Origin of the sequence: Nocardiopsis kunsanensis DSM 44524 (assembly GCF_000340965.1) — a bacterium.
In the GTDB taxonomy this organism is placed as follows: Bacteria; Actinomycetota; Actinomycetes; order Streptosporangiales; family Streptosporangiaceae; genus Nocardiopsis; species Nocardiopsis kunsanensis.
Genome location: NZ_ANAY01000011.1, coordinates 113961 through 286053, shown reverse-complemented (window position 1 = coordinate 286053; position 172093 = coordinate 113961). Strand labels below are relative to the sequence as shown.

Genomic DNA, 172093 nt, shown 5'->3' with positions numbered 1-172093 from the left:
AACCGGAAGAAAAGGATGGACCGGCACGCCCGCGGAACCCCGCGTTCGTCTCGCTCGGTCTTCTTCTACTGTACCCCCGTGCCCGAGTGCTCGTGACGGGTTCGGGAGAACCCGCCCGTGGCGTGGGCTACACCGGAGCGGACGCCCGGCTCCCGGTCCCCGGGGGCCGCCAACGCCGGCCCTCCGACGAGTGACGAAGCGTCCGGACCCGGTGCAACGGGGACCTCCCCTTCGGTATTCCCGTCGGCCCCTGCTCTCTTCCACCGGCGACGTGCCGGCCGTACCCGTACAGGGCCGGGCCGCCCCGGGTCAGAGCTTCTGGATCGGGGCGTACTTGACCATGAGGTCCTTCTCCCCGATGTCGGCCCCGAAGTCGATACGGGCCTTGGTCTTGTCCCCGCCGCCTTCGACGAGCTCCACCCGGCCCATCCCGAAGGAGTCGTGGTTGACGAGGTCACCCACGCTCAGGCTCGGGGCCGGGGACGCCGAGCCCCGCGAACGGCCTCCGCCGCGCGGTCCGCCACCGAAGCCGGAGGAACCGAAACCGCCGCCGATGCCGCGGCTGGGCGGCGGGGCGAGTGCGGCTCCCTCCCGCTTCCACTCCACGTACTGCGAAGGGATCTCGTCGATGAAACGCGAGGCCGGGTTGTAGGAGGGGGTCCCCCAAGCGCTGCGCACCGCGGCGCGACTGACGTAGAGCAGCCGCTGGGCGCGGGTGAGCCCCACATAGGCCAGACGGCGTTCCTCCTCCAGCTGCTGCTTGTCCCCGAGGGTGCGGTTGTGCGGGAAGACACCGTCCTCGAGCCCCGTCAGGAACACGACGGGGAACTCCAGCCCCTTGGCGGCGTGCAGGGTCATCAGCGTGACCACACCGCCCTCGTCGTCCTCCTCCGGGATCTGGTCGGTGTCGGCGACCAGGGCGATGCGTTCGAGGAAGTCCACGAGGGTGGGCTCCCCCGGGTCGGTGACGGTTTCCTCCCCGTCGTCCTCGGGTGGCTCCTCCTCCACGAGCGCGGCGAAGGTGTTCTCGAACTCGCGGGCGACGTCGACGAACTCCTCGAGGTTCTCCACCCGTGTCTCGTCCTGGATGTCCTTGGACCCGGTGAGTTCGGACAGGTAGCCGGTCCTGTGCAGTACGGCCTCGACGACCTCGGCGGGGGTACTGTCGGGCACGATCGCGGCGAGTTCGTCGAGCAGGGCCACGAAGTCGCGGACGGCGTTGGCCGAACGCTTGGCGATACCGGGCGCCTCGTCGACGCGGCGCAGGGCCTGCGCGAAAGTGGTGCGTTCCCGGGCGGCGAAGAGTTCGACCGCTTCCTCGGCGCGTGCGCCGATGCCGCGCTTGGGCACGTTGAGGATGCGCCTCAGGCTCACGGTGTCCTCGGCGTTGGCCAGGACCCGCAGGTAGGCCAGGACGTCGCGGATCTCCTTGCGCTCGTAGAAGCGCACGCCGCCGACGATCTTGTAAGGCAGCCCGGTGCGGATGAAGACGTCCTCGAAGACCCGGGACTGGGCGTTGGTGCGGTAGAAGATCGCGACCTGGGACGGGGTGACCACGCCCTCGTCGGTGAGCCGGTCGATCTCACCGGCGACGTAGGCGGCCTCCTCGTGCTCGTTGTCGGCCACGTATCCGACGAGCGGGGTGCCCTCGCCCTGTTGTGACCACAGATTCTTCGGGGGCCGGCCCTCGTTGCGTTCGATGACGGAGTTGGCGGCCGACAGGATCGTCTGGGTGGACCGGTAGTTCTGCTCCAGCAGGATCGTGCGCGCGCTGGGGAAGTCGCGCTCGAACTCCAGGATGTTACGGATCGTTGCGCCGCGGAAGGCGTAGATCGACTGGTCGGCGTCGCCCACGACACACAGTTCCGAGGGCGTGACGGTGCTGCTGTCGGGGTCCTCGGTGGTGCCGACGAGTTCGCGCACGAGCGTGTACTGGGCGTGGTTGGTGTCCTGGTACTCGTCGACGAGCACGTGACGGAACCGGCGCCGGTAGTACTCGGCGACGTCGGGAAACATCTGCAGCAGGTTGACGGTGACCATGATGAGGTCGTCGAAGTCGGCGGCGCCGGCCTGGTGCAGGCGGGTCTGGTAGAGGCGGTAGGCCTCGGCGAGTTTCTTCTCCTGGTCGTTCTGGGCCTGACCGGCGAAGGTGTCGTAGTCGATGAGCTCGTTCTTGAGGTTGGACACCTGCGCCGAGAAGGAACGGGGCGGGTAGCGCTTGGGGTCCAGGTCGAGCTCCTTGCAGACGAGCTGCATGAGCCGCTGGGAGTCGGCGGAGTCGTAAATGGTGAAACTGCTCGGGTACCCCAGGCGGTGGCCCTCTCGGCGCAGGATGCGCACACACGCGGCGTGGAAGGTCATCGTCCACATCGTGTTGGCTGCGCGGGCACCGAGGAGGGCCTGGATGCGTTCCTTCATCTCGGCCGCCGCCTTGTTGGTGAACGTGATCGCGAGGATCTCCCCGGGCCGTACCCCGCGTTCGGCCATGAGGTGGGCGATGCGGTGGGTGAGGACACGGGTCTTGCCCGAACCGGCACCGGCCACGATCAGAAGTGGACCACCACTGTGCGTGACGGCGTCGCGCTGGGGACCGTTCAGACCTTCGAGAAGCTGCTCTTGGGACGACACGTCCCCCAGGTTACGGGCGCACGGGGACGTTCGGTCCCGGGGCGCCGTCCGCCGGTTGCGCGCGCGGAGGACGGGACCTCGGTGACAACCGCTCCGGCGCCCGCTCTAGGCTGGTTCGTTCCGGGTCCCTGTGCGGGACCACAGACGTGTTCTACAGGGGGTTCCTTCACCATGCGTGTGTTCGTCGACTGTGATCCTGGGATCGACGACGCGGTCGCGCTGGCCTACTTGGCGGCCCGGCCGGAGGTGGAGATCGCGGGGATCGGCGCGGTCTTCGGCAACAACGCCGTCGAGGTCACCGCCGACAACGCGCTGCGGCTGCTGGAACTGTACGGGCGCCCCGACGTGCCGGTGGCCGTGGGCGCCTCGCGTCCGCTCGTGCAGGAGCCGCGTCTGGCCCCGCACGTGCACGGCGCGAACGGCCTCGGCGACGTGGAGCTGCCCGAGCCGGCACGCAAGCCCGTGGCGGAGTCGGCGCCCGAACTCCTGGTCCGGTTGGCGCGGGAGAACCCCGGGGGCCTGGACGTGCTCGCGGTCGGGCCGCTCACCAACCTTGCGGTCGCACTGGGGCTGGAGCCGAAGCTGCCGTCGCTGGTGCGCAAGCTCGTGGTCATGGGCGGCGCGGTCAGCGTCCCGGGCAACGTCGGCCCGCACGCGGAGGCCAACATCGTCAACGACCCGGAGTCGGCCGAGACCGTCCTGGGCGCCGGGTTCGACCTGGACCTCATCGCGCTGGACGTGACGATGGAGACGGTCGCCTCCCCCGAGTGGCTGGCGGAACTGGCGGGAACCCCCGGGGAGAAGGCCCGGCTCACCTCGGCCTTCCTCGACTTCTACGCGGGTTTCTACAGCAAGCTCTTCGGCGTGCGCCAGTGCGCGATGCACGATCCGCTGGCCGCGGCCGTTCTGGTCGATCCGCACCTGGTCACGGGGGCCTTCGAGGCGCCGCTGCGGGTGGAGACCACCGGCACTCTGACACGCGGTATGACCGTGGCCGACCGGCGTCCGCAGCCAAGCCGGGACGATCGCCGGCCGGCTCGGATCGTCACGTCGGTGGCCGAGGCCGAGTTCCTGCGCCGGATGCTCGACGCCCTGCGGTGAAGCGCGGCGGGAGCGTGCGCCCCGTCCAGGCCCCGCCCCTTATCCGGAGGCCGGTTCAGACCAGGCGGCGCGCGGTCGCCCACCGGCTGAGTTCGTGCCGGTTGGAGAGTTGGAGCTTGCGCAGTACCGAAGAGACGTGGGTCTCCACGGTCTTGACGGAGATGAACAGCTCCTTGCCGACCTCCTTGTAGGCGTACCCCCGGGCGATGTGGCGCAGGACCTCGCGCTCGCGCTGGGTGAGGCGGTCCAGTTCGGGGTCGACCGGCGGGGCGTCGGTCGCCGAGAACGCGTCGAGGACGAACCCGGCGAGACGGGGCGAGAAGACCGCGTCGCCGTCGGCGACCCGCACGATCGCGTCGGTGAGTTCGCGGCCGGAGATGGTCTTGGTGACGTAGCCCCGGGCTCCTCCGCGCACGATCCCGATGACGTCCTCGGCCGCGTCGGAGACCGACAGGGCCAGGAAACGGATCTGCGGGTACCTGCTCAGGACCCGTCGTAGCACCTCGACCCCGCCGCCCCCGGGCAGATGGACGTCCAGGAGCACCAGGTCGGGCTGTTCCTCCCCGATGACGTGCACCGCTGCGTCGACGTCGCCGGCCTCTCCGACGACCTCGACCCCGTCACCGAGTTCGCCGCGTACCCCGCTGCGGAAGAGGCGGTGGTCGTCCACGATCACGACACGGGGTACCGCGTCGCCTTCACTGAAGCTGGTCTTGTCATCGTCCACACTGCGGACCCTACCCACAGGGGCGCGGTACACGGTCCCAGCTGTCCGGTTCCGGTCGCCACGGGGTTCAGAACTGCGGGATGCGGGGCATACGGAGCTGGACCTCGGTGCCTTCCCCCGGAGCGGTGCGCACACGGGCGGTGCCGCCGTGGCGTTCCATACGGCCGAGGATGGAGCCGCGCACACCCATACGGTCCTGGGGCATTTCCTCCAGATCGAAGCCGACTCCGCGGTCGCGTACGAAAACCAGGACTTCCTCCTCCTCGACCTCGCCGAAGACGGAGATGGTCCCGGTGTCGGCGTACTTGGAGGCGTTGACCATGGCCTCGCGGGCGGCCCGGAGCACGGCGCTCAGCCCGTCGTCGATGTCGCAGTCGCCCACACACACCACCTCGATGGGCACGCCGTGCTCCTCCTCGACCTCGGCGGCGACCCGTTCCAGACCGGGTCGCACCGTGGTCTCGGCGTCGGCGGGGCGTTGGTAGAGCCAGCTGCGCAGGGCCCGTTCCTGGACCCTGGCCAGGCGCTGGACCTCACGGGGGTCCTCGGCGCGGCGCTGGATCATGGTGAGGGTGTGCAGCACGGAGTCGTGGATGTGGGCGGCGATTTCGGCGCGTTCGGCGTTACGGATGCGTTCACGGCGTTCCTCGTCGCGTTCGCGCACCAGGCCGATGATCCAGGGTGCGGCGACCAGACCGATCCCGGCGATGATGGTGAAGGCGAAGGTCAGGCCGGCACGGGCGTTCTGGAGCTGCTCCTGGAAGACGAGGAAGCCGATGACGCCCACGACGATGAGGAGCACACCTGTTACGGCCCGCATGAGGGCCTTGCGCCCCACCGGGACGACGTCGGTGCTCATCCACTCGTCGCGTTGGGCGGGGTTGGCCTGCTGCCAGAGGATGACGGCGCCCAGGGCCCCGAAGACCATGAACCACAGGAGCGGGTCGAAGACGCCTCCGAACAACAGGAACAGGAGCCCGAGGCCGAGGGCCAGGGCGGTGTAGGCGATGAGCTGGGAGACCTCGCGGCCCTTGCGCTGGTGGTCGGATCCTGTTTCCTCACCCTCCGCCGCCTCCTCCTCGGGCACGAAGAAGTACAGGGCCAGGTAGACCGGTACACCGACACCGCCGATGGACAGGGCCATGAACGCCAGCCGGACCACGACAGGGTCCACCATGAGGTGGCGGGCCATCCCGGAGGCCACCCCCACCAGGAGTCTGCCGTGCACCGCGCGGGTGTACCGCGGGGTGTCCGTGGGCGCTTGTGCCACCGCCCGATCACCGCTTCCGTCGTTGTCCTTGGTCCGGCGCGTCCCGCACGGACCGGGGCCTGCCACCCAAGAATGCACGGTTCGGGCACCGTCGGTCATCGGGGCACGGCCCTGGTCGGGTCGTGGGGCAGGTCAGGGACACGGTCAGGGTCGTCCCCGATGTGCGCGGGAGCGGTGCTGCGCGACGATGAGACGGTGCCACCGAGGGAAGACGGTGCTGCTGGGAAAGGATGCGACATGGTTGACACCCCGGGGCCGGGGGTGCCCGAGAGCGGGGATCCGCCGGGTGCGTCCACCAGACGCATGACGGAGCTGCGCAAGGGCGAGGACCATGGGTTCACGGGGGTGTGCTCGGGGTTGGGCGCGTACACGGGGGTGGACCCCGTCGTGTGGCGGGCCGCCTTCGTACTGACGGCGTTCGCCGGAGCCGCGGGGCTCCTTCTCTACATCGCGGCATGGATGCTCATGCGCGGTGCCGGGGGCGGGCCCTCGACCCTGGAGCAGATGCTGAACCGGGCGTTCCCGCCGGCTGCGGTCCTCAAGCTGCTGGCGCTGGGGTTGGCGTTGGCGACGGCGATGAGTCTGGTCGGCGGGTTCGGCTGGGGCACGATGGTCCTGGCGACCCCGCTCATCATCGGCCTGCTCTCGGCTCGCAACCGGGGCGTGGACCTGCGGGCGACCTTCCTGGGGCTTCGCGGGGAGATGAGCCGGGCCGAGCCCGCGCCGTCGGTGCCCGTACCCGGGCCTTCACCTTCCTACTACAACCCGGCCCAGCCGTGGACGTCGGCCTCGGCCGGACCGGTCGACCTCGCGGTGGTCTCGGAACGTTCCGGACACGGCTCGCCCCTCGAGGAGAAGGAAGAGCCGGCGGGGGGCCGGGAGAAGGGCACCGAGCCGGAGCAGGGACCGAAGGGGTTCCCGATGGTGTCGGCCGTGTGGTGGTCGTTGCTCGCGGCCGTGTTCCTCGCGCCGATGCTGTTCTTCGGTCGGGACTCGGTGTTCTGGAGCAAGGAGACCGCGCAGTTGCTCATCGGTCCCGATACGGGGGTCTTCTTCGCGGCGGGCGCGCTCGCCCTCGTGGGGGTCCTCGCGATCGTGGGCGCCTGGTGGGGCAACACGTCCGGGCTGTGGTGCCTGGGGGTGCTGCTGACCCTGCTGGCTGCGACGGTGTCGGTGACCGACCTGGCCCGGGTCGGGTCCGCCAGGTGGGAGCCCCGCACCGTCGCCGAGCTGGAGGAGGGCGACCACCGGGTGACGTTGGGCAGCGGGGTCATGGACCTGCGGATGCTGCACGAACTGGAACCGGGTGATGCGGTGGACGTGGAGATCTCCGTCAACGGGCACACCGAGGTGCTCCTGCCCGAGCACGCACGGGTGGCGCTCACCGCACGCGTCGGTCTCGGGAGCGTCCAGGAGGGCGGGGAGCTGGGGCCCTCCGGTGCCGGCGTGGAGTTCGACCGTGTCTACGAGCCCGTCGAGGAGGCGGACGACAGCGGCGCCGAACCGCCGGTGATCAATCTGAGGACCGACTCATACGTCGGGCACGTGGAGGTGCGGCATGGCTGATCGGGGAACTGACTGGGGATCGGTGGTCGCCGGGCTGCTCTTCGTGGGCCTGGCGGTGGCGTTCGTCCTGCGTGGGACCGGTGACTGGTCCTTCAGCGTGTGGTGGGTGCTGCCGGTGCTCGTGGTGGGTCTTCTCCTGGCTGCGGTGGCCCGTCGGTTGTCGCGGCGCACCGCTTCGGCCGAGACCGGCGTGGCCACGGAGCCGGAGAGCAGGGCGGAGCCGGAGGACTGACTCCGGGCCCGGCCTTCAGGAGGGGCGGTGCTCGGCGATGGCCGCGAACTGCTCCACGGTGAGGGACTCGCCGCGTGCACGGGGATCGACCCCGGCGGCTCGCAGGGCCTCCTCGGCTGCGGGCGCGGACCCCGCCCACCCGGCGAGGGCGGCGCGCAGGGTCTTGCGGCGCTGGGCGAAGGCGGCGTCGATGGCGGCGAAGACCTCCTCCCGGGTGGCGGAGGTCGCGGGTTCGGGGCGGCGGAGCAGTTCGACGAGCCCGGAATCGACGTTGGGCGCGGGCCAGAAGACGTTGCGTCCCACGGCACCGGCCCGGCGGGCGGAGGCGTACCAGGCGACCTTGGCCGAGGGCACTCCGTAGATACGTCCGCCGGGCTGTGCGGTGATGCGGTCGGCGACCTCGGACTGGACCATCACCAGGACCCGCCGGACACCGGGCAGCAGTTCGAGCAGGTGGAGCAGGACCGGCACGGAGACGTTGTAGGGCAGGTTGGCCACCAGGGCGGTGGGTTCGGGCCCGGGGAGTTCCTCGACCCGCATGGCGTCGGCGGGAACGACGGTGAGCCGGTCGGTGAGGTCGGGGGCGTGCTCGGCGACGGTGCCGGGGAGGGCCTCGGCCAGGCCGGGGTCGACCTCGATGGCGGTCACGTGGCGTACGTGCGGGAGGAGAGCGAGGGTGAGCGATCCGAGCCCTGGTCCGACCTCGACGACCACGTCCTCCTCGGTGACGCCGGCCACGCGCACGATGCGTCGGACGGTGCCGTGGTCGATGACGAAGTTCTGGCCCAGGGTCTTGGTGGGCCGGACACCGAACCGCTCGGCGAGGGCGCGCACGTCGGCGGGTGTGAGCAAGCGGGAGCGGTCGGCGGGATCGGGTTCGGGTGTCTGTGTCACCCCATTATCCTGCCATCCCCGCGGGACCGCCCCCGGTCGGTGGCTCCGGCGGTGGCGCCCGTGACCGCCGGAGCGGACGGGCCCGTTACGCACGGGCCGCGTGGTCACTGGTGCAGGTGGACCCCGCACACCGGCCACTGGCTCTGCCAGTTGCCGTCGACCGCGTTGTAGAGCTGCTGGGCCCGCTGGGTCTGTTCGTCCGGGCTGGCCTCGGAGGGCAGGCCGGTGCCGCCCACGGACTGCCAGGTCTGCTCGCTGAACTGGTAGAGGCCGTAGTAACCGCCCGCGGAGTTGACGGCGGTCGGGTCGCCGCCGGACTCGCACTCGGCCAGTCCGGCCCAGTTGAGGTCGCCCGCGGCTCCGCCGCCCTCGGGGGCGGAGCCCTCCTCCTGCTGGGTCCCGACCTTGACCAGGCCATCGACGGGTTCGGTGATGACCTCCTCGCGGAGCTGGTGCTCGTGTTCCTCGCCGTTGCGGAGGATCGTCGCGGTCGTGACCTCCTTGACCCCGTCCTCGGCCTCGGTGACGACCTCGCGCTCGCCCTCCGGCAGGTCGGGGTCCTCCTCCTCGACCTCCTCCGCCTCGATGGGGACCTCCTCGACCTCGGGTTCACCCAGGACGGGGGTGATGTCGACGACCATCCCGTCGGTGGCCTCCTCCTCGGGCTCCGGAGAGACGATGTCGTGCTCGCCCGGTTCCGTCCCGGCTGCGTCGAGGACGTCCTGCACGGTCTCGCCGGTCGTACGGACCTCGGTGCGCACGGTGTCGTACATGACGACCATGCGGGGCGCCCGTTCGGCGGTGACGTCCAGGCCTTCCTCGGGGATCTCGGCCCCGAGGTCCTCGGACAGCTCGACACCCTCGGGGTCCAGTCCGAGTTGGGGCAGCCCCTCCTCGAGGGTGGCCGCGTGGACTCCGCCGGAGACCTCGTGTCCGTCGATCTCCACGGTCAGGTCCCGCTGGGAACGCACGAGGACGTGGTCACCGGTACCGATCTCGGTGTCGGGTGAGGGCGCGACGGCGTCGTTCTCCCCGAGGGTGATGTCGGCGGAGTCGAGAACGTCCTGCACGGTGCCGCCGAAAGTGTGCACGGTCTGCTGTTCACCGTCGTTGTCGAGAGTGACGCTGTTGTCCATGGCGTAGGCGGTGCCCCCGCCGACGACGACCAGGGCCAGGGCTGCACCGGCGGCGACGAACACTGCTGGTTTGATGCGCGGTCCGCGGCGCGTACTGCCGCGGCGACGACCAGAGTTACGGGTTCCGGACATGACGGGAGCTGCCCTTCCGAGGGACTGGAGCGACGAGAAGTGTCTGGCGCGGGTCAACGCCTCACTGCGACTGCACATTAACACCCCCACCGAAACGCATCCAGAAATCATCCGAAATCTGCAAGCAAGGGCGCGGTACACACGGGTCGGGGTGACGGGAGCCACGCGGGCACGCCACAATGAAACCGAGTCTCGTTCTACTCAAGGAGAGCACCAATGGGCACCGGCCCCCTGCACGGAATCCGCGTCGTCGAGTTCACCGGGATCGGCCCCGCACCCATGGCCGGGATGCTCCTGGCCGACCTGGGTGCCAGCGTCATCCGCCTCGACCGCCCCGCGGCAGCCGACGCCATGAACGCCGGTGCACCCGGCCCGCACATGAGCGAGGGCCGGACCGTCATGGCGGCAGACCTGAAATCCGAGCAGGGCATGGCTCTGGCACGCGACCTCGTCTCCCGCGCCGACGTCCTCCTCGAAGGGTTCCGGCCCGGGGTCCTGGAACGCCGCGGCCTGGGTCCCGAGGACGCCCTCGAGCTCAACCCGGGCCTGGTCTACGCGCGCGTGACCGGGTGGGGCCAGGACGGCCCGCTCGCACACACGGCCGGCCACGACATGAACTACGTCTCCCTCAACGGGGCGCTGCACTCGATCGGCCGCCGTGGCCAGGCGCCCGTCCCCCCGGTCAACCTGCTCGGTGACTTCGCGGGCGGAACCATGTTCGTGGTCACCGGTGTACTCAGCGCCCTCGTCGAACGCCAGACCTCGGGCCGCGGCCAGGTGGTGGACGCCGCCATGGTCGACGGCAGCTCCCTCCTGCTGTCGATGATGCTCGAGGACCGCCACCGGGGGAACTGGTCAGACGAACGCGGTACCAACTACCTCGACACCGGCGCCCCCTGGTACGACGTCTACGAGTGCGCCGACGGACGCCACGTCTCGGTGGGCTGCATCGAACCGCAGTTCTACGCCGCTTTCCTCGACGGCACGGGGCTGGCCGGCGAGGACCTGCCCGACCAGTGGGACCGCGAGGCCTGGCCGACCCTGCAGGCCCGTTTCGCCGAGGTCCTGCGCACCCGCACCCGCGATGCGTGGGCCGAGGTCTTCGAGGGCACCGACGCCTGCGTGATGCCGGTCCTCTCCCCCGAGGAGGCCCCCGACCACCCGCACGTGGCCGCCCGCGGCAGTCTCACGCGCGAGGAGGACGGACGGGTCGTCGCCGGGACCGCGCCGCGCTTCGACCGCACCCCCGGCCGGGTCACCCGCGGCCGGGCACAGCCCGAGACCTGGCGCACCCTGGAGGAATGGGGCATCGACCCGGCCTGAACGGTCGCTTCCGGTCGTCGGCGCAGAGAGGGCCTGAGACGAGTCACATCGCCCGCGGGGAGGCGGAACGACACGGCCACGACCATGCGTCACTCACGTCACGAATCGGCCACATCACTGTGGTACAGTCCGGGGCTGGAAGGGCCTCTCGGCTACATGAAGCGGTACCCGGTACCATGAATGAGCGGCCGTCGGCCCACTGACCCCGGGCCCCGCACGGCACGGCCCCCGCCGGCCGTCGGGAACCTCCATCCGGCCGTGGGAGGGAATGCCGGCCCCCACGGGAAGGTTCCGGGTTCTCAAGGGGTGTTGAGCCACCCGGTCCCGAGACGCCGAGGGCCGGTTCACCCGCCGGGACCGCCCATGGAACTCTCAGCTGGAGCGGGACGTCCGACGGACAGCCGTGCTTTCCCACACAGACCAGGAGACGACAGCGTTCCGTCCCCGACCCCCGGCCCGGGGGCATCACGCGAGGAACCAGATGAACCGACAGTTTGGCCTTCCCGGTAACACTCCGAAAGCAGTTGCCGACACGCACGCCTGGGGCGGTGTTCCACCGTCCACTCCGACCCATCGGGTGCGTCCTGAATTCGCCGGAGTAGCAATGCCCGACCTGAACATCTCCTCCACCCTGCATTCCGCCGGGCGTGTCCTGGCGCTGAACGGGGAGATCGACATGGCCACCGAGGACCGTTTCCAGGAGGCGGTCGTCGAAGCCCTGATCACCCAGCCCCACGGCCGGGTCGTCCTCGACTGCAGCGAGCTCCGCTTCATCGACTCCAGCGGCCTGCGGGTGCTCATCCGGGCACACAAGACCGCCAAGGAGCAGCAGGCGCTCATGGCCATCGCCGCACCCATCCACCGGGTGATGCAGACGCTGCGCGTGACCTCCCTGGACACCCGCATCCCCGTCTTCGGGACCGTCACCGAGGCGCTCACCGCCCCGAACTCCCAGTAGGAACACGGCCGCCGCACCGTCGGCGAGGACGACCGGTACCGTCCACCGGTCGCTCCAGCGCTGCTAACGAAGCAGCAACAACCACACACCCAGCCCGGTCACACCGAGATTGACCAGGGCGAAGATCACCACCCACAGCGTGCCCGGCAGGCCCGTGAGCCTGGCCAGTTGGTCGGCGTCGGAGTGGGGCGAAGGGTTGCGCACGCGCTGCGACTGCAGTTCGAGGACCGGGCGCACACCGGCGAAGAGCAGGAACCAGATGAACAGGTAGGCGAACGCCGCCTGCACCTCCGGTTCGGTGTACCAGCTCACGCCGAAGACGACAACCCCCGTCGCGACGACCGAGATCACACCGTAGACATTGCGGATCATCACGAGCATCAGCGCGAGCAGCAGGATGCTCAGCCACAGCAGTGCCGTGATCCGGTCGGCCATGAGCATGAGGATCCCCAACAGCCCGACCACCGACGGCGCCACATAACCCGCGAACACCGTCAGCATCATGCCCGGCCCGGTGGGCCTGCCCCGGGAGACCGTCACCCCGGAGGTGTCCGAGTGCAAGCGGATCCCCGTGAGCTGTCGACCGCTCAGCAGGGCCACGAGTGCGTGCCCGCCCTCGTGGGCGATGGTGACGACGTTGCGCCCCACACGCCAGGTCGGGCCGAGCACGACCGCCAGCAGCGCCACCACCGCGGCACCGACGACGATCCACCGCTCCGGCTCGGGCTGGACCGTGAGGACCTCCTGCCACACGTCTCCGAAGGTTGTTCCCATCGCTGCTCCCTGGGTCGACTGCGGACGGGCCCGACCGCAGCGCACACGACCTCGTGGGGGAATTGCGGGGGACGGGCCCTCGCCGAACTCTAGGACATCTCAGAGATCTCCGCGTGACCGGAGCTTTTCCGGTCGGAAGCGACTTCTCACCCCTGGTTCTCGGACTCAGCGAGCTCCCGCAGCCGCAACAGCGTGTGCTCGATCGCCTGGGCGTTCTTCCTCGGGAAACCGACCAGGATGTACCAGAAGGAGGGGCCGCGTGAGTAGTCGAAGGTCTCCTTCACCCGGGTCCCGCCGTCCGGCAGGTCACTGAGCTCGTACCCCCAGCGCTGCGGGCCCGCGGTCTTCCAGACCAGGCGCCGGCCCTCCTCGAACTCCACGACCTTGTTGCTCATCCGGTACGGGACCCCGAACATACGCATGTCCACGCCGAAACCGCTGTCCGGGCCCAGGCGTTCCGGGCCGAAGGTCTGGCCGCCCACCGAGCCGGACCCGTCGATCTCGGAGTGGCGGGCAGGGGCGGCGATGATGTCGAAGACCACCGAAGCAGGGGCCTCGATGTCGATGCTGCGGGAAACCTTGTGGTTGGCCATGGCCCCATACTGCCAGCGGTTCCCGAGCGCGTTCGCCCCGGACCTCGGGCCCCGGCCCGTCCGGGCGGACTCGTTCCCGGCCGCGGCGGGCGGTCACAGTCCGATGAGCCCGGAACTCGGGTCGGGAGCCATCAGGATCAGGAAGGTCCCCACCCGGATCAGCACGTTGAGCCAGAGGTTGCGGTAGCAGGACCACAGGTACCCGTAGAACAGCCCGGCCGCACCGTAGGTGGCCATCGCCAGGCCTGTGTCCTTGATCAGGCCCTCGCCGGGCAGTTGGGAGACCGCGTCGAAGTTCTGGATCAGTGCGTAGGTGAGCGCGAAGATCACCGTTGAGGCGACGATGCCGCCCCAGCGCCCCATGTAGACCTCCAGCCGGGTCTGGAGCATGGAACGGAAGAAGGCCTCCTCACACAGCGATATGACGGTGAAGGCGGCCAGGAAACCCACCAGGCCGAAGCCCAGCTGCGGGTAATCGCTGTAGGGCAGGAACACGGCCCCCATGAGCGCCAGTGTGACCACCACCGGCAGCAGCCCGCCCCACCTCCACGGTGCATTCGGCCTCAGGACGATGTTCGGCATCTGTGTGCCGCGTCCGTCGGTGGTCACGCCCGACCGGTCCAGGACCAGGATCGGGAGGGTGAACAGGAACAGCAGCCGACTCACGAGCGAGACCGACATCGCCAGGTCGGCGCCGACCTCGGTCTCGAAGATGCCGAAGAGCCGGCTCAGTACCACCATGGACAGCAAGAACGCCGCCAGGAGGAACAGACACCACGCCACTTCGAAGCGGAGCGGATGGCCGACGAACGCACGGATGATCTGCTCGTCCAGCCAGCGCCGTTCCCCCAGTGTCCGCACCATGGCCCACATGAGCAGCCCGCCGGCCAGCATGGCGCCCCAAGAGCCGAGGTAGTACGGGAGGCTGTCGCCGAACACGTGCGTACGCACTTCGGTCGGCAGTCCCACCGTCAACACGACGAGCACGACGGCTAGGGCGGTCCACGCCAGGAACCCCCACCTTCGAATCGTGGTCACAAGTGTCCCCCCTGTCTCAGAACACCCATTCTGCCTATGCCGCAACTAAACGCTGCTTAATCCCCACGGCATGTTGCATCGCGAAGAACTGACAACAGCCATGCACAAAAACGCACAGAACGCACATGACAGAAAAAGGGAAACCTCTGCTGCGCACCGGAATTCACCACGCGGCGGCAGGAGTAAAAACAAGGGAAGCGGACAAAGGATCGGCCACACGCGGGCCACCCCCGTCGAAGGGACGGCAGCCCCTCCGGAAACGACAAGAGCGGGACCGAGAGTCACTCGGCCCCGCCCCGAAGCGGTGCGCGTCGGGCGCGTGCCCGACCGGGGGGATCTCCTACGCGTCGTCCTCGACGACCAGCGGATAGACACCGTTCTCGTCGTGGACCTCACGGCCGGTCACCGGCGGATTGAACACGCACAGGACGCGGAAGTCGGTCTTGGGACGGACGGTGTGGTGCTCGTGGCCGTCGAGCAGGTAGAGCGTGCCCGGGGTGATGATGTGCTTCTCCCCGGTCTCTTCGTTGGTCAGCTCTGCTTCGCCCTCGATGCAGTGCACGAGCTCGATGTGGTTGGCGTACCAGAACTTCGACTCGGTGCCCGCGTACAGGATGGTCTCGTGGAAGGAGAAGCCGACCTTGTCCTTGGCGAGGACGATCCGACGGCTGCGCCAGTTCTCCGTCTTGATGTCGGCGTCGGTGTCGTTGACCTCGTCCATGCTGCGAACGATCACTGGTGACTCCTCAATCGCGCTGCTGCGCCTCATAAGTAGTGGACGGCACGGTACGGGGCCGGTCGGGGATCCCGTCTCCGGGATCTTCCGACCGGCCCCGTACCGTCAGTAGAAGTGGCAGCCACCCGGGAAAATTCCCGTGGCTCCGCACCGGCCGGGTCACGGCCCTCGGTGTGTACCGGGTCCCGCCCCGGGCCGCCCGCCCCGGAGGGGCGGAGTAGCACCGGGACAGGCTCTAGGAAGCCTGGCTCTGCTTGACCGCGGCCCGGGCGGAGTCGGCGATGATGTCGAGGCCCGTGATGAGCTCTTCCTCCGTCGCGGTCAGCGGCGGGAGCAGCTTGATGACCTCGTCCTCGGGGCCGGAGGTCTCCAGCAGCAGACCACGCTCGAAGGCCTCGGCGGAGACGCTGTCGGCGAGACCCTCCTGCTCGAAGGCCAGACCGCGGGCCATCCCGCGGCCGCGGACGTGGGCGCCGGTCTCGGGGTGCTCGGCGGCGATCTCCTGGAGACGGCCCGCGATGAGCTCACCCTTGGCCTTGGTGGCCTCGGCGAAGGAGTCGTCGCTCCAGAAACGGCGCAGGGTCTCGGCACCGGTCACCATCGCGGGGTTGAAACCGCGGAAGGTGCCGTTGTGCTCGCCGGGGCCCCACACGTCGTGCTCGCGTTTGAACAGCGTGAGCGCCATCGGCAGGCCGTAACCGCTGATGGACTTGGAGAGCGTGACGATGTCGGGAACGATGCCGGCCTCTTCGAAGGAGAAGAAGTTGCCGGTACGGCCGCAACCCATCTGGATGTCGTCGGCGATCAGCAGGATGCCGTACTCCTTGCACAGGTCGGCGAGACCGCGCAGCCATTCGGCGCTGGCGGTGTTGATGCCGCCCTCGCCCTGGATGGTCTCGACGATGACGGCGGCGGGGGCGTCCAGGCCCGAGCCGCTGTCCTCCAGGAGGGTACGCAGCCAGAGGAAGTCCGGGGTCTGCCCGTCGAGGTAGTTGTCGAAGGGCATCGTGGCGACGTGGTCGAGCGGGACACCCGCGCCGCCGCGCTTCATGGAGTTACCGGTCACGGCCAGGGCGCCCAGGGTCATGCCGTGGAAACCGTTGGTGAAGTTGATGATCGTCTGACGGCCGGTGATCTTGCGGGCGAGCTTCAGTGCGGCCTCGACGGCGTTGTTGCCCGCCGGGCCGGGGAACTGGACCTTGTAGTCGAGGCCCCTCGGTTTGAGGATGATCTCCTCGAAGGTTTTCAAGAACTCGCGTTTGGACGCGCTGTAGGCGTCCAGGCTGTGCACGATCTTGTCGTCGGTCAGGTAATCGATGAGCTTGCTCTTCAGCTCCGGGTCGTTGTGCCCGTAGTTGAGGGAGCCGGCCCCGGCGAAGAAGTCCAGGTAAGGCTTGCCGTTCTCGTCGTAGACGTGGCTTCCGAGGGCCTTGTCGAAAACGACAGGCCAGCTACGGCAGTATCCGCGGACTTCGGACTCGAGGCGCTGGAAGGTCTCCATCGTGTGTTCCTTGGTTCCTTTCCCCAAGTTCGTGGGCTCATGGCTTGGACGACGGGGCGGTACAGGATCGGTCGATCCGGTGCGGATGGTCGTCACGCTTCTTGACTCGGCCGGGCCCCGAGGGGGCCGATACGGACCAGGTCCTCCGGCTCGTGCGGAGTTCCGTCCTTCGGGAAGTGCTCCTCCCCGAACAGCGGGCTCCATACGGCTTCGGCACCCCTGTCCCTGGCGAAGGAACCGAACAGCGCCCGGGAGGCCGAGTTGTCCGGCGTCACGGTCGCTTCGAGGTAGCGCAGGCCCTGCTCGGCGATCGCGTCGCCGATGAAGTCGAGCATCCGGCGGGCCAACCGCTGTCCGCGGTACGCGGAGTCCACGGCGACCTGCCAGAGGAAATACGTGTCGGGGCTGTCGGGGCGCACGAAGCCGGTGACGTATGCGGCGACCCGACCGTCGTCGTCCCGGGCGACGACGCTGGAACGGGAGAAGTCCCGGCACCAGAGCGTGTAGGAGTACGGGGAGTTGACGTCCATTCCCGTCTCACCCGCCAGCCGCCACATGTGCGGCCCGTCCTCCGGGGACGGGTGTGACAAGCGCACACCTCCCAGGCCCGCGGCCCCTGCGGCCTCAGATCCTGTGGCCCCGTTGTCGGTCCGGTCGCGTGCTTGGAGGTCAGTTCGTTGATGTGGCACGTCGATTGAATTTAGCGAACGATCACCAAATAGGTTTCAGACCGCACGTTCGGAGATGTTTGAGCACTTCAGAATCGGGTATGGCTAGCCTATTTAGCAGCTTTTCGGGTTTACCCTCGGCGTTCGGGGCCCGCCGACCCGGAGGGCCGACGGTGCCCTCCTTCCCTTACTCACCAGGGACTCCCGGCTTCCACGCCGGGCGCTGCCGACCCCGCTCGCGGAACAGAGCGTCACAGCCCGAGAACAGGCGCCACGGTCAAACATAGGGCCTCAGGGCGACAGTTCAGGCGTGCGTTAAGTCACATCAATACGGTGGGAACCTGGGGACATAACGCCCCGAGGACTTGAAGCGTACATCACACACAGGTAACAGCGCAGGGGCTTCGCGTGCGGAATCCCCCGCCACCACGGCTTCTGCGCCCCTCGGCCCCTGCCCGGCGGCGCGACGGGCCCGCCCCCTCCCCCGAGGTCCGCGCTGCTCGGCCCCGCCACGGGCCCTTGCTCTTCCGGCGTCTTTCGACCAGACTTCATGTAGTACGACCTCATGTAGTACTACACTTGGTCGCACCGCTGTGGGGGCCCTCGGACCTCCTCGGCGCCCACAACTCTTCTCTGCGCCCGCCGTGGATCCCCGGTACGGGCCAGGATCAGCACGACGGATCGGAGGCGTCCCATGAACCGCCTGTACCACGACAGCGAGGACTGGGTCGCACAGGGCAATTGCCGCTCCTACGACCCCGAGATCTTCTTTCCCGTCAGCACCACCGGAATCGGCCAGGCCGACACCGAACAAGCCGTCGCCGTCTGCCGCAGTTGTACTGTTCGCCAAGAGTGCCTGCGGTGGGCCCTGCGAGCCGGAGAGGCGCACGGCGTCTGGGGTGGTACCACCCCCGAGGAGCGCCGCTACATGCGGCTCGAACTGGCTCCGGCGAGCTGACACGACGGCACGGGCCGCCGGTTGCGACACAGCCCGGCGGCCCCACTCACCCACCTGCACGCCCTCCATCCTTCCTCCGACGGCCCTTGCGGCCGAAGAGGGCATTGCCTAGGTTCGATCACGTGCGACCCGCCCACGGCACACTCCATCTGCTGCGCACGGCCTTCCTGGCCGGCGCGTCCACAGGGATCGCCTACGGCGGGCACAACCTCTGGGCGCCCGAACCCGCCTCCACCGGCGGTTTCCTCGCAGCGACCGCGTTCCTCTTCCCCGTCCTGCTGTTCTTCACCCGCAGTCTGCGCGGTATGGGCGACATCTTCGCGGTCCTGGCCGCCTCCCAGACCGGGATCCATCTGATCCTGCAGAGCTCGGGAGGCCCCGACCACGGGCTCCTCCTCCACGGCGCCCAACACAGCGGTCACGGCCTGCTCGCACACGTGCTGGGCTTCGCGCCGGGGATGCTGATCGCCCACCTGTGGGCCGCTCTGCTGGCCGCCGCGCTGCTCGCACACGGGGAAGCCGCCCTGTGGGCCCTGGCCTCCCTCCTCACGCGGTGGCTGCCACGCGGTCCGCGCCCTCGGGTTCCGGTCGTGCCACGGCCTGTCGCCCTTCCCCTCTCCCCGGGTCTTCCTCCCTCCCCGGTCGACCTCTCCACACACGGCCCACGCGGTCCTCCCGGCCAGGTCCTCCCCTGCGCCGAACCGGACCCCGCCCACGCGGTCCGGCCGTGAACCGAACCTGAGAGAAGGAAGATGACCATCCAGACCCCCGCGGCCCGTACGGCCGCGCTGGCCCTCGCCCCGTTCACCGCAGCCGCCCTCGTCCTGGCCCCGTCCCCGGCAGGGGCGCACGACGTACTCACCGGTTCCACCCCCGAGGACGGCCAGACCCTGGACACCGCGCCCGAGGAAGTCGTGCTGTCCTTCAACAACGCGCCGTTGGAGTCCGGGGACGGCAACGCCATCTCCGTGACCGGTCCGGACGAGGAGACCACCTACGAGACCGGCGATCTGGTCTTCGAGGGCAACGACGTCAGTACCGAGCTCGAGCCCTTGGACCAGGCGGGCGACTACACCATCGGGTTCCGCGTCGTCTCCTCCGACGGCCACCCGATCCAGGAGAGCCTGACCTTCACCGTTCCGGAGGAGGCCGTCGCCGAGGGCGCGTCCGAGGAAGAGGAAGGGGCCGGGGCCGACGAGGCGGCCGCCGAGGACACCCAGGACGAGGGTGCCCAGGAGGACACCGGCGAGGCCGCCGAGGAGACCGCCACCGAGGAGGCCGCCGACGAGGGCGGGATCTCGGGCACGGCCGTCGGCATCATCATCGCCGCCGCCGTCGTGGTCCTCGCCGGGGTGATCCTGGTCGCCGTGCGCGTGCGCAGGAGCACGCATTGACGTCCTCCCCGCCGTGAACGACGGGCACCACCCGCCCTGACGGTCGGGTGGTGCCCGCGCCTCGCGGCGCGCGCGGTTCCTGTGTAGCGGCGCACCGCCCCTGAGAGCGCAGGAAGGCCCGGTCCCCTCGGCGGGGCCGGGCCTTCGCCTGTGGAGCCGCGTGTCAGACGCGGCGGGCGAGCATGATGCTGATGTTGTCCTTGCCGCCGCCCTCCATGGCTGCCTGCCACAGGGCGTGCACGGCGGCCTCGTCGCTGCCGGCCTCGGCCATCATGCGCTCCATCTCGTCGGTGGAGACCAGATCGGACAGGCCGTCGCTGCACATCAGCCAGGTGCTGGGGTCGGAGGCCTCGTCCCTGCCCACATGAGGGACCATCGTGCCTCCGGAGCTGCCGCCCAGGGACTGCGTGATGAAGTTCGTGGTGGCCGGGCGTCCGTCCCCCGAAGGGGGGAGTACCGGGGAGTCGTCCTCGCTGAGCTGGCGCAGCCGCCCGCCCTCGACCCGGTAGGTGCGGGAATCACCGACGTTGAACCAGAAGTTGCCGTCGCCGTTGAGGAGCACACCCGCGACCGTGGTCCCCATACCGGAGAACTCGGTGTGCTGTTTGGCGTGGTCCTTGATCTCCTCGTCGATGTTGCCGAGGATCTGGGCGATGTGCTCGGGACCCTCCAGACGTGTCCCCACCTCGGCCATGCGGTGCACGGCGTGCTCGGAGGCGATCTCTCCGGCCGCCTGGCCGCCGATGCCGTCGGCCACCGCGAGGATGACGGGCTCACCGACGGGGAGGACGCACCGTACGGGCGAGCTCATGTTCGCGCCGGCGACGGTGAGAGCGCCCATGACGACGGCGTCCTCGTTGGCAGGGCGGACCGCGCCCCGGTGCGTGAGGGCGGTGACAATGACTTCCCCACCAGCGACACCCATACGCCCTTCCTCCGTTTCGTCGGCCGTGGCCGGTCGCCCGGCAACACGCGGCGCCGGACCATTGGTCGAGTCCCGTTTCAACGTCTGGATTCTGCAACCGTACCGAGCTACCGCCGGAGTCGGTCAAAATCCGCGTACATCATGGCGGAAAACACCCCGGATACGCAGTTCCCACCCGGCATTCCGCTCCCGGCAATGGGGCACCGGACACCGACCGGACGTCGCAGGTCCGTTCCGACAGTAACGGTGCACAGGCCCTTCCGGCAGAGGGCATCGGCCCTTGTGCCGGATTCGCCCTGGTTACAGGCTCGAATCGGATTTGGGACAGTCCTGAAGCAGGGTTCGGGCCAGGGAGGAGTCCGGTTCTACGTTGTCGCTCCCCCGAACCTCTGGCAGAATCGAAGCGTTGGGTGTCTAAGACGCAGACACACACGACCGGCCCGGATCGCACCTGCCACGCGTGCGCCCGTAGGCCCCCTCTCTCTCCGACGGTCGTTTGGTGTGAACCGAGTATGCGTCTGCCCTTCCCCTCCCCTTCTTTCTCCTCCACGGAACCGCGCGTGCGCTCAGAGCACACGCGCCACGGAGCCGTGCACACACTCCTGCCCCGCACGTGCGCATGCACGGGCGCGCGGCACCGTGTTCACCCGCCCCCTGATCACCGACCGGATCAGCCACCGACGCCCCGGTACGAACATCCCGACGCCCGGCTGTTCCCGTTCCGCTCCGGGGCCCATCGGGTGGCCACCGATGAAGGACACCGACCCCAACCCGTGTCCAAGGAGTCATTTCAGTGAAGATCGCCCTGATCGCCGAACACGCCGATCCCTTGCCCGCCCACCGCGGTGAGCCCGCGTGCCCGGCGAGCCTGCACGCGTGCTCCCTGTCGCGCCAGCTCGCCAAGCGCGGCCACCGGATCACCGTCTACTCCCGACGCAGCGACCCCGACCAGCCCACCGGGCGCACCCGCATGTCGCGCGGCGTGTCGGTCACCTACCTGGACGCCGGGCCGCCCCGTGTTCTGAAGGCCGACGAGCAGGCCCAGCACACCGGAGAGTTCGGCACCGCTCTGGCCGAGGCCCTGGACGAGGACACCCCGGACGTCCTGCACGCCGTGGAGTGGACCAGCGGGCTGGCCGCCCTCCACGCCCAGGCCCACAGTGGCCGGGACCAGAGCGGCGTCCCCCTCGTGCAGACCTTCCATTCCCTCAACGCGAGCGAGCAGCGCGCCGGCCTGCCCGAGCAGCCCGAGCGGGCCCGTATGGAGGCGGTTCTGGCCTCGCGCGCGGACCACGTGCTCGTGGGCTCCACCGACCAGCAGGTCGAGCTGTCCCGCCTCGGGCTCCCGCGTCACCACATGAGCGTGGTCCCCTTCGGGGTCGACCCCGACCACTTCAGCATCGAGGGCAGCTCCGCGTCCGAACCCTGGAACAGCCGCCGCGAGGAGCGGACCCGGCTGGTGTCGATCACCGCGCTGAGCGAGGGCGGCGGTGCCGAGAACCTCGTCCAGGCCATGGTCCACATGCCCGAGTGCGAACTGGTGCTGGTATCGACCGCTGAGGACCGCGACGTCGCCCTGGACTCCGACGCCCGGCGTCTGGAGATCATGGCCAAGGAGGCAGGGGTCGACGGCCGGGTGCACCTGACCGGACCGATGGAGCGCAAGGAACTCCCCCGACTGCTGCGCTCGGCCGACCTCTACGTCTCAGCGGCCTCCTACGACCCCTACGGAGGCGGGGTCCTGGAGGCGATGGCGTGCGGTCTGCCGGTCGTTGCCACCGCGACCGGTGCGGTGCCCGAGGCGGTACTGCACCGGACGAGTGGGGTCCTCATGCGGTTCGGCCGCCCGGAGGAGGTCGTGCGTGCTGTGCGCACCGTCCTCAACACCCCCACCATGAGCACGGCTTACGGGATCGCCGGGGGCGACCGTGCCCGTTCCCGTTTCCCGTGGGCACGGATCGCGATCGAGACGGAGCTGGCCTACGAACAGGCCCGCCCCGTCAGGTCCGAGGGACGCGGGGACGAGGACGAGCACGACGACCTGGCCCTTTCCGGTTCCTCCCGCTGACATGGACGGCCCCTTCCCCGACCGGTACCGCCTTCCCGGGCCGCTGCCCGGGAGGAGCGTCCCGTTCCGGGTACGTCCCGGACAAGGGCGTCCGAACCCGGGTGCCCGGACGTCGGAGACGAAGCCACGACCATGACCTTCATGCACCAGGGCCTGTTGTTCGCCCACGAACACCGGTTCCGAGCGGTCGCCGGCGGCTGGTTGCAGACCGCCGTCGCCTCGGGTCGGCCTGCCGTCCTCGCGGTCGCCCCGCACCGCTCGGCCCGCCTGCTCGCCGCACTGCCTCCCCGGGTGGCGCACGAGGTCCGTGTCCTGGACCGGGACACCCTCTACGACGCCCCGGGCCGCATGCTCGCCGCGCTGCACCGCCTCGTGCTCGCACACGCGCCCGCACGCGTCACCGTCGTGGCCGAACCCCCGTCCGGGAACGGCCCCGACCCGGCCCCGCGGGAATGGCGCCGTCTGGAGGCGGTCCTGTCCACTGCGTTGGACGGCTCCGCCCTGGACCTGTTGTGCGTGCACGACATCTGCACCCTGAGCGCGGCCGCACGGACGACCGTGCACACCACTCACCCGGTCCTGATCGGTGCGGGCGGCCCGCACGCCAACCACGCCTACCTGGGACCGGGCGCGCACAGTGCACGTTCCCGCTCCCCCTCGCCCCTCCCGCTCACCGGGCCGGTGCACCGTGTGGAGATCGGGCAGTCACTGCCGCGCCTGCGGCGTGAACTCACCGCGCTGGGGGCCTCGCTGGAACTGGACCCGGTTCAGGCCGACGGATTGGTCGTGGCCGTCAACGAACTGGCCGCCAACGTGCTGGAGCACGGGGCCGGCAAGGGCAGCATCTCGTTGTGGCGTTCCTACGACCGGTGGGTGTGCGAGGTCTTCGACGAGGCCGGGCTGCTCACCGACCCCTTGGCCGGTTACCGGCCCGCAGACGACCTGCGCTCCCGCGGGTACGGGTTGTGGATCACACGCCAGACCTGCGACTTCCTGGAGATCTGCGGGGACAGCTGCGGTTCCCTGGTCCGGCTGCACTTCCTCGACCGTTCCACAGAGCCGGAACCGTCGGCCCGGGACACCCGGATCAGCCGCTGAGCGCCCGCACGGCTCCGTCCACGGTCGCCTCGACGGGGATGATCTGGTCGATGCCCGAGATCACGAAGAGCCGGTTGACCTGCTGCTGGGGTTCGGCCGTGCGCAGGCCCACCCCGAGGTCGCGCGCCTGGCGGTAGGCGGCCACGAGCACACCGATGCAACGGGAGTCACAGAAACTCACCTTCGCGAGATCGACGACGACCCCACTCGCGGTCCGCTCGCCCAACAGCCCGTCGATGACATCGGCGAGCTCCGGTGAGGCCACCGCGTCCATCTCTCCGACCGGAACGACCACAGCGATGTCACCCTCGTGCCGAATGGATATGTCTGACATCACGTTCAGTTCTCCTTGTCGCGAGACGGCCCCCACCCCATCATTGCCTCCTCCGGTCACGCTGCGGACTCAACGGCCCGAACGTCGGTGAACGTCCGAGTTCTCGGCGACCAGGTCGCGGGCCACGTCGACGACCTTCTTGCGGTTGCGCTGCGCGACCTCGCGCAGGGACACGAAGGCCTGGTCGGGGCTGCACCCGCGGGCGTGCATGATGATGCCCTTGGCCTGGTCGATGACGGTCCGGGCCGACATCGCACGACGCATGTGCGCGCTCTCGCGTGCGGCGTCGGTCTGCCGGTCCACGGCGTGGAGAGCTGCCGCGGCGTGTTCGGCCAGCAGGGCCGCCAAGGGGGACAGGGCCTGTCCGTCGAACGCCTCGGCCCGGCCCGAGTGCATGCCGAGCGTCAGCACGCGCTCGCCCCCGGGCAACGGACTGGGCTGGGTCAGGGAGGAACGGTCCCCGCACTGGATCGCCGTGCTCGTGTACCGGGGCCAGCGATGACGCTCGCGCAGGAGATCACGCACCTGCACGGGACGGAGCCGGCGCACAGCCTCGACCGCCGGCCCCTGGCCGCCCGTGTACTGCTGCTCCAGCGCGATGGGCAGGTCCGCGTGTGAGGCCCCGTAGTCGGCGACCACGTGCCGGACCGAACCGTCCGGTCCCGTGACCTCACGCCAGACCACCACGAGCGCCGCCGAACAGCCCGGAACGTTCGCGGCCGTGCTGCGGCTGATCTGGTCCAGAGCGCGTTCGACCGTCGTGCTCTCGGAATGCCCCAGTTCCCTGAACTCCCGGGCCAGGCGCTCGAACCACATCCGGCCCTCCTGAAAACGGTCGTCGGTCGTGGGACGGGCCGCGGTATCACCGGGTTCCGGCCACGCACCAACCGTAACCTCGGGCGTCCACCTGCCCACACATCCATTAACGTCGGGGGCTGTACCAACGTGTCGGTGTCCGCCTCAGCGGGTACTGGTGCTCCACCCCCGACGAGGACCGGGAGACCTGAGCGTGTCGGAGAACCTGGCCGGTCTGCAACGCGAGATCACGGCCCTGGGTGAGCGGGTCCGGGCCCTGCGCTCCACGCACACCATGTACCCCGGCGACGCACGGAGCACAGCGGAAGCCTCACTGGCCGAACTCGAGTACGCCGAACGCCTGCTCAAGGACGCCGGGGCCGAGCTCGCCGGTGCACTGTCGGGTCGGCCCGAGCAACGCCGCGAGGGCGGCAGCGACGAGCGCGCCCTGCTGCGGGCGGTCTTCTCCGAACTGACCGTGCCCGTGATCCTGCTCGACCACGAGGGCTACATCCGGCGTATCAACAACGCCGGGGCCGACCAGCTCGGCGGCGCCCCCGGATACCTCGCGGGCAAACCCTTCGCGCACTTCGTGGACCTGCGCAACCGTGCCGCGCTGCGTTCCTGGCTGGCGTCGGTGCTGCGCGGGGACGGCCCCGCCTCGCTGGACTCCCGGACCGCCCAGCGCGGATGGGTCGACGACGTGCACCTGACCCTGACCCGGTTGGAGCTGCCCACCGAACCGCACCCGCTGGTGCTGGTGGCGCTCTCCCCTCCGATGCACGGGAGCGAGGACGAGGGCCCCGCTCCCCTGGAGCCCGAGGTCGAGGACCAGGTCGTGGTGTTGGCCGCGCGCCGCCTGGACGTACTCACCCGTATGACGCGCCTGCTGCTGCGCCGTTCCGGTCTGGCCCTGGACGAGGTCGCCGACCTGCTCGCCGACTCCTACGCCGACTGGGTCGTCCTCGACGTGCTCGACCGGCCCGAGCCCGCCCGTGCCCGCCGTGCCGCGGTGGCCGGGCCCGCCGACGCACCGGACGGCCTGCGCGCGAGTGTGGAACGGGCGGTGCCCGAGGAGACCGACGTGCCCGGCCGGGTCCTGGCCGAGGGTGAGTCGCTGCTGCACCCCCTCATCGAGGACGAGGGGGTCCTGGGCCACGACGGCGCCGATGCTCCCCTGCTGGGCCTGATCGGCGCCGGCTCGCTGCTGTCGGTCCCCCTGCGCGGGAGCCGGGGCGTGCGCGGCACGCTCACTCTGATCCGGCGCAGCAACCGGAGCAGTTTCCGCCTGGCCGATCTCGGGCTCATCGAGGAGATCGGCGAGCACATCGGCCTGGCGATGCCCCCGCGCCCGTAGAGCCCGTCCCGGACTCAGCTCGAGCCCAGCGCGTAGAGCTCGTCCCGAACTCCGCCCGGCCCCGGGGGTTGCTTTCGGGCGCCGGCACATGCTGGACGCCTGTGGAGAGGGCGAAGAACGTGCCTTACAGGCGCCCGAACACGTGCTGAAGCGTCAGCGGAAGCACAAAGCAAACACTGCCCCAAAACACCTCTACTCGGGCCCGTGCAGGGTCTCCACGAGGGTGCTCAAGCGGTCGATGGAGCGGTCGAGGCGGTGGAGTTCCTCCACCAGGGCCCGGTCCTTGTCCCCGTAGGTGTCCTGCACACGGTCGCGGACCGCTTCCAGGTCGGCCTGGACCTGCCCGGTGCGTTGCGCGAGCTGTTCGGCCAGGGCCTTTCCCGGTTCCCCGGTCTCCTGCCCCAGGTCGCGCTGGAGCGTGCGGGCCTGCTCGCGCATCTGTGCCTGGAGCTGGTGCAGTTCCACGAAGACCTCGACCTTGGAACGCAGCACCCACGGGTCGAAGGGTTTGATGAGAAAGTCGACCGCCCGGGACGCATAGCCCCGGAAGACCTGGTGCCGGTCGATCTCCTGAGCGGTCAGGAAGATGATCGGCACGTCCTTGGTCTTCTCGCGCTGCTTGATGTGCGAGGCGGTCTCGAAGCCGTCCATGCCGGGCATGATGACGTCCAGCAGGATGACCGCGAAGTCGGTGCCCAGAAGGTGCTTGAGCGCTTCCTCACCGGAATTGGCCCTGACCAGGTTCTGGTCCAGGGAGGTGAGGGCCGCCTCCAGCGCGATCAGGTTTTCGTCGCGGTCGTCGACGAGGAGGATGTTGGCCTTCTGGGTCACTGCTCGTTACTCCAGGTCTTCGTTCGGGGCTCTGCCGCTGCGGTCGGTCTCACCCGTCCCCGTGGCTCTCTGTGTCGTTCCTGGCGTCCTCGGTCGTGTCGCCGTTCTGCCCGGAAGCGGAAGCCTCCGTTCCCCCCTCAGCTCCGGGGAGCGCCGCATCCTCGGCCGCCGCACCCGCACGTGCCTCGGCGGGATCGGCCGTGAGCCAGCGTCGCATGACGTCCAGAAGGTGGTCGAGGTCGACCGGCTTGGTCACGTAGTCGGTGGCGCCCGCGGCCAGACTACGCTCTCGGTCGCCCTGCAGGGCCTTCGCCGTCAGGGAGATGATGGGAAGATCGGCGAACTGGGGCATGTCCCGGATGGCCCTGGTGGTGGCGTTGCCGTCCAGTTCGGGCATCATCACGTCCATCAGGACCAGGGAGATGTCCTCGTTGGTCTCCAGGCGCTCGATGCCCTCGTGGCCGTTGTCGGCGTAGAGGACCTCCAGGCCCTGCGCTTCCAGAGCACTGGTGAGCGCGAAGACGTTGCGCACGTCGTCGTCGACGATGAGGACCCGCCGGCCGTTGAGGACCGCCCTGCGTTCGGGGTCGGTACGGGCCTCCGCCGAGGAGGACGCGTCCTTCGCCTCGGCCTCGGCGGTCTCGCTCTGTTCGGCCGTCTTGAGCACCGGGACGGTCGGGAGGGGATCGTCCTCACCCATGTCGGTCAGCGCCCGGATGGCGTCGTCGAACTCCTCGTCGGGCATGGCACCGGCGGATTCCTCGGGGCTCGGCACGCTGCCGGCCTCGGAGGTGTCCTCCGATACGTCCTCGGGCATGGTGTTCGGGACCGGTTCGATCGCCACCGGCGGGGTGATGAGTGAACGCTCCTCGGGTTCCCCGGTCTCCTCAGGTACGTGGACGGGCAGCAGGAGCGTGAAGGTCGACCCCTGGTTGGCCACGCTCTGCACACGGATCTCCCCGCCGAGCAGCCGGGCGAAGTTCTGGCTGATGGACAGCCCCAGCCCGGTACCGCCGAACCTGCGCGAGGTACCGCCGTCACCCTGGTGGAAGGCCTCGAAGACCGCCTGGAGCTTGTCCTCGGGGATCCCGACCCCGGTGTCGGCGACGGTGAAGGCGATGACCTCCTCGTTCTCCACGAACATGTCGAGGTCGGCGTCCTCCAGCGCCCACGCGGGTTCGATGAGCAGCCGGACCTCGCCCTGCGGGGTGAACTTCACGGCATTGGAGAGCAGGTTGCGCAGGATCTGCTGCAACCGCTGCTCGTCGGTCCACAGGGAGTCGGGGATGTCGGGTGAGACGTCCACGGTGAAGGCCAGGCCCTGGTCGCCGGTGACGGGCCGGAAGGTGGCCTCCACGTAGTCGATGAGCTGGCTGATGGAGACCTCGGCGGGCTGCACCTCGACGCGGCCCGCCTCGACCTTGGACAGGTCCAGGATCTCGTCGATGAGCAGCAGGAGGTCGCTGCCGGCCTTGTGGATGGTCTGGGCGAACTCCACCTGCTTGTCGGACAGGTTCTCCTCGCCGTTGTCCGCGAGCAACCGGGCCAGGATCAGCAGGCTGTTGAGCGGCGTGCGCAGCTCGTGCGACATGTTCGCCAGGAACTCCGACTTGTACTTGGAGGAGACCTGGAGTTGGTGGGCACGCTCCTCCAGGGCGTTCCTGGAGCGCTGGATCTGCTGGTTCTGCAGCTCGATGGCGCGGTTCTGGTTGGCGAGCTGGGTGGCCTTCTGCCGCAGCTCGGCGTTCTTGCCGCGCAGCTCCTCCTGCTGGCGCTGGAGTTCGTTGGAACGCTCGCGCAGCTGGTTGGCCATCTGCTGCGACTGCTCCAGCAGCATCTCCGTGCGGCTGTTGGCCAGGATCGTGTTGATGGTGGTGGCCACCAGAGCCCCCAGCTGGCGCAGGAAGCTCTTGTGGATCTCCTTGAACTCGTCGTAGGAGGCGAACTCCAGCACACCCAGGGTGCGTTCCTCGGAGATGATCGGAAGGATGAACAGGTACTGCGGCTGCGCGCCTCCCAGGCCGGAGTGCACGTCGACGTACCCCTCGGGCAGGTTGTGGATCTGCAGCTCGGTGCGCTGCTCGACGGCCTGGCCGGCCAGCCCCACGCCCCGTTTGAGGGTGCGGCGCCCCTCGGACGGTTCGAAGCCGTAACCGGCGAAGAACCGGAACGTCTTCTGGTTGTCCATGTCCGCGGGCAGGTAGAAGGCACCGTGTTGGGCGTTCATCAGGGGAGTGACCTCCTCCATGATGAGGCGCGAGAGCTCGTTGAGGTCGCGGTGGCCCTGCAGGTGCCCGGAGATGCGGTTCAGGTTGGACTTGAGCCAGTCGGCGTCGCGCTGGGTCTCGGTGGTCTCGCGCAGGTTGGACACCATCAGGTTGATGTTGTCCTTGAGCTGCTCCATCTCACCGCGGGCGCCGACCATGATGTTCTGGGTCAGGTCGCCCTTGGCCACGGCGTTGGCCACGGCCGCGATCGCCCGGACCTGTGTGGTCAGGTTGCCGGCCAGGCCGTTGACGCTGTCGGTGAGCTGCTTCCAGGTCCCGGAGACACCCTCGACCCTGGCCTGACCGCCCAGCTGGCCCTGATTGCCGACCTCGTAGGCCACCCGGGTGACCTCCGTGGCGAAGGCCGAGAGCTGGTCCACCATGGTGTTGACGGTGGTCTTGAGCTCCAGGATCTCGCCCTGCGCGCTGACGTCGATCTTCTTGGTCAGGTCGCCGCCCGCGACCGCTGTGGTGACCTCGGAGATGTTGCGCACCTGCGTGGTGAGGTTGTGCGACATCGAGTTGACGTTGTCGGTCAGGTCCTTCCAGATCCCGAGCACCCCGCGCACATCGGCACGGCCGCCCAGCTGTCCCTCGGTTCCCACCTCGCGGGCCACGCGCGTGACCTCGTCGGCGAACGCGGAGAGCTGGTCCACCATGACGTTGATGGTGTCCTTGAGCTCCAGGATCTCGCCCTTGGCGTTGACGGTGACCTTCTTGGTCAGGTCGCCGGCCGCCACCGCGCGCGTGACCATGGAGATCTGCCGCACCTGGTAGGTGAGGTTGTTGGCCATCGAGTTGACGTTCTCGGTGAGGTCCTTCCAGGCCCCGGAGACGTCGCGCACGTGTGCCTGGCCGCCCAGCTGTCCCTCGGTCCCGACCTCGCGGGCGACCCTGGTGACCTCGCTGGCGAAGGAGTCCAGCTGGTCGACCATCTTGTTGATGGTGTCCTTCAGGTCGAGCATCTCGCCCTGGGCGTCCACGGTGATCTTCTTGCTCAGGTCACCCTCGGCGACCGCGGTCGTCACCTGCGAGATGTTGCGGACCTGGTAAGTGAGGCTGTTGGCCATCGAGTTGACGTTGTCGGTCAGGTCCTTCCAGATCCCCGACACGCCCTTGACGTTGGCGCGGCCGCCGAGCTTGCCCTCGGAACCGACCTCGCGGGCCACGCGCGTGACCTCGTCGGCGAAGGAGTCCAGCTGGTCGACCATGGTGTTCACGGTGTTCTTGAGTGCGAGCATCTCGCCCTGCACGTCGACCTGCACCTTCTGGGTGAGCTCACCCCGGGCCACTGCCGTGGTGACCTGGGAGATGTCGCGCACCTGATTGGTGAGGTTGTCCGCCATCGAGTTGACGTTCTCGGTGAGGTCCTTCCAGATGCCTTGGACCCCGCGCACGTTCGCCCGGCCGCCGAGCTTGCCCTCGGTACCCACCTCGCGGGCCACGCGCGTGACCTCGTCACCGAAGGTGGAGAGCTGGTCGACCATCGTGTTGACGGTGTCCTTCAGCTCGAGCATCTCACCCTGCACGTCGATGGTGATCTTCTTGCTCAGATCACCGCGCGCGACCGCCGTCGTCACCTGCGAGATGTTGCGGACCTGGTCGGTCAGGCGGCTCGACATCTGGTTGACCGACTCGGTGACCTCGCGCCAGGCACCGGAGACGCCGTCGACGCGGGCCGTACCGCCCAGCTTGCCCTCGGTACCCACCTCGCGGGCCACGCGCGTGACCTCGTCGGTGAAGCCGCTCATCTGGTCGGCCATCTGGTTCACGGTGTTGGCCAGGCGCAGCAGGTCACCCTTGAGCTCACCGCGGCGCCCGTCGGTGGAGGCACGGCGGCGCAGGTCACCGGCGGCGACCGAGACGAGGACGTCGGCGACGTCGCTGACCGGTTCGGAGACCTCGTCCATCATGTCGTTGACGGCACGGGCGCTCTCGGCCCACGCACCCCGCGCGGGGTTGACCGTGACACGCTCGCCGAGACGGCCCTCCTCGCGCACGACCTCACCCACGCGCTGCAACTCACTGTTGAGTTGCTCACTGTGGTCGACCACCTCGTTGAAGACAGAGGCGATCTCCCGGATCGTGCCGTTGCCGCGTTTGCGCAGGCGCACACTGAAATCACCGTCGCGCATCCGGTACAGAGCCTGCAGAATCTCGTCGAGTTGTTCGTCGGCCAGTCCCTTGACCGCCTCGGGCATCAGACCCCTCCTCAACCTGCTGTCACCCGTCCCCCTCCCGGCCCCGGGCAGAGCACCCGCACCCGCCCCGGGACAGGGGGAAGACCCCAGTTCCGCGGGGAGGCGGAAGGCACGGACGTGCCCTCGCGCAGCCTCGGTGACACCTCGTCACGCTACCGTCACGAAGTACCACCCGAAAGAAACGGATGTGTCGACTTACACTAACCGGCCGCGCCGAGCGTCACAGGCCAGTTGCGCAGACTCCTCCGTACGCAGGGCCAGGGGGAGGACCACCACGCGGGGGTCACGTCCGCGTATCGTGTCAGTGACACCCCACCCCGGCCCGGCGACGAAGGACACTGACGGCTTGCCACCACACGACGCGTTGAAGGTCGCTCGACGAGAGTTCCCAGCTGCTTCGGAAACCGCTGCGGCCGCCCGTGAGTTCGTTCACGACACCCTCTTGAGCTGGGGTGTCCCCGACCCGTTCGACGACGTGATCCTGCTGGTCAGCGAGCTCGTCACCAACGCGGTCATCCATGCGCGCTCGAGCCTGGAAGTGACCGTACGCCGCGGCGAGGGCTCCACCGAGATCATGGTGACCGATTCCGCACCCGAACGCCCCGTGCCCCAGGCCGGACCACTGTCCGTGGACACCTCCCCCTCCGACGGGGACGAGCGGGTAGGAGGTCTGGGCCTGGCCCTGGCCTCGGCGATCGCCTCCAGCTGGGGTGTCAGTTACGGCCGCAGCGACAAGGCCGTCTGGTTCCGTCTGGAGGACCAGCCCAGCGAGCAGCCGTCCCTGCAGTCTCCGCAGGTACGCAAGGGCAGTTCGCGTCCCGCACGCCCCAGCGCCTGGTCAGCGCTGGACTCCGCGCTCGGGTCGCGGCTGAGCCTGCCCCAGCTGTTGGAGCGCACCGTCGAGCACTCCACCAGTGCTCTGGGTGGGGACGCCGCCTACATAGCGCTGGCCACCTCCGACGAGACGACGTGGGAAGTGCGTGCGGCCGTGGGCCTCACCTCGGGCGGTGCCCCGTGGCGGCCGATCCGGATCCGTACCGAGGAGGCCTTCCCCTCGGCCGCTCCCGAACCGGGCCCCACCATCAACGACGACCTCATGATCGCCCGCGCGAACCGGGGCGCCCTTGCCAGGGCGGGTATGCGTTCGCTGGTGACCGCGCCGCTCATCGTGGACGGCCGTGTCACCGGGCTGCTCGGGGTCGCCTCCACACGCACCCGCCACTTCGGCAACGCCGCCGCCAAACGCTTGCAGGAGGGCGCCGACCTCATCGCGCTGCCGGTGGAACGCTCCCGCCTGGCCGAGGTGGAGCTGGCCCGCCGTGCCTCCCTGAGCTTCCTCGCCGAGGCCAGTGACCTGCTCGCCGGCACACTCGACGAACGGATGACCGGTGCGTTGGCCGCCCAGCTCATCACTTCCCGGCTCGGCCGCTGGTGTGCGATCCACACCACCAACGACCTGGGGATCTCGCAGCTGACGCACGTGGTGCACGGCGACGAGAACCTCAACGACGTGCTCCGGTCCCTGCTGGCCACCCTGCCTCCGCGTGAACAGCGTGTGCCGCAGGCGCTCTGGACCTCCGCCGAGCTGTCCGCCGAGGGCCTGGACGATCAGGCCGTGCACGAGCTCGCCCGCGGTCCCGCGATCAGCATCCCCCTGGTGGCGCACGGACGTCCCCTGGGACGGATGACCATCGGCAAGGAGGACACCGACGAGTTCACCCGGGAGGACGTCGACGTCGCCGACGACCTCAGCCGCCGGGTGGCCTCCGCGATGGAGAACGCACGCCTGCACGAACGCCAGGCCGCGATGAGCGAGGCGCTGCAGCGGAGCCTGCTCCCGGCAAAGGAGAAGGAACCGGTGATCCCCGGCGTCGACCACGCCGTGTACTACCGGCCCGCCGACGAGAAGAACGTGGTCGGCGGCGACTTCTACGACGTGTTCAAGGCCGAGGAGGGCCGGTGGTGCTTCGCCATCGGCGACGTGTGCGGGACCGGACCGGAGGCGGCAGCCATCACCGGTCTGGCCCGCCACACTCTCCGCGCCCTGGCCAAGGAGGGCCTGGCCCCGGCCGACATCATGAGCCGGCTGAACCTGGCGATCCTGGAGGAGAGCATCTCCACCAGGTTCCTGACGATGCTCTACGGCGAGATGACGCCCAACTACGACGACGAGGGCGGCATGCGGGTCCGTATGGTCTCGGCCGGCCACCCGCTGCCGTTGCGGTTGGATCAGAAGGGCGAGGCCTCCACGTTCGGCAGTTCACAACCGCTGCTGGGCGCCTTCGACGACGTCGGGTTCGCCACCGAGACCTACATGGTGCGGCCGGGCGAGCTGGTGCTCGCGGTCACCGACGGGGTCACCGAGCGGCGCAACAACAACGACATGCTCGGTGAGGAAGGGCTGCTGGAGATCTTCGGCCACGCACAAGGGCTGAGTGCCCAGGCGGTCATCAGCCGTATCGACCGGGAACTGGAGGAGTACGCGCCCGGCGGGAGCACGGACGACACCGCGATGCTGGTGCTGCGGTTCCTCTAGGCCGTGGACCGCTCCCGCGGCCCCGGCGGTCCTCAGTGCTCCCGGGGTGCCGCAGGGCGCCGGCTGTGCTCCTGGGAACCCAGTCGGCGGGGTTCGCCTGTGGCCGGTACCGCCGGGCTCAGGAGGTGCGTCCCCGCCGCCTCTCCACACGGCGCATCACGGGTTCGGCGCCCATCGAGGCCACCAGGACGGCCGCGCCCACCAGACCCGCTGCCGTCATCTGCTCGCCCAGCAGCGCCGCCGACAGCAGGGCCGCGGTCAGCGGTTCGGCGATGGTGCCCACGGCCACACCGGTGTCGGAGGCCGTCCGCAGTCCCGTGAAATAGGACAGGTAGGCGAGTACCGTCGGGACGAGTCCGAGGAAGAGCAGGAGCCCGAGCGCCTGCGGGCCGAGCGGAGCGGACACACCGAACACCAGCGCCGCCGGCAGGAGCAACACGCCGCCCAGGAGCATGCCCAGGCCCGCGTTGGTGAGGGCGTCCAGTCCTTCGACCGGACGACGGTTGACCAGGCCCATCACGGAGAAGGCCAGGCCCGCGCCGAGCGCACACGTCAGGCCGGCCGCCACCTGGGCGGGCGGGACGTCGGTGCTCGGGAACCCGGCGAGCAGGGACAGGCCCACCACCGCGAGCACCACCGGGACCGTGAGTACGACCGTGGGCCTGCGGCGGGCCGTCAGACAGACCCCGGCCGTGACGAAGACCGGAACGCTCCCGATCTTGACCAGCGTCGCGAGCCCCACCGGGATCAGGGCCAGGGATGCGAAGTAGAGCAGCTGAAAGCCCGCGTGCAGCACCCCGTTGAGGAGCAGGCGCCCCACGAGCGGGCGCGACCAGGCCGTGCGGTGGAGCCGTCCCGCGAACAGGAGGACGAGGCCGATGACCACACCGGCGATGAGCAGGCGGTGGACGGCCGCGGACATGCTCGACAGCCCGTGGTCGGTCTGCAGGACCGCCGCCGCGGGCCCGCCGGTCCCCCACAGGACACCCGCGAACACGAGCAGTACGAACCCGCGCTGGGCCGCACCGCCCTCGGCGGTGGTCGGGCCCGGGGGTCGGGCCGAAGGCGGAGGGGACGAGGCCACGTCGGGTCCTTCTTCCTGGGGCAAGGCTTCGGGCGGAGGAGGGGCTGCGGCGGACAGAGCTTCATCCGATCACAGGGCCTCTCCCGCGTGGAACACGGGGACAGCTTCCGGGAACAGCACGGCCGGAGGAGGGGGCCAGGGCCGGGGGCCGGGGCGGGGTCCGCGGCCGGGAGACGGGACGCGGTCGGGAGACGGGACGCGGTCGGACCGCGAGCGACCGGTCAGAGCCAGCCCATGTCCTGTGCGGTGCGGATCGCCGCCATCCGGTTGTCGGCCTGCGTCTTACCGATGGCGTTGGACAGGTAGTTGCGGACGGTGCCCTCCGACAGGTGCAGGCGGCCGGCGATCCGGGCGACCGACGTACCGTCGGAAGCCGCGCGCAACACCTCGGTCTCGCGGTCGGTCAGCGGGCTCTCCCCACCCTCCATCGCAGCCGCGGCGAGCTCGGTGTCGATGTAACGCCCGCCCTCGTGGACCTTGCGGATCGCCCCCGCCAACTGCTCCACCGGGGCGTCCTTGGCCAGGAACCCGCGAGCCCCGGCGGCCAGGGCCCGGCGCAGGTATCCCGGCCGCCCGAAACTGGTGAGGACCACGACCCCGCAGTCGGGAACCGACGTGCGCAACTGTCGGGCCACCTCCAGTCCCGTCGCGCCCGGCATCTCGATGTCGAGCACGGCGATCCGTGCCCCGTGTTCATGGACCGCTTCCACGACCTGGTCACCGCGGCCGACCTGGGCGACCACCTCCAGGTCCTCCTCCAGGCCCAGCAGGGCGGCGATGGCTCCGCGCACGAGGTGTTCGTCATCGGCGAGCACGATATTGATCAAGGCCGGGCCTTTCCCCATGTGTGAACAGCCACAACACGGTATCGTTTCCGGACATTACGTCGGGTTGTTCTCAGAGATGCCGGATCGTCACGGTGGGTACCGGGTGGGCCCGGTCGGCGGCGGGGCCGCGGAGATCGGAGCAGACTCGAAACCCCGCTGTATCGGCCTCTCACCCGGTTCTAACCCACCCGGAGCATGATGGTTCCCGACATCGACCAACACCAGTAGACACCGTCCGGCCAGTCGGAGGATGAGTTTGAGTCCCAACGAACCCCACGAGGGCAACGAGCCCGGCGAGGCGGCCGGGGACGAGGGCCCTGAGCAGCGTCCGTCCGAGCCCTCCGTTCAAGGGGGAAGCGAACAGGAGCCCCGGGACGGGTCCGGACGGGTCGACGAGCACAACCCTCAACAGCCTCAGGGGCCCGAACAGGACGAACGGGCTGGGCAGAGCGCGGACGAACCGCGCTCCGACGACGGCGGCGCCACCGGAGTCCGCGGGGGCGGCTCCGACGAGGCGTCGCGCTCCTTCGAGGACGAGCTCTTCGAGGGCGAGTCCGAGGGGGAGCTCAGCGGGTCCGCCCCGGGCACGCCGCCCGGCGGTTCCGCTGCGCCCGGTGGAGCAGGGGCTTCCGGCGCGCCCGTCCCGCCCGGGATCCCCACCACCCCCGGTGATTCCGCACCGTGGCAGCAGCCACCCAGGTGGGCTGCCGGTTCCGGCGGCGAGGAGCATCCCGGGTTCGCCTCGCACGCGGGGCAGCAGAGCGGGCCCCCTGCGGGGGCGGGAGGCCCGTTCAGCGGTGCGTCCGGATGGCAATCGCCGTCCGGACACGGAGGCGCCGGTGCGTCCGGATGGCAATCGCCGTCCGGGCCCGGGGACACCAGTTCGTTCAGCCGGCCCGAGGACGCCTACGCCGCCTACCGCGGTGGTTTCGCGGGCGGTTACGCGGGCCACACCCCGCCGCCCGGGGGGCAGGGCGTGCCCGGTGAGACGGCCTCCTTCGGGATGAGCGGCCAGGGGCAACCGCCCGGAGGTATGCCGCCCTACGGGCCGGGCCATCCGCAGGGGCACCCGTACCAGGGGCCGCACAAGCGCACCGGCCGTGTGATCACCGTCGCGGCGATCACCGCCCTGATCACCAGCCTCGTCGTCGGATCGGTCGTCGCTGTGGGGAGCGCGTTCCTGTTCTCCGGCGGGTTGGGGTCCCCGGTGAGCTCGCTGAACCAGGAAGGCGAATCCACGGCCACCGAGGGGGAGGTCGGTGACGTTGCCGAGCAGGTCCTGCCGAGCGTGGTCTCCATCCAGGCCTCCGGCGGCGGAGGCAGTGGCGTCGTCATCTCCTCCGACGGACAGATCCTCACCAACTCCCACGTGGTGCAGGCCGCCGAGAACGACCAGCTCGAGGTGCTGTTCAACGACGGTTCCGCTGCCCGTGCCGAGGTGCTCGGTTCGGACCCGGTCTCCGACATCGCCGTGATCCAGGCCGAGGGGCAGAGCGGTCTCACCCCCGCGCAGCTCGGCGACTCCGACCAGGTCGGCGTCGGCGGCGAGGTCATCGCGATCGGTTCGCCCCTCGGGCTCTCCGGCACGGTGACCACCGGCATCGTGAGTGCGCTCGACCGGCCCGTCAACACCGGGGCGTCCGAGAGCCAGAACACCCAGACTTCGACGGTGATCAACGCGATCCAGACCGACGCGGCGATCAACCCCGGCAACTCCGGGGGACCGCTGGTGAACATGGCCGGAGAGGTCGTCGGTATCAACACCGCGATCGCCGGGGTCTCACAGGAGAGCGGCTCGGTCGGGCTCGGTTTCGCGATCCCGATCAACCAGGTGCAGCCCATCGCCGAGCAGCTCATCGAGGACGGCAGCGCCAGCTATCCCGCGATCGAGGCGACCATCACCGGAAACCTCGCGGGTGGTGCGCAGATCGTCGAGGTCAGCGACGGTGGCGCCGCCGATGAGGCCGGCCTGGAGCCCGGCGACGTGGTGGTCGCCGTGGAGGACCGGGAAGTCAGCTCACCCGACCAACTCATCGCGGAGATCCGCTCGAGCCAGGCCGGCGACGAGATCTCCCTCGGGGTCCTGCGCGGGGGCAACGGTGATGAAGAAGAGGTCCGGGTGACACTCGGCGAGCAGAGCTCTTCGAGTGCTGAGGAGGGCGAAGGAGGGGACTGAGGGTCACCGGTTCTCATTCGTCCGGTCGAGGGGCTCGGGGTTCGCCACACCCGGGCCCCTCACTCGTGCTCTCCCCTCACCCACAGGGACCAGGCCCGCTCAGCCACACAAAGGGCCCAGCCCCAGAGCACGTGCACGGCGCAGGGTCTCCCCTCCCCGCAGGAGACAGGTTTGCTCGGCCACAGTCTTCGCGCGGTGCGTCGCCCCTTTGGCCGAAGGCCCCCATGCGCGTTCCGCGCGGTGGTCTCCCGAGCCGTCCTTACGCGGTCTCTGGACGCCCGGAGCCCCTCGACCCCCAACGCACGGGGGACGCGTGAGCCCGCGCCTTGCCCTTGAGCTCGGCCGGGGCAAGGCCCCTCCCCGCAGGAGGGGGAGAAGGCGCGTACAGAGCCGCGCGTCAGGGGGTGTGGACCCCGGCCACAGACAAGGCCCGGCCCCAGGAGCGGGGCACGGGGCCGCAGACGTAAAACCACGAACACACCCTGAAAAAAGAAGAAGAGTCTGAAGGGAGGGAGACCTTGCACCGTGCAGGTGCGCTGGGGCTCGGCTCTTCGTGTGGTTGAGCGCGGACACCCCCTGGGGCGGGGGCCTGTTTCTGTCTCTTCCCTTTCCTTGGGGGGAGGGGCCTTCCCCCGGTTGAGCCCAAAGACACGGTGCGGGCTCACGCGCTTCTGTGCCCACATGGCTGGTGGGCTCCGGGGTTTCTGTGGCACCGGGGGCGCGCACCCCGCGATGACTGTGGCTGAGCGGACCTGTCTCCCGTGGGGGAGGGGAGAGCCTGCACCGTGCACCTGCGCTGGGGCCGAGCCCTTCATATGGTGGAGCGTCTGGGTTTCTTGTGGCGGGGGGAGGTCTTGCACCGTGCATCTGCGCTGGGGCTCGGCCCCTTGTGTGGTGGAGCGTCTGGGTTTCTTGTGGCGGGGCAGACCTTGCACCGTGCACCTGCGCTGAGGCCCAGTCCTTCACATGGCTGAGCGCTCTCCTCAGTCGTCCGGATCAGGGCTCGGGCGGGGTGGACAGCGGCAGCCAGAAACCGATGACCGAACCGCCGCCCTCCCGGTTCCGTGCGAACACGCCGCCCCCGTGCGCGCGGGCGATCTCGCTCACCATGGACAGTCCCAGGCCGGAACCGGGCAACCCGCGGGCCTCCGTGGCCCGGTAGAAACGCTCGAAGACACGGTCGAGCTCCCCGGGGTCCACGCCGGGCCCCCGGTCGTGCACCTCGACGACACCGTCGCGCACCCAGATCTCGATGGGTTGTGCCCCGTCGGGGTCGAACTTCGCGGAGTTCTCCACGGGGTTGGTCAGGGCGCGCTCCAGCGATCCGGGCCTGCCCCACACGACGCTGTCGTCGGCATCGACCACGATGTCCCGACCGGTACGCCGACGGGTCCGTTTGGCCACACGGTCGGCCACGTGCCGGAGTTGGACGGAGACCATGTCCTCGTCCTCGTGGTCACCGGTCGCCAGTCCGACGAGCTCGTTGACGAGACCGGTCAGCTCTCGGGTCTCCCCCTGGAGGTCGTCGATGAGCCGGTCGCGTGCGGGCGGGGTCAGGCGGTCCGCGTGGCCGAGCACCTGCACGTTGGTGTGCAGGCTGGTCAGAGGCGTGCGGAGTTCGTGTGCGGCGTCCTGGACGAGGCTGCGCTGCTCCTCCTTCGACCGGGTCAGGCGCGCGAGCATCGCGTTGAACGCGTCCCCGAGCCGACTGACCTCGTCGTGTCCTCCAACACCGTTGCGGGTCTCCCCGCCGTTGCCGTCGGGGGCGACCGGGTCCAGGCGCCCGGTGGAGCTCACGTACTCCGCGGCGTCGGTCAGCCGCACGAGGCGGTCCGTCATCCGGTGGCCGACCAGCCAGCCCACCGCGGCCGCGCACAGCGCCACGAACAACCCCACCCACAGGATCTGGGTGGCCAGGCGGTCGATGATGCTCTCGGTGGGCGAGATCCGCTGCACGAGTTGGACGGCGCCGGTGCCGTCGCCGAGGGAGACCGTGGCCACACGCAGGCGCTTCTCGTCCGCCTCCGCCTCACGGATGTCGACCTCGCCGGGGGACTGAGCACCCGCGACTTCCATGTCCCGTTGCTCGGGCGGGAACTTGAGGATCTCCGTCGTGTTCTTGTCGGCCACGGCGACGGTGCGACTGCCGTCGGGACCCAGGTACTGCACCTGTGAGTGGCCGCCGGGGACGATGAGCGCACCGGAAGGCCCCAGCCCTCCGTCGCGCTCGTAACGGTCCACGACCGCGTCGGCGACCTCGCCGACGGTCCTCTCGAACTCGTTCTGCACGTCGGTACGGATCAGAGTCGCGGCCGTGGTGTAGGCCAGCGATCCCACCAGAGCGATGGTGACAGCGGCGACCAGCGCGAACAGGACCGCGAACCGGGTTCCCAGGCGCCAACTGCTCGGGTGCAGCAGCACACCGGTCCGGTGGTGGTCGGTCCGTCGGGTGTCCGGATCGGTCACGGGACTCACCCCTCGGGTCGGATCGTGTACCCGACACCGCGTACGGTCTGGATGAGCGGTGGCCCGTCGTCCTCCAGCTTGCGGCGCAGGTAACTGATGTAGACGGCGAGGTTCTTCGACTCGGGGCCGAAGTCGTAACCCCAGATCCGGTCGTAGATGGTGGTGTGGTCCAGGACGATACCGGCGTTGCGCACCAGCAGTTCCAGGAGGTCGAACTCGGTCTTGGACAGCTCGACCTCGCGGTCGTCGCGCCAGACGCGGCGGGCCCGCGGGTCGATACGGAGTCCGCGCACGGCCAACGGCCCGTCCTCGCCCGCTTCGGTCGCGGGGGTGGCCCTCCGCAGCAGGGCCCGCAACCGGGCGAGCAGTTCCGCGAGTTCGAAGGGTTTGGCGAGGTAGTCGTCGGCGCCCGCGTCGAGTCCCGCCACACGGTCCGGGGTCTCCACCCGAGCGGTGAGCATGAGGATCGGGGTGCGGTCGTTCTCGGCCCGCAGCACCCTGGCCACGCCGAGCCCGTCCACACCGGGCATCATGACGTCGAGGATCAGCAGGTCGACGGGTTCGGCGTGCACCTCGGCGAGTGCGCGCACACCGTCCTCGGCCGTCCGTACGCGATAGCCCTCCAGTTGGAGCGCGCGCTCCAGGGAGTCCCTGATGGCACGGTCGTCGTCGGCTACGAGCACGGTGGACGTGGGTTCCATGGCGCCATGCTGCCGTATCCGGGTGAGAGGCCGGTAAGAGCGCGCCGAGGGCCCGGTGGAGGCCGGAAGCGGTGCTGCGCAGGGACGGAGTCAGTTCTCGGGAGGTGTGAACCCCTTGGTGCGCACCATTCCGGCGGCGCGTCCCTTGCCGGCCACGACCAGCGCCATCTTCCGGGATGCCTCGTCCAGCATCTCGTCACCGAGCATCACCGCCCCGCGCCGGTCCACGGTCGTCGCGTGCTCGTAGGCGTCCAGGATCAGCTCGGCGTGGTCGTAGTCCTCCTGGCCGGGCGCGTACACCTCGTTGGCGGCCTCGACCTGCAAGGGGTGCAGCACCCATTTGCCGTCGAAGCCCAGGGCTGCGGTGCGTCCGGCCGACCGGCGGAACGCGTCCACGTCCTTGATCTGCAGGTACGGGCCGTCGACCGCTTGCACACCGTGTGCACGGGCGGCCATGAGGATGCGCATGAGGATGTAGTGGTAGGCGTCGCCGACGTCGTAACCGGGCGGCTGTTCCCCCACGACCAGGGACCTCATGTTGAGGGAGGCCATGAAGTCGGCGGGCCCGTACACCAGGGTCTCCACGCGCGGGGAGGCACCGGCGATCGCGTCGACGTCGACGAGTCCGCGAGCGTCCTCGATCTGTGCCTCGATGCCGATGCGCCCCACCGGCAGGCCGCGGGCGCGCTCGATCTGGGTGAGGAGGGTGTCGAGCCAGTGCACGTCCCGGGCGGCGGTGACCTTGGGCAGCACGAGGGTGTCGAGCTGGTCCCCGGCTCCCTCCACAACGGTGATGACGTCGCGGTAGCACCACTCGGAGGCGATGTCGTTGACACGTACGGAACGGATCTTCCCGCCCCAGCCGCCCTCGTTGAGCGCCTCGACGACGGTCTCGCGGGCGTCGGCCTTGGCCAGGGGCGCGACGGCGTCCTCCAGGTCGAGGAAGAACGCGTCCACGTCGAGCCCCCGCGCCTTCTCGACGAACCGGGGGTTGGACCCGGGGACTGCGAGGACCGACCTGCGCGACCTGAGTTCAGCCATGTTCCGCCACCACTCCGTTACAGCGAGTTCCGTCTTCGTCCCTTCCCAGGACGCGCTTCCCATCGTCGCAGCGTCCGATGCGTAGAGTGAGTTCCGGTCCCGTATGGGCAAAATGTGAGGATTCGAGGGAGGAATCGGGATGGGTGCGAGAGCACACCCGACGAGCGCGCACTGGGGTCATTACCAGGTGGTCGTGGACGAGGGACGGGTGGTGGATGTGCGCCCGAACCCGGACGACCCGGCGCCCGCCCCCATCATGAACAACGTTCCCGCAGCGCAGCACCACAAGACACGGGTCGCGCGCCCGACCGTGCGCCGGCGCTGGCTGGACCACGGCCCCGGGCCCGATCCGCGCCGGGGCGACCCAGAGGACGAGTACGTCGAGGTCGAGTGGGAGAAGGCCCTGGACCTGCTCGCGCAGGAGCTCGACCGGGTGCGTACCGAGCACGGGAACCAGGCGATCTACGGCGGTTCCTACGGCTGGGGCAGTGCGGGCCGGGTGCACCACGCGCAGACCCTGGTACACCGCTTTCTCAACTCCATCGGCGGGTACACCCGCTCGCGCACGACCTACAGCCATGGCGCGATCGAGACCCTCTTCCCCCGGATCCTGGGCGCTCCGTCGGTCCCCCGCCTGTTGCACCGGGCGCCGACGTGGAAGCAGATCCAGGAGCACACCGAGCTTCTGGTCACCTTCGGGGGCCTACGGCTGTCGAACACGTGGAACGCCTCGGGCGGCCGCGCCGCCCAGACCGCGGGTCCGGCGATGCGGGAGGCCTCCGACGCGGGTGTGCAGTACGTGTCGTTGTCCCCTCTGCGCGACGACATCCCCGAGCACGTCAAGGCCGAGTGGGTACCGGTACGCCCGGGCACGGACGCCGCGGTCATGCTCGCCCTGATGTACGTGCTGTTCACCGAGGGCCTGGCCGACACCGGCTTCCTGGACCGTTACACCGAGGGCGCCGACGTGGTGCGGTCCTACGTGCTGGGCGACCGTGACGAGCGCGGGTACGGGCCCGGCCTGGCCCGTACCCCTGAGTGGGCCGAGCGTGTGAGCGGGGTACCCGCGGACGAACTGCGCTCGCTGGCGCGGCAGATGGCCGAGAAACGCACCCTGGTGAACGTCGGCTGGTCGGTCCAGCGGGCCCGGTACGGGGAGCAGCCACTGTGGGCCGGGGTCGCGCTGGCGTCATGCCTGGGGCAGATCGGGCTTCCTGGAGCCGGGTTCGCTTGCGGGTACGGCTCCGTCGGTACCTACGGGGGCGGGTCGACACCGCTCGGGCTCCCCCGGATGCCGCAGGGGGAGAACCCGGTGTCGGAGTTCATCCCGGTGACCGGCATCTCGGACGCACTGCTGAACCCGGGCGGGCTCTACGAGTACGACGGCCAGGAGCGCCGGTACCCGGATCTGCGTCTGGTGTACTGGGCGGGTGGCAACCCCTTCCACCACCACCAGGACCTCAAGCGGCTCACACGTGCTTTCGGACGTGCGGACACGATCGTGGTCAACGAGACCCACTGGACCGCTTCGGCCCGCCACGCCGACATCGTCCTTCCGGCGACCTCGTCCTTGGAACGCGACGACATCGCCACGAGCCAGGGGGACCTGAGTGTGCGGGTGATGGCCAGGGCCGTGGAACCGCACGGGCAGGCCCGCGACGAGTACGACACCTTCGCCGCTCTGGCCGAGCGCCTGGGGGCCGGGGAACGGTTCACCGAGGGCCGTACGAGCGGCGAGTGGATGCGCCACATCTACGAGCAGTGGCGGGCGACGATGGCCCGCAACGGCTTCGAGGTGGTCCCCTTCGACACGTTCCGGGCCGAGGGTGGAGTGGAGATGCCCGGCCGTGTGGACGACGAGGCTCTGTTGGCCGAGTTCCGCGCGGATCCGGAAGGAAACGCGCTGCAGACGCCGAGTGGGCGTATCGAGCTGTTCTCCTCGACCATCGACTCCTTCGGGTTGGAGGACTGCCCGGGCCACCCCGTGTGGTTGGCCGGGCCGGCCGTGGCCGACCGGGAGGGCGAGTACCCGCTGGTCCTGGTGGCCAACCAACCGAGCGGGCGGTTGCACGGACAGCAGGACATGGGCGCACACAGCATGTCGCAGAAGGTCCGGGGCCGTGCACCGCTGCGCCTGGGCCCCGCCGACGCTGCGGCGTACGGTGTCGCGGACGGCGACGTCGTGCGGCTCAGCAGCGCGCAGGGTTCGTGCCTGGCCGGGGTCGTGGTGAGCGATGCGGTCAGTGAGGGGGTCGTGCAGCTGTCGACCGGCGCCTGGTACGACCCGTCCTCGACGGAGGCCGATTGTGTGCACGGGAACCCGAACGCGCTCACGGCGGACGTGGGGACCTCGGCGTTGAGCCAGGGCTGTACGGGGCAGTTGCTGCGGGTGCGTCTGGAGCGCTTCGCCGGTCCCGAGGACCGGTTGCCTCCGGTGCGGGCGTTCGATCCGCCCGTGGGTGTGACTCCCGTGGGGTGAATTTCCCCGCGACGCCCGCACGCCTTTGGCGTGCGGGCGTTCTCCTGCGCGCAATGCGCGCCGGGCAGGTCACCGAAAACCGAGAGGGAGCCGAATTCACCACTGCGGGTCACAGCAGCGTTAATTTCGGCCACCTCTTTAGCGCCCTTCTAAGGGCCTAAACGGTGCACCTTGTCGACAATAAGAGAATTTGCTCTTTGTTTTCCGGGGGCCGTGAAAGCCGCAGCGCGAGGCCGGGCTCCCACGGAACACGGGGGAAGAGGCGGGGGATCAGAGCTGGTAGCGGTGGATCCCCCACGCGAGGTCACCGGCATCGCCGCGAGCCACCCACTCGCGCAGACCGGCCTTCATCTTCTTCAGGTACTCGGCGCTGATGTTGCCGGAGAGCTCGCTGTCACGGCGCTCGGTCTCCTCCAGAACGCGCCGGTAGTGGAGGGGCAGCTGGGCGCTCAGGTCATCGAAGCCCAGGTCCTTGAAGCCCGCGGCAGCGGTGGACTTCCGGTAGAAGCCGAGGGTGCCCATGGACGTCAGGTGGAGCCGCTCCAGGATGGGGCCGAGCGTCTCCACGGGGGTGTCGTCGTGGGCCATGAGGTCGGTGAAGATGAAGCGGCCTCCGGGCACCAGCACCCGTGCGACCTCGGAGACCACGCGGTCCCGGGCTGCACTGTGGGAGAAGGCGTCCTGGGACCAGACGACGTCGAAGCTGTCGTCCTTGTACGGGATGTCCTCGAAGGCGCCGTCGACCACGTCGATGAGGTGGTCGAGCCCTGCCTTGCGGTTGGCCTCGCGGTTGCGCTCGTTCTCGACCTCGCTGAGGTTGAGGCAGGTCACCTTGCAGCCGTACTTCTCGGCGAGGTGACGGGCCGAGCCACCGTAGCCGGCACCCACGTCCAGGATCCTGGTGGAGCTGTCCGGGCCGATGTAGTTGGCCATACGCTCGACGGTCCGCGCGCTGGCCTCGGGAATGTCGTCGGTGTCGGTCAGCCCCTCCACTCCACGGTAGAGCCCGACGTGGATGTCGGTCCCTCCCCAGATCGTGAAGTAGAAGGTGTCAGCATCGGTGCTGTTGTAGTAGTCCCGTGCGGTCTGGACGGCGGTCGAATACTCGGGGTCTTGAACCGGACGGTTAATGGTCCCTCTCCTTATGATCGCTGTTAGGTCCTGATCCATTGAAGGGGACATTTCGACACGGGTCTAGTGCCAAGCGGCGACAACTTCTGTTAAATGTTCACAAATTTTCCCAACCAGCAGTGCAGAACCATGTCGCCCGGAGCGGCGTCGGAGCCATCCGGGACCACATGCGCCGGGAGCGGTACCAGTGCTGGTGAAAGCGCTTGCACAGGAAGATTCGCGTGCGCGGACGAGCGCCCCGGGAAGCGCTACCTGAGGAGCGCAAAATCCACACACAAGTACGCCCCTTCGCGACATATGAGATTTCGATCACATCCATCATTTCTACACACGGTCGTAGACGCCACCACTCCGGTCACATGCACCCCAAACGACTCGAAACCACCCATCCGCTACCAAGCCCCCACGAAGCGCCACGGAGCTCTCAGCGTTCGATCTGGCGCGGTCATGGCGATGACTGACGCGGGAACGGGCCTTCAGCGGTACAAGAGACCCTCGATCCGGCGCGGCAGCACCAGGCCGACAAGGCTCGGGACGGCGTACCCCACCTGTCCGGGGGCCAACATCCCCAACACCGCACCCGAGTTCGCGGTGGGGGTACGCAGGAACGAACCGGCCCTGGGGTGCGCGTGCGGGACCCCGTTCCCAACGGTGAGCAGGCTCAGCACGGCGACCAGAGCGGTTGCCACCCACACCTGGTCCGCGGCGCCCAGACCGGCCAGCCACTGCTGCAGATGCGTGAGCGCGCCGAGGGCGTAGGCCCCGCCGCTCCGGGGCGGAGCGTCAACGAGAGGGAACACGAGTGCGAGGGCCGTCCCACCGGTGATCCCCCCTGTGGCGGCCAGGCCGATCCGGCGGGCGAGGTCGCGTGCCCCGCGGGTCAGTTCGTCCTCGGACGGGTAGTGGCGCCACTCGCGCCCGCGCGAACGGGCCTCCCCCATCGCGTTGGCGCGCCGCCACCGCAGGAACCGCAACGTGTCGCAGTACACGGCAGGGCCGCGGCGCAGAGCGATCAGAGCGACGGTGAGCTCGTGCACGATGATCGACACGGTCGTGGCGAGCACCGTGGGCAGCTCCACCCACCACAGGGCCATGCGCCGGAACGTGGGAGCGATGTCGGCCGGTACCCGCACACGCCACGCCACCGAACGACCGCGCGTCCAGCGGCGCAACGGCGCCATGGGCGGCTGCCCGGGCAGCGGCGGGGTGGACTCCGCGGCGGTCGCGATGAGCCGGTAATCCGTGGCCACAGCGCACACGAGCAGCAGGAACAGGAACCCGACCGTGAGGGAGCCCCCGCCCAGAAGGGTGTGCACGACCTCGGTCGCCGGGTGCAGCGCGGCGCCGGACACCTGTGCGTTGAACGCCAGGTGGTCGAGGTGGGCGACGGCGGCCGCGAGCACCGGCAGTGTCCACAGCCATCCCCGGCGTCCGACGATCGCGAGCCCGAGCGCACCGCCGAGGAGTCCGCTGGTGACGGCGTGGCCGGCGAACACGGTGAGGTCCTCCCCCGCCCCGGCCACGAGCCCGCTGCCGGGCAGCAGGATCCCGCCCGTGGCCATGGGCCCGTCGGCGCCGGGAGGGATCCGGACGAAGAGGCGTTCGGCCAGCTGGAACCCGGCCCCGGTGGCGGCGGCGAGCAACAGGTGGTCCACGGCGGCCAGCCGGCGGGTCCTCCGGTGCGCGAACACGGGAACGAGCAGGAGCGGGGCGAGTTTGCCCAGTTCCTCCACGGTGACGGCGATGTAGGTGTGGGCGTACACACCGGAGGGGTCAAGACCGAGCACCCCGGCGAGCGTCCCCTCGACCAGGGCCAGGGGCCACACGAGAACGAACCCGACGGCGGTGAAGCGCAACAGGGTCGCGAACGCGACGGTGCGCGAGCGCGCGGCCCAGGAGATCTGGAACAGCAGCAGGTAGGTGGTCAACAGCACCGGCAGGGCCACACCCAGCTCAGGCAGGAACCACGGCACCGCCAGGAGCGCGGCGATCATGAGCCAGCTCCACGCACCGCGCAGGGCACGTGCGGCGCGTACGGCCCCGGGTGCGTTCTCCCTGAAACCGCTGACACCGCGGGCGATGCGTTCGGCCGGGTCGGGCCCGGGCCCCCGGGAACGGGCGTGCTTGGCGTTCGCAGGCAGGCACCGGTAGGTCTGCGCGGCGCGCTGGAGCTCGGGGCCGCCCTCGGCACGGGCCCGGTTGCCGAACCTGCGCCGGGCCTGGGGGATGTCGGCGCCGACCAGTTCGCGCACGAAGTCGGCCGGGCCGGCGGCGACGGTCAGTTCGGTGGAGGTGACCAGGACGGCGGCGGAGAAGTCCTCCACACACACGAGGAAATCGGTCGGCTCACGTCCCCATCCCCGGACGAGGTCGATGAGGACATCGGTGTCCAGGGGGATCTGGGTGACCGGTTCGTAGGAGTGCTGCGGCCGGGTGCGACAGACCAGGAGTCGGTCCACGCCCGTTGCGCGCCCGGCGTCGATGATCGCCTGCACGAGGTTGCGGTCGCGGGGCACGAGGAAGGGTGTCGTGACCTTCCCGTCGGAACGGATCCATGCGGGGTCGAGCTCGCTCGGTCCGGCGCAGACCCGCAACACGAGGTCTCGGGTCAGCATCGCCTGGTCTTCCATGAAGGTCCTCGTACCGGGGGGCGTATACGACACGGCCGACCCTCCTGGGCGTTTCGGCCCGGCTCGGCCCGCCCGAGCATAGCGGCGGGTCTCGGGACGGGGCCACGCCCGTCCCGTTGCGTGTGCGCCCCGCCCCGCACCCGCCGGGAGCTCCGCCCCGCGGCGTCAGGGCGCCGCGGGCTCGGGCCGGGAGGGCCGGGGCCGCCCCGGAGAACGGAGAACACCGCGTGCGGTCCTCCCACACCTGCGATCTCTCCTAGGCTGACCGGGGCACACGAGCAGTGAGGAGCAGGATGGACAGGATCACGGTCGCGCCGGGGATCACGTTCCCCGACACCTCCGACGGCCGAACCTACGTGGCGGGCGCGGTGATCACCGATCCCCGGGGACGGGTGTTCACACAACGGCGATCGCCCCACCGCAAGGTCTTCCCGCACTGCTGGGACATCGTCGGCGGGCACGTCGAGCCCGGCGAGTCCATGCTCCAGGGCCTGGCCAGAGAGGTCACCGAGGAGACCGGGTGGCGTGTGAGCGAGGTCCTCGCCGAACTGTTCACCATCGACTGGGATCCGGGCGACGGGCTCACACGCCACGAGGTCGACTACCTGGTGCGGGTCGAGGGGGACCTGCAGGCCCCACAGCTGGAGCAGGACAAACACACCGAGTACATGTGGGTGGACGACTCACTCGTGTACCGGCTGCGCGACGAGCGCGACCCCGGCGACTACTTCATCACCGACATCGTCCGGCGCGGCCTCGACGCGCTCCGCGGGCTCTGACCCGGACCGCTCCGCAGGCCGGAGGGGCGCCCCGGGGCGTGCCCGGGTCAGCCCTCGTGGTGGTCCCCGGGGCGACCGGCACGGCGGGCCTCGGCGATGGCGAGCGGGAGCCCGTCCAGCAGGTCCGATGCGCTGATCGGCGCCCCTCCGTGCGCCAACCGTGCGGCACGCCCGTGCAGGTAGGCACCGCACAGGGCCGCTTCCACCACCGGGACACCGCTCGCCAGCAGCGCGCCGACCGCCCCGGAGAGCACGTCCCCGGTTCCGGCGCTGGCCAGCAGCGGGGTTCCGGTGGGGTTGACGACGGCCGGCGCGTCCGGGTGCGCGATCACCGTGGTCGAGCCCTTGAGGAGCACCGCGCACCCGAAGGAGCGGGCGGCGCGGCGGGCGTGCTCCAGGCGGCGGGCCTCCACGTCCCCGCGGTCCACGTCACCCAGCAAACGGGCGAGTTCCCCGGCGTGCGGGGTCAACAGGGTCGGTGCGGAGCGGTCCCGTACCCGGTCGGCGAGGCCGCGGCCGTCCTTCCCGGACATCAGGGTGAGCCCGTCGGCGTCCACGAGTACCGGGAGGTCGCTGTCGAGTACGGCCTCCAGCTCGTCGGCCTCGCCGGAGTCGGTGCCGCGCCCGGAGCCGACGACGACGGCGGCCGCTCGCCCGGGACCGAGGTCGGTGCTCCGGCGCGGGTCCAACGGAACGGCGACGGTCTCGGGCCAGCGTGCGAGCACCTGGTCCGTCACACGCTCGGGACCGCCGTACTTGACCATGCCCACACCGGTGCGCAGCGCGCCGCCCACTGCGAGCACGGCGGCGCCCCGGAAACGGTCCGATCCGGCGCGGATCGCGAGTACGCCCCGGCGGTACTTGTCGGCCTCGGCCCCGGATCCCGGGAGGAGCCCGGCGATGTCCACAGCCTGTGGACGCAGGACGTCCGACCCCGGCAGCTCGGGGCCGAGCCCGATGTCGACCAGCCGCACCCGTCCGGCCCGTTCGGAGCCGGGGTCGATGAAGAGACCCGGTTTGTGGGTACCGAAGGTGACGGTGAGGTCGGCGCGCACCGCGTGCCCGGCCACTTCACCGGTGTCGGCGTCGATCCCGCTGGGCAGGTCGACCGCCACCACGGGCGCGGGTGCGTTGGCCGCCTGGGCGGCGAGTTCCGCGTGGGGTTCGCGCAGCCCGCCGCGTCCACCGATACCGAGCAGCCCGTCGACGATCAGGTCCGCGCCGAACAGGTCCGCGCCGTCGGCCCCGGAACCGGTGAAGGCCCGCACACGTCCGCCCACCGCACGCAGCGCCGCCGCGCCCGCATCGTGCACCCGCGACCCGGCGGTCAGGGCACGGACCATGGCGCCGCGCCGGGCGAGGCCGGCCCCGGCGTACAGGGCGTCGCCGCCGTTGTCGCCGCTGCCGACCATGAGCACGATGCGTGCCCCGTACACCGACGGCAACAGTCGGGCGCACTCCACCGCAAGACCGGTCGCGGCCCGGCGCATGAGCGTCCCTTCCGGCAGACGCGCCATGAGGGCGCCCTCGGCTTCGCGGACGACGTCGACAGTGTGCGCGTTGAGCACGGCTCCACCTCCGGGATCGGTCGGTCATCCATCGTCCCGCAGCAACCACCGGCCTCCGGCACCGCCACACACGCAGGCCGGTCATTGCCACCGCACCCTTCGGCGGCCATGCTGGCGGTGCCCACGCCCGCTCGCGAGGAGGACAGCGATGCCCGGACACCACTGTTTCGTCAGGTCCAGCGAACTCCAGCTCCGCCCTGGTGAGTGGCACGACGTCGGCTTCGACCGGCGTGACGACGGCTTGGTCTCGATCTCCGCCCTGGCCGGGACGGGTCCCGAGGCCCTCGGCGGCGTGCTCTACGACCTCTCCGTGGGTGTGGTCCTGCGTGGAACCACCCCCGGGACCGAAGTGCAGTTGCGTGCGGCGGAGTTCGAGCCTGCCGGGGAGCAGGGCGGCCGGATCCGGCGCGAGCGCCCGGCCCTGGGGACGGTGCACTCCGCCGGGCACGGCCGCTTCACCTACCACTGGAAGGGCGCCCTCGCGGTCGGCCACTGGGTCGGGGTGCAGGTGGCGCAGTTCGGGGCCTCCGACGCACAGCTGGTCTCCGCAGAGGCCGACGTCTTCACCTGGCGCCACTGACCCCTTCGGTGTCAGGCCGCCCTCCACCTGAACCGGCTGTCGGTGTCCGGCCGCGCGCACTCTCGATGTGCCGGAACTGCCAGGGGCCCGCACCCCCGTACCGGACGGTGGCCGCAAAGTACTACGCTGTGTCGTTGGCAGGAGCGGACCGCTGACACGGGCGGACGTGTGGTTCTCTGGAACGGAGGCGGCGTGGTCGACTGGCTCACCATGACGATCCAGATGGTGTCGCTGGGCGTGGCCGTCTGGTGTCTGGTCTCCTTCTTCCAGGACCGGCCCATGCTGGTCCCCCACCTCATCGGCATGGGCGTGCTGTGGCTGCTCGTCCTCGGCCAGGTCGGAGCCGCCGTCGCCACCATGGTCGGCGGTGACCGCCCCGACGAACTCCCCATGCTGATCTCCTACCTGGCCACCATCGCCCTCCTGCCGCCCGCCTGCGCGGTGTGGGGTTTCATGGAACGCAGCAAGTGGGGACCGGCCGTCATCGCCTTCGCGTGTTTCGTCCTCCCCGTGCTGCTGGTCCGCATCGAGCAGCTCTGGAGCCCCGTTGTCTGAGACCGCCGCGACCACGACCGGTACCACGCTGCGCTCCGGCCCGGGACGCCTGCTCGTGGCCGTGTACGCGGTCTTCGCCCTGGCCGCCACCGCACGCGGTACCTACCAACTTCTCACCCGGTTCGACGAGGCACCGCTGGCCTACGGGTTGTCGGTGCTCGCCGGGGCCCTGTACTTCGTGGCCGCCGTCGGGCTGGCCCGGGCAGGGCGCACCTCCCGCATGGTCGCGCTGGTGTGCGTGTCCGTGGAGACGGCAGGTGTACTCGCCGTCGGTGCACTGACGGTGTTCTGGAGCGCGGGTTTCCCCGACGACACGGTCTGGTCGAACTTCGGCAGCGGATACCTGTTCATCCCGTTGGCCCTGCCGGTCCTGGGCCTGTGGTGGATCCTCAAGGTCCACAGCGAGGATCGGCGAGAGACACCACCCGCCTCCTAAGCTGGGTTCATGAGCCAACCCCAGAACCTGCCCGTGGCCGTGTCGGCCGACTGGCTGCGCGACCACCGCGACCGTGTGGTCGTCGTCGACACACGCTGGTACTTGGACGGCCGTTCCGGACGGGATGCCCACCTCGGCGGTCACCTGCCGGGCGCGGTCTTCGCCGACGTCGACACCGACCTCGCTGCGCCCGCGAATTCCGAGGGAGGCCGCCATCCGCTCCCCTCCCCCGAGGACTTCGCCACCGCCCTGGGCCGCCTCGGTGTCGGCGACCGGTCCGCTGTGGTCGCCTACGACGACGCCGGCGGCTCGGTGGCTGCGCGACTGGTGTGGATGCTGCGCGTGCTCGGAACCCCGGCAGCCTTCCTCGACGGCGGTGTCCAGGCCTGGGAAGGCCCTCTGGAGACCGGTGAGGTCACCCCCGTACCCGCCGGGCGCACACCCGTGCCCTGGCCGTCCGACCGCGTCGCCGGCACCGGGACCGTGAGTTCGCGCATCGGGGACCCCGGGCACCTGCTCCTCGACGCCCGTACGTACGGCCGCTACACCGGCGAGCAGCCCGCCCCTGTCGACGCCCGCCCCGGCCATGTCCCGGGTGCCCGCAGCGCCACCTGGCAGGACAACCTCGACAGCGAAGGGTTCCTCGCGGCCCCCGAGATCCTGTGGGAACGCTTCTCCGCCCTGGGCGCTGACACGGCCGAAACGGTCACCGCCTATTGTGGTTCTGGAGTGACCGCTTGCCATGACCTGCTCGCCCTCGAGCACGCGGGTGTGGTCGGCGCACGTTTGTACCCGGGGTCCTGGAGCCGCTGGGGAAGTGACGAGAGCCTGCCAGTGGAGACCGGAGATCCACACCTGAGGTGACGGGGCCATCTCCAACGGGCACCGTCCGTGGGAAGTTCCCCGTCGGGCGATTTCTTCTGTCCCGATCAGGTCACGAACGGAACCGAAAGCCGTTCTCCGGCATCCGACCCAGTACAGGACAGTGCCGCGGCCACGCGGCCGACCCAGCGACCCCCTGCCCCCTGGTCGCCCCCACGCTCAACGCGTAAGACCACGAAACGAGGAACCTTGACCATCGAATTCGTGCTGCTAGTCATCCTGCTCGTCGTTGCCATCGTCGTGGGGATCATGCTCTACAAACAGCGCGCGAAGACACAACAGAGCCAAGAGCCCGTCAAAACGTCCGGCCCGGCCGACCCCTTCGCCACAACCACCGAGACCGAGGGCGACCCCCGCGGTGTCAAGGCCGGCGACATGATCGACTGGGGCCACGAACGCACCTGGATCCGCGGCTCGCTGCGTCTGTCCGAGGGTGGAGCGGTGTGGGCCGAACACTTCCTGGAGGTCGAGGGCGGCCGCCGCTGGCTGGCGGTCGAGGAGGACCCCGACCTGCAGCTGTCCCTGTGGGCCGCCCGTCCCGACCTCGACCTCGTGCCCCAGGGCAGGAGCATGGAGGTCGAGGGCACCGTCTACAAGCTCCAGGAGAAGGGCACCGGTTCCTACCGTTCCGAGGGCACCACGGGCCTCAGGCCCGAGGGCGGCCTCGACTACGTCGACTACGAAGCGGACGACGGCAGCCTGCTGTCCTTCGAGCGTTTCGACCACGGCAGCTGGGAGGCCAGCACCGGGAAGCCGATCATGCCCGGCACCTTCACCATCTATCCCGGGAGCTGAGCAGACCGTGCACACGAACATCAGCGCGCCCTTCGTCGACACCAAGGCCGACGACCTGGTGTGGACCCTGGACCACCCGGTGGTCGAACCGCTGGCCACCCGCACCTGCCGGGTGCGCGGGGCCACGGTCGAACTCCGGGTTCTGGGCGCTTCCCATCAGGCCGTCGTACGGTCGGCGAACGGTGAGCTGGTGGAGACGGTGGCCTGTCTGCCCGGTGTGGAAGGGGGTCTGCCCGAGCAGGGTGATCCCACCGAGACCCCAGCGGGCCACTACCGGTTCTCGTCGTCCGTGCACAACCTCTCCCACTCCGACCTGACCCGCCGGGTGGATGTCCTGCACCGCGAGGTGGCCGACACATCCGGCGGGCTCCTGGTCACTTTCCCGGGGGACCCGATCGCGGTGACCGCACTGCACCTGTCCTCCGAGCAGGGTGGGCCGGTGCGATGGACCACCTGGCACGTATATCCGCAGAGTGGCGAGTTGGTGACCACCGCCGCCACACTGATCCCCTGAGATTTCGAGGATGCCCATCATGGTCGACCCCATGCGCGGGGCCCCAGCGCCCCGATCGAACAAGATCAAGACCTCCCTGTTGTGCGGAGGGGCACTGGCCCTGACCCTGCTGCTCTCCGCGTGCGGAGGAAGCTCGGACGACGACTGCGATCGCCGGGACAACAACTCGAACGCAGCGGCCTCCCCGTCCCCCACGGCCTCCCCCGTTCCGACGATCTCTCCGTCCCCGACGGCCTCCCCGGCAGCGGACGACTGCAACGGCAGCGGTAGCGGTAGCAGCAGCGGTGGCGGCGGCGGTTTCTTCTTCTTCGGTGGCGGCGGTAGCTCCAACGACAGCGGCGGCAGCGGAAGCAGCACCCGCGGGGGCGGAACCGGGACCGGCAAGTAGGCTGCTGTGTCGGGGCACATGCTCCCGACACGGCCGACCTCTTCCTTGGACCGATTCGATGAACGAGATCCTCACCAGCTCCCTGTACGCGCTCGGCTACGGTGCGGTCGGAACAGCCATCATGCTGCTCGGCTACCTGATCACCGATCTGCTCACCCCCGGCAAACTGCATAAACTGATCTGGGAGGAACGCAACCCCAACGCGGTTCTGCTGGTGTCGGCCAATACCCTGGGCGCCGCCGTGGTGGTCGTGTCCGCGATCCTGTCCAGCTACTCCGAGCTCGGTCTGGGCGCCGGTCTGCTCTCCACCTCCGTGTTCGGGCTCATCGGCCTCGCCGTGATGGCTGCCTCGTTCCTGCTCATCGACCTGGTCACCCCGACCAGCGTGAGGGCCGTCATCGCCAGTTCCGAGTTCCACCCCGCGACCTGGGTGAGCGCCACCGCCCACCTGTCCATCGCTCTGGTGGTGGCCGCCGCCATCTCCTGAGGCCTCCCGAGGCTCCCCTTTCCGAAAGAAGCATCCCGACGTGACCGAGACCGAGCCACCGACAGGCCCACGGACCAGACTTCCGATCCACCCACGCGCGGCCCGGTTCTTCGTGATGACGGCGGTGTTCATCTGCGCCGCCTGCGGTCTGGTGTACGAGCTCGCCCTCGTCGCGATCGGCAGTTACCTCCTCGGCGACACCATCACCCAGGCCTCCGTGGTCCTGTCGGTGATGGTGTTCGCGATGGGTGTGGGCTCGCTGCTGTCCAAACGGTTCCAGCACCGTCCCGCGTTGTCGTTCGCCGTCATCGAAGGCCTGCTCTCCCTCATCGGCGGTCTGTCGGTGCTGCTGCTGTACGCGGCCTTCGCGTGGTTCTCCGCCTACCAGCCGGCGCTGATACTGCTGTCGTTCGTCATCGGTGTGCTCATCGGCATGGAGATCCCCCTGCTGATGACGCTGATCCAGCGCATCCGCAGGCAGGAGGCGTCCGAGGCGGTCGCGGACCTGTTCACCGCCGACTACGTGGGCGGGCTCATCGGCGGCCTGGCGTTCCCGTTCCTGCTGCTGCCCGTCCTGGGTCTGCCCAAGGGTGCGCTCGCGGTGGGTCTGCTCAACGCGATCGTGGGTGTGACCGTGGTGCTGTGGCTGTTCCGCCACGACCTGAGCCGACGCTCCTACGTGGGCCTCGGGGCGGGGCTGAGCGTGATCGTCGCGGCGCTGGGGTTGGCCTACCTGTACTCCGAGCAGTTCGAGGTCGACGCCCGCCAGGCCATGTACCGGGACCCGATCGTGCACGCCGAACGTTCGGAGTACCAGGAGGTCGTCCTGACCAGGTCGATCGACGGAAAGGACCTGCGCCTGTTCCTCAACGGGAGCCTGCAGTTCTCCACCCTGGACGAGTACCGGTACCACGAGTCGCTCATCCACCCGGGGATGGACGGCCCGCGGGAGAACGTACTCGTGCTGGGCGGCGGCGACGGGCTGGCCTTGCGCGAGATCCTGGAGTACGACGACGTCGAGAGCGTCACCGTCGTCGACCTGGACCCGGCGGTGGTGGACCTGGCCGTCGAAGAACCCGTCATCCGCGAACTCAACGAGAACTCCTTCGAGGACCCGCGTGTGGAGGTCGTCAACGCCGACGCGTTCCAGTGGCTGCGCGAGCAACCCGAGCAGTTCGACGCGGTCGTCGCCGACCTGCCCGACGGTGAGGACGTGGGGACCTCGAAGCTGTACACGGTCGAGTTCTACTCGTTGGTGCGCGAGCGCATGGCCGAGGACGGACGGTTGGTCGTACAGGCCGGTTCACCGTACTTCGCGCCCGAGGCGTACTGGAGCGTGGGCCACTCGCTGGAGGACGCCGAGCTCGCTCCGGTGCCCTACCACGTGGACGTTCCCACCTTCGGCGACTGGGGCTTCTACCTCGCCTCGCCCGAGGGAGAACCGGAGCTGGAGGTGCCCGAGGACGCACCCGCTCTGGAGTTCCTGGACGAAGAGCTGCTCGCCGCCGCCCAGGTCTTCCCGAAGGACCGCAGGGAAGAGGAGCATGCGGCGGAGGCCTCCACGATGATGCACCCGCGCATCATCGGCTATCACCAGGGCGCCTGGCGCGGGTACTGAGCCCGCTGTCACCGGGCTCGCGCGGCCGGAGCGTGCCGGCGGCCCCGGCCCGAGGGGCTTCGGCCCCGACGCAGGCTCAGCCCTGGGCGCGCTCGAGTGCCGCGAGCGCGGTGACGGCGCCCAGTTCCCAACAGGCCTCGCGCGCTTCGGCACCGGGGCGTTCCGTCACGGTCACCGGCGGGCGGTGGCGTTCCCAACCCATGCCCTTGGAGATGGACTCCACTGCCCGGACGGCGCCGGAGGTGTCGTTGTCGCCGTGCACGTACAGGGCGTAGGGAAGGCCCTGGGTGTCGTTCCGGGCGGTGTAGTAACTGCGGTCGAAGAAGTCCTTGAGCGCACCGGACATGTATCCGATGTTGGCGGGGGTACCGAGGAGGAGGGCGTCGGCGGCGAGCAGCTCCGCCGGGCCGGCGGCCAGGGCGGCGCGGACGTGTACCTCCACACCCTCGATGTCGTCGGTGTGCGCGCCTTCCAGGACCGCGTCGAGCATCTCCTGCGTGGCGGGCGAGACGGTGTGGTGAACAATGAGCAGCCGTGCCATGGCCCCACCCTAGGCCGCACACGCCCGGAGGCGTTCCTCCCCTCCCCGTCGGTTCCGTACGGGGCCCGAACCCCGTACGACCTGCGCGGGGGCGTACGGGGCGTGGAACCTGGGTATGCGCCTGTGGCGGGGCACCGGCCCCGCCAGCGGTGTCCCCGTCGACAGGGAGCCGGGGCGTATGAACCAGGAGCCCTCGCAGGAACCGTCCTCCGACAGACCCGCATCGCTCGAAGGCGGCGGGCCCACTCCCAGGGGCGGGCCCCGGGCCGCACCATGGCTGTGGGTCAGCCTCGGCTGTGGCGGGCTGCTCGTGATCGGACTGGGGCTGGCCGCCCTGGTCGCGTTCGTGTTCGCTGCGCCCGAAGCCGCCGACGACGAACGCAGTCGGTTGCAGGACGGCGGGGTGGTCCGGAACCTTCCCGAGTGACATCCCTCGGCCCGCCGACCCGGAGGCCCCGGCCTCCTCGGAGCTGCCCCGGCGCGGGGGTGCCGCACGTGCGGCACCCCCGCGTCCGTCTCCCTGCCTCAGGACACCTCGGTGTTCTCGCGCCGACGTTCCTCCAAGGAGATCAGCGCGGCGTTGATGTCGCGGGTGACGCGGGTGAACTCCTGCACTGACAGCCACAGCTTGTAGATGATCAGCACCTCGAAGGCGAACATGAGCGCCGCCGAGGCCGCAATGGCCACGAGCATGCCTGTCAGGGAAAACACGCCCACCAGCGGCGCGACGATGAAGACCCCCATCTGGTACTCGATGCCGCTGAACAGGTGCGGACGGATGCGGTTGGCACGCAGGGAGTCGCGCAGCTGCCGGTACCAGGGAAAACGGCGGTCGAACCCCTTCTGCAGCGTGGTGCTCTGCAGCTCCTTGGCCTTGCTGGTGGCGGTCGGCTGGGCGACCTGGTCGGGTTCGGCGTAGTGGGTGGCTGCGCTGGGCGCGTTGACCCGCTCCGAGCCGCCGATGGAGACACTGGCGTCGTCGTCGCCCAGGTGCTCGGCACCGTTCTCGTCACTGCTGAAGGAACCGGCCGCACGGCGCACCCCGCTGGTGTCGCCCTCGGTGTTCTCCTCCACTTCTCGGATGGCCTGGGCGATGTGGCGGCGCATGGCCGAGCGCACCTTGGCCATCTGCGGTGAATTCAGGTAGCGGAACATGTCGGTGAAGACGATGCCCAGCAGGAACCACAGGAAGACCGGGTCGCCGCTCTGCAGGAACTGGCCGCCCATCAGCGCGATGGCGCAGATCAGGACCCTGATGCGGTCGAAGACGTAGTCGAGCCAGCTCCCGAAGACGGAGCCGTTGCCCTTGAGGCGGGCGACCTTGCCGTCCATGCAGTCGAGCACGAAGCTCAGATGGAACAGCGCGGCACCGGTGATCAGCCAGTACCAGTCGCCCAGGAAGAAACAGACGGCCGAGATCAGGCCCAGGAACAGGGCCGAGAGCGTGATCTGGTTCGGGGTGATCGAGGTCCGGTTCGCGACGAAGGTCACCAGGCGCGAGGCGAGGGGGTCGACGAGCCAGACCGTCCACCAGGAGTCCCGGGGCTTGTAAGTCCGCTCGCGGACATCGGCGAGCGTGAACGTGCTCATACGTGGACCTCCATGAGGCAGGTCGAGGGTAGGACACGGTCTCGGGAGGATGTCGGGCCGACCGTCGCGGGGGTTGTTCGCGAACGGCCGGCACCGCGGGACCCACAAAGATGACGGCCGAAAAACCCGCCCCGGTGACATGTGGGACAAAAAGTGCCAGAAACGTGACATCGAGATGACGCAACGAAGCCATCGGCCTTACCCCCGGGGACCGGAACATGCCGTGGCCGGCCCTCGGGCGAGCACCGCGGGCCGGTACCGGTTCCCGGCAAGCACCGCCGACGGGATCCGCTCGGGTCCACTCACTCGAGGCAGCAACAGAAAACCGCACAGGGACCGGGCTGGGGACCCACCTCACCGCCCCTGGTGACCCAGGACTCACCTGGGCACTGTGGGGGCTACGTGACCACAGAGATTGAATCTCGAGTTGGCAACAAGGGTGCCCTTGCCTCCGGAGTGGTCATGCCCCGCCCCAATACTGAAGTTGCGGGCCCCTCAGGGACGCCGACCACTTCTCTCGGCCTGTGCGCACAGCGCCGCCCGCTTGGCGCATCCACGTTCTCTTCTGTTCCGAGCCTGGAGTCGTTCCGTGCCCGCTCCTGCCCAGCGACCCGTCTCCGACGTGCTCTCCTCCCCGGTGACCCCGTCGGCCAAGAGTCGCCACCGTCCCGACATCGAGGGGTTGCGCGCCGTCTCCGCCCTGTTGATCGCCGTTTACCACATCTGGTTCGGCACGGTCTCCGGGGGTGTCGACGTCTTCCTGCTGCTCACCGGCTTCCTCGCCACGGGATCACTGGTGCGCACCCTGGAACGCGGCGACCGGATCGGGTTCGGTGCTTACTGGAGCAAGGTCGCCAGACGCCTCTCCCCCGCGAGTGCGGTCGTGCTCGGCGCGATCCTCCTCGGGTCCTACCTGTTCATGCCGCGTTCGCGTTGGACCGAGATCATCACCGAGGTACAGGCCTCACTCCTGTACTACGGCAACTGGAACCTGGCCTTCGGCGCCGTCGACTACATGGCCGGGAACTCCACGGCCGGCCCGGCGCAACACTTCTGGTCGCTGGCGATCCAGGGGCAGTTCTATCTGGTGTGGCCGCTGTTCATCACCGCGGCGGGCCTGGTCGCGGTGTGGCTGGGGCTGCGGATCCGCACCGTCGCCATCGGAGCGGTCGCCCTGGTCGCCGCGGGGTCCTTCGTGTACTCCGTCCGGATCACCGCCGACGAGCCCGTGTGGGCCTACTTCGACAGCGGTGCCCGGTTGTGGGAGCCGGCGCTGGGCGGTCTGCTCGCCCTGCTGGTCCCCTACCTGAACCTGCCCGCGCGGCTGCGCGGGGCCGCCGGATGGCTGGGTCTGGCCGCACTCGCGACCTGCGGCCTGGTCATCGGCGACACCCTGGACTACCCCGGTTACGCGTCCCTGTGGCCGACCGCCGCGGCAGCGCTCATCATCCTCGCCGGTTCCGGTGGGAACGGGAACGGGCGTTTTTCCGCCAACCGCATGCTGAGCATGCAACCCCTGCCCTGGCTGGGCGGGCGCGCCTTCCCCCTGTTCCTGTGGCACTGGCCTGTCCTGGTCTTCTACCTGGAGGTCACCGACCGGGTCCGTCCCTCGTTCACCGGCGGCCTGATGGTCCTGGCGGTCTCCTTCGTGGCTGCGGTCGCCACCACCTGGGCCGTCGACGGCGGCATCACCCGCGTGACCACCCGGTACAAGGCCCCGATCTGGTCACTGGCCGCGGGAGTGCTCTTCGTCGTGCCCGTACTGGTGGCGACCTCACTGTGGAGCCAGGAGATCGACCGCAACCGCGACCTTCGCCTGGAACTCAGCTCCAACCCGATGCACTACCCGGGCGCCGCCGTCCACCTCGACCAGGAGCTGGCGACCGAACTGCCGGTCCTTCCCGTCCACCCCGACACCTCCACGGTCGCCGAGGACACCATCGAGCGAACCAGCGACTGCAACGCCGTGGCCGAGGACGAGGAGATGGTGCTGTGCGAATTCGGTGACCCCGACGCCGACTTCACCATCGCGCTCGTGGGCAGTTCCCACGTCCGCCACTGGTTCGACGCGATGCGGACCATCACCGAACGCCAGGGCTGGAACATGGTCATGATGACGCGCAACGCGTGCCAGTTCAGCCCCGAGGAGCAGTACCGCGCCGGTGAGGAGTACCCCAACTGCACCACGTGGAACCAACAGGTCATGGCCGAGCTGGACAGCCGCGACATCGACGCGGTCTTCGGCCTGGGTTCCCTGACCGACTCCGACGAGGACGGCGAGGAGCACGTGCCCGACGGTTTCGTACAGCGCTGGTACCAGCTCGACGGGATGGGCATCGACATGATCGCCGTCCGCGACACCCCGCGCTTCGGCTACGACGTGCCCGAGTGCGTCGACCAGGAGGGCGCCGCCGAGTGCGTGGCCGACCAGTACGACTCCATGGCCGGGACCGCGCCCTTCCACGAGCTGGCCGAGGTTCCCGACAACACGAGCTTCATCGACCTCACCGGATACCTGTGCCAGGACGGGACCTGCCAGGGCGTCATCGGCAACCAGCTCGTCTACTACGACGAGCACCACCTCAGTTACGCCTTCTCCGAATCGATGGCCGCTGCGCTGGAGCCGCACCTGTTGGAGGCCTCCGGCCAGGAGAACCGGGCCGAGAACGGAACGCTGGGTTCCTCGGCAGCTGAGGAGATCTCCCGGCACAGCTGAGCCGTGAGCAGGAGTGGGTCTTCTCGTCGCCTCAGTGCCCTCTCGGCGCTGCCCGGGTCCGCTGCGAGCGGACCTTCGACCCGAGGCCGTGCGAGCCGGGAGAAGTCGGTCAGGACACGCTGCTGGGGACCAACGGGGCACCGGACCGACCCGATGTGCCGCCGGGCCCTCGCGACAACAGCGCGAGGGGCGGCCGACCACTGTCGACCGCCCCTCGTTCCACGCTCCGGTTGTGCTACCAGTCTTGTCCGAGAGCGCTCCGGCCTTCAGGCCGGAGGTGAATCGGCTCTCATCTGCGCGGTGGGTTCTCGGCCGTGTACCTGCTGTCTTGTCGGCGGATGAGAACCGAACCCGTCGGCAGGTCGCCGACGGGCGGGCCGAGACCCTGAACGCCTGCGGAGGCCGGGTAAGACCACCACCCTTCCGGGTGAGGCACCGGCCGGTGAAACAGGAACCGGCGGACTCCGCGAGACGCACCGCGCCTACAGCCACAAGACTGCAGGGATCCCCGAGGGCTCACCCCGGGGAGGACGTCAATCGCCCTTCCAGTTGGGGGTCCGCTTCTCGGCGAAGGCCGCGGCACCCTCCATCGCGTCGTGGCTGACGAAGACGGGGCCCGCCAGCTCGTTCTGCTTGTCCCACATCTCGGCGGTGGACCAGTCGTCGGATGCCGCCATGATCTGCTTCGACACCCGCACCGCGAGGGGGCCGTTGGCGCTGATCCTCGTGGCCAGCTCCTTGGCGCCCTCGAGCGCGCCGCCGTTGCCGGTGACCCGGTTGACCAGCCCCAGGTCGGCCAGGCGCTGGGCACCCACGAAGTCACCGGTGAGGGCGAACTCCGAGGCCAGGTTGCGCGGGATGCGGTGCTGCAGGCGCAGCAGACCGCCCGCACCGGCCACCAGACCGCGTTTGACCTCGGGGATGCCGAACTCGGCACCGTCGGCGGCAACGACCAGATCACAGGCCAGCACCGCCTCGAACCCGCCGGCCAGAGCATGGCCCTCGACCGCGGCGATGAGGGGCTTCTTCGGCGGGGCCTCGGCGAAACCACCGAACCCGCGCCCTTCCACGACCGGGACCTCGCCTTTCATGAAGGCCTTGAGGTCCATGCCCGCGCAGAAGGTCCCGCCGGCGCCGGTGATGATGCCGACGGTCAGGTCGTTGCGTGAGTCCAGGTCGTCGAGGGCCTCGGCGATCCGGGCGGCCACGGACGCGTTGACCGCGTTCCTGGCCTCGGGACGGTTGATGGTGATGACGGCGACGCCGTCCTCTGTGCTGTAGAGAACCTCGTCGGACACGGGTTCCTCCTACTTCGGGGGCATCCGGAGGCCGCCGTCGATACGGACGACCTCACCGTTGACGTAACTGACCTCGACCAGGGTACGGGCGAGCTTGCCGAACTCCTCGGGGGTACCCAGGCGCTTGGGGAAGGGAACCGGAGAGGCCAGCTTCTGCTTGAACTCCTCCGAGCCCGGGCCGTCACCGTAGATGGGCGTCTCGAGGATGCCCGGGGCGATGGTGTTGACGGTGACACCGACGGCCGCCAGGTCGCGCGCGGCCGGCAGGGTCATGCCGATGACGCCGCCCTTGGAGGAGGAGTAGGCGATCTGGCCGACCTGGCCCTCGATGCCGGCGAGGGAGGCGGTGTTGAGGACGGAACCGCGCTCGCCGTCCTCGTTGATCGGCTCGGTCTTGGCGATCTCGGCCGCCGAGAGGCGCAGCACGTTGAAGGTACCGATCAGGTTGATCTGGATGACCTTCTGGTAGGAGTCCAGGTCGTGAGGGGTGCCGTGGCGGTCGACGGTCCGGGTGGCCCAGCCGATGCCGGCACAGGAGACCGCCACACGGAAGGGCTTGCCGGTGTCGACGGCGGCCTGGACCGCGGCCTTGACCTGGTCCTCCTGAGAGACGTCGGTGCTGACGAAGACACCGCCGATCTCCTTGGCGACGGCCTCGCCGCGTTCCGCGTTGAGGTCGGCCACGACGACGGTTGCACCGGCGGAGGCGAGTTCCTTGGCGGTGGCCTCACCCAGGCCACTCGCGCCGCCCGATACGAGGGCGGAGATTCCGTTGAGATCCATGGCAGGCACTCTACAGAGAGTGTGACCCACGCACTAGAACCGGGTTCGGTTAATTGTGGGTAACCCCTACGTCCCAGGCTCTCCCGTGCATCCCGGCCCCGGGGTCAGCCCCGGCCCAACCTGGGCTGACCCCGGCCCTGACACCACCGGGGCAGCCCTTCACGCGCCAGATCGGCGGCGCCGACGATCCCCGCCTCGTTGCCCAACGCCGCGGGCACGATCCGTGCCGCGGGCCGGTGCCCGCGCCCGGTGAGCCCGCGCTCGAAAGCCGTGCGCGCCGGCCCCAACAACAGGTCGCCCGTCTCCGAGACCCCGCCGCCCACGATGAAGACCTCCGGGTCGAAGGCGGCCGCGAGATCGGCCAACCCCAGGCCGAGCCACTGCCCCGCATCCTCCGTCAACTCCATACAGGCACGGTCGCCCTTGGCCGCCAGCTCACCGACGAGCACACCCGTGACCAGTGAAGGGTCACCACCGACCGCTTCCGACAGCGCGCGAGCCACCGGGGAACCCGCGGCCACGAGCGAACGGGCCTCCCGCGCCAGGGCATGACCGCTCACGTACTGCTCCCAGCAACCGCGGTTGCCGCACTCGCACAGGTGCCCGCCGGGAACCACCCGCATGTGCCCGAACTCCCCGGCCAGCCCGTACCGGCCCCGGTGCAACCGCCCTCCGAGCACGATCGCCCCACCGATGCCGGTCCCCAGGTTCACCACCACGACGTCGTCGGAGTCCCGCCCCGAACCCACACGTGCTTCGGCCCACGCGGCGGCGTTGGCGTCGTTCTCCACCACCACCGGCAGGCCGAGCCGTGCCGAGAGCGCGTCCCGCAGGGGTTCACCCCGCCACGAAAGGTGCGGCGCGAACAGGACCGTGGCACGGTACTCGTCCACGAAACCGGCCGCGCCCACCCCGACCGCACGCACCGGATGGGCGGCACGGAGCTCGTCGACGACCCCGACGACGGTCTCCTCCACCACACCGGGGCTCTTGCTGCGGTGGGGGGTCTCGGTGCGTACATGCGCCAGGACCCGTCCCTGCGGTGTGACCACACCCGCCGAGACCTTGCTGCCGCCGATGTCGACACCGATCGTCAGCGCCTGACCGAACCACGTGTCCGTGACCATGCCCGTTCCCTTCCCCGGTCCCCGGTCTCCGCCCCATGGGTCTCATGAGAAACGGCCGCACCGCCCCTTCCCGGAGCCGTACGGCCGCGTTCCGTCGTTCGCCGGTGTGTCCGTCAGGACAGCTCTTTGCGCACCACCCCGGCGAGTTCCTCCGCCACTGCGCGGGCCTGCTCCTCCTCGGGTGCCTCCACCATCACACGGACCTTCGGCTCGGTGCCGCTCGGGCGCAACAGCACCCGCCCGGTCTCACCCAGCCCGGCCTCGGCCTTGCGCACGGCCGCCCACAGCGGTGCGGACTCGTCCACCTTGGTGCGGTCCACGTCCGGGACGTTGATGAGCACCTGCGGCAGGCGCGTCATGACCTTGGCCAGTTCGGCCAGTCCCTGGCCACGGCGCGCGATCGCCGACAGCAGGTGCAGCCCGGTCAGGACCCCGTCACCGGTGGTGCCGTGGTCGAGCAGGATCACATGGCCGGACTGTTCACCACCGAGCGCGAACCCGCCACGCTTCATCTCCTCGAGCACGTAACGGTCGCCCACGGCCGTCTCGACCACGGACACGCCCTCGCGCTTCATCGCCAGTTTCAGGCCCAGGTTGGACATGACCGTGACCACGAGGGTGTCCTCGGCCAGCCGTCCGGCCTCCTTCAGTTCGGTGGCCAGGATCGCCAGGATCTGGTCCCCGTCGACGACCTCTCCGTCGGAGTCCACGGCCAGGCAGCGGTCGGCATCACCGTCGTTGGCGATACCGGCGTCGGCGCCGTGCAGGCGCACCGCCTCCTGAAGAGCGTCCAGATGCGTGGAGCCGTGGCCCTCGTTGATGTTGTGACCGTCGGGAGCGTCACCGATCGCGATCACCTCGGCCCCCGCCCGGCGCAGAGCCTCGGGGGCGACGGTGCACGAGGCACCGTGCGCGCAGTCCACGACGACCTTCAGCCCGTCCAGACGGTGGCGCAGGGATCCGACCACGTGTTGGATGTAACGCTCGGCAGTGTCGATGGCCTCGGTGACGCGTCCCACGTCCTCGCCGGTGACCGGGGTGGAGGGCACACCGAGCATGCCCTCGATCTCGTCCTCGAGGGCATCGGCGAGCTTGTGGCCGCCCGCGGCGAAGAACTTGATCCCGTTGTCACGAGCGGGGTTGTGGCTGGCCGAGAGCATGACACCGAAGTCCGCCCCGAGTTCACCGGTGAGGTGGGCCACCGCCGGGGTCGGCAGCACGCCCGCCCGGACCACGTCCACCCCGGTGCCGGCCAACCCGGCGACGACGGCGGCCTCGAGGAACTCACCGGAGGCACGCGGATCGCGGCCCACGACCGCCATGGGCCGCCGGTCTTCACGCCGCTCCGTGAGCACGCGCGCAGCCGCGACGGACAGGTCCAGTACGAGGCCGGCAGTCAGGTCCTGACCCGCGACACCGCGTACACCATCGGTTCCGAACAGCCGAGCCACAGCGTCAGCCCCTTTCCAGATCGGCGCCTCCTCGACGGCGCCGGAGAGTTCGGGGTGGCAGGAAACACGCCACCGGAAAAACAAAGACCCGTACGCCGTCCCCGTGAGCGGGGAGGACGTACGGGCCACAGCTCAGCCGGGCAAGAGCCGGCGAAAGAGCATCAGCGCTTGGAGAACTGGGGAGCCTTGCGCGCCTTCTTCAGACCGGCCTTCTTCCGCTCGACCTCGCGGTCGTCACGGGTGAGGAAACCGGCCTTCTTGAGGGTCGGGCGGTTGTTCTCCGGGTCCAGGGAGGACAGCGCACGGGCGACGCCGTGGCGCATGGCCCCTGCCTGACCACTCGGGCCTCCGCCGTTCAGGCGGGCGAAGACGTCGTAAGCGCCGTCGAACCCGAGGGAGACCAACGGGTCCTTGATGGCCTGCTGGTGGACCTTGTCCGGGAAGTAGTCCTCGAGCGACTTGCCGTTGACCTTGACTTCACCGGTGCCGGGCGCGATACGGACACGGGCCACGGCCTTCTTGCGGCGGCCGGTGCCGGCGCTGGGGCCGGACGCGGTGGGAACATAGGCAGCGACCGTCTCGTCGGACTCGCTGGTGTACTCGGAGGGGAATTCCTCCGGGTTCTCGGTGTACTCCTGCTCGACGTCTTCGATGCCGGTGGGCTCGACCACGGTTCTCCTCGTACTTCCTGTAAAGTCTCGCGAACGCCTAGGCGGACTGCTCGATCTTGCCGATCTCGAACGGAACCGGCTGCTGGGCCTGGTGCGGGTGCTCCGGGCCGGAGTACACCTTGAGCTTCTTGCCCATCTGGCGCCCGAGAGAGCCCTTGGGGAGCATGCCCTTGACGGCCTTCTCGATGGCGCGCTCGGGGTTCTTCTCCATCAGATCCGAGTAGGAGACCGAACGCATACCGCCCGGGTAACCGGAGTGCCGGTACGCGCGCTTCTGCTCCAGCTTCTTACCGGTCAGCGCGACCTTGTCGGCGTTCACGACGATCACGAAGTCGCCGGTGTCGATGTGGGGCGCGTAGTAGGGCTTGTGCTTGCCCCGAAGCAGCGTGGCAACCTGGCTCGCCATACGCCCGAGCACGAGATCGGTAGCGTCGACAACGTGCCACTGACGCTGGACATCGCTAGTTTTGGGGCTGTATGTGCGCACGATCGTTTGCCTTCGCTCTTCAGTCGGCTGCCCCATCCCAGTAGGGATGGTGGACTCGTTTACGGAACACCCCCGCGGGCGCGGGGCCGGGAACTCCCCGCGGTTGCGGGGCCGTCACTGGGCCGGATGTCCCATGCCTTTTCAGGACGACTCCGGTGATGAGTGCGCAGACGGTGGTGCGTGGATCGGCTCCCTGTGACTCGGTGTCTGGGGCCCACGGCAACTCAACGCACAACGACGGAACATCCTACTCGGCTACCCGGATACAGGTCAAAACGAATCCAGGTGTCCCGCGCAGGACCACGTCCGCACTCCATAGTACGGACCCGGGGCCACGTGCGTGACCTCTCCGCCTTTTATTATGCCTGCCGTCAGAAGTGCTTCGTCCTGTTCTCGGCCGGGTGTTGGTTACCCTTGGCACCGAAAGGCCGCTCTTTGCCCCGAACGACGGGCGCTTACACCCCTTCGGAGACACCCGTCACGATCCCGTATCCCCTGCGGCCCGAACGCACGGGCGCCTTCCGTTCCACCCTCGGAGCCTTCGGAGACTCTCATCAGTACGCATCCGCACTCGCCGCAGAACGGTCCGGACGGACAGCAGCACGGTGACGGCCGGGACCTGCTGGGCTCGGAGGCCGAGGAACATGGTTTCACGTCCGCCGGGCCCGACGCGTGGGGTTTCGGCCGCTCGGGCACCACCGGAGAGGGAGAGAGCGGTCACAGTGGTAGCGGGGCGCCCCCACCGGAAGATCTCGGCACCCCCGGCGACGTGTTCCCGGGCGGAGGTTACGCGCCGGTCCCGCCCGGCGGACCGCAGCCCCCGTGGGCCGGCACCGAAGGCGCCGGTGCGCAGCCTCCGGCGCCCGGGGTCCCGACGCCTCCGTGGGCCGACACCGGAGGAACCACCGCACAGACACCGGCCGAACAGCGGGACCGTCCCGTCGGCCCCGAGGCCGAGGGCGGGTACGCACCCGTCCCGCCCGGCGGACCGCAGCCGCCCCGGGGAGAGGCCCCCGCCGCCCCCACCGAACCCGGTGGCTGGAGCGGAACCGGCGGGTTCGCCGTCCCCACGGAGCACAGCACCTCCGAAGGCCCCGCGGGCCCGACCGGTGGCTCCTACGGGTCCGTGCCTCCCAGGGGGCACAATGGCCCCGGACATCCCCACACCCCGAGCGGATCCCACCAAGCCATGAATCGCAACGTCCCCCCGGACCCCGAGGGCCACGACGGTCCCAGCGGCCCGCACACGCCACATCGCCCCCAAGCACCGGAAGGCTTCGGCGCACCGGGCGCACCCCACGTCCCCGAAGGCCCTCAGCAGCCCCCCATGCCTCCGGGAGGCCCCCAGAACCATGGTGGCGCGCAGGGGCCCGGACCCCAGCCACCCAGCGGTCCGCACCAGACCGTGCAGCCCGGCGCGCCTCAGGGGCCGGGCGGCCCCCAAGGCCCCGGGGCACCCGTCGGTCCCCCGCCGCCCATGCCCCACGGAAGCCCTCAAGGTCCCAGAGGCCCCCAAGGCCCCGGAGGTCCCGGAAGCCCCCAGGGCCCCATGGGACCGAGCGGCGGACAGCCGCCCGTGCCTCCCGGTCCCCCACAGGGTCCAGGCGGCCCGAGCGGCCCGCAGGGACCACCCCCGGGCGCCCCCAACGGGCCCAGCGGCCCGCACGCCCCCATGGGCCCCGGCTCCCCGAGCGGCCCGCCCCCGCCGATGGGTGCACGGGGCCCGCACGGCCCCGGCCCACAGCCCGGCCCTCAAGGCCCCGGACATCCCCCGGCACCCCCCGGCGCGCCCACGGGCCCCGGGGCTCCCCAGGGCCCGCCTCCCGGCGGCCCCGGCGGCCCCGGCGGCCCCGGCGGCCCCGGCGGCCCCGGCGGCCCCGGCGGCCCACAGCCGCCCATGCCCCACGGAGGCCCCCAGGGGCCCGGCCCCGGTGACACACCCTCCGAGGAGCCGGTGTTCCCGACCGAAGCCATGGGCGCCACCCAGAACTTCGCCGCCGTCCCGTCGTCCGGGCGCGGCGACGACCGTCCGCTCTTCCGTGACGAGGCCCCCGAGGACCACGGTGCCGACACCGCACAGTTCGACGTCCAGAGCATGGACGAGTACGACTACCACGAGAGGGGGAACGGCAACCGCGACTCCGGCACCGACAAGCGCAAGGCCCTGCTGATCGGCGGTTTCGTGGTACTGCTCGTCGTAGCGGCGGGCGGTGCCTACTTCATCGCCTCCAGCGGTTCGTTCTCCGGCGGCGCCCAGGCCGTGACCGTCGCGCACGAGGACGACGACCCCGAGGCCCTGGACGCCGAAGCCCTCTTTCCCGAATCCGTGTCGCTGAGCAGCGACGGCTACAACGGTGACTTCGACCGGGTCGCGGTCGACGACACGGAGGCCTGCACCGAGGGCGCGCACGGCGAGTACGGCGAGGTGCTCTCGGGCAACGACTGCCGCCAGCTGGTGCGTGCCTCCTACCTCAACGAGGACGACGGACGCGCGGTGACCGTCGGTGTGGCCGCCATGCCCTCGGAGGAGGAGGCCGGGACCGTCCTGGGCGAACAGGACCTGGTCGCCGCCCAGTGGTTCGCGGGCTTGTCCGGCGAGGAAGGCACGGCCGCCGAAGGCCTGGACCACGCCGGCGGGTTCGGCAACAGCGCTACGTGGGGGCGGTACGTGCTCTTCTCCCTCGGCACCGACGGAGCGTCAGGGGAAGAGGGCGCGGAGGACGCCACCGAGCTGCGTAGCGTCAGCGACGGGTTCCTGGACGAACTCCACACCTCGATCTCCGACGAGCGTTCCTAGGGAACGGTCCGGCAGAAACGACAGGGGCGGCGGCCGCACCGGCCGCCGCCCCACGTGTCTTCCCCGGGCGGCCCGTCCGGGGCGATCCCGGACACCCGCACACGCACTGCCGCGTCAGGGCAGCTCCCGCACCCTCCGGCTCGCGGACGCGCGCGAAGCGAGCTCCTCCTCCGGGGGGTAGTACACCTCCTCCAGGCTCAGCCCCTGCGGCCCCACCACGTGCACCGACGAATCGCGCACACCCGACCGCAGTACCTCCCCCGGCCATTCGACCGCACGGCGGCCGTCGCCGACCGCCAGCATCGCTCCCACGAGCGCACGCACCATGTTGTGGCAGAACGCGTCCGCCTGGACCGTTCCGTGCAGCAGGTGCTCGTCCACCCGCTCCCACGACAGGTGCAGCAGCTCGCGGATGGTGGTCGCACCCTCCCGCTTCTTGCAGTACGCGGCGAAGTCGTGCTCACCACGCAACCGCTCGGCAGCGGCGTTCATCCGGTCCGTGTCCAACGGGTGCCGGTGCCACAGCACGTCCCTCCGCCGCAACGGGTCCACACCGTAGGGCGCATCGCTGACCCGGTACAGGTAACGCCGGAACAGGGGCGAGAAACGGGCGTCGAACCCGGGCGGGGCCACACGCGCGTCGTTGACCCGTACGTCCTTGGGCAGCACACCGGCCAGACGCCGCAGGACATGCTCGCCCTCGCGCTCCCACGTCTCCAGCGGCACGTCGGCCTGGGCCACCTGCCCCCGCGCGTGCACACCCGCGTCGGTGCGCCCCGCACAGGTCGTCGACACCGACGGCAGGCGCAGCACCTTGGCCAGCGCCTCCTCCAGCTCACCCTGGACGGTACGCCGGGTCGGCTGGGTGGCCCATCCGGAGAAGTCGGTGCCGTCGTAGGCGATGTCGAAGCGCACCCGCACCAGTTCGGGGCCTCCGACCGTCATCTCGTTCACGTCCATCGTTGCTGTCCCGTCCCGGATACGACGAGTGCCCGACCCCACGGGGATCGGGCACTCGGCAGGAAGCGCGCGAAGACGCCGCGCATCGTGACTTACTTGTCGTCGGACTTGTCGCCCTCGGCCTGAGCGGTCTCCCGGGCCTGAGCGTTCTGCTCCGACGTGGTGTCCTCGGCAGGCTGGTCCCCTGCTTCCGAGGCCCCGGTGGTCTCCTCGGCGGAGACCTTCTCGGCCTCGGGGATCTCCTCGGCCTCGGGGGCCTCCTCGGAGGAGACCTCCTCCGCGGGAGCGGCCGGGGCAGCCGGGGCTGCCGGGGCGGCCATGGCCTCGACCAGCTCGATCACGGCCATCGGGGCGTTGTCGCCCTTACGCGGACCGATCTTGGTGATGCGGGTGTAACCACCGGGACGGTTCTCGAAGCGCGGGCCGATCTCGGTGAACAGCTCGTGCACGACGGCCTTGTCGGTGATCTTGGTCAGCACCTGGCGACGGGCGTGCAGGTCACCGCGCTTGCCGAGGGTGATCAGCTTCTCGACGTAGGGACGCAGACGCTTGGCCTTGGTCTCGGTGGTACGGATACGGCCGTGGGTGAGCAGCGAGGTGGCGAGGTTCGCCAGCATGTGCCGCTCGTGGGCCGGCCCGGAACCCAGACGGGCGCCCTTCGTAGGCGTGGGCATGGTGTCGTTCTCCTAGTGGTGCGGTCCACGGCAGCACTCGGCCGGGGACCATTGGGCGACGAAGGTCTAGTACTGCTCCGTCTCGACGAAGGACTCGCCCTCGTCGTCCTCGGAGCCGAAGGAGTCGGCCGCGGAGCCGGGGTCGAATCCGGGAGGGGAGTCCTTCAGCGACAGGCCCATGTCGACGAGCTTCTGCTTCACCTCGTCGATGGACTTGGCACCGAAGTTGCGGATGTCCAACAGGTCCTGCTCGGAGCGGGCAACCAGCTCACCGACGCTGTGGATCCCCTCACGCTTGAGGCAGTTGTAGGACCGGACCGTGAGGTTGAGGTCCTCGATCGGCAGCGCCAGATCCGCCGCGAGCGCGGCGTCCGTCGGCGACGGGCCCATGTCGATGCCCTCGGCGTCGACGTTGAGCTCGCGCGCCAGACCGAAGAGCTCGACCAGGGTCTTGCCCGCGCTGGCCACGGCGTCACGGGGACGGATGGCCGGCTTGGACTCGATGTCGACGATCAGGCGGTCGAAGTCGGTGCGCTGCTCGACACGGGTGGCCTCGACCTTGTAGGTCACACGCAGCACCGGGGAGTAGATCGAGTCGATCGGGATACGGCCGATCTCCTGACCCTGCTGCTTGTTCTGCGTCGCCGAGACGTAACCGCGGCCGCGCTCGACCGTCAGCTCCATCTCGAGCTTGCCCTTGCCGTTGAGCGTGGCCAGGTGCAGGTCGGGGTTGTGAACCTCGACACCGGCCGGCGGAGCGATGTCCGCGGCGGTCACTACACCGGGGCCCTGCTTGCGCAGGTACATCAGCACCGGCTCGTCGTGCTCGGAGCTGACGACCAGGCCCTTGAGGTTGAGGATCATCTCGGTGACGTCCTCCTTGACCCCGGGCACGGTGGTGAACTCGTGCTCGACGCCCTCGATGCGGATGCTGGTGACAGCCGCACCGGGGATGGAGGACAGCAACGTGCGCCGGAGCGAGTTGCCGATGGTGTAGCCGAAGCCCGGCTCGAGCGGCTCGATGACGAATTTCGAGCGCAGGTCCGAGACGACTTCCTCGGTGAGCGTGGGACGCTGTGCGATCAACATGGTCCGTGTCTTCCCTTCCACATGGCCGCCCGCTATTTGACGACCACCTGACGGGCACCACCGGACGGGTGCCCGTTGACCGGATTCCTACCCAGCACGCGTTCCCGGGACGGGAACACGGCCAACAAGCGCGGCACGGCGCCCGCGGGGCAGGCACGCGGGCGCCGAGGGCGGGATCAGACCCGGCGGCGCTTGGGCGGACGGCAGCCGTTGTGCGGAACCGGGGTGACGTCCTGAATGGAGCCGACCTCCAGACCGGTCGCCTGCAGCGAACGGATGGCGGTCTCCCGGCCCGACCCCGGGCCCTTCACGAACACGTCCACCTTGCGGACGCCGTGCTCCTGGGCACGGCGTGCGGAGGACTCGGCGGCCATCTGAGCGGCGTAGGGGGTCGACTTACGCGAACCCTTGAAGCCGACCTGACCGGAGCTGGCCCACGAGATCACGGCACCGTTCGGGTCGGTGATGGTCACGACCGTGTTGTTGAACGTGCTCTTGATGTGAGCGTGTCCGTGGACAATGTTCTTCTTTTCCTTGCGGCGCACCTTGCGCGCGGCACCCTGACGGCCCTTAGGCGGCATTGGCGAAACTCCCAGAGATCATCGGTCCGTTAACGGTTCTCGGACACGGTGGATGGTCCGAGCGGACTACTTCTTGCCGGACTTCTTCTTACCGGCCACGGTCTTCTTCTTGCCCTTACGGGTGCGCGCGTTGGTCTGCGTGCGCTGGCCGCGGACGGGCACACCACGACGGTGACGGATGCCCTGGTAGCTACCGATCTCCATCTTGCGACGGATGTCGGCCTGCACCTCGCGGCGCAGGTCACCCTCGACCTGGTAGGTGTTCTCGATCCACTCGCGGAGCTTGACGAGGTCTTCCTCGGAGAGCTCGTGGATACGGGTGCTGCCGTCGACACCAGTGCTGCTGACGGTCTCGGCCGCGCGCGTGCGACCGATCCCGAAGACGTACGTGAGAGCGATCTCCACCCGCTTGTCGCGGGGGAGGTCCACGCCGGCAATACGTGCCATGTGGGCGATACTCCATCTCTGCTTGTGCGGAGGTCTGTACCCGTCCCACCCTCTCGTCGCCCAATCGACGAGGCCCCGGCCTCCGACCAGGGGTGGTTCCCGGACCGTCAATGATGCGATCGAACGGGAATCGGGACGGGTTTTCGTTGTTCCACAACTTCCCGGGAGGGCCCGGGACGCGTGCTTGCGATGCGTGAACCCGCAGCAAGCCCGCCGGGGCATCAGCCCTGGCGCTGCTTGTGGCGCGGGTCCGAGCAGATGACCATGACCCGCCTGTTACGGCTGATCACGCGGCACCTCGCGCACATCTTCTTCACGCTCGGCTTGACCTTCATGGTGACTCCGAACTCATGCCGCTCCGGGCCGTGCGGCCCCGAGCCGGCTACTTGTAGCGGTAAACGATGCGCCCGCGCGTGAGATCGTACGGGCTCAGCTCCACGACGACGCGGTCGTCGGGAAGAATACGGATGTAGTTCATCCGCATCTTGCCACTGATATGGGCAAGGACCTGGTGCCCGTTGTCGAGCTCTACCTTGAACACAGCGTTGGGTAGGGACTCGACAACGGAACCCTCGATCTCGATGGCGCCGTCTTTCTTTGCCATGTCCTCCACGCCTCGCTCATAGATTGGTTGATCAGGACAACCCGACGCGTCCCCAACGGTCCTGGCATGACACGAGGGCCCCGGCGACGACTGGTCACACCCGTCACCGACGCCAGAATCCACTGGAAGCTCGGGCCAACTGCAAGAGCGTGCGCCGTATGGACGCGCAACGAGGAAGGCAGACTGACCCAACAGCCCGCGTATGGGCAATGTAAGTCTATCCCCTCGGGGCAAGTACTCCCGCCAAGGGGCGGTACAGCCTACCCCGGAAGGGGACCGGTCAGTTACTTGCGGAACCGCCGTCCTCGCTTCCGCGCTGTCCCCACACCACTCCGAGCGTCACCAGCCCCATGAGGATTCCCCACGGGAACAGGACCCACAGGAACCAGGGATAGTAGTGGTCGGTGGTGAGGGCGACGATCAACCAGATGACGAAGCAGAGGAGGTTGACCCCGCCCCACAGGAACCAGGGGATCAGGAGAGCGGGATCACTCCATTTCAACGGAGGGATCGAGGCCTCCTCCGGTACCCGGTCCGCGCTCCGCAGCTCGGCCAGGTCGCGTTCGGGAAGGTCCTCGGTGACCCGGGCAAGCTCGGCCTCGGTACGCGACTTGTAGGCACCGGAGAGGCGTTCGGTGAACTCCTCGTGGTCCAACCGCCCCTGAGCGAAGTGCTCCTGGAGCAGCTGGGCGACCCGATCACGTTCGGAATCGGAGATCCTCATGGACGGAGCCTGGTCGGACACTGCGCGCACCTCGCAAGGAAGAGGGCGGTGACATCCCGGGCCCTCGACCCCGTTTCCTCGGGCCGGCGCCGGGCCGTCACCAGTTCGGCTGGACGAATCCCATGTCCGTGATCTTATCGCGGTTGTCCTCGCGAGCCGTCAGAACCATCGGCCCCTCGGCGGTGATGGCCACCGAGTGCTCGAAGTGGGCCGCCCTGCCGCCGTCGCGGGTGACCACGGTCCAGTCGTCGTCGAGGGTGATCACCTCGTGCCCGCGCATGGTCGTCATCGGCTCGATCGCCAGGCACATGCCCTCGACCAGCTTGACGCCCCTGCCCTTACGGCCGTAGTTGAGCACGTGCGGGTCCATGTGCATCTCGGTCCCGATGCCGTGTCCCCCGTACTCACGCACGTTGCCGTAACCACCGTTGTCGGCGATGTAGGTGCCGATGGCGTGACTGATGTCGCTCAGACGACCGCCCACACGCATCTGGGCGATACCCTGCCACATCGACTCCTCGCACACGGCCATCATGCGCAGGTCCTCGTCGCGCGGGGTTCCGGCGACCACCGTGACGGCGGAGTCGCCGTGCCAACCGTCCAGGATCGCCCCGCAGTCGACAGAGACGATGTCACCGTCGGAGAGCACGGTCCCGGCGCTCGGGATCCCGTGGACGACCTGCTCGTTGACCGAGGCACAGATCGAACCGGGGAAACCGTGGTAACCCTTGAAGGACGGCACGGCACCGGCGTCCCGGATGATCTTCTCAGCGACCGCGTCCAGCTCGAGGGTCGAAACACCGGGCCGGACGGCGTCCCGCACGGCGTCGAGAGCACGGGCCACGACACGGCCCGCACCCCTCATCAGTTCGATCTGTTCCGGGGTCTTGATCTGCACCGGTTCGCTTCTGCGGATCATCAGGAGGACGCCTTCTCCCGGATCGCCGCCATGGCGCGCTCGGAAACCTCGGTGACCGGGCCCGTCGCCGCGATGGTGGCCAACAACCCTTCGGCCTCGTAGAACTCCACCAGCGGCGCGGTCTGGTCCCGGTAGACCTTCAGGCGGTGCCGGATGGTCTCCTCCCGGTCGTCCTCGCGCTGGTACAGCTCGGTGCCGTCGTCGTCGCACCGGCCCGCAACCTTCGGGGCGTCGTACTCGACGTGGTAGACACGGCCGCACTCCCGGCAGGAGCGCCGCCCCGAGAGACGCTTGACGACCTCCTCCTCGTCGACCCTCAGCTCCAGGACCACGTCCAGCCCCGAGCCCAGGTCGGCGAGCATGGTCTTCAGCGTCTCCGCCTGGGGGACGTTGCGCGGGAAACCGTCGAGCAGGAAGCCCCCGGCCGCGTCGTCCTGTGCCAGACGGTCCTTGACCATCGCGTTGGTGACCTCGTCGGGGACCAGGTCCCCTCGGTCCATGTACTCCTTGGCTTTCTTGCCAAGCTCCGTGCCACCGCTGACGTTGGCCCGGAAGATGTCACCGGTGGACACCTTCGGGATCGACAGCTCGGTCGCGAGGATCTGGGCCTGGGTGCCTTTACCGGCCCCAGGCGGACCCACCAATACAGCGCGCATTTATCGCAGAAAACCTTCGTAGTTCCTCTGCTGGAGGTGACTCTCGATCTGCTTCACCGTGTCCAGCCCGACACCGACCATGATCAGAATGCTCGTCCCGCCGAAGGGGAAGTTCATGTCGGCGCCGGTGGCTCCGAGCGCGACCATCGGGAGAAGAGCGATCACACCCAGGTACAGGGATCCGGGCGTCGTCAGACGCGTGAGCACGTAGTCCAGGTACTCCGCGGTCGGACGCCCGGGCCTGATACCCGGGATGAAACCACCGTACTTCTTCATGTTGTCGGCGACTTCACTGGGGTTGAACGTGATCGCGACGTAGAAGAACGCGAAGCCCACGATCATGACGAAGAAGGTCACCATGTAGACGGGGTGCGTCCCCGTGAGGAAGTAGGTCTGGAAGAACTCCGCCACCGGGTGGGTGGAGTCCTGGCCCATGAGCCCCACGATCAGCTGGGGCAGGTACAGCAGGGAGGAGGCGAAGATCACAGGGATGATGCCCGCCTGGTTGACCTTCAGCGGGATGTAGGTCGAGCTGCCCCCGTACATGCGGCGTCCGACCATGCGCTTGGCGTACTGCACCGGGATGCGGCGCTGGGCCTGCTCCATGAAGACCACCGCCGTGATGAGCGCCAGGCCGGCGATGCAGATGACGGCGAAGATCCAGACGGAGCGCTCCTCGTACATGCTCATGATCGAGGAGGGGAACATCGCGATGACCTGGGTGAAGATCAGCAGCGACATACCGTTGCCGACACCGCGCTCGGTGATGAGCTCACCGAACCACATGATGATCGCGGTACCCGCGGTCATCGTGAAGACGATCGTCACCAGGGTGAGGATGTCCTGATTCGGCATGTAGACCGACGCCGGGATCTGGTTCTGGAAGAGCGCACCCGTACGGGCCATCGCAACGATGCTGGTGGCCTGCAGCACGGCCAGCATCAGGGTCAGGTAACGCGTGTACTGCGTGATCTTGGCCTGCCCGGACTGCCCCTCCTTCTTGAGGCGTTCCAGGTGCGGGATCACCACAGTGAGCAGGTTGATGATGATGCTCGCGGTGATGTAAGGCATGACCCCGAGTGCGAACACCGCCAGTTGCAGCAGAGCGCCACCGCTGAACAGGTTGATCAGTGTGTACACACCGGTCTGGTCGGAGGCTGTGACCGCCTCCATCTGCTCCCGGATCGCCGCGGAGTCGATCCCCGGGGCGGGGATCACCGAGCCGAGCCGGAACAGCGTCAGGATGAACAGTGTGAACAGCAACTTGTTGCGCAGGTCGGGCGTGCGGAATGCACGAACGAACGCACCTAGCACGTCTCCTCCTGCGCGGTTTCGGCGGCGGAACGGATTCCAGACATCGCGGCCGATCCTGATCGTCGTAGAGCCTCAGCACGGGCTGGTCGCCCTGTGCTCGGAAGTTTTCACATTAGGTCAATCGGGAAGCTTAAACAGATGGCACTGTAACAGCCATCACGCGCCCATATCAGTTCGTGAGCCATAACGATCGCCACTCACGTCCCACGGACCGAACAACGCGGGGCGCCCGCCGGCCGGTCGTGATGACCCGCCGTGCGGACGCCCCTTGCGCTGCATACCCGGGAAGATCCCTAGACCTCGGTGGTGGAACCACCGGCGGCGGCGATCTTCTCCTTTGCCGAGCCGGAGAACGCCGTGGCGCTCACCTGGACGGCGACGTTGATCTCACCCGTGCCCAGGACCTTGACCGGCTCGTTCTTACGAACGGCGCCCTTGGCCACCAGGTCGTCGATACCGACCTGGCCGCCCTGGGGGAACAGCTCCCCGATCCTGTCCAGGTTCACGACCTGATAGATCGTCTTGAACCGGGCGTTGCTGAAGCCCTTGAGCTTGGGCACCCGGCGGATGAGGGGCATCTGGCCACCCTCGAAACCGACGGGAACGGTGCTACGAGCCTTCGTGCCCTTGGTACCGCGACCGGCGGTCTTGCCCTTGGACGCCTCACCGCGACCCTTGCGGATCTTGGACTTGTTGGCGCCGGGGGCCGGCTGCAGGTGGTGCAACTTGAGCGGCTCGTCGGGGCTGTAGTCGCTCACTTCGCGACCTCCTCGACACTGACGAGGTGCGAAACGATCGTGATCTGCCCACGCACCTCGGGACGGTCCTCACGGACGGTGGACTTACCGATCCGGCCCAGACCGAGAGTCTGGAGAGCAGCGGCCTGCTTCTCCTTACCCCCGATCAGGGACCGGGTCTGTGTGATCTTCAGGTCGGCCATCTCAGGCACCTGCCTTCGCCTCGGCGCGGGCACGCAGCATGGCGGCCGGAGCGACGTCCTCGAGCGGCAGACCCCGGCGGGCCGCGATCTCCTCGGGCTGGTTGAGCCCCTTGAGCGCGGCGACGGTGGCGTGCACGATGTTCAGCGGGTTCGCGGACCCGAGCGACTTGCTCAGGACGTCGTGGATCCCGGCGCACTCCAGGACTGCACGGACCGGTCCACCGGCGATGACACCGGTACCGGGGGCGGCCGGGCGCAGCATGACGATGCCGGCGGCCTCCTCGCCCGTGATCTTGTGCGTGATGGTGCCCTGGATACGCGGGACGCGGAAGAAGTTCTTCTTCGCTTCCTCGACACCCTTGGCGATGGCGGAGGGGACTTCCTTGGCCTTGCCGTAACCCACACCGACCATGCCGTCGCCGTCACCGACGACGACCAGGGCGGTGAAGGAGAAGCGACGGCCGCCCTTGACGACCTTCGCGACCCTGTTGATGGTCACGACCTTCTCCATGTAGGAGACACCCTTGTCTGCGCCGCCGCGGCGATCGTCACGGCGATCACGCCGCTCGCCACCGGCGCCGCGCCGCGGTGCTGCAGCCATCAGTGGTTCCTCTTCTCGTGGTTGCTCTTGTGCGTAACGAAGGTCATCGGATCAGAACTCCAGTCCGCCTTCTCGCGCCGCCTCGGCGAGCGCGGCGATGCGACCGGCGTACCGGTTGCCTCCGCGGTCGAAGACGACCTGGGTGACCCCGGCCTCCTTGGCGCGCTGCGCGACGAGCTCACCCACCTTGACGGACTTCTCGGTCTTGGTTCCCTCGGTCGCACGGAGGTCGGCCTCGACGCTGGAAGCAGCGGCCAGGGTGTGGCCCTGGGTGTCGTCGATGACCTGCACCACGATGTGCTTCGAGGAGCGGAACACGTTCAAGCGCGGGCGCTCGGGGGTGCCGACGATCTTCTTCCGGCCCCGGTGGTGCCGACGCAGGCGCGCGGTCGTGTGCTTGGCCGTTCGCTTACGGCTCACGGTGATGCCCATTGCCTACTTACCAGCCTTTCCGGCCTTGCGGCGGATGTGCTCACCCTGGTAGCGAACGCCCTTGGCCTTGTAGGGGTCAGGCTTGCGCAGACCGCGGATGTTCGCGGCGATCTGACCCACGAGCTGCTTGTCGATGCCTTCGACGTGGAAGATCGTCGGCTTCTCCACGCGGAAGGTGATGCCCTCGGGCGGCTCCACCACGACAGGGTGGCTGTAGCCGAGCGAGAACTCCAGGTTCTGGCCGCGGGCCTGGACGCGGTAACCCACACCGTGGATCTCCAGCGTCTTGGAGTAACCCTCGGAGACACCCTTGACCAGGTTGGCCAGGATGGACCGGGTCAGCCCGTGCAGCGAACGGTTCTCCGGGTCGTCGTCGGGACGCACCACCGTGATCACACCGTCCTCGTCCTTGGAGGCGGTGATCGGGTCGGCGATGGTGTGCTTGAGTTCGCCCTTCGGCCCCTTGACAGTGACGTCTTGCCCGTTGATCGTGACTTCGACGCCCTTAGGGGCCGAGATCGGCAGTCGACCGATACGCGACATGCTTCAATCTCTCCCTATTACCAGACGTAGGCGAGGACTTCGCCGCCAACGCCGTTCTTCTTGGCCTGCTTGTCGGTCATCAGGCCACCGGACGTCGAAATGATCGCGACGCCAAGACCACCGAGCACTCGCGGCAGGTTCTCCTGCTTGGCGTAGACCCGCAGGCCCGGCTTGGAGACGCGGCGGATGCCGGCGATCGAACGCTCACGGGTGGGGCCGTACTTCAGGTCCAGCACGAGGTTCTTGCCCACCTGGGCGTCCTCGGTGCGCCAGCCCTCGATGAAGCCCTCCTGCTGGAGGATCGCGGCGATGTGCGCCTTGATCTTGGAATACGGCATCGCGACGGTGTCGTGGAAAGCCGAATTCGCGTTACGCAGACGCGTCAGCATGTCTGCGATCGGGTCGGTCATTGTCATGGCCGACTGGCCCTTCCTCACCGCGGTTTCCGTGTGCGGGTCTTCCCAGGACCCATTCCCGTACCGGCCGGAGCCGGTGCCGGGGCCACCTTCGGACCTTCGGCGTGGTCGTGGGCACCGCTGTCCCCATGGGACTACCGTGCCCTGTCTCATTTTTTCTGTGTAACGACCGGGCCGTCCTGAGGACGGCCGGTCACTCGGGAACCGCCATTGCGAGGCCGGTCACCCGGCGGGGGCCGACCCGTGCGCTCTCCCAGGGGGACATGAGCGCCAGGTCGGCCCCGCCGAGAACTACCAGCTCGACTTGGCGATACCGGGCAGCTCGCCGCGGTGAGCCATGTCCCGGAAGCAGATACGGCAGAGGCCGAACTTCCGGAGGACTGCACGCGAACGGCCGCACCGCGAGCACCGAGTATACGCGCGGACGCCGAACTTCGGCTTCCGCTGCTGCTTGGCGATCAGCGCCTTCTTAGCCATGTCCTACCCCTCAGGCTTCCTTGAACGGGAAACCGAGCCGCTTCAGCAGGCTACGGCCCTGCTCGTCGTTGACCGCGGTGGTGACGACAGTGATGTCCATCCCACGCTGCCGGTCGATCTTGTCCGGGTTCACCTCGTGGAACATGACCTGCTCGGTCAGGCCGAAGGTGTAGTTCCCGTTCCCGTCGAACTGCTTCGGGGACAGACCACGGAAGTCACGGATCCGGGGAAGGGCGAGGGAGAGCAGGCGGTCGGCGAACTCCCACATGCGGTCGCCGCGCAGCGTGACGCTGGCGCCGATCGGCATCCCCTCACGCAGCTTGAACTGCGCGATGGACTTCTTGGCTCGGTTGATCTTGGGCTTTTGGCCGGTGATGGCCGACAGGTCGGCGACCGCACCCTGGATCAGCTTCGCGTCTCGAGCGGCCTCGCCCACACCCATGTTCACGGTGATCTTCGTGAGACCGGGAACCTGCATGATGTTGGCGATGTCGTGCTCGTCCTTGAGGGCGGGCACGATCTCGTTGCGGTACTTCTCCTTGAGGCGCGGCATCGGCGGGGCCGTGATGTCGTTCGTAACCGTCATCAGATGTCCTTACCGGTGCGGCGGGAGACGCGGACCTTGCGGACCTCGTCGCCCTGCTCGTCGAAGCGGTAGCCGACCCGGGTGGCCTTGCCGTCCTCCGAGAGCGCAACATTGCTCACGTGGATCGGGGCCTCCTTGGTGACGACCTCGCTCTGCTGGCCGCCGGCCGGGTTGGCCTTCCGGTGCTTCTTGACCAGGTTGACGCCCTCGACAACGACACGGTCCTCACGGGGCATGGCCTTGACGACCTTGCCGGTGGCACCCTTGTCCTTGCCTGCGAGGACGATCACCTCGTCGCCAGATTTGATCTTCATCGCTCAGAGCACCTCCGGCGCCAGCGAAATGATGCGCATGTACTTCTTCTCACGCAGCTCGCGGCCGACCGGGCCGAAGATACGGGTGCCTCGCGGGTCCCCGCCATCCTTGATGAGCACGGCAGCGTTCTCATCGAAACGGATGTAGGAACCATCGGGCCGACGGCGCTCCTTGGCGGTGCGCACGATGACGGCCTTGACGATGTCACCCTTCTTGATCCCCGCGGCCGGCAGGGCGTCCTTCACCGTACCGACGACGGTGTCGCCGATCCCGGCGTAGCGGCGACCGGACCCGCCGAGGACACGGACGGTGAGGATCTCCTTGGCGCCCGTGTTGTCGGCGATCTTGAGTCGCGACTCCTGCTGAATCACGTCTACTCCTGATGTGATGCGTGCGGTCCACTGCCGCACGGCTAGGTGGTCTCACCCCTCGCGTCGGCGGCCGACACCGGATGCCGGCCGCCGACAGGCCAGGGCTACTTAGCCTTCTCCAGGATCTCCGCGACGCGCCAACGCTTCGTCGCAGAGAGCGGCCGGGTCTCCATCAGGAGGACACGGTCGCCGACGCCACAGGAGTTCGCCTCGTCGTGCGCCTTGTACTTGGTCGTCCGACGGATGATCTTGCCGTACAGCGCGTGCTTGTCCCGGTCCTCGACCGCGACGACGACGGTCTTTTCCATCTTGTCGCTGACGACGTAACCCTCACGGGTCTTGCGGTAGTTACGCGTTGCAGTCTGCGTCTGGTTCTCAGTCATTCGGCTGCTTCCTTCGTCTCCTCAGCCGACTCACCAGACAGCGGCATGATGCCGAGCTCGTGCTCACGCAGGACCGTGTAGATCCGCGCGATCTCGCGCTTGACGGTGCGCAGGCGGCTGTGGTTGTCGAGCTGGCCGGTGGCGGCCTGGAAGCGGAGGTTGAAGAGCTCTTCCTTGGCTTCCTTGAGCTTGCCGACCAGGTCCTCGATGGACTGCTCGCGCAGCTCGGTGGCAGTCACGGTCTTCGCCATTACTCCCACACCTCCCGCTTAACAATCTTGCACTTCATCGGGAGCTTGTGCATCGCACGCCGGAGGGCCTCCTTGGCCACCGGCTCGGGCACACCACCCGACAGCTCGAACATCACGCGGCCCGGCTTGACCGGAGCGACCCACCACTCCGGAGAACCCTTACCGGAGCCCATGCGGACCTCGGCCGGCTTCTTCGTCATGGGGCGGTCGGGGAAGATGTTGATCCACACCTTGCCGCCACGCTTGATGTGCCGGGTCATGGCGATACGAGCCGCCTCGATCTGGCGGTTGGTGACGTAGGCCGCCTCCAGAGCCTGGATGCCGTACTCACCGAAGGAGACGGTGGTACCGCCCCTGGCCTCACCACGCAGGTCGGGCTTGTGCTGCTTGCGGTACTTGACCTTACGAGGAATAAGCACGGCTCAGCTCCCCTCGGTCTTCGCGGACTCGGCCGGAGCCTTCGACTCGTTGCCCTGCTGGCCGCCACCGCCGCCACGACGGCGGCGCTGGGGACGCTCACGGCGCTGACCGCCGCCGGCGGTGCGCTCCGCGGCCTGCTTGGCCTCGCGCTCGGCGCGGGTCACAGGGGCGTCGCCCTTGTAGATCCACACCTTGACACCGATGCGACCGAAGGTCGTACGGGCCTCGAAGAGGCCGTAGTCGATGTCGGCACGCAGCGTGTGCAGCGGCACCCGGCCCTCGCGGTAGAACTCCGAACGGGACATCTCGGCCCCGCCCAGACGGCCACCGCACTGGATACGGACGCCCTTGGCCCCGCTCTTGATGGCGCTCTGCATAGCCTTGCGCATCGCGCGGCGGAAGGCCACGCGGCTGCTCAGCTGCTCGGCGACACCCTGAGCGACGAGCTGAGCGTCGGTCTCGGGGTTCTTCACCTCGAAGACGTTCAGCTGGACCTGCTTGCCGGTCAGCTTCTCCAGGTCCGTGCGGATGCGGTCGGCCTCGACGCCGCGGCGGCCGATGACGATGCCCGGCCGGGCCGTGTAGACGTCGACGCGGACACGGTCACGGGTGCGCTCGATCTCGACCTTGGAGATGCCCGCGCGCTCCATGCCGCGGGTCAGCATCCGTCGGATCGCGACGTCTTCCTTGACGTAGTCCTTGTAGGCCTTGTCCGCATACCAGCGGCTCTTGAAGTCGGTCGTCACACCGAGGCGGAACCCGTGCGGGTTGATCTTCTGTCCCACTATCGGGTCCTTTCCTTCGTCTTGGACGAGGCGACCGAGTCGGCGACGACCACGGTGATGTGGCTCGTGCGCTTGGTGACTCGGAAAGCCCGGCCGAACCCTCGCGGTCGGATGCGCTTCAGGGTCGGACCCTCGTCCACCCACGCGCCCTCGACCTTGAGGTTCTCCCGGTCCAGCTTGTCGTTGTGCTCAGCGTTGGCGATGGCACTGGCCAGCACCTTGCCAACAGGGTCGCTCGCCGACTGGGGAGCGAACCGGAGCACCGCCTGTGCCTCGTCAGCGGGCAACCCGCGAATAAGGTCCACCACCCGGCGGGCCTTCCGGGGCGTAACACGGACGAACCGTGCCTGAGCCCTCGTTCCCATCGCTTTTCCCTCGCTCACGGAAATTCATCTCCACTCACCGTGGAGAAAGTGGTTCTTATCTGCTGCAGCAACCGCTAACGGCGGCTACGGCGGTCTTCCTTGACGTGGCTCCGGAAAGTACGCGTGGGAGCGAACTCACCGAGCTTGTGGCCGACCATCGCCTCCGACACGAACACCGGAACGTGCTTGCGGCCGTCGTGAACAGCGATCGTGTGACCGAGCATCTCCGGCACGATCATCGAACGCCGGGACCACGTCTTGATGACGTTCTTGCTGCCCTTTTCGTTCTGAGCCTCAACCTTCTTGATGAGGTGCTCGTCCACGAAAGGACCCTTCTTCAGGCTACGTGGCATCAGACGTGCTCCTTACCGCTTCTTCTTGCCGCTACGCCGACGCCGCACGATGAGCTTCTGGCTGTTCTTGTTCGTGTTACGGGTCCGGCCTTCCTTGACACCCCAGGGGCTGACCGGGTGGCGACCACCGGAGGACTTGCCCTCACCACCACCGTGGGGGTGGTCGATGGGGTTCATCACGACACCGCGGACGACCGGGCGCTTGCCCTTCCAGCGGCTACGGCCGGCCTTGCCCCAGCTGATGTTGGACTGCTCGGAGTTGCCGACCTGTCCAACCGTCGCGCGGCAGCCGATCTCCACCATGCGCATCTCGCCGGAAGGCATACGCAGCGTGGCGTAGTTACCTTCCTTGGCCAGGAGCTGGATCTGCGACCCGGCGGAACGACCCAGCTTGCCGCCGCCGCCCGGCTTCAGCTCGACCGCGTGCACGAACGTACCCGTGGGGACGTTGCGCAGCGGGAGGCAGTTGCCGGGCTTGATGTCGGACTGCGGGCCGTTCTCGACCTTGTCGCCCTGCTTGAGGCCGGCGGGCGCCAGGATGTAGCGCTTCTCGCCGTCCACGTAGTGCAGCAGCGCGATACGAGCGGTGCGGTTCGGGTCGTACTCGATGTGGGCGACCTTGGCCGGCACACCGTCCTTGTCGTGCCGACGGAAGTCGATCACACGGTAGGCACGCTTGTGGCCGCCGCCCTGGTGGCGGGCGGTGATACGGCCGTGACCGTTGCGGCCGCCCTTCGAGTGCAGCGGACGGACCAGGGACTTCTCCGGCTCCGAACGCGTGATCTCGACGAAGTCGCTCACGCTGGAGCCGCGACGCCCCGGCGTCGTCGGCTTGTGCTTACGAATGCCCATCTTCTTCGCGCATTCCTTTACGTCTTGCTTACTGTGGAGCGGTCTGACCCGGCTGGGTCTCAGACACCGAAGATGTCGATACGGTCGCCGTCGGCCAGGCCGACGATCGCCCGCTTGGTGTCGGGACGCTTGCCGTAACCGAAGCGCGTGCGCTTGCGCTTGCCCTTGCGGTTGACCGTGTTCACGCTCGTGACCTTCACATCGAAGATCTTCTCGACCGCGATCTTGATCTGGGTCTTGTTGGCGTCCGGGCGAACGATGAACGTGTACTTGTTCTCGTCCATGAGCCCGTAGCTCTTCTCGGAGATCACCGGTTCGACGATGATGTCCCTGTGGTCGGCGATCCTCACTTGGCGTCCTCCTCGGACTGAACGGCCGCGGAGGCACCGGCCGCGTGGGCCAGGAACTCGGTGTAGCCCGCCTCGGTGAAGACCACGTCGTCCGAGTACAGGACGTCGTAGGTGTTCACCTGGTCCGCGTCGAGGATGTGCACCTCTTCGAGGTTGCGCAGGGCACGCCGGTTGTGCTCGTCCTCACGGGCCAGGACGACGAGGACCTTGTCGGCCTCGCTGACCTGGCGCAGCGCCTTCAGGGCCGTCTGCGTGAGCTTGTTCTCGGCGTCGGCAGCGACGAACTCGCTGACGACGTGGATACGGCCGTGGCTCGCCCGGTCCGAGAGGGCACCGCGCAGGGCGGCAACCTTCATCTTCTTCGGGGTGCGCTGGCTGTAGTCGCGGGGCTGGGGGCCGTGGACCGTGCCACCGCCGACGTACTGCGGAGCGCGGATCGAACCCTGGCGGGCGCGACCGGTGCCCTTCTGCCGGTAGGGCTTCTTACCACCGCCGCGGACGTCGCCGCGGGTCTTGGTGGCGTGGGTGCCCTGGCGGCCGGCGGCCAGCTGAGCGTTCACGACCTGGTGGATCAGCGGGATGCTGACCTGCTGGGCGAAGACACTGTCCGGCAGCTCGACGCTGCCCTTGGCCTTGCCCTCGGGGTTCTTGACCTCGATCTGGGCCATGGCTTACTTGTCCCCCTTCACACCGGTGCGGACCAGCACCAGACCGCCGTTGGGACCGGGAACAGCACCCTTGACCAGGATGAGCCCCTTCTCCGCCTCGACGGAGTGGACGGTCAGGTTCTGGACCGTCTTGCGGACGTTGCCCATACGACCGGCCATCCGCGTGCCCTTGAACACGCGGCCGGGCGTGGCGGCGCCGCCGATGGCGCCCGGGGTGCGGTGCGTGCGGTGGGTACCGTGCGAGGCACCCATACCGCCGAACCCGTGGCGCTTCATGACACCGGCGAAGCCCTTGCCCTTGGTCTTACCGGTCACGTCGACCGACTGGCCGTCCTCGAAGACGGAGGCGTCGATCTCCTCCCCGAGCTGGTACTCGGAGGCGTCCGGGGTACGGACTTCGACGTAGTGGCGGCGCGGGGTCAGGTCGTGCCGACGCAGGTAGTCACCCAGAGGCTTGTTGACCTTGCGCGGGTTGATCTGCCCGTAGCCGAGCTGGATGGCGGAGTAGCCATCGGTGTCGGGGGTCCGGATGCGGCTCACGACGCACGGACCGGCCTTCAGGACGGTGACGGGCACGATCTTGCCCTCGTCGTCGAAGACCTGGGTCATGCCGAGCTTTTCGCCCAGAACTCCCTTGATCTGCTTGGTGGCCATGTCTGTGCGTCCTTAAAGCTTGATCTCGATGTCAACGCCCGCCGGCAGGTCGAGACGCATCAGCGAGTCCACCGTCTTCGGCGTGGGGTCGATGATGTCGATCAACCGCTTGTGGGTGCGCATCTCGAAGTGCTCGCGCGAGTCCTTGTACTTGTGCGGCGATCGGATGACGCAGTAAACGTTCTTCTCCGTCGGCAGCGGCACCGGGCCCGCGACCTGTGCGCCAGTTCGCGTCACGGTCTCGACGATCTTCTTCGCCGAGCTGTCAATGACCTCGTGGTCATAGGCCTTTAGCCGAATGCGGATCTTTTGTCCCGCCATGTGGCCTGCTCGTCCTTCGCTTCAGTGTCCGTAACGGTGTGCATTCCGGTCACAGAAGCCCAGGCCGGACGGAAGATGCCGCCATTGTGGCCGTGAGCCTCTATTCCCTTGAGAAACCGCAACAGGGCTTCCCCCTGCGGCACGCCACCGTCACAGAGCCCGATGACGTCTTCTCGGTGTGGTGGGCGGGCCGTGCTCGCACGACCCGCCCACCTCCCGGGGCGGTGTTCCCACGAGGGGAACGTGTCCCGGTTCGTACTACTTGATGATCTTGGTGACGCGACCGGCACCCACGGTCCGACCACCCTCACGGATGGCGAACTTGAGGCCCTCTTCCATCGCGACCGGCTGGATCAGCACGACGGACATGGCGGTGTTGTCACCCGGCATGACCATCTCGGTGCCCTCCGGCAGCGTCACGACGCCGGTGACGTCGGTGGTGCGGAAGTAGAACTGGGGACGGTAGTTGTTGAAGAACGGCGTGTGGCGGCCACCCTCGTCCTTGGACAGGATGACGACCTGGCCCTCGAACTCCGTGTGCGGGGTGGTCGTGCCCGGCTTGATGACGACCTGGCCGCGCTCGACGTCCTCACGCTTGGTGCCGCGCAGCAGCAGCCCGACGTTGTCGCCGGCCTGACCCTGGTCGAGCAGCTTGCGGAACATCTCCACACCGGTGACCGTGGTGCTCTGCTTGTCTTCCTTGATACCGACGATGTCGACGGTCTCGTTGACGTTGATGATACCGCGCTCGATGCGGCCGGTGACGACGGTCCCGCGGCCGGTGATCGAGAAGACGTCCTCGATCGGCATCAGGAACGGCTTGTCGGTGTCCCGCTCGGGGTCGGGGATGTGGCTGTCCACGGTGCCCATGAGCTCGAGGACGGCGTTCTTCCACTCCTCGTCGCCCTCGAGGGCCTTGAGAGCGGAGACCTTCGTCACCGGGGTGTCGTCGCCGGGGAACTCGTACTCGGTGAGGAGCTCACGGACCTCGAGCTCGACCAGGTCGAAGATCTCGTCGTCGTCGACCATGTCGGCCTTGTTCAGGGCCACCACGATGGCCGGGACGCCGACCTGGCGGGCGAGCAGCACGTGCTCCTTGGTCTGCGGCATGGGGCCGTCGGTGGCCGCCACGACCAGGATGGCACCGTCCATCTGCGCCGCACCGGTGATCATGTTCTTCACGTAGTCGGCGTGACCGGGGCAGTCGACGTGAGCGTAGTGGCGCTCGGTCGTCTCGTACTCGACGTGGGCAACGGAGATCGTGATGCCGCGCTCGCGCTCCTCAGGAGCGTTGTCGATGTCCTCGAACGGGGTGAGCGGGTTCAGGTCCGGGTACGCGTCGTGCAGGACCTTGGTGATCGCAGCCGTCAGCGTGGTCTTGCCGTGGTCAATGTGACCGATGGTGCCGATGTTGACGTGCGGCTTATTCCGCTCGAACTTTTCCTTCGCCACTGGAAGTCTCCTAGACGTACAGAGCTATCTGGATCCGGCCCCCGACCGCTTGTGTGCAGGGGCCGGAACGGGTTACGTGTCCGCGAACTACTCGCCGCGGACCTTCGCCACAATTTCTTGGGCGACGGAAGACGGAACCTCCGCGTAGGAGTCGAACACCATCGAGTAGTTGGCTCGACCCTGGGTACGGCTGCGCAGGTCACCCACGTAGCCGAACATTTCGGAGAGGGGCACGAGGGCCTTGATCAGACGGGTACCGGAACGCTCCTCCATGGACTGAACCTGTCCACGGCGAGAGTTCAGGTCGCCGATCACGTCACCCATGTACTCCTCGGGAGTGGTGACCTCGACGGCCATGACGGGCTCCAGAAGAGCCGGCTTGGCCAGCTGGACGGCCTCCTTGAAGGCCATCGAACCGGCGGTCTTGAAGGCCATCTCGGACGAGTCCACGTCGTGGTACTGACCGTCCTGGAGCGTGACCTTGAGGCCGACCAGCGGGTAGTGCGCGAGCACACCCAGCTCGGCGGCTTCCTGGGCACCGGCGTCGACGGACGGGATGTACTCACGCGGCACGCGGCCACCCGTGATGTTGTCGACGAACTCGTAGCCGTCGGCGGTTCCGTCCTCGCTCTTCAGGGGCTCCAGGTCGATCTTGATCTTGGCGAACTGGCCCGAACCACCCGTCTGCTTCTTGTGGGTGTAGACGTGGCCCTCGACCTTCTTGCGAATGGTCTCGCGGTAGGCCACCTGGGGCTTACCGATGTTCGCCTCGACCTTGAACTCGTCGCGCATGCGGTTGACCAGCACCTCGAGGTGCAGCTCACCCATGCCGGAGATCACGGTCTGACCGGTCTCCTCGTCCGTGGCCACCTGGAAGGTGGGGTCCTCGTCGGCCAAGCGCTGGATCGCGATGCCCAGCTTCTCCTGGTCGCTCTTGGTCTTCGGCTCGATGGCCACCTGGATGACCGGAGCCGGGAAGGTCATGGACTCGAGGACGATGGGGGCACTCGGATCACAGAGGGACTCACCCGTCGTGGTGTCCTTCAGCCCCATGACCGCGACGATGTCACCGGCGCCGGCCTCGGCGATCTCCTCACGCTTGTTGGAGTGCATGCGGTAGATCTTGCCGATGCGCTCCTTGCGGCCCTTGACGCCGTTGAGTACCTGGCTGCCGGTCTTGAGAACACCGGAGTAGATACGCACGTAGGTCAGCTTGCCGAGGTGCGGGTCGCTCATGATCTTGAAGATCAGGGCCGACATCGGCTCCTCGGTGCTGGGCTGGCGGGAGAGCCTGGTCTCCTCGCTCTCGTCCTTGGGGTCGTGGCCCTCGATGGCCTCGACGTCCATGGGCGAGGGCAGGTACGCCGTGATCGCGTCGAGCAGGGGCTGGACGCCCTTGTTCTTGAACGAGGTGCCGCACAGCACCGGCACGGCGGTGCCGGCGATGGTGGCGCGACGGATCGCCGGGACGATCTGCTCAACGGTGGGCTCCTGGCCCTCCAGGTAGAGCTCCATGATCTCGTCGTCGGCGTCGGCCAGCGCCTCGATGAACTGCTCACGAGCCTCACGAGCAGCCTCGACGTGGCTCTCGGGGATCTCGGTCGTCTCGTACATCTCGCCGAGCTTGGCCTCGGCGCTCCAGACGTAGGCCTTCATCCGGACCAGGTCGATGACGCCCTGGAAGTCGCTCTCGGCACCGATGTTGAGCTGGACCGGCATGGCGTTCGCACCCAGGCGCTCGCGGAACTGGTCCACGCAGCGCTGGAACTCGGCGCCGATCTTGTCCATCTTGTTGACGAAGCAGACACGCGGGACGCCGTAGCGGTCGGCCTGACGCCAGACCTGCTCGGACTGGGGTTCGACACCTTCCTTGGCATCGAACACCGCGACGGCACCATCGAGAACACGCAGCGAACGCTCGACCTCGACCGTGAAGTCGACGTGGCCGGGCGTGTCGATGATGTTGATGGTGTAGTCGTCCCAGTGGGTGGTGGTGGCAGCCGAGGTAATGGTGATACCCCGCGACTGCTCCTCCTTCATCCAGTCCATCGTGGCGGCACCGTCGTGGACCTCGCCCACCTTGTGGGTCACACCGGTGTAGTAGAGGATCCGCTCGGTCGTGGTGGTTTTACCCGCGTCGATGTGGGCCATGATGCCGATGTTGCGCACCGTGGCCAGGTCAAGCACGTTCTTAGCCATAAGGCTCGTCGTCCCTCGGTCGGTCTCGTCCGCGTTACCAGCGGTAGTGAGCGAAAGCCCGGTTCGATTCGGCCATCTTGTGCGTGTCCTCACGCTTCTTGACGGCCGCGCCGAGACCGTTGCTGGCGTCGACCAGCTCGTTCATCAGACGCTCGGTCATGGACTTCTCACGACGCCTGCCCGAGAACGTGACCAGCCAGCGCAGGGCCAGCGTGGTGGACCGGGAGGCACGGACCTCGACCGGCACCTGGTAGGTCGCGCCACCGACACGGCGGCTGCGGACCTCGAGCGCGGGCTTGACGTTGTCCAGGGCACGCTTCAGAACGACGAGCGGGTCCTGGCCGGTCTTCTCACGGGCACCCTCGAGGGCGTCGTAGACGATGCCCTGAGCGAGGGAACGCTTGCCGTCGACCAGCACCTTGTTGATCAGTGCGGTGACGAGCGGCGAACCGTAGACCGGGTCGGTGATGAGCTGGCGCTTCGGCGCCGGGCCCTTGCGCGGCATGCTTACTTCTCCTTCTTGGCGCCGTAGCGGCTACGCGCCTGCTTGCGGTTGCGGACACCCTGGGTGTCGAGCGAGCCGCGGACGATTCGGTAGCGGACACCCGGCAGGTCCTTCACACGGCCACCGCGGACCAGCACGATGCTGTGCTCCTGGAGGTTGTGACCGATGCCGGGGATGTAGGCCGTCACCTCGATGCCGCTGCTCAGCTTCACACGGGCGACCTTGCGCAGCGCGGAGTTCGGCTTCTTGGGCGTAGTGGTGTAAACACGCGTGCACACACCACGACGCTGCGGACTCCCCCTCAGCGCCGGGCTGTTGTTCTTTGCGAGCTTGTCCTGTCGGCCCTTGCGGACCAGCTGCTGGATGGTGGGCACCGCGTCTCCGTCTTCCTCGTGACCTACGCCGGTTCTCGTAGCCGATATCGCTATTGACCTGCTGGTTTTCCCGAACCTCCCCGGCCCACGATGTCGGGCGTGTCGCTTTCGACCCGGCGCACGATGACGATGGGTGGGCACACCCGGCCATAAGGCCTTGAAGGGAGGGGGTTCACATGCTGAGCGCGCCCAGAACGATGATCCGCCCACTGGGGCGGGCCGGGCGCCGCACGCACACGTGTGACCCGTCGACTCACGGGCACAATCACACAGGATACCGTTTGCCGGAATTACGGTCAAAACAGCGTGCGACCTGGCGAGAGCCAGCTTTACCGGTCCTCACGTAGCCGTGGGTCTGCCCCCAGTCTACGTGCTTCCGGGCTTGCTTCGTCCCAGTATTTTCCTCTGGGTCGTTCGTCGGGCGACCGAAAACGAGAACGGCCGCTCCCCTCCCGTCCATTATCGGGGAAGAGCGGCCGTGCTCGCTACAGAATCAGGGTGATCGCGAGAGAGGTCACGGTCACCACGATGCCGGCGACGGCGAGGACCGTTCCGGCCATGATCCGCCCGTGCCCGTCGAGCTCGCCCCGGGAGTCCCGGATCTCCCTCTTGGCCTTGGGTCCGGTGACCAGGAGGGCCAGGAGCGCCGTGATCACACCGACGAAGGGGACCAGCGACGCCACACCCAACCAGAGGGTCAGGTTCGCGCCCGGTTCGGTGTCGGCGAGGAAATCCACGCTGTCGTACCCGGGGTAACCGTCACCCGGTTCACCACCGGGGGGACGGTCGTCGAACCCGGGAAAGTCCTCCCTGATGTCGCGGCGCCGGCGCTGGAGACGGCGGGGCTTCTCCGGCATCCCGTAGTCGGCCGGGGTGAACCCGTCCTCGTACTCGCTCTCGTAGTCCTCGTACTCGTCCTCGTACTCGTCCTCGTAGCCGTCCTCGTAGCCGTCGTCGTAACCGTCCTCCCCCGGGCCACCGCCGGAGCGGCGACCGTAGGAGGGCACCGACCCCAGGTCGGAGGGCACCCCGGCAGGAGGCCGGGCAGTGTCCTCATCGGGACCGTCCGGGGACAACGGGGAGAACATCTGCGTCGAGGCACCCTGCTCCTCGCCGACCGGGGGCGCACCGAACATCTGGGTGGCCCCGCCGTCGGCCGGGGACCCGGGGCCGGGTCCCGCCTCTGCACCGGCCCGTGACTGCAGATCGGCCAGGGCCGCGAGGGGGTCGTCGGAGGCAGGAAGGGAACTGTCGGTGCTGCCCGAGCCGCCCCAGTCACCGTGGCGCACCTTCCCGTCCGCTTCCTCGCGGCGGCGTTGCTCGGCCTGGCGGACCGCATCGGGCAGACGGTGGTCGTCACGGGAGAAGGCCCAGGTGTTACCACTGCCGGTACCGAGCTCGTCCGGCTGTTGCGGTTCGGCCGGCCTGGGTCCGGAGAGCTCGTCGTCGTAACCGTCGTCGGACCACGACCGGTCGTCCCCGGTACCCCACCCGTCCTCGGAGGAGCTCCGATCGTCGGCGGCCCCCCAGGAACCCGGCCCCGCAGAACCGGAGAGCTCGTCGCCGTAGCCGTCGTAGCCGTAGGCCGGTCGGCCGCCGTGGGCGAGAGGGTCGGAGCTGCTCCACCCCCCGGTCCCGGCGATGCCCCAGGAGGGGGACTCCTCCGAGGGGGTCCAGGACTCACCCCGGGGGGTGCTCGGCTCGAGGGGATCCGTGCCCGGAACGTTCCAGGAACCGGACCCACCGGACGGGCCTCCGTTGTCCGAGACCTCCCTCTCGGAGCTCGGCCCCCAGGAGGGCACGTGGTCGGCCGGGGGCCAGTGCTCACCGTCGACGGGGGCAGGGGCGCCCGGGCCGAGCGGATCGGCCCCGGCGTCCCAGGAAGAGGACTCAGCCGACGGCGACCAGGGCTCACTGTCGCGGGAGGCCGCCCCCGGAGCCAGGGGATCACTCCCCGGCGCATCCCACGAGGAGGGCCCGCTCGACGGGGTCCAGGGATCCCCGAGGTCGGATGACGGTCCCCCATCGGCGAGCGGATCCGTGTCAGGGCCGCCCCAGGAGGAAGCCTCAGCCGACGGCGACCAGGGCTCACTTCCGTAGGAGGACACATCGCCCACCTGCGGGCCGGCGTCCGCTCCACCCCACGCGGGGACCTCGTCCGACACCGTCCAGAGCACACGGTCCGAGGAAGGCGGACTCGACCCCCGGGCCCCCGCCTCGGCGTCGTGCCACGAGGAGGGCTCGTACGAGGGCGACCACGGCCCCTCGGCGGGACGGTCGTCCTCACCGGGGCTCCATGCCTCCGGGGAAGGCCGGCGACCGGCCTCCGGCGCGGGCTCCTCCGGGGCCCAGGGGTCGGTGGCCGCGAGTGAGGCGTCATGGTCCACCGACCCGGTCGAGGGCCACTCCCCGGCCTCCGTCTCACCAGGAGGTGCCGGGACGTCGGCGCTCGCAGCCACGTTCGGGTACCCGCCCGGACGTTCGCCGTGTTCCTCCCACGGCATCGTCTCCACCGGCGGGCGGTGCGGCACCTCCCGCGCGCCCGGGTACACGAACGGGTTCTGCGACTCGTACGAGGGGGAGGGCTCCGGCTCCTCGGGGACCGAAGGTGTCTGTGGCCCGTCGGAGGTGAACCCGGCCAACGCCTCGGGGTAAGGATCGACCATCTCCGGGCGAGCCGAGCCCGGACCGGCGTACCCTCCGCTGTCCGGGAAGACCGTGCCCCGGTCCTCTTCCTCCCGCTGTTCCTCCAACGGGTCCTGATACTCGGACTGCTTGCGGTGACGGTTCTGACTGGGCCGGAACCACGAATCCGCACTGTTCCGGTCGGAGTCCCGTCCACCTCCGTGTTCGGTCACTGATGTGCCTGCCTTCCGACGCGCCGAAGCGCCCTCTCCCGTCCACACCGGAACGTGTGGACCAACAACGACAAACGGCGGCGGTCCCCACCCCCGTAGGGGCGGGTGGCCGCCGCCGTCAGTACAGCAAACCGTGATTAACGGCTGTACGGTCCGAAGTCGTACTCCTCCAGCGGCACGGCCTCTCCCGAGCCCTGCCCGAAGGTGTACTCACTCGGCTCCTCGTACCCCGAGACGGAGTACATCGAGGCCTTGGCCTCCTCGGTGGGCTCCACCCGGACGTTGCGGTACTGCGGAATACCGGTACCGGCCGGGATGAGCTTACCGATGATGACGTTCTCCTTGAGGCCGAGGAGCGGATCGCTCTTGCCGTGGATCGCGTTCTCGGTGAGGACCCTGGTGGTCTCCTGGAACGAGGCCGCCGACAGCCAGGACTCCGTGGCCAGCGAGGCCTTGGTGATACCCAGCAGCACCGGACGGCCGGAGGCGGGCTGGCCCCCCTCGGACACGACCCTGCGGTTGATCCGCTCGAACTTGGGCCGGTCGACCATCTCACCGGGCAGCAGCTCGGTGTCGCCCGACTCCAGGATGTTCACACGCTTGAGCATCTGCCGGACGATGATCTCGATGTGCTTGTCGTGGATGGACACACCCTGCGACTTGTAGACCTCCTGGACCTCGGACACGAGGTGCTGCTGCACCGCGCGCGGGCCCTGGATACGCAGCACCTCGTGCGGGTTGATCGCACCCTGGATGAGCTGCTGGCCGACCTTGACGTGGTCGCCGTCGCTCACGAGGAGCTGAGCACGCATCGGGACCGGGTAGGCGATCTCGTCCGTGCCGTCGTCGGGGATGACGACGACCTTGCGGCTCTTCTCCGTGTCGTCGATCCGGATCCGGCCCTCCATCTCGGAGATCGGGGCCACACCCTTGGGGATCCGGGCCTCGAAGAGCTCCTGGACACGGGGCAGACCGTGCGTGATGTCCTGACCGGCCGAACCACCCATGTGGAAGGTCCGCATCGTCAGCTGGGTACCGGGCTCACCGATGGACTGGGCCGCGATGATACCGATCGCCTCACCGACGTCCACGGGCTTACCGGTCGCCATGGAGCGGCCGTAGCAGGTGGTGCAGACACCGATCTTGGCCTCGCAGGTCAGCGACGAGCGGATACGGACGCGGGTGATCCCGGCCTTGACCAACTTGTCGATGTTCTGCTCGGAGGTGTCCGACATCGCCGGCAACACGAGGTTGCCGTCGGCGTCGTAAGTGTCCTCGGCGATGGTACGGCCGAAACCGGTGTTCTCCACGTTGTGCTTGCGCACGATGGCACCGGTGGGGCTCTGCTCACCGACCTCGTGCCAGAGCGAACGGTCCGTACCGCAGTCGACCTCGCGGACGATGACGTCCTGGGCCACGTCCACCAGACGACGGGTCAGGTAACCCGAGTCGGCGGTACGCAGCGCGGTGTCGGCCAGACCCTTGCGCTGACCGTGGGTGGAGATGAAGTACTCCAGCACCGACAGGCCCTCGCGGTAGGAGGACTTGATCGGACGCGGGATCGTCTCACCCTTGGTGTTGGAGACCAGACCACGGATGGCGGCGATCTGGCGCACCTGCATCGGGTTACCGCGGGCCCCGGACTGGACCATCATCCACACCGGGTTGTCGACGGGGAAGCTCTCCTCCATGTTCTTGGCGATTTCCCCGGTGGCCTGGGTCCAGACCTCGGTGAGCTCCTGGCGCCGCTCGTCGTCGGTGATGAGACCGCGGTCGAACTCACGCTGGATCTTGTCGGCCTTGCGCTCGTGGTTGTCGAGGATCTCGCCCTTGCGCGGTGGCACGACGACGTCCTCGATACCGATGGTCAGGCCGGACCGGGTGGCCCAGCGGTAACCCGCGTCCTTCAGGGCGTCCAGGGTCGTGGCGACCTGGACCTTGGCGTAGTTCTCGGCGAGGTCGTTGACCAGCGTCGAGATCTGCTTCTTGCCGACCTGGAAGTTGACGTACGGGTAGTCCACCGGCGTGCTCTCGTTGAAGAGGTACCGGCCGAGCGTGGTCTCCAGGGTGTAGGGCTCCCCGGGCTCCCAGTCCTCCGGCGGCGTCCAGTCCTTCGGTGCCGGGGCACCGTCGGCGATCCGCAGGTGGATACGGGCCCGGATGTCCAGCTCGCCCAGGTCGTAGGCCATGAGGGCCTCGGCCGGCGACAGGAACGACCGGCCCTCGCCCGCGACACCGTCCATCTGCGTCGTCAGGTAGTACAGGCCGATGACCATGTCCTGGGTGGGCATCGTCACGGGCTTGCCGTCGGACGGCTTGAGGATGTTGTTGGTGGCCAGCATGAGCAGCCGCGCCTCGGCCTGGGCCTCGGCGGACAGCGGCAGGTGCACGGCCATCTGGTCACCGTCGAAGTCCGCGTTGAACGCAGTACACACGAGCGGGTGGATCTGAATGGCCTTGCCCTCGACCAGCTGCGGCTCGAAGGCCTGGATGCCCAGACGGTGCAGCGTGGGCGCACGGTTGAGCAGCACCGGGTGCTCGGTGATGACCTCTTCGAGGACGTCCCACACGACCGGACGGGACCGCTCGACCATCCGCTTGGCGCTCTTGATGTTCTGCGCGTGGTTCAGGTCGACCAGGCGCTTCATCACGAACGGCTTGAACAGCTCCAGCGCCATCTGCTTGGGCAGACCGCACTGGTGCAGCTTCAGCTGGGGACCGACCACGATGACCGAACGGCCCGAGTAGTCGACGCGCTTGCCCAGCAGGTTCTGCCGGAAACGGCCCTGCTTGCCCTTGAGCATGTCGGACAGCGACTTGAGCGGGCGGTTGCCGGGTCCGGTGACCGGGCGACCGCGGCGGCCGTTGTCGAACAGCGCGTCGACGGCCTCCTGCAGCATCCGCTTCTCGTTGTTGACGATGATCTCGGGCGCGCCCAGGTCCAGAAGCCGCTTGAGGCGGTTGTTCCGGTTGATGACGCGGCGGTACAGGTCGTTGAGGTCGGAGGTCGCGAAACGGCCACCGTCGAGCTGCACCATCGGACGCAGGTCCGGCGGGATGACCGGGATGCAGTCCAGCACCATGCCCATGGGGCTGTTGGTGGTGTTGAGGAACGCCGAGACGACCTTGAGCCGCTTGAGGGCGCGGGCCTTCTTCTGGCCCTTGCCGGTGCGGATGGTCTCGCGGAGCTTCTCCGCCTCCTCGTTCAGCTCGAAGTTGGAGAGCCGGTCCTGGATGGCCTGAGCGCCCATGCCGCCGCGGAAGTACTTGCCGAAACGGTCCCGCATCTCGCGGTAGAGCGCCTCGTCGCCCTCGAGGTCCTGGACCTTGAGGTTCTTGAACCGGTTCCAGACCTCGTCGAGGCGGTCGATCTCCCGCTGGGCGCGGTCGCGCAGCTGGCGCATCTCACGCTCGGCACCCTCGCGGACCTTGCGGCGCGCGTCGCCCTTGGCGCCCTGCTCCTCGAGCTCGGCGAGGTCGGTCTCGAGCTTGCGGTGGCGCTCCTCGAGAGTGGAGTCGCGGCGCTGCTCCAGGTGCTGCTTCTCGACCGCGACACGGGCCTCCAGGGACTGCAGGTCGCGCTCACGGCCCTCGTTGTCCACCCACGTGACCATGTAGGCGGCGAAGTAGATGATCTTCTCGAGGTCCTTCGGCGCCAAGTCCAGCAGGTAACCCAGACGCGAGGGCACACCCTTGAAGTACCAGATGTGCGTGACGGGCGCGGCCAGCTCGATGTGGCCCATCCGCTCACGACGCACCTTGGCACGGGTCACCTCGACGCCGCAGCGCTCACAGATGATGCCCTTGAAACGGACGCGCTTGTATTTGCCGCAGTAGCACTCCCAGTCCCGGGTCGGACCGAAGATCTTCTCGCAGAAGAGGCCGTCCTTCTCGGGCTTGAGGGTGCGGTAGTTGATGGTTTCGGGCTTCTTGACCTCGCCGTGCGACCACTGGCGGATGTCATCGGCCGTCGCGAGACCGATTCGCAGCTCGTCGAAGAAGTTGACGTCGAGCACTTAATTCGTCCTCTGCTCTCGAAGGATGCGGAAGTTAGACCTCTTCGACGCTGCTCGGCTCACGCCGACCCAGGTCGATACCCAGCTCTTCCGCCGCACGGAAGACGTCCTCGTCACTGTCCCGCATCTCGATGGACATACCGTCACTGGACAGCACCTCCACGTTCAGACAGAGCGACTGCATCTCCTTGATGAGCACCTTGAAGGACTCAGGGATGCCCGGCTCGGGGATGTTCTCGCCCTTGACGATGGCCTCGTAGACCTTGACACGACCCACCACGTCGTCGGACTTGATGGTGAGGAGCTCCTGGAGCGCGTAAGCGGCGCCGTAAGCCTCCAGGGCCCAGACCTCCATCTCACCGAAGCGCTGGCCACCGAACTGCGCCTTACCGCCCAGCGGCTGCTGGGTGATCATCGAGTACGGCCCGGTGGAGCGGGCGTGGATCTTGTCGTCCACCAGGTGGTGGAGCTTGAGCATGTACTTGTAACCGACCGAGACCGGCTCGGCGAAGGGCTCACCGGTGCGACCGTCGAACAGCACGGCCTTTCCGTCCTCGTTGATGAGGCGGTCGCCGTCCTGGTCCGGGTTGACCGACCGGATGAGGCCGCTGAGCTCGTCACCGCGGAGGCCGTCGAAGACCGGGGTCGCCACACGGGAGTCGGCCTCGACCTCGGAGACCCCCATCGCGTCCAGGGACTTCTTCCAATCGGTGTCGAGCCCCTCGACGGTCCATCCGTTCTTGGCCAACCACCCCAAGTGGACCTCGAGCACCTGGCCGACGTTCATACGGCCGGGTACACCCAACGGGTTGAGGATGATGTCGATCGGGGTGCCGTCCTCCAGGAAGGGCATGTCCTCCTGGGGGAGGATCTTGGCGATGACACCCTTGTTGCCGTGGCGGCCGGCGATCTTGTCGCCGTCGGTGATCTTGCGCTTCTGGGCCACGTAGACGCGGACCATCTCGTTCACGCCGGGCGCGAGCTCGTCGCCGTCCTCACGGCTGAACACACGCACACCGATGACCTTGCCGGTCTCACCGTGCGGGACCTTCAGGGAGGTGTCGCGGACCTCACGGGCCTTCTCACCGAAGATGGCGCGCAGCAGACGCTCCTCGGGGGTCAGCTCGGTCTCGCCCTTGGGCGTGACCTTGCCGACCAGGATGTCGCCGTCGACGACCTCGGCGCCGATACGGATGATGCCCCGGTCGTCGAGGTCGGCCAGGACCTCCTCGCTGACGTTGGGGATCTCCCGCGTGATCTCCTCCGGGCCCAGCTTGGTGTCCCGGGCGTCGACCTCGTGCTCCTCGATGTGGATCGAGGACATGACGTCGTCCTGCACCAGCCGCTGGGAGAGGATGATGGCGTCCTCGTAGTTGTGCCCCTCCCAGGACATGTACGCCACGAGGAGGTTCTTGCCCAGCGACATCTCGCCCTGGTCCGTGGACGGACCGTCGGCCAGGACGTCGCGCTCCTCGACCCGTACGCCCTCGTGGACGATCGGGCGCTGGTTGAAGCACGTGCCCTGGTTGGAGCGCTCGAACTTACCCATGCGGTAGGTCCTGCGCGTGCCGTCGTCAGCCAGGACGGTGACGTAGTCGGCCGTGACGTCCTCGACGACACCGGCCTTCTCCGCCAGCACGACCTCGCCGGCGTCGGTGGCGGCACGGTACTCCATGCCGGTGCCGACGAACGGGGACTCGGCGCGCAGCAGCGGCACGGCCTGGCGCTGCATGTTGGAACCCATCAGCGCACGGTTGGCGTCGTCGTGCTCCAGGAACGGGATCATGGCGGTGGCGACCGAGACCATCTGGCGCGGCGACACGTCCATGTAGTCGACCTCGTCGGTGCTGACCTGCTCGAAGTCACCACCGCGCCGCCGCACGAGGATGCCCTCCTCGGCGAAGGTGCCGTCGGCGTTCATCGGCGTGTTCGCCTGCGCGATGACGTAACGGTCCTCTTCGTCCGCGGTGAGGTAGTCCACCTCGTCGGTGATGTGACCGTCGACGATCCGGCGGTACGGGGTCTCGACGAAACCGAAGGAATTGATGCGGCCGTAGGCGGCCAGCGAACCGATGAGGCCGATGTTGGGACCTTCAGGGGTCTCGATCGGGCACATACGGCCGTAGTGCGACGGGTGGACGTCGCGGACCTCGAAGCCCGCGCGCTCACGGGACAGACCCCCCGGACCCAGCGCCGACAGACGGCGCTTGTGCGTCAGCCCGGCCAGAGGGTTGGTCTGGTCCATGAACTGGGACAGCTGCGAGGTGCCGAAGAACTCCTTGATGGAGGCCACGACCGGACGGATGTTGATCAGGGTCTGCGGCGTGATCGCCTCGACGTCCTGGGTGGTCATCCGCTCACGGACCACACGCTCCATACGGGCCAGACCCAGGCGGACCTGGTTCTGGATGAGCTCACCGACGGTGCGCAGACGGCGGTTGCCGAAGTGGTCGATGTCGTCGGTCTCGATGACCCGTTCACCGAGCGGGGTCTCCTTCTCGGTCTCACCGGCGTGCAGGCGGACGAGGTAGTCGACCGTGTTGACGATGTCGTCCTCGGTCAGCGTGCCCTGCGTGTAGTCGGTGTCGAGGCCGAGCTTCTTGTTGATCTTGTACCGGCCGACCTTGGCGAGGTCGTAACGCTTCGGGTTGAAGTAGAGGTTCTCCAGAAGCGTCTGGGCCGACTCCTTCGTCGGCGGCTCGCCGGGACGCAGCTTGCGGTAGATGTCCAGCAGGGCGTCGTCAGTGCCGGCGGTCGGGTCCTTCTCCAGGGTGTTGCGGATGGACTCGTACTGACCGAACCGTTCCAGGATCTGGTCGGTGGTCCAGCCCAGCGCCTTGAGCAGGACGGTGACGCCCTGCTTGCGCTTGCGGTCGATGCGCACACCTACGAAGTCGCGCTTGTCGACCTCGAACTCCAGCCATGCACCGCGGGACGGGATGACCTTGCAGCCGTAGAGGTCCTTGTCCGAGGTCTTGTCGACAGAGGTGTCGAAGTAAACGCCCGGGGAGCGAACCAGCTGGGACACGACGACGCGCTCGGTGCCGTTGATGATGAAAGTGCCCTTGCTGGTCATGAGCGGGAAGTCGCCCATGAACACCGTCTGGCTCTTGATCTCACCGGTGTCGTTGTTGATGAACTCCGCCGTGACGAACATCGGGGCGGAGTAGGTCATGTCCTTGTCCTTGCACTCCTCTTCGGAGTACTTGGGCGGCTCGAACCGATGGTCGCGGAACGACAGCGACATCGTGCCCGAGAAGTCCTCGATCGGACTGATCTCCTCGAAGATCTCTTCGAGACCGGACTGCTCCGTAACGTCCTTGCGTCCGACGTTCCGGGCCGCCTCCAGTCGGGCCTGCCACTTCTCGTTTCCCAGGAGCCAGTCGAAGGACTCCGTCTGGAGGGCGAGAAGGTTCGGGACCTCGAGTGGTTCCGGAATACGGGCGAAGGAGACGCGGTGCGGACCAAGTACGTTAGCGGAGGCGTTGCGCGAGGCTGCCAACAGGGGTCCTTCCGAAGGCTTGTGGCGGTTGAAGCGCGCACGCCAGACGATCCGTCACGAGAAGGACCGTCACAACGAGGTCGAGACGGTCGCATCGAGTGGGAACGGCCTACCGGGTTCCGGTTGTACTACGGATGGCGGCAAACGTTCACCAACACAGGGATCACCAAAGGGCAGCGCAAAAGAGCAGTGTAGCCGGAAACTACACCGCTGTCCACCCACGGTCCATAACACCACTCACGACACCGGCAGGATCACCCGCCGAGGGCGATCCGTCAACCCCGAACACCCCGCCCGAGACCGGTCCCTCGTCGCGTTCCTTGCGGCTGGACGAGCGCGCCTGCCCCTGGCCCCAGGAGGGGGATGGTGAGCCAACAGACAACCCGAAGGGTTCCCCCGCGGGCAACGGGTAAACACTCCGCCCGGACCCCGTCAAGAATCCCGGGACGGGAGATTATCGCGTTCAAAGGACAGTTCGCACATGCACTCCCCCGGCACCCACCCGAGCGGCCCGACCAAGCCTGACACATCCCGGCCACCGGACTTCCACGGACACGGCGGCGTTCACGACACACGGGACGCCCCCGCCCGAGGCACTGAGCGGCCCGTGGAGACACGAACGCGGCCGCCCCTCCCTGAAGGGAAGGACGGCCGCGTGAAGCAGACCTGCGGGCATCTGCGGCCCGCGGGAGACTACTTGAGGGTGACGGTGGCGCCGGCGCCCTCGAGGGCCTCCTTGGCCTTGTCCGCGTTCTCCTTGTTGACGCCCTCGAGCAGAGCCTTCGGAGCGTTGTCGACCAGGTCCTTGGCCTCCTTGAGGCCCAGGCTCGTGATGCCGCGGACCTCCTTGATGACCTGGATCTTCTTGTCGCCGGCCGACTCGAGGACGACGTCGAACTCGTTCTTCTCCTCCTCGGCGGCAGCCTCGCCACCGCCACCGGCGGGGGCGGCCACGACGGCGGCGGCCGGGGCGGCGGCCTCGACGTCGAACTTCTCCTCGAAGAGCTTCACGAACTCGGAGAGCTCGAGGAGGGTCATCTCCTCGAACGCAGCAAGCAGGTCCTCGTTGCTGAGCTTCGCCATGGTGCGATCTCTCTTTCTCTACAGGACACGCGCGCCGATCAGACGCCGCGTGCGAGCCTTCGGCGGGCGGCGGCCCGCCGTGGTTCAGGGGTTCTAGGCGGCTTCCTCGGAGCTCTTCTTCTCCTCGAGGGCCTTCGCGAGACGCGCGGCCTTGAGGGGGAGAGCCTGGAAGACGGCGGCGGCCTGGCCCTGCTTGGACTTGAGGGCACCGGCCATCTTCGAGAGAAGCACCTCGCGGGACTCCAGTTCGGCCAGCTTGGTGATCTGGTCGGCGTTCATCGTCTTGCCGTCGATGATGCCGCCCTTGATCACCAGGGCGGAGTTCTGCTTCGAGAAGTCACGCAGGCCCTTGGCCGCCTCGACCACGTCACCGTGGACGAAGGCGATCGCGGAGGGACCCTCGAGGAGGTCGGAGACCTCTTCGTCGATCTCTGCGTCCTTGACCGCGATCTTGGTCAGGGTGTTCTTCACGATGCGGAATCGCGCAGTCTGGCCGAGGCCACGGCGGAGCTCGTTGAGCGCCGCCACGGAGAGCCCCCGGTATTCGGTCAGCACGGCACCGTTGGACTCACGGAACTCGTCCGCGAGCTCGGCGACCGCGGCTGCCTTGTCCGGCCTCGCCATGGGACTCCTTCCAACATTGTCGTCACCCCGCCCGACGGCGGGGATGCTCCCCGCCCCGAAGGGCGGACGTTTCCGCTCCCGGTCGGCGGACCTTGCGGTCGTCCGACCCTGAGGGGCGTTCGGGCCACGGGCCCCGGATCCCGGTGGACCACCGGTACCGGCCGACGACAACACCGGCTGTCTCCCACGGACTCGTCGCGATCGGCGTCAGCACGAGAAAAGCCCCGAGCGCCAGGCGCACGGGGCACGACCACGTCCTCAGGGGCACATATCGGTACCCGGGACGGGAAAGCTCTGAGTGACACCTGCGCGGGCGCCCATCGTGGACGGGTCCTTAGGTCACCCTTGCGGGCGACGACCAGCGGTCTTCGGCAGTTTCCCACCTTACCCCACGCTCCGGGGTACATCGAACGGCGATCGGCAGCGGCCGGGCCGGCCGCTGCACACCCCACGCCGTCGGCGGGGCCCGCCCACGAGAGCGGGCCCCGACCTCCTCCGAACGGAAGAGGTCGGGGCCCGCGGTGTCTACGGCCTCAGGGCCGCAAATCCCGGGAAGCTCAGACTTCGAGCGGGATGGAGGGGCCCATGGTCGTGGTCATGGCGCCCTTCTTGATGTAGCGGCCCTTGGCGGCGGACGGCTTGATCCGGGTCACCTCGTCCAGGGCGGCCTGGTAGTTCTCCACCAGCTTGGCGTCCTCGAAGGAGCCCTTGCCGATGATGAAGTGCAGGTTCCCGTGGCGGTCGACGCGGAACTCGATCTTGCCGCCCTTGATGTCGCTGACGGCCTTGGTCACGTCGGTGGTGACGGTGCCGGTCTTCGGGTTCGGCATCAGGCCACGGGGACCGAGCACGCGGCCCAGGCGGCCGACCTTGCCCATGAGGTCCGGGGTGGCCACAACGGCGTCGAAGTCCAGGAAACCGTTCTGGATCTCCTGCACGAGGTCGTCGTCACCGACGTAGTCGGCGCCAGCGGCGCGAGCCTGCTCGGCACGCTCACCGGTCGCGAAGACCAGGACCCGAGCGGTCTTACCGGTGCCGTGCGGCAGGTTCACGGTGCCACGGACCATCTGGTCGGCCTTGCGCGGGTCGACACCCAGACGCAGGGCGACCTCGACGGTCGGGTCGAACTTGACCTTGGCGGTGTCCTTGGCCAGCTTCACTGCCTCGGCGGGGCTGTAGAGCTGGTCACGGTCCACCAGCTCACTGGCTTTGCGGTGGTTCTTGCTGCGCTTCACGCTTGTCTCCTCTGCGGACGTGTGGTCACTGGGCCAGCGCCTGGCCCTGCCACGGTCGGTCACGGACGCCGCGCGTCCGCTCACCCCGGCGCAGTACACCGGAGCCACCCGAGGGGGTGTTACTTGATCACGATGCCCATGGAACGGGCAGTGCCCTCGACGATCTTGCTGGCGACGTCGATGTCGTCGGTGTTGAGGTCGGGCAGCTTGGTCTGCGCGATCTCACGCACCTGGTCGGCGCTGATCGTGGCGGCGGTGGTACGCCCGGGGTCGGTCGCGGCCTTGTCGACGCCCGCGGCCTTGAGGATCATCTTCGGCGCCGGCGGCGTCTTCGTGACGAAGCTGAAGGAGCGGTCCTCGTAGATGGAGATCTCTACGGGGATGACGTTCCCGCGCTGAGCTTCCGTCGCAGCGTTGTACTGCTTGCAGAAGTCCATGATGTTGACGCCGTGCGGACCGAGAGCGGTACCGACGGGCGGAGCCGGAGTGGCCTGACCGGCGGGGAGCTGCACCTTGACGAGTGCTGCCAGTTTCTTCTTCGGAGGCATATCGGGTCCTTTGCCTGATGTGCGGTGTGTATCGGTCCCGTCCCCTCGACGGCACCGGGGGCGGCGACGGAGGCCGCGGGGTGCCGCGCGCCGAACGGGTCGTGATCCCGGACACGGGGTCGCGGGGCGCGGTCCGCCGGGACCGGACGGACCGGGGCCGTGCACCGCGGTGCGGGCACGAGCCGGTGGGCCCATCCGAGGATGGACCCACCCAGTCTATGCCGCCCGGTGAGTGGCCCGGGCCGGGCTCCGGCGAGGGCCGGAAGGGATCAGATCTTGGAGACCTGGTTGAACGACAGCTCGACCGGGGTCTCACGGCCGAAGATCGACACCAGGACCTTGAGCTTCTGGGTGTCGGCGTTGATCTCGCTGACCGTGGCGGGCAGGGTCGCGAACGGCCCTTCCATGACGGTGACGGACTCGCCGACCTCGTAGGCCACGTCGGTACGGGCCTCGCCGCCACCGCCGGCAGCGGCCGCGGTACCACCGGCCTGCTGCTCCTGCTCCGGCTCCTCCTCGGGCTCGGGGGCCAGGAGTTTGGCGACCTCGGTCATGCTGAGCGGCGCGGGCTTGTTGGACAGGCCGACGAAGCCGGTCACGCCCGGGGTGTTGCGGATGGCCGACCAGGACTCGTCGGTCAGGTCCATGCGGACGAGGACGTAACCGGGCAGGACCTTCTCGGTGACCTGCTGACGCTTACCGCTCTTGACCTCGGTGACCTCGTGCTCGGGCACCTCGACCTGGAAGATGAACTCCTCCATGTTGAGGGACTGGGTGCGGCTCTCGACATTGGTCTTGACCCGCTTCTCGTAGCCCGCGTAGGTGTGCACGACATACCAGTCGCCCGGGAGAAGGACGAGCTCGTTCTTGAACTCCTCGACGGGGTCGAGGCGCGGGAGTTCGGGCTCCTCGTCGGCCTCGGTCTCGCTGTCCTCGGCGGCACCGCTCAGTTCCGGGCTGTCGGCCTCGGTCGACTCGACCGCGTCCTCCGTCTGCTCGCCCGCCTGGCCGGTCGCTTCCGCCGACGACTGATCCGGCTCCTCTTCGGGGAGGTCGTCAGAGGTCAGTGGGGACTCGGACACGGCTGCTCTTTCTCTCGTCGGATCACTCTGCGGGGGCGACGCACGCCGAGCGCGCCTCGAACCCAGTCCTGACAGCTTAAGGTCTCCGCGAGCAGGAAGGGACCAGTACGCTCACGTGAGACGGGGGGAGGATCGCCGGAGAGAGGGGGTCCGGTCAGGCGGAAGGGGTGCCGAAGGTTCCGTAGAGCCACGTGACGGCCTCGCCGAAGGCGAAGTCCAGCACGGAGACGTATGCCAGCACGATCACCACGAAGACCAGGACGACGATGGTGTAGGTGACCAGTTCCCGGCGCGTGGGCCAGCGGACCTTGCGGAGCTCGCCGGCGACCTGCTTGGTGAAGGTCACCGGACCGGTGCGACGCGGCCGCTCATTGTTGGGCTTGGCGTCGGCGTCAGTCTGAGTCACCTGAGGGTCCTTAGGGTCGCTGGCCGCTGAAATCCCGGTGAGCTCCCGGTGGCCGGGGGCGCCGGAGGCGCCACCCGACCGCGCGAGCATTTGCAGGGCAGGAGGGACTCGAACCCCCAACCGCCGGTTTTGGAGACCGGTGCTCTGCCGATTGAGCCACTGCCCTTGGGAAGGAAACCGATCCTCACCATAGCCGCTCCGGACCACGGCCGCACACCGTTACATGTGCCACACCGTCAGGACCGTCCGACAGGAAAGAGTGTATGCCCTCGGCCCCCGTGTGGCCAAACCGCCTGCGCTCACCGTTCGGCAGCGGAGCATTCCGGCCCCGGTCACCGGCCCTTCCCTCCCGCTCGGGCCCTCCCGGCACATGACAAACTGGAGGGCATGACTGAACGACCGCGCATCTCCGCACGTATCAGCGCCATCTCCGAATCGGCGACCCTGGCCGTGGACGCCAAGGCCAAGGCCATGAAGGCCGAGGGCCGCCCCGTGATCGGCTTCGGTGCCGGGGAGCCGGACTTCCCGACCCCCGACTACATCGTCGAGGCCGCTGTCGAGGCTGCCCGTCAGCCGAAGAACCACCGCTACTCCCCGGCCGGCGGCCAGCCCGAGCTCAAGAAGGCCATCGCCGAGAAGACCCGCCGCGACTCCGGGTACGAGGTCGAGCCCTCGCAGGTCCTGGTCACCAACGGCGGGAAGCAGGCCATCTACGAGGCCTTCGCCGCGATCCTGGACCCGGGCGACGAGGTCATCGTCGTGGCCCCGTACTGGACCACCTACCCCGAGTCGATCAAGCTCGCGGGCGGCACCCCCGTCTTCGTCACCACCGACGAGAGCACCGGGTACCTGGCCTCCGTCGACCAGCTCGAGGAGGCCCGCACCGACCGGACCAAGGTCCTGGTCTTCGTCTCCCCCAACAACCCCACCGGCGCGGTCTACCCGCGCGACCAGGTGCGCGCCATCGGCGAGTGGGCCGACCGGCACGGCCTGTGGGTGCTCACCGACGAGATCTACGAGCACCTGGTCTACGGGGACACCGAGTTCAGTTCGCTGCCCGTCGAGGTCCCGCAGATCGCGGACCGCACCCTCGTCGTGAACGGTGTCGCGAAGACCTACGCGATGACCGGCTGGCGTGTGGGCTGGATCATCGGCCCCGAGGACGTCATCAAGGCCGCGAGCAACCTGCAGTCGCACGCCACGTCCAACGTCGCCAACGTCTCCCAGGCCGCCGCGATCGCCGCCGTGGGCGGGGACCTGGCCGCCGTCGAGAAGATGCGTGGGTCCTTCGACCGCCGTCGGCGCACGATCGTGCGCATGCTCAACGAGATCGACGGTGTGGTCTGCCCCGAGCCGCAGGGTGCATTCTACGCCTACCCGTCGGTCAAGGGTGTTCTGGGCAGGACGGTCCGGGGCCGTACCCCGCAGACCTCCACCGAGCTGGCCGAACTCATCCTGGAGGAGGCCGAGGTCGCGGTCGTCCCGGGTGAGGCCTTCGGCACCCCCGGCTACCTGCGCCTGTCCTACGCCTTGAGTGACGAGGACCTCACCGAAGGCGTGGGCCGGATCCAGAAGCTGCTGGCCGAGGCACGGTAACCCCGGTCACAGGCACGGCCCCAGCGGCACCGAGGAACGCGTCCCGGACTCTCCCGGGGCGCGTTCCTCGTTTTCGGTCCCTTCCGGCCCTTCACATACGGCAGGCTTGGTGCATGGAGACACCGACCACCGCCCGCCGATTGGAGCGGTTGCCCAAAGCACATCTGCACCTGCACTTCACCGGCTCGATGCGCCACGAGACGCTGGTCGAGCTCGCCGACAAGAACGGCGTGCACCTACCGCACTCGCTGGCCAAGGAGTGGCCGCCGAAACTGCGCGCCACCGACGAGCGGGGTTGGTTCCGGTTCCAGCGCCTGTACGACATCGCCCGTTCGGTGCTGCGTACCCCCGATGACCTGTACCGCCTGCTTCGCGAGGCCGCCGAGGACGAGCGTGCCGCGGGATCGGGGTGGTTGGAGATCCAGGTCGACCCGGGCGGCTACTCGTCCTTGTTCGACGGCCTGACCTCCACCCTGGAGCTGATGCTGGACGCGGCCGCGGCCGCCCAGCGCGACACGGGCGTGCACATCGGCCTCATGGTGGCCGCCAACCGCACCAAGCACCCTCTGGACGCCAAGGCCCTGGCCCGACTGGCCCGCCAGTACGCGGGCCGGGGTGTGGTCTCCTTCGGCCTCAACAACGACGAACGCCGGGGGCGGGCCCGCGAGTTCGAGGGCGCCTTCCGTATCGCCAAGCGCGCCGGCCTCCTCTCCGCTCCGCACGGCGGGGAGCTCGGTGGCCCGCGCAGTGTGCGCGAGTGCCTGGACGAGCTCGGGGCCGACCGTGTGGGACACGGGGTACGTGCTGTGGAGGACCCCTACCTGCTGGAGCGCATCGCCACCCGGGGCATCACCCTCGAGGTGTGCCCGACCTCCAACGTGGGCCTCGGCGTGATCGACGAGATCGACCGCCTGCCGTTGCGTCGCCTCTACGAGGCGGGCGCACCGATCGCCCTGGGCACGGACGACCCCCTGCTGTTCGGACCGCGTCTGGTCGAGCAGTACGAGATCGCCCGCTCGGTCTTCGGTTTCGGCGACGCGGAGCTGGCCGAGCTCGCGCGGATGTCGATCCGTGGGGCGGGGGCGCCGGAGGACCTGAAGAAGGAACTCTTGGCGGGGGTGGACACCTGGCTCGCCTCCGATCCGGGGTGAGTCCCCCGCTCGGGGCCGGGCAGCCACCTCCGGTCCCTCAGGGATCAGCCCAGAAGGGCAAGGGCCCCTCGGGTGAGCATGGCCGCGCCGGCGATGAAGAAGAGGGCGGAGGCACCGATACGGATCGCCTTCTCGGGGAGTTTCTTGCCGAGGAGGGCGCCGAGGGCGATGGCGACGGCGTCGGCCGCGACCATGCCGGCGGTGGAGCCGATCCACACCGGGAACCAGTGGTGCTGGGTCCCGACGGTGATCGTGGCCAACATGGTCTTGTCACCGAGCTCGGCGACGAAGAAGACCAGGGCGACGGTCATGAAACCGGAGCGGATACGGCGTGAGGCGGCGCGTTCCTCGTCCTTGTCGGTCATCTCGTCGCCGCGCAGGGTCCAGGCCCCGAAGAACAGGAACGCCAGGCCCGCTGCGAGGGTGAGCCAGTCCGTGGGGACGGCTGCTCCGAGGACCTCGGCGATGAAGACACTCCCCAGGTGCACCACCGCGGTCGCGGCGGTGATGCCGAGCACGACGGTGAGTACCCGGTAACGCGTCGCGAGGGACATCGCCACCAATTGTGTCTTGTCGCCCATTTCTGCGAAGAAAATAGCGAGCGCACTCACGGCGAGCCCGGCCGAGAATCCTGTCATTCTTCACCTCGATCGACCTGGAACGGGGCGAGCAAAGGCGCGGAGGCGCCTCTCCGACCCGGACTTCTCCTCTGCCCTGGGCCGAAGGTCTCGCCCGCCCCGGCTCCAACGGCCAAGGGCTCGTGCGACCGGGCACGGTGGGCCGGTATGTCGATCGCACGCATCGGGGACTACTCCCCTTCGGTGAGTACGACGTTACGACAAAAGCAAGAAAAAAGGCAATTCATGGCCCTGTCGAATTCACCCGACAAGACCCTCGAATAAAAAAGTTCGCCGCACCCAACTCGATAATTGGGTACGGCGGTAAAAGAATGTGGCCGGAACAGCCCTACAGGGCCACGCCCACCATGACGGGTTCATTGACCAGGCGGACCCCGAAGACCGTCTCGACCCCGGCCCGCACCTCACGGGCCAGGGCGAGCAGGTCCTCCGTGGAGGCCCCGCCGGGGTTGGTCAGCGCCAGTGTGTGTTTACCGGAGATACGGGCCGGACCTTCGCCGTACCCCTTGGCGAACCCGGCCTTGTCGATCAGCCACGCGGCGGAGAGCTTGACCCCGCCGCGACCGTCGGGGTGGCCGGGCACCGGCACGTCGGGGCCCAGGCGCTCGGCGGTGCGCTCGCGCACCGCGGCGAAGGTCTCCTCGGACACGATCGGGTTGGTGAAGAACGACCCGGCGCTGCGGGTGTCGGGGTCGCTCTCCTCCACCACCATGCCCTTGCCCCGGCGCAGGCCCAGGACGGTCCTCCGAGCGTGCTCCAGCGGCACCCGCTCGCCCGCGTCGACGCCCAACGTTCGGGCGACCTCGGCGTAGGCGACGGGACGGCTGAGGTCGGAGCGGTGCAGCTCGAAGAGGACTTCGCACACCACATAGCGGGACCGGCCCTTGAAGACGCTGTCGCGGTAGGTGAAACCGCACTCGCCGTTGGTCATGGTGCGCAGCTCGCCGGTCTCCCGGTCGTGGACCAGCACCTCGCGCACGGTCTGGCTGACCTCCTGGCCGTAGGCGCCCACGTTCTGGATCGGGGTGGAGCCGACCCGGCCGGGGATCCCGCTGAGGAACTCCAGTCCGCTGAGGCCCTCGCCGACCACACGCTCGACCAACGGGTCCCACTCCACGCCTGCCTGAGCACGCAGGAACACCACGGCCTCACCGGTGTCCGGGTCGGTGCCGGCCTCCTCGAAGGAGACATCCCGGGTGTCGGTGTGCACCACGGTGCCGGGGAAACCGGAGTCGGCCACGACGAGGTTGCTGCCCCCGCCCAGGAGCAGGACGGGCTCACCGGCCTCGTCGGCCCCGCGCACGGCGGCCACGAGCTCATCGGTCGTGGTGGCCCGCACGAAGGTCTTGGCGGGCCCTCCCAGGCCGAGTGTGGTGTAGTCGGCCAGTACGGGCCGGTCGTCGGAGAACGTGGACACCTCAACCACCTCTGTCGGATCCGTCAGGACGCGAGCCGCACCAGGGCCTTGGACTGCACCAGCACCTTCGCACCGCCGGAGCGGGCACTGAGCAGCACGCCGACGGTCCCGTCGTCGTTCTTGGACTTGACCTTGCCTCCCACGGTGATCTCGGTGCCCTCGTCGTCGTCGGGAACCGTCACCGGGGCGGAGAAACGCACGGAGTAGTCGAGGACACAGCCCGGGTCCCCGGTCCAGTCGGTCAGCACCCGCGCGGCCTCGGCCATGGTGAACATGCCGTGCGCGATCACGTCGGGCAGCCCGACGGACTTGGCGAAGCGCTCGTTCCAGTGGATGGGGTTGAAGTCGCCCGAGGCGCCCGCGTAGCGGACGAGGTCCAGACGCCGGACCGTGAAGGTCTGTTCGGGAATCTCGGTGCCGACCTCGACGTCGGCGTGGCGCAACCTGCTCACGCTGGTGTTCCTCACGTATCGCTGGGGACTGGGGTGCGGCCTGCTCATGCTCCGCGAACGACCAGCATCATCGTGGCGGTGACCACGTGCTCGCCACCCGCGTCCGCGGCCTCGGTCTCCAGGGTCAGCAGATCGTTGCCGCCCAGGGTCTTGATCCCGGTGATACGAGTGACGCTGGAGAGTACGTCCCCGGCCAGGAGCGGGCGCGAGTACTGGAAACGCTGGTCGCCGTGGACCACACGGGAGAAATCCACACCCAGGTCGGGGTCGGCCACGGCCTGCGCCGAACCGGCCATGCCGAGGATCACCGGAAAGGTCGGCGGCGCCACCACGTCGGCATACCCCAGGGTGCGTGCCGACTCGCGGTCGACGTAGGCGGGGTTGGGATCGTTGATCGCCTCGGCGAACTCGCGGATCTTGCCCCGGGTGACCTCGTAGACCTCAGGGGCAGGGTACTCCCGGCCGAGGTGGTCAGGGTTGATCGCCACGGTCTCCCTCTTCTGGGTTGGGGCCGATGAGTGCCCGACACACGAAAAACCCGGTGAGCCGACAGCTCACCGGGTTGGAAGTCCAAGCGGAGTCCGTTGTCCCGGACGCCGTCTCCCGTCCGCGCTCCACGCGCGGCACACGCACGACCTAGCGGGTCTCGCGGTGCTCGTTGTGTGTACGGCAGTACGAGCAGAACTTCTTGATCGAGAGCCGGTCGGGGGTGTTCCGACGGTTCTTGCGCGTGATGTAGTTACGGTTCTTGCACTCCTGGCAGGCCAGGGTGATCTTCGGCCTCACGTCTGTGGCAGCCACTTCGGAGTGCCTTTCTCGCTGGAAACATTACTGACACGCAGCAGAACACTGCTGTACACCCGCGAAGACCCCTGGCGCATTACCGTTCCCAGGGGTCGGCGGGTTGGTAGCGGGGGCCGGACTTGAACCGACGACACAGCGATTATGAGCCGCTTGCTCTACCGACTGAGCTACCCCGCCCCGATCTGACGGGGACCGGACCCTGCTTTCGGGTCTTCCCCGGACCGGCCGACGGCTCGCGCCGACCACCCACCTGAGTGGATCGGACCGCTTCAAGTGGTGGAGCCCCTTTACGGAATCGAACCGTAGACCTTCTCCTTACCATGGAGACGCTCTGCCGACTGAGCTAAAGGGGCGCGCTGTGCGGGGCTTCCTCTCGTCCGCCCCGAGGGCGTTGCCCCCGTGCGCTGATTAGAACTATACAGGCCTCAGGGGGTGCTCTGCCAAATCGGAGGCCGCCACCCCTCCCCCGACCATGCCCCGGGGCCACCCCAGAACGGGCGTCATAGCTGGTCAGCGGCGGTTTTCGCCGCTTTCCCGACCTCTGTGCGGGCACGAGAAAAACCTGGAATGTGACCTGGAGCTCCCCGGGTCGCAGCCCTCAGCGCCCTTCGTCGAGCCACACGTTGGACATCGCGTCGCGGTTGATCGTGCGGATCGAGGCGGGCAGCCCCAACCGCCGCATCGCGTCCGGCAACCGGGTGTCGTGGGTGAAGACGATCAGCTGGCGGTACCGGCCCGCCTCCGCCAGGACCGAGGCCAGTCCCTCGACCGTCTCGGTGTCCATCGCCTGCACGGGGTCGTCCAGGACGAGGAACCCGAACGGGTTGCCTTCTACCAGGGCGCGGGGCAGGCAGATCGACAGCGCCAGAGCCTGGAACTCACCCTGGCTCAACAGGCCGGGTGCGCTCGTCTGGTCATCGGCACCGTCCACTGCCACGTCCACCTCGACCCTGCGTCGGACCCCACGGCCGGTGAGACGCATGCCCTGCAGGTCGATGTGGCGTTCCTGGCGCAGGCGGTACCAGACCTGCTCGGCCTGGGCCGCGACCGGCCCGAGGCGCTCGGACCGCAGTTCACGCCCGCGCTCGGCCAACCAGTCGAGGGCCTCCTCGGCCGGGGCCAGGGTCTCGCTCGCCCTGATCGCCTCCTGGGCCTCGTCGAGCCACTCGGAGAGGCGCCCCGCGAGGTCGGCCCACCCCCCTGTGGGGTCCTCCAGGCGTTCACCCGCGTCTCGGCGCGCACTGATGGCGGCGGTGCGCAGTTGCTTGCCGACCGTCTCGATGTGTTCGGCCAGCTCGCCGAGGTCGGTGATCGTGTTGCCCGATTCCCACAGCGCCCACACCTGGCCCAGTTCACTGTCGTGCGGCAACCAGGTCGGCATCGGGGAGAGCAGGAACCGGGCCTGGTCGCGGGCCGCCTCGGCACGTCCGTACGCGGCCTCGGCGGTGGCGGCCTGGGGGCGCAGGGCCCGCACCTGGGCCTTGGCCCGGCGCACCCAGTCCGGCCCGAGGGCCCCGGAGGCCGAGCAGGTGGGACAGGTCGTCTCGGAAGGGTGGCGCTGGTGGTGTTCCAGGGCCTGCTCGAGCAGGCTGACGACGCCGTGTGCGTGGTCGCCCTTGGTCCCGGCCGCCATCGCCAGTTCCATCGAGGCCCCGCGCAGTTCGTTGACCACGTCGGCGATGACGACCCGCTCGGGCACGCTCAGCCGGCGCAGCCGGCGCAGAACCGTGTGCTGAGCGGGGTCGGCCGGACCGTCGTCGGCGGCGATGCGGCGCAGTTCACCGAAGTCCAGGTGCTGAGCGGTGAGCAGGGACACGGCCCGGGCGGCCCGGGGATCGTCGGAAGCGCGCAGGGCCTCCAGGAGCAACCGGAGCTCGCGGGAAGGACGGTCCCGGCGTTTGGCGAGCCCGTCACACACCCGGGCCAGGCGACGTTCGGCCTCGGCCAGGTCGGTCAGGCCCAGGAGCGCGGTGAGGGTGTCGTAGAGCTCCGCGGAGCGGCCGGTGACGGTACGGCCCAGCTCGTCGTAGGAGAGGAAGGGGCGGTAGCGGACCAGGTCCTCGCCCCAGTCGAGCGTGCGCAGGTGCGAGACCTCACCGTCGGGCCGCACGACCTCCCCGCGTGCCGAACGGACACTCTCGCCGACCCAGCGGCGGGTGATGCGGGTCGGGGCCTGGTCGCCGGCGAAGTGGATGTCGACGCTGGCCTCGGTGCGCTCGTCGTAGTGCAGGTTGCGCCATCCGTCGCGCCACCCGGTGGGCATCGCGTCCCAACGGGGGTTGCGCCCGGTCAGGGCCGCCTCGGCCGCTTCGGCGAAGCTGGACTTGCCCGAACCGTTGCGTCCGACGATGACGTGGAGGCCGGGCCCGGTGGGGAAGGTGAGTTCGGCGGGACGGCCGATACCGCGGAACCCCTGTACACGGATCCCGGTCAGCTGTGAGTGCGGGGCCCTGCCCGGGCGGCCCTGGTACGCCGCACCCGGTTCGGGCATCTCACGCCCGTCCAGGACCGCGGACACGGCCTCGTCGCCCCACAGTGCCGCACGGACCCAGTCCCGTGTCTGCCGGTTCAACCGCGACCGCTCCAGCACCGCCAGAAGCACCTCCGCGGTGGGGTCGTCGACCGGCGGAGGTCCATGGCCGTCCTGTCCGTGCCGCTCGAACGTCTCGTGGCTTCGAGCCACCTTCGCCACCCGCCTCACTGATCGCTTCGCACCGGGGTCAGGGTGCGCCCGGCGGGCACTCGACCAGTTGCGTGAGGATCCGTCGGTGCGACGGACGGTGCCCACCGGACACAGCCTAGAACAGCCGTGGCCGACGGGTACGGCATGCCCGGGCACTCGTCCCTCCGAACGGCCGGCACACCCCGCTGCCGTCGGTCAGACACCGACCAGACGCCGTCGGCTCCCGTCCCAGGTGAAGTGGAGCGTGGCGATCCCCGGCACGTTCGGGTCACGCAGGCACTCGTAGATGTTGAGGCTGGGAACGCTCGGGAAACAACCCCAGACCCGTTCGGAGGTGAGTACGAAGTCGAGGTCGAGCTCGACCAACAGTCCGAGCAGGCGCCCGTGCGTGGGTTCGTCGACCTTGGCGAAGGCGTCGTCGAGCAGGATCAGTCTCGGCGCCCACGGCGCGCGGGCGGCGAGTGCGTCGAAGTGGGCGGCGGCCGCGGCGAACAGCACCAGGTAGGCCACGACCCGCTGTTCGCCCTGGCTCAGCGCCGTGCGGTGTCCCAGACGCCGCTCGTCACCGTTGCCGTCGGTGACGTGGACGGTGAAGGCGAACCAGGATCGGTAGTCCAGGGCCGCACGGAGCTGGGCACCGCCGGTGGCGGTCGGGTCGAGGCGGCGGATCGCCTCGATGCACCGGCGCAGGGCGTCGCGCAGACGGGTGGTCTGCACGCGGGTGCGTTCCTCCGGCGGTGTGGCCAGCAGAGGCACGACCGCCTCGATGTCGGCGCCCGCGTCGGGTGCCAGGCGCCAGTCGAGGCGCACCCCGAGGCCCGCGGAGGTCGTCACGTCCTTGAGCACGTCGTTCATGGTGTCGATGAGTGCGCGGGCCTCGTCGATCTGGCGGGACAGGTGCCCGGCCAGCTCCCCGAGCAGGTGGCGTTCGAAGGCCTCCTCCTCGGCGATGGCGACGGTCTCCTCCGAACGTGTGAAGGCGGCGGAGAGCCTTTCGGCGTAGGCGGTGACGTCGTGGTCGCCGTCCTCGTCGTGCACGGTGATGCGCTTGAGGCCGCGGGGTTCGGTGAGCTCGGTACGTGAATGGGCCCACGCGGCGGAGGTGAGGCGCTCGTGCAGCTCCTCACGGCTGCTGAGTACGGAACTGTCGTCGACCTCCGGTGCTTCCTCCTGCGCGGCCAGGTCCTCCTCCAGCAGGGCGGTGAGGGCCTCCAGCAGTTCCAGGCGAGTTTCCGGGGCTGTGGCGGTGTCCTGGCCGTCCTCGTCCTCGGCACGGGGCCGCAGGTAAGCGGGGAGCGGGGAGTCCTCGGCGGCGAGGCGGTCGAGCCCTGCGGCGCCCAGCAGAACGGCGTCGGGGACCTCTGTCCGGCCCTCGCCCTCGGTGGCCAGGGAGGCGGCGAGCTCGTCGCCGGCGGCCAGGGCGCGGCCGATCTGTTCGTTGAGCTCGCGTCCGGCGATGTCCAGGCGGGCCTCGGCCTCGACACGGGAGTCGCGGGCGCGTTGGGCGGCGCGTTCCAGTTCCGGCAGGCGGCGTTCGGCCTCGTCGGCGCGGCCCTGCACCTGGGAACGGGCGGCATCGAGCTGTTCGCCGGCGACCGAGCGGGCCCGGTCCCCGAGTTCGATCTGGCGACGCACGGTGATCATGTCGTCGATGGCGTTGCCGCGGACGTCCTCGGCGGCCACCCGGGCGTCGCGGGTACGGCGCCAGGCGGCGACGTGGCGGTCGTGCCCGGCCAGGTCGCGGGCGAGCACGTCCAGGGAGCGCAGGGCCGAGGTGAGCAGTACGCGCAGGTGGTCGAGGGCGCGCAGGGTGCTGTCGAGTTCGGTACGGCCCGTGGGCAGGGTGTGTTCGGCGGCGGCCGTGCGCAGGCGTTCGCGGGTGTCGAGGAGTTCGGCCCGGGCCTCCTCCTCGGCCCGGCGCGCGGCTTCGTGGTTGCCACGGGCGGTCGCGACGTCGGCACGGGCGAGGTGGAGGGTGGTCCAAGCGCGTACGAGTTCGCTGGAGTCGGGCAGGTCCCGGGAGACCCGGAGGAGCTCGGCGTAGGACTGCTCGACCGCCCAGCGGCGTTCCCCTGCCTCGGAGAGCAGGGCCTCGGCGATGGCCATACGGCGGTCGGTGTTGGCGCGGACCCGGTCGCGGCCGCGTTTGCGGGCGGCCTCACCGATGTATTCGGGATCACTCTTGAAGTGGGCCCCACCGAGCACGCCCAGACGCCAGGAGCCCGTCAGGGAGACGGAGCTGACGGTTGCCACGGATTCGTCGCGGCGGTGCTTGGCCTCGTTGTCCTCCGTACTCTGGCCGACCGAGTGCAGGGACACCGACGCGAGCAGGGAACGGACGGTCTCGGTGCTGACGCCCTGGCCGGGTGAGGACACCGGTACGAGTACGTCGAGGAGGGTGCGTCCCTTGGCCTGGCGGGCCGGGCTGAGGACGAGGTCGCGGGTGGAGGGGTCGTAGAGGTGGCCGTCAGCACGCAGCCATGCGGTGAGCAGCCCGCTGGCTTCCAGGGCGGCCTCGAGTCCGGCCTGTTCCCGGGTGCTGAGCCCGTCGGCGAAATCCACGGCCAGGTGGAAGGGCAGGCCCTCGCCCTCGGGACGGGGCGCGGTGGACCAGCCCGGGCGCGGCGGCGTGGGGTCGTTCTCGCCGTCGCGGCGGTCGGTGAGCTCGGCGAGTTCGTCGGACAGGCGGCCCTCCTCGCCGACGGCGACGTCGCGGCGCGAGCGCAGTTCCTCCAGGAGGGGGTCGACGGTGTCGTGTGCCAGGCGCGCGACGGTCCCGGGGACCTCGGGCTCCAGGACCCGCAGTGTGTCGGACAGCGGCAGTTCGACGGAGGCCTCCAGTTCGTGGATGGCCTCCCCCAGGGCGTGGGCGTGGCTGTGGTCGCGCAGGCGTGCGGTCCAGGCACGGACCCCGTCCGCGTAGGCGGCGCTCTCCTCGCGCAGGGCCTCGACGGCCGTCTGTTCGCGCGTGTGGGCGTGCTCGAGGACGGCTTCGGCGCTCTCGGCCTCGCTGGTCAGGGCCAGGACCCGGCGGTCGGTGGCGGCCTCCTCGGAGATGAGGGCCGTGAGCCGGTCGGCCTGTTCGGCTCGGCGGGCCGCGGCCGACACGGCACCGGTGAGGTGGTCGTGCAGGAGCCCCAGGCGTTCGCGCAGGACCTCGGTGTCGAGCCCTTCCACCGGTGCGCGTTCGACGGCCTGTTCCAGGCCCTGGAGGTCGGCGCGGGTGCTGCTCTCGCGGGGGGCGAGGGAGGTCGTGGCGGTTTCGGGGACCCGGCCCAGCGCGTCGGGGGACAGGCCCGCGGCGCCGGTGGCCCGTACGGCCTCGGCGTGGGTGCGGTTCAGTGTCTCCAGGGCCCGTCCGACGTTGCCCGCGTCCTCCACGAGGCGGTCCACGGAATGGCGTTCGGTGGTCTCCGCGTGCTCGGCCGCGACCGAGGCGGCCTCGGCGGCCCGGATGTAGGCGTTGACGGCGGCGTCGTAGGCGCGGCGTTGCTCGCCCGTTGCGGCTTCTCCCCCGCCGGCGCCGACCAGGGTGGCGTCGTCGGCGCGTGCGGTGTCGCGGGTGCGGCGGGCCTGGTCGCGTTCCTCGGCGACCTGGCCCTCGGCGGTGACGAGCCCGTCGAGTTCGCTGCGCAGGCGCTCGGTCTCCTCGGTACGGCGGGCACAGGCCTCCAGCTGCTCCCGTACCCCGGCCGCCCGCTCCCGCAGGACGGTGACGAGGTAGCCGTGGTAGTCGCCGAGGAAGGCTTCCACGGCATCACGGGTCTCGGTGAGCGCCGCCTTCTCCTCACGGGCCTGTTCGAGGTCGGCGATGTTGCGGGCGACCTCGTCCAGGACGGTCTCGTCCATGGGCGGCAGGGCCTCGGAGAGCACACCGACGAGTTCGCCGGCCTCGAGGCGGTCACCGATGGTGGGGCGGCGCAGCCGGTAGAGCAGGTGGATGAGGTTGCGGTAGCGGACGGGGTCGTCGATACCGAACAGGTCGCGCATGACCCGGTTGCGGTAGGGGACGGCGCCGGTGAAGCAGTTGTCGGCGCCCAGTTCCGACCGGAGGCGGTCCACGGGTTTGGGTCGGCCGTCCACGACCAGGTCGAGGTCGTGGCCGACACGACGGTCGGTGACGAAGAACACGCAGCGGGGGTCGGCCTCGCCCACGGCGGTGACGGCCGCGCCGAGCGTCAGGTGAGCGGGTGGGGCGCCCTCGCGGCCGGGTTCGCCCGGGCCGGAGGTGTGGGGTTCTGTGTTCTCGGCTCCGTCCAGGCCCCGGTCGCCGCGTTCGGTCGTGAACTCCACCCACAGGTATCCCAGGCGGCTGGGCGGTCCGTTCTCCTGGCCGGTACCCTCGGGGGCCTCCTCGTTCCCGGTCCCTTCGTCGGCGGATCCTTCGGAGCCGCCGAGCAGGTCGGGACCGCCGTCGGTGTCCACGGGACCGCGGGCGCGGGGGTCGTCGGCCATGAGCCAACGCAGACTGGTGCGGTTGGTGCCGGTGGTGTCCAGGCGCCGAGGGTCGCCGTCCAGCAGGAACGGCAGCAGCATCTCCAGCGCCTTGGACTTGCCGGCTCCGTTGCGGCCGCGCAGGAGCAGCCGCCCTTCGGCGAAGTCCAGGACGTGGTCGTCGTACTGCCAGACGTTGCGGATGCCCGCTCGTTCGAGGCGGTAACGCGGGGTTCCGCGGGCTGGTTCAGCCGGAGACGCCGTAGGGGCCTCGTTGGTCTCCTGGGTCACCACTGGTCGCGCTCACCTTCTTGTTCGCCACCGTCTTCGTCATTGTCCGGGATCGGAGGGACCCGCGTGCCCGCCTCGGCTCCGTACCGGGCGGCCGCCGCGGCAAGATGCCGTTCTCCCGGGCCGCCGCGCAGGAGTCCCCACCGGTTCAGCAGGTCGGTCACGAGGGCGGGCATGCGTACGGGGTCGGGGATCTCGGGGCCGGCGGTGCGTTCCCACTCGGCCCGTTCCGGGGCGTCGGCCCCGGTCAGTGCTTCCAGAGCGGCCCGTAGCTCCTCGTCGGGGACGGGCACGGAGGTGGCCGGGTGTCCGGGGGCCAGACGTCCGGACAGGTGGTTCAGGAGGGCGAGCGCGACACGGCCGACCGGGTCCTGCGAGGGGAACCCGTGACCGTCCACGGCCTCCTCCGGCATGACCAGGGCCACACCTTCGGCGCGGATCTCGGTGTCGCAGCCGAAGAGGTTGCGCAGGGCCGAGGCGGCGCGCCACTGGTGGGCGACCAACCGTTCGCGCTGCCGGTCGGGCAGGTTCTCCCGCAGCACCACGGCCTCCTCCGCAAGCATGCGACGCAGCGCGGTCTCTCCCGCCTGGTCCCCCTCGGGGTCGCTCCCGTCGGCCTCGGCCAGGAAGGACTCGGGTGTCTGTCCGGGGCGCGGGAGGTGCGCGGCCACGGATCGGGCCGCTTGGGTGTGCGGGCGCAGGACCACCTCGGCGGAGGGGTCGGCCACGTGGTCGGCGACGGTGCCGGAGAGTTCGGTCAGCACGCCGAGCCCCACCAGGTGGCGCAGGGCTGCCCCGAAGGCCCGGCGTTCCCCCGCGCCGCGACCGGGGTCGGCGTCCACACCGGCCTCCCGGGCGGCCTCGTGCACTGCGGCGGCGAGTTCTTGGACGGTGCCGTCCTCGACGGTCCCGACAAGGACGGCCAGGGCCAGTGCCAGATGTGTGTGGGTGCGGGGCGTGAAACGGGTCCCGCTCTCGCGCCGGACCGGTTCGGGGGCGAGCGCACCGGTTCCGCGTTTGTACAGGCGGGCGTGGTCGTCGGTGATGGTGAGCCGGTATCCGAGCACCCGTTGGAAACGCTGGATCAGCCACTCGGCGTGGGTGCGCACGAGCGCGAGGTCGGCCGGGTGGGTGGCCACGGTGAGCAGGGGGCGGAGCATCAGGGCGCGCGCGGCGGCCTGGCGTTCTCCGATGAGGGCGGAGTCCTCACCGTATGCGTCCATGGTGGTCACCCCCGTTCCTGGCGGTGGTCTCGGTGCGCCGGGATGTCGATCGCACCGGTTGTCTCGATGTCCGGTTCCGGTCCGGGGAGGCTACCGGTGGTCGGGGCTTCCTCGTCAGCGGCGGTGGGGTCCTCCTGGTCCGGTCCGTTGCCGGTGGCGGGGGCGTGTCCCTCCTCGGGGCCGGTCTCCTCCCCGGCTCCGGGCTCCTCGGGGCCGGAGACCCCGGGTTCCTCCTCGGGGCGGGTCTCCTGGCCCGCGGCCCCGGTCGCTTCGGAGGGGCCGGGGTCGACCTGTTCGTAGGGTGTCACGCACAGGCCCAGGTCCTGAAGGGTGAGGTCGCCGCCCTCCCCGGAGACCGTCACCGATGCCCCGGCGGAAGGCAGCACGTGCAGGCGCAGCCCGAACTCGAGGTCTCCGGCGGAGGTGGGGCGCCCGTCGGCGTCCCCCACGGCCAGGGCAGCGGTCAGTAGTTCGGTCAGGACCTCCATGCCGGCCCCGGTGAGTTCCAGCTGCGCGTCCTCGCCCGTGGGCTCGGTCAGCAGCGAGCGGATCTGCTCGGCCCCGTCGCGGCGCCAGTGCGCGGAGGACTCGGCCGCGTCGCGCAGGCGCGCCTGCTGGGCGCGGTGGTCACGGACCGGTTCCGGGCGGCGGTTCCCAGGGCGTTCCACGACCGTGCTGTGGTCCGGGGCGGCCTGCCACCAGCTCGTGGTGGCCGCGACCGTCCCGTCCACACGCCCGTGCAGGTGACGGGCCGGGTCGAGTGTGTAGACGGCCGAGGCCAGCGCGTCCGCGCGATCGGGGCCGGCCTCCTCGAACCAGGCGGCCAGGCGCAGCAGCGCGGCACGGCCGTGCCGGGGCGCCGGCGTGCCGCCGGGGCCCGTTCCGTCGTCGTCGAGGCTGTCCGTCCACTGGTTGATGTCCACCTTCAGCAGACTAGAGACCCCGCGCGGTCACCACGCCCGTTTCAGCCGTTCCCGCCCCAGGGAAAACGGCCCGGACACCACCGCTGAACAGGGGTTCCATATTTTTTGGAAGTTTGACGGTTTCCCCGCCCGGGCGAACGAGTCCAAGGTCACGTCCGGGCGCCGGGGTCAGTCGCCGCCGTTCTCGTCCTCAGGGCTGCTCTCCTCGTCGGGGGTCCTGGAGCTGTCGTCGGGGGCCTCCGTGCCGCCGCTCTCCCGCGGAAGGGTCAGACGGCCCTCGTCCGCGGCCTCCATCCCCTGACGGACGTCCTCGGGCATGTCCCCCGCGTCGGTGACCTCGTAGGTGGAGAAGTAGGACACCCCGTCCACCTCGACCGGGTCGCCCAGCTCCACGTCGACCTGGTAGGGGTCCTCGTCACAGTCCAGGTTCAGGCACCAGCTCCCGGCCATGTTGCCGCTGCCCCGGGCGATCTCGTCCGACCACTCGTCCCAGGACATATCGGAAAAGCTCGTGAACTGGGTCGCCACGTAGACCTCGGGGCTCTCGTCGCGGTAGCCCTGCTCGTCCTGGTAGCGGTTGAAGACGTAGGTGCCGTCCTCGGTCTCCTTCTCCGTGGGGCTGGGGGCCGGTCCTTCCCCCGGCTGCCACCCTTCGGGGTCGACCTCGTCCGTGCAAGAGCTCAGGCACAGGGCCAGGGCCATCAGCAGTACCGGAGCTGTCGTGCGCTTCATCGCCGCCTCCCTCGCGTGGTTGCGCCCATCATCCCCAGCGGCAGAGCGAAGGCCCCCCGGCACACGCCGGAGGGCCTTCCGAGTGGCCCCGAGGGCCACACCGGAGCCGTGGCCCCGGATGGGTGAGGGCGATGCCCCTGGATCAGCTCCTACTGGGCATTGGTGCTGACCGGGCCGTTCACGCAGTCACCCGTTGTCTGCGGCGAGAGGACCGGCACGTTCGCGCCGACCAGGCCCACCGCCAGCTCGGTGTTGCAGAGCTGGACCGGAACGAGCTGCACGTTCTGGTTGAACTGCTGGTCACCACCGTGCGACGCAGAGGCGGGGGTGGCGGCCAGCATCGCCCCGAGGGCGACACCGGCGATCGCACCGGCCGCCGTGATCTTGCGCAACATACGGGGGCTCCTAGTCGATGTTGGTGCTCACGGGGCCGTTGGTGCAGTCGCCGGTGCTGTCGGGCGACAGGATCGGGGCGTTGACCCCGGCCAGCAGACCCACGGCCAGGTCGGTGTTGCAGAGCTGGACCGGGACGGCCTGCAGGTTCTGGTTGTACTGCTGGTCCCCGCCGTGCGACTCGTGGCCGTGGCCGGCGGACGCGGGGGTGGCGGCGAGCATGGCGCCGAGGGCGACACCGGCGATGGCACCGGCGGCAGTGATCTTGCGCAGCATGGCGATCTCTCCTGATCGAGTGTGTGGAGGATCCGTGGTCCTGCGGCACGACGGCCGGGACCCGCGGATTCCCGGGAAGGTTGTTCGAGACTCTGGTCGGCGCGTCCGGGGAGGTGGTCCGCCTCCCCGGTTCCGGGCCGGGCACGGGTGCGCCGTGCCCGGACGCGGACGGCGTCGACGAGTGCGGGAGCGACTGCCGGTTCCGTTCCGGGGACGGGTGTACCGGCGGGTGGAGCGGCCGCGCTCGGTCGGGCGCGGGCCGGACCCGGCTCCTACTCGATGTTGGTGCTCACGGGGCCGTTGGTGCAGTCGCCGGTGCTGTCGGGCGACAGGATCGGCACGTTCACGGCGACCAGGCCGACAGCAGCGTCGAGGTTGCAGGACTGGACCGGCACGGCCTGCAGGTTCTGGTTGTACTGCTGGTCCCCGCCGTGCGACTCGTGGCCGTGGCCGGCGGACGCGGGAGTTGCGGTGAGGACGGCGCCGAGAGCGGCGCCAGCGATGAGACCGGCAACGCCGAACTTACGAAGCATTTGATGACCTTTCAAAACTTTGTGTCGAGTTCTCTTGGCTGATTGCCGGAACTAGCTGATGTTGGTACCGACGGGGCCGTTCACGCAGTCGCCGGTGGTCTGCGGCGACAGGACGGGCACGGTCACGGCGACCAGACCGACGCTGGCGTCCAGGTTGCAGGACTGGACGGGCACGAGCTGCAGGTTCTGGTTGAACTGCTGGTCACCTCCGTGCGAGGCGTGAGCCGGGGCTCCCATGAGGAGCGCGCCCAACGCGGCACCGGCGACCAGGCCGGCAGCGGCCGTCTTCTTGATCATGATTCCCCCGATATTGGGAACGCGTTGACAGAAAAAGACTCAGGCGCTCTGCACCTGTGTCGCGGTGGACTGCAGCAATCATTGAACGGCCTCCGATTTTTGTCAAAGCCAAAACCCCGGAGAAACTTTGCGAGTTTCGTCTGCACTGCCTCTTTTGCGCGAATGACAAATACATTCATCAACCCTCAATCGCCGCGTCCGCTCCATAGGCCGCAGATCCGGACATCGGACCGCACGCCCGCCCACAACGACGGCGCCCCGTTACCTGCGCGAAACCAGCATGTGTTGGTACCGCTACCGTCCGTATCCCTTCGCGGCCGAGCGGACTCGGACCGAGTGCGACCTTGTGACGACTCGGCGGGAGAGCGGGGACGGGCGGGGCACGGCGTGCGCACGGGGAGAGGCCGTGGAACGCCCGTGGAAAGGAAGGGGGCCGGGGAGCCCTCACGCTCGACCCGGAAAACGACGAAGGCCCCGGTGACCAGTGTTGCTACTGGTCACCGGGGCCTTCTCCCCAGTGTGGCGGGTCAAGGATTCGAACCTTGGAAGGCAAAGCCGACGGATTTACAGTCCGCTCCCATTGGCCACTCGGGCAACCCGCCTGGGTGGCTGCGACGTGGTGTCCGTCGCTGCGCATGAATAACCATAACGGATGATCGGCCTGAGGGTGAAATCGGAAGCCGCAGGCGCGTCCACGGCCGGTGCTGCGGACGGGTCCGCGCCGGTCACGGCTAAGCTCGGATGCCGTGTGCCCGGGCCGCCCTCGGCCCGGCCGAACAGACCGCACGGGCGATCTCATACGCCCGTGACCGACGAGAGCGAGCGGGGTGTAGCGAGCGTGGCCGCCGAATCCAGTTTCGACGTGGTGTCCAAGGTCGACCACCAGGAGGTCGACAACGCCGTGAACCAGGCGGCCAAGGAGCTGTCCCAGCGGTTCGACTTCCGCGGCACCGGGACGACCGTCAGCCGCCAGGGGGACAGCGCCCTGGAGATCCGCAGCGGTACCGAGGAGCGCGCCAACGCGGCGCTGGACGTGCTCAAGGAGAAGCTGATCAAGCGGAAGCTGTCCCTGAAGATCCTGGACGTCCCGGACGAGCCCAAGCCCTCCGGCAAGGAGTACCGCCTCCAGATCGGGCTCAAGGAAGGCATTTCCACCGAGGACGCCAAGAAGATCTCCAAGTACATCCGCGATGAGGGCCCCAAGGGGGTCAAGGCCCAGGTCCAGGGCGACGAGCTGCGGGTGAGTTCGAAGAAGAAGGACGACCTGCAGACCGTCCAGACCCTGGTGAAGGAGAAGGACTTCGACCTGGCGCTCCAGTTCGTCAACTACCGTTGACGTCCTCCCCGTCGTGAACGACGGGGATTCCGCCCCGACCTGACGGGCGGGTGGTGCCCGCGCCTCGCGGCGCGGGCCGCTTCCTGTTTCACCGGGTCCTGCCGGCCGCTCAGGCGGCTGGTCCCACGGCCCCTCCGCAGGCGCTTTGCCTGTCGGCCCGCCGGCCGCCAGGACGACACGGGCCGCGTTCACGTCCCGATCGTGTGTGGTCCGGCACACCGGACCGGTGTGCTGCTCTCCTCCGTGCCAGGACCAGAAACGCCCGTCCTGGCACGGAAAGGCGTGGTGGCCAGGTCCGATTCACCTCCGGCCTGAAGGCCGGAGCACTCTCGAACAAGACGGGTAGGAGCGCGACGGCCCCACCGGGACACCGGGTCCGCGGGTCGCGATCCGCGGAGCCGACGTGTGCGCGGGCGGGTTCAGCCCAGCTCCCACTTGCGGCGCAGCCCCCACAGGCGTGCCACACGCTCCTGCACTGGCGGGTGGGCGGCGAACAACCGCCCCAGACCGTTCGGGAACGGGTTGGTGGTCATCATGTGCGCCGAGGCCAGCAGGACACGCCCCTTCGGTAACGGGAAATCGCGTGAGCCCTTCTCCAGGCGCAGCAGGGCGTCGGCGAGGGCCTCGGGGTCGCCGGTGAGCTCCGCGGCCCTCTCATCGGCTCTGAACTCCCGTCGGCGGCCGACCCCGAAGTGCACGACCACCGCTGCGAGCGGGGCCAGACACACCAGCATGAGCCCACCGAGGAGGTCGGGCACGTCGGTCTCCTCCGACTCCCCCAGCGGCAACAGCAGCGCCACCGTGGTCAGCGCCGTGATGGTCGCGGTGAGTGTGGCCGCCACCGAACTGATGAGGGTGTCGCGGGCCCGGATGTGGGCGAGTTCATGGGCGACGACCCCGCGCAGCCGGCGTTCGTCCAGAGAACGCAGCAGCCCGGTCGTACAGCACAGTGCCGCCCGGCGCGGGCTTCCTCCGGTGGCGAAGGCGTTGGGCGACCTGATGGGCGACAGGTACAGCTTGGGCATGGGTTGGCGGGCGGCCGTGGCCAGTTCCCGCACGATCCGGTACAGGTCCGGGCATTCGATCTCCCCGACGGGACGGGCCCTCATCGCACGCAGGGCGAGGGAGTTCCCGAACAGGTGGACCAGGACCGCCACACACACCATCAGGGCCCCCGCGAACTGGAGGCCCTGGGAACCCGCGGAGAACCACCCGACGGTCACGGCGAACACTCCGACACCGACGAAGAGGCCCACCGCACGGGCCGCGCTGACGTGCACGGCGTCCCCTCCCTGTTGCTCGTGGCCCCGTGGCCGGACTCGTTCGCGTACATGTGACGAACGTGCGGGTCCGCCCCTCGCGTTCCCCGTGTGGTGAGCTGTCCGCCACCCGGGCCGAACCCGCGGAAGTGGTCGGTGACAATGGCCACCCGGCCCGCCCCGGCCGCCGGTTCACCGCCTATAGTGCGACCGTGGCCCTCATCACTGTGAACATCAGACGGTCGGCGCGAGAAGTCGCTCCGGCGCACACACGGCTGTGTCGTTGAAGGCGGACCCCTTCACGCCCCGGCCGAGGCGAAGAACGAGCCGTACCGCGCTTCGCCGGGTTGGCGCACCCGGTGGGTGCGGGGGCCACGAACGCTGTCCCGACGTCCCCGACCACGACTCCCGGCCCGCGACGGAGCGGTCGGCCGGGGACTGACACCCGAGCGCCGCCGCCTGTCACGACCGGCGGACCACCAAGGAGGTCGTCGATCTCAGTGGCCAAACAGATCGAACAGTTGGATCGCGTCATCATCCGCTTCGCGGGTGACTCCGGCGACGGTATGCAGTTGACCGGCGACCGGTTCACCCAGGAGACCGCATCGTTCGGCAACGATCTGTCGACTCTGCCGAACTTCCCCGCGGAGATCCGCGCCCCCGCAGGCACTCTCCCCGGCGTGTCCAGCTTCCAGTTGCACTTCGCCGACCACGACATCATGACGCCGGGGGACTCCCCCGATGTCCTGGTCGCGATGAACCCTGCCGCCCTCAAGGCCAACATCGGTGACATCCCGAGGGGCGCCACGGTGATCGTCAACAGCGACGAGTTCACCCGGCGCAACCTGGCCAAGGTCCAGTACGAGGTCGATCCGACCACCGACGGGACCCTGGATGCCTTCAAGGTGAGCTCGGTCCCGCTGACGTCGATGACGGTGGAGGCGCTGTCCTCCTGCGACATCTCCAAGAAGGACGCCCAGCGCGCGAAGAACATGTTCGCCCTGGGGTTGCTGTCGTGGATGTACAACCGGCCGACCGAGGGCACGACTTCGTTCCTGAAGTCGAAGTTCGCCGGGAAGCCCGCCATCCTCGACGCCAACCTCAAGGCGTTCCAGGCGGGGTGGAACTTCGGTGAGACCACCGAGGACTTCGCCGTCTCCTACGAGATCAAGCCGGCCCGGCTGCCTTCGGGCACCTACCGCAACATCACCGGCAACCTGGCGACGGCCTACGGGCTCATCGCCGGGTCGACACGGTCCGGGCTGCCGCTCTTCCTTGGTTCCTACCCGATCACCCCGGCCTCGGACGTCCTGCACGAGCTGTCCAAGCACAAGCGGTTCGGGGTCCGCACGTTCCAGGCCGAGGACGAGATCGCGGGGGTGGGCGCGGCCCTGGGCGCGTCCTTCGGCGGTTCTCTGGGTGTCACCACCACCTCCGGGCCCGGCATGGTGCTCAAGCAGGAGACCGTGGGTCTGGCGGTGATGACCGAGCTGCCGCTGCTCATCGTGGACGTGCAGCGTGCCGGCCCCAGCACCGGCATGCCCACCAAGACCGAGCAGACCGACCTGCTCATGGCCATGTTCGGCCGCAACGGCGAGTCCCCCGTGCCGGTCGTGGCACCGCAGTCCCCGGCCGACTGCTTCGACGCCGCCCTGGAGGCCACCCGGATCGCGGTGACCTACCGCACGCCCGTGGTGCTGATGTCCGACGGGTATCTGGCCAACGGGTCCGAGCCCTGGCGGCTGCCGGACGTGGACGACCTGCCGACCATCGATCCCGGGTTCGCCACCGAGCCCAACGGCGAGGACGAGCGTTACCTGCCCTACAAGCGCGACACCGAGACGCTGGCCCGCCCGTGGGCGGTGCCGGGTACCCCCGGGCTGGAGCACCGGCTCGGCGGGATCGAGAAGCACTCCGAGACCGGTGACATCTCCTACACCCCGGCCAACCACGACCTCATGGTGCGCACCCGCCAGGGCAAGATCGACGCGATCGCCCGGGACGTCGCGCCCGTCGAGGTCGACGACCCCACGGGCGACGCCGACGTGCTCGTCCTGGGCTGGGGCGGCACCTACGGGGCCATCACGGCAGGTGTGCGGCGCGTGCGGCGTTCGGGTGCCAAGGTGGCCCAGGCCCATCTGCGCCACCTCAACCCGTTCCCGGAGAACCTGGGCGAGGTCCTCAAGAGCTACGACCGGGTCGTGGTCCCGGAGATCAACCTGGGGCAGCTGTCGATGCTGCTGCGCTCGCGATTCCTGGTCGATGTCATCGGTTACAACAAGGTCCGCGGTCTGCCCTTCAAGGCCGAGGAACTGGCGGACGCGCTGCGGGAGGTCATCGAGCGTGACTAGTGCAAACCTCAACGGGAACGACGAGGGCACCTTGGCAGGGCTGAAGCTCGTCCCCTCCACGGACACCCAGTACAAGGCGAAGGACTTCAAGTCCGACCAGGACGTGCGCTGGTGCCCCGGTTGCGGGGACTACGCGGTCCTGGCGGCGTTCCAGTCCTTCCTCCCCCAGTTGGGGGTCCCGCGCGAGAACATCGTGATGGTCTCGGGCATCGGCTGCTCCTCGCGGTTCCCCTACTACCTGAGCACCTACGGCATGCACTCCATCCACGGACGTGCGCCGGCGATCGCGACCGGACTGGCGACGAGCCGCCAGGACCTGTCGGTGTGGGTGATCACCGGTGACGGGGACGGGTTGTCCATCGGCGGCAACCACCTCATCCACGCGCTGCGCCGCAACGTCAACATCAACGTGCTGCTGTTCAACAACCGCATCTACGGGTTGACCAAGGGCCAGTACTCGCCCACCTCCGAGGCGGGCAAGGTCACCAAGTCCTCGCCGGTGGGTTCGCTGGACCAGCCGTTCAACCCGGTGTCGTTGGCGCTGGGCGCGGAGGCCTCGTTCGTGGCGCGCACCGTCGACTCCGACCGCAAGCACCTGACGTCGGTGCTGCGTGAGGCCGCCGACCACCCGGGCGCCTCGTTCGTGGAGATCTACCAGAACTGCCCGATCTTCAACGACGACGCGTTCACGCCGCTCAAGGACCCGGCGGCACGCGAGACCCGGCTGCTGCGCATGGAGCACGGCGAGCCGCTCATGCTCGGTGAGGACCGGGGTGTGTTCGCGGGAGAGCTCGGGGGCCTGGAGGTCGCCGAGGTCACCGACACCAACCGCGACCGGGTGATCCGGCACGACGCGCACCGTACCGACCCGGGCTACGCGTTCGCGTTGTCGCGGCTGGATCTGCCGGCCTTCGAACACGTCCCGGTGGGCGTGTTCCGGAATGTGCGGCGTCCGGTCTACGACGAGCTGGTCAACGAACAGGTCTCCGACGCGCGCTCAGAGCGCGGTGAGGGCGAGCTGGCCTCGCTCCTCGCCGGCGGTGACACCTGGACCGTGGACTGATCTGCCATGGCGACGGCGGGCGGGGACGCGGTGCGTCGCCGCCCGCCGTTCCCGTTCGCGGGTGGAGCGTGCGGCGCCGTCCCGGTGCGGAACGGACAGGAGGGCTCCACAGGCAATACGCTGCTCCCATGCGTATCGTCATCGCCGGGGGGCACGGCAAGATCGCCCTGCGTCTGGCCCAGCAGCTGTCCGACCGCGGGGACCAGCCGGTCGCCCTCGTCCGCAACCCCGACCATGTCAGTGACGTCGAGGAGGTCGGCGCCGAGGCCGCCCTCATCGACCTGGAGAAGGCCACGGTCACCGAGCTGTCCGAGAAGCTCATGAACGCTGACGCCCTGGTGTTCGCGGCGGGTGCCGGCCCGGGCAGCGGGGCCGAGCGCAAGGAGACCGTGGACCACAAGGCCGCGGTGCTGTGCGCCGACGCCGCCTCGCTCGCGGGGGTGCGCCGTTTCGTGCAGATCTCCGCGATCGGGGTCGACGACCCGGTTCCGGAGGGCACCGAGCCGGTCTGGGCGGCCTACGTCGAGGCCAAGCGCGCCGCCGACGCCGACCTGCGTGAGCGCACCCTGGAGCTGGACTGGACGATCCTGCGTCCGGGCCGGCTCACCGACGAGCCCGGTACCGGTGTGGTCGACCTGGGTGAAGGGGTGTCCCGCGACTCGGTGAGCCGGGAGGACGTCGCCGCTGTGGTCGTCGCGCTTCTGGACGAACCGGGTACGGCCGGCAGGGTTCTCAACCTTGTGAACGGTGCGACACCGGTCGTGGAGGCCGTCGGTGAGCAGAGCGAGGGCTCCCGCTGACCGATCCGGGTCCCGGGCTCCGTCCCGATGTTCCGGTTCCGTGTGGCCAGACGGCCCGGCGGGGGCATCATGGGTGGAGTCCGGCGAGTTCCGCACCCCCTGGACGCGGCGGCCGGGCCTGCCGATCCGACAGGGACGTCGCGCTCCTACGAGAGCAGATGGGTAATTTTAATGAGCGTCACACAGGTCGTGCGGGACAGCACGGTCGTCGAGCACGCCAAGGTCGCGGCGCAGCAGAAGCGGCGAATGTTCGTCGTTCAGCTCGACGTCAACGCCTACGACGAAGCGGGCAGCAAGCTGCGGCCGGGCCTGACCCGCATCCTGGAGGGCATCGAGGAGGCCGGCTGGAAGCTGGACATCGTCTCCCCCAGTGAGTCGCCGGAGGGCGGCGCCGAGCGTCTGTTCCTCTTCCGCCCCGAGGTCTCGACCGGTTCCGGGCAGGAGCAGCAGGCACCGCAGCAGCATGCTCCGCAGGAGTTCTCGGGCCAGCAGCCCGCCTACCAGTACCCCACCGGCGCCCAGCAGCAGCCGGACCCCTACGCCGGGTACCCGCAGCAGGGCTACGGCCAGCAGTATCCGCCCCACTACCCCGGCTACGACCCGAACCAGTACCCGGGCTACGACCCCAATCAGTATCCCGGTTACGACCCCAACCAGTACCCGGGGTACGGGCAGCAGCCCGGCTACGGGCAGCAGTACCCGGGGTACGGTCAGCAGGGTTGGTGATCCGGCTTTTCCGGTGACCCAGGCTTCTCGGGCCCTTCCGCACCGCGGAGGGGCCCTTTTTTGCCCGGAAACAGGCGGGACACCCGTTTCCGATACATTCGCCCGGTGGACTCAGTAGCCATTCTTTCGGTTGCACAACAAGGGGCGCCGCCAAGCTTCGACATGTCCGCCATACCGGACGCAAGACAGAGGAAAGACCGAGGAAACTCGGGGCTTCCCCGGAAAAACACTCCAAGCACGTGGCCAACTACGTTAGGTTAATTCCGGCGGCTACAGCCACCATGTTTTGAACTTCCGAAAGGCAAGAAGAATGTCCCGAATTGCCAAGGTTTCCGGCTTCGTCCTGGCCACCGGCCTCGCCTTCGGTGCCCTCTCCGGCACCGCCGCGGCCGACAACAACGCCGACATGCAGAACGTGACGATCCCCGTCTGCCTGGACGTCCTCAAGGCCTCCGGCGCCAGCGCCAGTGGCTGCAACGTCGTGGACATCAACGACAACGACGGCATCACGGTCGAGGACTAGGACCACAGCCGCACAGTCTTCGGGGCCGCGTGCTCCGGAGGATCCCGTAACTCATCCTGCGATCGACAAGGACCACACCATGAAGCGCATCATCACCGCGACCGGATTCGTTCTCGCCACCGGCCTGGCTCTGGGCGCCATGGCCGGACCCGCGTCGGCCGACAACAACGCCGACGTCCAGAACATCACGGTCCCGATCTGCGCCGACGTCATCAGTTTCTCGGGCATCAGCGCCGAGGGCTGCAACGTCGTCGACTCCAGCGACATCGACGGCATCAGCGTCGAGGACTAGGAGTCTTCGTCCTGCTGTGAGCAGGATCTGTGCGGGAGCGACACGGGGCGCGGTCCGGGGCCGCGTCCCGTTCTCCGTGTCCGGGGCCCTTCATCGCAGCCGGCACGGCTCGCCGGGGACCCCCTCCACAGGGTCGGTGGCCAGACGGGCGTGCGCCCCGGTGTCGTAACGGCGGTCGCCGTAGCGGAGTTTGGCACGCTCCACCCCCTCGGGACGGAACCCCGCACGACGGGCCGCCAGGCACGAACCCGGATTGTCCAGACGGTGCCCCATCTCCAGCCGGAACAGACCCAGCCGGGAGAAGGCGAGATCGCTGATCAAGCGCGCTCCCGCGGTCGCGACCCCGCGCCCGCGCGCGGCCCGGTGGGTCCAGTAGGAGACCCATCCCCACCCGTGGCGTTGGCTGGTCACCGCGACCTGGACGTGCCCCATCGGCAGCCCTCCGTCCTCCTCCACGACCGCGAAACCGTGCACGTCGCGGCCGACCACGAGTTCGGCCCGGTGGGCGATCCACTCCAGGGCCTGCCCCCGTGTGCCGGGGACCCGGGACTCCTGCAGGGCCAGCTCCGGATCGGTGAAGGCGTCCACGAGCCGGTCGGCGTCGCCGGCTTCCCACGCACGCAGTCGGTACATGTCCTTCCTCCTGCCCCACCGACGACACGGGCACGCGGGACCCTCCCCACGTCGATGATCCAGTCTGCCGGACCGGCCGGGGATGCCGTGACCCCGACCGATCTCGTTCCCGCCCACCGGGGAACGACCTTGTGAAACCGGCCGGTAACCGGGGGTCCGCGTTGAATACCGGCTCACATGCAAGCGAGGAGGCAGTATGTCTGTCATGAGCATCCGGCACACGCACACACCGGATCGGCCCCTGACCGTGGACGACCTGGAACACACACCGGACGACGGCCGCCGCTACGAGCTGACCGGCGGGAGGCTTGACGTGTCTCCCGCACCCAAACCCCTCCACACACGGATCGCCTACCGACTCGGCTTCCACCTGGGCCTGTGCGCCCCTGAAGGGCTGGAGATCGGGGAGGGGCCGGGGATCACTCTCTCACCGAGCACTCACCGCATCCCGGACCTCGCGGTCTTCGGCCAAGGACCACCGGGGGAGGGCTACTACACGGCCCCGCCGGTACTTGCCGTCGAGGTCGTCTCGCCCGAGAGCGTTCTGCCCGACCACCACGACAAACGCCGCGAGTACGCCGAATTCGGCATCGGGTCCTGCTGGATCATCCAGCCCCAGCCGGACAAACTCGGCCTCATGGAGCTGCGGCTCGTGGACGGCCAGTACCAGGAAACGGCCCAGGTCCACGGTGAGGACGTCTTCGAGACCGAGGTGCCCTTCCCGGTCCGCCTCGTCCCGCAGTGGCTCGTCGCCGACGGCCACCTGGCACAAGCACATCGGCGGCGCCGCGGGCGAGGAGGGTCGACCGCGCCCGGGCATTCGGGCCCGGGCGAACCGTCGGCTCAGGGGACCCAGCGGTAGAGGTGCTCCGGGCGGCCGGCGCTGCCGTAACGCAACCGCAGCTCGGCACGGCCGTCCGCGCACAGGTGCTCCAGGTACCGCCGGGCCGTCACCCGTGAGACACCGGCGCGTTCGGCCACCTCCGAGGCCGATGCCTCGCCCTCCGCGGCACGCAGGACCCCCGAGACCAGGTCGACGGTGGCCTTGGTCAGCCCCTTGGGCAGGGATTTGGCGGCGGGCGGGCGCAGCAGGCCGAAGAGGCGGTCCACGTCCTGCTGAGTGGCCTCACCACGCACCGACATCCGGTCGCGTGCGACGGCGTAACGCTCCAACTGGTCACGTAGCGCGCTGAGCGGGAACGGTTTGAGCAGGTAGTGCACTGCTCCGCCGTGCAGGGCCGAGCGTACTTGGGCGATCTCGCGCACCGCCGTGATCATGAGGAAGTCCGTCCGGTGGTCCGGGTCCTCCTCCGACGAACGCAGCGCCCGCACCACCGACAGCCCCGAGGCGTCCGGCAGGTGCAGGTCGAGCAGGACCAGGTCGGGGTGGTGCCCGCGGATCTGGGTCAACGCCTCGGCGGCGGTGTGGGCCACCCCCACCACCACGAACGCGGGCAGGGTCTCCACGAGCTCCTGGTGGTTGCGAGCCACCCGCACGTCGTCGTCGACGACCAGTACACGGATCACGGGGCGGCCGCCGCAGGGCTCATGGGCAGGCAGGCGGTGAACACCGCACCCTCCTCCGCGTCGGGGGCCTCCATCTCCACACTTCCGCCCCTGTTCTCGCACACCTGTTTCACCAGCGCCAACCCCAGGCCACGGGTACCGCTGTTCCGGGAGGCCTTCGTGGTGAACCCGAACCGGAAGATCTCCTCGGTGACGTCGTCGGCGATCCCGTGCCCGGAGTCGATCACCCGGATCTCCAGCAGGTCGTGCGGAAGCCCGTCCCCGTCCTCGGTGTGCAGGCGCACCAGCAGCTCCACCCATTCGTCGGGGCCGACGGCGTCCAGGGCGTTGTCGACCAGGTTGCCGAGGACGAGCAGGGCGTCCGAGCGGGCCTCGGGATCCAGTGGACGGGGCACGTCTGTCAGTGGGGACAACCGCAGGTCGGCGCCCTGTTCGGAGGCCTGAGCGGATTTGGCCAGGGCGAGCGCTGCCAGGGCGGGGTCGTGGATGTGCTCGGCCACGCCGCTGCTGGCTCGGGTGTGCGAGGCGGTCAGGTCGGCGAGGTAGTCCCGCGCTTCCTCGTGCTCGCCGAGTTCGAGGAGTCCGGCGACGGTGTGCACCCGGTTGGCGAACTCGTGGGTCTGGGCGCGCAGTCCGCGGGTCACGGTGCGGGCCCCGTCGAGCTCCCCGGTCAGGCGGTCGAGTTCGGTACGGTCGCGCAGGGTCACGACAGCACCCGCGTCACGGCCCCGGATCCGCACCGGCATGCGGTTGGCGACCAGGATCCGCCCGCCCACGAGGAGGATCCGGTCCTCGCCCGGGTCGGCACCGGTGATCACGTCGCTCACCCGTTCCGACAGGTCGAGGGTGTCCAGGTGGAGTCCCTCGGCGTCCTCGGGCAGGCCCAGCAGGTCGCGCACGGGCGGGTTGGCGAGCACGACCCGGCCGCCCCCGTCGACACCGAGAACCCCCTCGCGGACCGCGTAGATCAGGGCTTCGCGCCCCTCCAGCAACGCTGTGATCTGGGCCGGTTCCAGGCCGTGGGTCTTGGTGCGTACCTGCCGGGAGAGCGCCCAGGCCCCGAGCACCCCCAGAAGCAGCACCAGTGCGCTGGTGCCCAGGATCGCGGGCACGGCGTCCCGTGCCTCGGAGGTCGCGTCGTCGGCGAGGATGCCCAGGGACACGTAACCGACGACCTCTCCTTCGGCATCGCCCCCGTGCCGCGAACCGCCCTCGGCGAAGACGGGGATCTTGGCGCGCACTGTGCGCCCCTGGGTCCCGTCCTGCACACCGGTCCATTCCTGTCCCTCGGCCGCGGGGCCGGGCGGGGTCGAGACCTTCCGTCCGATGCGCTCCTTGTCCGGATGTGTGTACCGGGTGCCGTCGGGTGAGGCGATGACGATGAAGTCCGCACCCGTCGAGGCGGAGATGCGGTCGGCCAACGGGTCCAGGGTCCGCGTCGGATCCGGTGTCTGCACCCCCTCCACGACCTCGGGCAGCACGGCGACGGACCTGGCCACGGTCAATACCCGCTCGGTGTACTGGCGGTCGGTCTCCCGGTCGTAGTGGAACGCCCACAGCGTGCCCACGACGGCCAGGGCCACGACCAGGAGGAGGACGTAGCCGATGAACAGGGAGCCGGTGAGCGAGAGGCGGCCACGGTCGGCGAACGTGGTCATGCGGTCTCCCTCGGGCGACGGGGTGGAAGTGCGCCGAGCAGGACCGGTGCCCATTTCGGGGCGTACACGAACAATACGAACAATACGACTCCAGTTTTAACAATCTCTTCATCTCACTGTGCCGCCGACCACACTGTGGCGTGTGTCTCCCGGCCGTGTGGCCGGGACTGCGTTGTGAGGGCCCGTTCCTGCCGGGCCGAGATGAAGGAGACGACATGCGCGACCGCGGCGTGCTGTTCCCGGTGCTCGGGGGCGTCTGTGCCCTCGTGCTCGTGGGGACGGCACTGTTCGACGTGCGCCAGAGCGCGGCCTCCGGCAGCGACCAACAGGAAAAACTCCTGCTGATCGCGCCGGCGGCACCCGGCGGCGGCTGGGACGCACAGGCCCGGGAGATGCAGAACGGGCTGCGCGAGGAAGAGATGAGGTACAACGTCGAGGTCCGCAACGCCGACGGCGCGGGCGGCACCATCGGCCTGTCCCAGACCGTCAACCGCACCGGCCAGGACAACGTGCTCACCATGACCGGGCTGGGCATGGTCGGTGCGGTGGAGACCACCGGTTCCCCCTACACGATGGAGGACGCCACCCCCATCGCCCAGGTCGCCTCCGAGTACCTGGCCGTGGTCGTACCCGCAGACTCCCCCCACGAGGACCTCGACGATCTCTCCGAGGACTGGCGCGAGCGTGCGGACACCCTCCCGGTCGCCGGCGGGTCCATGGGCGGGGTCGACCAGATCTTCGCTGCTCGTGTGGCCCGGGCCATGGACCTCGAACCCGGCGGGATCAACTACCTGCCGTACGCGGGCGGCGGTGAGGTACTGACCTCGCTGCTGTCGGGCACCTCCGAGGTCGGTTTCGGGACCTTGGGCGACTTCTCCGGCCAGATCGAGGACGGCGGTCCCCTGCGGGCGATCGCGATCTCCTCCCCCGAGCGGCTGGAGGGCGTGGACGTGCCCACGATCAACGAACAGGGCTACGACCTGGAGATGTCGAACTGGCGCGGTGTCATCGCCCCGCCCGGCCTCAGCGAGGAGGAGAGCACACGGCTGGAGGAGCTGGTGTCCGAGCTGGTCACCACCGACACCTGGGCCGACACCCTCGAACGCAACCGGTGGACCGACACCCACCAGGACCGCGAGGAGTTCGAGGCCTTCCTCGACGAAGAGGTCACCATGACCCGGGAAACCGTAGAGGAGTTGGGACTGTGACGGCCCACGACGACCCGGCCGAGACGGATGCGGCCGAAGGCCCCCGGCCACCCGAGCAGGAGGCCTCCCAGGCGGCTGATCCCGCCCCCGAGGCGGTGCTGTGGACCGGAGCGAGCTCCTGGATCGTTCCCGGTTTCGTCGCCGTGCTCGGCCTCATCGCCGTCTGGGGCGGCCTGACCCTGGAGACGCCGCCCAACGCCACCCGTCCCGGCCCCGGAGCGTTCCCGCTGGCCATCGGCGTCCTGCTGCTGATCACGGCCGTCTGTATGGCTGTGGTCAACGTGCGCGACCGCGGGCGTGCGGGGACGTCGGGGCCGGCGTGGTTCGAGGCTCGCCCGGTCCTGATCGTGCTCGCCGGTGTGGCCGTGCACACGGCGCTGCTGGAGATCCTCGGCTGGCTGATCGCGGGCGCACTGCTGTTCTGGATCGTGGCCTACGCGTTCGGCGCCCGCGCGTACCTGCGTGACGCGGTCGTGGCGCTGTCGATCTCGGCGGCCGTGCAGGTCGGCTTCTCACTCGGGCTCGGCCTCGCCCTGCCCGGCGGTTTCCTGGGGACGGTGCTCTGATGGACACGCTGTACCAGCTCATGGACGGGTTGGCGACCGCGCTGACCCCGCAGAACCTGCTGTGGGCCTTCCTCGGTGTGCTCCTGGGCACCGCCGTGGGTGTTCTGCCCGGTATGGGTTCGGCGATGGCGGTCGCGTTGCTGCTGCCCGTGACCTTCCGGATGGACCCGACCGGAGCCTTCATCCTCTTCGCCGGCGTGTACTACGGGGGGATGTTCGGCGGGGCGACCACCTCGATCCTGCTCAACACCCCCGGGCAGGCCTCCTCCATCGCCACCACGTACGAAGGCCACAAGATGGCGCTGGCGGGCAGGGCCGCGCAGGCGCTGGGCACCGCCGTGATCGGCTCGTTCGTGGCCAGCCTCGTCGGGACCCTGGTGGTGGCGCTGTTCGCCCCCGTCATGGTCTCGTTCGCGCTGAACTTCGGGCCGGGCGAGTACTTCGCGCTGACCGTGTTCTCGTTCGTGGCCGTGGCCGCCGTGGTGGCCGGTTCGGTACTGCGCGGGGTGACCTCCCTGCTGATCGGGCTGGCGATCGGGCTCGTCGGTATCGACGCCCAGAGCGGGACCGCACGCTTCGACTTCGGGTCCGCGACCCTGCTCGACGGCATCGACATCGTCATCGTCACCGTGGGCCTGCTCGCACTCGGTGAGGTGCTGTACGTGGCGGCGCGGGGCAGCTCCGCCGTGGACTTCTCCACGATCCGCGCCGGGCGCCCCTGGCTGAATCGCCGGGAGTTCCGCCGGTCCTGGAAACCCTGGCTGCGCGGCACCGCGCTGGGCAGTACCTTCGGTGTGATCCCCGGCAGCGGCGCGGAGATCCCCACGTTCCTGTCGCTGGGGGCCGAGCGCCGCCTCGCTGCCCGCCGTGCCGCGCGCAAGGGTGAGCAGAACGAGTTCGGCAAGGGCGCCATCGAGGGCGTGGCCGGGCCCGAGGCAGCCAACAACTCCAGTGCCGCGGGCACGATGGTGCCGCTGCTGGGGCTGGGTCTGCCGACGTCGGCGACGGCCGCGATCATGCTGGCGGCGTTCCAGCAGTACGGGTTGCAGCCGGGCCCGGTGCTCTTCGAACGCGACGCCGACCTGGTGTGGACCCTACTGGCCAGCCTGCTCATCGGGAGCGTGCTGCTGCTGGTGATCAACCTGCCGTTCGCTCCGTTGTGGGCCAAACTCCTGAAACTGCCCAAGCCGTACCTGTACGCGGGCATCACGCTGTTCTCGGTGCTGGCGGTCTATGCCATCAACACCTCGGTGCTGCACCTGGTGATCCTGGCCGTGATCGCGGTGCTGGGGTTGGGTATGCGTAGCTTCGGGCTTCCCGTGGCTCCCGCGCTCATCGGTGTGGTGCTGGGGCCGATCGCGGAGTCCGAGTTCCGGCGGGCGCTCGCCGCCTCCTCCGGGGACCCGGCGATCCTGTTCGACAGCGGGATCTCGCTGGCCCTGTACGGGTTGGTGCTGGTCGCCGCGGTGGTTCCGGTGCTGGCTCACCTGCGACGGCGACGTGCGGCACGCCGCGGCGCGGGCGAGGCGGACCGCGAGTCCGCACTCTGAGGCAGGGCGCCGGTTCCGAGCGCCTGATGCCCGACCGTTGACGGTCCCCGGACCCGCGTGCGGTCCGGGGCTCGGTCTTTCCCGTACGTCTGCGTCGGCGCGCTGCGCTCGCCCAGGGCGTGTGACCGGTAGTGGACAGAACCCGGGTGCGTCGGCACCGGCGCTGGTAGGCAGGGGCGACCTTCTTCCCCCGAGGACGAGGAGTCGCCATGGGGCCAACGCACGTGTCCGAGACGCCGGAGGCGCACGCAGCGCGGAACTCGCCGAGATCGCATGCACCGGGGCCGACCCGGACGCTGCGCACACTCGCGCGGATCCTGGGAAGACTCCGGGACGCAGGGCCGGTGCCGGCGGTGGCTCTGGTGGCGGTCCGGCTGATGGAACGCCTGGTCACACCGGTCACCGCGGTCGCGCTGGCCACGCTCGTGGGAGCCCTCACCGGAGCAGGCGACGGCGGCACGGTCATCACGGCGGCCCTGCTCCCTCTGGCCTTCCTGGCGCTGGTGATGCTCGCGGGACACCTGGGTGATGCGGCGGCCGAACCGTTGGAGTACCTGGTCGCCTCGCGCATCGACGGCGCGCACCGCGACCGGGTGGCGCAGATGGTGCGCGCACCGTCCGAGGTGGGCAGGTTGGAGGCCCCGGAGACGCAGGCACTGATCCGGCAGGTGCGCGCAGACCCCGAGCACGGTGTGGAGACCACCCCGGGCGACGGGACGACGGCGGCCGTGCGGGTGGCCGCCGGGCTGGCGGGCGTGGCCGTCACGTGCGCGGTGCTGGCGTCGTTCGTGTGGTGGCTGGTTCCGATCGTGCTGGTTCCGGCGCTGGTCACGGTGGTGCTGCGGTACCGGCTCGCGGTGACGGGCGCGGCGACGTGGGTGTCGGCGATCGGCGGGGAGCAGCACGTGGACGTGTGGCGGCGCGCGAACGTGTCGGCGTCCGAGGGCAAGGACATCCGGGTGTTCGGGCTGCGGGACTGGATGGTCGACCGGATGCAGTCCCGGCTCCGGGAGGCCAACGCCCCGCTGTGGCGGCACTGGGAGCACCGGCTCCGTGTCGAGTGGCTGATGTCCATTCTGGTGCTGGTGGGGCTGATCCCGGCTTACCTGCTGGTGACACAGGGGGCACTGGTCGGGACGGCGACGGTGGCGACGCAGACCGCTGTGCTGGCGGCGGGCGCCACCCTGTTCCAGCTGCTCGGCAACGGGTGGGACCTGTACCAACTGGCCGGAGCGGGGCGGGACCTGCGCGCGACGGACCGGCTGGCGGCACGGATCGGCCGAGCGGACCCTGTTCCCGCTCAACGCGCGGGCGCGCCTGGGGCGTCCATCGGGGAGGTGCGGTTCGAGGGCGTCGGGTTCCGGTACCCGGGCTCGGAACGCATGGTGGTGGAGGACGTCGACCTGACGGTGCGTCCGGGCGAGCTCCTCGCGATCGTCGGGCTCAACGGCGCGGGGAAGTCCACGCTCATCAAGCTGCTGTGCGGGCTCCACCGCCCCACGCACGGGCGCATCACCGTCGACGGCACGGACCTCTCCGCGCTGGATTCGGGGCAGTGGCGGGCGCGGTTGTCGGTGATCTTCCAGGAGTTCGACCGGTACCCGCTGTCGGTGCGCGAGAACGTGGCCCTGGGGCGCGGCGGGTCCGGGACGGTCGATGAGGACCTGGAGCACGTGGCCCGCACGTCCGGGCTCGCCGACGTCGTGGCGGGTTTGCCGGCGGGCTGGGACACCCCGCTCTCGCGCGGGCGCTCCGGCGGGGTGGACCTGTCCGGGGGCCAGTGGCAGCAGGTGGCGTTGGCCCGCGCGCTGTACGGGATCCGGACCGGGGCGCGGTTCCTGGTGGCGGACGAGCCCACCGCGCACCTGGACGTGCGGACCGAGTTCCGGCTCTTCGAACGGCTGATGGACCAGCGCGACGGGGCGGGGATCGTGCTCATCTCACACCGGCTTTCGACGGTGCGCCGGGCCGACCGGATCGTGCTGCTCGACGGCGGCCGCATCACGGAGGAAGGCACCCACGCCGAGTTGATGGCGTTGCGGGGCACGTACGCGGAGCTGTTCGAGATGCAGGCGGCGCGGTTCCGGTCCGGCGGCGCCTCCGACGAGGGCGGGGGTGACCGGGCATGACACGGCCGATCCCGACTCCGGTGTGGCGCCGGCTCCCGGCCCTGTGGTGGGAGGTCCTGACCCTGTCGTGGCGGTGCACCCCCGGGCTGACGGTGTTGGCGCTGCTGGTCCTGGCGCTGTCGGTCGTGGCGGTCCCCGCGGTGGCGCTGACCCTGCGCGCGACGGTGGACGCGACGGCGGCGGGCGCTTCCGGGGTGGCGCTGGCCTGCGCGGTGGGTGTGGCGGTCGCGCACGCGCTCACGTCGACGTTCCAGACCGTGACCGGGGAGGTCATCACGACCGTCGCCGACCGCACGGGGCGCATGGGCGTGCATCCCCGCGTGCACCGCGCCATCGCGTCGGTTCCGGGGATCGCCCACCTGGAACGCGGCGACGTGCTCGACCGGGTCGACATCGTGCGGCGCGGAACCGGGCAGATCGGCCGCAGTGTCTGGAACGTGCTGCTGTCCGCCTCCCATGTGCTCAAACTCCTGGTCACGGTGGTCCTGCTGGGCGCGGTGCATCCGTTGTTGCTGTCGCTGATCCCGTTGGCGGCCGTGCCCCTGTGGGCCCACCGCCGCGGCCAGGTGCTCGTCCGGCGGGCGGAGGTGGAGGGCGCCGAGAATCACCGCCTGCAGCAGGACCTGTTCGAGACGGTCGCGGGTGTGACCGGCGGCGGGGAGGCCCGGGTGAGCGGGGCGGACACGCGGCTGGACCGGTTGCGGGGCGAGGCGTGGCGGGCGACCGAGCGGGTGCGGTTCCGGGCCCGGGCACGGGCTGCGGTGTGGACTTTCGCGGGGTGGCTGGTGTTCGTGTCGGCTTTCGCCGGGGGTATCGCGGTGGTGATCGTGCAGGCCGCCCAGGGCACGGGGACCGTCGGGGACCTGGTGTTGACCGTGATGCTGGCGGTGAGCCTGGGGCAGACGGTGCGCGGAACGGTGACCGCGACGGCGGAGACGGCCGGGGCCCGCAGGGTCGTGGAGCCGTACTTGTGGTTGCGCGGTCATGTCGCCGGCGAGCTCGCGCGTGAAGGTTGCACCGAGGAACCGCCGCGGTCCCTGACCGAGGGGTTGGCCCTGGACCGTGTCTCCTTCACCTACCCGGGCACCGAACGGCCGGCGTTGGACGGGATCTCGGCTCACCTGCCCGCGGGGTCGGTCATCGCGGTCGTTGGTGAGTACGGTTCGGGCAAGACGACTCTGGTCAAGTTGCTGCTGGGCCTGTACCGGCCGGACGCGGGCACAGTGCGGGTGGAAGGCCGCGATCTGGCCGACATGTCCACGGAAGGGTGGCGGTCGCGGTGCAGCGCCGCGTTCCAGGACTTCGGACGGTTCGAGGTGACCTTCGGGGAGACCGTCGGGCTCGGTGACCTGGACCGTATCGGGGACCCCGATGCCGTGGCACGGGCGGTACGTGAGGCCGACGCGGAGGAGATCGCCGCCGGGCTGCCCGAGGGTGTGCACACCCAGTTGGGACGTCGGCTGGGTGGCGTGGAACTCTCGGAGGGGCAGTGGCAGCGTGCGGCCCTGGCACGGGCGTCGATGCGGCGCGACCCTCTGTTGTTCGTGCTCGACGAGCCGACGGCCTCCCTCGATGCGCCGAGCGAGGAGGCGATCTTCCGGCGGTACATGGAGCGGGCCCGGGCCCACGCACGCGGGACGGGCACGGTCACCGTGGTCGTCTCGCACCGCTTCTCTACGGTGGCCGGAGCGGACCTGGTGTTGGTCATGGAGCGCGGGCGGCTCGTGGAAACGGGCACCCACGCGGAGCTGGTCGCAGTCGGCGGGCGGTACGCGCGGCTGTACGGGCTCCAGGAGCGGGCGTACACGGCCGGAACCTGAGGCGGTGGAGGGCCGGGTGGCGCCGGGCGGAGCACCGACGAAAGTCGGGGGCGGGTCCCACGAATGCCTGGTCCGGAACGGCCCTCCCCCCACCTTGGGCGGTGTCGCTTTCCGTTCCGCGGGGGGAGGCCGCAGCGGGTGCGGCGCTCCTAGCGTGAGGAGTGTTCGTCACAAGACCTCCACCAGGAACGGAACCCCATGTCCCTGCTGATGCTGAGCGACCCTGCCACCTACGAGTTCCTGATCCCGGCCGCGTTGGTGGTCGGTTCCCTGCTGTTGGGCCTGGCGGTGGTCGTCTTCATCGTCGTCGCCTTCTTCAGCGCCCTGTTCGCCCGGATCGATCTGGGGATGAAGATCCTCTGGATCGTCCTCATCTTCATCGCGCCCTTCATCGGCGCCCTGCTGTGGTTCATCATCGGACGCCCGCGTGCGGGGTGAGGCCCGCACCCCCCGGGGCGGGATCCCCTGTGCCGTACGGCGACGGGAGCTGACCCGACCCCTCCCCGACCTGGCGCACGAGATACCCGATATCCTCGTCGGGCCAGTCGAACTCCACCTCGTGGAGCAGGGAACCCGGTGCGAATCCGGGACTGACGCGCAGCGGTGAGGACGACGAGCGGACACGTCCCGGTGGGAAATCCGGGACGGCCACTGGGGCCGCGGCCCCGGGAAGGCGTTCCGTACCCGGTCGACCCCGAGTCCGAAGACCTGCTGGCGCTGGCGGTATCCACCGTCAGGTCGACCGCGGGCCACGCGTAGGAGCCCCTGACACGAAGGACGCCCATGCCGCCGACGGCCAGGCCGGAGCCGGATCGCACCGCCACGGACCGCCGCGCTCCGGATCACCGCGATTCGGTCCCCTCCGCCCAGGAGAGCCACGGCACGGGCCCCCGAACCCGGCGCGACCGTTGCCCCGGAGCGCTACGCCCCTGGCCGGCCGACGACGGTCTCCTGGTTCGGCTCCGTCTCATCGGCGGTCGCCTGCCCACGGACGCTCTGTCCGATTTGTGTGGGATCGCGGAACGGTACGGCGACGGCCGGGTCCACGTCACCGTCCGGGCCAACCTCCAGCTGCGCGCCCTCCCGGGTCAGGAGGGCGGCCTCGCACCGGAGGTCGCCGACGCGCTCCGATCCACGGGCCTGCTGCCCTCGCTCACACACGAGCTGGTGCGCAACGTCATGGTCTCCCCGGGATCGGGGCTCTGGGGCGGACGGGCCGACCTGCGTCCCGTGTCCGCCGAGCTCGACCGGCTCCTGTGTTCGTCCCCGCACCGCGCGGCGCTTCCGGGCCGTTTCCTCTTCGTGTTGGACGACGGCCGCGGTGACTTGACCGAGCGCAGCTGCGACCTGGGACTGACCGCCCTCGACCCGGACCGGGCCCAGCTCCGGGTCGGGGACCGCTGGGGCCCGGTGACCGCGCTCGACGAGGCGCCCGAGGCCCTGGCCTCGCTCACCGACCGGTTCCTGGAACGCCGCGGCGAGGGCCCTGCCGCCGCATGGCACGTCACCGAACTCCCGGGTCCGCTCACCGGGCTCGGACCACCCGATCCGCGATTGCCTCCTCCCGCGTGCCCGCTCCCGTACGGCCCCGTGCCCGGGGGCGGCCGACACGTCCCCGTCCCCGACAGCGGCCTGGACCGCCCCGCCATCGACGCTCTGGCCGAGGAGGCCCGATCCGCAGGCCACGGCACGCTCATCGTGACCCCGTGGCGTGGAGTCCTCGTCCCCGGTGTCCCCGACCCCGACCCTGTCCCCGACCCCGGAGGTGGACCTTGACGTCCCCGCGCCGACCGGACCGGCACTACGACTACATCGACGACGGTCCCGCGATCTACACCGACTCCTTCGCCACGATCCGGCGGGAGGCCTCGCTCGGGCACCTGCCGCCGGACGCCGAACGGCTCGCGGTCCGCATGATCCACGGCACCGGCCAGGTGGACCTCGCCGGAGACCTGGCCGTCCACCCCGGGCTGGTCACGGCGGCCCGGGAGGCCCTGCGCTCCGGCGCCCCGATCCTGTGCGACGCGGGCATGGTCGCGGCCGGGGTCACCCGTGCGCGCCTTCCCGCCGACAACGAGGTGCGGTGTCTGCTGTCCGATCCCCGGGTGCCCGACCTCGCCCGGGAGTGGGGCACCACCCGCTCGGCGGCCGCCGTCTCCCTGTGGGAACCAGTGCTCGAAGGGGCCGTGGTGGCCGTGGGCAACGCGCCCACCGCCCTGTTCCACCTGCTGGAGATGTTGATCGACGGAGCACCGCGCCCGGCCGCGATCGTCGGCTGCCCGGTCGGTTTCATCGGCGCCGCGGAGTCCAAACAGGCGCTGACGGAACTGGCCGGCCGGCACGGCGTCGACGTGCCCTACGTGACCGCCCTCGGCCGTCGTGGAGGTTCCGCGATGACCTCGTCGGCCCTGAACGCACTTGCCAAGGAGGAAGAGTGACCGGCCGTTTCCACGGGGTCGGCGTCGGCCCCGGCGATCCCGAACTCATCACGCTCAAGGCCGCCCGGCTCATTTCCGAGGCCGACGTGGTCGCCTACCACGCGGGTGCGGGCAAGAGCTCCAACGCCCGCCGTATCGCCGCCGACCTCATCCCGGGCACGGCGATCGAGGAGAAACTCACCTACCCGGTGACGACCGGCACGACCGACCACCCGGGCGGGTACACGGGTGCGCTCTCCGACTTCTACGCGGACTCCGCCCGCCGTTTGGCCGAGCACCTGGACGCCGGCCGGAACGTCGTGCTGCTCTCCGAGGGCGATCCGCTCTTCTACGGCTCGTACATGTACATGCACGACCGGCTCGCGGAACGGTACCCGACCGGGATCGTTCCGGGGATCCCCGCGTTCACCGCCGCCACTTCGGCCGCGGAGTCACCGCTGGCCCGGCAGACCGACGTACTCACGGTACTGCCGGGGACCCTGCCCGAACCTGAGCTGGCCCGGCGCCTGGCCGAGACCGACGCAGCGGTGATCATGAAACTGGGGCGCACGTTCCCCGCGGTCCGGCGTGCCCTGGAGGCCGCCGGGCGCCTGGAGCACGCGGTCTACGTGGAACGCGCGTCGATGACGGAGGAACGACAGCTGCCGGTCGCGGAGGTCGACCCGACGACGGTCCCCTACTTCTCGGTGATCCTGGTGACCGGGGACAGCCGGAACGGGACCCGGTCCCGCACATCGGGCGGGGACGTGGCAGCCGGCGGGAGCGGGACGGAACTCTTCGAGCCGATCACCTCGACCGCCGAGCTCCTGGTCGTCGGTCTGGGCCCGGGCCCGGACCGCTGGCTCACCGCCGAGGCGTCCACCGCACTGGCCGAGGTCGACCACGTGGTGGGGTACGGCCCCTACGTCGACCGGGTCCCGCAACGGGCCGGGCTGACCCGGCACGCCTCCGGCAACACCGTGGAACTCGACCGTGCCCGCCTCGCGCTCGACCTGGCGCGCAAGGGCGAGCGGGTCGCGGTGGTCTCCGGAGGGGACGCGGGTGTCTTCGGTATGGCCACGGCCGTGTTCGAGGCTGCGGAGGACCCCGTGTACAGGGACGTGCCGGTGCGGGTGCTGCCCGGGATGAGCGCCGTTCAGGCCGTGGCCGCGCGTGCGGGTGCCCCGGTCGGCGGGGACTTCGCGGTGATGAGCCTGTCGGACCGGCTCAAGCCGTGGGAGGTGATCGAACGCCGGTTGCGTGCGGTGTCCGAGGCCGACCTGGCGCTGGCGGTCTACAATCCGGCCTCCCGTTCGCGGACCGAGCAGATCGCGACCGCACGCCGGGTCCTGTTGGAGCACCGGGAGCCGGGGACACCGGTGGTCGTGGGCCGGAGCGTGGGGCGCGAGAACGAGTCCCTGGAAGTGACGACATTGGCCGAGTTGGACCCTGCGACGGTGGACATGCGCTGCCTGCTGATCGTCGGTGCGAGCGGGACCAGGCTCTCCGGGGCCGGACGTGTGTGGACCCCGAGGTGGGTGGAAAGCCGGGTGGGAGCGTGACCGTGCACTTCGTGGGCTCCGGCCCCGGAAGCGCCGACCTGTTGACGGTACGTGCCACCCGCATGCTCGCCGCGGCGGACGTGGTCCTCTACCCGGGTACGTACCTCGATCCGGAGGTCCTGGACCACTGTGCGCCCGGGGCCGAACTGGTCGACACACAGGGGCTGGACCTGGACCGCATCACCGAGCGCCTGGTCTCCGCGCACGCCGAGGGTCTGGACACCGTACGGCTCACGTCCGGGGACCCGTCCGTTTATTCGGCGCTCTCGGAACAGACCCGCCGACTCGACGCGCGCGGGATCCCGTGGGACGTCACCCCGGGTGTGCCCGCCTACGCGGCCGCGTCGGCGCTGGTGGGGCGGGAACTGACCGTGCCGTTGGTGGCGCAGTCGGTGGTGCTGACCCGGACCCGGTCGCGGTCGAGCGCGATGCCGGACACCGAAACGTTGGAGGCCTTCGCTGCGACCCGGGCCACGCTGGTGCTGCACTTGGCGATCCGGCGGGTGCGTGAGCTCATGGAGAGGATCGAACCGGAGTACGGCGCGGACTGCCCGGTCGTGGTCGCACACCGGGTGGGCGGCCCGGAGGAGGCAGTGCTGCACGGCACCGTGGGCGATATCGCCGACGCCGTGGAGGAGGCCGGGTTCCGGCAGGCGGCGGTGGTCCTGGTGGGACGCGCGTTGACCCCCGGGGCCGGGGGCGAGTCGTTCCTGTACGACCCCGATCGGCCCCGCGACGGGGGTTGAGGCTCAGCCCCAGCGCACGTACACGGTGCTGGGTCTCCCCGGCCATAAGAAACCCGGACGCTCAACCACACAAAGGGCTCAGCCCCAGCGCAGGTGCACGGTGCAGGGTCTCCCCTCCCCGCAGGAGACAGGTTTGCTCGGCCACAGTCGGCGCGCGGTGCGTCGCCCCTTTGGCCGAAGGCCCCCTACGCGCGTTCCGCGCGGTGGTCTCCCGAGCCCTCCTTACGCGGTCTCTGGACGCCCGGAGCCCCTCGACCCCCAACGCACGGGGGACGCGTGAGCCCGCGCCTTGCCCTTGAGCTCGGCCGGGGCAAGGCCCCTCCCCGCAGGAGGGGGAGAAGGCGCGTACAGAGCCGCGCGTCAGGGGGTGTGGACCCCGGCCACAGACAAGGCCCGGCCCCAGGAGCGGGGCACGGGGCCGCAGACGTAAAACCACGAACACACGCTGGAAAGAAGAAGAGTCTGAAGGGAGGGAGACCTTGCACCGTGCAGGTGCGCTGGGGCTCGGCTCTTCGTGTGGTTGAGCGCGGACACCCCCTTGGGGCGGGGGCCTGTTTCTGTCTCTTCCCTTTCCTTGGGGGGAGGGGGGCCTTCCCCCGGTTGAGCCCAAAGACACGGTGCGGGCTCACGCGCTTCTGTGCCCACATGGCTGGTGGGCTCCGGGCGTCCAGAGACCGCGTAAGGATGGCATGTGAGGCCACCGCGTGGTACGCGCGGAGACTCCGGGGTTTCTGTGGCACCGGGGGCGCGCACCCCGCGATGACTGTGGCTGAGCAGGCCTGTCTCCCGTGGGAAGGGGAGACCCAGCACCGTGCACCTGCCCTGGGGCTCGGCCCTTCACGTGGCTGAGCAGACCTGTTTCTTGTGGCGAGGAGGTCTTGCTCCGCGCACGTGCGCTGGGGCCCAGCCCCTCACGCGGCTGAGCGGACCTGTTCTCTGTTCACCGCACCAGCGACCACTGCGTGACGGTGCGGGCCGGGCTCCAACCGGTGAACGTCCCGATCGGCGCGGTGGTCTCCACGGCGATCCGGGTCAGTTCCCCGCCGTGTTCCCGGTAGGCGTCGGCGAGCAGGTGCTCGGTCTCCAGGGTCACCCCGTGGACGACGATGCGTCCGCCCGGCCGCAGCGCGTCCAGGCACGCCTCGAGCACGCCCGGGCGGGTCGCTCCCCCGCCGATGAAGATCGCGTCGGGGGTCGGCAGACCGTCCAGGGCCTGCGGGGCCCGGCCGTGCACCACCTCCAACCCGGGCACGCCGAGCATCCCGGCGTTGCGCCCGATCCGCTCAGCGCGTTCGGCGCCGGACTCGACCGCCGTGGCGGTGCAGGACGAGTGGGCCCGCATCCATTCGACACCGACCGACCCGGCACCCGCGCCCACGTCCCACAGGTGCTCCCCCGGGGAGGGTGCCAAGCGGGCCAGGGCCGAGACCCGCAGGTCGCGTTTGGTCAGTTGTCCGTCGTGTTCGAACGCGTCGTCGGGAAGGCCGGGGAACAAGCCGTACCCGGCCGTGTCGACCGTCTCCAGGGCCAGCACGTGCAGGGCCGGGACCTCGGCCGGGGGCGTCGCACACCAGGTGTCTGCGGTGCCCTCCAGGCGTGACTCGGCCGTCGAACCCAGGTCGGCGAGCACGGTCATCCGGCAGGCGGGGTGGTCGGCCCCGGTCAGCAGGGCGGCGACCTGCCCGGGGGTCTGCGGCCCCGAGGACAGCACCAGCAGACGCCGGTCAGGACCCAGATGGCGCAGTACCGAACGGGGGTCGCGTCCGACCAGGCTCACCACGGTGCACCGTTCCGCCGGCCAGTTCATGCGGGCGCGGGCCAGCGCAACCGAGGACACGGCCGGTTCCACCCGCACCGCGTCGGCCCCGAGCAGGTCGACGAGCGTGGTGCCGATACCGGAGACGAACGGGTCCCCGGAGGCGAGCGCGACGACGGTGCCGTCCCCGAGCGAGGACAGCAGGTCCGGCAGCCCTTCCCGCAGGGGTGAGGGCCAGGGTTCCCGTCGTTGCCCGGGCCGGTCCGGGAGCATGGCCAGGTGCCGGTGTCCGCCCAGGACCGTGTCCGCGTCCGACAGGAGCCGGCGTGCAGGTTCGGGGAGCCCGTCCCAGCCTTCGGCACCGACCCCGAGAACGGTGATCCGGGGCTGAAGTGGAGGGCGCTTGTCGACCGTCATGAGCGTGACGCTATCGTGGCGGGAACAGGCACGAGGTGCCCCGGGACCCCAACCGTCGGAAACGGCGGCTACGGCGACCGGGGAGAATCTGGGAAGCCGGTGAGAGTCCGGCACAGGCCCGCTGCGGTGAATCGGGCCCCGTTCGAGGGGACCCGACAAGTCCGAAGACCGGCCTCGCGCCCGCCCTCCGACCGATGGCGAACACGAGCGGGAGCCTCACCATGCCTCAGTGGCCTGCGCATTATCCCTTCTCCGCGATCGTGGGCTGCGACTCCGAGCAGCTCGACGATCTCGGACTTGCCCTCGTCCTCACCAGTGTCTCCCCGGAGATCGGCGGTGTACTGGTCCGGGGACAGAAGGGCACCGCGAAATCCACCGCCGTGCGCGCGCTCGCCTCGCTGCTGCCCCCGGTGGAGGTGTACCGGGGCGACCGTTTCTCCGTGGACCCCACCGACCCCGCGCAACACTCCCCCGACGGGCCGTTCGGCCCCGGGACGGACGTGGAGAGCCGGCCGGTGCGCCTGGTCGACCTGCCCGTGGGCGCCACCGAGGACCGGGTCCTGGGTTCCTTGCATCTGGAGCAGGCGCTCACGCACGGCAAGGTCGCCTACGAACCCGGTCTGCTGGCGCGTGCTCACCGCGGACTCCTGTACGTGGACGAGGTCAACCTGCTCCACGACCACCTCGTCGATCTGCTCCTGGACGCCGCGGCGACCGGCCGGGTGACGGTGGAGCGCGACGGCTTCTCCGTGGAGCACGCGGCCCGTTTCCTGCTGATCGGCACGATGAACCCGGAGGAGGGGGAGCTACGGCCCCAGCTCCTGGACCGGTTCGGCATGACCGTGGAGGTGAGCGCGCCGACCGATCCTGCCGCGCGTGCGGAGGTGGTGCGCCGGCGGATGGCCTACGACGCCGACGCCGAGGGGTTCGCCGCCCGATACCACGACGACGAGGAGGCGCTCGCCGACCGCATCGCGAAGGCGCGCGGTGCGCTGGAGCGGGTGCACCTGTCGGAGGCCGCGCTGTTGAAGATCGCCGAGGTGTGCGCGGCCTTCGAGGTGGACGGTCTGCGGGCCGACATCGTGACCTCACGCGTGGCGGTCGCGCACGCGGCTTGGAAGGGCCGGGAGACGGTGACGCGCGCCGACATCCGCCGCGCGGCCCTGCTGACGTTGCCGCACCGTCGCCGACGCAACCCGTTCGACGCCCCCGGGCTGGACGAGGAGCTGCTCGACCGGGTCCTGGGGGACGAGGATCCGCCCCCGGACCCGCCGCAGCCGCCGGACCCCCCGGAGTCGCCGGACCCCTCGGAAGGGTCCGAGGACACCGGTCCCGCCGACGCGGACCCGCCGGAATCGCAAGCGCCCGAGGAGACGGGCCCGGAGGAGACCGGGCCGGACTCCCCGGGACCGGAGAGCGCCGAGGCCCCGGACGGCACGGACGAGGCCCCGGACGGTGAGGCGCTCCCTCCGACGGAGCCCCCGCAGGAGGCGGCCGAGGGTGCGGAGGACGGCGATGTCTCCCCTCCCTCGTCGGAGGGGCCCACGAGCACGATCGGGTCCACGACCCCCTACCGTCCCCGCAAACTCTCCGTGCACGGTGCGGGCCAAGGGGACGAGGGCCGGCGCAGCCGTGCGGTGGGCCGGCGCGGGCGCCGGATCGGTTCGGAACGGCCCGGCTCCGGGAGGGGGACCTCGCTGCACCTGGTGGAGACGGTGCGTGCCGCGGCGGCCGCTCCCAGGGAGGGTGACCGGATGCGGATCCGGCCGCAGGACCTGCGGGTCGCGGTACGTGAAGGACAGGAGAGCAACCTGATCCTGTTCTGCGTGGACGCGTCCGGGTCGATGGCCGCACGCAAGCGGATGAGCGAGGTCAAGACCGCGATCCTGTCCCTGCTCCTGGACGCCTACCGGCGCCGCGACAAGGTCGGGCTCATCACCTTCCGAGCTCAGGAGGCGGAGTTGGTGCTGCCGCCGACCCGTTCGGTGGACGTGGCCGCGGCCCGGCTGGAGGACGTGCCTGCCGGTGGCCGCACCCCGCTGGCGGAGGGCCTGTTGGAGGCCGACCGTGTGCTGCGGCGTGAACAGCGTCGCGATCCCCGTATGCGTCCGTTGCTGGTCGTGGTCACCGACGGGCGGGCCACCGGCGCCAAGGGCGCCGTCGCGCGTTCGCTGGCCGCTGCGGAGCACGTCGCGGGCCAGGAGGTCTCCACCGTCGTGGTCGACAGCGAGTCCGGGCCGATGCGCCTGGGCCTGGCCCTGAACCTTGCTTCCCGCTTGGGGGCCGAACACCTGCCGGTCGGCGAGGTCAACGCCGACGCTCTCGACAGTGCCGTAAGAGGAAGGGCCGCCTGATGCCTCAGGGTAAGCCGTCCGTCGTCCCCGATGACGGGCTCACCACACGACAGCGCCGCCATCAGCCGCTGCTGGCCGTCCACACCGGCGACGGCAAGGGGAAGTCGACCGCGGCCTTCGGGCTCGCGTTGCGCAGCTGGAACCAGGGTTGGGGGATCGGGGTGTTCCAGTTCGTCAAGTCGGCGAAGTGGCGCATCGGCGAGCAGACTGTCCTGGAGCGCCTGGGCAAGCTGCACGAGGAGACCGGCGAGGGCGGCCCGGTCGAGTGGCACAAGATGGGTTCCGGGTGGTCGTGGATCCGCCGCAAGGACGGCGAGGAGGACCACGCGGCGGCCGCCGCCGAGGGGTGGGCCGAGATCAAGCGGCGCCTGGCCGAGGAGCGGCACGACCTGTACGTGCTCGACGAGTTCACCTACCCGCTCGTGTGGGGTTGGATCGACGTGGACGACGTCGTGGAGACCCTGGTGAACCGGCCGGGGCGCCAGCACGTGGTCATCACCGGCCGGCGTGCGGACCCGCGCCTGACGGAGGTGGCCGACCTCGTCACGGAGATGGGCAAGGTCAGGCACCCGATGGACAACGGTCGCAAGGGCCAGCGGGGGATCGAGTGGTGATGCCCCCGGGCAGCACCGGTGCCGCGGCTCCACCGCGGTTCATGGTGGCCGCGCCGATGACCGGCCAGGGCAAGACCACGGTCGCGACCGGGCTCATGGCGGCCCTGCGCGGGCGCGGCCTGGAGGTGAGCGGGCACAAGGTTGGCCCCGACTACATCGATCCGGGCTACCACGCCCTGGCCACCGGACGTGCGGGCCGTAACCTCGATCCGCACCTGGTCGGGGAGGACCTGGTGGCGCCGCTGCTCCTGCACGGTGCGCGCGGCGTGGACGTGGCCGTGGTCGAGGGGGTCATGGGCCTGCACGACGGGCGGCTGGGTACCGACGGGTTCGCCTCGTCGGCGCACGTGGCGGCCCTGACCCGCACCCCTGTGGTGTTGGTGGTGGACGTGGCCCGCATGTCGCGTTCGGTGGGGGCGCTGGTGGCCGGTATGGCCGCCTACGACCCGGCGGTCGAGGTCGCCGGGGTGATCCTGAACCGGGCGGGCTCGGACCGCAACACCGCTGAGATCGTGCGGTCGTTGGACCTGCCCGTGCTCGGTGTGGTGGGTCGGGACGAGGGGTTGTCCTCGCCCTCCCGCCATCTGGGGTTGGTGCCGGCCGCCGAGCGCGGCGGTGCGGTCCAGGCGGTCGAGCGGATGGCCGAACACGTCGCCCGGCAGGTGGACCTGGAGGCCGTGCTGGAGGTGGCCGCGTCCGCGCCCGACCTGGACGCGCGCCCGTGGTCGCCGTGGGTCGCGCCGGGAACCGTCGGCGCGCATACGCGGACGGCCGTGGATGACAGGCAACCGGCGACGGGGCAGACCGTGGTGGCCGCCGAGGAGCAGCCGGTGGTTGCCGTGGCCACCGGCCGTGCCTTCTCGTTCCGGTACGCCGAGACCGAAGAGCTGCTGGCCGCCGCCGGTTGCCGGGTCGTGGGTTTCGACCCGCTCGAGGACACCGCGCTGCCCGCGGGCACGCGCGGCCTGTACCTGGGTGGCGGGTTCCCGGAGTCGCACGCCGACGAGCTGTCCGGCAACCGGCCGCTGCTGGAGCAGGTCCGGGAGGCGGTGCACGCCGGCCTTCCGACGGTCGCCGAGTGCGCCGGGATGCTGTACCTGTCCCGGACGCTCGACGGTGAACCCATGGCCGGGGCACTGGACGCGGACGCGCGGATGTCGGACCGGTTGACGTTGCGCTATCCGGAGGCCGTCGCCCGCACGGACACGTTGCTGACCCGGGCCGGGGAACGGGTCACCGGACACGAGTTCCACCGCACACGGATGACACCGGGGGCATGCGGCCGGACCCCGGCGTGGGAGATCGACGGGGTGGCCGAGGGGTTCGCGTCCCCGACCTTGCACGCCTCGTACCTGCACGTCCACTGGGCCGGTCATCCGCATCTGGCGGAACGCTTCGCCGCCGCGGTGCACGCTGCCACTCCGGTCTCCCCCGCCCGCGCGGCCACGCCGATCGCCTCGAACGCACACGTCCCGAGCGCGGCCGGTACCACGGCCGTGCCCGGGGAAGGGCCGGTAGCGGATCCGCTCCGGCACCACGGGGACCGGGAAGTGGGCTCCGGGCTCATCGATCTCGCCGTGAACGTCTACGCCGGCCCGCGTCCCGTGTGGCTGGACCGGGCGCTGCGGGAGAGCCTCGAAGATGTGGGCGCCTACCCCGACGCGGAACCCGCACGGACGGCGATCGCGCGTCGGCACGGCCGCCGCACCGGCGAGGTGTTGCCGACCGCGGGCGCGGCGGAGGCCTTCACTCTGCTCGCGCGGGCGCGCGCGTGGCGGCGTCCGGTGGTGGTGCATCCTCAGTTCACCGAACCGCACGCCGCCCTGGAGCAGGCCGGACACACCGTCACGACCGTGCTCTGCCGGGCCGAGGACGGTTTTGCCTTCGACCCGGGCGCGGTTCCCGAGGACGCCGACCTGGTGGTCGTCGGTAACCCCACCAACCCCACCGGGATCCTGCACCCGGCCGAGACTCTGCGCCGCCTGTGCCGTGCGGGCCGGGTGGTCGCCGTGGACGAGGCCTTCATGGACGCCGTCCCCGGCGAACCCGAGTCCCTGGCGGGTGAGACGCTGCCCGGCCTGGTGGTGCTGCGCAGCCTCACCAAACACTGGTCCATCCCGGGTCTGCGCGCCGGGTACGTCGCCGGCGACGAGGCCGTCGTGGCCGAGCTCGCCCGCGCCCAGACCCCGTGGTCGCTCTCCACCCCCGCGATCGCCGCGACCGTGGCCTGTACCGACGCCCGTGCCACGGCGGAGGCAGCCGAACGGGCACTGACGTTGGAGGAGCAGCGCGCCGAGCTCGAGAGCGGACTGCGTGAGGCCGGGGTGGCGTTCGTTCCGTCCCGGGCGCCGTTCGTCCTGGTGCGTGCGGGGGCCGGGGGCCACCGGCACCTTCGGGAACGGGGCGTCGCGGTGCGGCGGGCGGACACCTTCCCCGGACTCGACGCCTCCTGGATCCGCGTGGCCGTGCGTCCGCCGGAGACCACCCGCCCCCTGCTCGCGGCCCTGGCCGACCTTCCGAACACGGAGGAGACCCGGTGCGACGTGCACGCATGAGGGACGCGCGTGCGGTCGGCCTCCTCCTGGGCCACGCCGCCGACCGGATCCTCGGTGATCCCCGCCGGTTCCACCCGGTCGCGGGGTTCGGCAGCGCCGCGGCCGCCCTGGAACGCCGCTCGTACGGCGATTCCCGTGCCCTCGGCACCGTGCACACCGTGTTCCTCGTGGGGGCCGCCGCCGGGGTGGGGATCGCCGCGGAGCGGGCCACCGACGGCCGCCCGTTGGCCCGTACCGCCGTCACTGCGCTGGCCACCTGGACGGTGCTGGGCGGACGGTCCCTGGAGCGGGAGGCCGCGGCCGTGCACGGTCTGCTCGAGGACGGCGACCTGCCCGGCGCGCGCGAGCGCCTGAGGTCCCTGGTCGGTCGGGACACGAGCGCCCTCGACGCCTCGGGGGTCTCCAGGGCCGTGGTCGAGTCGGTCGCGGAGAACACCTCCGACGCCGTGGTCGCCCCGCTGGTGTGGGGTTCGGTGGCCGGGGTGCCGGGGCTGCTGGCCCATCGTGCGGCCAACACCCTCGACGCCATGGTCGGGCACCGCAACGCCCGCTACGAACGTTTCGGCTGGGCCTCGGCGCGCCTGGACGACCTGCTCAACCATCCCGGAGCGCGGCTCAGCGGTCTTCTGACGGCCGCTGCGGCACCGCGCCGCTCGGCCGAGGTGTTGCGTTCCTGGCGCGACCATGCCGCAGGCCACCCCAGCCCCAACGCCGGGGTGGTGGAGTCGGCCTTCGCGGGCGCGCTCGGGGTCCGTCTGGGCGGCACCAACCTGTACGGGGCCCGGACCGAACACCGTCCTGTCCTGGGGGACGGTCGTCCGGCCGAGCCCCGGGACGTCGCGCGCGGCACGGCACTGGCCCGCCGGGTGGGCGCGGGCGCCGCCCTGGCCGCGGCGGGTGCGGCCCTCATCGTCGGGAGAGCACCCAGGTGAGTGCTTCCCGTACGTCGTGGACCGTGGTCGTCCCCGCGGGGCCGTCCGGGCGCCGCACCACCACGACGGGCACGTCGAGGAGCCGTGCCGCCTCCATCTTCGGCCAGGTGTAGGTGCCGCCCGCGTCCTTGGTGACCAGGACGCCGCTGCCGTGTTCCTGCATCAGGTCGCGTTCGCCGTCGAGGGTGTAGGGCCCGCGGCCGGTCACCAGGCGCCAGGGGCCGGGCAGTTCCAGGTCGGGCACGTCCACGACCCGCGCGAGCGCCTCCCTGTCCCCCAGGGCGGGTACGAACCGGGCGAGTTCCTGGCGGCCGACCGTCAGGAACGGGCGTTCGCCCAGGTCGGCGGCCCGGCCTGCGGCCTCTTCGTGGGTGTCGGTGTAGTGCCACGACGGGTCGGGTTCCCAGGGGGGACGTTCCAGCCGGAGCAGGGGGAGGTTCCCGGCACATGCGGCGGCCGCGTTGGCGCTCATCCCGAGAGCGAAGGGGTGGGTGGCGTCGACCACGGCGTCGTAGTCGGCCAATGCTTCGCGCAGCCCGTCGACACCTCCGAACCCGCCGATGCGGACCTGGCCGACCGGTAGGCGCGGGCGGGCCACGCGCCCGGCCAGTGAGGTGGTGACGTCGACGCCGGCCTCCACCAGGAGCGCGGCGAGCTCGCGGGCCTCCGAGGTCCCGCCCAGAAGGAGCAGTCTCATCGGACACCTCCGGGTGCGAGGACGGGCATCCCGCCGGGTGCGCCGGACCGCGCCAGGTCGAGCAGCGCGTCGACGTCCAGGTGGCGCTCCACCAGTTCCCCGAGCAGGTCCAGCCGCCGTTCCCGGGCGGCCGGGAAGTCCGTGCCGGAGGGTTCCCGACCGAGGGTGCGGTCCAGGAACGCGGACCGGAACGCGTTGCCCTCCAGGCTCCCGTGCCACATGGTCCCGTAGACGTTCCCCGAACAGGCCCCGCCCAGGAACTCCTCGTCCCCGCTTCCGGCGGTGATCCGTCCGTGGTGGATCTCGTACCCGTGCGCGGGCGCCCCGAGCGCGGTCCCCGACGGCAGGTCCAGGGTCTTGTCGGCGGTGAAGTCCGTGGACACGTCGAGCAGCCCGAGCCCTTCCGCGCTCGTGCCCGGACCGGCCTCGACACCTTCGGTGTCGGTGATGGTCCGGCCGAGCATCTGGAACCCGCCGCAGATCCCGAGCAGCGGCCGCCCGCGCCGTACGTGTTCGTGCAGGGCCCGGTCGAGGCCGCGCGAACGCAGCCACGCCAGGTCGGCGAGGGTGGCCCGGCTCCCGGGCAGTACCACCAGGTCCGCGTCGGACACGTCCTGCGGGGAGGAGGCGAACACGACGTCGAGCCCCGGCTCCAGCCCGAGGGCGTCGACGTCGGTGAAGTTGCTGATCCGTGGCAGGCGTACCACCGCGACGCGGCGCACGTCCCGGCCCGCGTCCCCGCCGTCGTCGGTACGGCGCGCCGCGATGTCGAGCGCGTCCTCGGAGTCGAGCCACACCCCGGCGTCCCACGGCAGCGTGCCGTACACCCGGCGCCCGGTGAGGTGTTCGAGGTCCTCCAGCCCCGGCCGCAACAGTTCCGGTTCACCACGGAACTTGTTGACCACGAACCCCGGGATCAGGGCCTGGTCGGCGGCCTCCAGCAGGCCGACCGTGCCGTAGAGCGCGGCGAAGACACCGCCGCGGTCGATGTCGCCGACCACCACCGTGGGCATGCCCGCGTGGCGGGCCAGGCCCATGTTCACGTAGTCGCCCGCGCGCAGGTTGATCTCGGCCGGACTGCCCGCCCCCTCGGCCACGACGACGTCGTAGCGGGAAGCCAGGTCGTCGAAGGCGGCGTGTGCGGCCTTCGCCAGGTGCCGGCGGCCCTGTTCCCAGTCGGTGGAGGACAGGTCCCCGGCCGGGTGTCCGAGGAGAACGGCGTGGCTGCGCCGGTCGGTGCCGGGTTTGAGCAGCACCGGGTTCATCGCGGGCTCCGGGGACGCCTCGGCCGCGAGCGCCTGCACCCACTGGGCCCGGCCCATCTCCGCGGGGCGCCCGTCCGATCCGTGGCAGACCATGGAGTTGTTGGACATGTTCTGGGCCTTGTACGGCGCGACGCGTACCCCGCGCCGGGCGAGGGCCCGGCACAGCCCGGTGGTGACGACGCTCTTTCCGGCGTCGGAGGTCGCACCGGCCACCAGCAGACCCCCGCCCCGTGTCCGGTTCCCGTTCACGAGGGCCTCCTCAACAACGCGGTGTCCATGACCCATCCGGCCCGTTCCTTCGCGCGGGCCCGGGCCGCATCGATCCGCGGGAGCACGTCGGCGACGCGTCCGGCGACCAGCTCCTCGGTGTCGGTGCCGAGGTTGGCGCCCCACCAGACCGACCACTCCCCCAGTCCTTCGAAGGCGGGCCGGGCCCCGAGCATGACGGCGATGTTGTCCTGCCCGTCGGCGACGGCCTCCGCCAACCTGCGCTGCGGGGTGACGTGGACCGGCTGCCCGACCTCGTGCAGCACGATCCGGTGGCGGGCCGCGAGGAGCTGCGGGGCACTGATCCCGGGCAGCACGTCGTACTCCACGGGGACTTCGCCCCGTTCGCCGATGCGGTCCACGATCCGCAGCGTCGAGTCGTACAGGGACGGGTCGCCCCAGACCAGGAAGGCCGCGCTGCCGCCCCGCTCGGCCAGCACCTGTTCGAAGGCACGCACCCGCGCCTCGTGCCAGTCGGCGACCGCCGCCCGGTAGTCGGCCGGGGCGTCGCGGTCGCGTTCGGGGTCGGGCACGGCCACCAGCTCCAGCCCGTGGGCCTCGCACACGGCCCGCCGCAGCTCGAACAGCCCGTCGTCCCGGCGTTTGCGGGCCGCCACCGCGTAGTCGCACCCGCGCAGCGCGGCGGCGGCCTCCGGGGTCAGCTGGTGCGGGCCCATGCCGATCCCGATGATGCGGACCCTCATTCGGAGCGTTCCTCGATGTCGCCCTCGACCTCCAGGTACACCTCGGACAGCGCCTGCAGGGTCTCCGGGTCCGGTTCGGCCCACAGGCCGCGCCGGGCCGCCTCGTTCAGCCGCTCGACGATGCCGTTGAGCGCCCACGGGTTGGAGCGGCGCATGAACTCCTGGGTCTGCTCGTCGAGCACGTACTCGGCGGCGAGCTTCTCGTACATCCAGTCGTGCACGACCCCGGCGGTGGCGTCGAAACCGAAGAGGTAGTCGACGGTCGCGGCCAGTTCGAAGGCGCCCTTGTACCCGTGGCGCCGCATCGCCGCGATCCAGCGCGGGTTGACCACTCGGGCACGGAAGACCCGGGCGGTCTCGTCTGCGAGCGGCCGGGTGCGCACCGCGTCGGGGGTCGTGGAATCACCGACGTAGGCCTTGGGGTCGGCGCCCGAGAGCGCGCGCACCGTCGCGATCATGCCGCCGTGGTACTGGAAGTAGTCGTCGGAGTCGGCGATGTCGTGCTCGGCGCTGTCGACGTTCTTCGCGGCGACCTTGATGCGCCGGTAGTTGGTGCGCATGTCGTCGGCGGCCGGGACCCCGTCGAGGCCGCGCCCGTAGGCGTAACCGCCCCAGGCCGTGTACACCTCGGCGAGGTCGCGGTCGTCGTGCCAGTTCCCGGACTCCACGAGCTGGAGGATCCCGGCCCCGTAGGAGCCGGGCGCGGAACCGAAGATCCGGGTGGTGGCCCGGCGGTGGTCGCCGTGGTCGGCCAGGTCGGCGCGGGCGTGGGCGCGCACGTAGTTGTCCTCGTCGGGTTCGTCGAGTTCGGCGACCAGGGCCACGGCGTCGTCCAGCATGGCGACCACGTGGGGGAAGGCGTCGCGGAAGAACCCGGAGATGCGCACTGTCACGTCGATACGCGGGCGGCCCAGTTCCTCCAGCGGGACCACGTCGAGTTCCTTGACCCGTCGGGAGGCCTCGTCCCATTCGGGGCGGACACCGAGCAGGGCCAGGACCTCGGCCACGTCGTCGCCGGAGGTGCGCATCGCGGAGGTGCCCCAGACCGACAGGCCCACGGACCCGGGGTAGGTACCGGTCTCCTCCATGTGCCGGCTCAGCAGGGAGTCGGCCATGGCCTGGCCGGTCTCCCAGGCCAGGCGGGAGGGTACGGCGCGCGGGTCGACGGTGTAGAAGTTCCGTCCGGTCGGCAGCACGTTGACCAGCCCGCGCAGGGGCGAGCCGGAGGGCCCGGCCGGGACGAACCCGCCGTCGAGGGCGTGGGTGAGGTGGTCGAGTTCGTCGGTGGTGCGGGCGAGGCGGGGCACGACCTGGTCGGCGGCGAACTCCAGGACCCGGCGCACGTCGGGGTCCTCGTGCAGATCTGCCGCCGCGGAACGGTCCCAGCCGGCCTCTTCCATCCGTTCGACCAGGTCACGGGCGCGTGCTTCGGCCTCGTCGACCTCGTTCGTGGGGGCCTCCCCCTTCAGCCCCAGGGCGGATCGGAGCCCGGGCACGGCGGCGCCGACCCCGCCCCAGACCTGGGCGGCGCGCAGGACGGCCAGGGCGAGGTTGACCCGGGGTTCACCCTCCGGCGCCTCGCCGAGTACGTGCAGGCCGTCGCGGATCTGGGTGTCCTTGATCTCGCACAGCCAGCCGTCGACGTCGAGCAGGAAGTCGTCGAACTCCTCGTCGTCGGGGCGCTCCTCCAGACCCAGGTCACGGTGGAGCTCGGCGGCGCGCATGAGTGACCAGATCTCGGCGCGGATCGCGGGGAGCTTGGCCGGGTCCATCGCGGCGATGTTGGCGTGCTCGTCCAAGAGCTGTTCCAGGCGGGCGATGTCGCCGTAGCTCTCGGCGCGGGCCATGGGCGGGACGAGGTGGTCGACGACGGTGGCGTGCGCGCGGCGCTTGGCCTGGGCGCCCTCACCCGGGTCGTTGACCAGGAACGGGTAGATGAGCGGCAGGTCGCCGAGCACCGCGTCGGGCCCGCAGTCGGCGGACAGAGCGGCGTCCTTGCCCGGAAGCCACTCCAGCGAGCCGTGCTTGCCGAGGTGGACGACGGCGTCGGCCCCGAACCCGTGCTCCAACCACCGGTAGGCGGCCAGGTAGTGGTGGCTCGGGGGCAGCGAGGGGTCGTGGTAGATCGCGATGGGGTTCTCGCCGAAACCGCGCGGGGGCTGGACCAGGACCACGACGTTGCCGGCCCGCAGCGCGGCCAGGACGAGTTCGCCGGCGTCGTTGACGTAGAGCTTGCCGGGGGCCGGCCCCCAGGTCTGGGCCATGGCGTCCTTGAGGGAGGACGGGAGCCCCTCGGTCCACGCGGCGTACTGCTCGGGGGTGATGCGCACCTGCGCCTCGGTCATCTGCGCCGTGGTCAGCCAGTCCTCGTCCTGGCCGCCGGCCTCGATGAGGGTGTGCATGAGCGCGTCGCCGGCCTCGGTCTCGTCCGGAAGGTCCAGGCCGGGCAGGGCGTCGGGCTCGCCCAGGTCGTAGCCGTCCGCACGCAGGCGCCGCAGTAGACGCACCAGGGATCGGGGGGTGTCGAGACCGACCGCGTTGCCGATCCGGGAGTGTTTGGTCGGGTAGGCCGACAGCACGACGGCGAGGCGTTTCTCGGCGGCCGGGACGTGGCGCAGGCGGGCGTGGGAGACGGCGATCCCGGCCAGGCGGGCGCAGCGCTCGGGGTCGGCGGTGTAGCGGGGCAGCCCGTCCTCGTCGATCTCCTTGAAGGAGAACGGCACGGTGATGATGCGGCCGTCGAACTCGGGGATGGCGACCTGGGTGGCGGAGTCGAGCGGGCTGACGCCCTCGGCGGTCTCCACCCAGTCGGCGCGGGAGCTGGTCAGGCACAACCCCTGCAGGACCGGGACGTCCAGGGCGGCGATGCGTTCCACGTCCCAGGCCTCGTCGTCCCCGCCGGCGCTCACGGAGGCGGGGGTACTGCCGCCGGCGGCCAGGACCGTCACGATGAGCAGGTCGAAGCTGCGCAGTGCCTCGAACAGGTCGTCGGGGGCCGAACGCAGGGACCCGGCGAAGACCGGCACACCCACCGCACGGCCCGTGGCGTCGATCGCGTCGGCCAGGGTGTGGGCGAACGCGGTGTTCCCGCCGGCCTCGTGGGCGCGGTAGTAGAGGATGCCGATCTTGGGCAGGGACGGGTCCTGCGGCCCCTCGCGCTCGGCCGTGCCCCACAGGGGCACGTGGTGCGGGGGTTCGAAACCTTCGCCGGTCAGCAGCACGGTGTCGGACAGGAACGCGTGCAGACGGGCGAGGTTGAGGGGCCCGCCCTCGGCCAGGTACCGGTGGGCGTCGGTGACCACGCCCATCGGGACGGTGGAGTGTTCCATCAGCTCGGCACTGGGCTGTTGTTCACCGCTGATCACCACCAGCGGGGTGCCGCGTTCGCGGACCGCGGCCAGCCCCGGCCACAGGTCGTGCGGGGAACCCAGCTGCCGCACCACGACGAGGTCGGCGCCCTCGACGGCGTCGGTGAGTTCGGTCTCCGATGCGCGCGAGGGGTTGGCCCACGCGTACGCGGCGCCGCTGGAGCGCGCTGAGAGCAGATCGGTGTCGGACGTGGAAAGCAGAGCGACCCGTACCGTCATGGTCGGCTTCCTCCCCAGGGGTTCTCGCCCCGTCGATGGTCGGACCGCTCGTGGACAGTGTCTGGCTGGCCTCTTCTCGGAGACTTCACAGTGGCGGAACCGCCCCGGACTCGCACCGGGTTCCTGCTGACACGAGCAAAGAGCTCACACACTAACTGGCGTCGGATGACGGGCCGACGACGGGCCCCATGTTCACTAGGACCCTGGGTACTCGCAGTGATGTGCCCAACGCCATGGGTCATGACCCAAGGGCCGGGTCCCGGCGCGACAGGCCCCGGCCCCAGCTCCCCGGCCCGTGGCTCAGGGGTTCCACACCCCCGTCGCGGCGGCCTCACGGGCGAAGACCGCGAAGTCCTTCGGCGGTCTCCCCAGCGCCTCCTGTACCCCGTCGGCTGTGTGGGTGTTGCGCCCGTCCAGGAGGACCGAGAACAGGTCCCCGAGCTCCGGCGGCAGCCCCTCCTCGGCCAGGGCCGCGGCGAACTCCTCGTGTGTGAGGTCGGTGTAGCGCACGGTGCGTCCGGTGGCGGCGGACAGTTCCGCGGCCGCGTCCGCGAAGCTCAACGCACGCGGCCCGGTCACCTCGTGGACCACCCCGGCGTGCCCCTTACCGGTTAGGGCGGCCACGGCGACGTCGGCGATGTCGCCGGCATCCACGAACGGTTCCCTCACCCCGCCGACGGGCAGGGCGAGCTCCCCCGCGAGCACCTGCGGCAGCAGGAAGCTCTCGCTGAAGTTCTGCGCGAAGAAGGAACAGCGCACGACCGTCCACTCGGCGCCGGCCCCGGCCACCGCACGTTCGGCGGCGAGCGCTCCCTCCTCCCCGCGCCCGGAGAGCAGCACGATCCGCCGCACCCCGAGGTCGGCTGCGGCCCGCGCGAAACGGCCGACGCTCTCCGGAGCCCCGGGCACGGCCAGGTCGGGCTGGTAACTCAGGTAGAGGTCACCCACGCCTTCCAGCGCGGGTTCCCAAGTGGCGGGGTCCTCCCAGGAGAACGGGGGTGTGCCCGAACGGGACCCGACCCGGACGGGGTGTCCGAGTTCGTGGAGCCGTTCGGCGACGCGGCGACCGGTCTTGCCGGTGCCTCCGGTGACGAGGGTGGGCCTGGTGTTCTGGTTCGTGTTGCGCATGTCTTCACTCAACGCCGCGGGAGCTCCGTTCTCCATCGTCGGAACGCGCCCCCGCATACGCGTGCGTCCCGGCGCCGTGGACACCGTGCGGCACCGGGGCGAAGATGGACCCATGGACGCCCTGACCGCCCTCATGGACGGCCCCAAGGCCCGGGGCGCCTTCCTCCTGCGTTCGGTCCTCAACCCGCCGTGGTCGATGCGTGTGCAGGACCGCGCCCCGCTGTCGGTGGTGGCGCTCGCCCGCGGCACGGCCTGGCTCAGCACCGCCGGCGACCGGCCCCGGAGGATCGTCCCGGGCGACGTGGTCGCGCTGCGCGGCCCGCAGCCGTACACCCTCGCGCACGCCCCGGACACACCCGCCACGGTCGTGGTCGGGCCCGACCAGCGCTGTTCGAGCGGGGGCGTGGACGTCACCGACAGCATGGCGTTGTCGGTGCGCACATGGGGCCAGGAGCCGGGGCCGGACGCCACCGTGATGCTCAGCGGCACCTACCGCGCACCCGGGGAGCTCGGTTCCCATCTGTGGCACGCGATGCCGCAGGTGCTGATCCGTCCCGCCGGGACCGGAGCGGACGCGACCTCCCTGGTCGATCTGCTGGGTGTGGAGCTGGACCGTGACCGCATGGGGCAGACCCTGGTCCTGGACCGGATCCTCGATCTGCTGCTCGCGGGCATGGTGCGCGACTGGCTGGCGGAGGGCGGCTCGGGCACCCCCGGTTGGTACCGGGCGCGGACGGATCCTGTGGTGGGGCCCGCGCTGGAGTCGATCAGGGCCTCACCCGAGCACCCGTGGACGGTGGCCGCGCTCGCCTCCGGGTCGGGGGTCTCGCGCACGGTGCTCGCCCGCCGGTTCACCGAGCTCGTGGGGTGTCCTCCGATGTCCTACCTCGCGCAGTGGCGGTTGGCGCTCGGTGCCGATCTGGTGCGGGGCTCGGACTCGACGTTGGCCTCGGTGGCGCGCCGGGTCGGTTACGGGAGCGCGTTCGCGTTCAGTGCCGCGTTCAAGCGCCGGTACGGGGTGAGCCCGAGCGTGTACCGGGAGGCCGGTCCCGTGGCGGCCGACCTGCCACCGGGCGGAGGGGACACGGGCACCTACGTTCTGGGGGATGGCCCTTCGTGAGCGGGCTGCCCGGAGACCCGGGCGGCCCGGGGCCCTCACCGGGCGCTTCTCACAGCGCCGGCCGCACGGACCCCCAGCACCGCACCCACGCCGAGAACCAGCGTGGCCGCGGCCAGGGCGATGAGCGTCGGAGGGGTTGCGCTCCCGGGAACGTCAGCGGTCGAAGCCCACACGAGGAAACCGATCGCGACCAGAGAGAGGAGCAGGCCGCTTCCGAAGAAGTAGGGGTGTGCACGCTTGTGCGCTGCATGCCAGGCCTCCTCCGACTCCAGCGTGCTCGGTACACGCACCCCCGGGCTCTTGTGGATGTCGATCCCCGGCTTCGTGGAGTGGATGGCCGTCCACAAAAGGAACCCGGAGAGGAGTCCGAAGAACAGACCCGTGATGAATCAATCGGACACGTGATATCACCCGTACTGCGTTCTCACAGCCGCGCTCGTTCTCCCCTCGCTCGATTCAGACCGTGGCCCTCAGGTACGGGATCCGTTGGACAACGGCGACCAGGACGATGCTGATCACAGCGGTTGCGGCCCCGTATCCGCACGCCGCGAGGAATGCTGCGGCGCCATCCGGTGTGCCCCCGATGTCCCGCAACGTGTTGAGCACCATGACGTGCACGAGGTAGACGCCGAAACTGAGGCCGGAGAGCACACTGACGACCCGGCCGATCCTCCGTGCGGCGGGGCCGCCGACGGCCGCCAGTTTCAGGCCCGCGCTCCGCAGCAGCAGGAAGGCCCCCACGGACGCGACCACCATCGTCGGCGACAGGAAGTCGTAGACGTACTCGGCTCCGGTGCCCCACTCCCCCGCCACGGCGGCGGCCGCCCACGCGGCCACCGCGGTGGCCGCGACGCCTCCGGTGAAGAGCACGGTGCCGTAGCGCAGCGCGCGGGGGCCGGGGTCGCTGGTCATCAGCAGCCAGCCGAGCAGGTAGTAGCCGAGGAAGGGCAGGAACTGCGTGGCTGCGGTCGAACCGCCGACCCCCTCGACCAGGCCCAGGAGCTGGTCGGCCGCCCCGATGCCGAGCGCGAGCCAGGCGAACCACCAGAGCCCGGCGCGGGAGGTGTAAGCGACCACCGTGCGTAGGAACGGTGTGAGCAGGTAGAGGCCGGCGATGACGTACAGGAAGTACAGGTGGATCGAGGGTGTGCCCGAGGAGGCCGCCGCGACCGCGTCGGAGGCGGCGATGCCGTCGCGCCACCGTTCCCACGCGAGGTAGGCGACGGTCCACACGATGAGGGGCACACCGATCTTGGCCCATCGCTTGCGGTAGAAGGCCGCCGCGTCCTCGTGTTCCCTGGGGCGCAGGAGCAGGCCCCCGCTGATCATCACGAAGACGGGCACGCACCACCGCAGGGCGGAATCGAGGACGTGCGCGGCCCACCAGGAGTGGCTGCCGAGTTCGGCGTGCGTGGTACTCACGAGCGGGCTGAAGGCATGAACGAGGACGACGGCCCCCATCGCGCAGACCCTGGCGAGGTCGATCCAGTTGGTCGCCGGAGCAGCGGTGTGGTTCGGGGCGCGTTTCGTCGACGCCGGGCCGCCCGCAGGGGTTTCGTCGACTCGCATGCCCCATCGATACCATTCTGTTATTCAGGGGCTCAACCCCGTACACCACTTTCTGTGGATAGCGATACGCACATCACACAGTCGACAACCCCTGTCACCTGCACCTCGGTTCCAGAAGCCGGATTATCTCGGATACGGCCCGCCCGAAAACAGGACACAGCATGCCGCCGCCCTCCGACCCCGGGGCCGACCACTCCGTGAACACGGGCCGTGGCTCAGGTGGCCCGGCCGGGAACGTCGTGGCTCTCCCTGAACGGGACACGCGACGAGGCCGTTGCGGAGACACTACAGCTTGCTGCCCGTTGAACCGGCCGAGAGGGAGAACGCGATCATGAGTGACATCGAGTACGAGGCCAAGGTCCTCGGCATCGACCCGGACCAACTCGCCCAGCACCTCATCGACAAAGGCGGCACCGACCTCGGGCAGGTGCTGCAACGGCGCTACGTCTACGACATCGATCCGGCCGATCCGTCCCGGTGGATGCGCCTGCGCGACACCGGCACCCAGGCCACGCTCTGCGTGAAGGAGATCGGCTCCGACGCGATCGGTGGCACACGTGAGACCGAGACGGTCGTCGGCGACTTCGAGACCACCAACGAGCTGCTGGGCCGACTCGGCTACACCCCGAAGGCCTACCAGGAGAACCGCCGGCACAGCTTCACCCTCGACGGCGCCCAGGTCGAGATCGATTCGTGGCCGCATATCCCTGCGTACGTGGAGATCGAAGCCACCAGTCAGGCCGAGGTCGTCCGCATCGCCGCACTGATCGGCTATGCCGAAACGGATCTGACCGGCGAGAACACCACCAAGGTCTACGCCCGGTACGGCATCGACCTGAGCACCCTCCGGGAGCTCCGCTTCGACCAGCGGTGACCATGGTCGGGGGCGGCCTCAAGCTGCCCCACCGGGGACGGCCGTTTCCGCTCCCGGACGGTCTGAGTACGCGAGTACTGGTGCCCGCGCGCCCGGGAGGCTCAGCGGGAGACGGTCGTGGCGGTGCTCAGAAACGCGCGCCACTCGGCAGCGGAGAAGTGCAGCGAGCCGAGCTCACGATGCTTGGTGTCACGGACCCCGGTGACCGGCCCTTCCGCGACCTCGACACAGTTGTTGGCTCCAGAGCTGTAGCTACTCGTGTGCCAAGCTGCTGACGTCCGGTTCTGCTGAGACATCAGCGAGCCCCCCTCGTCTAGTTCATTGATGCGCTTCTCGATGAGGTTCATGCTCTCACGCTTACCGAGCGCGGCCACCTGCAGCTTGTTGAAGACCAACTCGTAGACACCCGTGTGCTGAGGGCGGTCCCAGAAGTCAGAGCTGGTGAGGTCCTCCAGGTAGACGTAGGTCGCCTCCACCTCGTCCAGCCGAAGCAGGGTGAACCCAGCGCCCATCGCAGCGTGCTCACCTGCTGAATAAGGAAGAACCTGAAGATCGATGTGTGGTTCTTGTGCCAGACGACAGAGATGCTGCAGCTGTTCACGCAGAGCGCTCTGCCCGCCTACAGTCCGGTGCAAAGCCCCTTCCCCCAGGATCAACGACACACGGGGTGGATCATCCTGAGTGAGTACAGCACCACGGCTCATACGCCCCTGCACCACATGCTCGATATCAGCCGGAGCGATGGTGACGGAGGTTGAACATACAGCCTGGGCATAGTCCTGGGTCTGGAACAGCGCGGGTATGAGCTCCTCATAGAAGATCTTCAAATCCGATGCGTCAGCTTCCATGCTGACGTAGCCACGGGCGAAGTCGAGGACCTTGCCGTAGGATCCCCTCTTTCGTGCAGAAGCAGCCAAGTCCCGGAAAACTCGCGCCTCGTCTCCATCCAGCCCGAAGAGCTTGACGAGCTTGTTGCTCTCGTTGGCGTTCAGCGTGCTGTAGCCGAGTTCGATCTTGCTGATTTTGGACGTTCCGCAGCTCAGAGTCTTGGCGAGCTCCTCCCGAGAGAGGACGGCACCTTCCCTGAGCCGCCGGATCTCACGCCCCAGTTGAAGCCGTAGCACCCGAGGCCCTGGCGCTACCATGACCCACCTCCGTCCATATAGTCCGCTTTTTGCGCTTTCACGAATCTCTTCTGTCACCTGAGGCCAGGCTAAGTGGAAGTTCCACTTGACTTTCCATCAGGGGCACTGTCTCCTGTTCACAGTGAGTATTCCAGCAGTTCCAGTGCGGCTCCTCCTTGATCAGGGCAGCTGAAGTACCCGAGCAGCCGCTGCCTCAGTGCGGCCCGCACGGAGCGAGGAGCTCATGCGCCTGCCCGAAAGCAACTTTGGCCAGGCATAAAAAACTCTGGTGGGCGATAGCAGCGCCCACCAGAGCAGAGCCAGCACGATCCGTCTTCCACAACTGGAGCTGCCGACGTGTCCATTATCCACCCGACCCCCACCCCCGCCTACCCAGGACGGCGATGGGAACCCCGCACCTACCCCGGCACCGCGTCCACCTGCACGGCCTTCCGCTCCGAACTCCGCACCGACCTGGATCACCTCGTCGGCATCCCGCGCCAGGTGCGCGAAGACATCGAACTGTGCGCGAGCGAGGCCTTCGCCA

The 172093-nt window shown here is 69.5% G+C and carries 158 protein-coding genes, 4 tRNA genes and 3 riboswitches (1 of these 165 running past the window's edge); of the genes, 54 read left to right on the top strand and 108 right to left on the bottom strand.

All coding sequences use genetic code 11. The features are described 5' to 3' along the window. Positions 1-309: 309 nt before the first annotated feature. Positions 310-2628 carry a DNA helicase PcrA gene (gene pcrA, locus D456_RS0110015; protein ID WP_017576041.1) on the bottom strand — a complete coding sequence of 773 codons (2319 nt, stop codon included), beginning with the start codon at positions 2626-2628 and terminating at the stop codon, positions 310-312. Between the two features lie 171 nt (positions 2629-2799). On the opposite strand from pcrA, the gene D456_RS0110010 reads away from it, so the two are divergent. Further along, positions 2800-3729: a nucleoside hydrolase gene (locus D456_RS0110010; protein ID WP_017576040.1), complete on the top strand. Its 930-nt coding sequence runs from the start codon at positions 2800-2802 to the stop codon at positions 3727-3729. Positions 3730-3784: 55 nt separating this feature from the next. On the opposite strand, the gene D456_RS0110005 is transcribed toward D456_RS0110010, so the two are convergent. Together D456_RS0110005 and D456_RS0110000 are read right to left on the bottom strand one after the other, a co-directional pair. Beyond that, on the bottom strand, positions 3785-4456 hold the full coding sequence (locus tag D456_RS0110005; protein WP_026115738.1) for a response regulator: 672 nt from the start codon (positions 4454-4456) through the stop codon (positions 3785-3787). Positions 4457-4523: 67 nt separating this feature from the next. Beyond that, the gene (locus tag D456_RS0110000; protein ID WP_017576038.1) at positions 4524-5726 is read right to left on the bottom strand and encodes an ATP-binding protein; all 1203 of its coding nucleotides are present in this window, start codon (positions 5724-5726) and stop codon (positions 4524-4526) included. Between the two features lie 237 nt (positions 5727-5963). Between D456_RS0110000 and D456_RS0109995 the strand changes: the two genes are divergently transcribed. Both D456_RS0109995 and D456_RS0109990 read left to right on the top strand, forming a co-directional pair. Next, positions 5964-7292 (top strand): PspC domain-containing protein, encoded by a 1329-nt coding sequence (locus D456_RS0109995; protein WP_026115737.1) that lies wholly within the window; start codon positions 5964-5966, stop codon positions 7290-7292. Continuing rightward, the gene (locus tag D456_RS0109990; protein WP_040699010.1) at positions 7285-7524 is read left to right on the top strand and encodes a hypothetical protein; all 240 of its coding nucleotides are present in this window, start codon (positions 7285-7287) and stop codon (positions 7522-7524) included. Before D456_RS0109995 ends, D456_RS0109990 begins: the two co-directional genes overlap by 8 nt. A 15-nt stretch (positions 7525-7539) precedes the next feature. Here D456_RS0109990 and rsmA read toward each other — a convergent pair whose 3' ends face one another. Then, a complete protein-coding gene (rsmA, locus tag D456_RS0109985; protein ID WP_017576035.1) occupies positions 7540-8418 on the bottom strand; it encodes a 16S rRNA (adenine(1518)-N(6)/adenine(1519)-N(6))-dimethyltransferase RsmA in 879 nt (292 codons plus the stop codon). 104 nt (positions 8419-8522) lie between these two features. After that, entirely contained in the window at positions 8523-9686 is a 1164-nt protein-coding gene (locus tag D456_RS0109980; protein ID WP_152442525.1) for a resuscitation-promoting factor, read from the bottom strand. A gap of 216 nt (positions 9687-9902) precedes the next feature. Between D456_RS0109980 and D456_RS0109975 the strand changes: the two genes are divergently transcribed. Both D456_RS0109975 and D456_RS0109970 read left to right on the top strand, forming a co-directional pair. Further along, complete coding sequence (locus tag D456_RS0109975; RefSeq protein ID WP_017576033.1) at positions 9903-11009, top strand: CaiB/BaiF CoA transferase family protein; 1107 nt, start codon at positions 9903-9905, stop codon at positions 11007-11009. Positions 11010-11613: 604 nt separating this feature from the next. Then, positions 11614-11967 (top strand): STAS domain-containing protein, encoded by a 354-nt coding sequence (locus D456_RS0109970; RefSeq protein ID WP_017576032.1) that lies wholly within the window; start codon positions 11614-11616, stop codon positions 11965-11967. 63 nt (positions 11968-12030) lie between these two features. On the opposite strand, the gene D456_RS0109965 is transcribed toward D456_RS0109970, so the two are convergent. The 6 genes from D456_RS0109965 to ectA form a co-directional block, all read right to left on the bottom strand. Then, the gene (locus D456_RS0109965) at positions 12031-12741 is read right to left on the bottom strand and encodes a M50 family metallopeptidase (RefSeq protein ID WP_017576031.1); all 711 of its coding nucleotides are present in this window, start codon (positions 12739-12741) and stop codon (positions 12031-12033) included. Positions 12742-12887: 146 nt separating this feature from the next. After that, a complete protein-coding gene (locus D456_RS0109960; RefSeq protein WP_017576030.1) occupies positions 12888-13334 on the bottom strand; it encodes an SRPBCC family protein in 447 nt (148 codons plus the stop codon). Between the two features lie 93 nt (positions 13335-13427). After that, the gene (locus D456_RS0109955) at positions 13428-14372 is read right to left on the bottom strand and encodes a CPBP family intramembrane glutamic endopeptidase (protein WP_026115736.1); all 945 of its coding nucleotides are present in this window, start codon (positions 14370-14372) and stop codon (positions 13428-13430) included. Between the two features lie 340 nt (positions 14373-14712). Continuing rightward, on the bottom strand, positions 14713-15108 hold the full coding sequence (locus tag D456_RS0109950; RefSeq protein WP_017576028.1) for an ectoine synthase: 396 nt from the start codon (positions 15106-15108) through the stop codon (positions 14713-14715). Between the two features lie 235 nt (positions 15109-15343). Continuing rightward, a complete protein-coding gene (gene ectB, locus D456_RS0109945) occupies positions 15344-16609 on the bottom strand; it encodes a diaminobutyrate--2-oxoglutarate transaminase (protein ID WP_017576027.1) in 1266 nt (421 codons plus the stop codon). A 92-nt stretch (positions 16610-16701) separates the two neighbouring features. Next, positions 16702-17205, bottom strand: a complete 504-nt coding sequence (gene ectA, locus D456_RS0109940; RefSeq protein ID WP_083904549.1) for a diaminobutyrate acetyltransferase — start codon at positions 17203-17205, stop codon at positions 16702-16704. 766 nt (positions 17206-17971) lie between these two features. On the opposite strand from ectA, the gene D456_RS0109935 reads away from it, so the two are divergent. The 3 genes from D456_RS0109935 to D456_RS0109925 all read left to right on the top strand — a co-directional run bounded on the left by D456_RS0109935 (position 17972) and on the right by D456_RS0109925 (position 19629). After that, positions 17972-18235 carry a WhiB family transcriptional regulator gene (locus tag D456_RS0109935; RefSeq protein WP_017576025.1) on the top strand — a complete coding sequence of 88 codons (264 nt, stop codon included), beginning with the start codon at positions 17972-17974 and terminating at the stop codon, positions 18233-18235. A gap of 122 nt (positions 18236-18357) precedes the next feature. Then, positions 18358-18966, top strand: coding sequence for a hypothetical protein (locus tag D456_RS0109930; RefSeq protein WP_017576024.1), 609 nt, complete (start codon positions 18358-18360; stop codon positions 18964-18966). A 21-nt stretch (positions 18967-18987) separates the two neighbouring features. After that, entirely contained in the window at positions 18988-19629 is a 642-nt protein-coding gene (locus D456_RS0109925; RefSeq protein WP_017576023.1) for a copper resistance CopC family protein, read from the top strand. A gap of 163 nt (positions 19630-19792) precedes the next feature. Here D456_RS0109925 and D456_RS0109920 read toward each other — a convergent pair whose 3' ends face one another. Next, positions 19793-20554: a PP2C family protein-serine/threonine phosphatase gene (locus tag D456_RS0109920; RefSeq protein WP_017576022.1), complete on the bottom strand. Its 762-nt coding sequence runs from the start codon at positions 20552-20554 to the stop codon at positions 19793-19795. A 793-nt stretch (positions 20555-21347) separates the two neighbouring features. Between D456_RS0109920 and D456_RS0109910 the strand changes: the two genes are divergently transcribed. Both D456_RS0109910 and D456_RS0109905 read left to right on the top strand, forming a co-directional pair. After that, positions 21348-22622, top strand: coding sequence for a glycosyltransferase (locus tag D456_RS0109910; protein ID WP_017576020.1), 1275 nt, complete (start codon positions 21348-21350; stop codon positions 22620-22622). A gap of 132 nt (positions 22623-22754) precedes the next feature. After that, positions 22755-23720, top strand: a complete 966-nt coding sequence (locus tag D456_RS0109905) for an anti-sigma factor RsbA family regulatory protein (protein ID WP_017576019.1) — start codon at positions 22755-22757, stop codon at positions 23718-23720. Here the strand turns inward: D456_RS0109905 and D456_RS0109900 are convergent. Beyond that, positions 23710-24054 carry an STAS domain-containing protein gene (locus D456_RS0109900; RefSeq protein WP_373295705.1) on the bottom strand — a complete coding sequence of 115 codons (345 nt, stop codon included), beginning with the start codon at positions 24052-24054 and terminating at the stop codon, positions 23710-23712. The genes D456_RS0109905 and D456_RS0109900 overlap by 11 nt on opposite strands. A gap of 69 nt (positions 24055-24123) precedes the next feature. After that, positions 24124-24870: an ANTAR domain-containing response regulator gene (locus tag D456_RS0109895; RefSeq protein WP_017576017.1), complete on the bottom strand. Its 747-nt coding sequence runs from the start codon at positions 24868-24870 to the stop codon at positions 24124-24126. A gap of 193 nt (positions 24871-25063) precedes the next feature. Between D456_RS0109895 and D456_RS0109890 the strand changes: the two genes are divergently transcribed. Beyond that, on the top strand, positions 25064-26206 hold the full coding sequence (locus D456_RS0109890; protein ID WP_017576016.1) for a GAF domain-containing protein: 1143 nt from the start codon (positions 25064-25066) through the stop codon (positions 26204-26206). A gap of 192 nt (positions 26207-26398) precedes the next feature. Here D456_RS0109890 and D456_RS0109885 read toward each other — a convergent pair whose 3' ends face one another. Further along, on the bottom strand, positions 26399-27037 hold the full coding sequence (locus tag D456_RS0109885; RefSeq protein ID WP_017576015.1) for a response regulator: 639 nt from the start codon (positions 27035-27037) through the stop codon (positions 26399-26401). A 49-nt stretch (positions 27038-27086) separates the two neighbouring features. Next, entirely contained in the window at positions 27087-31505 is a 4419-nt protein-coding gene (locus tag D456_RS0109880; RefSeq protein WP_017576014.1) for a HAMP domain-containing protein, read from the bottom strand. A gap of 364 nt (positions 31506-31869) precedes the next feature. On the opposite strand from D456_RS0109880, the gene D456_RS0109875 reads away from it, so the two are divergent. Then, the gene (locus tag D456_RS0109875) at positions 31870-34041 is read left to right on the top strand and encodes a SpoIIE family protein phosphatase (protein ID WP_026115734.1); all 2172 of its coding nucleotides are present in this window, start codon (positions 31870-31872) and stop codon (positions 34039-34041) included. A gap of 118 nt (positions 34042-34159) precedes the next feature. On the opposite strand, the gene D456_RS0109870 is transcribed toward D456_RS0109875, so the two are convergent. Both D456_RS0109870 and D456_RS0109865 read right to left on the bottom strand, forming a co-directional pair. Then, entirely contained in the window at positions 34160-35125 is a 966-nt protein-coding gene (locus D456_RS0109870) for a DMT family transporter (RefSeq protein ID WP_017576012.1), read from the bottom strand. 221 nt (positions 35126-35346) lie between these two features. Further along, positions 35347-35952, bottom strand: a complete 606-nt coding sequence (locus tag D456_RS0109865) for a response regulator transcription factor (RefSeq protein ID WP_026115733.1) — start codon at positions 35950-35952, stop codon at positions 35347-35349. Between the two features lie 256 nt (positions 35953-36208). Between D456_RS0109865 and D456_RS0109860 the strand changes: the two genes are divergently transcribed. Further along, complete coding sequence (locus D456_RS0109860; protein ID WP_017576010.1) at positions 36209-38128, top strand: trypsin-like peptidase domain-containing protein; 1920 nt, start codon at positions 36209-36211, stop codon at positions 38126-38128. Between the two features lie 996 nt (positions 38129-39124). On the opposite strand, the gene D456_RS0109855 is transcribed toward D456_RS0109860, so the two are convergent. The 3 genes from D456_RS0109855 to D456_RS0109845 all read right to left on the bottom strand — a co-directional run bounded on the left by D456_RS0109855 (position 39125) and on the right by D456_RS0109845 (position 42336). Beyond that, positions 39125-40594: a sensor histidine kinase gene (locus D456_RS0109855; RefSeq protein ID WP_017576009.1), complete on the bottom strand. Its 1470-nt coding sequence runs from the start codon at positions 40592-40594 to the stop codon at positions 39125-39127. A 5-nt stretch (positions 40595-40599) separates the two neighbouring features. After that, positions 40600-41295: a response regulator transcription factor gene (locus tag D456_RS0109850; RefSeq protein ID WP_017576008.1), complete on the bottom strand. Its 696-nt coding sequence runs from the start codon at positions 41293-41295 to the stop codon at positions 40600-40602. 90 nt (positions 41296-41385) lie between these two features. Then, the gene (locus tag D456_RS0109845; protein WP_017576007.1) at positions 41386-42336 is read right to left on the bottom strand and encodes an HpcH/HpaI aldolase/citrate lyase family protein; all 951 of its coding nucleotides are present in this window, start codon (positions 42334-42336) and stop codon (positions 41386-41388) included. Between the two features lie 139 nt (positions 42337-42475). Here D456_RS0109845 and D456_RS0109840 point away from each other — a divergent pair, with 139 nt between their 5' ends. Further along, positions 42476-44815 carry a molybdopterin-dependent oxidoreductase gene (locus D456_RS0109840; protein WP_026115732.1) on the top strand — a complete coding sequence of 780 codons (2340 nt, stop codon included), beginning with the start codon at positions 42476-42478 and terminating at the stop codon, positions 44813-44815. Between the two features lie 270 nt (positions 44816-45085). On the opposite strand, the gene D456_RS0109835 is transcribed toward D456_RS0109840, so the two are convergent. Both D456_RS0109835 and D456_RS0109830 read right to left on the bottom strand, forming a co-directional pair. Next, positions 45086-45985 carry an SAM-dependent methyltransferase gene (locus tag D456_RS0109835; RefSeq protein WP_239643798.1) on the bottom strand — a complete coding sequence of 300 codons (900 nt, stop codon included), beginning with the start codon at positions 45983-45985 and terminating at the stop codon, positions 45086-45088. Positions 45986-46422: 437 nt separating this feature from the next. Continuing rightward, positions 46423-48576, bottom strand: a complete 2154-nt coding sequence (locus D456_RS0109830; RefSeq protein ID WP_017576004.1) for a protease PrsW — start codon at positions 48574-48576, stop codon at positions 46423-46425. Between the two features lie 293 nt (positions 48577-48869). On the opposite strand from D456_RS0109830, the gene D456_RS0109825 reads away from it, so the two are divergent. Next, positions 48870-49355 (top strand): NUDIX domain-containing protein, encoded by a 486-nt coding sequence (locus D456_RS0109825; protein WP_017576003.1) that lies wholly within the window; start codon positions 48870-48872, stop codon positions 49353-49355. 47 nt (positions 49356-49402) lie between these two features. On the opposite strand, the gene D456_RS0109820 is transcribed toward D456_RS0109825, so the two are convergent. Next, positions 49403-50923: a bifunctional ADP-dependent NAD(P)H-hydrate dehydratase/NAD(P)H-hydrate epimerase gene (locus D456_RS0109820; RefSeq protein ID WP_017576002.1), complete on the bottom strand. Its 1521-nt coding sequence runs from the start codon at positions 50921-50923 to the stop codon at positions 49403-49405. Between the two features lie 148 nt (positions 50924-51071). On the opposite strand from D456_RS0109820, the gene D456_RS0109815 reads away from it, so the two are divergent. The 9 genes from D456_RS0109815 (at position 51072) to D456_RS0109775 (ending at position 57178) form a co-directional block, all read left to right on the top strand. Beyond that, entirely contained in the window at positions 51072-51503 is a 432-nt protein-coding gene (locus D456_RS0109815) for a hypothetical protein (RefSeq protein ID WP_017576001.1), read from the top strand. A 192-nt stretch (positions 51504-51695) separates the two neighbouring features. Next, positions 51696-52058, top strand: coding sequence for a hypothetical protein (locus D456_RS0109810; protein ID WP_026115730.1), 363 nt, complete (start codon positions 51696-51698; stop codon positions 52056-52058). Beyond that, a complete protein-coding gene (locus tag D456_RS0109805; RefSeq protein WP_017575999.1) occupies positions 52051-52494 on the top strand; it encodes a hypothetical protein in 444 nt (147 codons plus the stop codon). Before D456_RS0109810 ends, D456_RS0109805 begins: the two co-directional genes overlap by 8 nt. Positions 52495-52503: 9 nt before the next feature. Further along, a complete protein-coding gene (locus D456_RS0109800) occupies positions 52504-53358 on the top strand; it encodes a sulfurtransferase (RefSeq protein WP_017575998.1) in 855 nt (284 codons plus the stop codon). Between the two features lie 207 nt (positions 53359-53565). Beyond that, complete coding sequence (locus D456_RS0109795; protein WP_017575997.1) at positions 53566-54171, top strand: DUF4178 domain-containing protein; 606 nt, start codon at positions 53566-53568, stop codon at positions 54169-54171. 7 nt (positions 54172-54178) lie between these two features. Further along, positions 54179-54685: a DUF2617 family protein gene (locus tag D456_RS0109790; RefSeq protein ID WP_017575996.1), complete on the top strand. Its 507-nt coding sequence runs from the start codon at positions 54179-54181 to the stop codon at positions 54683-54685. Between the two features lie 19 nt (positions 54686-54704). Next, positions 54705-55073 carry a hypothetical protein gene (locus D456_RS0109785; RefSeq protein WP_308433785.1) on the top strand — a complete coding sequence of 123 codons (369 nt, stop codon included), beginning with the start codon at positions 54705-54707 and terminating at the stop codon, positions 55071-55073. A 58-nt stretch (positions 55074-55131) separates the two neighbouring features. Further along, positions 55132-55560, top strand: a complete 429-nt coding sequence (locus D456_RS0109780) for a DUF350 domain-containing protein (RefSeq protein WP_017575994.1) — start codon at positions 55132-55134, stop codon at positions 55558-55560. Between the two features lie 40 nt (positions 55561-55600). After that, the gene (locus D456_RS0109775; RefSeq protein ID WP_017575993.1) at positions 55601-57178 is read left to right on the top strand and encodes a polyamine aminopropyltransferase; all 1578 of its coding nucleotides are present in this window, start codon (positions 55601-55603) and stop codon (positions 57176-57178) included. 76 nt (positions 57179-57254) lie between these two features. On the opposite strand, the gene D456_RS0109770 is transcribed toward D456_RS0109775, so the two are convergent. Further along, positions 57255-57719, bottom strand: a complete 465-nt coding sequence (locus D456_RS0109770) for a flavodoxin family protein (RefSeq protein WP_017575992.1) — start codon at positions 57717-57719, stop codon at positions 57255-57257. Positions 57720-57897: 178 nt separating this feature from the next. Here D456_RS0109770 and D456_RS0109765 point away from each other — a divergent pair, with 178 nt between their 5' ends. Next, positions 57898-58146, top strand: a complete 249-nt coding sequence (locus D456_RS0109765; protein ID WP_230479956.1) for a hypothetical protein — start codon at positions 57898-57900, stop codon at positions 58144-58146. 98 nt (positions 58147-58244) lie between these two features. Here D456_RS0109765 and D456_RS0109760 read toward each other — a convergent pair whose 3' ends face one another. After that, entirely contained in the window at positions 58245-59309 is a 1065-nt protein-coding gene (locus D456_RS0109760; RefSeq protein ID WP_017575990.1) for a CDP-alcohol phosphatidyltransferase family protein, read from the bottom strand. Positions 59310-59898: 589 nt separating this feature from the next. Between D456_RS0109760 and D456_RS0109755 the strand changes: the two genes are divergently transcribed. Beyond that, positions 59899-62025: an acyltransferase family protein gene (locus tag D456_RS0109755; protein WP_017575989.1), complete on the top strand. Its 2127-nt coding sequence runs from the start codon at positions 59899-59901 to the stop codon at positions 62023-62025. Positions 62026-62558: 533 nt separating this feature from the next. Here D456_RS0109755 and D456_RS0109750 read toward each other — a convergent pair. The 6 genes from D456_RS0109750 to rplM all read right to left on the bottom strand — a co-directional run bounded on the left by D456_RS0109750 (position 62559) and on the right by rplM (position 67842). Then, positions 62559-63323, bottom strand: coding sequence for a crotonase/enoyl-CoA hydratase family protein (locus tag D456_RS0109750; protein ID WP_017575988.1), 765 nt, complete (start codon positions 63321-63323; stop codon positions 62559-62561). 9 nt (positions 63324-63332) lie between these two features. Next, a complete protein-coding gene (locus D456_RS0109745) occupies positions 63333-64106 on the bottom strand; it encodes an SDR family oxidoreductase (RefSeq protein ID WP_017575987.1) in 774 nt (257 codons plus the stop codon). 104 nt (positions 64107-64210) lie between these two features. Further along, positions 64211-65233, bottom strand: a complete 1023-nt coding sequence (locus D456_RS0109740; protein WP_017575986.1) for an ROK family glucokinase — start codon at positions 65231-65233, stop codon at positions 64211-64213. Between the two features lie 113 nt (positions 65234-65346). Then, positions 65347-66684 carry a phosphoglucosamine mutase gene (gene glmM / locus D456_RS0109735; RefSeq protein WP_017575985.1) on the bottom strand — a complete coding sequence of 446 codons (1338 nt, stop codon included), beginning with the start codon at positions 66682-66684 and terminating at the stop codon, positions 65347-65349. A gap of 161 nt (positions 66685-66845) precedes the next feature. Continuing rightward, a complete protein-coding gene (gene rpsI / locus D456_RS0109730) occupies positions 66846-67355 on the bottom strand; it encodes a 30S ribosomal protein S9 (protein WP_017575984.1) in 510 nt (169 codons plus the stop codon). A gap of 37 nt (positions 67356-67392) precedes the next feature. After that, on the bottom strand, positions 67393-67842 hold the full coding sequence (rplM, locus tag D456_RS0109725) for a 50S ribosomal protein L13 (protein WP_017575983.1): 450 nt from the start codon (positions 67840-67842) through the stop codon (positions 67393-67395). 1954 nt (positions 67843-69796) lie between these two features. Here rplM and D456_RS0109720 point away from each other — a divergent pair. Beyond that, positions 69797-70639: a hypothetical protein gene (locus D456_RS0109720; RefSeq protein WP_017575982.1), complete on the top strand. Its 843-nt coding sequence runs from the start codon at positions 69797-69799 to the stop codon at positions 70637-70639. Between the two features lie 114 nt (positions 70640-70753). Here D456_RS0109720 and truA read toward each other — a convergent pair whose 3' ends face one another. From truA to D456_RS0109490, 46 genes are all read right to left on the bottom strand, one after another. After that, positions 70754-71599, bottom strand: coding sequence for a tRNA pseudouridine(38-40) synthase TruA (gene truA, locus D456_RS0109715; protein WP_017575981.1), 846 nt, complete (start codon positions 71597-71599; stop codon positions 70754-70756). A gap of 92 nt (positions 71600-71691) precedes the next feature. Beyond that, on the bottom strand, positions 71692-72273 hold the full coding sequence (gene rplQ, locus D456_RS0109710; RefSeq protein ID WP_026115728.1) for a 50S ribosomal protein L17: 582 nt from the start codon (positions 72271-72273) through the stop codon (positions 71692-71694). 66 nt (positions 72274-72339) lie between these two features. Continuing rightward, a complete protein-coding gene (locus D456_RS0109705) occupies positions 72340-73362 on the bottom strand; it encodes a DNA-directed RNA polymerase subunit alpha (protein ID WP_017575979.1) in 1023 nt (340 codons plus the stop codon). A 176-nt stretch (positions 73363-73538) separates the two neighbouring features. Then, a complete protein-coding gene (gene rpsK / locus D456_RS0109700; protein WP_017575978.1) occupies positions 73539-73943 on the bottom strand; it encodes a 30S ribosomal protein S11 in 405 nt (134 codons plus the stop codon). Positions 73944-74009: 66 nt separating this feature from the next. Then, on the bottom strand, positions 74010-74390 hold the full coding sequence (gene rpsM, locus D456_RS0109695) for a 30S ribosomal protein S13 (protein ID WP_017575977.1): 381 nt from the start codon (positions 74388-74390) through the stop codon (positions 74010-74012). Positions 74391-74611: 221 nt separating this feature from the next. Next, entirely contained in the window at positions 74612-74725 is a 114-nt protein-coding gene (gene rpmJ / locus D456_RS0109690; protein ID WP_017575976.1) for a 50S ribosomal protein L36, read from the bottom strand. A gap of 47 nt (positions 74726-74772) precedes the next feature. Further along, positions 74773-74994 carry a translation initiation factor IF-1 gene (gene infA, locus D456_RS0109685; RefSeq protein ID WP_086002075.1) on the bottom strand — a complete coding sequence of 74 codons (222 nt, stop codon included), beginning with the start codon at positions 74992-74994 and terminating at the stop codon, positions 74773-74775. A gap of 280 nt (positions 74995-75274) precedes the next feature. Next, positions 75275-75739, bottom strand: a complete 465-nt coding sequence (locus D456_RS0109680; RefSeq protein WP_017575974.1) for a DUF1707 SHOCT-like domain-containing protein — start codon at positions 75737-75739, stop codon at positions 75275-75277. A 76-nt stretch (positions 75740-75815) separates the two neighbouring features. Further along, a complete protein-coding gene (gene map, locus D456_RS0109675) occupies positions 75816-76637 on the bottom strand; it encodes a type I methionyl aminopeptidase (protein ID WP_017575973.1) in 822 nt (273 codons plus the stop codon). Further along, on the bottom strand, positions 76637-77293 hold the full coding sequence (locus tag D456_RS0109670; protein ID WP_193373820.1) for an adenylate kinase: 657 nt from the start codon (positions 77291-77293) through the stop codon (positions 76637-76639). Before D456_RS0109670 ends, map begins: the two co-directional genes overlap by 1 nt. Next, positions 77294-78607 carry a preprotein translocase subunit SecY gene (gene secY, locus D456_RS0109665; protein WP_017575971.1) on the bottom strand — a complete coding sequence of 438 codons (1314 nt, stop codon included), beginning with the start codon at positions 78605-78607 and terminating at the stop codon, positions 77294-77296. A 293-nt stretch (positions 78608-78900) separates the two neighbouring features. Further along, complete coding sequence (gene rplO / locus D456_RS0109660) at positions 78901-79365, bottom strand: 50S ribosomal protein L15 (protein WP_017575970.1); 465 nt, start codon at positions 79363-79365, stop codon at positions 78901-78903. Beyond that, positions 79362-79547 (bottom strand): 50S ribosomal protein L30, encoded by a 186-nt coding sequence (gene rpmD / locus D456_RS0109655; RefSeq protein WP_017615396.1) that lies wholly within the window; start codon positions 79545-79547, stop codon positions 79362-79364. The genes rplO and rpmD overlap by 4 nt, the downstream gene beginning before the upstream one ends. A gap of 1 nt (position 79548) precedes the next feature. Further along, positions 79549-80148, bottom strand: a complete 600-nt coding sequence (gene rpsE / locus D456_RS0109650; RefSeq protein ID WP_017575968.1) for a 30S ribosomal protein S5 — start codon at positions 80146-80148, stop codon at positions 79549-79551. Between the two features lie 51 nt (positions 80149-80199). Further along, entirely contained in the window at positions 80200-80580 is a 381-nt protein-coding gene (gene rplR / locus D456_RS0109645) for a 50S ribosomal protein L18 (protein ID WP_017575967.1), read from the bottom strand. A gap of 3 nt (positions 80581-80583) precedes the next feature. Continuing rightward, positions 80584-81123, bottom strand: coding sequence for a 50S ribosomal protein L6 (rplF, locus tag D456_RS0109640; RefSeq protein ID WP_017575966.1), 540 nt, complete (start codon positions 81121-81123; stop codon positions 80584-80586). A gap of 17 nt (positions 81124-81140) precedes the next feature. After that, positions 81141-81539: a 30S ribosomal protein S8 gene (rpsH, locus tag D456_RS0109635; RefSeq protein ID WP_017575965.1), complete on the bottom strand. Its 399-nt coding sequence runs from the start codon at positions 81537-81539 to the stop codon at positions 81141-81143. 291 nt (positions 81540-81830) lie between these two features. Next, a complete protein-coding gene (locus tag D456_RS0109630; protein ID WP_017575964.1) occupies positions 81831-82016 on the bottom strand; it encodes a type Z 30S ribosomal protein S14 in 186 nt (61 codons plus the stop codon). A 10-nt stretch (positions 82017-82026) separates the two neighbouring features. Continuing rightward, positions 82027-82602, bottom strand: coding sequence for a 50S ribosomal protein L5 (gene rplE, locus D456_RS0109625; RefSeq protein WP_017575963.1), 576 nt, complete (start codon positions 82600-82602; stop codon positions 82027-82029). Further along, the gene (rplX, locus tag D456_RS0109620) at positions 82602-82916 is read right to left on the bottom strand and encodes a 50S ribosomal protein L24 (protein ID WP_017575962.1); all 315 of its coding nucleotides are present in this window, start codon (positions 82914-82916) and stop codon (positions 82602-82604) included. Before rplX ends, rplE begins: the two co-directional genes overlap by 1 nt. Before the next feature lie 3 nt (positions 82917-82919). Then, a complete protein-coding gene (rplN, locus tag D456_RS0109615) occupies positions 82920-83288 on the bottom strand; it encodes a 50S ribosomal protein L14 (RefSeq protein WP_017575961.1) in 369 nt (122 codons plus the stop codon). Positions 83289-83392: 104 nt separating this feature from the next. Next, entirely contained in the window at positions 83393-83671 is a 279-nt protein-coding gene (gene rpsQ / locus D456_RS0109610) for a 30S ribosomal protein S17 (protein WP_017575960.1), read from the bottom strand. After that, complete coding sequence (gene rpmC / locus D456_RS0109605) at positions 83668-83922, bottom strand: 50S ribosomal protein L29 (protein WP_017575959.1); 255 nt, start codon at positions 83920-83922, stop codon at positions 83668-83670. The genes rpsQ and rpmC overlap by 4 nt, the downstream gene beginning before the upstream one ends. Beyond that, the gene (gene rplP, locus D456_RS0109600; protein ID WP_017575958.1) at positions 83922-84341 is read right to left on the bottom strand and encodes a 50S ribosomal protein L16; all 420 of its coding nucleotides are present in this window, start codon (positions 84339-84341) and stop codon (positions 83922-83924) included. Before rplP ends, rpmC begins: the two co-directional genes overlap by 1 nt. A gap of 3 nt (positions 84342-84344) precedes the next feature. Next, the gene (gene rpsC, locus D456_RS0109595) at positions 84345-85127 is read right to left on the bottom strand and encodes a 30S ribosomal protein S3 (RefSeq protein WP_017575957.1); all 783 of its coding nucleotides are present in this window, start codon (positions 85125-85127) and stop codon (positions 84345-84347) included. Next, on the bottom strand, positions 85127-85492 hold the full coding sequence (rplV, locus tag D456_RS0109590; protein WP_017575956.1) for a 50S ribosomal protein L22: 366 nt from the start codon (positions 85490-85492) through the stop codon (positions 85127-85129). The genes rpsC and rplV overlap by 1 nt, the downstream gene beginning before the upstream one ends. A gap of 74 nt (positions 85493-85566) precedes the next feature. Further along, positions 85567-85845, bottom strand: a complete 279-nt coding sequence (gene rpsS / locus D456_RS0109585; protein WP_017575955.1) for a 30S ribosomal protein S19 — start codon at positions 85843-85845, stop codon at positions 85567-85569. A 12-nt stretch (positions 85846-85857) separates the two neighbouring features. Continuing rightward, positions 85858-86697, bottom strand: coding sequence for a 50S ribosomal protein L2 (rplB, locus tag D456_RS0109580; RefSeq protein ID WP_026115727.1), 840 nt, complete (start codon positions 86695-86697; stop codon positions 85858-85860). Positions 86698-86756: 59 nt separating this feature from the next. Continuing rightward, positions 86757-87047: a 50S ribosomal protein L23 gene (gene rplW / locus D456_RS0109575; protein WP_017575953.1), complete on the bottom strand. Its 291-nt coding sequence runs from the start codon at positions 87045-87047 to the stop codon at positions 86757-86759. Beyond that, the gene (gene rplD, locus D456_RS0109570) at positions 87044-87715 is read right to left on the bottom strand and encodes a 50S ribosomal protein L4 (RefSeq protein WP_017575952.1); all 672 of its coding nucleotides are present in this window, start codon (positions 87713-87715) and stop codon (positions 87044-87046) included. Before rplD ends, rplW begins: the two co-directional genes overlap by 4 nt. Positions 87716-87718: 3 nt before the next feature. Further along, entirely contained in the window at positions 87719-88369 is a 651-nt protein-coding gene (rplC, locus tag D456_RS0109565; RefSeq protein WP_017575951.1) for a 50S ribosomal protein L3, read from the bottom strand. 12 nt (positions 88370-88381) lie between these two features. Further along, positions 88382-88690: a 30S ribosomal protein S10 gene (gene rpsJ / locus D456_RS0109560; protein ID WP_014908366.1), complete on the bottom strand. Its 309-nt coding sequence runs from the start codon at positions 88688-88690 to the stop codon at positions 88382-88384. Positions 88691-88948: 258 nt separating this feature from the next. Then, positions 88949-90142: an elongation factor Tu gene (gene tuf / locus D456_RS0109555; RefSeq protein ID WP_017575950.1), complete on the bottom strand. Its 1194-nt coding sequence runs from the start codon at positions 90140-90142 to the stop codon at positions 88949-88951. Positions 90143-90229: 87 nt separating this feature from the next. Continuing rightward, positions 90230-92341 (bottom strand): elongation factor G, encoded by a 2112-nt coding sequence (gene fusA / locus D456_RS0109550; protein ID WP_017575949.1) that lies wholly within the window; start codon positions 92339-92341, stop codon positions 90230-90232. A gap of 34 nt (positions 92342-92375) precedes the next feature. Beyond that, positions 92376-92846 carry a 30S ribosomal protein S7 gene (gene rpsG, locus D456_RS0109545; RefSeq protein WP_017575948.1) on the bottom strand — a complete coding sequence of 157 codons (471 nt, stop codon included), beginning with the start codon at positions 92844-92846 and terminating at the stop codon, positions 92376-92378. Between the two features lie 2 nt (positions 92847-92848). Continuing rightward, positions 92849-93220, bottom strand: coding sequence for a 30S ribosomal protein S12 (rpsL, locus tag D456_RS0109540; protein ID WP_017575947.1), 372 nt, complete (start codon positions 93218-93220; stop codon positions 92849-92851). Between the two features lie 485 nt (positions 93221-93705). Continuing rightward, entirely contained in the window at positions 93706-96078 is a 2373-nt protein-coding gene (locus D456_RS25010) for a hypothetical protein (protein ID WP_026115726.1), read from the bottom strand. A gap of 137 nt (positions 96079-96215) precedes the next feature. Then, the gene (locus D456_RS0109530) at positions 96216-100094 is read right to left on the bottom strand and encodes a DNA-directed RNA polymerase subunit beta' (RefSeq protein WP_017575946.1); all 3879 of its coding nucleotides are present in this window, start codon (positions 100092-100094) and stop codon (positions 96216-96218) included. 34 nt (positions 100095-100128) lie between these two features. After that, positions 100129-103596 (bottom strand): DNA-directed RNA polymerase subunit beta, encoded by a 3468-nt coding sequence (gene rpoB, locus D456_RS0109525; protein WP_017575945.1) that lies wholly within the window; start codon positions 103594-103596, stop codon positions 100129-100131. Positions 103597-104289: 693 nt separating this feature from the next. Continuing rightward, the gene (rplL, locus tag D456_RS0109520) at positions 104290-104679 is read right to left on the bottom strand and encodes a 50S ribosomal protein L7/L12 (RefSeq protein WP_017575944.1); all 390 of its coding nucleotides are present in this window, start codon (positions 104677-104679) and stop codon (positions 104290-104292) included. 93 nt (positions 104680-104772) lie between these two features. Further along, positions 104773-105303, bottom strand: a complete 531-nt coding sequence (gene rplJ / locus D456_RS0109515) for a 50S ribosomal protein L10 (protein ID WP_017575943.1) — start codon at positions 105301-105303, stop codon at positions 104773-104775. A gap of 557 nt (positions 105304-105860) precedes the next feature. Then, positions 105861-106538 (bottom strand): 50S ribosomal protein L1, encoded by a 678-nt coding sequence (gene rplA / locus D456_RS0109510; RefSeq protein WP_017575942.1) that lies wholly within the window; start codon positions 106536-106538, stop codon positions 105861-105863. Positions 106539-106657: 119 nt separating this feature from the next. Continuing rightward, on the bottom strand, positions 106658-107086 hold the full coding sequence (gene rplK, locus D456_RS0109505) for a 50S ribosomal protein L11 (RefSeq protein WP_017575941.1): 429 nt from the start codon (positions 107084-107086) through the stop codon (positions 106658-106660). Positions 107087-107355: 269 nt separating this feature from the next. Beyond that, positions 107356-108168, bottom strand: a complete 813-nt coding sequence (gene nusG, locus D456_RS0109500) for a transcription termination/antitermination protein NusG (RefSeq protein ID WP_017575940.1) — start codon at positions 108166-108168, stop codon at positions 107356-107358. A gap of 154 nt (positions 108169-108322) precedes the next feature. After that, entirely contained in the window at positions 108323-108574 is a 252-nt protein-coding gene (secE, locus tag D456_RS0109495; protein WP_017575939.1) for a preprotein translocase subunit SecE, read from the bottom strand. Positions 108575-108667: 93 nt separating this feature from the next. Next, positions 108668-108740 (bottom strand) — tRNA-Trp (locus tag D456_RS0109490). Positions 108741-108961: 221 nt separating this feature from the next. Between D456_RS0109490 and D456_RS0109485 the strand changes: the two genes are divergently transcribed. After that, positions 108962-110170 carry a pyridoxal phosphate-dependent aminotransferase gene (locus D456_RS0109485; RefSeq protein ID WP_017575938.1) on the top strand — a complete coding sequence of 403 codons (1209 nt, stop codon included), beginning with the start codon at positions 108962-108964 and terminating at the stop codon, positions 110168-110170. A 113-nt stretch (positions 110171-110283) separates the two neighbouring features. Then, the gene (locus D456_RS0109480; RefSeq protein WP_026115725.1) at positions 110284-111321 is read left to right on the top strand and encodes an adenosine deaminase; all 1038 of its coding nucleotides are present in this window, start codon (positions 110284-110286) and stop codon (positions 111319-111321) included. A gap of 44 nt (positions 111322-111365) precedes the next feature. Here D456_RS0109480 and D456_RS0109475 read toward each other — a convergent pair whose 3' ends face one another. From D456_RS0109475 to D456_RS0109395, 17 genes are all read right to left on the bottom strand, one after another. Further along, complete coding sequence (locus tag D456_RS0109475) at positions 111366-111959, bottom strand: TMEM165/GDT1 family protein (RefSeq protein WP_026115724.1); 594 nt, start codon at positions 111957-111959, stop codon at positions 111366-111368. Between the two features lie 328 nt (positions 111960-112287). Beyond that, positions 112288-113376 (bottom strand): UDP-N-acetylmuramate dehydrogenase, encoded by a 1089-nt coding sequence (locus tag D456_RS0109470; protein WP_017575935.1) that lies wholly within the window; start codon positions 113374-113376, stop codon positions 112288-112290. Positions 113377-113399: 23 nt separating this feature from the next. Further along, the gene (locus D456_RS0109465) at positions 113400-113828 is read right to left on the bottom strand and encodes a MaoC family dehydratase (protein ID WP_017575934.1); all 429 of its coding nucleotides are present in this window, start codon (positions 113826-113828) and stop codon (positions 113400-113402) included. 44 nt (positions 113829-113872) lie between these two features. Beyond that, the gene (locus tag D456_RS0109460; protein ID WP_017575933.1) at positions 113873-114316 is read right to left on the bottom strand and encodes a MaoC family dehydratase N-terminal domain-containing protein; all 444 of its coding nucleotides are present in this window, start codon (positions 114314-114316) and stop codon (positions 113873-113875) included. 148 nt (positions 114317-114464) lie between these two features. Beyond that, entirely contained in the window at positions 114465-114629 is a 165-nt protein-coding gene (gene rpmG, locus D456_RS0109455; RefSeq protein ID WP_026115723.1) for a 50S ribosomal protein L33, read from the bottom strand. Between the two features lie 104 nt (positions 114630-114733). Then, a tRNA-Met gene (locus D456_RS0109450) sits at positions 114734-114809 on the bottom strand. A 100-nt stretch (positions 114810-114909) separates the two neighbouring features. After that, positions 114910-114985 (bottom strand) — tRNA-Thr (locus D456_RS0109445). 245 nt (positions 114986-115230) lie between these two features. Then, the gene (locus tag D456_RS0109440) at positions 115231-117324 is read right to left on the bottom strand and encodes an ATP-binding protein (protein WP_017575931.1); all 2094 of its coding nucleotides are present in this window, start codon (positions 117322-117324) and stop codon (positions 115231-115233) included. Between the two features lie 186 nt (positions 117325-117510). Then, positions 117511-122043: a TIGR02680 family protein gene (locus D456_RS0109435; protein WP_017575930.1), complete on the bottom strand. Its 4533-nt coding sequence runs from the start codon at positions 122041-122043 to the stop codon at positions 117511-117513. Then, positions 122037-123263: a TIGR02678 family protein gene (locus D456_RS0109430; RefSeq protein ID WP_230479960.1), complete on the bottom strand. Its 1227-nt coding sequence runs from the start codon at positions 123261-123263 to the stop codon at positions 122037-122039. Before D456_RS0109430 ends, D456_RS0109435 begins: the two co-directional genes overlap by 7 nt. A gap of 5 nt (positions 123264-123268) precedes the next feature. Next, the gene (locus D456_RS0109425; protein ID WP_017575928.1) at positions 123269-124186 is read right to left on the bottom strand and encodes a DUF2397 family protein; all 918 of its coding nucleotides are present in this window, start codon (positions 124184-124186) and stop codon (positions 123269-123271) included. A 168-nt stretch (positions 124187-124354) separates the two neighbouring features. Then, the gene (locus D456_RS0109420; RefSeq protein ID WP_017575927.1) at positions 124355-124918 is read right to left on the bottom strand and encodes a hypothetical protein; all 564 of its coding nucleotides are present in this window, start codon (positions 124916-124918) and stop codon (positions 124355-124357) included. A gap of 149 nt (positions 124919-125067) precedes the next feature. Continuing rightward, complete coding sequence (locus D456_RS0109415) at positions 125068-125313, bottom strand: hypothetical protein (protein WP_017575926.1); 246 nt, start codon at positions 125311-125313, stop codon at positions 125068-125070. A gap of 10 nt (positions 125314-125323) precedes the next feature. After that, positions 125324-125587 carry a hypothetical protein gene (locus D456_RS0109410; RefSeq protein ID WP_017575925.1) on the bottom strand — a complete coding sequence of 88 codons (264 nt, stop codon included), beginning with the start codon at positions 125585-125587 and terminating at the stop codon, positions 125324-125326. 272 nt (positions 125588-125859) lie between these two features. Beyond that, positions 125860-126120 carry a hypothetical protein gene (locus D456_RS0109405; RefSeq protein WP_017575924.1) on the bottom strand — a complete coding sequence of 87 codons (261 nt, stop codon included), beginning with the start codon at positions 126118-126120 and terminating at the stop codon, positions 125860-125862. Positions 126121-126171: 51 nt separating this feature from the next. Further along, positions 126172-126417, bottom strand: coding sequence for a hypothetical protein (locus tag D456_RS0109400; RefSeq protein ID WP_017575923.1), 246 nt, complete (start codon positions 126415-126417; stop codon positions 126172-126174). 520 nt (positions 126418-126937) lie between these two features. Continuing rightward, a tRNA-Tyr gene (locus D456_RS0109395) sits at positions 126938-127019 on the bottom strand. A 236-nt stretch (positions 127020-127255) separates the two neighbouring features. Between D456_RS0109395 and D456_RS0109390 the strand changes: the two genes are divergently transcribed. Beyond that, positions 127256-127753: a YajQ family cyclic di-GMP-binding protein gene (locus D456_RS0109390; RefSeq protein WP_026115722.1), complete on the top strand. Its 498-nt coding sequence runs from the start codon at positions 127256-127258 to the stop codon at positions 127751-127753. 419 nt (positions 127754-128172) lie between these two features. Here D456_RS0109390 and D456_RS0109385 read toward each other — a convergent pair whose 3' ends face one another. Beyond that, the gene (locus D456_RS0109385) at positions 128173-129033 is read right to left on the bottom strand and encodes a M48 family metalloprotease (RefSeq protein WP_017575921.1); all 861 of its coding nucleotides are present in this window, start codon (positions 129031-129033) and stop codon (positions 128173-128175) included. Positions 129034-129512: 479 nt separating this feature from the next. Between D456_RS0109385 and D456_RS0109380 the strand changes: the two genes are divergently transcribed. From D456_RS0109380 to D456_RS0109355, 6 genes are all read left to right on the top strand, one after another. Continuing rightward, positions 129513-131363 (top strand): 2-oxoacid:acceptor oxidoreductase subunit alpha, encoded by a 1851-nt coding sequence (locus tag D456_RS0109380; RefSeq protein ID WP_017575920.1) that lies wholly within the window; start codon positions 129513-129515, stop codon positions 131361-131363. Beyond that, on the top strand, positions 131356-132426 hold the full coding sequence (locus tag D456_RS0109375) for a 2-oxoacid:ferredoxin oxidoreductase subunit beta (RefSeq protein ID WP_017575919.1): 1071 nt from the start codon (positions 131356-131358) through the stop codon (positions 132424-132426). The genes D456_RS0109380 and D456_RS0109375 overlap by 8 nt, the downstream gene beginning before the upstream one ends. 128 nt (positions 132427-132554) lie before the next feature. After that, the gene (locus D456_RS0109370) at positions 132555-133226 is read left to right on the top strand and encodes an NAD(P)-binding oxidoreductase (RefSeq protein WP_017575918.1); all 672 of its coding nucleotides are present in this window, start codon (positions 132555-132557) and stop codon (positions 133224-133226) included. A gap of 171 nt (positions 133227-133397) precedes the next feature. After that, complete coding sequence (locus D456_RS0109365; RefSeq protein WP_017575917.1) at positions 133398-133952, top strand: hypothetical protein; 555 nt, start codon at positions 133398-133400, stop codon at positions 133950-133952. Between the two features lie 310 nt (positions 133953-134262). Next, the gene (locus tag D456_RS0109360; RefSeq protein WP_017575916.1) at positions 134263-134475 is read left to right on the top strand and encodes a hypothetical protein; all 213 of its coding nucleotides are present in this window, start codon (positions 134263-134265) and stop codon (positions 134473-134475) included. Between the two features lie 79 nt (positions 134476-134554). Beyond that, positions 134555-134767, top strand: coding sequence for a hypothetical protein (locus D456_RS0109355; protein ID WP_017575915.1), 213 nt, complete (start codon positions 134555-134557; stop codon positions 134765-134767). 90 nt (positions 134768-134857) lie between these two features. Here D456_RS0109355 and D456_RS0109350 read toward each other — a convergent pair whose 3' ends face one another. Further along, the gene (locus D456_RS0109350) at positions 134858-135400 is read right to left on the bottom strand and encodes a GNAT family N-acetyltransferase (RefSeq protein WP_017575914.1); all 543 of its coding nucleotides are present in this window, start codon (positions 135398-135400) and stop codon (positions 134858-134860) included. A 196-nt stretch (positions 135401-135596) separates the two neighbouring features. Here D456_RS0109350 and D456_RS23915 point away from each other — a divergent pair, with 196 nt between their 5' ends. Next, the gene (locus D456_RS23915; RefSeq protein ID WP_017575913.1) at positions 135597-136262 is read left to right on the top strand and encodes a Uma2 family endonuclease; all 666 of its coding nucleotides are present in this window, start codon (positions 135597-135599) and stop codon (positions 136260-136262) included. Here the strand turns inward: D456_RS23915 and D456_RS0109340 are convergent. Both D456_RS0109340 and D456_RS0109335 read right to left on the bottom strand, forming a co-directional pair. Next, on the bottom strand, positions 136244-136927 hold the full coding sequence (locus D456_RS0109340) for a response regulator (RefSeq protein WP_017575912.1): 684 nt from the start codon (positions 136925-136927) through the stop codon (positions 136244-136246). The two genes, D456_RS23915 and D456_RS0109340, sit on opposite strands and share 19 nt — an antisense overlap. Then, on the bottom strand, positions 136924-138585 hold the full coding sequence (locus tag D456_RS0109335) for an ATP-binding protein (RefSeq protein WP_017575911.1): 1662 nt from the start codon (positions 138583-138585) through the stop codon (positions 136924-136926). Before D456_RS0109335 ends, D456_RS0109340 begins: the two co-directional genes overlap by 4 nt. A 215-nt stretch (positions 138586-138800) precedes the next feature. Here D456_RS0109335 and D456_RS0109330 point away from each other — a divergent pair, with 215 nt between their 5' ends. The 10 genes from D456_RS0109330 to D456_RS0109285 all read left to right on the top strand — a co-directional run bounded on the left by D456_RS0109330 (position 138801) and on the right by D456_RS0109285 (position 150583). Beyond that, positions 138801-139793 (top strand): Bug family tripartite tricarboxylate transporter substrate binding protein, encoded by a 993-nt coding sequence (locus D456_RS0109330; RefSeq protein WP_017575910.1) that lies wholly within the window; start codon positions 138801-138803, stop codon positions 139791-139793. Continuing rightward, positions 139790-140359: a tripartite tricarboxylate transporter TctB family protein gene (locus tag D456_RS0109325; protein WP_017575909.1), complete on the top strand. Its 570-nt coding sequence runs from the start codon at positions 139790-139792 to the stop codon at positions 140357-140359. Before D456_RS0109330 ends, D456_RS0109325 begins: the two co-directional genes overlap by 4 nt. Continuing rightward, a complete protein-coding gene (locus D456_RS0109320) occupies positions 140359-141909 on the top strand; it encodes a tripartite tricarboxylate transporter permease (RefSeq protein WP_017575908.1) in 1551 nt (516 codons plus the stop codon). Before D456_RS0109325 ends, D456_RS0109320 begins: the two co-directional genes overlap by 1 nt. A 344-nt stretch (positions 141910-142253) precedes the next feature. Further along, the gene (locus tag D456_RS0109315) at positions 142254-144038 is read left to right on the top strand and encodes an ABC transporter ATP-binding protein (protein ID WP_017575907.1); all 1785 of its coding nucleotides are present in this window, start codon (positions 142254-142256) and stop codon (positions 144036-144038) included. Further along, positions 144035-145858, top strand: coding sequence for an ABC transporter ATP-binding protein (locus D456_RS0109310; RefSeq protein ID WP_017575906.1), 1824 nt, complete (start codon positions 144035-144037; stop codon positions 145856-145858). Before D456_RS0109315 ends, D456_RS0109310 begins: the two co-directional genes overlap by 4 nt. Positions 145859-146056: 198 nt before the next feature. Then, positions 146057-146296, top strand: coding sequence for a PLDc N-terminal domain-containing protein (locus D456_RS0109305; RefSeq protein ID WP_017575905.1), 240 nt, complete (start codon positions 146057-146059; stop codon positions 146294-146296). A gap of 88 nt (positions 146297-146384) precedes the next feature. Next, positions 146385-146588, top strand: a riboswitch (cobalamin riboswitch). A 53-nt stretch (positions 146589-146641) separates the two neighbouring features. Beyond that, positions 146642-147634, top strand: a complete 993-nt coding sequence (locus tag D456_RS0109300; protein ID WP_017575904.1) for a hypothetical protein — start codon at positions 146642-146644, stop codon at positions 147632-147634. Further along, complete coding sequence (locus D456_RS0109295) at positions 147631-148296, top strand: precorrin-8X methylmutase (RefSeq protein ID WP_017575903.1); 666 nt, start codon at positions 147631-147633, stop codon at positions 148294-148296. Before D456_RS0109300 ends, D456_RS0109295 begins: the two co-directional genes overlap by 4 nt. Then, positions 148293-149837, top strand: coding sequence for a precorrin-2 C(20)-methyltransferase (locus D456_RS0109290; RefSeq protein WP_017575902.1), 1545 nt, complete (start codon positions 148293-148295; stop codon positions 149835-149837). The genes D456_RS0109295 and D456_RS0109290 overlap by 4 nt, the downstream gene beginning before the upstream one ends. Beyond that, on the top strand, positions 149834-150583 hold the full coding sequence (locus D456_RS0109285) for a cobalt-precorrin-4/precorrin-4 C(11)-methyltransferase (RefSeq protein WP_017575901.1): 750 nt from the start codon (positions 149834-149836) through the stop codon (positions 150581-150583). The genes D456_RS0109290 and D456_RS0109285 overlap by 4 nt, the downstream gene beginning before the upstream one ends. A 940-nt stretch (positions 150584-151523) precedes the next feature. On the opposite strand, the gene cbiE is transcribed toward D456_RS0109285, so the two are convergent. Beyond that, positions 151524-152756: a precorrin-6y C5,15-methyltransferase (decarboxylating) subunit CbiE gene (gene cbiE, locus D456_RS0109280; protein WP_017575900.1), complete on the bottom strand. Its 1233-nt coding sequence runs from the start codon at positions 152754-152756 to the stop codon at positions 151524-151526. A 63-nt stretch (positions 152757-152819) separates the two neighbouring features. Continuing rightward, positions 152820-152930: riboswitch (cobalamin riboswitch) on the top strand. 47 nt (positions 152931-152977) lie between these two features. Here cbiE and D456_RS0109275 point away from each other — a divergent pair. Genes D456_RS0109275 through D456_RS0109260 form a run of 4 tightly spaced genes read left to right on the top strand, consistent with a single transcriptional unit; the run spans position 152978 to position 159211 of the window. Next, positions 152978-155110, top strand: coding sequence for a VWA domain-containing protein (locus D456_RS0109275; protein ID WP_017575899.1), 2133 nt, complete (start codon positions 152978-152980; stop codon positions 155108-155110). Further along, positions 155110-155724: a cob(I)yrinic acid a,c-diamide adenosyltransferase gene (gene cobO, locus D456_RS0109270; protein ID WP_017575898.1), complete on the top strand. Its 615-nt coding sequence runs from the start codon at positions 155110-155112 to the stop codon at positions 155722-155724. The genes D456_RS0109275 and cobO overlap by 1 nt, the downstream gene beginning before the upstream one ends. Then, entirely contained in the window at positions 155724-158279 is a 2556-nt protein-coding gene (locus D456_RS0109265) for a cobyrinate a,c-diamide synthase (RefSeq protein WP_017575897.1), read from the top strand. Before cobO ends, D456_RS0109265 begins: the two co-directional genes overlap by 1 nt. Next, complete coding sequence (locus D456_RS0109260) at positions 158276-159211, top strand: cobalamin biosynthesis protein (RefSeq protein ID WP_017575896.1); 936 nt, start codon at positions 158276-158278, stop codon at positions 159209-159211. Before D456_RS0109265 ends, D456_RS0109260 begins: the two co-directional genes overlap by 4 nt. Here the strand turns inward: D456_RS0109260 and D456_RS0109255 are convergent. The 5 genes from D456_RS0109255 to D456_RS0109235 all read right to left on the bottom strand — a co-directional run bounded on the left by D456_RS0109255 (position 159186) and on the right by D456_RS0109235 (position 166859). Beyond that, complete coding sequence (locus tag D456_RS0109255; RefSeq protein ID WP_017575895.1) at positions 159186-159908, bottom strand: cobalt-precorrin-6A reductase; 723 nt, start codon at positions 159906-159908, stop codon at positions 159186-159188. The genes D456_RS0109260 and D456_RS0109255 overlap by 26 nt on opposite strands. Next, positions 159905-161458 carry a cobyric acid synthase gene (locus D456_RS0109250; RefSeq protein ID WP_204366771.1) on the bottom strand — a complete coding sequence of 518 codons (1554 nt, stop codon included), beginning with the start codon at positions 161456-161458 and terminating at the stop codon, positions 159905-159907. The genes D456_RS0109255 and D456_RS0109250 overlap by 4 nt, the downstream gene beginning before the upstream one ends. Then, entirely contained in the window at positions 161419-162144 is a 726-nt protein-coding gene (gene cobF, locus D456_RS0109245; RefSeq protein WP_017575893.1) for a precorrin-6A synthase (deacetylating), read from the bottom strand. The genes D456_RS0109250 and cobF overlap by 40 nt, the downstream gene beginning before the upstream one ends. Continuing rightward, positions 162141-165731 carry a cobaltochelatase subunit CobN gene (gene cobN / locus D456_RS0109240; protein WP_017575892.1) on the bottom strand — a complete coding sequence of 1197 codons (3591 nt, stop codon included), beginning with the start codon at positions 165729-165731 and terminating at the stop codon, positions 162141-162143. The genes cobF and cobN overlap by 4 nt, the downstream gene beginning before the upstream one ends. A 35-nt stretch (positions 165732-165766) precedes the next feature. Further along, a riboswitch (cobalamin riboswitch) is annotated at positions 165767-165899 on the bottom strand. A 132-nt stretch (positions 165900-166031) separates the two neighbouring features. After that, positions 166032-166859, bottom strand: coding sequence for an SDR family oxidoreductase (locus D456_RS0109235; protein WP_017575891.1), 828 nt, complete (start codon positions 166857-166859; stop codon positions 166032-166034). A 112-nt stretch (positions 166860-166971) separates the two neighbouring features. On the opposite strand from D456_RS0109235, the gene D456_RS0109230 reads away from it, so the two are divergent. Continuing rightward, the gene (locus D456_RS0109230; RefSeq protein WP_040699030.1) at positions 166972-167979 is read left to right on the top strand and encodes an AraC family transcriptional regulator; all 1008 of its coding nucleotides are present in this window, start codon (positions 166972-166974) and stop codon (positions 167977-167979) included. Between the two features lie 35 nt (positions 167980-168014). Here D456_RS0109230 and D456_RS0109225 read toward each other — a convergent pair whose 3' ends face one another. Beyond that, the gene (locus D456_RS0109225; RefSeq protein ID WP_160166724.1) at positions 168015-168269 is read right to left on the bottom strand and encodes an SdpI family protein; all 255 of its coding nucleotides are present in this window, start codon (positions 168267-168269) and stop codon (positions 168015-168017) included. Between the two features lie 166 nt (positions 168270-168435). Beyond that, positions 168436-169548: an acyltransferase gene (locus tag D456_RS0109220; protein WP_017575888.1), complete on the bottom strand. Its 1113-nt coding sequence runs from the start codon at positions 169546-169548 to the stop codon at positions 168436-168438. 331 nt (positions 169549-169879) lie between these two features. Here D456_RS0109220 and D456_RS0109215 point away from each other — a divergent pair, with 331 nt between their 5' ends. Continuing rightward, the gene (locus D456_RS0109215; protein ID WP_026115721.1) at positions 169880-170422 is read left to right on the top strand and encodes a class IV adenylate cyclase; all 543 of its coding nucleotides are present in this window, start codon (positions 169880-169882) and stop codon (positions 170420-170422) included. A gap of 101 nt (positions 170423-170523) precedes the next feature. Here D456_RS0109215 and D456_RS25585 read toward each other — a convergent pair whose 3' ends face one another. Continuing rightward, complete coding sequence (locus tag D456_RS25585; protein ID WP_152442521.1) at positions 170524-171624, bottom strand: helix-turn-helix domain-containing protein; 1101 nt, start codon at positions 171622-171624, stop codon at positions 170524-170526. A gap of 279 nt (positions 171625-171903) precedes the next feature. Between D456_RS25585 and D456_RS0109200 the strand changes: the two genes are divergently transcribed. Continuing rightward, positions 171904-172093: the beginning of an ATP-binding protein gene (locus D456_RS0109200; RefSeq protein ID WP_017575884.1), read on the top strand. 338 nt of this gene lie beyond the right edge of the window; 190 of the gene's 528 nt are visible here — the first part of the coding sequence; the start codon lies at positions 171904-171906; the stop codon falls past the right edge of the window.

Excerpts from the sequence above, each read along its gene's own strand:
- D456_RS0110010 (WP_017576040.1), top strand. The coding sequence starts at position 2,800 with ATGCGTGTGTTCGTCGACTGTGATCCTGGGATCGACGACGCGGTCGCG.
- D456_RS0109995 (WP_026115737.1), top strand. The coding sequence starts at position 5,964 with ATGGTTGACACCCCGGGGCCGGGGGTGCCCGAGAGCGGGGATCCGCCG.
- D456_RS0109990 (WP_040699010.1), top strand. The coding sequence starts at position 7,285 with ATGGCTGATCGGGGAACTGACTGGGGATCGGTGGTCGCCGGGCTGCTC.
- D456_RS0109980 (WP_152442525.1), bottom strand. The coding sequence starts at position 9,686 with ATGTCCGGAACCCGTAACTCTGGTCGTCGCCGCGGCAGTACGCGCCGC.
- D456_RS0109975 (WP_017576033.1), top strand. The coding sequence starts at position 9,903 with ATGGGCACCGGCCCCCTGCACGGAATCCGCGTCGTCGAGTTCACCGGG.
- D456_RS0109970 (WP_017576032.1), top strand. The coding sequence starts at position 11,614 with ATGCCCGACCTGAACATCTCCTCCACCCTGCATTCCGCCGGGCGTGTC.
- D456_RS0109965 (WP_017576031.1), bottom strand. The coding sequence starts at position 12,741 with ATGGGAACAACCTTCGGAGACGTGTGGCAGGAGGTCCTCACGGTCCAG.
- D456_RS0109960 (WP_017576030.1), bottom strand. The coding sequence starts at position 13,334 with ATGGCCAACCACAAGGTTTCCCGCAGCATCGACATCGAGGCCCCTGCT.
- ectB (WP_017576027.1), bottom strand. The coding sequence starts at position 16,609 with ATGGAGACCTTCCAGCGCCTCGAGTCCGAAGTCCGCGGATACTGCCGT.
- D456_RS0109935 (WP_017576025.1), top strand. The coding sequence starts at position 17,972 with ATGAACCGCCTGTACCACGACAGCGAGGACTGGGTCGCACAGGGCAAT.
- D456_RS0109925 (WP_017576023.1), top strand. The coding sequence starts at position 18,988 with ATGACCATCCAGACCCCCGCGGCCCGTACGGCCGCGCTGGCCCTCGCC.
- D456_RS0109920 (WP_017576022.1), bottom strand. The coding sequence starts at position 20,554 with ATGGGTGTCGCTGGTGGGGAAGTCATTGTCACCGCCCTCACGCACCGG.
- D456_RS0109905 (WP_017576019.1), top strand. The coding sequence starts at position 22,755 with ATGACCTTCATGCACCAGGGCCTGTTGTTCGCCCACGAACACCGGTTC.
- D456_RS0109900 (WP_373295705.1), bottom strand. The coding sequence starts at position 24,054 with ATGTCAGACATATCCATTCGGCACGAGGGTGACATCGCTGTGGTCGTT.
- D456_RS0109895 (WP_017576017.1), bottom strand. The coding sequence starts at position 24,870 with ATGTGGTTCGAGCGCCTGGCCCGGGAGTTCAGGGAACTGGGGCATTCC.
- D456_RS0109880 (WP_017576014.1), bottom strand. The coding sequence starts at position 31,505 with ATGCCCGAGGCGGTCAAGGGACTGGCCGACGAACAACTCGACGAGATT.
- D456_RS0109850 (WP_017576008.1), bottom strand. The coding sequence starts at position 41,295 with ATGGAACCCACGTCCACCGTGCTCGTAGCCGACGACGACCGTGCCATC.
- D456_RS0109845 (WP_017576007.1), bottom strand. The coding sequence starts at position 42,336 with ATGGCTGAACTCAGGTCGCGCAGGTCGGTCCTCGCAGTCCCCGGGTCC.
- D456_RS0109840 (WP_026115732.1), top strand. The coding sequence starts at position 42,476 with ATGGGTGCGAGAGCACACCCGACGAGCGCGCACTGGGGTCATTACCAG.
- D456_RS0109835 (WP_239643798.1), bottom strand. The coding sequence starts at position 45,985 with ATGGATCAGGACCTAACAGCGATCATAAGGAGAGGGACCATTAACCGT.
- D456_RS0109830 (WP_017576004.1), bottom strand. The coding sequence starts at position 48,576 with ATGGAAGACCAGGCGATGCTGACCCGAGACCTCGTGTTGCGGGTCTGC.
- D456_RS0109825 (WP_017576003.1), top strand. The coding sequence starts at position 48,870 with ATGGACAGGATCACGGTCGCGCCGGGGATCACGTTCCCCGACACCTCC.
- D456_RS0109815 (WP_017576001.1), top strand. The coding sequence starts at position 51,072 with ATGCCCGGACACCACTGTTTCGTCAGGTCCAGCGAACTCCAGCTCCGC.
- D456_RS0109800 (WP_017575998.1), top strand. The coding sequence starts at position 52,504 with ATGAGCCAACCCCAGAACCTGCCCGTGGCCGTGTCGGCCGACTGGCTG.
- D456_RS0109785 (WP_308433785.1), top strand. The coding sequence starts at position 54,705 with ATGGTCGACCCCATGCGCGGGGCCCCAGCGCCCCGATCGAACAAGATC.
- D456_RS0109780 (WP_017575994.1), top strand. The coding sequence starts at position 55,132 with ATGAACGAGATCCTCACCAGCTCCCTGTACGCGCTCGGCTACGGTGCG.
- D456_RS0109770 (WP_017575992.1), bottom strand. The coding sequence starts at position 57,719 with ATGGCACGGCTGCTCATTGTTCACCACACCGTCTCGCCCGCCACGCAG.
- D456_RS0109765 (WP_230479956.1), top strand. The coding sequence starts at position 57,898 with ATGAACCAGGAGCCCTCGCAGGAACCGTCCTCCGACAGACCCGCATCG.
- D456_RS0109760 (WP_017575990.1), bottom strand. The coding sequence starts at position 59,309 with ATGAGCACGTTCACGCTCGCCGATGTCCGCGAGCGGACTTACAAGCCC.
- D456_RS0109745 (WP_017575987.1), bottom strand. The coding sequence starts at position 64,106 with ATGGATCTCAACGGAATCTCCGCCCTCGTATCGGGCGGCGCGAGTGGC.
- D456_RS0109740 (WP_017575986.1), bottom strand. The coding sequence starts at position 65,233 with ATGGTCACGGACACGTGGTTCGGTCAGGCGCTGACGATCGGTGTCGAC.
- truA (WP_017575981.1), bottom strand. The coding sequence starts at position 71,599 with ATGGACGTGAACGAGATGACGGTCGGAGGCCCCGAACTGGTGCGGGTG.
- rplQ (WP_026115728.1), bottom strand. The coding sequence starts at position 72,273 with ATGCCCACGCCTACGAAGGGCGCCCGTCTGGGTTCCGGGCCGGCCCAC.
- D456_RS0109705 (WP_017575979.1), bottom strand. The coding sequence starts at position 73,362 with ATGTTGATCGCACAGCGTCCCACGCTCACCGAGGAAGTCGTCTCGGAC.
- rpsK (WP_017575978.1), bottom strand. The coding sequence starts at position 73,943 with ATGCCGCCTAAGGGCCGTCAGGGTGCCGCGCGCAAGGTGCGCCGCAAG.
- rpsM (WP_017575977.1), bottom strand. The coding sequence starts at position 74,390 with ATGGCACGTATTGCCGGCGTGGACCTCCCCCGCGACAAGCGGGTGGAG.
- rpmJ (WP_017575976.1), bottom strand. The coding sequence starts at position 74,725 with ATGAAGGTCAAGCCGAGCGTGAAGAAGATGTGCGCGAGGTGCCGCGTG.
- infA (WP_086002075.1), bottom strand. The coding sequence starts at position 74,994 with ATGGCAAAGAAAGACGGCGCCATCGAGATCGAGGGTTCCGTTGTCGAG.
- map (WP_017575973.1), bottom strand. The coding sequence starts at position 76,637 with ATGATCCGCAGAAGCGAACCGGTGCAGATCAAGACCCCGGAACAGATC.
- D456_RS0109670 (WP_193373820.1), bottom strand. The coding sequence starts at position 77,293 with ATGCGCGCTGTATTGGTGGGTCCGCCTGGGGCCGGTAAAGGCACCCAG.
- rpmD (WP_017615396.1), bottom strand. The coding sequence starts at position 79,547 with ATGGCCGACCTGAAGATCACACAGACCCGGTCCCTGATCGGGGGTAAG.
- rpsE (WP_017575968.1), bottom strand. The coding sequence starts at position 80,148 with ATGGCTGCAGCACCGCGGCGCGGCGCCGGTGGCGAGCGGCGTGATCGC.
- rplR (WP_017575967.1), bottom strand. The coding sequence starts at position 80,580 with ATGGGCATCACCGTGAGCCGTAAGCGAACGGCCAAGCACACGACCGCG.
- rplF (WP_017575966.1), bottom strand. The coding sequence starts at position 81,123 with ATGTCGCGTATCGGTCGACTGCCGATCTCGGCCCCTAAGGGCGTCGAA.
- rpsH (WP_017575965.1), bottom strand. The coding sequence starts at position 81,539 with ATGACAATGACCGACCCGATCGCAGACATGCTGACGCGTCTGCGTAAC.
- D456_RS0109630 (WP_017575964.1), bottom strand. The coding sequence starts at position 82,016 with ATGGCTAAGAAGGCGCTGATCGCCAAGCAGCAGCGGAAGCCGAAGTTC.
- rplE (WP_017575963.1), bottom strand. The coding sequence starts at position 82,602 with ATGACGGTTACGAACGACATCACGGCCCCGCCGATGCCGCGCCTCAAG.
- rplX (WP_017575962.1), bottom strand. The coding sequence starts at position 82,916 with ATGAAGATCAAATCTGGCGACGAGGTGATCGTCCTCGCAGGCAAGGAC.
- rpsQ (WP_017575960.1), bottom strand. The coding sequence starts at position 83,671 with ATGACTGAGAACCAGACGCAGACTGCAACGCGTAACTACCGCAAGACC.
- rpmC (WP_017575959.1), bottom strand. The coding sequence starts at position 83,922 with ATGGCGAAGACCGTGACTGCCACCGAGCTGCGCGAGCAGTCCATCGAG.
- rplV (WP_017575956.1), bottom strand. The coding sequence starts at position 85,492 with ATGGGAACGAGGGCTCAGGCACGGTTCGTCCGTGTTACGCCCCGGAAG.
- rpsS (WP_017575955.1), bottom strand. The coding sequence starts at position 85,845 with ATGCCACGTAGCCTGAAGAAGGGTCCTTTCGTGGACGAGCACCTCATC.
- rplB (WP_026115727.1), bottom strand. The coding sequence starts at position 86,697 with ATGGGCATTCGTAAGCACAAGCCGACGACGCCGGGGCGTCGCGGCTCC.
- rplD (WP_017575952.1), bottom strand. The coding sequence starts at position 87,715 with ATGGCCCAGATCGAGGTCAAGAACCCCGAGGGCAAGGCCAAGGGCAGC.
- rplC (WP_017575951.1), bottom strand. The coding sequence starts at position 88,369 with ATGGCCACCAAGCAGATCAAGGGAGTTCTGGGCGAAAAGCTCGGCATG.
- rpsJ (WP_014908366.1), bottom strand. The coding sequence starts at position 88,690 with ATGGCGGGACAAAAGATCCGCATTCGGCTAAAGGCCTATGACCACGAG.
- fusA (WP_017575949.1), bottom strand. The coding sequence starts at position 92,341 with ATGGCTAAGAACGTGCTTGACCTGGCCACGGTGCGCAACATCGGCATC.
- rpsG (WP_017575948.1), bottom strand. The coding sequence starts at position 92,846 with ATGCCGCGCAAGGGCCCGGCGCCGAAGCGCCAGCTCATCACCGACCCG.
- rplL (WP_017575944.1), bottom strand. The coding sequence starts at position 104,679 with ATGGCGAAGCTCAGCAACGAGGACCTGCTTGCTGCGTTCGAGGAGATG.
- rplJ (WP_017575943.1), bottom strand. The coding sequence starts at position 105,303 with ATGGCGAGGCCGGACAAGGCAGCCGCGGTCGCCGAGCTCGCGGACGAG.
- rplK (WP_017575941.1), bottom strand. The coding sequence starts at position 107,086 with ATGCCTCCGAAGAAGAAACTGGCAGCACTCGTCAAGGTGCAGCTCCCC.
- D456_RS0109485 (WP_017575938.1), top strand. The coding sequence starts at position 108,962 with ATGACTGAACGACCGCGCATCTCCGCACGTATCAGCGCCATCTCCGAA.
- D456_RS0109480 (WP_026115725.1), top strand. The coding sequence starts at position 110,284 with ATGGAGACACCGACCACCGCCCGCCGATTGGAGCGGTTGCCCAAAGCA.
- D456_RS0109475 (WP_026115724.1), bottom strand. The coding sequence starts at position 111,959 with ATGACAGGATTCTCGGCCGGGCTCGCCGTGAGTGCGCTCGCTATTTTC.
- D456_RS0109430 (WP_230479960.1), bottom strand. The coding sequence starts at position 123,263 with ATGGACGCATACGGTGAGGACTCCGCCCTCATCGGAGAACGCCAGGCC.
- D456_RS0109420 (WP_017575927.1), bottom strand. The coding sequence starts at position 124,918 with ATGAAGCGCACGACAGCTCCGGTACTGCTGATGGCCCTGGCCCTGTGC.
- D456_RS0109415 (WP_017575926.1), bottom strand. The coding sequence starts at position 125,313 with ATGTTGCGCAAGATCACGGCGGCCGGTGCGATCGCCGGTGTCGCCCTC.
- D456_RS0109410 (WP_017575925.1), bottom strand. The coding sequence starts at position 125,587 with ATGCTGCGCAAGATCACTGCCGCCGGTGCCATCGCCGGTGTCGCCCTC.
- D456_RS0109405 (WP_017575924.1), bottom strand. The coding sequence starts at position 126,120 with ATGCTTCGTAAGTTCGGCGTTGCCGGTCTCATCGCTGGCGCCGCTCTC.
- D456_RS0109400 (WP_017575923.1), bottom strand. The coding sequence starts at position 126,417 with ATGATCAAGAAGACGGCCGCTGCCGGCCTGGTCGCCGGTGCCGCGTTG.
- D456_RS0109370 (WP_017575918.1), top strand. The coding sequence starts at position 132,555 with ATGCGTATCGTCATCGCCGGGGGGCACGGCAAGATCGCCCTGCGTCTG.
- D456_RS0109365 (WP_017575917.1), top strand. The coding sequence starts at position 133,398 with ATGAGCGTCACACAGGTCGTGCGGGACAGCACGGTCGTCGAGCACGCC.
- D456_RS0109360 (WP_017575916.1), top strand. The coding sequence starts at position 134,263 with ATGTCCCGAATTGCCAAGGTTTCCGGCTTCGTCCTGGCCACCGGCCTC.
- D456_RS0109355 (WP_017575915.1), top strand. The coding sequence starts at position 134,555 with ATGAAGCGCATCATCACCGCGACCGGATTCGTTCTCGCCACCGGCCTG.
- D456_RS0109350 (WP_017575914.1), bottom strand. The coding sequence starts at position 135,400 with ATGTACCGACTGCGTGCGTGGGAAGCCGGCGACGCCGACCGGCTCGTG.
- D456_RS23915 (WP_017575913.1), top strand. The coding sequence starts at position 135,597 with ATGTCTGTCATGAGCATCCGGCACACGCACACACCGGATCGGCCCCTG.
- D456_RS0109335 (WP_017575911.1), bottom strand. The coding sequence starts at position 138,585 with ATGACCACGTTCGCCGACCGTGGCCGCCTCTCGCTCACCGGCTCCCTG.
- D456_RS0109330 (WP_017575910.1), top strand. The coding sequence starts at position 138,801 with ATGCGCGACCGCGGCGTGCTGTTCCCGGTGCTCGGGGGCGTCTGTGCC.
- D456_RS0109320 (WP_017575908.1), top strand. The coding sequence starts at position 140,359 with ATGGACACGCTGTACCAGCTCATGGACGGGTTGGCGACCGCGCTGACC.
- D456_RS0109310 (WP_017575906.1), top strand. The coding sequence starts at position 144,035 with ATGACACGGCCGATCCCGACTCCGGTGTGGCGCCGGCTCCCGGCCCTG.
- D456_RS0109305 (WP_017575905.1), top strand. The coding sequence starts at position 146,057 with ATGTCCCTGCTGATGCTGAGCGACCCTGCCACCTACGAGTTCCTGATC.
- D456_RS0109300 (WP_017575904.1), top strand. The coding sequence starts at position 146,642 with ATGCCGCCGACGGCCAGGCCGGAGCCGGATCGCACCGCCACGGACCGC.
- cbiE (WP_017575900.1), bottom strand. The coding sequence starts at position 152,756 with ATGACGGTCGACAAGCGCCCTCCACTTCAGCCCCGGATCACCGTTCTC.
- D456_RS0109275 (WP_017575899.1), top strand. The coding sequence starts at position 152,978 with ATGCCTCAGTGGCCTGCGCATTATCCCTTCTCCGCGATCGTGGGCTGC.
- cobO (WP_017575898.1), top strand. The coding sequence starts at position 155,110 with ATGCCTCAGGGTAAGCCGTCCGTCGTCCCCGATGACGGGCTCACCACA.
- D456_RS0109265 (WP_017575897.1), top strand. The coding sequence starts at position 155,724 with ATGCCCCCGGGCAGCACCGGTGCCGCGGCTCCACCGCGGTTCATGGTG.
- D456_RS0109260 (WP_017575896.1), top strand. The coding sequence starts at position 158,276 with ATGAGGGACGCGCGTGCGGTCGGCCTCCTCCTGGGCCACGCCGCCGAC.
- D456_RS0109255 (WP_017575895.1), bottom strand. The coding sequence starts at position 159,908 with ATGAGACTGCTCCTTCTGGGCGGGACCTCGGAGGCCCGCGAGCTCGCC.
- D456_RS0109250 (WP_204366771.1), bottom strand. The coding sequence starts at position 161,458 with ATGGGTCATGGACACCGCGTTGTTGAGGAGGCCCTCGTGAACGGGAAC.
- cobF (WP_017575893.1), bottom strand. The coding sequence starts at position 162,144 with ATGAGGGTCCGCATCATCGGGATCGGCATGGGCCCGCACCAGCTGACC.
- cobN (WP_017575892.1), bottom strand. The coding sequence starts at position 165,731 with ATGACGGTACGGGTCGCTCTGCTTTCCACGTCCGACACCGATCTGCTC.
- D456_RS0109235 (WP_017575891.1), bottom strand. The coding sequence starts at position 166,859 with ATGCGCAACACGAACCAGAACACCAGGCCCACCCTCGTCACCGGAGGC.
- D456_RS0109230 (WP_040699030.1), top strand. The coding sequence starts at position 166,972 with ATGGACGCCCTGACCGCCCTCATGGACGGCCCCAAGGCCCGGGGCGCC.
- D456_RS0109220 (WP_017575888.1), bottom strand. The coding sequence starts at position 169,548 with ATGCGAGTCGACGAAACCCCTGCGGGCGGCCCGGCGTCGACGAAACGC.
- D456_RS0109215 (WP_026115721.1), top strand. The coding sequence starts at position 169,880 with ATGAGTGACATCGAGTACGAGGCCAAGGTCCTCGGCATCGACCCGGAC.